The following is a 229,373-nucleotide window of genomic DNA, read 5'->3' as shown; positions in this document are numbered from 1 at the left end:
GAGCGTTGCTACGCCGCACGATTCGAGTGTTCACCGCCGCCATCACGAAAGGTCCCACCCAATACCCCTCGAGTTCGGGCGCGATCTCGCCGCCTCGCCGCCAGCGCAGGTCTGGCTGGCCGCCGAGTTCGGGTTCGGCGGCGCGATCCGAGGTGAGCGTGTAGGGGTCGTTCATCACCCGTCGCGCCTCGGCGTCCGACGAAGCCGCGCGCATGACCTCGATCATCGAGGCGGCCGTGCCACCGGAGACGCCCCCTTTCAAGGCCCGTACCACCAGGTTGGTGTCGGTGAGCTCGCCCGCGGCGTCCTGCTGCGCCCGCCGGTACAGGGCGAAAACGGTGAGATCCGAAGGGATGGAGTCGAATCCGCACGAGTGCACGATGCGCGCGCCGGTGTCGGCGGCCTGTTTGTGGTACAGGTCGATGCTCTCGCGAATGAACAACGACTCGCCCGTCAGATCCGCATAATCGGTGCCCGCCGCCGCACAGGCCGCGACCAACGGCAGCCCGTAGCGGGCGTAGGGCCCCACCGTGGTCACCACGGCCTGGGCGGCAGCGGCCATCGCGTTCAACGTCGACGGTTGCGAAGCATCCGCGGTGATCAGCGGCCAGGACTGTGCGTTGTCTCCCAATGTATCTCGCACCGCGAGCAGCTTGTCGCGCGATCGGCCCGCCAGCGCGATGCGGGCCCCCGAACCCGCCTTCGCCAGGTATTCGGCGGTCAGCTTCCCGACGAAGCCGGTGGCCCCATACAAGACGATGTCGAATTCCCGCTGCGAGGTCTGGTGTCGCCGGCCTTCCGGCTCCGATGCGCTCATAGCCGCGACGCTACCCGAGCGACTCGGGCGCCTCGGCGTCCTCGCCCAGCACATGGCGGGCCAGGAACCCGGTCACGACCTGATACCAGATCTTGGCGTGCTGCGGGGTGAGCACCCAGTGGTTCTCCGACGGGAAGTACAGAAACCGGTGCGAGCTGTTGCCGTCCTCGTCGGCGGGCAGCGCGGAGCGCGTCAGCAACTCGTACCACAGCCGCAGCGCCTCGCCGATCGGCACGCGATAGTCCTTGTCTCCGTGGATCACCAGCATCGGTGTGCGGATCTGGTGGACGTGGTGGTGCGGCGAGTTCGTCTGCGCCATCTCCCGGGTCATCTCGCGCAGCCAGTAGTACGACGAGTCGGTGGTGGCGCCGAACTGGTCGAGCGCCCAGAGACTGGCGTGCGTGACGATCGCGTCGAACCTGTCTGTGTGGCCGGCCACCCAGTTGGCCATGTAGCCGCCGAACGAGCCGCCCATGGCCGCGGTCCTGTCCGCATCGATGCGCGGATGCGCGCACACGGCGTCCGTCGCCGCCATCAAATCCTCGAACGGGGCGCCGCCCCACGCCCCCCAGCCGCGTTGAACGAAACGCTGGCCATAACCGGTCGACAACCCCGGATCCGGTAACAGCACCGCGTAACCCCGGGCAGCGAGCAACCACGGGTTCCAGCGCCAAGACCACGCGTTCCAGCTGCTCAGGGGGCCGCCGTGGATCCAAAGCAGCAGCGGCGCCTCGCCGTCGGCGGTCGGCAGCACGAGCCACGAACGCACCCTCGTGCCGTCCTCGGCCGTCGCCTCGAGCTCGGTCAGGGTGCCCGGCAGCGGTGGCAACGCCACACAGGGCAGTTCGGTGATCGCGCCGTCGGGATCGATGCGCACCGGGTGAGGCGGCGCGGCATAGGAGCTTCGTAACGCGAACAGCGCACCGTCCGGTGCGGTCACCACGTCCGAGTAGCAGTAGTCGTCGAACGTCAACTGGGTCACGGCACCGTCGGCGAGATCGACACGAAACACCGGAGACCGGCCATCCTGGTCGGCGGTCACGATGACCGCCGAACCGTCTCGCAGCCATGTCACCGACGCCGGCCACCGGTCCCAATCGGCGGCGACCACCTGCGGTTCACCGCCGAACCGAAGACACCCCAACGTGATTCGTGGCGCAGTCTCGGGCGTCGAGAACGTCTCGCGGCGGTAGACGACCGTCGAACCGTCCGGCGAGACGGCCGGGCCCCACACGTCCGCGGCCGGTTCTTCCACCAGCACCGTGCGCTCGCCACCGTCGAAGTCGATCCGCACCAGCACCGAATGCCGGGACGCGCCCGGCGCCGGTCGTTGCCACGTGGTGACCAGAAAGGACCCGTCGGCGCTGATGTCAAAATCGCAGTCGCGCAGCGCCCCACCCGGTGCTGCGGTCAGATCGCGGACGTCCTCGGCCCGCGGGTCACCAGCCGGATTCACGCCGAGCAGGTGCGGTTCACCCGGCCCGAGATCGGAGTCCCAGTGCCGGATCGGATAGCCCGTGTGCAGGACCGCGGTGATCTTGTTGTCCTTGCGCAGATCTCGCAGCCGTTGGTCTTCGCCGATGGTCTGCGCCGAGGGCATCAGCGGTGAGCGCACCACTGCCACGTCAGCCTCCCGTGCGGGTCGCACCGCCTCGACACCACCCGGCAGCGACAGCGCCTCCGCCGCCTCGCCGCCGTCCGCCGGTAGCCGCCACAGCTTGGCGGGCGGCTTGTCGTCGTCGGCGGTGGGGCGGACGGCGACGAACAGCAGGTCGCCGTTGGCGGCGAAGGCAGGCGCCGACTCCCCCTTGGCTCCGCGGGTCAACCGGCGCGCCGGTTGCGCCCCGGCGGGGTCGACCTCCCATACCGCGCTGACGTATTCGGTTCTCTTGTCGTTGAGTTCCGCGACGGTGGTCACCAACCGCCTGCCGTCGGGCGACAGCGCCAGCCCCGACACCCGCGGCAGCGCGATGTACTCGTCGAGGTCGTCGAAGGGCGTGCCGGGGGCCGTCGCGGTCATGCCCCCGTTCGTAGCACACCAGGGTGCCGGCACCGGCGCCGCCGAACGGCCTGTGAACCCGGCGCGCTTCGCGCGCTACGTTCGACGCATGCCGAAGCAGATCCTGGTCATCGGCGCGGGCATCGCCGGACTGGCGAGCGCCGTCGCGCTACAGCAGCGCGGACACGACGTGACGCTCATCGAGGAGCGCGCCGACAGGTCCTCAGGCGCCGGAATCAGCATCTGGCCCAACGCGTTGGCCGCGCTCGACGACATCGGTCTGGGCGATCCGGTGCGCGAGGCCGGTGGCAGCGTCACCGCGGGCGCGGCGCGCTGGCGGGACGGCTCGTGGTTGCGGCGCCCCGCATCGCAACGCATCGTCGAGGCGCTCGGCGAACCCCTGGTCGTCATCCGGCGGTCGGCGTTGACGTCGATCCTCGCCGGTGCGCTTGCCGACGGCACCCTGCGCGCCGGGGTGGCCGCGGAGGCGCTGGCGGTGACTGCCGACGGCGTGCGGGTCAGGTTGGCGGATGCCACGGTGCTGGCGGCCGAGGCGGTCGTCGGCGCCGACGGCACCCATTCGATGGTGGCCCGTCACCTCAACGGGCCTCTGCACAACCGGTACGTCGGCTACACGGCGTGGCGCGGCGTCGCGCGCTGCCGGATCGACGCCGAACTCGCGGGCGAGACATTCGGCCCGGCGGTCGAGTTCGGCCACGTGCCGCTCGACGCGGACAACACGTACTGGTTCGCCACCGAACGCGTACCCGAGGCGACGACTGCGCCACAGGGTGAGCTGGCTTACCTCGAGGAGCGGTTCGCCTCCTGGGCACCGCCCATCCCCGAGATTTTGGCGACGACCGAACCCGGCGAGGTCCTGCGCAACGATCTGTACGACCGTGACGAGGCGCGCCGGTGGTCGCGGGGGCCGGTCGTGGCGGTGGGCGACGCGGCACATCCGATGCGGCCGCATCTCGGACAGGGCGGCTGTCAGGGTTTGGAGGACGCCGCGATCCTGGCCAGGTTCGTCGACGGTGACGACGACATCGCCTCGGCGTTCGCACGGTTCGTAGCGTTTCGCCGCCCGCGAGTCCGGTCGCTGGTCCGCGAGTCGCGCTTCATCGGCCGCGTCGTGAATTTGCCGCCGTTGCTCAGCGGGCTAGCCAGCCGCGCGACGGTGCTGGGTCCGGAGGCGCTGGTGGCCCGCCATCTTGCCGCGGTGGCGGCGCGGTCGGCGTTCACACCGCCGACCGACCGCGATCTTTCTGCGGTATGAGCAGGGGCGGAAGGTTCAGCGTGCGCCCGCAACCGACCCGATCGGGTTGAGCAGCGCCGAGCACATCTGACGCGGGTTGACGAAGCCGAACAGGCCGCGTGACGGCATCGCCGCGCAACCGGTCGCCTTGGCTTGCGCGGTGCGCGTGGCCGGCGCAGACGGGGTCGTCCACACGGCGGGTGTGGCCCCGCGGGGTCCGCACTTCGGCCAAGCCTTCAGGCCCTGAGTGCGCAGCACGTTCTCGGCAACGCGGATCTGCTCGGCGCGCGACGCGGTCGCCGGGTTGCCGACTCCGCCGTTGGCGGCCCACGTAGCCTGCTTGAACTGCAGGCCGCCGTAGTGGCCGTTGCCGGTGTTGATGGACCAGTTGCCGCCCGACTCGCACTCGGCGATCGCGTCCCAGTTCACCGAGTCCGCGTGGGCCGTGGCCATAGAAGGCCCTGAGAGCACCATGGGCACGATTGCGAGCGCTGCGGCGATCACAGCGGCCCAGAGGACCTTGGTAACTGCGGTACGAATCGTCATCACTGCGGTCCTTCCCCGACCGTTTGGCACAAGGCCGCATCGGAAGAACCCCTCGATCTCCGCTGCGGTCATTCGGTCTGTCGAGTGATCGACGTCACGCGTTACAGAAGAGTCGAGAGTTTTATTTGTTGCTTATCTGGCATAAGAGCCCCCTGAGAAAAGAACAGGCGGTGCCGGATCATCCGGCACCGCCTGTTCTCGTCGACGAATCGGGTACTAGCCGCGGCCCCCGCAGGACGGCCACGCGCCGATGCCCTGCGACTGCAGGACGTTCTCGGCGACACGGATCTGCTCCGCACGGCTCGCGTTGTGGGGCGAACCGCTCCCGCCGTTCGACCGCCAGGTGCTCATGCTGAACTGCAGGCCCCCGTAATAGCCGTTACCGGTGTTGATGGACCAGTTGCCGCCCGACTCGCACGCCGCGACGGCATCCCAGTTCACGCTGTCCGCATTGGCAGTGCCGGTGGCCAGTGCCATCGGCGCCAACGCGAGCGCACCGGCAAAGGTCGCCAGGCCAAATGTCTTGCGGATGTTCTTCAACTTCTATCCTTTCGCCACGCGCGCGCCGACACACGCCCGCGCCAAAGCGCGCGGGGTGAGATGCCTGTCGACCAGGCAGGGAATCGGGCCGCACCGTCTCGGTCAGGTACGACAGCGGGGGGCGGGAAATGCCTCGCCGGGCGTCAGCCCCGGCGGCCGCTGGAGGTCACATGGCCCCCTAACAGCCCCACTCACACACAGGTTCGTGGTTTGAAATTATTTGCTCCGGGTAGAGCTGTTTGGGACCGTACAAACCGCTCGCGCCGAAGTCACATCGCCTGAGTGGCGTGTCGCAGCAAGATCACGGACTGATCACGACGCCGATGCCTTTTCGTTATCGCAGGTCATCGCGAGCTTTGACGGACTCGTAACGGTCTCCCGTACAGCGCGTTCGCGTGACCCATTTCACGGGGAATTTGTGAGCCGGAACACGCCGGTGCCCACCGCAGAACGCGCGCGCACGACGAAATCTGCAGCATCCTCGCGAAAGTGACGGCGAACCGCACCAGCCGGCACTTTGGAGCCATCCGTTCGCTGCGCGCCTATCGAAGTCGTAGTACCCGAATCGTCTGTGCCCAAACGGATTACCGGTCAGAGGCGGCGACTGCTCTGCCGCCGGCCGCCTCGGGGACAACAGTCGGTTACCGCCGCGTTAGGCCGAAGTCGTTGTCACAAACCAGGATTCGCGGTCACAGGTTGGAGTTGAGGCGGCTTGGTGCCGCGGGCGCCCGCAATCACCCCCCCTGTGGGTCACCTCTACGCTAGTGCCGACCGGCTCCGACGGCCCCCGCCCGATTTCCGACGGCGTCGCAATCCAGCCGCTTGTTGACCGAATCTGTTCGGCATACCCGACCGGTCTGACCGAAAGCCATTGGGAGCCAGATGGTTTCGCATCGCCATTTCCCGCCCGCGGCGATTATCAGTGGCGGGCCCATTCGCTCGCTTGCTCGGGTTTCATCACGGCCGATACCCACGGTGATTGCCTGTCGCGAATTGAAGCTGAACAATTCTGAATCGACTGGAAATTCGTTCATTGAATTTGCTAGGCGATTTGTGCGCTGCGTATCGCGGCAAGGTCCGCCGCGGTGTTGACGTTGGTCAGCGCCGGCTGCTCGGGCATCACGATCCGCTGCGTGTCGACCCGCTCGACCAGCGCCCGCATGCTGCGCTCGCCCGCGGCCACCAGTTCGGCGACGCGCCCGGCCAGCGCGGTTCGGTAGACGCCCGCGAGATAGTGGTCGCGGCCGTCCCACGGCAGCACCACGTCCGCGCCGAGGCGCACGGCCGGCGCGGCGAGCTCGTCTAGCAAATCGACCGTCAGTAGCGGCATGTCCACGGCGGCGACGAACGCCAACTCGGCACCGGCCTCGGCGGCGGCCCGCAACCCGCGTCCTGTGGCCAGCAGCGGGCCCACTCCGCGCACCTCGTCGCGCAGAACCTCGGCGTCGAGCGGGGGCAACGCCTGGCCGGGAGCCGCGATCACCAAGACCGGGGTGCACCGCGGCCCGAGAATGCTCACCATCCGCTCGACCAGCGTGGTGCCCTCGTAGGTCAGGGTGGCCTTGTCGCGGCCCATGCGGCGGGAAGCCCCGCCCGCCAGGATGATTGCGGCCAGCGGAACGGTGGTCGTCATGATCGTGACGTTAGTCGACGGTCCAGGTGTCTTTGCCCCGAAGCAGTGACTGAAGCGCTGCCGTGTCGTGGGCCTTCTCGCTGCGGGCCGTGGCCACCTGGTGGCGGGCGGCGTCGTCGTAGGTCGGCTTGCTCACCTGACGGAAGATGCCCATCACCATGTGCTCGAGGTTCTGCTCGGACAGCCGCGACAACGCGAACGCATACGCCGGGTCCTGGAGGTTGGCGTCGTGGACGACGATCTCGGCGGCCGACACGTCGGCGGTCTTGGCGATTTCCAGGCCGTAACCCGACTTCACCACGCAGTACTCACCGTCGGCGCCGAACGTGACCGGCTCGCCGTGGGTGAGGTTGATCAGCCGCTCTTCGGCGCCTTCCTTGCGCAGCGCGTCGAACGAGCCGTCGTTGAAGATCGGGCAGTCCTGCAAAATCTCGACCAGCGCCGCCCCGCGGTGCGCGGCGGCGGCGCGCAGCACCTCGGACAACCCCTTGCGGTCGGAGTCCAGCGCGCGGCCGACGAACGTGGCGTCGGCGCCGAGCGCCAGGGACACCGGATTGAACGGGTAGTCCAACGAGCCCATCGGGGTGGATTTGGTGACCTTGCCGACCTCGGAGGTGGGCGAGTACTGCCCTTTTGTCAGGCCGTAAATCCGGTTGTTGAACAGCAGGATCGTGATGTTGATGTTGCGTCGCAGCGCGTGGATCAGGTGGTTGCCGCCGATCGACAGCGAGTCACCGTCGCCGGTGACGACCCAGACCGACAGGTCTTCGCGCGCCAGGGCCAGGCCAGTGGCGATCGTAGGGGCGCGACCGTGGATCGAGTGGAACCCGTACGTCTCCAGGTAGTACGGGAAGCGACTCGAGCAGCCGATGCCGCTGACGAAGGCGATGTTCTCACGACGCAGCCCCAGTTCGGGCAGGAAGTTGCGGATGGTGTTGAGGATGACGTAGTCACCGCAGCCAGGGCACCAGCGGACCTCCTGGTCGCTGGTGAAGTCCTTGGACTTCTGCGGCTGATCGGTCGTCGGCACCCGACTGGTGCCCGCCGTCAACCCGAGATCGGCTCCGATCAACTGTGCAGATGCGCGATCCGGTTCACTTCTCGCTGTCGTCATGCGCTCGCTCCCACACCAGTCTCGACGGTGGCAGCCGCCAGCCGTGCGAACTTGGCCTTGTCGATTTCCTTCTCACCCAACGTTCCGTCCAGCGCGGCATCGATGACGCCCTCGACCTCGTCGGCCAAGAACGCCATACCTTCCACCTTGGTCACCGACTGCACGTCGACCAGGTACTTGCCACGCAGCAGCAGCGCGAGCTGCCCGAGGTTCATCTCCGGACAAACGACCGTCGGATAGCGCCGCAGCACCTCGCCGAGATTGGCCGGGAACGGGTTGAGGTGGCGCAGATGCGCCTGGGCGACCCTGATGCCCTTGCGACGCGCCCGCCGGCAGGCCTCGCCGATCGGCCCATAGCTCGAGCCCCAGCCGAGTATCAGCAACTCCGCGTCCCCGGTCGGGTCGTCGACCTCGAGATCGGGCACCGTGATGCCGTCGACCTTGGCCTGCCGCAAGCGGACCATCAGGTCGTGGTTCTTCGGCTCGTAAGAGATGTTGCCCGAGCCGTTGGCCGCCTCGAGGCCGCCGATCCGGTGTTCGAGGCCGGGCGTGCCAGGAATGGCGAACTGCCGGGCCAGCGTCTCGGGGTCGCGCGCGTACGGCTGGAACGGCTCGCCGGGCTTGGCGACCGTGTGCTCGATCGCCGGGTAGGTGCTGACATCCGGAATCCGCCACGGCTCAGAACCATTCGCGATTGCGCCGTCGGACAGGATGACCACCGGCGTGTGATAGCCGACCGCGATGCGGACGGCCTCCACGGCCACGTCGAAGCAGTCGGACGGCGACCGGGGGGCCAGCACCGCCACCGGCGATTCGCCGTTGCGGCCGTACATCACCTGCAGCAGGTCTGCCTGCTCGGTCTTGGTCGGCAGGCCGGTCGACGGGCCGCCACGCTGAACGTCGATGACGATCAGCGGCAGTTCGGTCATCACCGCCAGACCCATCGCCTCGGACTTCAGCGAGATGCCTGGACCCGACGTGCTGGTGACGCCCAGTGCGCCGCCGTACGAGGCGCCGATGGCCGCGCCGATACCGGCGATCTCGTCCTCGGCCTGGAAGGTCAGCACGTTGAAGTTCTTGTGCTTGGACAACTCGTGCAGGATGTCCGAGGCCGGCGTGATCGGATACGTGCCGAGCACGACCTTCAGGTCGGCGAGTTGCCCGGCGGTGACGATTCCGTACGCGAGCGCGGTGTTACCCGAGATCTGGCGGTACTCACCGGTTTCGAGCTTGGCGGGCGCGACCTCGTAGGTGCTGGCGAACGCCTCGGTGGTCTCGCCGTAATTCCAGCCGGCCTTGAGAGCCAGCACGTTGGCCTCGGCGACGTCGGGTTTGCGTGCGAACTTCTCGCCGATGAACGCCTCGCTGTGCTTGAGTTCGCGGCCGTACATCCAGGACAGCAGGCCGAGTGCGAACATGTTCTTCGCGCGCTGACCGTCCTTCTTGGTGGCGCCGATCGACTCGACTGCCCCCAGCGTCAGGGTGGTCATCGGAACGGCCTGTACGACGTACTCGGACAGTTCCTCGGTTTCCAGCGGGTTGGCCTCATAGCCGACCTTGGCGAGGTTGCGCTTGGTGAACTCATCGGAATTGGCGATGATCAGGCCGCCGCGCGGCAGATCGGAGACGTTGGCCTTCAGCGCCGCCGGGTTCATCGCGACAAGAACATCGGGGCGGTCACCCGCGGTGAGGATGTCGTAGTCGGCAATCTGGATCTGGAACGATGACACACCGGGAAGAGTGCCCTGCGGCGCGCGAATCTCCGCGGGGTAATTCGGTTGCGTGGCAAGGTCGTTTCCGAACAGGGCGGCCTCGGAGGTGAACCGGTCACCGGTGAGCTGCATGCCGTCGCCGGAGTCGCCGGCGAAGCGGATGACGACCTTCTCGAGCCTCTGTCGAGGTCCCGCACTCCCCGCACTGACCGCGTTGTCGTTCGCTGCCACGAGGCCTGCCTTCCACGCCTTCTGGGGATGTCCTCCGGATCACAACGTGCCGACCGCGCCGTCGGCGGGACGTCCACCAAGTTTTATGTCACTGCCAGTACCGATTATTGCACTTCTCTTAGGTAGCCCTTCACCGGCCTCGCCGTGGGCGCGTCGCAAACCGGCCGTCGAACACACAGCTCAGACGCTGTGTTGATGCATACTGTGAGACACAACTGTGTTTTCCGTCACGCTCGCGAGACAAAAATCCTAAGGAAAATAGCTACCGATCAGTAGCCAGTAGCTAGCACCCCTGCGGGCGCCTCCGCTAGCGACTGCGGGCAGCCGGGGCCTCCGCGCGCCGTTCGTGCCAACGCAGGCGCAGTAGCAGCAGGTGGCGGTGCGCGCGGAAACCGGCCGACAGCGGGTCACGCCAGGCCGGCATGTGGCGGGTCGGTTCGAGTTCGTGATGCACGCCTACATTGTGCCGTCTGTTCGGCGTGGGCGCCGCCTCGCCGGCCCGGCACGTCAATGAACATCAGTGAAACGTTGCCGGTGCCGCCTCGCTCTAGGCTTGGCTTATGGGTCGGGTCACAGCCAGGCGGCGGGTACAGCATGTGACCGCGGACGCCGCGATGGCACGGTCTGACACTCTCGTCGTCGAGGAGCCGATGGAGATTCGCGTCAACGGCGCGCCCATCACGGTGACGATGCGCACACCGGGTGCCGATGTCGAACTGGCGCAAGGCTTCCTGCTCACCGAAGGCGTCATCGATCGGCGTGAGGACGTGATCTGCGCGCGGTATTGCAAGGGGGTGGACGCGCAGGACTCGGGTTCTCCGCAGAACAACTACAACGTGCTGGACGTTACGCTGGCGCCGCACGTCCGCGCGCCCGATGTCGACGTCACGCGCAACTTCTACACGACCTCTTCATGCGGAGTCTGCGGCAAAGCGTCACTGGACGCGGTCCGGTTGAGCAGCCGCTACGCCCCGGGCGACGATCCGACCACCGTCACCGCGGCGACGCTTTCGCAACTTCCGGCCCGATTGCGCAAGGCGCAGAAGGTCTTCGCCAGCACCGGCGGCCTGCACGGCGCCGCCCTGTTCGACGCCGACGGCACCACGTTGGCCGTGCGCGAAGATGTGGGCAGGCACAACGCCGTCGACAAGGTCATCGGCTGGGCGGTCGAGCAAGGCCGCGTACCGCTCACCGGGACCGTGCTGCTGGTCAGTGGTCGCGCATCGTTCGAATTGACGCAGAAGGCCGTGATGGCGGGCATCCCGATGTTGGCCGCGGTGTCGGCGCCGTCCTCGCTGGCCGTCGACTTGGCCAGCCAGTCCGGATTGACGCTGGTGGCGTTTCTCCGCGGTGATTCGATGAATGTGTACACACGTGCGGACCGGCTAGAACGCTGACTGCGGTCCAGCAGCACGGCCGTCGGGACCGACGTAATGGTCGCGATCCGGCTCGCGATGCAGCCATACCGTCGATCTCGACGCAAGGGAAAGGGGTCAGGCTGGCTTGACTGCACTCGTCAACGCGGCTCGTCCCTCGCGCTTGATCGTCGTCAGGCGGACTTGTCGCGGCGCTCGGGGCGCGACGGCTTGCGCGGCACGACGGTCGGCAGCACGTTGTCCTGCACGGTCTCCTGGGTGACGACCACCTTGGCGACATCGTCGCGGCTCGGAATGTCGTACATCACCGGCAGCAGGACTTCTTCCATGATGGCGCGCAGACCGCGAGCACCGGTGCCGCGGTGGATGGCCTGATCGGCGATGGCTTCCAGCGCCTCGTCGGTGAACTCGAGCTCGACGCCGTCCATCTCGAACAGCCGCGTGTACTGCTTCACCAACGCGTTCTTCGGCTTGGACAGGATCTGCACCAGCGAGTCCTTGTCCAGGTTCGTCACCGACGCCACGACCGGCAGTCGGCCGATGAACTCCGGAATCAGCCCGAACTTGATCAGGTCCTCGGGCATCACCTCGGCGAAGTGGTCCGCTGTGTCGATGTCGGCTTTCGAGTGCACCTCGGCGCCGAAGCCCAGCCCGCGCTTGCCGACGCGGTCCGAGACGATCTTCTCCAAACCAGCGAAAGCGCCCGCGACGATGAACAACACGTTGGTGGTGTCGATCTGGATGAACTCCTGGTGCGGATGCTTGCGGCCGCCCTGCGGGGGCACCGACGCCTGCGTGCCTTCGAGGATCTTCAGCAACGCTTGCTGGACACCCTCACCGGACACATCGCGGGTGATCGAGGGGTTCTCGCTCTTGCGGGCGATCTTGTCGACCTCGTCGATGTAGATGATGCCTGTCTCGGCGCGTTTGACGTCATAGTCGGCGGCCTGGATCAGTTTGAGCAGAATGTTCTCGACGTCCTCGCCGACGTACCCGGCCTCCGTCAGCGCCGTGGCGTCGGCGATCGCGAACGGCACGTTGAGCATTTTCGCCAGCGTCTGCGCGAGGTAGGTCTTGCCACAGCCGGTCGGGCCGAGCATCAGAATGTTGGACTTGGCCAGTTCGACGGGCTCGGAGCGTGAATCGCGGGTCTTCTCCCCCGCCTGGATGCGCTTGTAATGGTTGTAGACGGCCACGGCCAGCGTGCGCTTGGCGGTGTCCTGACCGATGACGTAGCCCTCGAGGAAATCGCGGATCTCCGCGGGTTTAGGCAATTCGTCAAGCTTCACGTCGTCCGCGTCGGCGAGTTCCTCTTCGATGATCTCGTTGCAGAGATCGATGCACTCGTCGCAGATATAGACGCCAGGACCCGCAATCAGTTTCTTGACCTGCTTCTGACTCTTGCCACAGAACGAGCACTTCAGCAGGTCGCCGCCGTCTCCAATGCGCGCCATGGTGGTGGGGCCCTACTTTCCTCGCAGTCGGTGTTGAAGCTTCTTCTCCCGGTCACCTCGGGTGGTGAACCCGACGCTACCCGTTGATTCCGGCGCGAGGCGACTGATAAAGCCGAATCGCGTCGATGGTATTCATCTGTGTTCGCGACAACATATCGCCTGACGACCCTCGGACCCTGCCGAACGCGCGCCCGTGTCTTTGGCGTGTCGCCGCCGTTACCCGATCGAGAGTACCCATGTCGACGCGAACCCGAGGTGACCGCCGCTTGGCCCTGAGCCTGACCCCGTCGTGGGTGTCCGCGACGGCGGCCGATCGATCTAGGCGGTTTGGGCGGACAGCTTGCGGTACTCCAGAACGGTGTCGATGACGCCATATTCCTTGGCCTCTTGGGCGGTCAGAATCTTGTCGCGGTCCGTGTCCTTGCGGATCTGCTCGGGCGTATTGCCTGTGTGGTTCGCGAGCGTCACCTCCATCAGCGTGCGCATCCGCTCGATCTCCTTGGCCTGGATCTCCAAGTCGGAGAACTGGCCCTGGATGACGCCGGCGAGCGCGGGCTGGTGGATCAGCACGCGGGCGTTCGGCAGCGCCATGCGCTTACCGCGAGTGCCCGCGGCGAGCAGCACCGCGGCCGCCGAAGCGGCCTGGCCGAGGCACACGGTCTGGATGTCCGCACGGACGTACTGCATGGTGTCGTAGATCGCCATCAGCGACGTGAACGAGCCGCCGGGCGAGTTGATGTACATCGTGATGTCGCGGTCGGGATCCAGCGATTCGAGCACCAGCAGCTGCGCCATGATGTCGTTCGCCGACGCGTCGTCGACCTGCACGCCGAGGAAGATGATGCGTTCCTCGAACAGCTTGTTGTACGGGTTGGACTCCTTGACACCGAAGCTGGAGTGCTCGATGAACGACGGCAGGATGTAGCGGGCGAAAGGCTGATTCACGGCTCCGCCGTGGGGCGGTTGGATGTCACGGTTCATTTGTCTAGTCCTGCTCCTGGTCCCGAGCCGTTGACGCTCGCGCTGGTGATGATGTGGTCGACGAAGCCGTACTCGAGGGCTTCCTGCGCGGTGAACCAGCGGTCGCGGTCGGAGTCGGCTTCGATCCGCTCGATGGGCTGCCCGGTGAACTCGGCGTTCAACCGGAACATCTCCCTCTTGATGACCGCGAACTGTTCGGCCTGGATCGCGATGTCGGCCGCGCCACCGGTGATGCCGCCGAGCGGCTGGTGCATCAGGATCCGGGCGTGCGGCAAGGCGTAGCGCTTACCCTTCGTGCCCGCAGCGAGCAGGAACTCACCCATCGAGGCGGCCATGCCCATCGCGTAAGTGGCGACGTCGCACGGCGCCAACACCATGGTGTCGTACACGGCCATACCGGCACTGATGGAGCCGCCGGGCGAGTTGATGTAGAGATGGATGTCCTTGGTGGGATCTTCGGCGGACAGCAGCAGAATCTGGGCGCAGAGCTTGTTCGCGATGTCGTCATCGACCTGTGAGCCCAGGAAGATGATCCGCTCCGCCAGCAACCGCTCATAGACCGAGTCGACAAGGTTGAGGCCTTGTGAGGCGCCACGCATGTGGGTCACGACTGGATACCTGCTTTCTTCAAGAGCTTGATACTCACCGACACTAACGAACCCGTGGCGGCACGCAGTCCCGAGACGGGCCGCGTTCGCTCACAGCGTCACTTCGCGTCGGCCGACTCCTCGTCCGCGGTGGCCTGTTCGGTGGCCTCTCCGGTGTCCTCGTAGTCGGTGGTGGCCTCATCGGCGGCTTCCTCGGTCTGCGCTTCGGCTCGACCGAAGAACTCTGCGGTGTCGACCACATTGCCGTCGGAGTCGGTGACGGTGGCGCCCTCGACGATTTCGGCGACCGCAACCCCACGACGCACGTCGGCGAACAACCCTGGCAGCTGGTTGTTCTGCTGCAGCGACTGCAACAGCTGCTGCGGCTGCAGGCCGTACTGCTGCGACATCAGCACCAGGCGCTCGGTGATGTCGTTCTGGCCGACCTGGACGTCGAGCTTGTCGGCCACCGCGTCGACGAGCAACTGGGTCTTGACGGCCTTCTCCGCGTTGCTGCGGTTGTCGGCGTCGAACTCCTCCCGGCTGCTGCCCTGGGCCTCCAGCGCCTCGGCGAAACGAGCCTCGTCGTGGTCGAGACCGTGAATCGCGTTGTGCAACGCGTCGTCGATCTGCGCTTGCACCACGTTCTCCGGCAGCGGGACGTCGACCTGCTCGAGCAGCGTCTCGAGCACCTTGTCGCGAATCTGCTCGGCCTGCTGGACGCGCTTACGCCGGCGAACCTGGTCGACGAGCGACTCCTTGAGCTCGTCGATGGTGTCGAATTCGCTGGCCAGTTGGGCGAAATCGTCGTCGGGCTCCGGCAGCTCGCGCTCCTTGACGGACTTGACGGTGACTGTCACCTGCGCGTCCTCGCCGGCATGCTCACCCGCGGCCAGTTTGGTGGTGAAGACGCGGGTCTCTTCCTCCTTGAGGCCCACGATGGCTTCATCGAGACCGTCCACCAACTGACCCGACCCGACCTCATGGGACAGGCCCTCGGTGGCGGCATCGGGCAAATCCTTGCCGTCGACGGTGGCGGACAGGTCGATCGAGACGAAATCGCCGTTCTCCGCGGCGCGCTCCACACCTTTGAGCGTGCCGAAGCGCGCACGCAGCGTCTGCAGCTCGGCGTCGACCTCCTCGTCGGTCACCTCGATCGCGTCGACGGTCACCTTCAGCTCGGACAGATCGGGGAGATCGATCTCGGGCCGGATGTCGACCTCGGCGGTGAAGGTGAGGTCCTCGCCGTACTCCTTCTTGGTGATCTCGATCTCGGGCTGGCCCAGCGGCTGCACCTCGGAACTGGTCACCGCCTCGCTGTATCGGCCGGGCAGGGCATCGCTGACGACCTGGTCGAGCATCGCCTCGCGGCCGACGCGAGCCTCGAGCAGTTTGCGCGGCGCCTTGCCGGGCCGAAAGCCGGGCAACCGGACCTGCTTGGCCAACTGCTTGAACGCGCGGTCGAAGTCAGGCTCGAGCTCTGTGAAGGGCACCTCCACGTTGATGCGAACCCGCGTGGGGCTCAACTTCTCGACGGTGCTCTTCACGATCTGCTCCTCGTTATTCCGGGTGGATCTGGTGTTCGTCGGTGTTGCAGTCGGGGTGACAGGATTTGAACCTGCGGCCTTCCGCTCCCAAAGCGGATGCGCTACCAAGCTGCGCTACACCCCGTGTTCTGCTCTTCGCGCAAGCGCTCATCGCTGCGCCCGCACGGCCGCCCGCGAAAACACGGAACGACCACGCGAGATACTACGGGCTGGACACGCGAGGCCTTCAATTGGATTTGATTTGGCAGCCGCCGGTACGATCTGGTCTTGCTGTGCACGCGGGCGTAGCTCAATGGTAGAGCCCTAGTCTTCCAAACTAGCTACGCGGGTTCGATTCCCGTCGCCCGCTCTGAGACCGCCGCATGTGCGTCGTCGACTCGCCGAGGACGGCACGACTGAACGTGAGTCGTCGCTGTCGGTCAGCAGAGTTTCATCTGAGCCAGGCGATGCGGCAGCGTGTCGAACCACTCGGCTGCCGCATCACGCAACTCCTCCTCACCGGAGAGCCTTCGGCCGTCGCGCTCGAATCTGATGATGTCGGCGCGGGCCAGGCGGATCAGTTCGGCCACCAGCGCGTCCCGGTCCCGGCTGCCGTCCAACAACGGCAAGAGGTAGCTGTCCACGGGCGACACGTATACGCCCTCGTGCCACACGTTGACGGCATAAGGTTTCCCATCCTTGAGCGCCAACTCCGCCATGCGCCTGACCGGCTCGCGCAGACGCAACGGCGAATCCGTTGGTCCCGGCGCCACGGGTTCGAGTCGGTAGCGGACGAGCCCACGGATGATCAACGCTTCAAGCAGGTCGTTGATTCGCTCGTCCTGGTCGGAGGCAGGCGCGACGCCGGCCCGGTCAAGTTCCGAATCGACCTCGTCGAGCAGTTGTTGCCGCGACAGCGTCCAGGGCCAGCAGGCGTTCAGCGCTCGAAGCGCCGCCTTCACGCCCGGGTGCCGGGTGAACAGATTCCGTGGCGACTCGCCGTACTCCTGCTGCGAGTCGTCCAGGCGGGGCTCCGTATCCGCGGGCGGCAGCCACGCCGCGAAGTGAAGTCCGTCGAACCGTCGGCGGTCCAGGTTGTAACTGATCTGCGGCCCGCGCTTCCCGCGCACCAGCAACGACTGCCGGAACGTGCGGTTCGCCACGAAGTCGAGGTACTGCTCGACCAGCACCTGGCTGTGTCCACACTCCTTTAGCAGCGGCACTGCCACCTTTTCGCCGTAGTTGCGGGCGAACATGGTCTGGGGTTCCGCGTCGGCGAGGTATGCCAGCCGGTAGGGCTCGGTGCGTCTGCCGAAGTCCAGGAAATAGCATGGGGCGTTGACCGTTTCGAGCTGTTCGTGCAGCATGTAGAAGTCGTTGGCGTGACTGCGCTCGGCTCGGAAATCGGCGAGTGCCCTGGCCAGGACACTGTCTGCGGGCGCCACCTGTTCAAGGAAGTCGATCATGCCCCGTGCATAGCTGAGCTTCTCTGCCGGATGCGTCCTGTCGCCGCCGCGCAGGAGCATCGCATCGCGCACGATCTCCTTGGCCTTCCAGCCCGGGTAGACGTTGTAGCTGATGTATGCCACGCCTTCCGGAGCCAACAGGTCGCCGAACGACCTCAGAATTGCCTCTTGAACATTTTCTGGCACCCAGCTGTAGACGCCGTGGCAGATGATGTAGTCGAACTGCCCCAACGCCGTCAGATCCATTGCGGCAATGTCACCGCGGTACAGTTCGACGTTCCCGAGCCCGAGCGCTTGAGTACGTCGGCGCCCCTCGTCGATCTGGGTTCGGGACAGATCGATACCGACCGCATGTGCGTGCGGATGGTTCGCGGCGAAGGGAATAAGGTTCCCCGCTGCCGCACAGCCGATCTCCAACACCCTCGCCGTGGACACCGCGGGCGTGTCGAGACCGAAAACGTGGGCGACCGCCGCCAGATGTTCCGGGGTAGTCTGCGGAAAGGCGTACGACTCGTAGGGCACAGCGTCGTAGTCCGCACGCAGTCGATCCACTGCATCATCCATCGCGCTCACCTCTCAGCCTCGATCAACAACCTGCAACGGTTGACCGCAACAGCGGCAAATACACCCTCGGCTTACCGCACCAGGTGTCTGCAAGGCAGTCCGTAGCGACAAGATTTGCTACAGCAATCGAGAGAGTGTGCGGGAGGGTGCTCGGTCCGCCTAGGCGCAAAGTTCACCGATTCTGGTGTTCGCGGCGTCTGCTTCCTTCAACCGCGCAGTTTGATCGGGATCGGCATCCTGCGAGCCCGCAGTTGCCGCCGCGGCGATGTCCATGAGATTGTCCGCGAACCCGCGTACCTCGTCGGCCAACTCCGTTGGTGTCGCCGGGTCCAGCCTCGCCAACAGGTACAACCCGCCGTTATAGAGGGCCATGCGTGCGTTCGCGGCGACCGCGAGATTGCCGGTAACGTCGCCCTCACCGCCCGGGGCGACGAGATTGGTGTTGCGGGATACGCCGCGCCGGACCGTGTCAAAAGCACCACAGACTTTAGCTTTTGCGTCGGCGCGCTGGGAGTCGCTGTAGTTCGTCTCGGATCCGTTGAAGGAGCGCACCAGAGCCCACGCGCTCAGGCCGATCGCCGCGACCGCCAGAAGCGCGACCAAACCCAGAGCAATCGACGAGCGGGCGCCGGTGTCGTTGTTGCGTTTCCGCCTCGTTGCCGGCGCGGCAGGGCTCGGAGGATTTTCCACAGGTTCGTCTGACATAGCAGCGATCGTAACGACCTTCAGCGATCAGCATCGCACTGGCATCTGTCGACCTGACGGAAGTTGACACGCAAGGGATCACCACGAAGTTCTTTTCTGAGAAAATATTAGCTGCGCGTTGAGGTGTTTGCTACGCTCACGATGAGCTTTTGCTACCGGCTAAGTGGAGCGTCGTTGACGCACTATCCAGGGGAGAACCAGTTAAGTGATCGAGCCGTCGTACGACGCTGCACCGCCGGCACTTCGGGCGAGGAGGCCCAAGCACGCCGCCCCCAAGAATCTGACCGCCAAGCGGATGGCGAGCGGCGCCTTGTTCAGCGCGGCCGTCACCGCGGGCACGTTCGGGTTCGGCGTGACTACCGGCGGCAATACCGGTACCGCTCAGGCTGCGCCATGCGCTGAAGGCGATGCCACCTGCGAGACGGTCGGCAGCAGCGCTGATCTGCTGAGCAACTTCGCGGCCGGCCCGCAGGCAGCGCTCGCGGGCTACGGCGCCCCCAACCTCATCGGCCCCGGCGGCCTGCTCATCGGCAATGGCCTTGACGCGGATGCGGAAACGTGCGGCAGCGGCGCTTCCTGCAACGGCGGCAATGGCGGTCTACTGCTCGGCAACGGCGGCGCCGGCGCCAACGGCGGTACGGGTGGCAACGCCGGGCTGTTCGGCAGCGGCGGCGTCGGTGGCGCGGGGGTTGCCTCGTTCAACGACGGTCGGGGCGGTGACGGTGGGGCCGCAGGTCTCTTCGGCAGAGGCGGAACTGGTGGGGCAGGCTTAGCTAGCGCAATCACCGATCCCATAAGCACGTCTAACGCGCTCGGTTCTGCCGGCGGCAACGGCGGTGCAGGCGGGGCGTTCTTCGGGTCTGGCGGGGTTGGCGGCGCGGGCGGCGCAGCGACCAGCACCCGTGGGAACGCCACGGGTGGGCGCGGCGGCAACGGCGGCACGGCTGGCCTCTTCGGGAATGGTGGCGCGGCCGGTGTCGGCGGCGCCGCTGAATCGAAGGGCGGCGGACTGGTCGCCGGGACTCCGGTGAAGGTGACGAATGAGCCCGTGTTGTCCACAACCGGGCAGGTCGTCACCACAACCACTTCGGTTGTCGAGGCAGGTATTGCTACCGGCGGTGCAGGCGGCACCGGTGGTGCCGCGGGAGCCCTGTTCGGCACCGGTGGGACCGGCGGCGCCGGCGGAACGGGAACCACGGTCTCCGGAGTCAACGCCGCCAATGGCGGAGCCGGTGGTGACGGCGGCGCCGGTGCGGGCATCTTTGGCCGCGGCGGAGCAGGCGGGGCAGGCGCCAGCGGCGTCAACAACGGCTCCGCCACCCTCGTCACCACCAGCACACAGAAGCGGACACGATCTAGCATCTTCTCAAGTTGGAGGAACTCCGGCGATCCGACAATTACCGAAGTCGCAGGCTTCGCGGCCGGACCCGCAAACGGGGGCTCGGGTGGCGCAGGCGGTGCCAGCGGTTTCGTCGGCAGCGGTGGTGCTGGCGGTGCGGGCGGCGACGGGCTTACCGTATCCAATACCTCAACCGGCACAGGAGGGGGCGGTGGCACCGGCGGCGAGGGTGGCCCACTGGCGGGCAACGGTGGCCGCGGGGGTACTGGCGGCAATGGCACGGGCGGACTGCTCGGTCTAGGCGGCAGCGGGGGCGCTGGCGGAAACACCGGGCTGTTCGGCTTCGGTGGCGGAGGTGGCACCGGCGGAATCGGCACGGGCACAGGGCAAGGGCCTACAACGGCCAAGGTCGAGATTCCGTCTCTGGTCACCGACCTCCTCGGTGATGCCTTGGGCGACTTCACCATCAGCATTCCGTCCAGCGCCGACGTCAAAGCCACAGGCGGTAACGGTGTCGGCAAAGGTGGGGCTGGTGGATCTGCAGGTTCCGGTGAGCTGTTCGGGGGTGCCGGCGGCGCCGGCGGCGCCGGCAACGGCACGTTCACGGGCACGGGCGGCAACGGCGGCACGGGCGGCTTCGGAGCTCTGCTCGGAGGCAGAGGCGGTGCTGGGGGAACGGGCACCTCAGATGGGACCGCGGATGTCGACGGCACCTACCCGGTCACGATCGGAAACATTCCCCTTCTCGGGTCTCTCACCCTTGGCCTTCCAATCAGCGCGAGCGATGTGCCCGTTGGCACGGGTAACGGCGGTCTCGGTGGAGCGGGCGGCGGTGGCCTGTTCGGCGGCGGAGGCGGTCGCGGCGGCGACGCAGAAGGCAGCCTCACGGGCAACGCAGGCGACGGCGGTGCTGGCGGCGGCAACCTGCCCGGCAGCGATACCACTTTGTTCGGTGGACGCGGCGGCGATGGTGGGGACGCTGTTGGCGGCAACGGAAGCGCGAAGTTTACGGTCGGCCCGATCTCACTACCTCTGATCGGTCAAGTCCTTCCGGCAACTCCGCTTCCCGTTGCCCTTCCGCTCGGCCACGCTAATGCGGGGGACGGTGGCGACGGCGGCGACGGCGCAATCGTCGGCGGCAGGGGCGGCAACGGCGGCACCCGGTACTACTCCAACCCGTTCGACCTCATTGATCTCGAAGCCCTCGCCGAGGGTGGTCTCGAGGGCATCGACCTGAACAACCTTGCTGGTCTCGCCGCCCTGATCAACACCGAGGGCGATGCTGCGGGTGGCGATGGTGGCAGTGGATTGTTCGGCGGCACAGGCGGCCAAGGCGGCAAGGGCGTCTTCAGCCTCGGCAGCCTCTTCGGTCTCCTCGGCTATGAGCCAGCCGATGCTGAGGACAACCCGCTCGGCGGTCTATTCGGCGACCTCGATTTTGGCAGCATCCTCGATCCCGCCAACCTCACCGTCGAAACCGGCGGCCCGGGCGGTGAAGGCGGATACGGCAGCCTCATCGGTGGCCTCGGCGGCTTCGGCGGCAACGCCGGATCACTCGGTTCGAGCTTCCCGTTCCTCCCCAATTCGATTCTGTCCGTTGGCGGCCAGGGCGGAGATGCCGGCGACGGCGGCCTGATCGGTGGGCTCGGCGGATTCGGCGGCAACGGCCTTGCCCTCGGCCTCGGCTTTGGCGGCGATGCCGGCGACGGCGGTGCGGGCAGCCTCTTCGGCGGCGCGGGCGGTTTCGGCGGCTGGTCGGAAGCGCTCCTGGCCGCGGTAGGCGGCGCGGGTGGCGACGGCGGACCGGGCGACATCACCGGCGTAGGCGGCCCAGGCGGCGGTGCAATCGGTCTCGTTTCGGCGACCGGCGGACCCGGTGGCGTCGGGAGCATCCCCGGCTTCGACGGCCCCGCGATCTCGCTTCCTACGGACCTGCTGCCCTCGGGGCTGAATGCTTCGGGGGCGTCAACGGAAACCGAGGCGCCAACTGTCAACACCGCGCGCGTCAGTGGCGGCGATGAGGCCGAGCAAGAAGTCGCCAGCCCGAAGAAGCCGAGGCTCGGCGTCCGAACCGGCGGCAACCTCTTCACTCCCGGTCAGACCGGCGCAAATTCCGAGAGCGGCAGGGGTGACCTTCGCAGCACTATTCGAGACAATCCGATCTCCAAGGCCATTGACAATGTGGTCGATCGCGTGACGAGCGGCGGCAAAAAAGGCAATGGCACCTCTGGCGGAGACACCGGTGCGTCGGTCACCGGCTCGACCGCCGGAACCGGAAGCACCGGTACGTCAGGCGGCGGCTCGGACCCCGGAACCGGAGGCACGTCGGGCGGCGGCTCGAACGGCGGATCCGGTAGCACCGGCGGTTAACTCCAAGCCAGCCAGTGGCGGGCGGTCGGTTCGATGGAGGGCGGCCGCCGCGCACCCCCTGCGGTCGCCATCGCGCGTGGCACCGAGGGCACCGCTCTGGGCCGTGAGGGGGTCGGTCCCGTGATCGGCAGCGGCGCTGAGCCGCTCCTGGCCTGGTCGACGACCGGTCCGCGGCCCCTATCTGGCCGTTTCCTGTCGGTAGGCTGGACGCCATGAACGGCGTTCTGCTCGTCCTTGTCGTACTGGTCATCGTCGCTCTCGGCGTGGTCGCCTACGCGGCGATGAAGGCTTCGGACCGTCGGAAGGCCGCTTCCCTTCAGGACGCGAAGGCCGACGCCCGCCGCGTCATCGAACGCCTCGGCGGGCAGGTGATCAACCTGACCGGCACCGACGAAGCATCGAAACAGGCGTTGGCCGACGCTTCTGAGCGCTACACCGCCGCCGGGTCGCAGATCGACCAGGCCAGCACTTCGAAGCAGGCGTTGCTCGCCAAGGAGAGCGCGCTCGAAGGCCTCTACTACGTACGCGCCGCGCGCATCGCGATGGACATGGATCCCGGACCCGAACTTGAGACTCTGGCCGGTCAGCGGTCGGCCGGCGCGGTGACCGAGGACCGCAGGGTCAACTTCGAGGGCCGCGAAATCGAGGCGTCGCCCTCGCCGTCCGAGCGCACTCCGAACTACTATCCCGGCGGCCGTGTCGCCGGGCGTCCCGTTCCGGCGGGGTGGTATTCCGAGCCGTGGTGGAAACCCGCGCTTGTCGCCGGCGCCTGGGGCCTGGGTTCGGTGCTGCTGTTCGACGCACTGTTCTCCGGCATGCACGGAACCGGTTACGAGCAGGGCTTCGCACAGGGGTACGACCAGGGCTTCGATCAGGGGCAGGACCAGGGCGGCGACTTCGCCGGCGACGGCGGCTGGGGTGGCGACGGCGGCGACTGGGGCGGTGGCGACTTCGGCGGCTTCGGCGACTTCGGCGGCTTCTGACCCGTGCGTCCTCCGCCGAAACTGAACATCTGCAGGCGAATCGGCGGAGTTCTCGCTCACAAGCTCACTTTCGGCGGCTACTGAGCTAAGTCTGGTCGGTCGGGCACCAGAACAGGTTGCGCCCCTCCAACACCTCGGTGCGGATCTCGGTCCCGCAGAGCCGACACGGCTCACCCGCGCGCCGGTACACATAGGTGCGGGGCCGGCCCGGGCCGTAGGCCGGCAGCCCGTGGTCGTCCTCGGCACGGATGGTGTGAATCTTGCCGCGCCGCAGCCCGATTCGCATCAGCGCGACAAGGTCGGTCCACATCGCGTCGAACTCGCTCTCGTCGATCCGCGTGCCCGGCCGGTGCGGGTCGATGCGGTGCCGGAACAGCAGCTCGTTGCGATACACGTTGCCCACCCCGGCGATCACCGACTGGTCCATCAACAGCGCCCCAATCGGCCTGCGCGACTTACGTATTCGTGTCCACGCCAGCGACGCGTCGGCGTCCCGGCGCAGCGGATCGGGGCCGAGTCGGGCGATCACGTCGGCGATCTCCGGCTCCGCGAGCACCTCGCAGACCGTCGGCCCCCGCAGATCGGTGCCGTATTCGGCGCCGATCATCCGCATGCGCACCTGTCCGACCGGCAGCGGCGGTGTCGTTTCCACAGGCAGCGCCCACTCGGTGAAGGTGCCGTACAGACCCAGATGGACGTGCACGACCCGACCGCCCTCGTAGTGGTGAAACAGATGCTTACCCCAGGCGGTCGCCTTCCTGAGTACCCGCCCGCTGACTGCAGCCGCGCCGTCGACGAACCTGCCCTGCGGGCTGGAGACCATCACCGGCGCGCGAGCGAAACGGCGCTGGTGCAATCGGGCCAGCCGGTGCAGCGTGTGCCCTTCGGGCATCCCTAGGCGCCGGGCACCGGCGGTGCGGCGTGGGTGCGTTCGTACTCGGCGAGGATGTCGATACGGCGTTGGTGCCGTTCGGCTTCCGACCACGCCGTGCTCAAGAACGCGTCGACGATCGCCAACGCCTCTTCGGCGGTGTGCATCCGTCCGCCGATGCCGATCAGCTGGGCGTTGTTGTGCTCGCGTGCCAGTCGCGCCGTCTCGACGCTCCACGCCAACGCGCACCGCGCGCCGGGAACCTTGTTGGCCGCGATCTGCTCGCCGTTGCCCGAACCGCCGAGCACGATCCCGAGGCTGCCTGGATCGGCCACCGTCTTCTCCGCGGCGGCAATGCAGAACGCCGGGTAGTCGTCCTCAGGGTCGTTGACGAAGGCTCCGCAGTCGATCGGTTCATGGCCAGTGCTGCGCAGGTGCTCGATGATGACCTGCTTGAGGTCGAAGCCGGCGTGATCGGCTCCCAGGTAGACGCGCATGGCGGTCATTGTGGCAGACGCCGTCGACCGGCCCGGCGAGCGCGATCAGTCGAACTGTGGCGGCTCGGTCCTAGTGCGCTTGAGCTCCCAGAAGTGCGGGTAGGACGCGAACGTCACCGAGGCGTCCCAGAGCTTGCCGGCCTCTTCGCCGCGTGGGATCTTCGACAGCACCGGCCCGAAGAATGCGACACCGTTGACGTGAACGGTCGGGGTTCCGACGTCCTCGCCGACCGCGTCCATGCCCTCGTGGTGGCTCTTGCGCAGCGCTTCGTCGTACTTGTCGGTGTCGGCGGCCTCGGCCAACTCGGCGGGCAGACCCGCCTCGGCCAGGGACTCCTTGATCACCACGTCGAAGTCCTGGTTGCCCTGATCGTGGATGCGAGTGCCCATCGCGGTGTACAGCGGCGGGAGGATCTGCCGGCCCTCGGCCTGTTCGGCGGCGATCGCCACGCGCACCGGACCCCACGCCTTCTTCATCGCCTCCCGGTACTCCTCGGGTAGGTCACGACCCTCGTTGAGCACCGCGAGGCTCATCACGCGAAAATTCACGTCGATGTCGCGAACCTTCTCGACCTCGAGGATCCACCGTGAGGTGATCCAGCACCACGGGCACAGCGGATCGAACCAGAAATCGGCGACGGGAGCCGGACGGCCGGCGACATCGGATTCAGGCTTTTCGGACATGACGGATCCTTCCGCGGGCACGAGTGGGCAGACGAGGCCAATTGTGACAACTGTGGCGGCAAGCGAAGTGTTCCCCGGGGCCGCGTACCCATAGCCCTCCGCGTCGCGGAGCGCGAAATGAGAAACGCCTAAGAGTGCAAACGGTGATCGGATCGTGTTCCCGATGTGACCAATGTGAAGAATCGTTACCGAAGTGAACAAATACGTCGATCTTCGAGTATGTGCGCTGGCGCTAGGGGTAGGTCTAGCGGCGACCGCGACGACGCTCGCCGCGCCGGCACAGGCCGACCCGGCCGACGACGCCTTCCTGACCGCCGTCCGTGGCGCGGGAGTTCCGATCAACAACCCGGTGGACATGGTCGCGCTCGGGGAATCGGTATGCCCCCTGCTCGTCGAACCGGGCAAGAACATCGCGAAGGTGTACACACAGGTGGCCGACAGCGGCATCCCGCCGGATATCGCCGCCTTCTTCACCGGTATCGCGATCACGACGTACTGCCCGCAGATGTTGGCGTCGGTGGGTAACGGCACGGTGCGGGACTGGCTGCCCGCGGCGCGCGCGATACCGGGCCTGTAGGCCGCAGTCGGCCTGAGACGCGCCGACGGGCAGCGCGGCCTATAAGTTGGTCGCGTGGCACTTCCCAACCTGACTCGCGACCAAGCCGTCGAACGCGCCGCTCTCGTCACGGTCGACAGTTACCGAATCGCCCTCGACCTCACCGACGGCGGCGGCAAGCCCGGCGAGCGCACATTCCGGTCCACGACGACCGTCGAGTTCGACGCGCTCGCCGGCGCGAACACCTACCTCGACATCGCGGCCGACACCATTCACCGCGCCACCCTCAACGGGCGCGACATCGACGTCTCGGGCTACGACGAATCCACGGGTATTCCGCTGACCGGCGTGGCCGCACACAACGTCGTCGTCGTCGACGCCGACTGCCGCTACTCCAACACCGGTGAGGGCTTGCATCGGTTCGTCGACCCTGTCGACGGCGAGGTGTATCTGTACTCGCAGTTCGAAACCGCCGACGCCAAGCGGATGTTCGCGTGCTTCGACCAACCCGACCTGAAGGCTACCTTCGACGTCACGGTGACCGCGCCGCCGCACTGGGAGGTGGTGTCAAACGGCGCCACCGTCAATGTCGAGGACGCCGGCGTGGCCAAGCGCCACACATTCGCCGCGACGCCCCGCATGAGCACGTACCTGGTGGCGTTAATCGCGGGCCCGTATGCGCGCTGGGACGACGTCTACAGTGACGACCACGGTGACATCCCGCTCGGGTTGTTCTGCCGCACGTCGCTGGCCGAGCACATGGATTCCGAGCGGCTGTTCACCGAGACCAAGCAGGGATTTGGCTTCTACCATAATAACTTCGGCGTGCCGTATGCGTTCGGCAAGTACGACCAGCTGTTCGTCCCGGAGTTCAATGCCGGCGCGATGGAGAACGCGGGCGCGGTGACGTTCCTCGAGGACTACGTCTTCCGCAGCAAGGTGACGCGGGCGTCGTACGAGCGCCGCGCCGAGACCGTTCTGCACGAGATGGCGCACATGTGGTTCGGCGACCTGGTCACCATGCAGTGGTGGGATGATCTGTGGCTCAACGAGTCCTTCGCCACGTTCGCCTCAGTGCTGTGCCAAGCCGAGGCCACCGAGTACACCGAGGCCTGGACGACGTTCGCGAACGTGGAGAAGTCGTGGGCGTATCGGCAGGACCAATTGCCCTCCACCCACCCCGTGGCCGCCGACATCCCGGATCTGGCGGCCGTCGAGGTCAACTTCGACGGGATCACCTACGCCAAGGGCGCCAGCGTGCTCAAGCAGTTGGTCGCCTATGTCGGCGAGGCGGAATTCCTGTCGGGGTTGCGTGACTACTTCCGCGATTACGCCTTCGCCAACGCCACGTTCGGTGACCTACTGGGTGCGCTGGAGAAGGCGTCGGGCCGGGACCTGTCGGGCTGGGGCAGGCAGTGGCTCAAGACGACCGGCCTCAACACGTTGCGGCCCGACTTCGGCCTCGACGCCGACGGACGGTTCACCCGCTTCGCGATCAACCAGAGCGGCGCCGCTCCCGGTGCCGGGGAGACCCGTGTGCATCGCCTCGCGGTCGGGATATACGACGACGACGGCTCCGGCAAGCTGGTGCGGGTGCGTCGCGAAGAACTCGACATCGAGGGTTCCGCGACGGAAGTGCCTGCGTTACAAGGTAGCTCGCGAGGCAAGTTGATCCTCGTCAACGATGACGATCTGACGTACTGCTCGCTTCGACTGGACCAGGACTCGCTTCAGACGGTGTTGACGAGGATCGCCGACATCGCCGAGCCGCTGCCGCGCACGCTGGCGTGGTCGGCGGCGTGGGAGATGACGCGCGAGGCGGAGCTGCGGGCGCGCGACTTCGTCGCCCTGGTGGGCCGCGGCGTGCACGCCGAGACCGAGGTCGGGGTGGCGCAGCGGTTGCTGCTGCAGGCGCAGACCGCGCTTCGCTCCTACGCCGAACCCGGATGGGCACGCGAAAAGGGTTGGCCCGAATTCGCCGACCGGCTAATGCAACTGGCCCGCGACGCCGAGCCAGGTTCCGATCATCAGCTGGCGTTCGTCAACGCGTTGTGCGCGTCGGTGCTGGACCTGCGGCACACCGCGATTTTGGCCGCGCTGCTGGATGGCGATCCCGCCCAGGTCGGCCTGACCGGGCTGGCGGTCGACACCGATCTGCGCTGGCGCATCGTCACCGCGTTGGCCGCCGCCGGCCGGATCGACCATGACGGACCGGGAACGCCGATCATCGACGCCGAGGCGCAGCGGGACCCGACCGCCGCCGGGCGGCGGCACGCAGCGGCGGCGTCCGCGGCGCGCCCGCAGACAGCGGTCAAAGAGGCGGCGTGGCAGCAGGTGATCGAGGACGACACGCTCGCCAACATCACCGCGCGCGCGATCATCGGGGGCTTCGTGCAACCGGGTCAGCAGGAACTGCTGCAGCCGTTCCGCACCAAGTACTTCGCCGCGATCTCGGGAGTGTGGCAGCGACGGTCCAGCGAGGTGGCCCAGACCGTCGTCATCGGCTTGTACCCGGGTTGGGACATCAGCCAGGAGGGGCTGGACGCCGCAGACACATTCCTCGCCGATCCGCAAGTACCGCCGCCACTGCGCCGCCTGGTGGTCGAGGGCCGTGCAGGGGTGCAACGAGCGCTGCGCGCAAGGGCTTTCGACGGGCGCTAGCTACGGCAAGTACAGCCGCGAGCGTGCGCGTCTGCACATGACACGCCCGCGGAAAAGCAGCACTTTGCTCACGCTCGCGGCGGCTTCAGGTTATGAAGGCCAGTTATCGGGGCAGGCCTGACGGAGCCTGTCGGCGGTGCCGTAGATGGTGTCGCCGGCCTGGGCGACCTTTGCCCCGACGTCAGGGGTCGCCGAGGAGGCATTCGAGTCCGCCCGCTGCACGTCGGCAAGCAGAGCGAAACCGTCGGCCCAGGTGTTGAGCTTCTCTTCGAGCGCCGGAGTGGACACCGAGTCCGCCGCCGCGCGCACCTCGCCGGCGAACTGATCGTTGGACTTGCCTCCCGTCTGGTCCTGCTGCGCCATGGCCTTCCATTCGCGGGCCAACTCGCCCACCACCTGACAGTCCGCATCCGATTCCGTCGCGTTGTCATCGGCTCGCATCACCACGACCGCCGAAATGACCGCGCCGACGATCAGTGCCGCGGCGATCAGCACCCACAACCAACGTTTACGAGTCACGATCTCGTCATCCTCCGGATACGACGATGGGATTGTCGGGCGATGGAACCGGGAGACGATGCTGCCCCCCGAATGGGTTCGGTATGTAGAGCGGCAGTCGCGGGTTGTCGACCTGGATGCCGTAGATATCCTTGATATCGATTGGCTTCCAGTCGTTTTCGCCCCATCTGATCATCGGATAGCCGGCCGCATCGTTGTGCGGCACCATGGCCCGGACATGTTCGGCCTCCAATTCGTAGTCCAGCCAGGTCGCTTGATACCACTTGCCATCCCGCTCCACCCACCGCACGTGGCTCGGATCCCCGTTGAAACCCTCGCCGGTCACCCGGAATCTATACGCCTCCCGTAATGTCCAGGCGGGATCCACCCCCCATCCATTAGGTTTCGGCGGCACAACCTCTTTCAAGGTCGACGTCCCGCCGACTACCGGCGGCTCGACATCTCTGTGCCAGCGGTGGGGCACCGGGATCGGCCCCATGGGCGGTCCGCCGCCGGGTCCTAGCGGGTATCCCTGGCCGTACTCCCATCGCCCGCCGCCCGGAGCGGAATCGGGTGGAGGCGGAGGATCGAACGGAAACCGCCACGGCTTTTTTTCCTCCTCGCCCACCACGTTCTGGACATCACCGGGACCCGTCTGCTCCGGTCGCGTCAGCGCCCGGTAATCCGTGCCGATATCGCGCACTCTTTCTGCGATGTCGGTCAGATCTCCGTTGGCGCGCCGCACGATCGTCGACATGTCGTTGGCCCCCTTGCCGACTATCGACACCAACATCCGCTCGCCCGCCGCATTGTTCGGCACCGACGATGCCGCGGCGCGTACCCAGTCCCGCACCGCGTCGAGTTCGCGCCGGCCGGTGGCAACGACCGCGGCGGACCGATCCACCTCGGCCCTGAGCCGCAGATCCACCTCGGCCATTCGGCCCAACACCGCACCGTGCCTGTCGTTCGTCGACGCATAGGCTTCGGCCGCGGAACCGGTCCACGGGTGTCCCGGGGCGGCCGACGCGACCTGGCGCTGGAGCTCGCGCAGTTGACCGCTGTTGTCGAATGCTTCGCCTTGCTGAGGTATTCCTTGACCGAAAGTCGACCTCACCTTGGACCACGTCGACTCGAATGCTTCGAGCACGCCTAACTCGACTCCTTCGTTTGCGGTGGCTACCCGATCTTAAGTCCGCCGCGAGCGGGGCGGGCGCAGCAATTGAGACCCGGATGAGAGGCAACACGCGGCGGCATATCTCAACAACCGCAGCCCACCGCTCATAGGCTTCCGAAGTGGCGGTCAGCAGAAGTCGGCGGGCCCGGGCGGCCCGCAAGCGCAAGCGTCGACTCAGCGCCGTCGAGCACGACCTGACGGCAGCCCAGTGGCAAGCCCTCAAGGACGCGTGGCAGGGCTGCGCCTACTGCGGCGCCTCGGACCGGGCCCTGCAGCGCGACTGCGTCATGGCGATCTCGCGCGGCGGCCGGTACACCATCGACAACGTGGTACCGGCCTGCGCCTCCTGCAACACCAGCAAATGCAATGAGGAGGTCACCGGATGGCTGCGGCGCAAGCGCCTCGACGAGCGTCGGTTCCTCGAGCGCTACGTCGAGATCCGCGCCGCACTCGCCGCCGCAGCACGCTGACATGCGCGCGAACGTGCGCAAAGTGCTGGTTCCCAGCGGCGTGCCGCGCAGCGGACACGCACGCTCGCGGCGAAAGGTGAGTTAGGCCGGAGTGACGCCGGCGCTCATCACCCGCACCGCACTGATCAACCCGTCGATCAGGTTGCCGTCTCTGAAGGACGCGGCCGCAGCCGACACGCCCAACGGTGCGGTCTCCTCGATGCCGCGTCCCTTGACGTCGGTCCCGTACACGACCTCGATCGCGCGCTGGTTCGGCGATACGGCCAACAGCACAGCGTTGTTCGGCGTCGGCACCTGCTCGAGGATGGCGCGGGCGGTGGCCGCCGTGTCTGCCCCGAGATCACCGATGTAGACGGCGAACCGCGCCTTGGCGGCCCGGGAGCCGTATTTGAGCGCGTCGTCGAGGAAGACCAGGTCCTTGGTCGGGAAGGGGTAATCCAGCGACAGCGCACCCGGTTCGGTGACGCCGGAGATGCGGCCGCTGGAGGTGACGACCCACCCCGGCGCAAGATCTGTGCGCTCGAGCGCTGCCCGGTCACCCGTCACTGCGACGTCACCACTTGCCACTTGCGCCACCTCCAATCGTCACGGGGTGCGAACCGTGGCCGCCGTGACCAGCCGAATGACCATGGTCGGCCGGTTCGTCGGCCGCCCACAAGATCGGCGAGTGAGTCCACTGCTCGGACAGTTTGTAGGTCGCCGGATGCGGGCCCTTGCGGTTCTTGCCGACACCCCAGATCAGAAAGATGAGAACGGCCGTCAGCCCGAGCGGCACCAGGATCAGTATCGCGTGTGTAAGTGCGGTGCTCACGTCGCAAACCGTATACCAGCCGCGGTCACGCCGCGCCTTCGCCTAGATATCGCACCCATACCGGGTCGAGTTCCTTCACGCTGGACAGCAGCCGCCAGTGCTGTCCCTTCGGCGGCACCGGCATCGTGCGCAACGACCATCCCAGCTCGGTGAGCAGGCGGTCGGCCTTGCGGTGGTTGCATGGCGAGCAGGCAGCCACGCAGTTCTCCCAGGTGTGGGCTCCGCCGCGGCTGCGCGGCACCACATGGTCGACGGTGTCGGCCTTGCCCCCGCAGTAAGCGCAACGAAACCGGTCCCGGTGCATCAGCGCCGCACGCGTCATCGGAATGCGCGCCCGGTAGGGCACCCGCACGTAGGACCGCAGCCGGATCACCGACGGCACCAGGATCGAGCGGGTCGCGGAGTGGATCACCGGCCCGTTCGGGTCCTCGTGCACGACGTCGGCTTTGCCGCACATCAGCATGATGACCGCCCGGCGCATGGGCAGAGCGGTCAACGGTTCGTAGGTGTAGTTCAGCAGAAGGACGCGGCGGCGGCCCCAGATCGAGGCCTCGGTGGTACTTGGCGGATGGATGTCGACGCTGCGTAGGACGCGTGTTTGCGCGCCCGGTACCACCGACCCGGCTAGGGCGGTCGCGGCACCGTGACTCCGCTGGCCGGCCCTTCTGGACGGGCCTTTCTTGCGATGCGCCATACGTCCTCCGAGAAGACAGTTCACCACGGATTCCTGTGAATCGCACGACAATTCTTCGCGTGTTCGCAGGTCATCCGCGTGAACAGGGGGTGCCGCGACCGGCTGACCTGGCCAATCCAGCAACAGGGAACAATGGTGGCGTGATGCAGCCACAGAGGTCGTTCTACGACGAAGTCGGTGGCCACGAGACGTTCCGCGCGATCGTGGCGCGGTTCTACGCGTTGGTCCGCGAGGACGAGATTCTGCGTCCGCTCTATCCCGAGGATGACTTCGAGGGCGCCGAGGTGCGGCTGCGGATGTTCCTCGAACAGTATTGGGGCGGCCCGCGCACCTACTCCGACCAGCGTGGCCACCCGCGGCTGAGGATGCGCCACGCGCCGTTCCGGATCGGCTACCTCGAGCGCGATGCCTGGCTGCGCTGCATGCACATCGCGATCGCCGAGATCGACTCGCAGACGCTCGACGACGAGCACCGCAGGGAACTGCTGGCTTATCTGGAGATGGCCGCTCATTCGATGGTCAACTCACCGTTCTGATGACGGATCCCTGGTGGTCGCGTGCGCTGTTCTATCAGGTCTACCCCCGCTCGTTTCAGGACAGTGACGGCGACGGCGTCGGCGACCTCGACGGCGTCACCAGCCGGCTGGATTACCTCAAGGCGCTCGGCGTCGACGCGATCTGGCTCAACCCGGTGATGGTGTCACCGATGGCCGACAACGGCTACGACGTCGCCGACCCACGTGACGTCGACCCGCTGTTCGGCGGTATGGCGGCCCTGGACCGGCTCACCGACGCCGCTCACCGGCTGGGGGTGAAGGTCACGATGGACCTGGTGCCCAACCACACCAGTTCCGCGCACCCGTGGTTTCAAGCGGCGCTTGCCGCCAGTCCAGGCAGCGCCCAACGCGAGCGCTACATCTTCCGCGACGGCACCGGGCGCGGCGGCGAACATCCGCCCAACAACTGGCTGTCGGTCTTCGGTGGGCCGGCGTGGACGCGGGTGACGGAAGCCGACGGCAACCCGGGCCAGTGGTACCTGCACCTGTTCGACACCACGCAGCCCGATCTGAACTGGGAGAACACCGAGGTGTTCGACGACCTCGAGAAGACGTTGCGGTTCTGGCTCGACCGCGGCATCGACGGATTCCGCATCGACGTTGCGCACGGCATGGCCAAGCCGCCGGGGCTGCCCGACATGCCGGCCGTCAAACCGGAGATGCTGCTGTCGGAGTTGGATGACGACCCTCGGTTCAACAACGAGGCCGTGCACGAGATCCATCGCCGGATTCGCCGGGTGTTCGACGACTATCCGGAAGCCGTTGCGATCGGCGAGGTGTGGGTCTACGACAACGAACAGTTCTCCCGCTACGTGCGTGACGACGAACTGCATCTAGGCTTCAACTTCCGGCTGCTGCGCGCAGAGTTCGATGCGGCCGACATCCGTCATGCGATCGAAAACTCGATGACCGCAGCCGAATTGGTCGATGCCTTCCCGACCTGGACGCTGGCCAACCACGACGTCGACCGGGAACCGACCCGCTACGGCGGCGGTAGCGCCGGGCTGGCACGCGCCAGGGCGATGGCGCTGGTGATGCTGGCGCTGCCCGGACCGGTGTTCGTCTACAACGGTGAGGAACTCGGCCTGCCGAACGTCGACCTGCCCGCCGAGGCGCTGCGGGACCCGGTGTGGGAGCGGTCCGGACGCACGCGGCGCGGACGCGACGGCAGTCGCATTCCGGTGCCCTGGGAGGGTGAGGCTCCCCCGTTCGGGTTCTCGGACAACCCCGACACCTGGTTGCCGATTCCGCCACAGTGGGCGGCGCTGACGGTCGAGAAGCAATTGGCTGACCCGGCGTCGACGCTGGCTTTCTTCCGGCGGGCGATCGAATTACGGTCGCGGCGAACAGAGTTCGACGGGCCCACGGTGGATTGGCTCGACTCCCCCGCCGACAGTCTGGCGTTTCGCCGCAGCGGCGGATTGGTGTGCGTGTTGAACACGGGCACCCTGCCGGCACCGCTACCGGAGGGTGAGATCCTCCTGGCAAGTGGCGAGGTCTCCGGCGGCACGCTGCCGCCGGACACGGCCGCCTGGCTGGTCCAGTCCCGGCGCGAGCGTGCGCGCCTGTAGTCGACACGCCGCGTAATCCCCGACATCTGCGCACGCTCGCGGGGCGTTCAGAGGCCGGTCTGGTCGGCGAATTCGCGGTCCCACTCAGGGTTGCAGTCGACGGGCTTGACTGGAATATCGGTCACCGACTCGGCATCGGGCGACGGTGGACGGTCGATCGCCGAAGGGTGAGCGTGCGCAAATGCCGAAGAATGTGCGGCGTGTCGACTGCAGACGCGCACGCTCGCGCTGACGGGGTTACCGCAATACCAGCGCCGGGTCGCCGCGGCGCCGGTACACCGAACCGAACCGCGCGTCGATGCGCAACCACGCCGGGGAGACCCGAACTCTGACGATCTCGTCGTCGCTCACCGCCGAACCCGCTTGCGGCAGGAAACCCATTGCTGTCAAGGCGAATACACACCTCATCGGAATGCCGACGCTGTCCTCGCCGGAACTGACCGCCACCACCTCCTGGTCCAGCAGGGACACCGGCGGACCGTGGCCGCTCGAATGCTCCTTGGCCAGCGCGCCACCACGCTGCGCCAGGTCGAGCACGACACGGGCAGGCACATCGTCGAGGTGAACGAAGCCGGAGTCCGGCGGCAGCACTCCGCGCCAAGCCGAGTCCAACCCGAATCCCGGCTCGACATATCCATCGTCGCCCATCGCCCGCAGGCCCGAAGTCAGCGTGTCTGCGCCCACGGACAGATCCGGCGGATTGACCACACCCTGGACCACCCGACTGGCCAACACATCGAAGCCGGTCGCCACAAAGGCCACCAGCAGGCCGGCGGGCCGTTGACGAAGCCGGATCACCGCGGCGTCGTCCAGACGCATCGCCCGCTCGGCGAAGGTTGCCAGGTCTTCGCGGTTCGCCGGATCGGTCAGCCAGATGCCGCGCTCGGGCCGAGTCATCGCGTGAAGCGCTGGAGGTATTCTCGCTGCTCCGGTGAAAGCCGGTGCAGCCGCTGCTCTTTGATGTGCACGGCCGCGAGCTGGGTGTCGGCGATCACCGCGGGCTTCGAGCCGGCGGGCGCGCCGACCGAGCGCACCTCGTACCCGACCGTGAAGTCGACCGCCCGCACCCGCTTCGACCACATGGTCACCTGCAACGGTGAGTCCATCAACCGCAGCTGATCCTTGTACGAAATGTTGACCTCCGCGATGAGCAACCCGATGGTGTCGATCTCCGGCCCGAACGGCTCGCGCAGGAACGGAATCCGGGCTTCCTCGAGGATCGTCACCATGGTGGCGTGGTTGATGTGCTGGTACATGTCGATGTCCGACCATCGGACATGTACCGGCGCAACGAAACCTGTCACCGAGAAGTCCCCGTTCGGCTCGTTCGCGTCATGCTGCGAATCTGGCGTGCGGCCACCGACAGCGTCGCCAGGTCGTGCTGACCGCTTCCGTTGATCTCGCTGAGGGTGCGACGCGCGCGGTTTACCCGGGAACCGTTCGTCGCCTCCCATTCCGCGATCTTCTCCTCAGCGGTTTCCTCGGGCTCTCCAACCGCCAGCACGTCGAGGCACAGCGCCCGCACCGAACCGTAGATGTCATCGCGAATCGCCAACCGGGCCAACGAATGCCATCGGTCGTCTCGATCGAGTCGTGAAACCGCAGTGAGCAGGGTGTCGGTGTTGAGGTAGTCCATCAGCGCGAAATACGTGCCGGCGACCTCGTCCGGTTCCCGATCAACGATGTCACCGATGTCGATGATGTCGAGCAGGCTGAACTGATAGAGCCCGGTCGCGACCATGTACGCCAGATCCCCGGGGACCCCGTGCGAGGCGAACTCGCCGGCTTTCTTGGCCACGATGGCCTCGTCGTCACCGCGCAGCCAGTCCGACATCCGCGGCGCCAGCGCGGCGACCTTGGCGGCGAACCGATTGGTCTCGGCACCCACCGCCAGGGGTTGAGGACGGTAGCTGAGCAGCCAGCGACCGGCCCGGTCGACCAGACGCCGGAGATCCAACGTCATCCGGTCGGTCACCATCACCGGCACGCCGTCGGCGCCGGCGGCCCGAATCTGTCGCCAGACGTCGTCGATCCGGAAGATCGCGTTGACTGCGGCATAACTGCGGACAGCGTCCACCGGGCCGACCCCGGCGTCCTCGCTGATGCGGTACGCGTAGGTGATGCCACTGGTATCGACGAGGTCGTTGACGAGCATGGTCGCGACGATCTCCCGGCGCAGTTGATGCGCCCGGATCTCCGCGCCGAACGGTGCCCGCAGCTTCTCGGGGAAGTACCACGGCAGCCGCGACGCGAACGCCTCCTGATCGGGTAGCTCACTGGCCAGCACGTCGGCCTTGAGCGCGAGCTTGACATGGGCCATCAGAGTGGCCAGTTCCGGTGAGGTCAGACCGATTCCGGCGTCGGCGCGGCGCCCGATCTCCTTCTCCGAGGGCAGCGCCTCAAGTTCGCGGTTGAGCCCGCGGTCGGCGACGAAGTCCCTGATCATGCGCGAATGCACCGGAAGTAGACTGGCTGCATTGGCTCTGCTGGTGCCCATCAGGTCGTTCTGGTCCTCGTTGTCCTCCAGCACCAGCCGCCCGACCTCGTCGGTCATCGAGAGCAGCAGTTCGGTGCGCTCCTCGGGGCTGACCTTGCCCGCGGTGACCAGCGAGTCGATCAGGATCTTGATGTTGACCTCATGGTCGGAGCAGTCGACGCCGGCCGAGTTGTCCAGTGCGTCTGTGTTGATGCGACCGCCCGCGAGGTCGAACTCGATGCGGCCCAGCGCGGTCACGCCCAGATTGCCGCCCTCGCCCACCACCTTGGCGCGCAACTGGTTTCCGTTCAGCCGGACCGGGTCGTTGGCCCGGTCGCCGACGTCCGCGTCGGACTCGGTCTCGGCCTTGATGTAAGTGCCGATGCCACCGTTGAACAGCAGGGCGGCGGGTGCCTTGAGGATCGCCTTGATCAGGTTCGGCGGGGTCAGCTCTTCGATCCTGTCGTCGATGCCCAGCGCGGCCCGGGCCTGCCGGCTGAGCTGGATCGACTTGTGCTCTCTGCTGTAGACGCCGCCGCCCTCGCTGATCAGCGAGGCGTCGTAGTCCTCCCAGCTCGAGCGCGGCAGGTCGAACAGGCGCTTGCGTTCCTCCCATGAACGCGCGGCGTCAGGGTCCGGGTCGATGAAGATGTGCCGGTGGTCGAAGGCGGCCAGCAGGCGAATGTGCTTTGACAGCAACATGCCGTTGCCGAACACGTCACCGCTCATGTCGCCGATCCCGACGGCGGTGAAGTCCTCGGACTGGGTGTCGACACCGATCTCGCGGAAGTGCCGTTTGACCGACTCCCACGCGCCTTTGGCGGTGATGCCCATCGCCTTGTGGTCGTATCCCACCGAGCCGCCCGAGGCGAACGCGTCGCCGAGCCAGAAGCCGTATGACTTCGCGACCTCGTTGGCGATGTCGGAGAACGTAGCCGTGCCCTTGTCGGCCGCCACCACGAGGTATGCGTCGTCGCCGTCACGGCGCACCACCTCCGGCGGGGCGGCGACCCGTCCGGTCGCCTTGTCCACATTGTCGGTCAGATCGAGCAGGCCGGCGATGAACAACTGGTAGCAGGCCACCCCCTCCGCGCGTTGGGCGTCGCGGTCGGCGGCGGGGTCGCCGGTGGGCGCCGGCGGCCGCTTGACGACGAACCCGCCCTTGGCTCCGACGGGCACGATCACCGCGTTCTTGACGGCCTGCGCCTTGACCAAGCCGAGGATCTCGGTGCGGAAGTCCTCCCGGCGGTCCGACCAGCGCAGCCCGCCGCGCGCGACATAACCGAACCGCAGATGCACACCCTCGACCCGCGGCGAGTACACGAAGATCTCGAATTTCGGTCGTGGCAGCGGCAGTTCATCGATCAGGCCCGGATCGAGCTTGAACGACAACACGCCCTGCTGCCGGGCCGACTCCCGCCGGGTGACGAAGTAGTTGGTGCGCAGCGTCGCCTGGATCATCGACGCGAACGCCCGCAGCACCCGGTCGGTGTCCAGGCTGACCAGCGCATCGATATCGGCGGTCACCGCCGCGGCGGCAGCCTGGGCGTCACGGCGCCTCGGTGCACCGCCCTGCTCGGTGTCGGCCCCGGGGTAGAACAGGGCCTCGAACAGTTCGACCAGCGACCGCACGGTGCCGGCGTTGTCGTTGACGACCGCTTCGATGTGCGACTGGCTGTAGGGAAAACCCGCCTGCCGCAAATACTTTGCATAGCTTCGCAGCGTCGACACCTGCTGCCAGTTCAGCCCGGCCCGCATCACCAACTCGTTGAACCGGTCGATCTCGACGCGGCCCTGCCAGATCGCGGTCACCGCATCGGCGAACCGCGCAGCGGCCTCGGCGCGTTCAGGGCCCGATTCGATGCGCGGAATCGACTTGTGCGGCTTGATTTTGAACTGGTAGATCGACACCGTGAGCCCGTCGGGCCGCTGCACCGCGAACGGCCGCTCTTCGAGCACCACCACGCCCATCGACTGCAGCATGGGCAGCAGGTCGCTCAGCGACGCGGAGTGCCCGCCGAGGTAGAGGGTCAGTTGGGCGGTGTCTTCCTCGGTGTAGGCGAGAACCGGTTTGATCGAGCCGTCCAGAAGTTCCTCGATGATCGCGATGTCGCCGATCGCGTCGAGCGGTGCGACGGCTTGTTTGTAGGGCTCGGGGAATGCCTCGGAGTAGTGCTGCGCCGTGCGCTGGTCGATCGACCCCGTCTTCACCGCGCCGATGAGCCGGTCGCCCCACGTCCGTGCCGCTTCGGTGAGCAGATCCTGAATCCGTGTCTCGTTGTCCTGGGATGTGTCGATGCCGCGCGGGTTGGTGCCCCCAGGCATGCGCACCGAGAAATGCACAAGGGCCCAGGGGGATTCGCTCACCCGCGCGGTGTACTCAATGCTGGTCCCGCCGAGTTCGCGGACGAGGATGTCCTGCATCTTTAGCCGCACCGCGGTGGTGTATCGGTCGCGCGGCAGGTACACGAGGCACGAAACGAAGTGCGCGAGCGAATCGGCGCGCATGAACAGCAGGGTGCGCCGCCGCGACCCTAGGTCGACGACGGCCTTCACCATGTCCAGCACTTTTCGCGCCGACAGCGCGAACAGTTCCGACCGCGGGATGGTCTGGATGATGTCGAGTAACAACTGCCCGGGATGACTGGGATCGCTCCGGGAGAGCGACAACGCCTCGCGAACCCTACGCGAGATCAACGGGATCTCAAGCACATTCGCGTTCATGGCGGCGACCGTGAACAAACCGACGAACCGGTGTTCGACGGCGGCCGGACCGTGCTGCTCACGGACGACGACGATGTACGGGTAGGCGCCGTAACGCAGATAGCTCGGGATGGTGGCCTGCGCCAGTGAGAGAAGGTCGTCGTCGTCGGTGAGCGGGGGCAGCACATCCTGGCGTAGCCGCAGCACCCCCAGTCGGCTCGACCGGTCAACCGAGGACCGGCCGTCGCGCACCGGGCACCGCTGATATCCCAGCAGCACGAAATGCCCGTCGGCCAACCAGCGCAGCAGCGCCGCGACGTCCTCACGGTCCGGCCCGCGGAACCGCTCGCCGGAATCGGTGCCGAGTTCGTGTGCCAATCCGCGCAGCGTCGACGAGAGTTCTTCGGCGTCGAGCGCGACGTGATGCGCATCGGCGACCACGCTCGGCAACATCTGCGCCACCTGGGCAAGCGACTTGGGCTCCACGGTGGCCGCCAGTTGGACGTGGATCCACGCCTCGTCCACTCCGTCGCGGGAGCCGCCGGCCTCGGCGACGGGCGCGACGTCAAGCAGTTCGCCCGCCCTCGCGCGATGCACCCGCAGCACCGGGTTCATGATCGCGGTATAGGCCACGCCGAATCGGTGCAGCAGCACCGTGACCGAGTCCATCACCATCGCGGTGTTGTCGGTGACGATCTGCAGTGCGGGCCCGAACCCCGCAGGGTCGTCGGCGCGATACACCTCGACGCGGGTGTCGCCGAACGGACGGAAGCTGCCCAGCCGGTGATGGGCGATGATGAGGTTCGGCGAAACGACCTCGTGCGCCGTCGCGGTCACCGGCATGGTCACGGTGGCGTCCGCGGCGGGGGCGTCGGCATGCGGACCGCGGTAGGTCTCGAGATAGGCGCGCGCCAACCGCGCCACTGTCTGGTCGTCGAGTCCCGGTGACTCGTTGCGCTCGGCCCCCGCGCCAGCTGACCTTCCGACGGCCTCCGGGTTCATCGACATGCGACGCTCCTGAACTGTAGGCACGTACCTTCGCCGTTGGATGTCACCGCGAGCCCGGTGAGCGAAGCGGCTTCGCGGTCTGCAGGTGACCTTAGTAGTCCAGCCAGTCGTCCCCCTAGCCTTTCAGCTGGGTAAGCCTTTCAGCTGGGTCGGCCCCCTTCTTGCTTCGGGAGCCACCAGCGCGCCTACCCGCCGGATCAGTCGCGCGTGAGCTTGCGGTAGGTCACCCGGTGTGGACGCGCAGCTTCGACCCCAAGTCGTTCCACTTTGTTCTCTTCGTAGGCGCCGAAGTTGCCCTCGAACCAGAACCACTTGGCCTCGTTGTGCTCGTCACCCTCCCACGCGAGGATGTGGGTGCACGTGCGGTCGAGGAACCAGCGGTCGTGGGAGATCACCACCGCACAGCCGGGGAAGCTCTCGAGCGCGTTCTCCAACGAGGACAACGTTTCCACGTCGAGGTCGTTGGTCGGCTCGTCGAGCAGTATCAGGTTGCCGCCCTCCTTGAGGGTCAGCGCCAGGTTGAGCCGGTTGCGTTCACCGCCGGACAGCACGCCCGCCGGCTTCTGCTGATCGGGACCCTTGAAACCGAATGCGGATACGTACGCGCGCGACGGGATCTCGTTCTGGCCGACCTCGATGTAGTCCAGCCCGTCGGAGACGACCTCCCACACGGTCTTCTTCGGGTCGATGCCCGCACGGGACTGGTCGACGTAGCTCAGCTTGACGGTCTCGCCGACCTTCACCGTGCCGCTGTCGGGCTGTTCGAGACCGACGATGGTTTTGAACAGCGTGGTCTTGCCCACGCCGTTGGGACCGATCACGCCGACGATGCCGTTTCGCGGCAGCGTGAACGACAGGTCCTTGATCAGGGTGCGGCCACCGAACCCCTTGTCCAGGTTCTTGACCTCGACGACGAGGTTGCCCAGCCGCGGCGGCGTCGGGATCTGGATCTCCTCGAAGTCGAGCTTGCGGGTCTTCTCCGCCTCCGCGGCCATCTCCTCGTAGCGCTGCAGACGGGCCTTGCTCTTGGCCTGGCGCGCCTTAGCGCCCGAGCGCACCCACGCGAGCTCATCCTGGAGCCGCTTCTGCAGTTTGGCGTCCTTGCGCCCCTGCACGGCGACGCGTTCGGCCTTCTTCTCCAGATACGTCGAATAGTTGCCCTCGTACGGATAGGCGCGGCCGCGGTCGAGCTCGAGGATCCACTCGGCGACGTTGTCCAGGAAGTACCGGTCGTGGGTGACCGCCAGGATCGCGCCCTTGTACTCCGCAAGGTGCTGTTCGAGCCACTGCACGCTCTCGGCGTCCAGGTGGTTGGTGGGCTCGTCGAGGAGTAGCAGATCGGGTTTGGACAGCAGCAGCTTGCACAACGCGACCCGGCGACGTTCACCGCCGGAAAGATGTGTGACCGGTTCGTCGGGCGGCGGGCAGCGCAGCGCGTCCATCGCCTGCTCGAGCTGGGAGTCGATGTCCCACGCGTCGGCGGCGTCGAGCTCCTCCTGCAGCCGGCCCATCTCCTCCATCAGCTCATCGGAGTAGTCGGTGGCCATCAACTCGGCGACCTCGTTGTAGCGGTCGAGCCTCTCCTTGATCGCCACGCCCTCTTCGACGTTCTCGCGAACCGTCTTCTCCTCGTTGAGCGGCGGTTCCTGCTGCAGGATGCCCACGGTCGCGCCGGGCTGCAGTAACGCGTCACCGTTGTTGGGCTGATCCAGCCCCGCCATGATCCGCAAGACGCTCGACTTGCCCGCCCCGTTGGGGCCGACGACGCCGATCTTCGCGCCCGGAAGGAAGTTCAGGCTGACGTCGTCGAGGATGACCTTGTCGCCGTGCGCCTTGCGGACCCTCCGCATCGAATAGATGAATTCGGCCATGCCGTGGTTTGCCTTTCAGAAATCGCGATCCAAGGGGTGATGCTCGCGGACCATCGTAGGCGTGGCCTCCTCAGCGGTACCGACAGAGTTGTCGGCGGCGCAGCCGAGAGCTCCTCAAACGGCTGCGCCGACCGGGTGGCCGCTACGCGGTCAGGGGCAGCGCCGTGTCGGGCTGCTCCGCCTCGTCGTCATCACCGACGTTCCCGGACTGGCCGTCCGGATCGGTGCACCGCTGGTCGCTCTGCTGCTTGGCCCGATCGATACGTGCAGTACAACGGGCCAGGTCCGGGCCGACCGACGTCGCTCGCACCTCGACCGATGAGCGTCGATTGCCGTCACGGTCGTCGTACTCACTGGTGTAGACGTGCCCGACGACGATGACGGGATCGCCCTTGACCAACGCGGCGCTGGCCCCGGCGACGACCCGCCCCCAGCAGTTCACCGTGACGAACAACGAGTTTCCCGGCTCCCATGTTCCTTCGGCCGTGCGGCGGCGTGAGTTGCTCGCAACGCGGAACCGGACCATCTCCTGATCTCCGACCCGGCGGTGGATCGGGTCGGTGACGATGTTGCCGACGATGGTGAACGGTGTCTCGAACATGTCGATCTCCTCCAACTTGTTTGTTTGCCGACGGCCCCGGTGGCGCGTCGGTGACACCGTCATTGAGCGCCGCCGGGCCGACACCGGAGGCGGTGCGACGACCCGGTGTCGGTCGGCCCTGTGGATGGATCGGACGTTGGGGATGGCCGGCTTCGTGTCGCCCAGACCGACGCTTTGGCTGGTCCGCCCGCGCGCGATCGACCATTGCGTCGGTTTCGAGCGAACACCGCAGCGAACACCACACGGGGCCTAGGGGCGCCAGCCCCGCGACAGCAGCGCGGTGCGTGCCTGGTCGACGATGTCGGCCCCGCGGTCCTCTTTGATGACATGGATGACGTGCCAGCCAAGCCGCTGCAACGCGCGGTTGGCCTGAACGTCGAGGACATATTGTCGCCGGCTGGTGAGGTGTTGTTTTCCGTCGTATTCGGCGCCGACTTTGAACTCCTCCCAGCACATGTCGATGCGCCGGACGTAGCGGCCCGACTCGTCATGGACGACGAATTGCGTCGTGGGGCAAGGTAGCCCGGCATCGACGAAGAGCAGCCGCAGCCAGGTCTCCATCGGCGACTCGGCACCGCCGTCGACCAGCGGCAACGCCATCCGTAGCAGCCGCAGACCGCGGACACCGCGATGACGTTTCGCCAGTAGCGCGACATCCTCGGCAGCGAACGGGCGGGCGTTCATCAACGCGTCCAGCCGTGCGACAGCCCGGTCGCGCGGCTGATGCCGGCCCAGGTCGAACGCGGTCCGAGCCGGGGTGGTCACCTGGATGTCCGCGACCGCGGTGACCTCGTCCTCGTCCAGGGTCTCGTCGCGGACGATCAGCCCGCGTTGGCGCCGGACCGCCGCGACCAGTTCGATCGGAACGTCGTCGCCGACCCATTTCGCCCCGTGCATCGCGGAGGCGGCCACTCCGGCGATCACCGCCGAGGGCGAGGCGAGGGATACGCCGACGATCCTGTCGCGCAGCGACACCTCATGGCGTCGCGGGACGTAGATGCCGCGGTACAGCGGTCGATACTGACTGCGCAGGTGGGCTCGGGTGAGCTGGCCGGTGGCGACGGCGTCACTGCCGACGAAGGGAATCTCCACACAGTTAGGACGCCGTGACCGCTGGACACGCTCCACTGTTCTCGAAACCGACGCAATGGTCGTCTCGGCGGCCGGAAACCAGCCAAAGCGTCGGTCTGGACGCTCGACTCGGGCCGACTCAGCGAGACGCGTCGCGTCGGGCGAGTTCGGCGAGCATCGCGTTGTAGGCCGCCAGCTCCGCGTCGTCGTCGCGTTCGGCGGCCCGGTCCATCCGCTTCGCGGTGCGCCGATCGCTGCGCGACCACTGGATCAACAGCGCGATCATCACGATCACGAGTGGAACCTCGCCCGCCGCCCAGGCGATGCTGCCGCCTGTCCGCTGATCGGAAAGCAGATCGGTGTGCCAGCTCAGCTGCAGGGACCGGTAGAACGGCTCGCCCAGCACGCTCTTCGTGCCCATCAACACCACACCGAAGAACGCGTGCAACGGCAGGGACGCGAACACCATCCCGATCTTGCCCAGATGGGGGATCTGCCGCGGTGCCGGGTCGATGCCGATCGTCACCCAGTAGAAGAGGTATCCGCTGAGCAGGAAGTGCACGTTCATCAACACGTGGGCGCCGTGCTTGTCGACGGCAGCGTCGTAGAGGCCGCTGAAGTACAGCCCGTAGAAGCCGGCGACGAACATCACCGTCGCCACGATGGGGTTGGTGAAGAAACGCGAGAACCGTGAGTGCAGCGCCGCCAGCAGCCACTCCCGTGGACCGGGCGGATCCCCGCGGCCTGCGGCCGGCAGCGCCCGCAGCGCCAGCGTCATGGGCGCGCCGAGCACCAACAGGATCGGCACCAGCATCGACAGCAACATGTGGGCGATCATGTGCATCGAGAACATCGCCGGCATGTACCGGCCCAGGCCCGACGATGTCGCGATCAGCAGCGTGGCACAACCGCACAACCAGCCGAGCGTCCGGCCCAGCGGCCAGGTGTCGCCGCGACGCCGGAGCCTTCGCACACCGAGCAGATACACCACCGCAAGCACGATCGCGGCGGTGCCGAAGATCAGATCGAAGCGCCAGTCGAGCATCACCCGTGCGAAGGTGGGCGGGCCGGCGAGGTCGTATCCGATGGCCACCTCCACCGGGCTGGGCTGTTCGGCCAAGGGCGGCGGAGGGGTACGCCCGAGCCCGACCGCGATGCCGAACGTCGCACCGAACAGCATCGCTTCGAGCAGCGCCAGCCGGATCAACGGGCCGCGCGCGTCCGGGTCGGCCTGCAGCGCGGCGACCCCCGAGCGGCGTTGCCCCCAACCGATCAGCCCGAGCAGGACCAAGGCCACCGCTTTGGCCACGACCAGCAGGCCGTACTCGGTGCGAATAAGGTCGGCGGGCTCGACCCGCACCAGCGCATTGACCACGCCGCTGATGGCCATCACCACGAAACACCACAGCGCCAGCGCCGAGAACCGGCGCGCCGCGAGGTCGGCGTGGCTGCCTCGGCGCATCGCGTGCACCAACAGGGCCAGCAGCCCACCCGCCCACAACGCTGCCGCACCGAGGTGGAACAGCAGACTGTTGGTCGCCAGGTCGTGGGCGCCGCCGGTCGACGAGTGCCCGGTCAAGCCGAGCGGGACGAGCGTCGCCAGCGCGGCTGCCAGCAGGATCGGCGTCCACGTCCAGCGCAGCACCGGGAGGCTGGCCACGGTGACTGCCGCGGCGAGGAACGCGGTCCACCGCCATGCGCCGACCGTCTCGACGAGGCCGGCGGCCGACCAGACCGCCACCGGATCGAGGTTCTGGCTCAACGCCTGGCCGGAGACATCCGACACGGTCAGCGGAACCATCAGCGCCGCGCACACGGTCCACACGGCCGACGCGCGGGTGCCCAGGCGCAACGCTCGGTAACCGGCCGCATCGAGCACGCCGTTGGCTTGCGGTGGCACCAGGAACGCCGCGAACAGGAAGGATCCCACCGCGATGACCGCCGCGATCTCGCCGGCCGCCCGCACGAACGGCAGCCCGTAGGTGGTGACCGGGCCGGGATCCGGCAACCCGGTCGCGCTCAGCGCGTCGGCCAGCGACAGCGCGCCGATCCCCGCTGCGACCGAGCCCGCGAGAACCGCCACTCCAGCGAGCACCGGCCATACTGCGCTACTGCGCACGCCCGATACCGCCGTCGTCATAGCACCAGCGTATGGCGGCAGCTCAAGCTCGCCGACAGCGCGGTTGTTTACCGCACCACTCGCGATTCGTGTCACCCACCGTGCGCTCGGCGAGCGGGATGCGGTCGCCTACGCACGGCGCGCGACACGACGCTCGATTTCGCGCGCAAAGAACTGCTGACGGGCGATCTTCTCGACTTTGTCCATGTCGCGCAGGATGCCGCGCAGTTCGTCGCGGAACGCGGTGCGCCGGTCGTGGAGATCGGCCGCGGGTTGGAGAAGATGCTGGTCGGCCACCACCTGACGCGCGGTCGCGAACAGCAGGGCCGACACCGATTCGTTGCTGCGCACCCGGCTCTGCGCGACGTACTGGTTGCCCAGTCCGAGTGCTTTCTTGGTCAGGTCCTTCTCGTCGATTTCGGCGGGCGCATCACGCAGCACGTCGGCGACGATCTCGTATGCCTCGAAGAACGGCCTGAGCAACGCGCCGGCCAACAACGGTTGTTTGGCACGCAGCAGCGCATCGACCTGGTCTTCGCCCGCCGTCACCTGCTCCTCCCAGCTGTCTTGCCAGGACAGCTCCTCGGCGACGTGCTCACGAAACGCCGCGGAGTCGGCGAAGTAGAAGTCGAACTTCAACAGGTCGCGCAGCCGCATCACCTGCGACCAGAACGCCTCGAGCCGGTCGGTTTCCGCTCGTCCGGCATACACGAGCGCCAGTTCGACAAGCGAGGTCTCCAGGAAGGCGTCGATGAGCGTGTTGCGGTAGAACGCGGCCTCGTGTTCGTCCTCGGGAGCGATCCGCCAGACGGGCTCGCGCCCCCCTTCCACGCACGTGACGGGGTGCCGGTTGGACAGCGCGTCGAGCGCTGCCCGGACGCCCTCGCTCGTGCGTAACCGCAACGCGCTGTTGGTCATCGGGGTCTGCTTGCGCTCCAGGTAATCGAGCGACGGCTGCAGCGTGTGGTGAATCTGGTCGAGTGTCAACGCGATCCCGCGGGTGGACAGCAACAGCGCCGACACGAGAGCCGAGGCGTTCACCGGCGTGGCCCGTAGGATCCGCCATGACACTTCGAACGCCATCTTCTGCAGCGCAAGGCGTTTGGCGTCGTCATCGGTGGTCATGGGACCGTGGGGCACACCGAGGTATTCGCGCATGGACACGGCCTCGGGGAAACGGACGTAGATCTTGCCGTAGTTGCGCTCGCCCTGCGCCTTGATGAAGTTGTACATCCACGACAGGCTTTCGGGTGTTTTCTCACCCCCGCGGGCGTAGGCGGCGTACTCGGCGGTCTCGTGCAACTGGTCGAAACTGATCGACACCGGCTGCAGCAGGATGTCCTCGCTGCGGCCGTCGAGGTAGGCGTCGGCCACGTACGCGAGCAGGCCGAGCTTGGGCGGCAACATCTTTCCGGTGCGCGATCGGGTGCCTTCGATCGACCAGCTGAGGTTGAACCGCTTCTCCACGATGTAGCCGACGAATTGCCGAAGCACGTATTTGTAGAGCGGATCGTCGAGTTTGCGGCGCAAAAAGATCACGCCGGAATGGCGCATCAACGGCCCCATGAAGCCGAACGAGAGATTGATTCCCGCAAAAGTGTGCACCGGGGGTAACCGGTTCTCCTGCATCGCGACCGGCACGATCACACCATCCAGGTAGGACCGGTGCGAGAACAGCAGCACGGCCGGATGGTTCTCGAGATTGCGGCGCATCGACTCGACTTCGTCCCGGTCGTAGTCGATGTTCGGATCGAAGCCACGACTGAAGATCGCGCGCCCCAGCGACGGGATCAGATCGACCGAAAACCGACTCCAGCCGGTGGAGAGTTCGTCGAGCATCTCCCCCGCCGTGTCGAGGTCCGCATCCGGGATCCGCTCCAGTCCTTCCCGAAAGCGCGCCGACGCCAACAACTCCGGCTTGATCAGCCGGGGCGACTTGTACTCCGGGCCCAACAGCCGCAGCTCGACGCGCTCGATCGCCAGGATCGCACGTCGGATCACGAAACGCGCGAATTCGCGGGGGTTTTCGGCGACGGTGGTGTCGGCCCACTGCTGACGCAGTTCGGAGACCTTTGCGGGTTCACCGGCGACGACACGGGCCCGCGACCGGTCCCGGCTCAAGATCCGGCGCTGCAGGATCTCGGGCGGACGGTAGGTGTCGCGGCCGGAGAGCAGCGCCACCACCTTGGACCGGGTGGGCAGGCCTCCGGGCACCCAGAACACTCGCACCGGCACCACCGAGCGGTCTTCGCCCGCCTCGAGTTCGGATACGAGTTGGGCGAGCACACCGGCGGGCGGGTCGTCGTACGGCAACAGCAGCACGTCGATCTTGGCCTCGGGGTGCTCGCGCCGCTGGTGCTCGAGCCAGTCGTCGAGCAGATCCCGTTCGGCCGGCGAGGAGGCCGACGCCAGCACCAGCGCGTCACCGGTGGGCGTGAAGGGCGTGTACTGGTCGGCCGAGAGCTTCACGGACGCCCCTTGCCCGCGGATTTCGGTGCCGCCTTCTTGACCGCTGTCTTCGCCGCCGCTTTCTTCGCAGCCGGTTTGCCGGCCGCGGGCTTCTCGGCGGGCGGCTTCTTCTTGGCGGGCGCCTTCTTCGACGAGGACGCGCGGCGGGTGTAGAGCTCGGGGGTGGGTAGTTTGTCGTGCGGCCAGTCCGCCAACGTGTCGAGATAGAGCTGACGCACCTCGGCGATGCGGTCCTCCATGTTGTCGTGGTTCCAGTCGTCGACGGGTATCGGCGGGTAGACCACCACGTCGACCGTACCGGGATTGAACGTGCTCGAATCGCGGGCGGCGATCACCTCCGCATTGCGAATCACTATGGGCACTAGAGGGATACCGACTGACATCGCAATCCGGAAGGGACCCTTCTTGAACGGTCCGACCTCGGTGGTGTCCAACCGCGTGCCCTCCGGAGCGATCAGGATCGACAACCCCTTGCGGGCCAGATCCTCGACCTTCTTCAGCCCCTCGACCGCCTTCTCCGGATCCTCTCGGTCGATGAACGCGGCGTCCATGATCCTGCCGAGGGTGCCGACGATGGGATCCTTCTCCAGTTCCCTCTTTCCGACCGACGTGAAATTGGTGTCCACCAGATGACCCGCGATCAACGGGTCGGCCTGGTTGCGGTGGTTGAACAGGAACACCGCGGGCCGCTGCTTGGTCAGGTTCTCCTTGCCGAGCACGTTGAGGTTGATGCCGATCGTGCTCATCAGCGCCCGGCCGAACGCCGCGGTGAAGAAGTTGACACCGGTGCGCTTGCTTCGGGTCAGCAGGCCCAGCCCGACTGCCCCAGCCGCGATCGGGCCCATGGTCGCGATGCCCGCAGCGGTACGGAGTTGCGAAATCGGGTTTGCACCACTGCGACTGGTGAAGCGCAGCACGGGCCAGCCGCGCTTGGCGGCGACCGCGGCGAGCTTGCCTCCGGGGTTCGTCGGCCGCGGGTTACCGACTAGGTACATCAGCGCGACGTCCTCGTCGCCGTCGGCGTAGAAGTAGCTCTTGGACAGGTCGACACCGTGCTCGGCGGCGAACTTCTGCACCGCCCGGGCCTTACCGGGCCCCCAGATGATCGGTCTGGTCACCTCGCCGGTAAGCAAGCCGTCTTCGTCGATCTCGAACGTGTTGCTCAGCACGTTCTCGATGCCGAGAAACCGCGCGACGGGCTCCACCTGGACCGTCAGCGCCGACGAGCTGAGCACGACGGTGTGGCCCCGGGCCATGTGCGCGCGCACCAACTCCCGCATCTCGGGGTAGATGCGGCTGACGATCTTCTGGACGAACAACCGCTCGGCGAGTTCGTCGACGGCGTCGAGCGAGTTGCCGCGCAGCATTCGCGCACCCTTGCCGATCAGGTCCTCGAACTCCGAGCGGCCCAGTTGGTGGTTGAGGCCGGCCTGAACCATGCCGATGAACTCCCCCATCGACATCTGCCGGCGACGAAATCGGTCCTGCGTCATCACCACACCGGTGAAGCCGGCGACCAAGGTACCGTCGAGGTCGAAGAACGCCCCCACCTGAGGTCCCTGGGGGCTGGCCTGGATCTCGGCGACCGACCCCGGCAGCCGCATAGTCCGCCGCGAGGGCTCACCGTTTGCCGAAGTCATTGCGCTGCACTCCCATTGGATGACGGTGAACTGGATGAGCTTGTGTCGACGGCGAACGAGGCGGGTTCGGCTCGGTCGTCGCCGCCGAGGGCGAGCACCTCGTCGAAACCCGACAGCAGGCAGCGCGCCCACAACTGCGGATCGACGATCGCCGCGCGGTCATAGCGACTGGTGATGGTGCAGTAGCCGGATCGCGAGACCAGCACCACCATCATCGCGACCCCCGGTAGCGGGCCGAGCCCGTACTGCCGTAGGACTTTGGCGCCGGCGATGAACGTGTCACCGGCGTACACGGGGACATTGCTGGCCTGGACGTCGGCGTTGACGATGGAGCCGGCCATCGACTCCAGGGCCGTGTCGGGTAGCAGACCCACCAGTGGTGCAATGGCGGTGACCATGTCGATGGCCCGTTCCTCGCGCCTGGTGGTCATCTGGGAGCGGATGTTCCGGATGCGGATTTCCGGATCGGTCAGACCGATCGGCGCCGCAAGATTGACGCCCGCAAAGCGGTTTCCACCCGCCGGATCGGCGTCCGAACGGAGGTTGACCGGCACCGCCATCGGCAGCGTCTCGATCGGCACGCCCATCGCTTCGTGATAGAGCCGCAGCGCACCGCACAAACCGGCCAGATACGCGTCGTTGATGGAGCCGTCCGCGGCCTTGGCAGCCCGATGCAAGATGCCGAACTCGATGTCGATCGCCTCGCTACGCGACGACAGGCTCCGGCGCCGCAGGACCGGCGACGGATCCGCGGCCGGGCCGACCACGCGTGCCCCCGACATGACGTACTCGACGGCGCTGCCGAACCGTGAGATCGGATCGCGGATCACCTCGCCTGCGACGTGTGCGGCGCCGAACAGGGCGCCGCGCACGCGGCCTGCGATGGTTCCCGGCAGCCGAATGATCCCTTGTCTCATCAGGTCATTGGGCGAAAGGTCCTGCGGGATCGGGAGCGGCGGCACGGGCTGGGGCGGCGGGTCACGCTCGAGGTCATAGAGATTCGCGAACATCTCGACACCACCGACGCCGTCGGTGACCGCGTGGCTGAGGTGAACGACCATCGCGGCGCGGTTGTCGGCAAGCCCCTCGACGAGAGTGGCCGTCCACAGCGGTCGCGAGATGTCGAGCGGCGACTGCGCGGCGACCTCGGCCAGGTCGAGCACCTGCCGGAAGGTGCCGGGTTGCGGGGCGCGCACCCGCCGGAGATGGAAGTCGAGGTTGAAGTCGGGGTCGACGACCCACCGCGGCGCCACGGTCGGCAGCGTCGGCATCACCACCTTCTGCCGCAGCCGCAGCACCTTGCGCGACGCGTTCTCGAACTTTGCGCGAAACGTATCCCAGTCCGGCGCACAGTCCAGGATCTCGACGGTCATGATCCCCGACCGGGTGCGCGGGTTGGCCTCGCCGCGGTGCAGGATCTGGTCGAACGGGCTGAGTTCCTCGGGAAGTCCCGACGCATCGAGTTCCGGCACGTCGCTCATGGGCCGCGCTTCCTCCTCATCGTCAAGTCGTGTGGCCACCACGCTAGTCCGCCGCCAGCGGGCGCGAGAGGCTTTGGTAGCTGCAGGACGGCCGACGACCAGTGGAGCGATACACTCCGGACCAACTGCCCTCGTAGCTCAGCGGATAGAGCAGCCGCCTTCTAAGCGGCTGGTCGCAGGTTCGAGTCCTGCCGGGGGCGCTCGTCGGCGGACGCCGTGCCGGTGTGCGAAACATGCGCTCGCCGAGAGCCCACCCATCGACCACCAGACGGGAATACTGCAGCGATGTCCGAATCTCAAGGGAGCGAAGCATTCGATGCCCTGGTGGGACTGCTGGACTACCCGATGTTCGTGGTGACCACGACCAACGGCGCCGAACTGGCCGGATGTCTGGTGGGTTTCGCCAGCCAGACCAGCATCAGTCCGCCCGGGTTTCTTATCGGCCTGTCCAAGAAGAACCGCACCTACCGCGTTGGGTGCGAGGCCACCCACCTGGCCGTACACCTCGTGGCCCGTCGGCACATCGAACTGGCGCGCCTCTTCGGCAGTGAGACCGGTGACCGGGTCAACAAATTCGACCGCGCGGCGTGGCACACCGGTCCGGCGGGCTTACCGATACTCGACGATGCCGGTGCGTGGTTCGCCGGTGAGATCCGTCGTCGCTTCGACGTCGGCGATCACGTCGGCCACCTGCTCGAGCCGGTGGCAGGCCAGTCGACGCGCGATTTCGGCGACTGGGTGACCTCCGCCGATGTCCGCGACCTCACGCCGGGACACGAAGCATGAAACCACCGCATCTGGCGACGGTGGCCGGCCTCGCCGAACTGCTCGAGTACTACCGGGTACCTCCGAACGGCGTGCGGGCCAACATGATCTTCAGCGCCGACGGCGCGGCTGCCTTCGCCGGGCGGGCCGGCCCGCTTTCGGAGCCGGTGGACCAGGCGATGGTGCGGGAGCTTCGCGGATTCGCCGACGCGGTCCTGGTCGGCGCCGGAACCGCTCGTGCCGAGGGCTACGGTCCCGTCCGCGTCGCCACCGGGCAGGGCGGTCGGCCCCTTGCCCGGATCGCCGTCGTCAGTAACTCGGGCGCGCTGCCGGAAACGATGTTCGCGGATTCCGCCCAGCGGCCCATCCTCGTGACGACCGCACGAGCGGCCAAGGATCATGCGCTGACGACCGACAAGCGTCGCGAGGTCGTCCTCGCCGGTGAGGAGAACGTCGATTTCGCCGACTTGCTCGCGCAGTTCCGGGCGCGCGGCATGAAGCGAATCCTCTGCGAAGGCGGACCCACCCTGCTCGATGAACTGACAGCGGCCGATCTGATCGACGAACTGTGCGTGACGATCGCGCCCCGGCTCGCCGGCGTACAGAACGTGGGTCTCGGTGGCGGCGCCCTCGCCACTCCGCGCGCGTTGCACCTCAATCACGCGCTGGCGCACTCGGATTACCTCTATCTCAAGTACTCACGGTCCCCGATGTGACCGCCGACGACGTCGAGCGCCGGCTGAGTCCACTGCCGGACACCGGATACGTCTACCGCACGGCGTGGCGCGTCGCCACCGGCGACATCGACGGCGACCTGCACCTGCGCCTCGACGGGGTGGCCCGCTACATCCAGGAGGTCGGGGCGGAGAACCTCGTCGACGCCGGCGAGGCCGACGACCACCCCCATTGGCTCGTCCAGCGCACCGTCATCGACGTCATCGAGCCGGTCGAGTTTCCTAACGAGGTGTCGTTCAGTCGCTGGTGCTCGGCGTTGTCGACCCGGTGGTGCACGATGCGCGTCGACCTGGTCGGCAGCGACGGCGGCCGCATCGAGACGGAGGGCTTCTGGATCGCCATCAACAGCAAGACCCTGACGCCGCAGCGCGCCTCCGACAGTCTGATCGCGCGGTTCGCGACGACCACCGACGAGCTGCGCCTGAAGTGGCGGCCGTGGCTCCGCAACCTCGACGATGCCGACGAGGTCATGGCTTTTCCGTTGCGGCGCACCGACATCGACTTCTTCGTGCACGTCACCAACACGGCCTACTGGCATGCCATCCACGAAGTCATGGCCCACGTTCCCGACGTCTGCCGCGCTCCGTACCGCACGGTCGTGGAATACCGCCGGCCGATCCGGTACGGCGAGGATGTCAGGATCCGGTGGGCGCGGCGCGGCGACAGAGTGCACATCGCATTGACGGTGGGCGACGACGTCCGGGCCGCCGCGTTGATCGCCAAGTTGTAGCCGGGCCGCTGTGCCGCCGATAGCTCCGTCACGGCCGCCACCGGCCGATACACTCGGCTGGTGAACTCGAAACGCGCTCGCAGGACCGCAGCCGCGGTGTCAGGCAGCGTGTTGACCATCGCGTTGGCGATACCCGCGCATGCCGGCCCGCCGAGCTACGGCAGCAACGGCGTCTTCAACGTCAGCACGAACCCGCGGCCGGGTTGGACGACGGCTTCGATCGAACCCGGGCGGTATCGAGTCGACCAGGCGCCCAGCATGTTTCCCTATCAGAGCGCACCGGGCTCCTGGTACCGATGCCACGACTTTCCGTGCAGCCCCAGCTATCCCGGAAACGTGATCGCCTCGGGTGGGGCGATCCGCGACGTGCCCACGTTCGTCGACATCCTGCCCAGCGATGTCGCGGTGGCCCTGCACAACGTCACGCTCACCATCGCGAACTGAACAGCGGCGCGGTCACTAGGCTGAGCGGGTGATTGATCCCGTACTGGTCCACATCGAGGACCGCATCGCCGTTCTCACCGTCAACGACCCGGAGCGTCGCAACGCGGTCACGTTCGAGATGTCCGCGGCGTTGCGCCAAGCCGTGGATGCCGCGGAGGCGAACCCGCAGGTGCACGCGGTGATCGTCACGGGTGCGGGTAAGGCGTTCTGTGCCGGCGCAGACCTGAGCGCGCTCGGTTCGGCGACCGAGGAGGGGCTGCTCAGGATCTACGACGGCTTCCTCGCGGTCGCCAACTGCGCGCTGCCCACCATCGCGGCGGTCAACGGCGCGGCGGTCGGCGCCGGGCTGAACCTGGCGCTGGCGGCCGACGTGCGTATCGCCGGGCCGGCGGCGCTTTTCGACCCTCGCTTCCAGAAGTTGGGCATCCACCCGGGCGGCGGTGCGACCTGGATGCTGCAGCGAGCGGTCGGGCCACAGGCTGCCCGCGCCTCGTTGCTGTTCGGGATGCGGTTCGACGCCGATGCCGCCGTGCGGTACGGGCTGGCGCTCGAGGTCGCCGAGGACGCGGTGGCCGCCGCGCGTGAGTTGGCCAAGGGGCCGGCGGGCGCACCGCGTGAGGTGGTGCTCGCGACCAAGGCGTCGATGCGAGCGACCGCCAACCCAGGTGTCGTCGACGTCGACCAGCACCGCATCGCGGTCGAGACCGAACTCGGTCCGCAGGCCACCTCCATCAGCTCCCCCGAGTTCGCCGAACGCCTCGCCGCCGCCAAACGCAAGTGACTTTTGGCGGTGTCCGAGCTCGTTTCTGCGTCCAGGGCTGCGCCGCTTCGTAGACCACGACCCTAGACGCAGAATTCAGCGCGACGGGGCGGCGACTCAGACGCTGTCGAGATAGAACCAGCGGCCCGCGCGACGCTCGAACCGGCTGCGCTCGTGCAGTGCGCCCGGCCGCCCGGTGCGGGTGTACCGTGCCTCGAACTCCACCTCGCCGAGTTCATCGTCGGCGCCACCGGAGACCACGTCGGTGATCGTCAGACCACACCACGTCATGTCCGGGTCGACTGTCACCTCCGGCGGGCGCGTACGCGGATGCCAGGTACGAAAAAGATAGTCCGCGAGGCCCTTTGCGAAGGCGACATAGCGCGACCGCATGAGTTGCTCAGCGGTCGCCGCCACGCGCTCACCGTCGTGAAGCGGTTCGCAGCAGGCAAAGTATGCAGCACCGCTGCCGCAGGGACACCCGCGCGTCCTGGCGTGGCCCATGCTTCAGAGATCCAGCAGCGCAGTGTCGGGCGCCTCGATCAGGTCACGCAGCTCGCACATGAACGCCGCCACCGTTGCGCCGTCGGCGATCCGGTGGTCGAACGCACATGTCAACGTCATCGTCGGTCGGGCGACAACCTCGTCGTCGACGACGACTGCGCGCGGCTTGAGCGAGCCGATGCCGAGGATGGCCGCTTCCGGGTAGTTGATCACGGGCACCCCGTCGTCGAGTCCGAGCGCGCCGAAGTTGGACACGGTGAACGTCGAGCCTTGTAGTTCAGTCGGTTTCAGTGTGCCGGCGCGCGCATCGCGGATCAGCCGGGCCACCGCCTCGGCCAGTTCCCGGGTCGTCTTGAGGTGAGCGTCGCCGACGACCGGTACCAGCAGGCCCCGCGGCGCCGCGACCCCGAACCCGAGATGCAGGGCCGAATGGAAGTGAATCTGCGCGGCGTCGTTGGTGTCCACCCAAGTGGCGTTCAGGTGGGGGTGATGCCCCAGCGCGATCGTCAGCAACCGCAATGTCAGCACGAACGGCGTGATCGGCGCGTCCTCGCCGGTGCGGTCACGAAGTCGGTCCCTCAGCCGCAGCAGATTCGTTGCGTCCACCTGCACGGAGGTGTGCGCGTCGGGAATCTCTCTGCGCGACGATGTCATCCGCCGGGCCATCTCGGCCTGCACGCCCCCGACCGTCGCCATGTCCGGGCCGGGTGCGGACGCGCCCGCCGCGGCGAGCACATCGTCGCGGGTGATCACCCCGTCCGGTCCGGAGCCGGCCACTGCACCGAGGTCGACGTTTCGTTCGGCGGCCAGCTTGCGCACCGGCGGCTTGGCGCGGGCACGGTGTGGCCCCTCAGTGGTTGGCGGTGTGGCCGATCGCCTGCTGTGGTCCATCGCGTCATCGGCGCCGTATCCGACCAGCACCGGTTTGCGCTTCGCGGGGGGCGGTTCGGCATCGGTGGCGATCCGCACCAGCGTGGCGCCGACGGCCAGCGTCTCACCCGCACGGCCGCCGAGTTCGACCACTCGACCCGCGTAGGGACTGGGTATCTCGACTTCTGCCTTGTTGGTTTCGACGGTGCACAGGGTCTGGTTGAGTTCGACGTCGTCGCCGACCGAGACGCTCCATGCCGTGATCGTCGCGTCCTCGAGGCCCTCACCCAGATCGGGTACACGAAAATCCATCACGGTCATGGCTGCTCCATCGTTCGTTCGACGCAGTCGAGTAGCCGGTCCACTCCCGGCAGCCACAGGTTCTCAAGCCGCGCAGGCGGATACGGTGTGTCGAACCCTGTCGCCCGCAGCACGGGCGCCTCCAGCTCATAGAACAACTCCTCCTGGATGCGCGCCGCCAGTTCGGCGCCGAAGCCCAGCGTGCGCGGCCCTTCGTGCATCACGACCACCCGGCCGGTGCGGCGCACCGATTCCGCTATCGCGTCGAAGTCCAGCGGGTTCAGCGTGCGCAGGTCGAGCACCTCGATGCTCCAGCGCTTCGCTGCGAGTTCCGCGGCGCTCAGCGCGGTGGCGACCAGCGGGCCGTAGGTCACCACGGTGACGTCCGCGCCGACACGCCGGACCGCGGCCCGCCCGAGCGGCAGCCCCGGTGTCGTGGTGTCGACGGCTTCACGGGCCCAGTAGCGGCGCTTGGGCTCCAGATAGATGACGGGGTCACGGCTGGTGATCGACTGTCGCAGCAGCCAATACGCGTCCGACGGTGTCGAGGGGGCCACGACCTTCAGTCCGGCGGTGTGCAGCCAGTGGGTTTCGGTGGACTCGGAATGGTGTTCCACGGCGCCGATTCCACCGAAGGACGGGATGCGGATCGTCACCGGCATGTCGACGTCGCCCCGGGTGCGCATCCGGTACTTGGCCAGGTGGCTGACGATCTGGTCGAATGCCGGCGCGGCGAACCCGTCGAACTGGATCTCGGGCACCGGAATCAGGCCGCGGATGGCCATGCCGATCGCGATCCCGACGATCCCCGACTCCGCCAGCGGCGTATCGAAACACCGCTGCGGACCGAAGGTTTCGGCAAGCCCCTCGGTGACGCGGAAGACGCCTCCGAGGGCGGCGACGTCTTCGCCGAACACCAGTACCCGATCGTCGCAGGCCATCGCGTCGTGCAATGCGCGGTTGATGGCCTGCACCATGGTCAGTGTCGGCACGGCCGGCATCGGGGTCATGAGCGGCTCGGGAGGTTCCTCGTCTTCGTAGCGTGCCGGCCGGTCGATGATCTGCGTCATCTCACGCCTCCTTGGCCAATTCCGCGCAGAGTTGTTCGCGTTGAGCCGCCAAGTCCGGGGTGATGTCGTGATAGACCGTGTCGAACATGTCGGTGACGTCGAAGTCCTCTGCGCCGACGATCGTGTCCCGCAACCCCGCGCGCAGCCGTTTCGATTTGGTTCTGACCCGCTCTTCGAGCCGATCGGACCACACGCCGATCGACTGCAGATATGTGCGGTAGCGCGTGATCGGGTCGCGGGCCGCCCACTGCTCGACTTCCTCGTGGCTTCGGTAGCGACTCGGATCGTCGGAGGTGGTGTGCGGGCCCATCCGATAGGTGATCGCCTCGACCAGCGTCGGGCCGCCGCCGTCCCTGGCCCGCTGCGCGGCCTGCGCGGTCACCGCGAAGCACGCCAGTACGTCGTTGCCGTCCACCCGGATCCCCGGCATGCCGTAACCGGTGGCGCGGTGCGCGATCGACGGCCCGGCCATCTGCCGGCGAACGGGCACCGAGATCGCCCACTGGTTGTTCTGGACCAAGAACACGCACGGCGCCCGGTACACCGCGGCGACGTTCAGCGCCTCGTGCACGTCGCCGGTGCTGGTGGCCCCGTCGCCGATGAACGCCACCGTCACCGAATCCTCGCCAAGCCGTTGGGCCGCCATCGCCGCGCCCACGGCGTGCAGGCTCTGCGTACCGATGGGGATCGCGATCGGGGCGACGCACTTCTCGGTGAAACCCGGTCCGCCGTGCCATTTACCCCGCCACACCGCGCCGATCTGAGCGGGTGTGATGCCGCGCAGCAGGAAGGCGCCGATCTCGCGGTACTGCGGAAACAGCCAGTCGGTCTTGCGCAGGCATGCGGCGGCGCCGATCTGGGCGGCCTCCTGGCCGCGGCACGAGGCGAACAGCGCCAGTTCGCCCTGTCGCTGCAGGTTGACGAATTCGCCGTCGAGGTCGCGGGTGAGGACCATCGATTCGTAGAGCCAGCCGAGTGTCTCGGGTGGAAGGTCTCTGCGGTATCGGGTGGCCGCGTCCGACGTGGTCGGCGTCCCGTCCGGGGCGACCAGCTGTATGGGCTCCATCTCGACGTCGAGCGACTCGAGGGGTGCCGAAGCCAACCCTGCCATACCGCCTCCTAGGGCCACTGACGACGGGTCGCGCCGTCAGTCGACTGAGGTGCTCAGCACGGAGGCGGGTAGAGCAGGCCCTCCGGTGGGAGGCTGTCGGCTAGTCGCCGGGGTGGGGCGCTAACGCGACGATGCGCTCTGCTCGCCGCAGTACTGGGGCATCCACCATTATGCCCTCGAACTGGAAGACGCCCCGGGCATCGCGGGCCGCGGCCAGCACGTGTCGCGCCCACTGCACCTGCTCGGCGGTCGGCGCATAGCCGTCACGGATGACCGCGACCTGCGAAGGGTGAATCGCGACCTTCACGTCGAAGCCCACCGCGACCGCGTCGTCGACCTCGCCGCGGAGGCCGTCGAGGTCCTTAATGTCGAGGTACACGGAGTCGAGCGCCATCCGCCCATATGCCTTGGCGGCCAGCAGTGTCTGCGACCGCACGTGCTTGGCGACTTCGCGATAGCTGCCGTCGGGATACCGGTTCGCCGTGCCGCCGGTCACCGCGAACAAGTCCTCGGCACCCCACATCAGCGCGACCGCGTTGTCCATGCGCGCCAGGTCGGTAACGGCGAGGGCGCCCAGCGGCGTCTCGATCAGCACCACGACGTCCAGCGGCGCCAGATCGCGCACCTGCCGTGGCTGCTCGGTCTTGGCGAGCATGACCGTGGTGTAGTCGGTCTTCGACAGTGCTTCCAGGTCGAGCGGATGATCCGGTGTGCTGCTGGGGTTGACCCGCACCACCGTGCGCTGCGGGTCCAGCGGCGTCTCGACGAGCGCCGCGCGAGCGGCCTCCCGGTCTTTGGCGGCGACGCCGTCCTCGAGGTCGAGGATCACGACATCGGCGGCCGCGGCGGCCTTTTCGAACCGTTCCGGCCGATCGGCCGGACAGAACAGCCAGGCCGGTCCGCTCGCCGGGACCACTATGCTTCTCCCCCCGGTCCCGTCGGCTGCATGCGCACCATGGTTTTTCGCGAAGCGGTCGCCACGATGTCACCGTGCTGGTTCCGCCCGACGTGCGAGAAGGTCACGATGCCCTCCCCCGGCCGGCTCTTCGACTCCCGCTTTTCGATCACCTCGGATTCGGCATAAAGCGTGTCGCCGTGGAAAAGCGGTTTTGGAAAGGCGATTTCGCCGAAGCCCAGGTTGCCCACGATGGTGCCCTGCGTCAGCTGAGCCACCGACAACCCGACGAGGGTGGACAGTGTGAACATCGAGTTGACCAGCCGCTGATTGAACGGCGGCAAAGCGTCGGAGAACGCGGCGTCCAGGTGCAGCGCCTGGGTGTTCATCGTCAGCGTCGTGAACAACACGTTGTCCGCCTCGGTGATCGTGCGCCCCGGCCGGTGCTGGTACAGGACGCCGGTCTCGAACTCCTCATACCAGAGACCACGCTGAACGATCACCTTCTTGTCACTCACAGACCCAGCTCCCGTCCGATCAACATCAACTGCACTTCCGTTGTGCCCTCGCCGATTTCGAGAATCTTGCTGTCGCGGTAGTGCCGCGCGACGGAGTACTCGTTCATGAAGCCGTACCCGCCGAAGATCTGGGTGGCGTCGCGAGCGTTGTCCATCGCGGCCTCACTGGCCACCATCTTGGCGATCGAGGCCGCCTTCTTGAACGGCTTTCCCGCCAGCATCAGTGCGGCGGCGTCGTAGTAGGCCGTTCGGGCGATATGCGCCCGCGCCTCCATCCGCGCGATCTTGAATGCGATCGCCTGGTAGCTGCCGATCGCCGCGCCGAACGCCTCGCGTTCCTTGGCGTACTTGACCGATTCGTCGACACAGCCCTGCGCCGCACCCACCGACAGCGCGGCGATCGCGATCCGGCCCTCGTCGAGGATGCGCAGGAAATTCGCATATCCCCGGCCGCGTTCGCCGAGCAGGTTGGCCTCGGGAACCCGCACGTCGTCGAAGCTCAACGGGTGGGTGTCCGACGCGTTCCAGCCGACCTTGCTGTACGCCGGTTCGGCGGTGAAACCCTCGATGGGCACCGGTACCAGGATCGACGAAATCTCCTTCTTGCCCCCGCCACCCCCCGTCACAGCGGTCACGGTCACCAGCTTGGTGATATCGGTGCCCGAGTTGGTGATGAACTGTTTGGAGCCGTTGATGACCCAGTGGCCGTCGTCGAGGCGGGCGGTGGTCTTGGTGGCGCCGGCGTCGCTGCCGCCGCCGGCCTCGGTGAGCCCGAACGCGCCGAGCGCCTTACCGCTGGCCAGCAGCGGCAGCCATTCCTGCTTCTGCTCTTCGCTACCGAACCGGTACACCGGCATCGCGCCCAGCGACACCCCCGCCTCGAGCGTGATCGCGACGCTCTGGTCGACCTTGCCGAGTTCCTCCAGGGCAAGGCACAAAGCGAAGTAGTCGCCACCCATGCCGCCGAACTCTTCGGGGAACGGCAGGCCGAAAAGGCCCATGTCGGCCATCCCCGCCACCACCTCGTACGGGAACGAGTGTTCCTCGTCGTGTTTGGCGGCGACGGGCGCCACCACGCTCTGGGCGAAGTCGCGGACGGTCTTCGTCAACTGTTCATAGTGGTCCGGCAGCATGCCGGTGGCCAGAACGTTGCTCATGCTTGCGGCTCCTCGGTTGCCGTTATCCGGGCCAGCAGTTGACCCACCTTGACTTGATCTCCTTGTGCGACAAGGAGTTCGACCACGCCGTCGACGGGCGCGGTCAGTGCGTGTTCCATCTTCATCGCCTCGACGGTCACCACAACAGTGCCCGCGGCAACCCGATCGCCATCGCCGACCCCGACTGCCACAATGGAACCCGGCATGGGGCTGGTCAGCTCGGCGTCGCCGCTGTGCGCGTCGTCCGGCCGCACCGGGGCCTCACGAACCTCCTCGACCGCGAGGGTACGGTCGCCACCGGCAAGCCAAACCCGTCCGTCATCGGCGGCGACGACGTAATCGGTGCGCACACCGTCGAACGTGACCGCCAGCCGATCGCCTGCCAGCGACGCCGAAAGCGGATGTGGTCGGCCGTCTTCGATCACCGCGTTCGCCGCCGCCGGTGTGCCGGTGAGGTGGACGTGGTCGGTGCGCTCACCGGACTGCAACCGGTACGTCGTGGGCGCATGGTGGCCTATCCGCCAGCCCGACGGGGCGGCCCACAGGTCCGCGACGGGTTGCGGCCATGCGCGCAGCCATTTGTATGCCGCAGCGGCGACCAGGTCGCGGTCCTGCGCGGTCGCCGGTTGGAAACCCGGTGCGCGACGGTCGAGTAGACCGGTGTCGAGGCGGCCCGCGGTGACATCGGGGTCGGCGAGAAGGAATCGCAGGAACTCGATATTGGTGGTGACACCGAGCACGGCGGTATCGGCCAAGGCCCGGTCCAGGGCGCGCAGGGCACCGGCACGGTCGGCGGCGTGCGCAATGACCTTCGACAGCATCGGGTCGTAGTCGCTGCCGATCACCGAGCCACACGCCAACCCCGAGTCGACACGGACGCCGGGTCCCTGTGGCTCGACGAGGTCGAACACCCGGCCACCCGTCGGCAGGAAACCGCGTCCGGGATCTTCGGCGTAAACCCGGGCCTCGACGGCATGCCCGGTCATGGTGATGTCGTCCTGTGCGATCGACAGTTTCTCGCCCGCGGCGATGCGCACCTGCTGCTCGACGAGGTCGACGCCGGTGACCATTTCGGTGACCGGGTGCTCGACCTGCAGGCGGGTGTTCATCTCCATGAAGAAGAATTCGTCGGGCCGGTCCGCGGACACGATGAACTCGACCGTGCCCGCACCGCTGTAGTCGACGCTACGCGCGGTGTCGCAGGCCGCCGCGCCGATCCTCGCCCGCGTCGCCTCGTCCAGCAGCGGGGACGGTGCCTCCTCGACGACCTTCTGATGGCGGCGCTGCAGGCTGCACTCGCGCTCGCCGAGGTGCACCACGTTGCCGTAGCCGTCCGCGAGCACCTGTACCTCGATGTGGCGCGGATTCAACACGAACCGTTCCAGGAACAGCGTGTCGTCACCGAACGCGGCGGCAGCCTCGCGACGGGCGCTCGCCACCGCGGCCGGCAGTTGCCCGGGCTCATGCACCACGCGCATGCCCTTTCCGCCACCGCCCGCCGACGGTTTCACCAGCACCGGGAACCCGACCTCCTCGGCGCCTGCGACGAGGTCGTCGTCGGACAGGCCGGGACGGGACACGCCGGGCACCACCGGCACCCCGAACGCCGACGCCGCGGCCTTTGCCGCGATCTTGTCGCCCATGGTCTGGATCGCGCCGACCGGCGGGCCGATGAACACGATACCGGCGTCTCGCAGGGCCGCGGCGAATTGTGCGTTCTCCGAGAGGAATCCGTAGCCGGGATGAACGGCCTGGGCACCGGTTCGTCGGGCCGCGGCGACCACCGCGTCGATGTTGAGGTAGCTCTCCCGGGCCGCGGACGGGCCGATGTGCACCGCGATGTCGGCCTCGGCGACGTGGCGGGCGCCGGCATCGGCGTCGCTGAACACCGCGACCGAACGTATCCCCATGGCGCGCAACGTGCGGATGACCCGGACGGCGATCTCGCCCCGGTTGGCGACCAGGACGGTGTGGAAGGTCAGGGTTTCAGCCATCATCACATCCGGAAGACACCGTAGGAAATCGACTCGAGCGGAGCCTGACCGACGACCGAAAGCGCCAGCCCGAGCACCGTTCTCGTGTCCACGGGGTCGATGACACCGTCGTCCCACAACCGCGCGGTCGAGTAGTACGGATTGCCCTGGTACTCGTACTGCGCACGAATCGGCGCCTTGAAGTCCTCCTCTTCTTCGGCGGTCATTTCACCGCGCACGGTCGCCAGTACCGATGCGGCTTGCTCGCCACCCATCACCGAGATCCTGGCATTGGGCCACATCCACAGGAAGCGCGGCGAATACGCACGCCCGCACATCGAGTAGTTACCCGCCCCGTACGAGCCGCCGATCACCACCGTCAGCTTCGGCACCCGCGCGCACGCCACCGCGGTGACCATTTTCGCGCCGTGCTTGGCGATGCCGCCCGCCTCGTAGTCGCGACCGACCATGAAGCCGGAGATGTTCTGCAGGAAGACCAGTGGTGTGTTCCGCTTATCGCACAGCTCGATGAAATGTGCGCCCTTGAGCGCTGATTCGCTGAACAGCACGCCGTTATTGGCGATGATGCCCACCGGATGGCCGTGGATCCGGGCGAATCCGGTCACCAGGGTGGCGCCGTATTCGGCCTTGAACTCGGCGAATTCGCCGCCGTCCACGATGCGCGTGACAACCTCGTGCACGTCGTAGGGCACCCGCGAGTCGACCGGCACCACGTCGTAGAGCTCGGTCTGATCGGCCACCGGCTCCAAAGTCGGGCGCAGCTCCCACGGCAGCGGCTCGCGGGGGCCCAGGGTGGCGACGATGCGCCGCACGATGCGCAGCGCATCGCGGTCGTCGTGGGCCAAATGATCTGTCACACCGGAGGTTTTGGAGTGCAGATCGCCGCCGCCGAGTTCCTCGGCTGTGACCACCTCACCGGTTGCGGCCTTCACCAACGGTGGCCCGCCGAGGAAGATGGTGCCCTGGTCGCGCACGATCACCGCCTCGTCGCTCATCGCGGGAACGTACGCGCCGCCGGCAGTGCAGGACCCCAGCACGGCCGCGATCTGCGGAATGCCCTCGGCTGAGAGGTTGGCCTGGTTGTAGAAGATGCGGCCGAAGTGGTCGCGATCCGGAAACACCTCGTCCTGGCGGGGCAGGAACGCCCCGCCGGAGTCGACCAGATAGATGCAGGGCAGCCGGTTCTGGCCGGCGACCTCCTGGGCGCGCAGATGCTTTTTGACCGTGATCGGGTAGTAGGTGCCGCCCTTGACGGTAGCGTCGTTGGCGACGATCACGCATTCGCGCCCGGAAACACGGCCGATCCCGGTGATCATGCCCGCGCCCGGGGACTCGTCGTCGTACATGCCGTCGGCGGCCAGCGGGGACAGTTCCAGGAACGGGCTGCCCGGGTCCAGCAGGCCGTCCACCCGGTCGCGCGGCAACAACTTGCCGCGGCTGACATGACGCTCGCGGGCGCGCTCGGGGCCGCCGAGCGCTGCGGCGGCGAGCTTCGAACGCAGTTCGTCTACCAGCGCGAGATGCTGCTCGCGATGTGAAGGCCGCGATGCCATCGGTGAACCCGTTCAGTTGAGTTAATGACGAATAACCCATGGTATGTTAGTCACGATTAACCGAGTTGTCTACAGCTGGCGGGAGGCGCGGTGTCCCCTACTCCGGTCTCCCCGGTGCCTGCTACCACCCGACGCAGCAAGGCGAAATCGGATCGCCGCTCCCAGTTGATCGCCGCAGCGGAGCGATTGGTGGCGGAGCGGGGCTATCTGGCGGTGCGGCTGGAGGATATCGGCGCGGCGGCCGGAGTCAGCGGACCGGCGATCTACCGTCACTTCCCCAACAAGGAGGCGTTGCTGGTCGAGTTGCTGGTCGGGATCAGCACCCGGCTGCTGGCGGGCGCGATGGAGGTCGTCGCCAGCGCCGACGATCCCGCGTCGGCGCTGGACGCTCTGATCGACTTTCACTTGGACTTCGCGCTCGAAGAGTCCGACCTCATCCGCATCCAGGACCGTGACCTCGGCAATCTGCCCCCCTCGGCCAAGCGTCAGGTGCGCAAGGCGCAACGCCAATACGTCGAGATCTGGGTGGACGTGCTGCGACGGGTCAACGAGTCGCTCGCGGAGGCCGACGCCCGGCTGATGGCGCACGCGACGTTCGGGCTGCTGAACTCAACGCCGCACGCGCTCAAACCGGGTAGCGCAAAAACGGCCGAGGCCAGCCCGCGAACCGTCTTGAAGACAATGACGGTCGCGGCGCTGACCCCGGCCGCTGGGGAGACTTGAGCGTCTAGTACCAGGCTCGCCTGCCGCCGACAGGGCGGCCCATGGATCCCAGAATCCAGAACACCGCGCCGATGACCATGAGGATGATCCCGATGGTCCACAGGATATTGATCCCGAAGATCAGGCCGAGGATGAGCAGGATCGCTCCGAGGATAATCATGTGTATTCCTTTCGAATCAGCAATCGCCAGTGGATTACTGGCTGGGTTCGGGCAGATCGCAGTTTTCCACCTTGGGGTTGACGCCCGCATAGTTCAGCGGACCGACGACGACCGTCAAAGCGATGCTTCCCGCTGTTGCGCAATTGGTTTCACTGGTCTGGAAGTAGCCGCGTTGGTACGCGGCGAATGCGCCGATCAGCAACCAGACGAGCACCAGAACGCCGAGAATTCCGCCACCTCGCATGCTGCGCCTCCTTTGTCGCGCCCGATCGGCGCGTGCGCAGCGTTTACCCGGCAGATAATTTCGGTAAACGTGGCTACGGCGTCAATTCGGTTACGGGTTCGGATGCTGGCCGAAAGCCGCAATCAGCCACTCGCGCATGGCTTTGACCAGCATGGCGCGATTCTCGCGCTTGTCGATCTCGTGGCCGTCGTCGTCGAACATCAGCAGTTCGACTTTTCGGTTAAGCGCTTGCAGCGCTTCGAACATTTGCTGGGACTCACTGGGCGGCACGTTGGTGTCGTTGGCGCCGTGCACCAGTAGCAACGGCGCGGTCATCGCCTCGACGCGCTGTAGCGGCGATAGATGCTCGAGCAGATCGCGGTCCCCGACCGGGTGACCGTACTTGGGGTAGGCGGCGGCCGCGATCCAGGGTTCGGTGTTGCGGTACCAGGTGTTCAGATCACTCATGCCGCAGATGCTGATCCCGGCGGCGAACCTCCCCGGGTGGAAGGTGAGCGCCGCCTGCGTCAGATAGCCGCCGTACGACCAGCCACAGCACGCCATGCGGTCGACCGGCGCGACACCGTGTTCGACGAGGTAGGCGACCGCATCGGCGACGTCGTCGATCGCGGCGAACCGTCCCTCTCTGTCGTCGGCGTGCATGAACGTCCTGCCGAAGCCTCCGGAACCCCGCACGTTCGGCAGGAAGACGCTGATGCCCTCCTCGAGCAACGGCGGGAAGAACTCGTTGTAGCCAGGCCTGCCCTGGCCCTCGGGCCCGCCGTGCAAGAACAGCATCGCGCCGATCGTCGGGACGCCTTCGGGCGGGCGGAACAACCAGCCGGTGAAGCGCAGACCGTCACGCGCGGTGACGGTCTCCAGCGTCGGGTCTGCGCTGAGCGGCCCAGAGCTGGGTTCGCGGCCGACGACCTCCCACACCCCGGTGCGCGGGTCGACCAGCTCGACGGTCGGCGGGGTGGCCGGGCCCTCGACCGTCATCGCCAGCATCGAGCCGCCTGCGCTGATACTCAACTGGCTGGCCACCATGCCGGGCAGCGGGATTCGCTCGTGCAGTGTGTTGTCGCCGAGCTCGAGGATCTGTAATTCGCTGGCGCCGTGTATGTTCCACAACATCGCCACCGTCGACATGTCGTCGCTGACGGTGAACTCGTCGAGCTCGTAGCCGGGGTGCTCGGCAACGACTTGATAAGCCACGCCGTCGGCCGTGACCGTGACCTCAAGCAGGCGCGCATGCTCGGTGCCGTTTTCGCTGCGGATCAGGGCGCGCACATAGCCTTCGGTGCTGCCGAGGTCGTACATGGTCGCCGGCTGGTACAGGTTGGTGAGCTCGCCTTCGACCCCGGCGCGTAGTCGGCGCGCGTAATGGTCGTCGAGGATGATGCCGGTATCCGTGGTCGAGCCTGGATCGTATGGCAGCAAAGCGGTTTCGGTGCCACCGCGAAGCATGATCAGGTCGCGGTAGCCGCGCGGCCCGACCCGCACCAGTGCGGCGCCGGCCCAGGCGTCGACCAACCGGCCGCCGGAGCGCCGATCCAGCACGGTGGTGCGGCCAGTCGCCGGGTCGATCAGACACGAGCTACCGACCCCATCCTCGCCGGTCAGGATCGCCGCCACCCGAGTTCCGTCCCAGTTGATCAACTCGGCGGTGCCCTCCGGCGCTCCGGGGTGCCACGAGTCGATGCGACGGGCGTCACGGTCGTCTGGATCAGTTGTCACCACCCAGATCTGAGTGCGGGTACTGCCATCGGGGGCCACTTCACATGCGAGCCAGTGACCGTCGGCCGAGTGCAGCACCCGCGTCACCGGGCCTTCGACGGGCAACTCCACATCGCGCGACGAGCTTGCCCGCCAGCCGCGCAGGAAACGCTGCACCGCGCGCGGGAAGCCACCGTCGTCGACCAGATGTGCGAACGCGGTGGCGTCCGGCGACATCGACGCGCCGTAGACCCTGCGAACGTGCTCTCCCACCGGACCGATTGTGCCTAACCCGGGCAAGCGAGATGTCGCCGCACGGCCTGTTGAGCGGTCGCCCAGGTACCCTCGCACCCATGAGGTGGGTATGACCGATACACCACGGCCCGGTCGCGACGAGCAGTCGCAGGGCTACGGCCATCCGGGGTACAGCGATCCGGCGTACGCCAGCCAGGCGTACGGCCCCACCTATCAGGCACCCCCGAGACCTGCACCGACGGAGCGACTGCCGTCGTACGGCGCCTACGGGTACGACCCCTATGGGACCGGCCAGTACGGGGCACCGTACCCGCCCGGCGAGTCGTCGGCGCCGCCGCCGGAGGAACCGAAGTCGCCCCGCTGGCTCTGGATCGTCGCAGGGATCGCGGTGCTGACGGTGATCGGTCTGGTGATCGCGCTGGTCGTCGTCAACAGTTCGCAGCAGCAGACCGTCGTCGCACCACCCCCGATGCAGGAACCCGACTTCACCACGCCGATCCCCACGACGACGCGCCCGCCGACCGTCCCGCGGACGACCCGGCCGAGCGTGCCCGTGGTGCCGACGGTGCCGAGTACGCCCCGCACGACGACCCCCGGCGTGCCCCAGACCGTCGTCTATGTGGTCAGTGGTTCGGGGCGCGCCATCAACATCACCTACGTCGACACCGGTGGTCTGCTGCAGACCGAGTTCAACGTGATGCTGCCGTGGAGCAAGGAAGTCGAGTTGTCCGAATCGGCCGCGGCGTCGGCGAGTGTCAGCATCATCAACGTCGGCCGCGAAGTGAACTGTTCGATCACCGTCGACGGCGCCGTGGTTCAGCAGCGCACCGGTGCCGGCCTGACCATCTGCACGGCCAGCGGTTAACCCGGCGCGCGCGGGACGCGAACGGCGAGCATGGCCAACAGTCCCGCGGCGAGCACCACGACCAGCCCGCCCATACCCGCCCGGTCCGTACCGAAGACCGCGATGAACAGCGAGAACAGGAACGGCGCAAGATACGAAACGGCGCGGCCGGTGGTCGTGTAAAGGCCGAACGCGACGCCCTCCTTGCCGTGGGCCGACATGCGCAGCATCAGCGTCCGCGCGGCAGACAGCGTCGGCCCGATGAACAGGCACAGCGCCAGCCCGCATAGCCAGAACGCCAGTGCCCCGTTCAGCGCCATCAGCGTGAGGCCGACGCCGATCATCGCGGCGAGCGAGACGACGATGACCGGTTTGGCGCCGAACCGATCGTCGAGCAGACCGCCGAGGACGGCGCCGACGGCGGCGATCGTGCTGGCGCTCACCCCGAACAGCAGCACGTCGGCCTCGGAGACGCCATAGACCCGCACGCCGAGCACCGCGCCGAACGCGAAGATCCCCGTGAGACCGTCACGGAACACTGCGCTGGCGATCAGGTAGTACACGACGTTGTGATCACGACGCCATTCGCTGCGGATGTCGGTCCACAGCTTGCGGTATCCGCCGACAAACCCGACCCTCCGCTGTTGCTCCACTGGTCCGGGTCTCACGCTGGGCACGGCTAGCAGCACCGGTACGGCGAAGAGCCCGAACCAGACGGCCGTGAAAACCATGGCGGCCCTGACGTTCTGGCCGTCCTCGACCGGCAGACCCAGCATCCCGCCGTCACCTGAGATGAACCCCAGGTAGACCACCAACAACAGCGTGACACTGCCGAAATAGCCCAAGCCGAGGCCGAATCCGGAGATCTGGCCGGATGTCTGCGGTGTCGACAGCTGGCGCAGCATCGCGTTGTAGGGCACGGTTGCCAGTTCGTTGCACGCCGACGCGCAACCCAGGAGCACCAAACCGAGCGCCAGGTAGCGGTAGTCATCGCGGACCAGGCTCATCGCCGAGATCAGCACCACCGCCGTCACGCTGAGCACGGCCAGCACGCGGCGGCGTCGCCACGGCGCGTCGACCCACACCCCGGTCACCGGCGCCAGCAGGGCCACGGCCAGTCCGGCCGCGCCCAGCGCCCAGCCGAGCCAACTGGTCGCGCTGATGTCCCCAGGCAGGTCGGCGCCGACGGTGTTGGTGAGGTAGATCGAGAACACGAAGGTCACGACCACCGCGTTCAGTCCGGTGGCGCCGAAGTCCCACAGCGCCCACGAGATGATCTGTCGGCGACCCGCAGTCCGTGGGGACGGCCGGCCTGAATCGGGTGGGTCGCTCATGGTGCGCCAACGATATAGTCCTGTCCATGCCAGTACCCGCACCCAGCGCGGACGCCCGCGCGGTGGTCACCGGCGCGTCGCAGAACATCGGCGAGGCGCTGGCCGGCGAACTCGCGGCCCGCGGACACCACCTGATCATCACCGCACGCCGCGAGGATGTGCTGCGGGCGCTTGCCGACCGGCTCACCGACCAGTACGGCGTCACGGTGGAGGTGCGTCCCGTCGACCTGGCCGACCCGACCGAACGCACCAAGCTGTGTGAGGAGTTGGCGACGCGCGACATCTCGATCCTGTGTGCGAATGCGGGCACCGCGACGTTCGGTCCGGTGGCGTCGCTGGACCCGGCCGACGAGAAGGCGCAAGTTCAGCTGAACGTGCTCGGCGTGCATGATCTGGTGCTCGCCGTCTTGCCGGGGATGGTCCAGCGTAAGGCGGGCGGAATCCTGATTTCGGGCTCAGCGGCGGGCAATTCGCCGATTCCCAACAATGCGACCTACGCCGCGACCAAGGCGTTCGTCAACACGTTCAGCGAGTCGCTGCGCGGCGAGCTCAAGAAGGTCGGCGTGCACGTGACGCTGCTGGCCCCCGGCCCCGTACGCGAGACGCTGCCCAACGTCGATGAACAGTCGCTGGTGGAGAAGGTGATTCCCGACTTCTTGTGGATCTCCACGGAGTACACGGCCAAGCAGTCGCTGGATGCGTTGGAGCGCAACAAGATGCGCGTCGTCCCCGGCGTGACGTCGAAGGCGATGTCGGTGGCGGCGGGATACACGCCGCGGGCGATCGTGACGCCGATCGTCGGCGCCGTCTACAAGAAACTCGGCGCCGGATAAGGCCCTGCTGATTTCGCGAAATAGCATTCCTGGTCGTCGAATCGGCCTATCTACAGCCGGGAATGCTATTTCGGCGCGACTGTCAGCGCCTGCGGCGACGGCCGGTCCCGAAGATGCTGCGGGTGATCTCGCGGCCGATCACCGTGCCGGCCGAGCGCATCGCGCTCTTGAACGCCGCGCTGTTGACCACCTTCTCCATCATCCCGGGCTCGGCGGCGTCGCGTGACCTCGCCTGCCCCGATGCCGTCGCGCCGCCGACATCGGGGGGCAGCGGTGGTGGCAACGCATCGGAGGCAGCGGACTTTGGCGGCGCCAATCGGGCGTTGAGCCGCTCGTAGGCCGACTCCCGGTCGATACTCTGACCGTATTCTGCTTGCAGCGGACTGGCTTTCGCCGCCGCGGTGATCGCGTCGGGGCCGATGGTGTCCATCAACGAGCGCGGGGCACGCATCCGCGTCCACGCCACCGGCGTCGGCGCGCCCTTCTCCGACAGCACGGTGACGATCGCCTCGCCGATGCCCAGCGAGGTCAATGCCGACTTCAGCTCGTAGACATCGGTTTTCGGGTATGTGCGCACGGTCTTGGACAGCGCCTTTTCGTCGTCGGGCGTGAACGCCCGCAGCGCATGCTGAATCCGGGCACCCAGTTGGGAGAGCACGTCGTTGGGAACGTCGGTCGGCAACTGCGTGCAGAAGAACACGCCGACGCCCTTGGACCGAATCAGCTTCACGGTCTGTTCCACCTGTTCGAGGAACGCCTTGGACGCGTCCGAGAACAGCAGATGGGCTTCGTCGAAGAAGAAGACAAGCTTCGGCTTGTCGAGGTCGCCGACTTCGGGAAGTGTCGAGAACAGGTCGGCGAGCACCCACATCAGGAAGGTGGAGAACATCACAGGCCGGGCGGCCTGGCTGCCGAGCTCGAGCAGCGTGATGATTCCGCGGCCCTGATCGTCGACCCGCAGCAGATCGTCAGGCTCGAGTTCGGGTTCGCCGAAGAACGTGTCGCCGCCGTCGGCTTCGAGGTTGAGCAGCGCTCGCAGGATCACCCCCGCGGTCGTGGCGGACACCGCGCCGAGCGCCTTGAGTTCGGGCTTGCCCTCGTCGCTGGTGAGGTACTGGATCACCGCGCGCAGATCCTTGAGGTCGAGCAGTGACCAGCCCTTCTGGTCGGCGAAATGAAAGATCAGGCCCAGCGTCGACTCCTGCGTGGCGTTCAGGCCGAGCACTTTGGCCAGCAGAATCGGTCCGAAGCTGGAGATCGTCGCCCGCACGGGCACCCCAACCCCCGTCGTCCCCAGCGACAGAAACTCGACCGGAAAGGCGCTGGGCGCCCAGTCGTCCCCGGTGTCTGTGGCCCGCGCCGTGAGGTTGTCGTTGGCCTCACCGGGTCGTGACAGCCCCGACAGGTCACCCTTCACGTCGGCCATCACGCACGGCACGCCCGCTGCTGAGAGCTGCTCGGCCAGCACCTGCAGCGATTTCGTCTTTCCGGTGCCGGTGGCGCCCGCAATCAGACCGTGACGGTTGACGGTGGCCAGCGGAATGCGAACCTGCGCGGCCGGGTCGCACACGCCGTCGACGACGACGGCGCCGAGTTCCAGAGCCGCACCTCCGACCGCGTAACCTGCGGCGATCTGCTGGGCGGGGGTAGGGCTCGACTCACTGGCCATGGTTGGCACCCTAACTTGCGCGCCATCCCGTATGGGCGGGTGCAGCCCGGATGTGACCGCAAGGCTTACTGTGAGCGTCGTGCGCGACGAACTGGTGTGGATCGACTGCGAGATGACCGGCCTCGATCTCAAGACCGACCGGCTCATCGAGATCGCGGTGCTGGTGACAGACGCCGACCTCAACATCCTCGGCGACGGCATCGACGTCGTCATCCACGCCGACGACGAGGCGTTGGCGTCGATGATCCCCGTGGTGACCGAGATGCACACCAGATCCGGGCTGATCGACGAGGTCAGAGCCTCGCCCGTCACCCTGCCTGAAGCCGAGGAGATGGTGCTCGACTACATTCGCACGCACGTCAAACAGGCCAAGACGGCGCCGCTGGCCGGCAACTCCATCGCCACCGACCGCGGCTTCATCGCCCGCGACATGCCCAAGCTCGACGACTACCTGCATTACCGGATGATCGACGTCAGCTCGATCAAGGAGTTGTGCCGGCGCTGGTATCCGCGGATCTACTTCGGGCAACCCGAGAAGGGCCTCGCGCACCGCGCGCTAGCCGACATTCACGAGTCGATCCGCGAACTCGAGTACTACCGCCGTACCGCGTTCGTCGCCGTACCCGGACCGTCGACCAGCGATATCGCGGCCGTCGCCGAAGAATTGAAGCCTGCCGCCGAGGACGCGAAGAGTATCGATTCGGCCGCCGAGCGTTCAAGCGGCTAGTATCGACGTCGCCGTATCCCACCCGGGTGCGCGGCAATGGTGGCTGTAGTTCAGTTGGTAGAGCACCAGGTTGTGATCCTGGATGTCGCGGGTTCGAGTCCCGTCAGCCACCCAGACGGGTCAGGGAGTGAATCTTCGCTCCCTGACCCTTTTTTTCCTGCCCGACGCGACAGCAGCGCGCACGTCGGTGCCGCGTCAGACGCCGGCGTTGCCCGCTTCCCACTGCTCCCACGGGATGTTCCAATCGCCGAGGCCGTCGGTGCCCGGCAACGTCGACCCGACGGTGTTGACGATCTCGACGACGTCCCCGCGTTTCGAATTGTTGTGGAACCACTGCCCGTTGCTGGTGCTGACGTTGATGCAGCCGTGGCTGACGTTGCTGTAGCCCTGGCTGCCCACCGACCACGGCGCGGCGTGCACATAGATGCCGCTGTAGGAGATCTGGGTGGCCCAGTCCACCTCCGTGCGATACCCGTTGGGGGAGTTGACCGGTACGCCGTACGTCGAGGAATCCATCACCATGTGCGAGAGGCGGTCGCCGACGATGTAGGCCCCGTTGTTGGTGGGCGTGCTGTTCTTGCCCATCGACACCGGCATGGTCTTCACCACCTCGCCGTTGCGTCTGACGGTCATCGTCTTCGTGTTGTCGTCGATGCTGGTGATGACCTCGTCGCCGATGGTGAAGCTCGTGCTGACGTCGTCCTGCCCGAACAGACCGTCTCCGAGGTCGACACCGTAAGTGTTCACCGCGACGTCGATTTTCGTGCCGGGCTTCCAGTACTTCGCGGGGCGCCACCGCACCTCGCGGTTGTTCAGCCAGTAGAAGGCGCCCTCGACCGGCGGGTCGGTCTTGATCTTGATTGCCTTCTGCGCGGCCAACCGGTTGGGAATGTATTCGTCGAACCGAATCGCCACCGGTTGTCCCACGCCGACGACCTCGCCGTCGTTCGGGAGCACGTACGGCATCGTCAAGTTCTCCGGCGAATGCGTCTCGAACGACATCCGCCTGGTGGTGGCTCCGCCGAGCCCGAGCGATTCCGCCGTGAGCGTGTAGTGCTTGTTGTAGCCGAGGGGTTCAGTGGTGGCCCAGGTCAGGCCGTCCGGGCTCAATGCGCCCGCAACGGCCTTGCCGGACTCGTTCACCATGCTCACCGCCCCGAGGACGCCATCCCCCGCGCTGACCGTCACAGGTGAGTCCACGCTCACGCCGACGGCGCCGTCCGTCACCGACGCGGTCAGCTTGGGGACGAGCAGGTCGCCGAAGGGCGTGCCCTTGTCGTCGATCACCTGCGGCTGCGGCGGCGCCGAATTGCCGCCGCAAGCAGACAACGCGAGCGCGACAACGGGGATCAGCGCAGCGGTAACCAACCACGCGCGTCGAAACGGACGGGCCGTTGAACGGACTCGCCACATTGCTAACTCCACCTCGCAACCAGGGATGACTGATCGATGATTCTTGGCAACAGTCTAAGGGCAAATCCGAATCGGAGTTACGACGCGGACATCGACGACATACCCCGTCGGCGCAGATTTCACGCAGCGCAGCAGGTCCTGTTATTGTCGCAGCGCGCGCCGTTAGCTCAGTTGGTAGAGCAGCTGACTCTTAATCAGCGGGTCCGGGGTTCGAAACCCTGACGGCGCACCAAATCACTCTCCTCGTGAGCTGACTTGCCCGAACTCCTGAGTCTTCGCCCGCTCCCAACGGCTTCTTGACTCGGAGACCACGCTGATGAGCACGGTTTCGGCGCCCTTGGTCAATCGTGAAAGGCGCCGGCGAGTCGCTACCCGATGACGTTGCCGGGCACAGTGGGAAATTGCCCGTGTGATCCCGTTTATTGACGCGGCCGTAGTGTGCTGGAAATTACATATCTAGGGTATTGAGGTCATCGGACCGGAGGCGTCCATCGTTGCGCAAACGGGTGGACTTCTCGACTTCTTCGCGTTTACGCTGCTAGAAATCGATCTCATCTGCTACAGTCCGGTTAGCTGACAGATCGATCGCCTAAAAGCGGCCAGGAATCAGAAGGGGATACGGACTTAGCTGATGCCCCAGTCATGCGGTTCATTTGGAGCGGGCCCGGCGGGCGCGGATGCATCCGCTGAAGTAACTGCCCAAATTCCGGTCGCGGTCTACACCTGCGGCCGGCTTGGCCGGGTCGCCAATCCCCCCGGGTTCTCCTTCGCCGATTGGTTCCGCTCGGCGCGACGCCGCTGAACCGTCTGCTCAGCGCTGCCGGATCCGCCGTACGACAACCACGAGCACAATCACTCCCACGCCGGTAAGCGACACGGCCACCGCCGGTTTTGTGACAAACCGCACCACCGCGGCCTTGGCGTCGTCGGCCAGCCGGCTGGGGTTGGCGCGCTCGGCGAGTGTGTCCACCGTCGCCGCGAGTTGCTCCCGAGCCTGATCGATGTCCCGCTTGATGGTCTCGGGATCACGGTCCACCACGTGCGCCTCCAAGCCGTCCATGTCACTGCTCCCAGTCGGAGCCTGCCGATCTACCCTAGAGCAGCCCGCGCTCGCTGCAGCGCACCGGTCGACAGAAGGGATGCCCCCGCGTGCCACAGACTCCGCGACTCGAGGTGGGCGACAAAGCCCCGGCCTTCAGCCTGCCCGACGCCGACGGCAACACCGTGAAGCTCTCCGACTACAAGGGCCGCAAGGTCATCGTGTACTTCTATCCGGCGGCGTCGACGCCCGGCTGCACCAAACAGGCCTGCGACTTCCGGGACAACCTGCGTGAGCTCAACGATGCCGGACTCGACGTCATCGGCGTCTCCCCCGACAAGCCAGAGAAGCTGGCCAAGTTTCGCGACAAGGAGAAGCTGACGTTTCCGCTGCTGTCGGATCCGGATCGAGAAGTGCTCACCGCATGGGGCACGTTCGGCGAGAAGACGATGTACGGCAAGACGGTTCAGGGCGTCATTCGGTCGACGTTCGTCGTCGACGAGAAGGGCAAGATCGCCGAGGCGCAGTACAACGTCAAGGCTGCACATACGTCAACAAAGATTCAGAAGATCATCGCAGAGTTGGGGACCTGACCGCTTACCCATTTCTCCGTACGGCGGCGGGTCCGTTAACTAGAATGCGCAATTGCGAAAACGTGCCCTACACGACGGAGGCTGACATGACCGCAATGGACCGCCGGCCGAATTCCTTCGAGATGAGCACCGAAGACCAATATCGAATCGCGCGCTTGTATGAAGAGGTGAGCAGCCGGTTGGAGGAGATGGCGCTGATCGGCGCGAGGGTCACTGGGATCCCACTTACCCCTGACACCGTGCGGAAGTTCGCCCCCCACGCCGGTGCGGATTTCACCTACGATGTCGACATCGAGATCATCTGCGGGCCGACCGCGTGCGGCTGCATGTATCGCGATGCCTCCGGCAATTGGGCCTGGGCCTATCCCTGCGCTTGAGTGCCCTCCGAGTAGCCGGTCGGATCTCCCCTGTGTCACCGGTGCGTCGAACTCGTTGCGTGGCTTCACCTCGCGGCACCGACTGCATGAACGGAACTGGCTCGTCGCACAGTACAACGTCCGGGCCACCGGACACGTCGCGAAGCCATGACGCGATCTGCCTGTCGAGTCGAGGTTCGCAAGCGAGTGCGCCGCGCGTCGGCTGGCCAAAGGGCGAGCAGCTGTTCTGCCTGGGGACCATTGCCCGCCAACCGAACTCACGGTCCCGGCGTCTGCGCGGGGTGTCCGCACCCTGCGGTTCGCCGTGGACGACGAACACCCGTCGCGGCGGAGTTGCGAACCCGGACGCCGAAAACGTTGACGTACCGTTCGCCGGCGGCGATCGATCGGCCGGGGTACCGGCACTTGGTAGCCGGTGACGATGATCGTGGTGCGCGGGTTCGGAGCGGATCCCCTGAGGTGGTGCAGGATTCGGCCACCAGCCCGCGGAACCCGTCGCGGACCAACCGGGGCAGGTCACCGGTGTGAGGTCATGGCCACAGTCTCCCAGAGTCGCCGGGGGCGACGTTCGAACCGCCCGGTCAGGTCGCCAAGCTACTGTCCGTCTGCCAGCCCGGCCAGCAATAGGGCCTCGGCGACGGCGGCGCGCTCCAAGACACCAAGGTGCAGGCTCTCGTTGACGCTATGTGCCTGCGTCGCAGGGTCTTCCACGCCCGTCACCAGAATCTTCGCCGAGGGGAACGCGGCCGCGAACTCGGCGATGAACGGTATCGAACCGCCGACTCCGGTGTGGACCGGTGCGGCGCCCCACGCCTCCCGGAAGGCGGTACGGGCGGCGTCGTAGACCGGACCGCTGGCGTCGATCGCATACGGCTGGCCGAGGTCGCCGGGTGTGACGGTCACCTGCGCGCCCCACGGCGCGTGCTGCTCGAGGTGCCGCGTCAACGCCGCCAGGTGCTCCGCAGCGTCGCCACCAGGAGCGACGCGCATGCTGACCTTCGCGCGCGCCCGTGGGATCAAGGTGTTCGACGACTTGTCGATCGGCGTGGTGTCGATACCGATGACGGTGATCGCCGGCTTGGCCCACAGCCGTTGCGGCGCTGAGCCGCAGCCGATCTCGCAGACACCGGGCAGCAACCCCGTCTCCTCACGGATCCGCTCGGGTGGATAGTCGACGTCGGCGACGCTGGCTTCGTGCAGACCCGCCACCGCGACATTGCCGTCGTCGTCGTGCAGGCTGGCCAGAAGCCGCACCAGGGCACTCACCGCGTCGGGCACGACGCCTCCCCACAACCCGGAGTGCAGCCCGTGATCCAGCGTTGCGACCTCGACGACGCAGTCGGCCAGTCCGCGCAGCGACACCGTCAGTGACGGCACCTCCGTGCTCCAGTTGTCTGAGTCGGCGATGACGATGACGTCGGCGGCCAGCGTGTCGCGATGCGCGGCCAGCAGCCGCGACAGCGACGGCGAACCGGACTCCTCCTCCCCCTCGACGAATACCGTGACGCCGACGGGAGGATTTGCCCCGTGCGCCCGGAAGGCCGCCAAATGCGTTGCAATGCCTGCCTTGTCGTCGGCAGTACCGCGGCCGTAGAGGCGTCCGTCGCGCTCGGTGGGCTCGAACGGCGGCGAATTCCACTGCGTCGGGTCGCCCTCGGGCTGCACATCGTGGTGGGCGTACAGCAACACCGTCGGCGCACCTGGCGGCGCGGGATGGCGGGCGATGACGGCGGGTGCGCCGCCTTCGCTGACGGTCTGCACGTCGCCGAAGCCCGCGTCGGCCAACAGCTTCGCCACCATATCGGCGCTGCGCCCTACTTCTCCGCGGCGCGCCGGATCGGCCCACACCGACTCGACCCGCACCAGGTCTTCCAGATCACGCCGCACGGACGGCAACACCTCGCGCGCCCGCTGCGCCAGATCGCTCATGACGTCGAGGCTAGCGCCATCGTTTCCGCCCCGTCGAGGCACCGTGAGCGTGCGTAAAGTGCCGAGAAAGCTCGGCATGTCGTGAACAAACACGCACTGTCGCGCAACAAACCAACGCTCAGCGCTCCTCGAGGATGGCGACCGCAGCCGCCGTGTCGGCCTCGTGCGTCAACGACAGGTGAATTGTCACATTCTTCAGATGCTCGGCGATCGCCCCGGACAGGCGCACCTTGGGCCTGCCCCACATATCGGTGATGACCTCGATGTCGCGGTGGATGCCCTCGGGCAGCACCGGGCGTCGGGCGAAGCGGGACCCCGACCAGGCCTTGATCACGGCCTCCTTCGCCGCCCAGCGTGCGGCGAGATGCCGCGCCGCCGACGAGCTCTTGTCGGCGGCGTCGCGGCGCTCACCGGGCGTGAACGTCTCGGCGAAAACCGTCCCAGGCTGGTCCACCTGCTCGGCGAACTCGGGTATGGAGACCAAGTCGATCCCCACCCCCACTATCGCCATGGGCGAAACGCTATCTCAAGCTCCCCGCTCTTCGCGCAAGCGCTCATCGCCCGCGTTGCGCGCGCACATACACGTCGTCGTCGCCGAGCCGTGCCGCCGCATCGAGAAGCATCTCGGCTTCCTGCGGCTTCTCCGGGGCGTCGTGGTTGAACCGGCGGTCGGCCGGCTTCTCGTACATCGGCTTACCGCCGGCGATCGCCGACGCGAGCCGGTGTTGCCCCGCCAGCACCCGGTCGTCGGCGCGCTGTTTGTACTCGGCGCGTTGCGTCGGGCTGAGCGCGGCGAGGAACGCCTGCGGATGCACCAGCGCGATCAGACCGGATACGTGACCGAAGCCCAGGCTGGTGATCAGCCCCGCTTTGAGCGGGAACTTCTCGCCGAACTTCAGCGTGTCGCGCACCCACACGAAGTGCGCCGAGCCCGCCAATTCGTCGTCGACGCAATCCAGGCTGCGGTTCGGCGGGATGACGCCGTCGCGCAGGATTTGGCAGAGCCCCAGCATCTGGAACGCCGCCGCGCCGCCCTTGGAGTGACCGGTCAGGCTCTTCTGCGACACCACGAACAGTGGTGCACCTTCGGACCTGCCCAACGCATCGGCCAGCCGCTCGTGCAGTTCGGTCTCGTTGGGATCGTTGGCCAGCGTCGAGGTGTCGTGCTTGGACACCACTGCGATGTCGTCGGCCCCGACCCCGAGCCTGGCCAGCGAGCGCGCCAGCTGCGACTCGCGACCACCGCGTCCCGCGCCCAGCGCGCCGAGGCCCGGAGCCGGGATCGAGGTGTGCACACCATCGCCGAACGACGACACGTAACCGACCACCGCGAGCACGGGCAGCCCCATGTTGAGCGCGAGGTCACCGCGGGCCAGCAGGATGGTCCCACCGCCTTGGCCCTCGACGAACCCGAGCCGGCGACGATCGTTGGCACGCGAGAACTTCGAGTCACTGATGCCCTTGGCGCGCATCATCTCGGTGTCCGCGGTCGCGGCCATGTCACCGAAGCCGATGACCGCCTCGAGCGTCGTGTCGTCGTATCCGCCGGCGACCACGAACTCGGCCTTGCCCAACCGGATCTTGTCGACACCCTCCTCCACCGAGATGGCTGCCGTCGCGCATGCGCCGACCGGGTGGATCATCGCGCCGTAGCTGCCGACATAGGACTGGACGACGTGCCCGGCGATGACGTTCGGCAGCACCTCCTGCAGGATGTCGTTCGGCTTGTTCTGGCCGAGCAGGTTGCCGTGGTACATGGTCTGCATCGAGGTCATTCCACCCATGCCGGTGCCCTGGGTACTGGCCACCAGGCTCGGGTGCACCCACCGCATGAGCTCGTTCGGGCTGAAGCCCGCCGACAGGAACGCGTCGACCGTGGTGACGAGGTTCCACAGCGCCAACCGGTCGATCGAGTTGCTCATGTCCTGCGAAACCCCGTACACCCTCGGATCGAATCCGGTGGGGATCTGCGCACCGACGGTGCGCGACAGCTTGACCTTGCGCGGCACCCGAACCTCGGTGCCCGCCTTACGGGTGACCTGCCAGTCGCCGCCTTCCGGCGCCGGGGCGATCACCGTGTGTTCCGGGTCGAACTGCAGGAACCCGCGGGCTTCGGCTTCCGACGACACGACGAACGTGAAGTCCTTGTCGAGGAATACCGAAAACAGAAGGGGCGACGCGTGATCGGGGTCGATCGCACCGTCGTCGACCCACTCGCGGATACCGACCCGCTCGATGACGGCGTCGTGGTAACGCTCCACCAGCTCGCCCTCGTCGACCAGCTCGCCGGTCTGCGTGTCGTACCAGCCCGGCGTGGGATCGTCCTCCCACTTGACCAGTCCGGTCGTCCACGCCAGCTCGAGCACGCCGGCCGCCGACAACTCGTTGTCGACCTCCATCTCGAACCGGGTGCGCGACGAGCCGTACGGCCCAAGTTCGGCGCCGCCGACGATCACCACCATGTCGGCCGGGTCGATGTCGAGGTCGGCCCAGTCCGGCGGTGGCGCGGACTTGTAGCCCCGCGGCGGCGACGGCAGCGCGCGCACGGTGCCCTCGGCGTCGGGCTCCTCGGCCCGGCTCTCGGTCACCATCTCTTCGCGTGCCTTGGCCGCCAGCTCGGCCATGTCGATGTCGGCCTCGGCCAGGCCGCCGGTGAAGTCCGCCTGCAGCGGCGCTCGCGCGGCGGCCACCTTGGACTCGATGTCACACAGCCCCAGCAGCATGGCCGCCATCTCGTCGGTCGTGTACGTGCGGACCCCGGCTTCTTCGACCGCGCCGACCATCGCGTCGTTGTGCCCCATCAGACCCGTGCCCTTGGTCCAGCCGATCAGCGCGTGCGCCAGCGAAACCCGCTGCGCCCACGACGATTCGGCCTTCCACCGGGACACCACCGCGTCGAGCGCCGACTTGGCCTCACCGTAGGCGCCGTCACCGCCGAACATGCCACGGTTCGGTGAGCCGGGCAGCACGACGTGCAGGCGCGCGGCGATATCGCGCTCGGCGCCGATGTGTGAGAGCCCGCCGATCAGCCGTTGCACGGCCCACAGCAGCACCTTCATCTCCATCTCTGCGCGCGACCCGGCGTCGGACAGGTCGCCGGCGACCCGCGGCGCCGCGAACGGGAACAGCAGCGTCGGGGTCTGGGCATCCTTGAGGTGAATCGACTGCGGCCCAAGGCTTTCGGTCTGCTCGGTACCGACCCACTGAACCAGTGCGTCGATATCGGTGTAGGACGCCATGTTGGCGGGCACCACCCATAACTTGGCGTCCCAGCGGGCGTTGTCGCGGTAGAGGTTGCGGTAGAACGCCAACCGGTCGTCGTCGAGCTTGGACGTCGTCGCGATGACCGTCGCGCCACCGTCGAGCAACTGCGCGACCACCGACGCGGCGATCGAACCCTTCGAGGCGCCGGTGACGACGGCGACCTCGTCGCTGTAGCGGCCGGTGCCCGGGTTCTCCGCGCCCGCCGCGGCTCGGCCGTACAGCGAGGCGTGGATGTTGCGCCCCGCCGCCAACGCCCTGCCCTGCCACCATGTGGCCTGCGTGCCGACCACGTGACCGGCGCCCTCGAATCGCGTCGAGAGCCGCTGCCAGTCGTGGTCGATCTCGTCCTCGCCGGACAGCCACAGCCGGGCCAGGTCCTCGCGGGCGCTGGCCCAGCGGTCGTCGAAGAGCACCGCTTTGCGGCCGTCGAACGCAGGTGCCACCAAACGTGGCCAGTCCGAACCCAATTCGGCGGTGACGAGGTCGATGAGCTCAGCATCGCTGGCTTCCGGGACCGGGATGGGCGTGTCGAGTCCGAGCTGCCCCAGGATCATCCGGGCCGCCGATGCGAGCACGCCGTCGCGACCCGTGACCCGCTCGGCGAACTCGGTCAGCGCGGCGGAATCCACCACACCGCCACTGGCGCCCGCCGCCGACGGCAGCGAGACCGCAACGCCGCGCCGGGCCGCCACCGCGGCGACCGCGCCGTCGATGACCTTGTCGACGGTCGCCGCGTCGGCCAGCGCTCCGTCGTGCAACCCGCCCAGATCACCACCGCGCACGCTGGCCCCTTCACGGGTGCCCAGCGCGACCTCGACGGTGACGTGCTTGGCCCAACCCGCACCCAGCTCCCAGGTCTTGGCGACCCGCTCGGCGATGTAGCCCGGCCGCTTACCAGACGGCCCGAACACGGTGCGCAACTGGTCGTTCACCGCGTCGGAGAGCACGGGGCCGAACGGTTTGTAGGTCCTGGCCAGCTTGGTGACCTGCCCTTTGAGTCCGGCCAGGTCGGCCTCGCCCGCACCGTCGATGGCGCCGAGGTCGAGCTCGGAGCCGAGATCGACCAGCAGCTGGTTGCGTCGCGATGACGCTCCGTCGGTGATCGACTCGATGGAGTCCAGCGGCTCGATCTGGTCGATGCGCATCTTGGCCGCCAGCGCTATCAACGCCATCGTCGCGTCGGCGGCGTCGAACGTCAGGTCCTCCGGGCGGGGGCCGCCCGTCGGCGCGGCGAGCGCCGGTGCGGGCACGGCCGGGGCAGCCGCCTCGACGGCTGAGGTCACGTCAGGCTCCGGAGCGGAAGCCGGCACGTCGTCGAGTTCGGGCTCCGGGTCGGAGTCGGTCGCGAACAGCACCGCCGCGTCCCGCTCAGAGTTCAGCACTTCCGTTGTGCTGTGCGAATATTCGGGCAGCTTCAGCGTGTTGGCCGCCAGGCCCGCAACGGTCGGCGCGGACTTCACACCGATCTCGACGAAGCGCTCGATCCCGAGCCCCCCGGCGGCCTCCTCGATGAACAGCAGATCCTGCGTCTCGATCCAGCGCACCGGGCTGGCGAACTGCCACGCCAGCAGTTCGATGACGATCTTGCGGCATAGCTCGGCGGGCCGCTCACTGCGCCACGTGTCGTAGTCGGCGAGGATCTCGTCGAGCGGTTCGGCGGGCACCAGATCCCGGATCTCCTGGACGAAGTCGCGATCGAGCGTGAACGGCCGCGGCACCAGGTTCGGGATGTACTTGCCGATGAGCAGGTCAGGGTCCTGATCGCGGGGCATGACGCGCTCGAGGGAGCGGCGGAAGTCGGCGACACCGACCCGCAGCACCGACGAGTGGAACGGCACGTCGATACCCGGAACAAGAATGAAGGAGCGCTTGCCCCCGGTGATCTCGCGACGTCGCTCGACCTCCTCCTCCAGCGCTTCCAACCCACGCACGGTGCCCGCGATCGCATACTGCGAGCCGCGCAGGTTGAAGTTCACGATCTCCAAGAACTCTCCAGTATTCGCCGCAATCTCGGCGACGAACTGTTTGACGTCGGCGTCGTCGAGGTCGATCTGCGACGGCCGGATCGCGGCCAGCCGGTAGTTCGAGCGGCCGAGATGATCACGTGGCACGATGTCGTGCATCTTGCTGCCGCGGTGGAACACCACCTCCAGCAGCGCCTCGAGTTCGTAGACACCGCTGACACAGGCGAGCGCGGTGTACTCGCCGACGGAGTGACCGCAGGCGATCGCGCCCTCGACGAATGCGCCCTGCTCACGCATCTCGGCGACCTGCGCGGTGGCCACGGTCGCCATCGCGACCTGCGTGAACTGCGTCAGGAACAGCACACCGTCGGGATGGTGGTAATGCACACCGCTGGCGATCAGGCTGGTCGGGTTGTCGCGCACCACGTGCAGCACCGAGAAGCCCAACGTGTCGCGGGTGAACTTGTCGGCGGTGTCCCACACCTTGCGCGCCGCCTTCGACCGGGCACGCACCTCCATGCCCATGCCCTTGTGCTGGATTCCCTGACCGGGGAACGCGTACACGGTCTTCGGCGCTGCCAACTGCGCGGTACCCGACATCACGAGTTCACCGGAAACCTTGGCGGTCACCTCGAGAATCTCTGCGCCGCGGTCGATTCCGACGCGGTCGACGCGGAAGTCGATGTCGTCGCCCGGAAGCACCATGCCCAGGAACCGAGACGTCCAGCCGACCACCCGCGCAGGCGGTGCTGGCTTGCCGTCGGTCGCGGTGACGACGTGCTGCGCAGCGGCCGACAGCCACATGCCATGCGCGATGGGCGATTTCAGCCCGGCCAGTAGCGCGGCTGCGCGATCGGTGTGAATCGGGTTGTAATCCCCGGAGACGACGGCGAACGCGCTCATGTCGGTGGGTGCGGTGACCGTGACGTCGCGGCGACGACGACGCTGCGTCTCGGTGGCGTTGTCGGTGACCGCGCCGCCCGCGCGGGGCGGATCGCTCAATTCCGCCGCACCGGTGCGACCGCGGATCGCGAAGCGTTCCTCGAGCGTGGCCAGCAGGGCGCCGTCGGCATCGCGAATCTGCACCGACACGGGTACCACGCGGCCGTATTCGGTGTCGCTGGCCGTCGAAGCCGTTGCAGTGACGGTCAATTCGGCTCGGGTCTTGGGCATCTGCGTCAGCAGATGCGCGGCGTGGTCAAGGTGCACCAGGCTCAGCAGGCCCTCGACGACAGGCAAGCCGTCCTCGGTGACGGCCGCGCCGATCGCCGCGAAGACCGCGGGCCAGCAGTGCCCGACGAGCGCGTCGGGCACCAGGGTGAGACCGGGCGCGAGCGGTGCGCCGAGGGCTGCGGTGACACCGGTGTGATCGGCGACCCGTTCGGGATCCCAGTCGGCGGTGACCGTCGCGGTGTTGTCGTGCACCGGCGGCAAATCGTCGGGTCCGCCCGAACTTTCGATGCCGGCGGCGATCGCCAACACGGAACGCATTGCGGCCGAGGCGTCTTCGACAGTCACCACCGGCATTCCACCGTCCACGGTGCACGTCGGCAGCGTGAAGGGGATGTCGATCCAGATGTCGGACAGCGGAACGCTCAGCGTCACGCGGTCGTCGTCGAGCTCCAGACGAGCGCCCGTCGAGGGGTGGGTGGCGTTACGGTTTTCGTTGGCCTGCCACTCGTCGGGGGCACCGATCCGGTGCACCGGGTTGATCGCGACGCGGCCGGCCCACAGCACGTCGGGCGAGTCCAGCACCACTGCGAGCGGCCCCGTGACGTCGGCGCGGGCCTGGCGCCGTGACACCACCGGCACCGGATTGCCGTTGCTGGCCAGTACCTCGTCGATCGCGGCCTGTTCGAAGCGGTCGAGAAGCTCACCGACCGGCTCGTCGACCCGGGTGATACCGGCCACCGCCTGGGTGCCGGGGATGATGCACACCGCATCGGCGGCGTAGCGGGCGTCGTGGGCCTGCCACAGCGAATCGCTGCGCCACCACCGCCGCACGTCCTTGTCGATGACCGGAACGAAGTTGACCGGCTTGCCCGGCGTCTTGCAGAGCGTGACGAACCAGGGCACATCGGCCGGGTGCAGCCGCAGCATCTCGGCCTCCGGATAGCACGCCAGCAGCGTGGCGATCGCCTGGTCCGGATCGTCGAACAGCCCAGGATCGTCGAACAGCGTCGTGATCGGGCCGGAGTCCTGCGGGTGTAGCCGGGCCTCGGCGCGGTGCAGCATGTCGGCGAACCGGTCACGCCAGGTGTCGGCGAGCCAGGGAGTGCCCGGCAGCTTGGTGTCGGCGGTGCTGTCGCCGTCGCCGATGGCCAACTCCACATAGCGTGCCAACCACCGCCGGTAGGTCATCTCCCCGACGTCGCCGAAGTACGGCTTGCAGGTGGTGGCCATCGCCGCGATGATCTCGTCGCGCCGGTCCGCCACGGCCTCGGCGTCGCCGGCGACCTCGTCGAGCAGCCTGCCGCACCGCGATGCGGCGTTGTCGATCTCGTGGATGTCGGCGCCGAGCTGGCTGCGGCTGGAAGCCATGCCGCCCTGGGCTTTCCCAGCGCTGATCCAGCGGTCGGTTCCGGACGTCTCGACGAGCATCTGCTTGACGGCCGGCGAGGTGGTCGCCTCCAGCGTCGCCATCGCCGCAGTGCCGACGAGGATGCCGTCGACCGGCATGGCCGGGAAGCCGTATTCGGTGGCCCAGTGCCCGGACAGGTACTCGGCCGCCCGCTCGGGGGTGCCGATGCCGCCGCCGACGCAGACCGTGATGTTCGGCAGCTTGCGCAACTCCCCGTAGGTGCTCAGCAGCAGGTCGTCGAGGTCTTCCCAAGAGTGGTGACCGCCCGCGCGGCCACCCTCGATGTGCACGATGAGATCCTTGCCGGGTACCTCTGCAGCGATCTTGATGACGGACTTGATCTGGTCGATCGTGCCCGGTTTGAAGACCACATGCTTGATGCCGACGGTGTTGAGCTCATCGATCAGCTCGACCGCTTCTTCGAGGTCGGGGATGCCCGCGGAAACGACGACCCCGTCGATCGGCGCGCCGGACTGACGAGCCCGCTGCACCAGGCGTTTCCCGCCCAGCTGCAGTTTCCACAGATAGGGGTCGAGGAACAGGGAGTTGAACTGCACCGCGCGACCCGGCTCGAGCAACGTGCTCAGCTCCGCGATGCGCTCGGTGAAGATCTCCTCGGTGACCTGGCCACCGCCGGCGAGTTCGGCCCAGTGACCGGCGTTGGCAGCGGCCGCGACGATCTTGGCGTCGACGGTCGTCGGGGTCATGCCCGCGAGCAGGATCGGCGAGCGCCCGGTCAGCCGGGTGAATTTCGTCGACAGCTTCACCGAGCCGTCGGGTAGCGCAACGGTGGTCGGCGCATAGCTCGACCACGCCGGCGGCACTTCGGGTTCCGCGCCGACCGTGAACAGATTGCGTTGTCCGACGCGCGTGGCGGCCGGCACGATGCCCACACCCAGCCCTCGGATGATCGGTGCGGTCAGCCGTGTCACGGTGTCGCTCGGACCGAGGTCGACGATCCACTTGGCGCCGGCCTCGTGTAGCCGCTCCACCTCACCGACCCAGTCGATCGGGCGCACGAAGATCGCCTCGGTCATCTCGTGGGCGAGGTCGGGGTCGATACCGCACCTGGCGGCCCAGGTGTCGACCACCTCGACACCGCCGGCGAGGCGCGGCGTGTGGAAACCGACCTCTACCTGCACCCCGTGAAAGGCCGGGCGGAACACACTGCCGCCGCGAACCTTGTTCTTGCGCTCGGCCTCCTCCTTCTCGGTGATCTTCGAGCAGTAGAGCTCGAACCGGCCCAGCTGCTCGGGGGTGCCGGTGATGACGACCGAACGCCTGCCGTTGCGGATCGACAGCACCGGCGGCAGGACGGTGCGCACGTCTTGGGAGAACTCTTCAAGCAATTCGGCGATGCGGTCCGGATCGACGTTGGTCACCGAGACCATCGGCGACTTGTCGCCGCGGCCGACCATGCCGCGACGCCGGGAGACCAATGACCCGGCGGCGCCGATCAGCTGCAGCAGCGCCAGCAGTTCGGCGTCCTTGGCGCCGCGCGAGCGCAGCGACTCGCAGGCGATGATGCCCTGTGAGTGCCCGGCCATCGCGACCGGCGGGGCGCCGTACAGGTCCAACCCCTGGCGGATCGCGGCACGGATCGCGGCCATCTGTGCGAGCAGGATGCCCGGACCCGAGATTGCGGCGGTGATGAGCTGTTTGGTGGCGGGCAGGGGCTCGTCGGCGGCCAGCGCCCGGACCCAGTGCAGAGGTTCGAAGCCGATCGGGCGCACCACCACGAGCTCGCGCGCGACGGGCTCGAGAAGCAGTGCGGCCTCCCCGACCACCTCGCTGAGTTCCGACTCGATGCCGGCCGAGCCGACCAACTCCTCCAGGTTCTCCAGCCACGAGCCGCCCTGGCCGCCGAACGCCACGGCATAGGGCTCACCGGAGTTCAGCCGATCGACGAGGGCCTGGGCACCGACATGGGCGGCCCCCGTGGTGCGGTCAGCGGACACCCGGTGCTGCTCGTTGATCGTCACGTCCTGCTATCTCCCTCTGTCCCGCCTCATGTGCATCGTCGGTTGACACCTCGAAAGCTCCGAGGCTCCCTGGGGCCTCATCCTGCGGCGCTACGCGATTCACCATCGAATCCCGCTGGTCCGGCCGGGCAGTCCGGCTACCCTCGCAGACCACCTTCCGCGCACTCCAGCCGTACTAAGAGTGTCATAAGAACAAGACCCCTCTTGGCGGTCGAAACGGTTACTGACGAGTTCTACGCTCGGGTAACCGCTCGATGGATAACACGCAGTTCGACAACCGCCGGAGACATTCGGGACAAAGGTGCTGCATGCAGGCGGTTACGGCCGAGTAGGCAGAACTGTGCTGATCACGGCAGTTTTGTTATCAAATCGTTATGCAGGATTTTTCGATACCTCTCACCAGCCACGTCGCTGCGCAGCAACGAGACACCCGGGTACCATCTGTCTTCTCGAAGCCCTCGGCCGACGAGAGATGTTTGCTGCACCTACTTACCGATCGGTAAGGTTTAGGCCCCGCTGTCCGTAATCGGGCTCGAGGATGTGGTTGATGTCCACGCCGACACCGACGGAACGCGTGACGATCTCGACGTGATGCAGATGCGCGTCCGGGCAGCGCCGTCGGCGCGGGCCACGCCGGCGTTCTGGGCGCGCCTCGGTGAGCGAACTCACCGACCCGGAATTGGCGCCGGTCACCCGACGTCCGGAACCATGGAAAAGTCAGACTTATCAACCACCAGCGGGAAAGGTTCGGTGTGCGTCCCTGGATCGTGTGGGCCACCGGACTCTTCGCCTACATCGTCGCAGTTCTCGACCGCACCACGTTGGGCGTCTCCGGCCTCGATGCGGCAGAGCGGTTCCAAGCCAGCCCAAGCGTGCTGTCGACGTTCGTCGTGCTGCAGGTCGTCGTCTACGCCGGTGCGCAGGTGCCCGCCGGGCTGCTGCTGGACCGCTTCGGCTCCAAGAGGCTGATTCTCGCCGGCGCCGTGCTGATGGCGGCGGGCCAACTCGCGCTCGCGTTCACCGAGTCGCTGCCGACCGCTATCGGCGCGCGGGCGCTGCTCGGCTTGGGCGATGCCGTCACGTTCATTTCGGTCCTGCGACTGGTTCCGCACTGGTTCAGCCCTCGACAAGTTCCGTTGGTCACGCAATTGACCGGGATTTGCGGACAACTCGGCCAGGTGCTCTCGGCGATTCCGTTCTTCGCCGTTCTCAACGCCTGGGGTTGGACGCCGGCGTACGTGTCGGTGGCGGCCCTGGGCGTCTTATCGATTCTCCTGACGTCGCTGTTGGTAAGGAACGCGCCGCACGGCGACGCCGTCGAGATCGAGACCGTCTCCGTGCGCGAAACGCTGGCCAGCGTCAAAACCGTCTGGCTGCGACCCGGCACCAGGCTCGGATTCTTCACCCATATGGGCACCCAGTTCTCGGTGACGGTGTTCGCGCTGATGTGGGGTGTCCCGTACCTGACCAACGCCCACGGGCTCCCGCCCCGCGTGGCAGGGATGTTGTTGACCGTATCGGTGGTGGCCGCCATCTCGGCGGGCGTGCTGATCGGCATCTTCACCGGACGGCGGCCGCACCGGCGGTCATGGCTGGTCCTGGCGATCATCGCCGGCAACGCGTTGGTGTGGACCGTCGTGTTGGCGTTGCCCGGGCCGGCGCCGCTGTGGCTGCTGGTGGTGTTGATCGTCGTGATCTCGGTTGGGGGTCCCGGGTCGATGGTCGGCTTCGACTTCGCGCGGACCTTCAACCCCAGTGCGACGCTGGGCACCGCCTCTGGCCTGGTCAACATGGGTGGCTTCATCGCCTCGTTGTTGGTGATGCAGGCGATGGGTGTCATCCTCGACGCCGCCGGCGAAATCTCCTTCGACTCGTTCCGGGTGGCCTGGACCGTGCAGTATGCGGTCTGGGTCCTGGCGGTGACCGGCATCCTCATCACCCGGCGCAAAGCGCGCAAGCTGATGCGGGTCGAGCAGGAACGAATGCTGTTGGAAGGGCTGGACACCCGCCCAGCCGAGCGCGGCTGGGGCATCGACGTCAGCGACCGCGGGCCGTCACGCGACGGTTGGCCTTCTTGATCGCCGAGACCAACTCGTCTTTGTTCATCGTCGATCGGCCCGAGACATCTAGCCGCCGAGCGACCTCCATGAGGTGTTTCTTCGACGCGTTGGCGTCGACGCCCTCGGCGGTCTTGCCCTTGGCGTTGGGGCCTCCGCTACGCGCGCGCTGATCGCTCGGCCCCTTCTTGCCCTTGGGTTCCCAGTGGTCCCCAACCTTCTCGTAACTGTGCTTGAGCGCGCTGTAGGCGACGCGGTGCGCGCGCTCGCCATCGCCGTACTCTTTGGCTGCGGCGTCGTGGGCCTTGGCGAAGGTCCGTTGCGCCTTGGCGTCCGACTTCTGCAGCGTGCTCGGCAGTTCGCTCTTGCGGGCACTGCCACTCTTGGTTGTCTTCGGCATGCCAACGGCGTACCCGGGTCGTGAAGGGCCGAAACGGCTCGGTAGCTGTGACTTCGTTGTCGGCGACGGTCGTAGGAGGCGCAGTGCCAAGATACGAGTGTGACCGTCGAGGAGCCTTCCGCCGTGGCCGTGGTGCTCGCGGCGGGCATGGGGGCCAGAGTCGGCGCCGACGGCAACAAGGCCTATCTCCCGGTGGCTGGTCGACCGATGGTCGCCTGGTCGCTGGAAACCGTAAGCCAAGTGCCGGGTATCGAGCGAGTCGTGCTGGTCTATCGGCAGGGTGAGCTGGGACTGGCCGGCGACATGGTCGCCCGCGAACTGCCAACGGCCCGTGTGGAGTTCGTGGAGGGTGGCGAAAGCCGGCACGGTTCCGAACTCAACGTGCTGCGCCACCTCGAGCCCGACATCGAGTCCGGCGGCATCGACGTCGTGCTCATCCACGACGGCGCGCGCCCGGTGGCCGGCCCGAAGATGTTCGCCCGCGCACTAACAGCCGCCCGTGAGTTCGGTGGTGCCGTACCGGCGTTGCCGCTTCCGAACGTCGTCACCACCGGGCTACAGGAACCGGCCGCGGCCTCCACGCTCGTTCGGGTGCAGACACCGCAAGCCTTCCGGGCCGCGCCGCTACTCGACGCCTACCGCAGCGCGGATCGCCACGGATTCGAAGGCACCGATACGTCGTCGTGCATCGAGGCGTTCACCGATGTTGCCGTGCACACGTTCCCGGGCGAGATGCACAACATCAAAGTGACCTACGCCCGCGACATCGCGATCGCCGAACACCTCCTGGCGACCCTCAGGGCCGCCGGCGACTCGCGATGACCGCCTCGAGGTACGGGGCATCGTGCGGCAGGTCGACGGCGATGGCCTCCGGGTCGCCGTCGACCGTGGAGATCGGAACGGCCGCGCGGATCGCCTCGACGGCCTCATCGAACTTTTCAGCATCGAACTTTTCAGCATCAAACTTTTCAGCATCGAACTTTCCGGCGTCGGACTCGCCGGCCGACTCGGTGAGCAACCGGGCAAGGAGGTCGGCGGCGAACCCGCGTGGGTACTGCACGCTCTGAAGGGCCGACCGATCCAGTGACGCGACGACCACACCGCGCCCGTCGACGGCTTTCACGCTGTCGGTGACCGCCAGCACCGGCAGCACCACGGGCGTTGCCCCCGTGAGGCGCTCGACGACCCGATCCCGGACCTCCGCCGAGGTCAGCGGTTGGCGAACGTCGTAGACGAGCACGAACCGAGCCGAAACCGGCGCGCTACCAACCTGTTCGAGCGCGGCCGCCAGGCACTGCGCCCGGGTGGCCGGCCCGCCGACCACCGCGACGCCTACCGCACCCAATCCTTCATTCGCGAGGTGTTCGCTGACGTCACCGGCGAACCGTTCGGCGACCGCCACGCTGAGCGCGGTCGGATCGACAACGGCGGCCAGGGCGCCACGCACGACACGCACCAGGGGCGACTGACCCGCGAGCGGTTCCAACGCCGCCGCAACGCGTTCCGGGAACGGCAACGGCAGGATCGCCGCGACGCGTTGACCGCGAGACGCCGTCACTACACGGGGTCGAAGGCGTTGATCAGCCAGCGGCCGTCGGACTTGGTCATGCCGACCTTGACCGCACTCGCGGCGAACGCCCCGTCCGGGTTCTCCTTGCTGACAGTCGTCTGGTTGACGAACACCAACACCACCGCGGAATCGGGATGCATTTCTGCCACGCCGGCCTGCACGACCGCCGCGTTGGTCTTGACCTGCTTCTCCTTGACCGCCGGGGTCACGATCTGCTCGGTGAACTGGGTGTAGTAAGTGAGGAAGTCGCCCGTCAGATGCGACTTCGCCGTCCTGAAATCCTGTTCCATGGTTTCCGGGGCGTACGACAACAGCGCCACCGTGCCCGTTTTCGCCGCCTCCAACGCGACGTTCTGCGCGTCACCGTTGGTTTGCTGATCGACCCGGTACTGGAAGAAGTACAACCACGCCGCGACACCCGCCGAGGCCACGAGCAGTAGCGTCAGCAGGATGGCGCCGAGATACTTTCCGAGACCTCGCCTCCCCTTGGCGCTGCTCTCGGCGCTGCTGTCGGGGTCGGCCTCGGAGGTCGGTTCCTCGACTGCCGTCGATTCCGGTTCGACCGCCGTCGTCCCCGGTTCGTCGGCGGCCACGGACGCCACCTGCGCCTCCTGGGTGGCCTCGTCGGTGTTGGCTTCGAAACTCACGGTACGAACTCGACTTTCGACATCTTGATCTGATCACCCTCCCGGACCAGGTCCACCATCAGCCGCCATGAGCGCGGTTCCTGATTGGCGCCTGCGGTGTTGGTAACCCGCGAGGTGGCCGACACCAGCGCGGTGGCGTTGTTGTCGGTCACCGACTTCAGCGAGGCGACGTTGACCGTGACCTCGGTGATCACCTTGGAGTCCTTGGCGACCTGAGTGAAGTCCTCGGCCTGCGCCTCGAAATCCTGCCTGAACTGGCCCGTCGAGTTCTCGATGATGCGCTGCACGTCTTCCTGGGCGTTGTTGAAGTTCAGCGACATCAACGTCACGACGCTCTGCCGTGCGGCCGCGGTGAACTCCGCGGTGCGCTGTTGCTCGTGTTGCGCCAACCGGTGTTGCCACACCATGTACCCGCTCGCGGCGAGGAACGCCAGGGTCAGGACGATCGCGAAGACCGCAGCGACGATCTTCCACCTGATCCGCGGCATCCGGCGGCGCTTCGGCGGCGCCCCCGTTTCGTCGGCGTCGTCGGTCGCCGCGGGGTCGCCGGATTCCGGTTCGGTGTCCTCGGCCGGTTCGGCGACATTGTCGGTCACCGGTTCGGACGGCCGTTCGGAGGCCCGCGTCTCGGCGGCCTGCCTGCGAAGGCGAAGGGCTTTGGCGCGAGCGCGCGCGGCGGCGGCGAGCGCCTCCGCCTCCGCCGCTTCGGCCTCCGCCTCCTCGGCGAGGGCCAAGGCCTCGTCCGAGTCCGCTGACCGCTGCTCAGGGTCATCCTGCGGCGGCTGTGCGACGCTGTCCGCGTCGATCACCGACTCGCGGCGCCTGAAAGACGGCACAGCGACCTCCTTGTCTTCTGTCATGCACTGCTCGTGAGAATGCCGTTATCCACTTTGAGTAATCGCCGCGACGATACCTGCGTCAAGCTGCGCCCGGCAAACGTCGGTTTCCTGCGGAAATGCTATTTACACGCTGTGCCCGTGCTCAGCTCTGAGTGTTCACGAGGCGGTCCTTCATCACCTTGCCGGTGGCGTTCAACGGCAGGCTGTCGAGGAACTCTACAGAGCGTGGCACCTTGAAGCCCGCCATTCGCTCGCGGCTCCACGAAATGAGGTCCTCACCCGTGACGTCGTCGTAATCGGCATTGCGCACGACGAACGCCTTCCCGACCTGACCCATCCGGTCGTCCGGCACTCCGATCACCGCGGCCTGGGCCACCGCGGGATGTTCGAGCAGGAACCCCTCGATCTCCGCGGGATAGGCGTTGAAGCCACCGACTATGAACATGTCCTTCTTGCGGCCCACGATCCGCAGCCGTCCCGACTCGGTGAACTCGCCGAGATCACCGGTGTGCAGGAAGCCGTCGGCGTCGATGGCATCGGCCGTCGCGGCGGGGTCGTCGAGGTAACCCTGCATGACGTTGTAGCCGCGCACCAGTACCTCGCCGTCGGCGGCGATGCGGACCTCCACGTCTTCGCAGGGCAGCCCGGCCGTGGTCGCGACGTCCTCGGGAGTGTCGCCGGGACGCGATAGCGTCACATTGCCGGCCTCGGTGAGCCCGTAGCCCGTCATCAAACTCTGAAACGGCAACTCGTCGCGGATGCGGCGGATCAACTCCACCGGGATGTCGGCTGCGCCGGTCACCCCCGCGCGCAGGGTCGAGAGCCTGCCCTTGTCGGCGACGCTCAGCAGCGAGTGGTACAGCGTGGGCGGGCCGGGCAGCATCGTGATGCGTTCGCGCTCAACAAGATCGACGACCCGACCGACGTCGAACGCGGCCACCGGAAGCATGGTGGCGCCCCGTAGGAAGCATGCGATGAGCCCGGCCTTGAGCCCGAACGTGTGGAAGTACGGGTTGATCATCAGGTAGCGGTCGCCCTCGCGGAGATCCGCGAGCGTTGCCCACTCCTCGTACGCCCGAAGCGTTTGGCGGTGGTTCATCATCGCGCCCTTGGGCCTACCGGTGGTACCGGAGGTGAAGATGACGTCGGCGATGTCGGTGCCGTCGACCTCCCGTTCGAAGGGCGACCCGCTCGACAGGAAGTCCGACCCCAGGTCGATCACGGGCGGCGGCTCACTCGACTTTGAAGGCGGTAGGGCGTAGTCCAGCCCGAGGAAACCCTTCTGCACCAGCACGGCTTTGGCGCCGCTGCGGCCGATGACGTCGGCCGCCTCCTCCGGTTTGAACCGCGTGTTGACGGGGACGAGCACGCCGCCGGCCACCAGCAGACCGAAGGCCGCGACGATCCAGTCGGCGGAGTTCGGCGCCCAGATCGCGGCCCGATCGCCTTTCGCGAGCCCGTAATCAGCGAAAGCTCCTGCGGCGCAACGTATTCGCTGCACCAGCTCCGCAAAGGACAAGCGCAGCGGACCGTCGACGACAGCTTCCGCGTCGCCGAAACGGTCCGCCGCGTTCAAGACCAACTCGGGGATGGTCTCCCAGCGTTGCGTCACACCGTGACGAGACGACCCAGGTTGCCGCCCATGATCTTCGCCTGATCCTCGACCGAAAGGTGTTCGAGCGCGGTCACGTAGTGGGTCGGCTCCGCCAGGCCCTCGGGGTGCGGCCAGTCGGAGCCGTAGAGCACCTGGTCCACGCCGATGAGGTTGATCAGGTCGTCGATGCCCTCCTCGTAGAACGGGCTGACGTAAATGCGGTTCTTGATCTCCTCGATCGGGTTGCCCAGGAAGGCCTCGGGGGCCTTCTTCCAGACCTCGGCCATGGAGTCCAGCAGCGGGAACATCCATTTGGACCCGGCCTCGACGATGCCGACCTTGAGCTTCGGGTGCCGGAACAGCGCACCGTGAATCACCCACGAGGCCACCGCATCCTGGATTGGGCGCCACTCGTTGAGGATGGACATCGCGTTGGTCTGGAACGGCAGCATCTCCTGGGCGGCACCGTCCCACTCGGAGGTGTAACGCGAGTAGCCGCTGTCCGACGAGTGCATGCCGACGAACACGTCGTACTCGACGCACTTCTCCCAGAACGGATCGAACTCGGGCAGCGCGAACGAGCGGGGACCGCGGAACCCGGGCACCGGCGCGGGACGGATCAGGATGGCGCGGGCGCCACGCTTGACCGCCCAGTCCAGTTCCTCGATCGCCTTCTCCACGATCGGCAGCGTGATCACCGGGGTGGTGAAGATGCGGTTCTGGTAGTTGAAGCCCCACACCTCGTCGAGCCACTGGTTCAGCGAGTGGATGATGACGTGGATCGCGACCGGGTCGTCGCGCAGCCGCTCCTCGATGAGGCTGGCCAGCGTCGGGAACATCAGCGAGCGGTCGACGCCCAGCTCGTCCATCAACTCCAGGCGCGGGGCGGGTTCGAAGAACGCCGGAATCGACCGCATCGGCTCGCCGAACAGCTCGCGCTTACTCTTGCCGTCCGGGTTGCCGAACTTGAAGTACTCCTCCCAGGCGCCCGGCTTGGCGACCACGGAGAACGTCGGGTTCGGGATGTAGTTGCTGATCTGCCCCTTGATGGCGATCTTCGTGCGCCCGTTGACCTCGACGTATTGGACGATGTCCTGGTACTCCTTGGGCAGGTACTTGGTCATCGCCTCCGGCGGCTCGTACAGGTGGTTGTCCGCGTCGAACAGCGGGAACGGGATGTCGACCCGATGTGACAGTTGCCCCATGGAACACTCCTTTTCATCTCGGGAGAATCCTATTCTCATAGGACTCCGGTTGGCAACGTGCCTCTCCCCTATGCGACGGGCATTCGCGAGAGTTGCACCAGGGCTGTCGGGCAACCTCAGATCACGACCCTGGTGTACGTCTCGCGAGGGCAGCGGTGCTGTCCTGACGCAGCTGTTCGCGCACGCGGAACTTCTGCACCTTGCCGCTCGCCGTCCGCGGATAGTCCTGCCCCTCGGGAACCTCGTGCAGTTCCTCGGGCCACTTCTGGATCGCCACACCCGCTTGTTTGAAGTGGGCGCGCACCTCCTCGAGCGTCGGCATGACGTAGCCCGCTCGGACGCGCAACACTGCGGCCGCCCGCTCGCCGAGCCGGTCGTCGGTCGCGGCCACCACGACGGCTTCGGCCACGCTGGGCATACCGAGCAGCACCTCTTCGACTTCGAGCGCGGAGATGTTCTCGCCGCCGCGGATGATCACGTCGGTCTTGCGGTCGGTGATGGTGAGGTAGCCGTCGTCGTCGAGCACACCGATGTCGCCGGTGTGATACCAACCCTCGTCGTCGAACGCGCGCTTGGTGAGCTCGTCGTCGGTGTACCCCAGGCACAGATCGGGTCCGCGCGAGAGGATTTCACCGTCTTCGGTCAGCTTGATCTCGACGCCGGGGCGTAAATCGCCATCGGTGTAGAGCCGTTTGTCCTCCGGTGCCGTCGGCCGCGAGCCCGTGATGGACGGATGCTCGGTGCTCCCGTAGGACCGAAATACGAAGAAGCCCAAGTCGGCAAGCCGGCGCGTCACCGCCGCGGGAACGGTGGACCCACCGAGCCCGACGGTGGTGAAGCGCGACCGATGCGCGTCCGTGCAGTCGGGGTGATCGAGCAGGCTGGTGACGAAGTACGGCGGCCCGCCCCCGACCGACATGCCCTCGGTCTCCATGAGTTTGAGTACCTTGCCCGGATCCCACACATCGCACAGATCGATCGCCGCACCCTCGAGCACCGGAATGAGAAACGCGCCGACCATGCCGATGAAGTGCCCGACCGGCGCCGCGGTGAGCTGCCTGCCGCGGTCCCTCGGGTAATTCTCCAACAACTGCTTGGTTTCGAAACCCAGCGTCTGATGGCTGTGCACAACACCTTTCGGGTTGCTCGTGGTCCCCGAGGTGAACGCGATCAGCGCCGGGCCGGCCGGATCGGTCGCCAGCGTTCCCGCCATCGGTTCGTCATCGAGAAGCTCATCGAAACTGTGGACATGCTCCTCGCGCAAGCGCTCGTCGGCCCCCACCAGGGCGACGATCGGGACGTCGGCGGCCAGGTCTGGCGCAAACGTCATCCGGCCGAAGTCCCGCGCGGTGATGAAAACCTTCGGCCGCGCGGTCGACAGAATGTGGCCGAGTTCCCTGCGGCCGTAGAAGTGCACGATCGGTACGACGACCGCACCCAGGAACGTGGACGCCCAGAACGCGACCGCGGCCTCCATCCAGTTGGGCAACTGCAGCGCCACCACGTCGCCGGGCCCGACCCCGCGCCTGTGCAGACCTGCAGCCAGTCGCCGGGCCCGCAGTTCGACATCGGCGAACGTGCCGGTGTACGGGCGGGCGTCGGAGTGCACCCAGAAGCCGGCCTCCGGGTTGGCGGCGAGGTTTCGCGCCAGCAGTTCACCGAGAGTGTCGGGCGTCCACCAACCTTCTTCCTCGTAGCGTCTGGTCAACTCGACCGGGATTTTGCGCATGGACTCCCCACACTCGGACGGCACCTCCGACTCGAGGCGATGCTATTCTCTGAATCCGAGAATGCCAATATCGCAAATGGAGAACGCTTGATGGTCGACCTCGAGTTGGACGACGGCTTGGCGGTCATCACCATCGACCGGCCGGAGGCGCGCAATGCGATCGCACCGGAGACCATGGAGCAGTTGGATGCCGCGCTCGACGGGGCGGAGGGCGCGACGGCGCTCGTCATCAAGGGCGCGGGTGACCGGGCGTTCGTGTCGGGTGGTGACCTCAAACAGCTCGCGGCGCTGCGCACCGAGGCCGACGCCGCCGCCATGGCCAGGCGGATGCGTGCGGTGTGCGACCGCATCGCGACGTTCGCCAGTGTCACCGTCGCGGTGCTCAACGGCCATGCGCTCGGCGGAGGGGCCGAGTTCGCGGTGGCGGCCGACATCCGCCTGGCCGCCGCCGACATCAAGATCGGCTTCAACCAGGTGTCGCTCGAGATCATGCCCGCGTGGGGCGGTGCGGAGCGCCTGGCCGAACTGGTCGGTTACAGCAGGGCGCTGCTGCTGGCCGGCACCGGCACCATCCTTCCGGCCATCGAGGCCGAACGTGTCGGGCTGATCGACCGGGTGCTGCCGCGGGAGTCGTTCGACGACGACTGGCGCGCGATCGCCCGCAAGCTCGCCCACCGGCCGGCCGGCGAGATCAAGCGCGTGATGAAGGGCGCCTCCACCGACGAGGCCGTCGACGCGTTCGCGCGGCTGTGGGTGTCCGACGAGCACTGGGCCGCCGCCGAGAAGGCGATGAACCGCTCCAAGTAATCGAACCGCGCGTCAACTGTTGCGGCCGCTGAGGGCGTCGCGTAGCCGGTCGACCAAACCCGCCCCGGGCCCCAGGATCCTGTTGGCCGGCGGACGGTCGGGCGCCATGGGGTGCGGGCGGGTCGGCGCCATCTTCTTCGCGGTCTCGAACTTCTCACCGAGCTCTTGCAACTCTGCGCTGTCGCACGCCTGCCGCAGCTTGGGCAGCAGATTTTCTTCCTCATCCTCGATGTGGTGGCGGATGTCGTCGATCAGCTTGTCGACCAGCTCGTCGAACTTGGGGTCCTCCGTGTTGCACTTCTCGATTTCGTTCATCACCTCTTCGGCCTTGGAGTGCTCCTCGATTTCGTGCTCGACGATCTCATCGCCGTTCTCCAAGACCCGCCGAGCCGCGGGGTACACGTACTGTTCTTCACTCACGGCGTGGCGGACGATCCCGGCGATCACATGCTCGACGAGATCACGCCGATGCTGCGCGGCGCCTTCGTGCTTCTCGAGCTCTTTGAACACGTCTTCGAATTCGTGGTGATCGCTGACGATTTTGTCGACGACGTCATGACGCTGGGCTGGGGTCATCGTTCCTCCTCGGTGTGCTCTCCCCCGGCTACCCGACGTCTCGACGGCGAAACGAGCTGTCGCAGCCGGACCCGCCGCGAACGCGTGGAGGTCGCGGCGCCTAACCGAGTACGCGGATCGGGTCGCTGCCGTCCCAGTTCGCGGCGGCGTCGCGCACGAATGCGGCCATCCCGCTCGTGATTTCCGTGAGCTCCATGATCTCGATGATCTGCGCGACGTGGGCTTGGCCGGCAGGCGGTTCGACGTAGGCGAAGCGGGTGCCGACATCCTCGCCGCCTGCCCAGACGACCGGCCAGGCCGCCTGCGCGACGGCCTGCATGGTGGCGTCGAAGTCGGTTGCCCAGTATGCGAACTGATGAAATCCCTCGCCCCCGGCAGCGAGAAATTCGGTGAAGATGCTCGGCGCCTCGCTGTCCTGCTGGATCAGTTCGATCTGCATGTCGCCGCTGTTGCTCAGCGCCAGCGACTGGGTGATCTCACACGGCTCGCCGCGATACCGCGCGGTCAGCGTCAGGTTCCGCATCACGAACCACGGGCCGACGCCGAGTTCGAGCCAGCTCGCGATCGCCCGGTCGATGTCGGTCACGACGTAGCCGATCTGGCGGATCGGCCCCGGCAGAATGGTCATGACACGCCTGGGCCGGGTTCCGGATCGGCTGCCTCCCGGACGTCGAGCCTGCCGTCGCGAAGCACCACCGCCCGCATGTCAGCCTTTCCTTTTGGCGGCGAAATCGGTTGAGGCCGCGCTGATCATCTCGACCAGCGTGCGGCGGTCAATCGTCCACACCTGCGATGCGACGGCGCGGTTGTCATCGCCGACGACGTAGGTGGGTCCGTTGCCGATGTTCGCGATGATCTCGGCGGCGACGTCCTCGGAGCGCATCTGCGTGTGCGGGTCGTATTCGACGCCCATCCGCGCGAGCGCCGGCGTGTAGGTCATGCCGAGCGGCGTGCAGCACACGTCCACGCCGTGCGGGCGCAACTCCGCCCACAGCCCCTCGGCGAACGTGTGCTGGAACGCCTTGACCGCCGAGTACACCGCGAGCGTGGCCGACCCGGCCAGGCACGCCAGCGACGCGACGATCACGATGCCGCCGTGACCGCGGCCGCACATCGGCGGTCCGAAGTGACGGGCGAGCGCCGTCGGCCCGATGCAGTCCAGCGCGATCTGGTTGAGCGAGTAGTCGAGTTCGTTCTCGAGGAAGGTCGCGGTGCGGTCGGAGGCGCCCGCGTTGTAGACGAGCAACCCCACGTCGAGGCCGTCGGTGGCCGCCGCGACCCTCGTGACCATGTCCGGCACGGTCAGGTCCTGAACGAGTGTGTGCACCTGCACGCCGTACCGATCACGCGCCGCGGTCGCCACCTGGTCGAGCAGCGTGCCGTTTCGCGCGATCAACACGAGATTGAGCCCGTGCGAGGCCAATTGGTCGGCTACGGCGGCGCCGATACCCTCCGACGCCCCGGCAATCACCGCCCATGGTCCGTACCGGGCGGTGAACTCCGCCGTCACTGCGCCACGCCGGCCGCGCTCATCACCCGGGCGATGTTCGTCGTGCGCTTGGCGATCCGCCAGCCCTCCGCGGTGCGGGTGAGTTCGTCGTCGTAGTGACCGAGCGCATCGATCCAGCTTCCGGCGTCGCCCGGCACGGCCATCAGCACGGCGTGTACGTAGGACCGTGCCGTCGCCCGGTCGGCCCGGACGTCGACGACGATGTTGGAGATGCGGTGATACGTCTGGCCCATGCCGCCGTGGATCTGCTCCATCAGCGTGGTGAAGGCGTCGGCGTCGGTGAAGGTCCCCAGGTCGCCGTAGTCGATGTCGACCTCGTCGGTCCAGCACGTGCGAAACAGCCCCCAGTCCTTGGCGTCTATCCCGGTCGCGTAGCGAATCAACACCTCGGCGATCTGCACTTTGTCGGCGTCCACAACCGGGAGGCTAGCAGGCAACGGGCTCCTTGCGACCCGGGTTCTCTCTGGACGAGAACGTCATTTCCGGTTATGGTCGGCCGGTGCCGACACAGCAAGTGGCGCTCGCGCCCGAAATCTCGACCTGGCCCGACGACAACCCACAGCTCATCGGAAGCCGGTGCGGCGCATGCGGCGCCACCACATTCCCCGTCCAGCAGCGCTGCCCCAGGTGCAGCGCCGGTGAGATGTCCGAACTCAAGCTGCCCCGGCGCGGCACGCTGGTGGCGTGGACGACGCAGGGCTTTCCGCCCGGCCCTCCCTACAAGGGCCCGACCGGGGACGACTTCGTGCCGTTCGGCGTCGGGCTCGTCCAGCTCGAGGACGTCATCCGCGTCGAGGGCCGGCTCACCGAGAACGACCCCGCCAAGCTCGAGTTCGGCATGGAGGTCGAGCTGACGATGGTGCCGCTCACCACCGACGACGACGGCAACGAGGTCGTCACCTTCGCCTTCAAGCCCGTCTAGACACAGGAGCACCGAGATGACAAACGACGTGGCGATCATCGGCGTCGGGCTGCACCCGTTCGGCCGATTCCCCAAGACCGCGATGGAGATGGGCGCCGAGGCCATCCAGTCCGCGCTCACCGACGCCGGCGTGGAGTGGAAGGACATCCAGTTCGGTTTCGGAGGCAGCTATGAGGTGTCCAACCCCGACGCGGTGACCCGGCTCGTGGGCCTGACGGGCATCACGTTCACCAACGTCTTCAACGCCTGCGCCACCGCGGCAAGCGCGATCCAGCAGACGGCCGACACCATCCGGCTCGGCAAGTACGACATCGGGATCGCGATCGGTCTGGACAAGCATCCGCGTGGAGCGTTCACCGACGATCCGGCCAAACTCGCGCTGCCCCAGTGGTACGCCGAGAACGGTCAGTTCGTCACCACGAAGTTCTTCGGGATGAAGGCCAACCACTACCTGCACAAGCACGGCATCTCTGCGGCCACCTTGGCCAAGGTGGCGGCCAAGAACTTCCGCAACGGCGCCTTGAACCCGAACGCGTTCCGCCGTAAACCGATTCCCGAAGAGGAGATCTTGAACTCGACGGTGCTGAACTATCCGCTGACGCAATACATGTTCTGCGCGCCCGACGAAGGTGCCGCGGCGGTGATCATGTGCCGCGGCGACATCGCGCACCGCTTCACCGACAAACTGGTCTACGTGCGCGCCACCGAGATTCGCACCCGCCGCTTCGGCGCCTACGAAGTCCACGCGACGTCGGCGCCGCTGGACGAGGATGCCTCTCCGACGGTGTACGCCGCCAAGGCGGCCTATGAGGCCGCGGGACTGGGACCCGAGGACGTCGACGTCGCCCAACTGCAGGACACCGATGCGGGCGCCGAGGTCATCCACATGGCCGAGACCGGCCTGTGCGCGGACGGCGAGCAGGAGAAGTTGCTCGCCGACGGCGCCACCGAAATCCATGGTTCCATGCCGATCAACACCGACGGTGGGCTGATCGCCAACGGTGAGCCGATCGGGGCGTCCGGCCTGCGGCAGGTGCACGAACTCGTCCGGCAGCTGCGCGGCGAGGCCGGTGATCGCCAGGTCCCCGGTGAGCCCAAAGTGGGCCTGGCTCAGGTGTACGGCGCTCCGGGCACCGCGTCGGCGACGATCCTCGCGGTCTGATGCGCTCGACGATTCGGAACCTGACCCGCGAAGATCGTTCTAAGATCCGGAAATGACGTACGCGCGGCGCCCTCAGACCACTTTGCTCGGCCTTGTCGTAGCAATCGCGGTGACCGTGGGCGGCGTGTTCTCGGTCGGTATGGCCGTGGCTCAGGATCCGCCACCGCAGCCGCTACACAACGTCAAGTACTCGGTGTTCTCCGAACAACCGTTCTATGTCGAGATCTACTACCGCGACGTCGATCCGCCGAACTGGGCCGCCTACAGCCACAACCCCTACGAGTTCAGCCCTAAGGCCCGAGCCCAGATCGGTCCGGATCAGCAGTGGAATCTAGACGTGCAACTGGCCGACCCCGACCGCTGGGCGATGGTCACCGCGACCAGTGGCGCCGGTGAGGCCAAGCCGAACATCCACTGTGTGCTCGCCGTGGATGGCGTGGTCGTCAAGACCCATCAAGGGCCGAAGGGCGCGCTCTGCTCGATCCGGAACTGGTGACGGCCCGTAAGCGGTTCCCCCTCCAGCCGACGAATCCACTTCTCGCAGAACGCAACGGTCTCCGCGTGACCCGTGCTCATGCCGAGCGCCCGTTCCACCACCAGCGCCTGGGACACGCTGGTTGCGAAAACCGTCCACACCACCGGGGGCACCTCGCTGTCATCGGCGCCGTAGCGCTCGAGCACGGCGGCGATCGCCTTGTTCTGCTCCTCGCGGAACCGTTCCGCGTAGTAGATGATCTCGGCCCGTAGCGCCTTGCGGTGATTGGCCAGGCCCATGAACTCCATCGTCAGCCGGGTGGCCTCCGGCTGGGTGCTGAACTGCCACAGCGCCCATAGCGGCTGCGGCGACGCGAGCGCCTTGGTGAGCGCCTCCAGGCCCGCCTCGGCCATCCGGCGGAAGACCGCGAGGAAGAGGTCTTCCATGGTGCGGAAGTAATAGTGCACGAGTTGCGGTTTGAGGCCGGCCTTTTCGGCGACCCGTCGCGACGTGACCGCGGCGTAGCCCTCCTCGAGCAGCAGCTGCTCGGCGGCGTCGAGCAGCACGCCGCGGTTCTTTGCCTCCGGCGCCCCGATCCGTCGTGCCGGCCCCGAAGCCGGTGTCATCCGATCACTTCTCTTCCGCCTTTCGACACGCCGATCGTAATGGCAGCCCGCGGTCCGATCTTGACCCTGACCTTAACCCCATGCTAAGCAAGTGCTCAGCATATTCAGCCAACACATTCATCGAGCGGCGGCGTCCGCTCACCACACCATGCGGGCCGACCCTGGAGGGCTTCCACAACATGACTTCTGATTTCGATTCGGTGGACTACTTCACCGACCCCTCCCTCGTCCCCGACCCACACCCGTACTACGACCACATCCGCTCGAAGGATCCGGTGTGTTGTCCGATCGACAACGGCGTGCTCGCCGTGACCGGATGGGAAGCCGCCAACACCGTCTACAAGGACAGCGAGAACTACTCGTCCTGTGTCGCGGTCATGGGACCGTTCACGCCGATGCCGTTCACGCCTGAGGGCGACGACATCTGTGAGCAACTCGAGAAGCACCGCACCGAGATACCCATGTTCGAGCACATGGTCACGATGGACCCGCCGCAGCACACCGACGCGCGTTCGATCCTGGCCCGATTGCTGACCCCCAAGCGCCTCAAGGAGAACGAGGATTTCATGTGGCGGTTGGCCGACCGTCACATCGACGAGTTCATCGCCGACGGCAAGTGCGAATTCCTCGCCGCCTACGCGAAACCGTTCTCGCTGTTGGTCGTTGCCGATCTGCTCGGCGTACCCGAGTCCGATCACGATGATTTCCGCGAAGCGTTCGGTGCCGAACGCCCCGGAACGAACATCGGCGGGCTCGACCACGAGGTGATCGCCACCAACCCGCTGGAGTGGGCGGACGAGAAGTTCGCTCAGTACATCGAGCAGCGCCGCGAGAACCCGCGCGACGACGTGCTCACCTCGATCGCGACCGCGAAGTACCCGGACGGCTCAACTCCGGAAGTCGTCGATGTGGTGCGCACCGCGACCTTCCTGTTCGCCGCCGGCCAGGAGACCACCGCGAAACTGCTCGGCGCGGCGATGCGCGTGCTGTCCGACCGGCCCGACATTCAGCAGCAGTTGCGTGCGGACCGCAGCCTGATCCCGGTCTTCATCGAGGAGTGCCTGCGGATGGACAGCCCCGTCAAGAGCGTGTTCCGGATGGCCCGCAAGACAACGACTCTCGGCGAGACTCCGGTGCCCGCGGGCACCACCGTGATGGTGAGCCCGGGCGCGGCCAATCGCGATCCCAGCCGGTTCGACGACCCGCACGAGTTCCAGCTGAACCGCAAGAACGTTCGCGAGCACATCGCGTTCAGCCGCGGTATCCACTCCTGTCCCGGTGCCCCGCTGGCCCGCGTGGAGGGTCGCGTCTCGATCGAGCGCCTCCTCGATCGGTTGGGCGACATCACGGTCAGCGAGGAAAGGCACGGGCCGCTCGACGCCCGGCGATACGTCTACGAGCCGACGTTCATCCTGCGGGGCCTGACCGAGATCAACATCGAGTTCAAGCCGATCGGCTGACCGATCCACACGGTCGGCGAAACTGCAGGGAGACCGTACTTTCGCGGTTTCGGCGATCTGTGCGCAGTTTTGATACTCAGTTCTACGGCTCAGAGATCGCCGCGCTCCCAGTAGGTCCGGCCGTCCTTCGCCACGCAGGTGAGGAACAGACCGTCCGGGGCTTGGGCGACCTCGCCGTCCATCCCGGGGCACAGATCGTTCTCGGGTTTGATGCCATGCATCTCCGGCGAGCGGAACCAGCGCGGCTCGTACCGTCGCGGGGACCCGCAGAACACCAGCCGGCCCCATGACGTCACCCCGAAGACGTAGTAGGTCGTGTTGTCGCAGTAGGAACCCAGAACGACGCCCGGCCGGATTCCGGGGGTGCAGTTGGGACTCTTGCATTCCGCGCCCGGCGGCGGCAGCGGTGGGAGTGCGGGTTGCGCTTCCGCGGGTGGCGCCGCGATCGTCAACGCGGAAGTGACCAGGGCAGCCAACACTGCGGCGATGGATCGCACGGGGTCATTGTTCCACACGCGCGCAAGGAAATTCTCCCTTTCGGAGAGGACCACCACCTGTCGCGATAAGCTGCGTACATGCGTGGAGTTGGTCTGGCCGCGGGTGCCGTGGCAATCGCGGTGGCCGGAAGTCTGAGCACCGCAACCCCGGCGTACGCCGACGATTTCGAAGTCGCGCTCAACGGCACCTACCGGGTGATGTCCGACGGCGAATGGGCGAAACGCGGCATGACGCCGGGCGGCGCCGACGTCTTCTTCGACCAGAAGACCGTCGTACAGACCTGGACGGTCAGCACCGACTGCGTGAGCCCGATCGAGTGCAGTGGCACGGTGCAAAGCGACCTAGGCTGGACCGGCACGATCCGGCTCAAGGACTATTGGTACGTCGATCACGACGTCCCCAACTGGCTACCGTGCCCCGACGGCAGCTTCGCACCCGGCCACCAGAAATTCATCCTGATGGGCTGGAATCCCGCCATCAACCAGCGGGTCACCCATAACACGACCTTCCTCATGGGCCGCGATCAGACCAAGGGCCCGAGCGGCGCGTGCGGCACCAATCAGCCCGTCGTGATCGAGATGCCCGTCAAAGTGCAGAAGATCTAATCCCTTCGCGCACAGGCGCTTACCTGACCGGGTGCCATCTCCGGTCAGATCGGCAATAGGTCCTTCCACGACTTCGGCTCGTTCGTCGCCAGATTCGTCTGCTGCTGCAGCAGCCCGTCGGGCGTCATGTACTCGCCCGTCTGCGGATCGTAGTGCGCGACGGCCACGGACGGCCCACCGGAAGCGTTGGCGCTGTGCGCACTCGGCGCCACAGTAGTCGCGCCCCCGGAACCCGGCGCCGCCGGTGGCGGTGGAATCGGCGTTCCGTTGAGGGAGTTTCCCGCCGGCGGTGGCGGCGCCACCGGAGCTTGGCCCGCAGGCGCAGGAGCCGCGGGTGCCGTGATGCCGTGTAGCGATCCCGTGACACCGGGAACGGGCGCACCGGCCACCGGCGGCGGCGGGGGCGGCATACCTGGTGGCGTTCCCGACGGTGCGGCACCCGGCGGCAGCGGAGTTCCCTCGACCGGTGCGTACAGCCGCTCCGAGAAGTCCACCCGGTCATCCGGCGGAATACCTTGCGCGATCAGGTTCGGGTCGATCGGATAGGCGCCCAGGGTGTGCTGGCGCATGGCCAACGGCTGAAATCCCTTGGGGTCATTGCACAATTCGACGGTCGGCGCCCGCTTGCCTGGATGACCCATGCACGGATAGTTACGGGCACCACGCACCGCGATCGGTGAATCCTGCGGCAGCTTGCAGTACAGCCCGTCCGGGGTGTCGATCGACGTCATATCCTCCGGGTTACGCCAGCTCGACGGCGGCAGGAAACCGACCGTGCACGGCGGCGGGTCGTTGATGGTGAGCGCGAAGTCGCCGCTAGGCAGGCCGGTCGGGTTGTTCTGCGGAAGCCCGAACGACTGCTGCGCGGCGATGATGCCCGGGAAGATGACCAGAAGCTGCTCCAGGGACGGGTTGTAGGTGAGCAGGATCTGGCCCACGGTGGTGAGATTCGCGAGCAGGAGCGGCAGCGTCGGCTTCACCTCGTTGAGAAGCGCGGAAACCTCCTGCGCGAAACCGGGCCCCTGCTGCAGCAGCGTCCTGATCTGCGGGTCGTTCTGCTGCAGCTGACCCGTCACGCCCGCAAGGCTTTTCGCCCAGGTCCGAATCGAGTCAGCGGTTTCGGCCTGCGAATCCAGCAGCGGCCCACTGTCATCGATCAAGCCGCGAGTCTGGTCGGAGACGGCGTTGGCTTCGGCGCTCACCTTTGCCGCGGAGTCCAGCAGCGACTGGAAGTCTGGGCCCGCCCCGTTGAATGCCTTGAACGACTCGTCGAGCAGATCGGCGATCCGATCTCCCGGGATGCTGCCGACGAGCCGGTTCAACCCCTCCAGCACCGGACCGATCTCTTGCGGAATTATCGTGTCGGCGACTGGAATTCGGGAGCCGTTTTGCAGATACGGACCGGAGTCGGTGCGCGGGCGCAGGTCGACGTACTGCTCACCGACGGCCGAGACGCTGCGCACCTCGGCTTGTAAATCCGCAGGGATCTTCGGCGAGGTGTCGAGCGACAACGTGGCCTCGGCCCCGTGCTCGGTCAACGTGACATCGGTGACCTTGCCGATCTGCACGCCGCGATAGGTGACGTTGCCGAAGCGGTAGAGCCCACCGGCGGCCGGCAACTCCATCTTCACGGTCAGCCGACCCAGGCCGAGCAGCGTCGGCACCTGCATGTAGACGAACAACATCACCGTCACACCCACGATCGAGGCAATCGTGAAGATGATGAGTTGGTTTCGTACGAAGCGGGTCAGCATCAGCCACCCCCTCCCGGTGTCGGTTGCGGTTCAGCCTGCGGTGCGGCCGAGGCAGGTGGTGCCGGCACATCCGCCCCGTACGGCCCCGCGAAAATCTGCGAGGACGTGGTCGTCACCCTCTGCGGCAGCCACGGCGCGGACGGTGGCGGCGGCGCGACCGGCAGCAACGGCCCCGTCGCCGCGGCGGTCGAAACCGCGCCGGTCGGAGGTGGTGCACCGTCGGCCGGAGGTGGCGTGGTCGGCGGCGGCGCGACCCCGAGCGACATCGGGCTGTAGGAGTAATTGAGGTAGTACGGATCCCCGGGGGCCGGGATCAGCCTGGCGTTCTCGTCGCCCCACCTGGTGCCGAGCAGCAGCGTTTTCTTGAGCCTCGGGTAGGTGAGATCGAAGATGGCGTAGAGGTTGATGTAGTCACCGCGGGTGATCCGGTCGGCAAAGGTCGGTCCGTAGGGGAACGCGGTCGCCCACAGCAGTGCGAGGTTCAGGTCGGGTCCGATGTCGGCAAGCGCGCCGAGCACCGGACCGAGGTTCTCGAGATCTTTCACCAGATCGTCGCCGGCGTCGTTGACCAGACCGGCGGCAGTGTCACCGAACTGGCCGAGCTTCTCCAGCGCGGTCGTCAGCCGTGGCCGTTCCTTGATCAGCACGTCCAACGCCGGGGGGATTTCCTTGAGCGCGCGATCGATGGTGTCGCGCTGACCGGCGAACGTGCCCGCGACGCGGTTGAGTTGCTGAATCGACGCGATGACGTTGTCACGTTGAGCGTCAAGAACTCCCACGAAGTTGTCCAGTCGGGTGAGCAGTTCGCGAATCTGAGGTTCCCGACCGTTCAGCGCGGTGTTGAAGTTGTGGATGACGTCGCCGATTTGGCCGAGTCCGCCGCCGTTGACCACGGTCGCCAGCGAGGACAAGGTGCGCTCGGTGGACGGATAGGTCGACGAGTCGTTCAGCGGGATCGTGGCTCCGGGTGCGAGTCGCCCCTCCGGCTTCTCGCCCAGTGGCGGGTTGAGGGCGAGGTGCATCGAGCCCAGCAGGCTCGTCTGGCCCACCGTAGCCACCGCGTTGGCGGGCACCGCCACATCGGGCTTGACCGAGATTTCGACGTCGGCATGCCAGTCGTCGACCGTCATCTTGCGGACGCTACCGACCACCACGTCGTCGATGAGCACCGGCGAGTTCGCCTCCAACGTCGCGACATTCGCGACCTGGACGTGGTACGTCTCAGCGCCCGGGCCACGACCGACCGCCCCGGGCAGCGGCAGCGAGTTCACGCCCTGAAATGAGCAGCCGGTCGGTAGCAGGGCCAGGGCGCACGCCGCCACCACCCATCGCTTCACGTGACCGCGGATCATGATGGCGGCGTCCCTTCCGCAGGCAACAGAGGTGCGTCGGGCGCCACCGGTGGCGGAGCGCCCGGGGCGGGCGATGGCGGGAGCAGCATGCCCTCCAGGGTCCGCGGTTGGGCGGGGATGTTGCTCAAGATGTTGGGCGGGCTGGGAATCGGCGCGCCGGGGAACAGCGCCGGCGACGGAGTTGCGGGCGCATCGTCGTCGGTTGTGTACAACCCAGGGGGCCCGGGAGGCTTGGGTCCCCAGCCCGGGGGCGGCGGCACATCACCGGCGCCGGTGTAGGCGGACACCGTCGGCGGCGGCTCGGGCGGGTCGCCCGGCCCTGTACCGCCCGGCGCAAGCTTGGGATCCGCGTAGATGATTCTGTCCGGGTTGACCGCCGGGCGCAGATACGCGTTGATCGGCAACGGAATGTTGTTGACGTTCAGCAGACGCAGCGCAGGGCCCAGGTACTGCGCGCACAACTTCGCGGTCTCGGGTGCGGTGACGTTCGCGACCGCGCCGACCATGCCGCAGATCATCTGGATCGGGTTGTTGAAGTTGACCAGCGAGAATGCGCCGGTCACCGAACCGCCGTTCGGGTAGTAGATGTTCTGGAAGTTCGCGATCGCGTTCGGCGTGATGTGCAGCACGTTCTCGAACGCCAATCGGTGGTCCACCAAAATCTGCGTGAGATCGGCCAGCCGCCCGATCTGCTCACTGGTCTGGGCCCGGCTCCCCGCGACGAAGCGCTGCACCTCCCCGATGGCCACCGACAGGTTGGACAGCGCCGCGTCCAGATCCGACCTGCTGTCGTCGAGGACGCTGGTCAAGGTCGCCAACCGGTTCTCGAACATCACAATCTGCTGCTTGCTGTCACGCAGCGCGGAGACGAACGTCTGTAGATTCTTGATGATGTCGACGATATTCCCGCTGCCTTCGGCGAAAATCCTTGCGACACCTGACAGTTGGGCCAGGGTCTGGCGTAGTTTGTCGCCGTTGCCGCCCATCGCGTTCGCCGCGCTGTCGATGAACCGGGATACCGAGGTGTCTGACACCCCCTTCTGCGGACCCAGTTCCGTTGACAGGCGCATCAACTGGGTCTTGACCTCATCCCACTCCACGGGGACGGCGGTCCGGTCGCTGGGGATGACCGCGCCGTCGCGCATTGTCAACCCGTCGCCGTTGCGATAGGCCGGGGTGAGTTGCACATACCGGGCAGCGACGAGGTTCTGTGCGACGATCACGGCTTTGGCATCGGCCGGGATCGGCACGCCCCGGTCGACCTGGAGGGTCATTTTCGTCTGGGTGCCTTCGGGCGTGATGGACTCGATCGTGCCGACCTGCACGCCGGACACCCGTACCTCGTCGCCGGGATAGATCGCCGTCGCCGTCGGGAAATAGGCGGTGATGGTGGTCGGCCCGAAGAACATCTGGCGCACCAGGAACGCCGCGCCGGCGACTAAACCGATGGCCAGCAATATCGCCGTGCCGGCCATCAGGCGCTTACGGGTTGCCATCATCGGGAAGGTCTCCTGGCTGAGGAATTCCGTTGCGGGGGAAGGGGAGTTCGGCTCGCGGGCCGGCCTGGTCCGGCGGTTGGCCGGCGTCCATGCCGCGCCGGAAACCGAACGCGTAGTCGAGGAACGGCTGCAGGATCTGGCCGAACACCAGGTTGGGCACCAGTGCGTTGTAGTAGGCGCCGTTGGCCACGATCTCGCCCTGCGTGAGGTAGTACTTGGCCGCGCCGGGCAACATCTTCGCGAGGTTGTCGCGGTTCTTCTCCAGCATCGCGACGACCGTGTTCAGGTGCTCTAACGCCGGTGCCAGCTCCTTCTCGTTGTCGGCGACCAGACCGGTCAGCTCCTGGGACACCGCCGATGTGGCGCGCAGCAGGCTGGTGATCGCGTAGCGGCGCTCGTTGAGCACGGCCAGCAGATCGTTGGAGTTGAGAATCAGCTCGTTGACCTGTCGGCTGCGCTCCGCGAAGATTCCGGTGACATCACCGGCGGTCCTGAGCAGTTCGGCGAGACTCTCGTTGCGGTTGTTGAGCGACTCGGACAACCGGGACAGCCCGTCGAAGGTCGGACCCAGTTGCGGCGCAACCTGATCGAGTGTGGCCGCCAGCGTGTCCAGCGACTGGTTGAGCGTGCCTGTGTCCGTCTCCGCCGTGTTGGTGGTCAGGTCACTGATCGCATCGGTCAGCGAGTACGGCGACGTCGTTCGCGACGTCGGGATCGGTTGGCTGCGGTCCAAGGTCCCGCTGCCGTCGGACTCGAGTGCCAGCACGCGCTCACCGAGCAGCGTGCCGGTTCGGATATGCGCGGTGGTGTCCGAGCCGAGCGCATACTTGCCGTTGATCGTGAAGCCGACCAGCGCATCGCCATTGACGAGTTCGACCGACGAGACCGAGCCCACCTTGATACCGGACACGGTGACGTCGTTACCGACGGTGACGCCGCCGGCCTCGGTGAACAAGGCCTCATACCGCAGCGCGGTCGCCCACGAGACGAGGCGTTCGGGCTGCAGGCCGATCGTGATGACAAGGATGATGAGGACGACGCCGATGAAGCCTGCCCTCATCAGCTGCGCTCCGCGGTACTTGAGCATTACTCGTCCACGCACCTTCCCGTTTCTTGCCGGATCCACGGGAATACCACGGTGCGGCCCTCGAGGTCGCTTGCCCGGAAGGAGACACCGCAGATGTAGTACGGGAAGAACGCCCCGTAGGAGCCGACGCGCGCCAACTTGCGGTAGATCTCGGGGAGCCGCTGAATCGTCGCGTCGAGACGTTCCAGGTCGGTGTCGACCAACGGGGCCAGCCGGGCCAGCTGATCAACGGTATTGTTCAGCGGTGCCCGCCCCCGGCTGAGGAGGTCTGCCAGCGACGTCGTCCCGTTGTCCAGGGACTCGATCGCGGTGCCGATCGGGTCGCGGTCGGCGGACAGCCCCTCGATGAGCTGGCTGAGCTTGTCGACGGCGCCGGAGAACTCGTCACCGTCTTTGGACAGCGTGTCGAGCGTTGCGCGCAAGCTCTCGATCAACTGCTCGACGACCTGGCTGTTGTCGGCGAGCGCGTTGGTGAACGATGACGACTTCGACAGCAGCGATTCCAGGGTGCCGCCCTGTCCCTGCAGGATCTGGATCAGCGAGCTGGTGAGACCGTTGACGTCCTCCGGATTGAGGCCCTGAATAACCGGTTTCAGGCCGCCGAGCAACAAGTCGAGGTCGAGTGCGGGCGCTGTCCGGTCCGCCGGGATCTGGGCGCCGACCGGCAGGATCCTCGCGGAGTCGGGGGTGTCGATCAGTTCCAGGTAGCGGTCACCGACCAGGTTGAGATAGCGGATCGCGGCTTTGGTGCCGGTCGTCAACCTGGTGTTGCGGTCCGCATCGAATTTGACCAGTACCTTCCTGTCCGCCTGCAGCGACACGTCCTTGACCGTGCCGACCCGGATGCCCGCGATCCGAACGCTGTCGCCGGCCTTCAGCCGCGACGCGTCGACGAAGACGGCCGAATATCCGTCCGTCGAACCGGTTCTCGACTCGCTGAACACGACGAACAGGAAGGCGGTCAGCACCGCCATCACCAACCCGAAGATGCTGAACTTGATCAGCGTGCCCGTTGAGCGCGTCATCCCGGCATCCCAATCTGCGAGGAGTTGCGCGGTGGTCCGTCGAGAGGGCCGAACAACCAGTTCTTGAGGCCCTCGGAGTTCAGCAGGATGCCGGCATTCCCATAGCGGTTCGGGTCGCTGCCGACGTCACCGACGATCATCGGCGGCACGAATTCCGGCTTCATCTCCGGAAGGCCCAGTGCCTCGCAGAAGTCTTTGCCACCGCTCGTTGCGGCGACCTTCGGCAGGTCGCCCGGATAACGGTAGCGTTCCACGCCCATTGTCAGACCGGCACTGACGATGATCCCAGAGTATTGCGGCCCGGATTTCGAGAACGGCACCAGGCCGCCGATGCCGCACCACAGCGACTCCTTGTAACTCTCGAGCATGTCGAGGGTGGGCACCAGTACGTGTGTGACGTCGGTGAGCGCCCGCCGGTTCCCGCCGATCACCTCGTTGCCGATGTCGGCCAATCCGATTGCGCTGAGCAAGAACTCGTCGAGATTGTGCTGCTGGTCGACGATCGAGTTGCTGACCTGCGTCGTGCTTTGGATCGTCGACATCAGATCCGGCGCCGCCTCGCCGTAGGCGGCAAACGTCGGCACCGCGACCTCGATGTCATGCGCGAGATTCGGCAGGCTCGGTTCGATTTTCGCCAGCAGCGCGTTGAAGTCCTCGAGGGTCTGGCCGAACTGCTCACCGCGGCCGTTGAAGGCGGACGCGATCGCGCCGAGCGTCTGGTTGAGTTTCGCAGGGTCGATCTTGTCCAGCACCGCAACCAGTTGCTGGAAAACGGTGTTGATCTCGACGGTGACGTGCTGGCTCTGGATGACCTGGCCCGAGCGCAGGCGTTCTGCCGACGGGTCTTTCGGTGCGTTCATCTGGACGAACTTCGCGCCGAAAACTGTCGTCGAGGTGATGTCGACGTCCACATTGCCGGGAATCAGCTTCAGGGCGGACCGATCCATCGCCAGATGAAGCGCCGCGGTGCCGTCCGGTCGCTCCTCGATCTTCTCGACCTGACCCACCTGGACCCCGCGCATCTTGACCTTGGCCTCGGGGTTCATCACCAGGCCGGCGCGATCCGAAATCACAGTCACCGGAACGGTATCGGCCCAGTCGCCCCGAAACAGGCTGACGGCCAGAGCGATGATCAGGCCGATGGCCACGATCAAGCCCAGGCCCGTCAGGGGGCGAACGACACTGCTCTTCATCGGCGCGACCTTATCCCGACAGGTTGAAGTTGCCGTTGGAACCGTAGATGGACAGCGATACCAGCAGGGTGACCGACACGACGACCACCAGTGAGGTGCGCACCGCGTTGCCGACCGCCACACCCACACCGGAGGGCCCGCCCGAGGCGAAGTAGCCGAAGTAGGTGTGGATCAACAAGATTGTGATCGCCATCAGCACCGCCTGAAGAAACGACCACAACAAGTCGATCGGATTCAAGAAGGTGTCGAAGTAATGGTCATACAGCCCCCCGGACTGGCCGAACAACACCACCGTGGTGAACTGGCTGGCCACAAACGACAAGATCACCGCGATCGAATACAACGGCGTGATCGCCACCATGCCCGCCACGATGCGCGTGGAGACCAGATACTCCACCGGCCGAATCGCCATCGACTCCAACGCATCGATCTCCTCGTTGATCCGCATCGCACCCAACTGCGCGGTCACCCCGGCGCCAAACGTGGCCGCCAACCCGATCCCGGCCACCACCGGTGCGGCGATGCGCACATTGATGAACGCCGCCAAAAACCCCGTCAACGCCTCGATACCGATATCGCCCAACGACGAATACCCCTGCACCGCCAACGTGCCACCAGCGGCCAGCGTCAAGAAACCGACGATCGCCACCGTGCCGCCGATCATCGCCAGCGTGCCCGCCCCCATGGAGATCTCGGCGATCAACCGCACGATCTCCTTGCGGAAGTGCACCGCCGCATGCGGCACCCCGGCCAAGGCGCGCACATAGAACAGCATGTGATCGCCGATACGACCCAAAAAGTCCACCGGCCGGCGCATACCGTGGGTCAGGCGCGGATACGTGCTGCGAAGAATTTGAACTGTGCCCATCGACCAACCCGCCCTAGCCCGTCGTCATCCGGATACCGATGGCCGTGACGACCACGTTGATCACGAACAACGCCATGAACGCATACACCACCGTCTCGTTGACCGCGTTACCCACCGCCTTGGCTCCACCCCCGGTGATCGTCAACCCCCGAAAACAGGCCACCAGCCCGGCGATCAACCCGAACAGCGCCGCCTTCACGCACGAGATGATCACCTCGGGCACCCCCGTCAACAGCGTGATCCCCGCCGCGAACGCGCCCGGGTTCACATCCTGAATGAACACCGAAAACGTGTAACCACCCAGGATCCCGATGATCACCACCAAGCTGTTGAGCAACAACGCCACCAGCCCTGAGGCCAGCATCCGAGGCGTCACCAACCGCTGCACCGGGTTGATGCCCAGCACCTCCATCGCGTCGATCTCCTCGCGGATCGTGCGCGACCCCAGATCAGCACACATCGCCGTGGCCCCCGCCCCGGCCACGATCAACACCGTCACGATCGGACCCACCTGCGTCACCGCACCGAACGCCGCACCCGCACCGCTCAGATCGGCAGCCCCCAACTCCCGCAACAAGATGTTGAGCGTGAAACTGACCAACACCGTGAACGGAATCGCGACCAACAATGTCGGCGCCAACGACACCCGCGCAATGAACCAGCACTGCTCCAAAAACTCACGCCACTGAAACGGCCGACGAAACACAAACCGCACCGCATCCGCCGACATCGCGAACAACGCCCCGACGGCCTGCATCGGACCCGCCAAATTCCGCAACGGCGGCAGACCCGCAGACCACCGCTCCGGCCCGCTACCTTGCGCCATTGCCGTCTCCTTCCAGGATGGTCACCGCCGCCACCGCGGTTGGCCCGCCAATGTTATGGGCAAGGCCGATCCGCGCACCGTCCACCTGGTTCACGGCTTCGCCGCGAAGCTGTGCGAACAACTCGACGCACTGCGCGACGCCGGTCGCGCCGGGCGGATGCCCCTTGGCCTTCAGCCCTCCGCTCGGGTTCACGGGCAACCCTCCGCCGATGGTCGTCACTTCCGCTTCGACGAGTTTGTGGCCCCCGAACCTCTCGGCGAATCCGAGATCTTCATAGCTGATCAATTCGATCCCCGTGAAGAAATCGTGAACTTCTGCCACATGAACATCGCCAGGAACAAGACTGGCCATCTCAAACGCCTGCTTGGCGGCCCGCACCGTCGCGGGCATCGTGGTCATGTCCGCTTTGTGTTGATGCATCACGGAGTCGAGGCCCAGTCCCACTCCACGAATCCACACCGGCCGGTTCGTGAATCGGTCCACGACGTCTTCCGCGGCGAGCACCAGGGCGGCGGCGCCATCGCTCTGCGGGGCGCAGTCGTAAAGCCGGAACGGGGTGACGACGATCGGCGCTTGCAGCGCCTGTTCCATCGTGATCTCGAATCGCAGCCGCGCCTTGGGATTGTTAGCGCCGTGCCGGTGGTTTTTCACGGCGACCATGGCGAGGTGCTCTTCGGTCGCCGGCGACTCGTGCAGGTAACGACGGACGTGCAACGCGAATCCGGCGGGCGAGACCACGCCGAGTGGGTAGTCCCAGGCCATGTCCCGGGCCATCGCCTCCCACTCCCACAGCATGTCTCGTGACGTGGTGTCGCGAAGTTTGTCGGCGCCCATGACCAGCGCGACGTCGAACGCCCCGGAGGCGACACCGAACAGTGCGTTGCGGATCGCGTCGTTGCCTGTGGCGCAGGAATTTTCGATGCGGGTCACCGGCAGCTCGGGCAGCCCGAGCATGTCGGCCAAGATGCCTGACGGGAAACCGTCGGCGGTGCCCATCGCGCCGAACCAGGCGGCCTGCAGGTCCGACTTCTTCAGGCCCTTGTCGACGCCGGCCGCGCAGTCGGCGAACGCCATCGGCAGCAGATCCTTGAGCCCAAGTGCGAAATGCTCACCGAACGCGGTCATTCCGGCGCCGACGATCGCGACTCGTCTCATGCCGCCGCCGATTCCGGCTCGAACATGTAGCCGTAGTCGGGGACCCCGGACCGCATGGCCACGCGGCGCAGCGCCAACCGGCCGCGGGTACCGATGTGGACCGATCCCGGTTCAGCGCCCGTCACCTTCACCAGCGCCCGCACGCCGACTCCGTCGAGTTCTACGATCACCAGCGAGTAGGGCGACCGCAGGCCGGGTACCGGGATGTGCACGGTCGTCTCGGTATAGACGGTTCCGGTGCGCGGCAACGGAATCAATTCGTAACCGGTCGACAGGGCGCCGCTGTCGGCCAACCGGTAGCGGGGCGGGAAGTCCAGCTCTTCGGAGTCGGGGTGTCTTCCAGCCTCCCAGCGCACCTTCGCTTCGAAGGCCCGCTCATAGGCGGCGAGCGAAATCGGAATCTCGGCCTCAGCGACGACCGTTCCCTCGGGCTGGGGACGCGCGGGCGGCTCGCGCCGGTGCAACTCGGCGACACCGCCGATGACCGTCATCCCCGACAGGCTCGCCTGTTCGACGGCGACCAGCGGGCCCGTCGAGTGCCGTTCGGACATGCCGGCCAACGCGAACAAGCTGGCACTCGCGCCGGTGGTGGGAAGCGGGGGTGAACTTCCGATCGTCAGCTCGGCCGCCCATGCCGGGTCGACGCCCGCAACCGCGACTGGGGTGTCGAGCCAGGCCGCTTCCAGCGAGGCGATGAGCCCGCGTTCGTGCAGGAGCCGAGGGTCGCCGTAATCGTGTACATCCCCGGTCGCCTTACGCGTGCGCACCGGCAGGCTGCGCGCCACGCGGGCCGCGGTACGCACCTGCAGTCCGCGCTCCGCGGTGAGAATCGCGGCCGCCCCGGCCGGGTTCACATCGGTGCCGATGATCAGCGTCCGCGGACGCGCCGAACTGATCGCGTCGAGCGTCGCGGGCGCACCGCCGAGGCGTTCGTCGACCTCGAGCTCCGGGTCGAGACCGAGCCCAGCCAGCAGCACCGCCGCGTTGCTGCTGTCCAGCAACGGCAGATCACGGCTGACCAACACCACCCGCTCAACGGCCCCGCTGGGGATCAGCGCCGCCCGCCCCGCCTCGACGGCCAGGGTGATTGCGTCCTCGTCGTCGCCGGGCACGCGTAGTCGAGGCGCGCCCCAACACGGCAGGTATGTGCCGATCGAGGCGACGTAAGGCATGGACTGTCTTTCGACTAGGTGACGGCGCCGGCCGTCTTGAGCTCGATGATGCGATCCCAATCCAAGCCGAGTTCCAGCAATATTTCGTCAGTTTGCTCGGCGAATCCGGGCGCGGGGCCGGTTTGGGGCGCGCTGACATCAAACTGGACCGGGTTGGCGACCAGTTCGAGCTCCCCCGCCTGTACCAGGTACTCGTTGGCCCGGATCTGCGCGTCCTCCACGGCCTGCAGGGTGTCCTGCACCGGAGCCCATGGCCCGAGCAGCGTCGCGAACCGCTCGCTCCACTCCGCGAGCGGACGCTTCGACATCGTCTCGGAGAGAATTTCCGCCGCCGCCTCGGTGTTCTCCGCGATCGATTCCACGGTGGCGAAGCGCGGATCGTCGGCGAGTTCGTCGAGACCCATGTGCTTACAGACGTCGGCCCAGAACTTGGTGGGCTGCATCATCACGAATGAGATGTAGCGGTCGTCGGCGGTCGGGTACAGCCCGACGAGCGGGTTGATCGGCGACCCGTGCACCCCCGGCGGGAAAGCCTCCATGCGCTGTCCCAGGTGTTTGGTCAGTGCGACCGTGTGCCCGAGCGACCACAGCCCGCTACCGAGCAGGGAGACGTCGACCACCGACGGCTCGCCGGTGCGCTCACGCTTCAGCAGTGCCGCGGCGATCCCGCCGGCCAGATTCGTGCCCGAGATCGTGTCGCCGTAGGCCGGCCCCGGCGGTCCGACCATGCCCGCCGTACCGGGCGGCGTGATCGTCGCCGCGGTGCCCGCCCGGCACCAGAACGCGGTCATGTCGTAACCGCCCTTGACCGATTCCTCGCCGCGGGGGCCGAGCGCGCTGCCCCTGGCGTAGATGATGGCGGGGTTCACCGCCCGGATGTCGTCGACGTCGATACCGAACCGCTGCCGGTGCCCCGGCAGGAAACTGGTCAGGAAGACGTCTGCGCGGCGGGCGAGTTCCCTCAGCACCTCGTTTCCTTCGGGCACCGACATGTCCAGGCCGATGCTGCGCTTGCCCCGGTTGGCGTGCTCGATGTTGGGGTTGGGGTCGCCTTCGACGCGCAGCAGCCCGGTCTGCCGCAGCCCGCGCTGTGGATCCCCGGTCACCGCGTGCTCGACCTTGACGACGTCGGCGCCCCACTCCCGCAGCACCGCGCCCGCCGACGGGACGAACCCGTACATCGCAACTTCGAGGACCCGGATACCGTCAAGCGGCCTGCTCATGTTCGTCTCTCCCCTGCCTGTCGGCGCTTTCTCCTCTTCGCGCAAGCGCTCATCGGCGTGGACCCCACTCGGCGCAAGCGCTCATCGCCTCAACCCACGACCGTTGCGAACGTCTTCGACTCCAGGAACTCCTCGAGGCCGGCCGTGCCCATCTCGCGCCCGATGCCGGACTGCTTGTATCCGCCGAACGGACTGTCAGGACTGAAATAGTTGCCGCCGTTGATGGAGAACGTGCCCGTGCGGATGCGTCGCGCAAGCGCCAGCGCGCGCTCCTGACTGCCGAACACGGCCCCCGACAGTCCGTAGATGGAGTTGTTGGCGATCCGGACCGCATCGTCGTCATCGTCATAGGCGATCACCACGAGCACGGGCCCGAACACCTCCTCCTGCGCGATCTCGCTGTCCGGATCGACATCGGTCAGCAGCGTCGGCGTATAGAAGTAGCCGGGGTCGACCTTCTCGCCGCCGGTCACCAGTGTCGCGCCGGCCTCGATCGCGCGCTGGACCATCCCGTCGACCTTGTCGCGCTGCTTCTTGCTGATCAGCGGCCCCATGTAGGTGCCTTCCGCGGCCGGATCGCCGTAGCGCACCAGACCGAAGTTGTTTCTGACCAGCTCGACGATCTCGTCGTGGTGCTTGCGGGGCACCAGCAGCCGCGATGTCAGCGCGCAGCCCTGTCCGGCGTGGGTGACCATGCTGAACGCGCTGAACAGCGCGGCGGTGGTGAAGTCGGCGTCGTCGAGCACGATCGCCGCCGACTTGCCGCCCAGTTCCAGGAAGACCTTCTTCAGGGTTTCGCTGGCCGCCGCCATGATCCGGCGCCCGGTCGGCGTCGAACCGGTGAACGTCACCATGTCCACCTGAGGGCTCGTGGTCAGCGCGGCGCCGACCTCGGGGTCGGCCCCGCTGAGCACATTCACCACCCCCGCGGGGATGTCGGTGTGGTTGGCGATCAGCTCGCCCAGCGCGAGCGTGATCAGCGGGGTGTCCGGCGCCGATTTCAGGATCAGGGTGCAGCCGGCGGCCAGTGCGGGCGCCAGCTTCGCGAGCGCGAGCTGATTGGGGTAGTTGTAGGCGATGATCGCCGCCACCACTCCTGCGGCTTCCTTCTCCACCCAGCGGTGGTGCTGCATGCCGCGGCTCTCGATGTTGCCGAGGTCCTCGGTCATCGGGTAGCTCTTGAGCAGCTCGGCGTAATACCGCACGATCTCTATCGGGCTGTCCAGCTGCGCGCCCTGGCAGAGCGCTTCGGTGGCGCCGACCTCGGCGACAGTCAACGCGGCAAGCTCGTTGCGGTGCTCGACCAGCGCCCGGTGGAACTGCTCGAGACACCTGATGCGCAGGCCGGTGTTGGTCGACCAGTCGGTCTCGTCGAACGCGCGGCGCGCCGCGGCCACGGCGGCCTCGGCGTCGTCGACCGTGGCGTCCGGCGCGTAGCCGAGCACCTCGCCGGTGGCGGGGTTGACGGAAGGAAACGTCCGGGAGGTCTCGAGCAGTTGTCCGTCGATCAGCAACCGGCGATCGACGCCGATGGTTCCGGCTGAAGTCTGTCGGCCCGAGAAGGTGGTCGCTTCCCGCATCATCCTCCTCAGTGGCAATGCGATTTTGTCGTCTGTGATGGAAACTTCATTCTCATCACCGGCGAATCATACATTCGCACAGAGAGAACTCAAGGCAATGATCGGGATCGCCCCCTGCCTGCGGATAACCGTGCGACAATCGGGCTTCTGACGTCTCACCATTGCGAATCGCCGGCCTCCCGTGTCTTGCGGAGTTGCAACAGGCGAGAGTACGGTTCTCATAATCGAAAGGACGATTCTTGATGGCGTCGCGCACGCGTGCGGGTATCGCCCGCCCGAAGGGCAGGTTGAGCAAGATGACCGAGGGCCAGGCGGAGGCATGAAGAACGCCGTCGTGACCGGAGGCGGTTCCGGGATCGGTCAGGCCGTCGCGCACCGTTTGCGCGCCGACGGTATGCACGTCGCCACCCTCGACATCAACTCCTCGGACGCCGACTTCGCCTACACCGCCGACGTGACCGACCGCGCTCAGGTCGACGAGGCGCTCAACGCCATCCGCGCGCAACTGGGTCCGGTCACCGTTCTCGTGAACGCCGCCGGGCTCGAGAAGTTCAAGCGGTTCGCGGATTTGAAGTTCGACGACTGGCAGCGGGTCATCGACGTCAACCTCAACGGAGTCTTCCACTGCATCCAGGCTGTGCTGCCCGACATGATCGAGGCCGGCTGGGGTCGGATCGTGAACATCTCGTCGTCCAGCACCCATTCCGGGCAGCCGTATATGGCGCCCTATGTGGCGGCCAAGTCAGCGGTCAATGGGCTCACCAAGTCCCTTGCCCTGGAGTACGGACCCAGCGGCATCACGGTCAACGCGGTGCCGCCGGGCTTCATCGACACCCCGATGCTTCGTAAGTCCGAGGAACGCGGCTATCTGGTGGTGCAACAGAACATCGACACGACACCGGTGCGCCGCATCGGCAAGCCCGAAGACATCGCTGCCGCCTGCGCGTTCCTCGTCTCCGAGGAGGCCGGGTACATCACCGGACAGATCTTGGGCGTCAACGGCGGCCGAAACACGTAGTGGCGACAAGTGATAAGGAAAGGATCTTCAGTGGGACGCGTACAGGGAAAGGTCGCATTCGTCACCGGCGCGGCGCGCGGGCAGGGACGGAGCCATGCGGTACGGCTGGCTGAGGAGGGCGCCGACATCATCGCAGTCGACCTCTGCGAGAACATCGACACCATCGGCTACCCGATGGCCACGTCCGAAGATCTCGAAGAGACCGCGGCGTTCATCGAGAAGACCGGCCAGCGCGTGGTCACCGCGAAAGCGGACGTGCGCGAGGCCTCCCAGCTGAGGGCCGCGCTCGAAGACGGTATCGCCCAACTCGGCGGGCTCGACATCGTCGTCGCGCAGGCCGGCGTCGCGGGGATGAAAGGCCAACCGCCCCTTCAGGCTTGGATCGACGTCATCAACACCAACCTGATCGGAACGATCAACGCGATCCAGGTGTCGCTGCTGCACCTCAAGGAGGGTGCGTCGATCATCGCGACCGGGTCCACCGCGGCGCTGATGGACACCCACCAGAAGAACGACCCGGGCAACGACCCCGGCGGCATGGCCTACGTGCACTCAAAGCGGGCGCTGTCGGCCTACGTGCACGACCTCGCCACCGAGCTCGCGCCGCGCGGCATCCGGGCCAACGTCGTGCATCCCACCAACTGCAACACCAACATGCTGCAGAGCGAGCCGATGTACCGCTCGTTCCGGCCCGACCTCGAGAAGCCGGAGCTCAAGGACGCCGAGCCGGTGTTCTACGTACAGCAGGCCATGAAGGTGCCGTGGGTCGAGCCCGAGGACATCAGCAATGCGGTGCTCTGGTTGGCCTCCGACGAGGCTCGCTTCGTCACCGGTGCGCAGTTGCGCGTCGACGCGGGTGGCTACCTCAAGTGGTACGACTACCACAACTAGGCGGAAGGAGTTGCGACGGTGAAGGTTTCGGTGGACCAATCACGCTGCCAGGGGCACACCCTGTGCGCGATGATCGCACCCGATTCGTTCGTCCTCGACGACGTCGACGGCCACTCGTCACCAGTGAACGAAGTGGTGCCCGCCGACCAGGAGGACCTGGTGAGAGAGGCTGCGCACTCATGCCCGGAACAGGCCATCATCATCGAATGAGACGGGCCGCGTAGGCCACCGAAATGCAATAGGAGACACGCAGTGACCATCGACAGCGGTGAGCCGCTCGCGCGAACAGCCGACAGCGATCTCGAGACAGACCGCAAGAGAAACCGGTACCACTTCGACCGGCACACCCCGGAGTACCGGCTGCAGTTCGAGAAGATCACCGAGGAGATGCACACCAGGTGCCCGCTGGCGTGGACCGACACCTACAACGGGCACTGGGTCGCCGCTGGTAGCAAAGAGGTGTTCGAGCTGGCCCGCTGCCCCGCCGTGTCGAACCATCACGACATCACCGGCGAAACGCCCTTCCAAGGCATCACGATCCCGAAGGCCAGCCGCGCCACCGTCGTTCGCGGCGGCATCCTGGAGATGGACGAACCCGAGCACAGCGCCTACCGCGGCGCGCTGAACCCCTACCTGTCGCCCGCGGCGATCAAACGCTGGGAACCGTTCGTCGACGAGATCACCCGCGCCGCACTCGATGAGCACATCGAGTCGGGACGCATCGATTTCGTCGAACACCTCGCGAATGTGGTTCCCGCGGTGTTCACGCTGGCGATGATGGGCATCGAACTCAAGAAGTGGAACGTCTACAGCGAGCCCACGCACGCCTCGGTGTACACGCCGGAGCACTCACCCGAACGCGAGAAGATCAACGAGCAGCACCGCGAAATGGGCATCGACATCATCAACAACATGATGGAGATCCGGGAGAATCCGCGGCCCGGGCTGGTGAACGCGCTGCTGCAGTTGCGGATCGACGGCGAGCCCGCACCCGACATCGAGATCCTCGGCAACCTGGGCCTGGTCATCGGTGGCGGTTTCGACACCACCACCGCGCTGACCGCGCACGCACTGGAATGGCTCGGCGAGCACCCCGATGAACGGGAACGGCTCAGCCGAGAGCGTGACACCCTGTTGCAGCCCGCCACCGAGGAGTTCCTGCGTTTCTTCACTCCGGCGCCCGGCGACGGCCGGACCTTCGCCGAGGATGTCGAGGTGGAGGGCCAACAGTTCAAGCGATTCGAGCGACTCTGGCTCTCGTGGGCCATGGCCAACCGTGATCCGTCGGTGTTCGAGAAGCCGAACGACGTCATTCTCGATCGCAAGGGCAACCGGCACTTCAGTTTCGGCATCGGTGTGCACCGTTGCGTTGGGTCCAACGTGGCGCGGACGGTATTCAAGTCGATGCTGACCGCCGTGCTGGACCGGATGCCCGACTACGTGTGCGATCCCGAAGGCACCATCCATTACGACACGATCGGGGTGATCCAGGGCATGCGTAACCTGCCCGCCACGTTCACTCCCAGCAAGCCGTTAGGTCCCGGCCTCGACGAGACTTTGGAGAAGCTGCAGCGCATCTGCAACCAACAGGAACTGGCCCGGCCGATCACCGAGCGCAAAGAAGCGGCCGTCATCGCCTGATAGCCACGTGAGTGCTTCGCCGAGGTGATTTGATGAGCATCGGGGCGGGGACATGGAGGAACGACGTTGAAGCGCTTGAAGGCCGTCGTCGCAGCGGCGGCGCTCCTGATCGCTGCGGGCATGGTGACGCCGGCGCCCGCCAACGCGATGATGACGCTGGGTAACTACGACCTGCTCACGAACCGTTACGACCGCGCCTCGTGGGTGTGGTACATCACCGCCTGCCTCCCGGACAGACCACTCGACTGCGTCTATGTCAGTGCGCGGCCGCGGCTGAAGTTCTATGCCTACTACGAGGGCCAGGCCAAACTGGTCGACGGTCGTTACACGATGACCGTCGACGTGCCCGACGGTCTGCGCTGCCCGGGCCAGGTACTTCCGACCCGGGAGACCTACTCGTGGGACGAGGTGTCGCTGGTCGGCACCATCGAGTCGCACTATGACGTCGGGTGTTTCAACGGCCCGCCGGGAATGCAGTTCTGGACGTTCAAGCTGCAGCGGCTGTAACCGAGTCAGTGTTCGGGAGGCGGCACGAATCCGCCTAGTTCCCGTTCGATCTCGCGGGCGACGGCCAAGGTGGTGCGGTCCTCGAGATGCGGTCCGACGATCTGTATGCCGACGGGCAGGCCGTTCGCGGTGCGGCCGACCGGCACGGCCGTGGCAGGAAGGTACGCGACGGTCGGCAGGCCGACCCAGCCGAAAAGGTCCAGGTACGAACGGGTTCCACCGGCGAGCGCCAGCACCCGGTCGGCCATCGGCTCGAGGTGATCGTGCGCAATGGCGGGCACCATGGCCACGGGCATGAGCAACGCATCGACTTGACGGAAGTAGTTCCGCATCTGGGTTCGCATCATCTCGCGCCGCTCGTTGGCCCGCAACCAGTCTCGGTGGCGTAAGTCCGACAACGCGTCCATCAACGGGTACAGCAACTCCATGTGCAGCCCTACCACCTCAGGCAGGCTCACCGGCACCGCAGCGTCCACCAGGTTCGCGCCGGCATCCGCCAGCGCCGTCACCGCCGAACCGAGCACCACCGCGACCTCGCGCTCTAGAGGATAGGCCGGATCGTCGAGCCAGGTGGCCACCCGCAGCTTGGTCAGCGTCGATGCGCGCGCCGGCGGCAGCTCGAGGCGCCACCCGATCGCATCATTCGCCGCCGGACCCGCCAGGATGTCCAGGGCCAACTGAAGATCCGTCACATTGCGTGCCAACGGCCCCGTCACGGCGAGGTCGGGGATCGACAGCGCGCCCGGAGGCGGCGGTAGATGGCCGAGCTGCGGCACGATACCCCAGGTGGGCTTGTGTCCACACACACCACACCAGTTCGACGGCAACCGAATCGACCCGGCGATGTCACTGCCAAGCTCCAGGGCGGTCAGACCAGCGGCTAGCGCGGCCGCCGCCCCGCCCGACGAGCCTCCGGTGGACCGCGACGTGTCCCACGGATTGTTCGTCACTCCGAAGATCGAGTTGAACGTCTGCCAGTCGGCGGCCATCGCAGGCACATTCGTCTTGCCGAAGATGATCGCGCCGGCGTCGCGCAGCCTGCGTACCGCGTCGGCGTCGCGCTCGGGCACACGGTCCCACGCCGGCACCCCGCACGTAGTCCGCATGCCCGCGGTATCGAAGGTGTCCTTGACGGTCATCGGTATCCCGTGCAGAGGCCCGACCACCTCGTTCCGCGCGACTGCAGCATCCGCGGCATCCGCTGCGCGACGAGCGCCGTCAGGGTCGAGCGTCACGACCGCGTTCAGCGACGGGTTCAGGCGTGCGATGCGGTCCAGATAGAGGTCGAGCAGCTCGCGGCTGGAGAATTCACGACGACGGATACCCTCGGCCAGCCGATGGGCGGGCCACAGCGCGACGTCAGCCGTCATGCGCGAACGGTAACGGCCTCACTGGTCATGGCGCTGCCGAATCCCCCGGAACCGTGCCCACATCTGTGCGATGCGCTCGGCGGGCGTCACGGTCGCGGTGTCCGGCGGCAGCGCGTCGGCCAGGTCGGCGCGCTTGACCAACCGGGTGTGCAGCGTCGCGGGTTCGCCGTCGAGCATGTGCCGGTATGTCAGGTTGCCGCGCTCGAATCCCTGCGTGTCCAGCCAGTTGTGGCAGCCGGGGTCGTCGTGCGCCAGCACCAGGCGCACCCTACCGTCCGAGTCGACCGCGGTGCGGCTAGGCGTGTAGCTCACCGGCCGGTACAGGTAGTCCATGCTGGTGAAGAAGGCGCCCATGTTGGTCAGCATCCACAGCCCGTCGTGGGCGTCGAATTCCACGATCAACGCCTCGTCGGGCGCCAGCCGCCAGTGCATGTTCACTGCCGCGCGACCGCGTTTGGCGTCGTCACCGGTCGCCGTCATGTCGGGGAATTGGTTGGGGTGGTCGGCGTCGACACCGCCGTGGGCAAACGGATATTCGGGCCAGTCGGCCATGATCCCGGTGAGGAAGTCGCCCGCCCATTCGATCGCCTCGACCATTTCGGCAGGTGTCGGCAGCGGCCGGGGCTCGGTCATGTCAATGCGCTCGATGCGCATCCGGGCCGGAAGTTCCGACCAGCGGTCGAATCCCTGGCGGATGAACAGTTTGCGGGATCCGGGCGTAGTGGGCAGCCAGTTCGGTCCCCGCTGCGACCCGCCGACATAGACCTCGAAACTTCCATCGGCGGCCGTCTCCAGTTGGGCGCCAGTCAGATTGGCCTCGGGCACGTCACCGAACGGTTCACGCAGTACGCCCGGACCGTCCCGCCGCGGGCCCTGCACCGTGATGTTGAGGAACGAGGCGGTGCCGCGATCGCCGGTGATCCGATACGTCGACGCCCCGTCGATCCAGGCCTGCTGGTACAGGAAGTCCGCACAGTCGCCGCCGAGCTTCCTGGTCGGGTGGCAGAAGGTGTGGACTTGGGGATACCGGGTGTTGCGGGTCTCCAGCGCGAGGTCGAACGCCTGCCCGAGGTTCTGCGTCAGGAACCGGAAACCGTCCACCCGCTGGCGTCCCGAGGCGGCGTTGTGATCCTTGAAGACCCGCTCGCCGGCGTCCTTGAGTCGATCGCAGAAGTCGTCCCACGCCGATTTCAGCCCCGCGTCATCCGCGCCGTCTCCGAACGCCATTCGGTTCCCCTAGCCGTCGTGCTCTTCCAGCATCGTCGATACCACGGCGCACGCCCGGCGTGCGGCCGTCAAGCGGCCCTCCCGTTCGATGCGCGGCCCGATCAACTCCAGGTCGAAACCGTGCGGATAACCCGAGGTCAGCACCGAAGAGAGGAACGGCGCGATCGGAATGGTCCCGTCGCCGGGCACCGCACGCGCGGGCAATGCGCGGTCCCCCAGCACGTAATCGCTCAACTGGATCACCTCGGTCCGCGGCAGCGCCCGTTGCACGAGTGCGGCCAGATCCGCCTCGGCCCAGCAGTGGAAGAGGTCGATGCAGACACCGAGCCCGGTCGCCTCGGCGAGCGCGATCGTGTCGCGCAGGCTGTGTGCGATGTGCAGGTCGGCGTACAGGCTCGAGGCATTCTCGATCGCCAGCGCCACCCCTGCCTGTCGGGCCACCTGTGCGCACGGCGTCACCGCCTCGCCGAACCGGTCGGCGGCGCGTTCCCAGGTGAGGTCGCCACGTCCCCCGGTCAGCATGTAGATCACCCGCGCGCCGACCGTGTGGGCCGCGTCGATCACCCGCAGCAGCGAATCCGGCGAGGAGAACAGGTGATACACCGTCTCGACCGAATACCCCTCGCCCGCAACCAACTCCGGCAGGTCCGGTTCGGCCAGTTGCGAGTCGATCAGGCTGAGCCGCCGCACACCGAGCGCACGCCAGTGCGATGCCAGTTCAGTCAACGGCTCACCGTAGAACGTCACGCTGTGCACCGACAGCCGCTGGTCGGTCACCTCAGCCTCGGTTCTCTATCGGTACGCCGAAACGCTCTCGGAAGGGCCGGAATTCGTCGTGAAGCGCGTCGAGGTCCTCGCCGATGTCGGTGAGCAGTGTGGTCGAATAGCGGAACTTGCCGTGCCGGTCGCCCGGGTTGTCGGCAAGGTAGGCGCGCATGGCGGCCTCGGCTTCGGCGCTCAACCGCCGACCGCGGAACTCGTAGTAGCGACGCACGGTGCCGACCTGGTCGGCGACGAAGTCGGTGTAGCGCACGTGCAGAATCCGAGGATCGTCGACCAGCGGATTGGTCATGGTGTTGGCGATGCTTTCGCGGGTCAGCGCCAGGTGCATCTTGGCCGCGGCGTGCAGATCGACCGGTCCGACGATGCCCTCACCGATGTCGGCCATCATCATCGTGCGCGACGCGGCAACCTGTACCGGGTCCCGGTGCAGCCACAGCAGGGTGGCATCGGGGTACGCGTCGAAGAACTCCTTCAACCGGAACCCGTGAAAACCCTTGAGCACCCACTGCTTACGCGGCCGTTGGTGCTGGAACTGCTGCAGCATCGCCTTGTGGATGCGGTACTGCGCCGCCGCGTCGGTCGGAAGTCCACCCACGACGGTCTGCATCGGCACCCGCCACCACGCGGTGGGAGTGAGTACCCGGAAGTCGAAGGCCCAGGTCCGTTCGTCTTCGGGCAGCCCATCTCCCAACATGTCGTTATAGGGATGGCTGTGCAGCCATTTCGGCAGCTTGGTGTTGATCTCGCGCCAGTCGGCGTCGGCGCGGGCCCGGCGCCCATCGACATCCGCCTGTGCGCGCCGGGGGTAGCCACCCTCGACGATGCCTGGCGGTGGCGAGGGGTACATCACCTCCCAGAACCGCAGCGCGCGAGCGTCCGGGTCGACCGACATCAGCGCGTGCATCAGCGTGGTGCCCGAGCGGGGTTCACCGGTGACGAACATCGGCCGCTCCACGACCTCCGCTGCCACCGGGTAGCGACGGCGATCCTCGAAGAACTCCAGTCGCGAGGTGAGCAACCAGTGGCACACCTCGGTGGCGGCCCGCCTGCCGTCGGCGTCCATCCCGAGGCGGTTGAGATGGTCCACCGTCAACGCGAACCGCCCCGGCAGGGACGGGTCGCCGTAGTCGTGCAAGCCCGTCACCGACTCGGCACGGGCGAGCATCTTCGCGGGGTCCAACTGCCCGGTCACCGGATGTCTCCGCTCAGCCGCATCAGTTCGTCCTCAGCCTCGCGGACGTGCCGCGCCGACGCGGCCGTGTACTGCAGCCCGGCCATGGCGCCGTAGTCGAGGATCTTGGGCACCCGCAGGCCGGCGTCGACATACTCCTTGACGACGCGAGCGACCTGTTGCGGGGTGCCGTGAGGCACCACCGCCAGCAGCATCTCGGGCTGGACACGGTCGAGGAAGTCGACGATCCGCTCACGGGTGAGCACGGCGGGGTCGATGTCCTGGTATCCGCGCCAATCCTCCCCCATCGGATGCTCGAAGCCCATGCCGTGCAACATTTCCGCCGACACCTGCAGGAGGAAGGACTTGACCAGCGGCGCGGCCAGGATTTCGGCGAGTGCGGCGTCGTCGTCGCCGATCACGCAGACCTGGATGAAGCACGGCGTGATCGCTGCCGGGTCGCGGCCGGCGCGCTCGGCCGATTGCCGCACGGCGGAGAGCTTTTCGGCATAGTCCTCCGGTGACCACGCGCCGGTCGGCCACCACCCGTCGGCATGGCGACCGACGATGTCGAGCGTGCGCGGACCGCTTCCGCCGATCCAGATCGACGGAAGGCGCCCCTCGTAGGCTTCGGTGTCGAGGCGCGCGTGGCGCAACCGGTAGAACCGGCCGTCGAAATCGACCGGGCCGTTGCTTTCCCACAGCAGCCGGATCACTTGCAGCGCTTCCTCGAACCGGCTGACCGGCGCGCTGAAGTCGAAGCCGTACGGCACCGTGTTCTCGGTCTCGCCGCTGCCGAGGCCGAGGATGAACCGGCCCCGCGCGAGGTGGTCGATGGTCAGTGCGCTCTGTGCGAGCAGCGACGGGTGGCGCCGCACGGTGTCGACGACGCTGGTCACCAGCGGCACGTTGGTCGTCAGCACGGCGGCGGCCGCGGCGACCGCCATGCCGTCCAGGTGTCGGTGCGGTGACGGCGAAACGGTTGCGAGATCGGTGAACTCGGGCGTCCAGATCGAGTCGGGCCAGAAGCTGACCATGTGGTCGGGCAGCCAGATCGAGTGGTACCTGCCGCTGTCGAGGTGATCCAGCACGGACAGGTCCAGCGGCAGAGTGGTGCGCAGGTACGCGGCGGGCTGAACTCTCAACGCAGCCGGCCTATCTCGCGCAGGAACGGCTGGGTGTGGGCGATGCGGCCGGTCAGCGTCTTCGGATCACCGGTACACAGCACGAACGCGGTCTCGGTGATCAACGCGATGTCCTCGGTGTCGATCTTGGCCAGATCGAGGGCGCCGGCGCCGGGGGTGGCCACCGGATTCGACGGCGCGGCGGCGTTGACGGCGATTCCGTCGTCGTAGAGTTCGGCGGCAAGGCTTTTCGTCAGCCGGTTCAGCGCCGCCTTGACCGTCCCGTAGACGCCGAAGCCGGCGCTACGGTCGAAGTCCGAGAACGGCGGCCCCTCGGGCAGGTCACCGCCGACCGAGGTCACGTTCAGCACCCACCCGCGCCCGCGTTCACGCATCGCCGGTATCGCCAACTGGGTGAGGTGCAGCGGCGCCAGGACATGCATCTCCATCATCAACCGCACCCGGCGCTCGGGGAATCCGTCGAGCGGGCGCAGAAACGTCACCGCGGCGTTGTTGACCAGGATGTCGGGCGCACCGACCCGCTCGACCAGCTCGGCGAAGAGGCGGTCGCGGTCCTCACTGTTCGACAGATCGGCGGCCACCGCGACCGCCGAACCTCCCGCGGCCTCGATCTCCTCGAGCGTCTGACGCAGCGAGCCTTGGTATTTCGGGTCGGGCTCGAGTGTGCGGGCGGTCAGCGCGACCGTCGCGCCCTCACCGGCCAGCCGCTGCGCGATCGCCTTGCCGAGGCCCCGGCTGCTGCCCGTCACCAAGGCGACCTTGCCGGCACACGACATTGCGGACCTCCTGACCTCAGCCCCGCGGAATACCCGCGAGTTTGTCGGCGAACTTGGCTTCGGCGGCTTGTTTGAGCCGCAGCAGGTGCTCGGAGGGAAACGCGTCCGGCGCCGGCTTGACATCTTTGAGCAGCAGGCGCGCCAGCGTCACCTTGTGCACTTCCGTTGGCCCGTCGGCCAGCCCGAGCACAAACGACTCGGTCAGGTACTGCACGAACGGCATCTCGTGAGAGGTGCCCAGCGAGCCGTGCAACTGCAACGTCCGCGCTGACACGTCGTGCAACACCTTCTGCATCATGGCCTTGACGGCGGAGATGTCCGCGCGCACCGCCTTGTAGTCGTTGTACTGGTCTATCTTCCACGCGGTCTGCAAGGTCAGCAGCCGGAACGCCTCGATCTCCATCCACGAGTCGGCGATCATCTCCTGCACCATCTGCTTGTCGGCCAACACCGAACCCTGGGTATAGCGCGACACCGCCCGTTCGGTGAGCATGTCGAAGATGCGCCGCACCAGACCCACAGTGCGCATGGCGTGGTGGATGCGTCCGCCACCGAGCCTGGTCTGGGCCACGACGAACGCCCCACCGCGGGGCCCCAGCATGTGGTCGGCCGGTACGCGGACGTTCTCATAGCGGACGTATCCCTCACGCCCGCCGCCACCGAGCGGTTGGTAACCCAACCCGACATCGCGCAGCACGTTGATCCCCGGTGTGTCGCCGGGAACCACGAACATCGAATAACGCTGATACGGCGGCGCATCGGGGTCGGTCATCGCCATCACGATGATGAACGACGCCATCGATGCGAACGACGAATACCACTTCTCGCCGTTGATGACCCATTGGTTTCCGTCGCTGGTGGCGGTGGTGGTGAACACTTTCGGGTCGGCGCCGCCGTGCGGCTCGGTCATCGAGAAGCACGACACGATCCGGTTGTCCAGCAGCGGCTCCAGATATCGCGCCTTGAGTTCGGGTGTGCCGTAGTGCGCGAGAATCTCGCTGTTGCCCGAATCCGGCGCCTGCGAGCCGAACACGATCGGCGCGCATTCGGACCGGCCGAGGATCTCGTTGAGCAGCGCCAGCTTGACCTGGCCGTAGCCGGGCCCGCCGAGGTGCGCGCCCAGATGGGTGGCCCATAGCCCGCGCTCCTTGACAATCTCCTGCAGCGGCGGAATCAGCGCTCGGCGAACCGGATCGGTGAGGTCGTGCGACTCCTTGACGATGTAGTCGATGGGCTCACACTCCTTGCGGACGAACTCCTCCACCCACGCCAACTGCTCGGCCCACTCGGGGTCGGTCGAGAAATCCCAGGCCACAGTTCGTCCTTCCGTCCGGGCTTCAGCTCTCCGACCACTTGCGCCGCCGCCGCGACGCCTCATCGGTGGCGTGGCTGAGCACCTGGTTGCGGTTCTCCAATTCGAGCGCGGCGTCCAGCGGCGCGTCGGTGTTGGCCTGCAGGGCACGCTTGGTCAATTGGACCCCCAGTGGCGAGAGGTCGGCGATGCCCGACGCGATCTCGAGCGCCCGCGCGGTCAGCCGGTCCGGGCCCACGACCTCACTGACCAGGCCGCGGCGGTCGGCTTCGTCGGCGCTGACCGTGCGGCCGGTCAGCATCCAGTCCGCCGCGACACTGGTACCGACGATCCTGGGCAGGTGGTAGCTCATACCCATCTCGGCGCCCGAGAGCCCCAGCAGGATCGCGGCGTTGCCGAATGTCGCCGCGGTGGAACAGATCCGGATATCGGATGCCAGGCACAACGCGAGCCCGGCGCCCACGCACGGCCCGTTCACCGCGGCGATGACCGGTTGCGGCAAGGCCCGGATCGCCTGCGGCAGTGCGGCCATCGCCTCCTGGAAGCGCATGCGGTCGATCGCCGGGGCCGAGTCCGCCACCGTCTCCGGCCCGAAATTGCGCACGTCGATGCCGGAGCAGAACCCGCGTCCGGCGCCGGTCAGCACGACGACGTTGACCGACGTATCGGCGGCGATCTCGGCGAAGGCCTGCGCGAGTTCGTCGCGCATGGCCCCGTTGATCGCGTTGAGTTGCTTGGGCCGGTTGAGTTGCAGGACGACGGTGCCGGGCCGGTCCCGGTCGACGGTGAGCGCGTCGGCCATGTCAGCGCCGCGGCAGCCCGAGCACCTGCGTGGCGATGATGTTGCGCTGGATCTCCGAGGTGCCGCCCGCGATGGTGCCGCCGAAGCTGCGCGCATACCGCTCGAACCAACTCGCGAAATAGTGGTCGAGGTTCATGTGCTCGTACGGTCCCGAGGTGGACGGATGCACCAGCCCGTCAGCACCCGCAGCGGCCAGCGCGTTCTCCATCGCCTGGCGTTCGGCTTCCGAACCGAACAGCTTGAGCACCGACACCGAGGCCGTGTCCATCTCGCCACGCGCGGCACGGGCCAGCGCGGCCGAGCCCATCGCCCGCAGCGCCTGGTAGTCCATGATCGTGGTGGCGTACTGGTCGTGCTGCAGTTCGGTGCGCGGCCGGAAGTCGGCGATCATGTTGTCGATTCGGTCGGCGAATCCCAGCCACATCATCGTGCGCTCGTGCCCGAGCGAGCCGTTGGCGACGCCCCACCCGCCGTTGAGCGGTCCGACGAGGTTCTCGGCGGGGACGCGAGCGTCGGTGAAGAAGACCTCGTTGAAATCGAGGTTGTCCTGACCGGTCATGTCTGCGAAAGGACGGCAGACCACGCCCGGGGTGTCGGTCGGGATGATCAGCGCGCTGATGCCCTTGTGCTTCGGCGCATCGGGGTCGGTGCGCACGAAGGTCAACAGGAAGTCGGCGTCGTGCGCGCCCGAGGTCCACACCTTCTGGCCGTTGACGACGAAATGGTCGCCGTCTACGCCCGAGACAAACTCGGCTCTGGTGCGCAATGAGGCGAGGTCGGAGCCGGCGCTCGGTTCGCTCATGCCCAACGAAGCGGTCAGCTCGGCCCTCAGCACCGGCACCGCCCAGCGATGCTTCTGCTCCTCGGAACCGAACGAAATCAACGACGCGGCAACGATGTTGACGCCCTGCGGATTGAAGCTGTGATAGATGCGTCGACGGCACAGCTCGTCAAGATGCACGAACTGCTGCACCACCGTCGCGTTGCGGCCGCCGAACTCCGGCGGTTGCGCCGGCAGCAGCCAACCGTTGTCGAACAGCAGGCGTTGCCAGTCGCGCGCCCACTGCGGCATGTGCGACACCGACTTCGGCCGCTCCAACGTCTGCGACTCGGGCGGCAGGTGCTCGTCGAGGAAAGCCGCGAACTCGGCGCGGAACTGCTCGACGTCGGAATCAAAAGTCAGCTGCACCGGTGCTCCCGTATTCCCGCGCGATCACCGCGCGATGCTCGGCGGCGCCGCCGAGCAGCAACTCGCCCGCCTTCGCCCGCTTCAGCGCGAACTGAAGGTCGTTCTCCCACGTGAAGCCCATGGCGCCGAACAGTTGCAGGCCGTGCCGGAACACCACTGCCTGCGCCTCGCCCGCGGACGCCTTGGCCATCGCGGCCGCGAGTCGCCGGCGCGGATCGTCGGCCGCGATCGTCAGCGCCGCGAAGTACGCCAGGGCCCGGGCACGTTCGGTCGCGACGTGCATGTCGACGGCCTTGTGTTGCACCGCCTGAAACGAACCGATCGCGACGCCGAACTGCTGACGCTGCTTGGCGTGTTCGAGGACCAGATCGAGGATGCGCTGGCAGGCGCCGACCGTGGTGATGGCCATACCGGTCAACGCGACGTGGTGGGCGCGTTCGGCGTCCACGCCGACCCGCACCGTGTCGGGCACCCGCACGTCGACGAACGACACCTCGGCGACGTGCAGCACCGGGTCGAAGACAGGGCTGCGCCTCGGGGTGACCTCGTCGGCGTCGACGACGAAAACACCGGCCTTCGTAACGACCGCGAACCGCTCGGCTCGGTCACCGTCGAGGACGTGCCGGGCGGTGCCGTTGAGCACCCAGCCGTTGTCGACCCGGTACGCGGTCACGCCGTCGTAAACCGCCGTTCCCGCCTGTCGGGGATCGAACCGGTCACCAGCCAGCGGGGCGAACTGCGTCAACGTCGCCAGAAAGGGTGTCGGGTCGGTGGCCCGCCCCAATTCCTCCAGCACGATCGCCAATTCCACCGCGTTTTCCGGGTCGGCCAACTCGGTCCAACCGGCGTCGACGTAGGTCGTCCACAGCGGCGTCGGGTCGACCCCGTTCTCGGCGATGCCGCGAACCAGCGACGCCGGGCACTGCTTGGCCACCGCGTCGCGCACGGTCTCCTGCCAGAGTCGCTGATCGGCGTCGAACTCCAGTAACACCAAGCCTCCCGAGACCTCAGAAATCTGCCGCGCGTTCGAGCGAGAATAACATTCTCCAATCCCTTCAACTCATTCTCGCGATTTGACTACCTCGTTTCGCTACCCGCCCGTTGGGCGGTTGACCAGCGCACACCCTGACCTGCGCAAAAGTAAGCGTTTCGTTGAGAACTAGATTCTTGCGATTGAAGAACAACGCTTTACACTGGAGGTTGTTCGGCGCTCGCACGGCGCTATCCTGCGCCTGCCGACGGCCGGATGACATCGGAGGACAACCTTGGTGATGCAGGACCCGAACGGGACACGGATCCCCGTCATTGACGCCAGCGTGCACATCTTCAGCAAGTCGAACAAGGACTTCCGCAGCTTCCTTCGCGAGCCGTTCAAGAGCCGCGGGTTCCCCGACTACGAGATGGACTGGTACGGCGCTCCCGGCGGCGAATACGCACCGGGCGCCGACGACGACCGCCGCTATCCCGGATCGGACCCGGAGTTCGTCGGCGCGCAGTTGTTCACCAAGCGCGGCGTCGACGTCGCGATCCTGCACCCCATGACGCGCGGCATCATGCCGGACCGGCATCTGGGCACCGCGATCGCGGCCGCCCACAACGAACTGATGGTCACGCGCTGGCTGGACGACAACTCCTATGCCGACCGGTTCCGCGGCACCATTCGGGTCAACCCTGACGACATCACCGGTGCGCTGCGCGAGATCGCCAAGTATGCCGACCATCCCCGGGTGGTGCAGATCGGTGTTCCGCTGCAGTCTCGCGAGCTGTACGGCAAGCCGCAGTACTGGCCGCTGTGGGAGGCCGCCAACGAGGCGAATTTGCCGGTCGCCGTGCACATCGAGGTCGGCGCGGGCGTCCAGTACGCGCCGACGCCGTCCGGCGTGCCCAGGACCTACGAGAACTACGTCAGCTTCATGGCGCTGAACTACCTGTACCACCTGATGAATCTCATCGTCGAAGGGGTATTCGAAAGGATGCCCACGCTGAAATTCGTCTGGGCCGACGGCGCGGCCGACCTGCTGACTCCGTTCATCTGGCGGATGGACTGTTTCGGGCGCCCCCATCTGGAACAGACCCCGTGGGCGCCTCGCATGCCCAGCGACTACCTGCCCGGGCACACGTACTTCGTACAGGGTGCGATGGACGGCCCCGGCGACACGGAGTACGCCGGTGAATGGCTGAGCTTCACCGGCAAGGACGACATGGTGATGTACGGGTCGAGCTATCCGCATTGGCAGCTCAACGATCTGGCGGTGCCGACCGCCTACTCCGACGAACAGCGCGACAAGCTGTGCTGGCGAAATGCCGCCGAACTCTACGGCATAGACGTCGGGGCAGGAGTTGGCGCACAGTGATAGGGCTGCAGAAGTTGCGGGAAGGCAGGAAGCCACGATGACGGTGACAGTGACAGAGCGGAAGCCGGCCGCCGAGCGCGTCGCGGTGCGCTGCGTCGACTCCGACGTGCACCCGGTGCCGAAGAGCGGCGTACTCGCCCAGTACATCCCGGAGCCGTGGCGCAGCAAGTACTTCCTGCCGCGTCGGATCGGCGACCAGATTTACTACGACGCACCGGACTACGCGCACGCGTACGCGATGCGGGTCGACACGTTCCCCGCCGACGGCGAGTTCGCCGGCAGCGACCCCGATCTGGCGTTCAAGCAGCTGATCATGGAGGCGGGCGCCGACATCGCGATCCTGGAACCCGCGGCCTACCCCGCGCGCTTCCCCGAGGTCAACCACGCGATGAGCGTCGCGCTCAACGACTGGCAGGCCAACCACTGGCTGGACGGCAAGAACAACTGGCATGAGCGATGGCGCGGATCGATCTGCGTAGCGATCGAGACGCCCGAGGACTCCGCCCGCGAGATCGAGCGCTGGGCCGGCCATCCCCATATGGCTCAGATCCTGATCAAGGCCGAACCCCGCCCGGCGTGGGGTGATCCGAAGTACAACCCGATCTGGGAAGCCGCGACCAAGCACGACATCACGGTGAGCTGCCACCTGTCGCGCAGCCACCACGAGGAACTCCCGATCCCGCCGGTCGGATTCCCCAGCTACAACCACGATTTCATGGTCACCTACTCGCTGCTGGCCGCGAACCAGGTGATGAGCATGATCTTCGACGGCCTCTTCGACCGGTTCCCGACATTGCGAATCGTGTTGGTGGAACACGCTTTCACCTGGATTCTTCCGCTGATGTGGCGGATGGACGCCATCTACGAGGCGCGCAAGTCGTGGGTGGACATCAAGCGCAAACCCTCCGAGTACGTCAAGGACCACATCAAGTTCACCACGCAGCCGCTGGACTATCCCGAGGACAAGACCGAGTTGACGCGCGCGTTCGAGTGGATGGAGTGCGAGAAGATCCTGCTGTTCTCGTCGGACTATCCGCACTGGACGTTCGATGACCCGCGCTGGCTGGTCAAGCACCTGCCCGAGCACGCGCGCGAAGCGGTGATGTTCCGCAACGGCATCGCGACCTATCACCTTCCCGAGACGGTTCCGGCCCTCGAGGGCCAAGTGCGGGTGTTCTGAATTGAGCGAGCAGGAGAAGGCGCCCCCGACCGTCCCGAAGAGATTGGCCCAGGGGCGCGAACACGTTGTGGCCACGGTCGACGAGATCCCGCCTGGCAAGCACAAACTGGTACCGATCGGCCGCCACGGCGTTGGTGTGTACAACGTCAACGGCACGTTCTACGCGATCGCGAACTACTGTCCGCACGAGGGTGGTCCCCTCTGCTCCGGGCGGACCCGGGGCCGCACGGTGGTCGACGACAGCGTGCCCGGCGACGCGGTGATGGTGCGCGACCTGGAGTTCATCTACTGTCCGTGGCACCAATGGGGTTTCGAGTTGGCGACCGGAACCACCGCGGTCAAGCCCGAGTGGAGCATCCGGACTTATCCCGTGCGGGTGGTCGGCAACGACGTGCTGGTCCAGGCATGACCCCTACTTGCGCGAGTGTGCGTGTTTGCACACGACACACCGCCGAAAAAAAGCAGTTTGCGCACGTTCGCGGAGGTTCAGCGTGACCGCAACCGGAACCGCCGGCCCCAAACTCAACCCGGGCGAGAAGACAATCACCATCAACCGCGGCAACGTCGTCTACGAGATCCTCGGCAGCGAAGGTGATTTCATCGCGCTGACGCCCGGCGGCCGGTTCAGCAAGGACATCGAGGGTCTTCGGCCGCTCGCAGAGGAACTCGTCAAGGGCGGATACCGGGTGCTGCTGTGGGACCGCCCGAACTGTGGCAAGTCCGATGTGCAGTTCTACGGGCAGAGCGAATCGCACATGCGGGCCGAAACCCTGCACGCGCTGATCACCGGACTCGACATCGGGCCGTGCATCATCGCCGGCGGGTCCGGCGGCGCCCGCGACTCGATGCTGACCGCCATGCTGTACCCGGAGATCGTACGAAAGCTGGTGGTGTGGAACATCGTCGGCGGCGTGTACGGATCCTTCGTGCTGGGCTCCTACTACATCGTGCCCAGCATCCTGGCCGTCCGCGGCGCGGGCATGAAGGCCGTTGCCGCCGTTGACGAATGGAAGCAGCGGATCGCGGAGAACCCCGCCAACCGCGACCGGATCCTAAGCCAGGACCCCGACGCGTTCCTCAAGCTGATGCTGCGCTGGCTCAACGCGTTCGTGCCGAAACCCGGCCAGACGATCCCGGGGGTCGAGGACGAACTGTTCGACAACATCAAGGTGCCCACGCTGATCATCCGCGGCGGCGAGAACGACCTCGACCATCCAAAACGGACATCGCTGGAGGTCAGCTGCCTGATCAAAGGGTCACAGCTGATCGACCCGCCCTGGCCCGAGGACGCCTGGGAACGCGCAGGCGAGGAGCGGGCCTCCGGAAAAGTCAAGCGCTTCAACATGTTCGACACATGGGTGCAGGCAGCTCCTGCGATCCTGAAGTTCCTGGACAGTTGATGAGTGGCCCGTCGGCAACCGCGAGCGACGCAATGCGCTACTTCGTACGTATATGTACTTCGCAGTTCAGCGACGACTCGAGCGCGGTGTGGACCCGGCTTTCAGGCACACGTTCGAGATCAGCCTCGGGCAGCGTCACGTACACCACATCCCACCCCTCCTCACCCGGTACGCGCTCGATCTCTCCCGAGAGCCCGAGTCCGGCCAGCACACCGTGCGCATCGTCGTCGGTGCCACGACTGATGAACGTCATCACTCCCGGCACCGGTATCGCGCCGAACGCCCCGAATGCTCGAGCGCACAGCTCGACCGCGACACGATCGAGTTCGGCGGGATCGTCGCCGGTGATCAACAATTCGACCTCACGGCGTTGCGGCGGCAGCGCGCCAAGGTTGTTCGCCACCACCTCGATACCGTCCGCGGCCGCCAGCTCCCGTAGCCGCGCCAGGCCGTCATCGAGTTGGGCGGGGGCGAGCTCGCCCGCTTTGTCGACACCGACGCGCACGACCGCAGTCCTCATGTCCGTCAGCCTATCCGCGGGCCGGAAGGACCAGCCATGACCACTACAGCCACCGAACTCACCGTCGGCGCCTGGCCGGACTGCGCGCCGCGGCTGCTGCGGCCGCCGGGAGCCGGCCCCGAGGACTACGTCGAGTACGCCGGTGCGGGCGGATACCGGCCGCTGACCGACGTCGATGCGCTACTGCAGCAGATCGATCTGTCCGGCCTGCTGGGCCGCGGTGGCGCAGCGTTCCCGATCGGCACCAAGCTGCGCACCGTGCACGCCGCCCACCATCGCGGCTCCGAGACCGTTGTCGTCGCGAACGGCGAAGAGGGCGAACCCGCATCGGTCAAAGACCGCTGGCTGCTGCGCAACCGGCCCCACCTCGTCCTCGACGGGCTGCGGCTGGCCACCGCCGTCGCCGGCGCCTCGCGCGGCTTTGTCTACGTCTCCGACCAGAAAGCTGCCGAAGCAATAGCCGCTGCGCTCGGCGAGTTGCCCCGGGAGACATTCGGTGCGACCGAGATCACGGTCGTCACAGTCGAACCGGGCTACGTCGCGGGAGAGGAGACCGCCGCGGTCCGGCGCATCAACGGCGGACCGGCGAAGCCGACCGACAAGCCGCCGCGTCCCTACGAGGAGGGCGTGACCGGGTTGCCGACGATGGTCAGCAATGTCGAAACCTTGGCCAATCTGCCCTACATTCACGAACACGGCGCCAGAGAGTTCCGGTCGGTCGGCACACCGATGTCACCGGGCACCTTCCTGGCTTCCATCACCGGCGCCGGACGGCCCGCCGCGTTGTACGAAGTCCCGCACGGCGCAGCGTTTTCCGACCTGCTGCGACTGCACGGCCTGACCAACGACGAGGTCACGGGCGTGCTGATGGGCGGCTATTTCGCCGGCCTGCTCAACACCGACATCCTCGATGCGACGCTCGACCACGAATCGATTCGCCGCCTCGGCAGCGGCCTCGGCTGTGGGGCGATCTCAATCCTCACCGACGACTGCCCGGTCGCCGTCGCGGCGTCGGTGATGTCGTACTTCGACCGGGAGAACGCCGGCCAGTGCGGATCCTGCTTCAACGGCACTGCCGCGATGTCCGCGGTCACCTCGGCGCTGCGCGACGGCGTGGCGACCGACGAGGACGTTACGCGTCTGGAGCGGTGGTCGGTGGTGCTGCGTGGCCGTGGCGCCTGCGGCACCCTCGACGGCGCCACCAATATCGCCGCGAGCCTGTTGCGGCAGTTCCCGCAGGTGGTGGCTCGCCATCTCGCCAATGACTGCTTGGCCTGTCGCACCGACGCGTTCGACGCCGTGCGGCCCTACGAAGTGGAGGCGGTGGCTCGATCATGACTGACGGCTTGCGGATTCGGCTCGACCGGACCGTGTGCGACGGCTTCGGGATCTGCGCCAAGCACGCACCGGGATATTTCTCGCTGGACGACTGGGGTTACGCTTCGCTGATCGGCGACGGAACGGTGCCGGAGGAGGACCGGGACGCGGTGATGCGCGCTCTGATGGACTGTCCCGTGCACGCGATCGTCTACCTGGGCGAACACCGGCCCTCGGATGACACCGCGATACATCATGAGGCACACGAGGCGCCCGAGCCGGACCCCAAAACCGATGACAGCGAGGCAATTTCGGGATTCGTTCGGTGAGCAGACCGCTTCCCGAACTGACGGTACTGAACGAGTTCTATTGGACCGCCGGCGCCGACGGCGTCCTGCGCATCCAAGAGTGTCTGGATTGCGCCGCGCTGATCCATCCGCCGCAACCGGTGTGCCGGTACTGCCGGGGCCACAACATGGGTGTGCGCGACGTGTCGGGCAAGGCCACGCTGTCGGCGTTCACGGTGAACCATCGGTTCGGGTTTCCGGACCTGGCACCGCCTTACGTAGTGGCGCAGGTGGCCGTCGTCGAAGATCCGCGAGTTCGGTTGACCACCAACATCGTCGACTGCGACCCCGACGACCTCGAGCTCGGCCAGCTCGTCGAAGTCCAGTTCGAGAAGATCGAAGACGTCTGGCTGCCGGTCTTCCGGCCCAGCACCGACGGGCAGACCGGACCGCTGCCCGAGGACGAGATCGCGCCGCAGGACTTCGGCCGGCACGTGAGCCCGCCGCTGACCACCCAGCGGTTCGAGGAGCGCTCGGCGATCACCGGCATCGGCGCGTCGCGACTCGGTCGCCGACTCATGGTGCCACCACTGTCGCTGACCGTCGAGGCGTGCGAGTCCGCCGTCGCCGACGCGGGCCTCACGTTCGACGACATCGACGGGCTGTCCACGTACCCTGGGTTGGACATCGCGGGCATGGGCGAAGGTGGCGTCGCGGCGCTCGAGGGCGCCCTGGGTCTTCGCCCGGCGTGGATCAACGGCGGCATGGACACCTTCGGCCCCGGCGGCTCGGTCATCGCCGCGATGATGGCGGTCGCCACGGGCATGGCTCGTCACGTGCTGTGTTTCCGCACCTTGTGGGAGGCGACGTTCCAACAGTTGATGAAGGAAGGCAAGGCCGCCCCGCCCGGCGGCGCCCGAACGTCGAGTTGGCAGATGCCGTTCGGTGCGATGTCGGCCGCGCACACCCTGGCGCTCAACGCGCAGCGCCACTTCGACCGCTACGGCACCACGCGCGAGACGCTCGGCTGGATCGCGCTGAACCAGCGGGCGAACGCAACGCTCAACCCGACCGCGATTTACCGCGACCCGATGACCATGGACGACTACCTCAACGCCCGGATGATCACCACTCCGTTCGGTTTGTACGACTGTGACGTACCGTGCGACGGCGCCGTCGCGGTCGTCGTCTCCGCCGTCGAGGCCGCCAGGGACATGCCGCGCAAACCGGTGCTGTTCGAGGCCGTCGGCACCCAGATCGTCGAACGCACCGACTGGGACCAGAGCACGCTGACCCACGAGCCCCAGGTCCTCGGCCAGGCGGCCCACCTGTGGACCCGAACATCGCTGCGGCCCGAGGACGTCGACGTCGCCCAACTGTACGACGGCTTCTCGTTCAACTGCCTGTCGTGGCTGGAGGCCCTCGGCTTCTGCGGCATCGGCGAGGCGAAGGACTTCCTCGACGGCGGCAAGGCCATCGCCCGTGACGGGGTGATCCCATTGAACACCCACGGCGGGCAGTTGTCTCACGGCCGCACACACGGTATGGGCCTGATCCACGAAGCGGTGACCCAGTTGCGCGGCGATGCCGGCCCGCGTCAGGTCAAAGACGCCCGCGTCGCGGTGGTCAGCAGCGGCGGCCTGACCCCCAGCGGCGCAATCCTGATGCGGACCGACGCATGACCCTTGATCCGCGCCCCCGCGTCGTCCTCGTCGACGGCGTGCCGATGTCGGGGCTCATCGCCGAAGCCGAGGATCCGGCTGCGGTCATCGTCGCCTTACACGGAGGTGCAAGCACCGCAGCGTATTTCGACTGCCCCGGGCACCCAGAGCTGTCGCTGCTGCGCACCGGGACCGCCGCGGGTTTCACCGTGGTGGCGTTGGACCGTCCCGGCTACGGCAGTTCGGCGCCGTACCCCGATGCCATGCACCAACCCGGCCGACGGGTGGCTTTTGCGTTCGGGGCCGTAGCGAAGGCTCTCGGCCAGAAGCCGCGCGGCGCAGGGTTGTTCCTGCTCGGCCACTCCGCGGGTTGTGAACTGGCGGTGCGGATGGCCGTCAGCGACAACGCCGCTCGGGCAGGCGTTCTCGGCCTCAGCCTGGCGGGCACCGGGTTGCGCTACGCCGACGCCGCCGCCGACATCATCAAGACGACGACAGCCACTCGGCGGCCGGTAGGACTTCGTGACCTGCTGTGGCAGCCCGCCGACCTGTATCCGCCCGAGGTGCTCTCCGGCGTCACGAACTCGTCCACGGGCGCCCCTTACGAGGCCGAGGTGACGAAAACCTGGCCGCGACAGGAGTTTCCGGCACTGGCTGCACAAGTCGAGGTCCCGGTGCAGTTCACCGTCGCCGAGCACGAGCGGGTGTGGCGAACGGACCCCGAGGCGCTGGCCGACATCGCCGCGTTGTTCACCGCCGCGCCGCGTTTCGAACTCAACGAGCAAGCCGGGGCGGGTCACAACCTGTCGCTGTCAATCGCTGCGGCGGAGTATCACCAGAAGGTCTTGTCGTTCGCCGAGGAATGCGTCGGGAGCCGAAAAGACACTGAGCAGAAAGCGGAGGCGGATTGATGCGCGTCGGATTCATCGGCCTGGGCAGTCAGGGCGGCCCCATGGCACGCCGGATCGTCGAAGGCGGGTTCGAGACCACGCTGTGGGCACGCCGCGCGGCCAGTCTCGAACCGTACGCCGGCACAGCCGCCAAGACCGCAGGCACACCCGCAGAGTTGGCCGCCGCGAGCGACCTGGTGTGCCTGTGCGTCGTCGGGGACGACGACGTCCGCGAAGTGCTCAACGGCGATAACGGGGTGCTCGCCGGCCTCGCCTCGGGCGGCGTGATCGCGATCCACAGCACGATCCACCCCGACACCTGCGGGGAGATCGCCGAAGTCGCTGCCAAACAAGGTGTCTCGGTCATCGACGCGCCGGTCAGCGGCGGCGGCCCCGCGGTCGAGGAAGGCAAGCTGCTGGTCATGGTCGGCGGCGCGGAGGACGTTCTCGAGCGCTGCCGGCCGGTGTTCGCGACATACGCCGACCCGATCGTGCATCTCGGCCCACTCGGTAGCGGCCAGGTCACCAAGATCCTCAACAACTTGTTGTTCACCGCGAATCTCGGCGCCGCGCTGAGCACACTCGATCTCGGTGAGTCGCTCGGTATTCCGCGCGTTCGTCTCGCCGAGGTGCTCAACGGCGGCTCGGCCACCAGCAAGGCCCTCGGTAGCATCGCGATCTTCGGCGGCACGGTCGAGGGGCTCGCGCCGATCGCGGGCGCACTGCTGCAGAAGGACGTTCGACACGCCGCCAGCATCGCCGCAGCGGGATCCATACCGGAGGGAACGGTGTTCACCGTCGCCGACACGGCGCTGAACAACATGGACTACCCACGGTGACGCGCATCGGGTTCGTCGGGGCCGGGCGCATGGGCGCGCCGATGGTGCGCCGCCTCCTCGAACACGGTCACGACGTACGGGTCCTCGGCAGGACCGACGAGCGCTGCGCCGCGATCGGAGACCTCGGTGCGCAGCCGGTCCCCCGCGCGGCCGACGTCGCCGAGGGCGCCGAGGTCGTCGTCGTCTGCGTATTCACCGACGAACAGGTCCAGCAGGTGTGTGTGGACGACGGGGTGGCAGCAGCGATGCGCCCCGGCTCGGCCCTGATTCTGCACACCACCGGAAGCCCGGCCACCGCGCGCGACCTCGCGGCGAAGTTCCCCGACCTCGGCATCGTCGACGCCCCGGTCAGCGGCGGACCCCACAACATCGCGGCGGGCACGGTGACGCTGTTCGTCGGCGGAACCGAGCAGGCCGTCGACAAGGTTCGGCCCGTCCTCGCCTGTTACGGCGAACCGATCCTGCACGTCGGCCCCCTCGGGGCGGGGCAGGCGGTGAAGCTGGTCAACAACAGCCTGTTCGCCGCGCAGATCGGCCTGCTGCGCACCGCGGTCGACCTCGGCGCTCGGCTCGGCGTCGAGGAAGCGAAGCTGCTGACCTCGGTGATGCACGGCAGCGGCGCGAGCCGGGTCGGCGAGCTCATCGCCGCGCGCGGCTCGGTGCAGGGCTTCGTCGCAGACGTCGGCGAGTTCATCGGCAAGGACGTTGCGGTGGTGCGCCGGACCGCCGCCGAACTGGGCGGCGACCTCGGGCTTCTCGACGACGTCATCGATGCCGGAATCAGCCCATAAACAGCGGCGATTCCCCTTACCAGGAGACTTCCGGTGAGGCATACTAGGGGCGTTACAATATTGCGGCCTCGCGTAACGGAAGCGGTCGTCAGCCCGCCGCGAAAGAGGAGACCATGACCAAGCCCAAATTGGTGTTCAACCCGGTGTCGCAGGAGTACTTCGACAATCCGTACGAGATTTACCAGCGGATGCGCGACGAAGCCCCGATCTACTACGACGAGGACGAGGACTTCTATGCGCTGACCCGGCACGCGGATGTGGCCGCCGGGTTCAAGGATCACGAGTCGTTCTCGTCGGCCTACGGCTGCGACCTAGCCATGGTGCGGTCGAAAGACGTTCCGCAGAAGTCCATCATCTTCATGGACCCGCCGGACCACCGGCACATGCGCAGCTTGCTGAACAAGGCGTTCACGCCGCGGGCCATTCAGTCGCAGCGCGAGACCGTCACCGAACTCGTCGAGCAGTACCTGGCCAAGGCCGACCCGGACAACTTCGACGTGGTCCAGGACTTCTCCGGCCCCTTCCCCGTCGAGGTGATCACCCGCATGGCCGGGGTGCCAGAGGACTTCCGCCAGCAGGTCCGGCACTGGATCGACACCAGCCTGGAGCGCCAGCCCGGACAGATCGAACTGTCCGAAAAGAACATGCAGGCCAACATCGACTCGGGCATGTATTACTACAGCCTGGTTCAGGAGCGGCGGCAGAATCCGCAGGACGACATGATCAGCCGCCTCATCGCCGCGGAGATTCCCGACGACGATGGCAATCTGCGCAAACTCGACGACATCGAGATCACTGGTTTCGCAACACTTCTCGGCGGTGCCGGCGCAGAGACGGTCACAAAGTTGGTGGGCAGTGCGGTCGTGGTCTTCGCCCAGCACCCCGAGCAGTGGCAGATGCTGCTCGACGACCGCAGCCTGATCCCCGCCGCGGTCGAGGAGCTGCTTCGCTACGTCGGGCCCGTGCAGTACAACGTGCGCTACAGCATCAAGGAGGTCGAGTTGCCCAGCGGCATCGTCCCCGCGCACAAGCCGGTGTTCCTCATGGGAGCCGCGGCCAACCGCGACCCACGCGCGTTCGACGATGCGGAGACCTTCGACATCACCCGCGACCGCACCCAGGCGCAGAACCTCGGCCTCGGGTACGGCATCCACAGCTGCCTCGGTGCGGCGCTGGCGCGCATGGAGAGCGCGATCGCGCTGGACCGCCTGCTCGACTTCATGCCGCGCTACGAGGTCGACTTCGACGGCCTGCAGCGCGTCACGATGCAGAACGTCGCCGGCTATCACCATGTGCCTGTGAGGGTGTTGAAATGACCCGAAAGATCGTCGTCGACTTCGGGCTTTGCGAGAGCAACGGGGTGTGCATGGGCATCATCCCCGAGGTGTTCGACCTCGACGACCAAGACTATCTGCACGTCCTGCAGGAAGAAGTGACGCCGGAGAACGAACAGCAGGTCAGAGAAGCCGTGCGCCAATGCCCGCGCCAGGCGATCTCGATCGAAGACGCATGACGCGAGACTCGTCGTCGATCTGTTCTCGCAGGAGTACCCCGAAGGACCGCAGCACGTCACCGGATGGTCCCATGCCCCGGTCCGCGTGCTGAGCTGATGCGGTTCGTCTTCGTACACGGCGGTTTTCACGCCTCGTGGTGCTGGGAACGCACGATCGACGAGCTGGTGGCGATGGGTCACGACGCAGTCGCCGTCGATCTTCCCGGCCACGGCGCGCGTGTCGACGAGGAATCGACATTGGCCAACCGCCGCGACGCGATCGTGTCGGCGCTGCGGACCGGCAAGAGCGTGCTGGTCGGCCATTCCGGCGGCGGCTTCGATGCCACGCTGGCCGCCGACGCCGTCCCGGAACTGGTCGACCACATCGTCTACCTTGCAGCCGCACTACCCCGTGAAGGCCGCACCTATCCCGAAGCCATGGCGATGCGCGACGACGGGGATGAACTCGGCGAGGGCTTCGACGCCGATGTCGGAGAGATGTTGGGCTACCTCAAGTTTGACGGCGACGGCGCGATGTGGTTCGCCGACTTCGAGGGCGCGTGGCGGTACTTCTACCACGACTGCGACGAGACCACCGCGCGCTGGGCGTTCGAGCGCCTCGGCCCCGAGCGGTTCGGCGACACGACCGTGACACCGGTGTCGGTGCCCCGGTTCTGGGACGCCGAGTTGCCCCGCAGCTTCGTCCGTTGCATGCAGGATCAGTCGATGCCACAGTGGCTCGCCGACACCGTGACGCGTCGCCTCGGCGTCGAGCAGTTGACCATCGACACGTCGCACTCGCCGTTCCTGAGCCGGCCGCGAGATCTGGCGGAGTTGCTGGTGCATGCCACCACGACCAAACCCATCGGCCCGCTGGTTCCTCACTGACTCAGCTCGCCAAGCAGACCTACACCTGCCCGAAATCCGTTGAAAATGCGCAGTTTCGGTTTACTCGCGGGAGAAGATCAGAGCCCGTGCAGGATGACACCATTGCAGTCGGCGGCGGCCTGGCGCAGCTTCACGGCGGCCTGGTACTCGTCGGAGTAGTACCACGCCTTGGCCGCCTCCTCGGACTCGAACTCGAGCAGAACCGTCTGCGTGCCGTGCCAGGTACCCTCGATCACCTCGGCCTTCTGGTCGAACGCCAGCAGTGTCGCGCGGGCCATCGTCTGGCTGGCCAGCTTGCTGTACTCGACCATTCCGTCCGCATCCTTGACGTCCTCGGTGATGAGGATGTACGCCTTTGCCATTCGAGTCTCCTTGTCTGAATTGTCGGCACCGCCGACGGGTGCTTCAGTCGATTTCGCGTATTGCACGTTCAGGACAGTTCGCGATCGCCTCGCGCGCAGCGGATTCGAGTTCCGCGGGCACCTCATCGGGGCTAGCTACCGACCACCCGTCGTCGTTCAGCTCGAACACCTCGGGGCACAACGTCAAACACATGCCGTGGCCTGCGCAGCGGTCTTCGTCGACGGTGACCCTCATCCGGCATCACCCGAAACGACGTCGAATTCCAGATGCAGTTCGGTCAACCCGCGCAGGATGTAGGTCGGGATGTAGTTGTAGCGGCGTTCACCCGCGGGGCCGTGGTGGGCCTCGCTGATCCGGATGTCGGTGGTCCGGTCCAACAACCGCTCCAGCCCGACGCGGGTCTCGGCGCGCGCCAGCGGTGCGCCCGGGCAGCTGTGAATGCCGCGGCCGAATGCGAGATGCTGACGGGCGTTCTTGCGCTCCGGATCGAAGCTGTCCGGATCCTCGAAGCGGCGCGGATCGCGGTTGGCCGCACCGTTGATCACCATCACCGTGGCGCCGGCGCCGAGCGGGTGGTCGCCGACGGTGGTGGGCACCCGCGACAACCGGAAGTCGCCCTTGACCGGGCTCTCGATGCGTAGGCACTCCTCGATGAAATTCGGCAGCAGGCTGCGGTCCTCGCGCAGACGGCGCTGAATGTCGGGGTGGTCCCCGAGCACCTTCAGCGCCGTGCTCAACAGCCGCACCGTGGTCTCCTGCCCGGCCGAGAACACGTTGGTGGCCACCCGCACGACGTCGGCCACCTCCGGTACGGTGCCGTCCGGGAATGTCGCGGTCGCCAAGCCGGTCAGCACGTCGTCACGCGGTTCACGACGACGGTCCTCGACGTACTCGGCGAACACCTCGTAGAGATACTCCAGCGGCGTCTTGGTCAGGGTCTTGTCGGCGTTGCCAAGTCCGCCGCCGTGCGTTCCGCGGGCCAGCCGCTCCAACAGTTCGGGGCGGTCTTCGTCGGGCACCCCGAGCAGGTCGGCGATCACCCGCAACGTGAACGGTCCGGCGAACCCGCCGATGAACTCCCCCTGCCCGGGCGCGAGGAACTCGTCGAGGATGTCGTCGGCGAGCTGCCACATCGCGTCCTCGTTCTCCTTGAGGCGCTTCGGGGTGATCAGCCGCATCAGCAGGGCGCGATGGTTGGTGTGCGTCGGCGGGTCCAGCGTCGGCAGCTGGTCACTGAACGGGATCTCGTCGCGGTGCTCGATGATCAGGTTGGTCACATCGTCACCTTCGAGCGGCACCGGGAAGCCCGGGAACGGGCCGGTGACCGAGATGCACGACGAGAACGTTTCGGCGTCGTTGTAGACGCCGACGGCCTCCTGCCAGCCGGTCACCATCGTCACGCCGTAGTGGTCCTCGCGACTGACCGGGCACTTGTTGCGCAGCGCCTCGTAGAACGGGTACGGGTCGTCGGTCAGACGCCTGTCCCGGAAGAAGTCGACCGTGGTGAGGTCCTCGGCCATGCGCCCTCCGTTTCGAACGATCTCAAGTGGCGAGAACGTGATTCTCATATCCGGTTATTAGATTTCCATAGTGGCACGCCCGCGTCAACGCGGCGCTGTGCACCCGCTCAGCGCACCACGCGGTTTCGGCGCCCTACCTATCGGACAGCGATCGGTTGCGCACCGAAATCACTCATTGGATCGGCTCGTCGCCGAGCACTGTGGTGCGCAGCATCTCGCGCGGCGAGTCGGGGTCGTAGGGCGCCGCGCGGTGCAGGACGCCGTTGTTGTCCCAGATCACGGTGTCGCCGACGGACCAGCGGTGCCTATACACCAGGCCCGGCTGCGTGGCCCGGTCGAGCAGGTCGGCCAGCAGCGCCCGCCCCTCCTCGACGTCCATGCCGACGACGTGATCCGCCGACGCCCCCAGCACCAACGATTTGCGACCGCTGCGGTGCGTCCACACCAGCGGGTGCTCGTGCGTCGGTCGGGACCGCCAGCGCGCCAACTCCTCGGGCGACGGGTCGGGATTGACCCGACGCTGTGAGGCCTCCAGCGAATGCACCACCCGCAGCGGCCCGAAGCGCTCCTTCTCCTCGTCGCTGAACGCCTCGTAGGCCGCATACGAGTTCGCGAACTCCGTCTCCCCGCCGGTCTCGGCCACCTGCTTGGCCGAGAGCACCGTCGCCTTCTGCGGGCACTCGTCGTTGGTCGGCGTGCATCCGTCGATGTGCCAGTCGAACGTGGCCCGCAGGTAGGCCGCCGAAGAGTTCTTCGACTTGTCGAGCGTGACGGGATAGATACCGGCAACCGGATGGTGACCGTCCGAGGAGTGATCGATGTCGCCGAGTCGCCGGCAGAACGCCACCTGCGCCTCCGGCGTCAGCCCGAGGCCCGGGAACACCAGCACGCCGTTGTCCTCCAGCGCGTCGAGGACCGCGGCGCCGAGCGCCTCGTCGTCCGCCAGCGCCTCGGAGTCCAGACCGGTCACCTCCGCGCCGACCGACGCGGTGAGCTTGTTGATCGTCAGCACGGTCATGGTCGTCCTGTCGTCGTCACGGCACCGGCGCGCTGACGCGGTTCATCACGGCGTCGGCGGAGTCGGCGGGCTTCTGGGTGCCGAAGACCTCGACGGCCATCGACACCATGATCATCGAGTAGATGAGATGCAGCAGGTTCAGCGCATCGTCGGGCACGTCGTCGAGGGGGAACTTGTCGCAGTAGTCGATCGCCTCCTCGAACCGAGGGGTGAACGCATCGTAGAACTCCCGTATCTCCGGCATGGGCGTTTTGAGACGCGTCGTCCATCGCTCTGATTCGGTTGGCAGGCACCACTTCTCGGCGAATGGCTCGAACTCGGCGAAGGCGCTCGGCAGTCGGGTCACCGCTCACACCCCCACGGGTGCGCGTTCGGACTTGTACTCCTCGACCCACTTGACCGCCTCATGATGCAGATGACGCACGAGGATCTCCTGATCGGACAGCGGATAGTTGTCGACTATCGGCTCGTCCAGGCCGTACTCCAGCGCCGCCTGCGTGCCGCCGAGCATCCCGGCGTCCTGCAATGCGAACTCCTTGAGCACGACCGAAGCGACCTCGTGTTCGATACGCTCGCGCACGGAGCGGGCCGGGTAAAACGCGTTGTACGCCTCGAACTTATGGGTGTTGTGCGACGTCGGCCAATACCGGTACAGCAGATACCAGCCGTGGTAGATGAGGATCTCCAGGTTCGGGAAGATCTGGAAGTTGGTGATGCCCCACGGTTCGATCCCGCCCGGGTTCAGACCGGCCGACTGGTGCGTCTCCGGGGTGCGCCACGGCCCGACCAGCCCACTGCGCGTGACCCGTTCGACGGGGTACATGTACTCCGGCGCGAGCAACCACCGTCGCGTACCGGCCGTGGACACCAGGCGATGCGGCCCGTCGATCTGGAAGTGCCCGCACTCGAACGTCGCATTCGGTTGGCGCACCTCGCTGGGCACCTGCTGGCTGTGCAGCGACGGCACGTGATAGTACTCCTGGAACGCGTCGGCGAAGATCTTCCAGTTGCTGTTGTTGCGCGCCTCGAATTCGTAACGCTCGGTCATCATCTCGAACGGGTAGTCGTCGAGCGCGGTGATCATGGGACCGAGGAATTCCCGCAGGCTCCACCGCGGTTCCGGGTCGAAGTTGATGAAGATGAACCCGTTCCAGACGTCGCACCGCACCGGCTTGAGCCCGTATCGCGCGTTGTCCAGACCGAAGAACTCCCCCGGCTGCTGGACGAACGTCAGATCGCCCTTGAGGTCGTAACGCCAGCCGTGATACTTGCAGGTGAACTGACGACACGTGCCCTTGACCTCTTCGTTGGGGTAGTCGTTCCACACCAACTTGTTCCCGCGGTGACGGCAGACGTTGTAGAACGCCCGGATCTGCTGGTCCTTACCCCGCACCACGATCACCGACGTCTTGGCCACGTCGATCTCCTTGGTGAGATAGCTGCCGACGCGCGGCAACTCCTCGACACGGGCGACGTTGAGCCAGGCCCGCTTGAAGATGGCCTGGCGTTCGAGTTCGTAGAACTCCGGTGAGGTCGAGTCCCGGAACGAGATCGGCCCGGTTCCCAGTTCTGGGTAATGCTCGGTCCAGCTTCCGTCAGCCGGCTTGGGCCACTTCGCCATGTGTACCTCCCTGTTGTTCAAACCCGTTGTGCGTCATCACATCACCGATCCACCGTTGACGCCCAGCGTCTGACCGGTGATGAAGCCCGCCTCCTCCGAGCAGAGGAAGCCCACGGCCGCGGCGATATCCTCACCGGTGCCGAGATGGCCCAGCGGAACACTCGCGGCCATCTCCTCATTCGACGGCAGATGTCCTGCCTCCTGACCGGCATGCTGCATCGGTGTCTCGATGGCCGACGGCGGGATGTTGTTCACCGTGATACCCGTCGGACCGTATTCGCGGGCCAGCGATCTGGTCAGCGACAGCAGCGCGCCCTTGGACGCGGCGTAGTGCGCCATCCCCGGCGAACCGCGCTGCGCGCTCGACGACGAGATCATCACGATGCGGCCCCAGCCGGCGGCGAGCATGTCGGGCACGGCCACCTGGCAGCAGTGGAACGTACCGGTGAGGTTGACGTCGATGAGCCGCTGCCACGCCTGCGGCGAGATGTCAGTGAAGGCTGCCCAGCCGACGGCCCCGGCGCTGGTCACCAGGATGTGCACCGGGCCCAACTCCGTGCGCACCTTGGCGAAGGCCTCCTCGACCGCCCGACGGTCGCTGACGTCGACCGCCACCCCGAGTGCCGACACGCCCGCGGCGCGCAGCTCCTCGGCAACCCGTTGCGCCGCTTCGCCGTTGAGATCGAGCACTGCGACCTTGTGCCCACGCCTGGCAAGCTCGTGACAGGTCGCCTCCCCCATCCCCGAGGCACCGCCGGTCACCACCGCAACGCGGCTCATCGACCCGTCTCCATCAATCACCTCTACTCGTAGACCACGTGGACTGAGCGGCTCGTCGGTAGCGACTGACACGTCAGCACCCACCCTTCGGCCACTTCGTCGTCATCGAGGGCATCGTTGTTCAGCATCCGGGCGCTGCCGGATTCGATGCGCGCCATACACGTTCCGCACGAACCGGTCTCACAGGACGACGGTGCCCGCAGTCCGGCGATGCGAGCCGTCTGCAGCAGCGTGTTGCCGGCCCGGTAGGGCGCGGTGGTGGTCTTGCGATCGAGTTCGATGATCACTTCTTCGGTCTGCTCAGCGGCCTCGACGACATCGTCGGCGGCCGGCGCCACCGCAAACCGCTCGAGGTGCAGCCGGTCCCGCGACACGCCGTTCGTCAGCAGCGTCTCCTCCACCGTGTCCATGAACGGGCCGGGTCCGCAGATGTAGTAGTCGGCATCGCGGTCGGAGTCGATCAGCGCGGCGACCGTCGTCGCGCACACCACACCGGCTTCGTCGTCGAAGTGCTCGGTGACCGTCAACCGCTGGGGGTTGGCGCCGGCGAGGTCGTGGAGCGCGTCGCCGAAGATCACCGAGTCACGGGATCGGTTGGCGTAGAACAGCTGGATTCGCCTGTCGGTGCTCACCAGAGCCGACCCGATCAGCGAGAAGATCGGTGTGATGCCACTGCCACCGGCGAACGCGACGATGTCGCGGTCGGCCTCGCCGAGCAGAAACCGGCCATCCGGCGGTGCGGCATGGATCTCACCGCCGGCCCGGGCGGTGTCGTTCAGCCAGTTCGAAACCAGGCCGCCCGGATCGCGTTTGACGGTGATCTGCAGATCGTTGCCGTTATGCGGACACGACGACATCGAGTAACACCGCCGGTGATGGTCGCCGGCGACGGCTACCCGCAATGTCAAGAACTGGCCTGCCTGATAACGGAACCGCTGCGAGCAATCGTCGGGGATATCGAGCACCAAAGACACCGCATCACTGGTCTCGCGCACCACCCGCTTGATGCGTAGGGACGCGAACTCGACGGCTTCTTCAGGCATCGCCACCCAGAGTATCAAGTACTTGCGATTGGTATCAAGTGGTCGGACTCGGCAACCGCTGACGAGCAAGGGCCGGCGAGTTCAGTCCCCGATGTGATCGTCGGCCAGTCTGTGGCCGGTGCCTTTCTCGACCACCCGTGCCAGTAGGTCGCGCAACGTCCGCTGTTCTTCCGGGGTCAGCACGCCGAACACCGCCTCGTGTGCGGCGATCGCGTCGCTGACCACCGACGTGGCCACCTTGCGGCCTTCATCGGTCAGGTAGGCCTTCAGGATTCGCGCGTGCTGGGGATCGGGTTTGCGCACGACGAGCCCGCGTTGTTCGAGCGCTTTGACCGCAAGTTGCACGCCTTGCGGGGTGATCAGCATGCGGCGAGCCAGTTCGGCACCCGACAACCCCGGCTCGTTGGTGAGTTGGCGCAGCACGCCGATCTGGGCCGTGCTCACCCCGTGCCGGCTGACCGCGTCGTTGACCGCCGTGAGCGAGAAGTACCACGCCTGCTTGAGATGCCACAGGATGTTGTCGTCGAGCTCCATGCTCAGTTCCGGGTTTGTCTCCGTGGCCATCGCGCTAAACCTCGTCGTGCTTGTAGACGTGACCGTCCTTCATCACGAACCGCACGTCCGAAGTGGTGGCGATGTTTTCGGACGGATCGCCCGGCACAGCGATGATGTCGGCGAGGTATCCCGGTGCAAGACAGCCTAATTCGTCGTCCACCTCGATCAGTTCGGCACTGGTCACCGTCGCCGCGCGGATCGCCTGCATCGGCGTCATGCCGCGTTCGACGAGTGCGCAGAGTTCCTTGGCGTTCTGCCCGTGCGGAATTGCGGGCGCGTCGGTGCCGCACGCGATGCGGACGCCCGCTGCGATCGCCTTCGGCAGCATCGCCTGCGCCCGGGGAAACACCTCCTCGGCCTTCTTGCGAAGTTCCGGCGCGATGCGGTCGACCGCCATGGCCTGTGTCAGGTAGGTGGTCGACACCAGGAACGTTCCGGTGTCGGCCATCATCTGGATCGTCTCGTCGCTGGCGAGGAAGCCGTGCTCGATGCAGTCGATGCCCGCTTTGATGCACGCCCGGATCGCGCTGTCTCCCACGGCATGAGCAGCCACCCGCACACCGGCTCGGTGCGCTTCGTCGGCGATCGCGGCGAACTCGTCGTCGGAGTACTGCTGGGCGCCGGGCGCGGTGCTGTGCGACATCACACCGCCCGACGCCGAGACCTTGATCAGCTTGGCGCCGTGCCGGACCTGGTAGCGCACGCAGGCGCGAACGTCGTCGACACCGTTGGCGATGCCCTCGGCCACCGAAAGCGGCATGATGCCCGGCGCGAGCCGCTGGAACACGGTCGGATCGAGGTGCCCGCCATACGGTGTCACCGCGTGTCCGGCCGGATGGATCCGCGGACCGATGTGCCACCCCTGGTCGATGGCGCGCTGCAGCGCCACGTCGAGCAGGTAGCCGCCCGTCTTGACCATCAGCCCGAGATTGCGCACCGAGGTGAAACCGGCCTCCAGTGTGGTACGGGCATTGACCGCTCCGCGCAGCGTGCGATACGCCGGATCGTCCTGCACACCGTGCATCGGGCTGGGCAGTCCCTCGGGACCACCGGGCCCGCCGATGAGCAGGTTGAGCTCCATGTCCATCAGGCCCGGCAGCAAGGTGACGTCACCGAGATCGATATCGACAGCCGGATCCTTCGGTGGCTCAGCGGGATTGACCGCCGTGATGCGATTGCCCTCGACCACCACCACGGCAGGCGAACGCACCTCGCCGGCGTCCACGTCGGCCCAGCGCGCGGCGCGCAGGACGGTGGGTCTGCTCACGGGACCGGTTCGGACATGCAGTTCAGCGTCGTGGCGCCGGAGTCAGGTACCTTCGGTTGCTTCCAGCACTCCACCGGAAACGACGCCTGGATCATCGAATAGAGAAGATGCATCAAGTTGAGCACGTCTTCGGGTAGGTCGTCGAGCGCGAACTTGTCGCAGTATGCGATGGCCTCCTCGGCCCGCGCGGTGACCGCGTCGTAGAACGCCTGCAGTTCCTGCATCGAACTGTCCAACCGCTTGGCGTATCGCTGCGCCTCCGTCGGCAGACACCAGTCCGAAAACTGTTCAAGGTCGGAGAACTCGGGCGGCAGCATGGCCGACGTCGTCTCAGAAGTCGTCACGTCACACCCCCGCCGTCTTCTGCTCGAACTCGTCGATCCAGGCAGCGGTCTCCTTGTGCAGGTGGCGGATCAGCACCTCCTGGTCGCACAGCAGGAACTCGTCGATGACCTGTGACTCGACCATGCTCTGCGTCGCCTCCAGGGTGTTCGCGTCCTGGAGTCCGTACTCCTTGAACGACACCGCGGCCAGTTCCTGGGCGATGCGCTCACGCGGCGTCCGCGCTTTCGGGAAGTACACCGTGCCCTCGAAGATGTGCGTGTTGTGCGACGTGGGCCAGTAATGGTAGGTCAGGTACCAGCCCTGCCCCCAGAACAGGATCACGAAGTTGGGGAACAGCTGGAACGAGTCCAGCCCCCACGGATCGCATCTCGCCGGGTTGAGTCCGGGGGGCATCTCCCCGAGATCCGGTTTGTCCCACGGGCCGAAAAGACCGCTCTGGCAGATGTCCTCGATCGGTTTGCGCATCTCGTCGGCCATCTCCCAGGCCCGGATACCCGACGTGCTGACGAGCCGGTGCGGCCCCTCGATCCGGTAATGCGGCGCCTCGAAACCCGCTTCGGCGGCGGCCTTCGAATAGGCGGTCGGCGACTGGTTCGCGTGCAGCACAGGAGCGTGGTAGAACTCCTGGAACGCGTCCATGTAGAGCTTCCAGTTGGCCTTCACCTCCGAGCGGTAATAGAACCGCGAGGTCAACTTGTCGAACGGATAGCCCTCGAGGTCGAGGATCATCGGGCCCAGGAAGTCCCGCAGCGATTGCTCGGGCTGCTTGGCGAAGTTGACGAAGATGAAGCCCGCCCAGACGTCGCAGTGGACGGGCACCAGCCCGTAGCGGCTCTTGTCCAGGTCAAAGAATTCCCCCTCCTGCTGCACGAAGGTCAGGTTGCCGTCCAGGTCGTAGCGCCATGCGTGGTACTTGCAGGTGAACTGCCGGCACACGCCGCTGGTCTCCTCGAGCGGCATGTCGTTCCACACCAACTTGTTGCCGCGGTGCCGGCAGATGTTGTGATACGCCTTGACGTCGCCACTTGTCGTGCGCACGACGATGATCGACGTCTTGGCGACCTTGATCTCCTTGGTGAAGTAGCTGCCTTTACGCGGAATCTGTTCCACGCGGCCGACATTGAGCCAGGCGCGCTTGAAGACGGCCTTGCGTTCCTTTTCGTAGAACTCCGGGCTGATCGAGTCCTCATAGGAGACCGGCTCGGTTCCCAACTCCGGGTAGTGCTCAGTCCAACTGCCTTCGGGCGGTTTGGGAAAACGTGCCATCGGCCTCTCCTGACTTTGCTTTTCGGCATTCGGCGGGAGCCTGACAAACCGACGATATATGCTGTGGCAGGCAATCACAAGTAGTTGATACTGCTCCTTGATGTCGTCGTGATGGAAGGTGGTCGAGCAGGTGCGTCGGGACGAGCTGTTCATCGGCGGCCGGTGGTCGGAACCGAGCACAGGGCAGCTCATCGAGGTCGTCTCCCCGCACACCGAGCAACCGGTCGCACAGGTGGCCGCCGCGGGTCCCGAGGACGTCGACAACGCGGTTGCGGCCGCGCGTACGGCGTTTGACTCCGGCCCGTGGCCACACCTGGATCCTGGCGAGCGCATCGCGACGATCCGGCGACTGGCCGAACTGTACGGTGCACGACGCGCCGAGATGGCCGAGGTCATCACGAAAGAGATCGGCGCACCGATCAGCTTCGCGCAGCATGCGCAGGTAGCACTGCCGTGGACGATGATGTCGGCGTTCTGCACCCTGGCCGAGTCGTACCCATGGCAGGAGGTCAGGCCCGGCATGTACGGGGCCGACGTCCACATCCGCCGCGAGCCGATCGGCGTCGTCGCCGCCGTCGTGCCGTGGAACATGCCGCAGTTCCTGATCGTCACCAAGCTGATTCCGGCGCTGCTGGCCGGCTGCGCCGTCGTTCTCAAACCCGCACCGGAGTCACCGCTCGACGCCGTGCTGCTCGCCGAGATCATCGCCGAGGCGGATCTGCCGGCCGGTGTGGTGAGCGTGCTGCCCGGCGACGGGTCTGTCGGCGAGTATCTGGTCAAGCATCCCGGGGTTGGACAAGGTCTCGTTCACCGGCTCGACCGCGGCGGGTAAGGCCGTCGCCGCGGCCTGTGCGACCGACCTCAAGCGGGTCAGCCTCGAACTCGGCGGCAAGTCGGCCGCGATCGTGCTGGCCGATGCCGATCCCGCCGCCGTCGCCGCCGGTGTGCGCTCGGCCAGCCTGAGCAACAGCGGGCAGATCTGCAATGCCCTGACCCGCATCCTGGTGCCCGCCCGCCGCGCCGACGAGTTCACCGATGCATTGGCCGCCGAGATGACGGCCCTGGTCGTGGGCGACCCGACCGACCCCGCCACCCAGATCGGTCCGCTCGTCGCCAAACGGCAGCAGGACCGCGTGCGCGGCTACATCGAAGCGGGTCAGGCCGAAGGCGCCCGACTGGTCACCGGCGGTTCGCCGATGCCCGACGGCATCGATACCGGGTGGTATGTGCGACCAACCCTGTTCGCCGATGCGACCAATTCGATGCGCATCGCTCGCGAGGAGATCTTCGGTCCGGTGCTGACCGTCATCTCCTACACCGACGAGGACGACGCGGTGGCGATCGCTGATGACTCCGACTACGGGCTCGCGGGGTCGGTGTTCACTGGGGACACCGAACGAGGACTCGGCGTCGCGGCCCGCATTCACACCGGCACCTTCGGCGTCAACCAGGGCTACACGATGGACCCGTTCGCCCCCTTCGGGGGCGTCAAGGGCAGCGGATACGGGCGCGAACTCGGCCGCGAGGGCATCGACGGCTACACCGATTCCAAGTCCATTTCCGTGGCACCGTAGCCGTCGCGCCGAAACCGACGTTTGGGCGGTAAAGTACGCGAGAAACCCGCCAAAACGTCGGTCCCGATCAGGTTTTCACGGCAATTTGATCGCCGCGCCCATGCATGGCAAGAAGCGATTTGTGGAGTTTTAGCGGCGCTCACCGCCGTGTTCTGTTCGGGGACATCGCTGACAGTTGTATGTCTCGGGACATCGCTGACACTTGAGTAGGGCCTGGGCCAGGATGGCTCATGGCTCAGAAGGTGACGGCGATGGACATTCGGATGGCTTCGGCGTTGGCCGGCCAGGTCGACAACGTGGCGCAGTTCTGCCGGGACAGCGCGATCAGTCGACAGACGTATTACAAGTTCCGCAAGCGTTTCCGTGACGGTGGGATCGAGGGTCTGCAGGATCGGTCGCGGCGTCCGCTGACTTCGCCGGGGCAGACCCCGGTCGAGGTGGAAGACCTGATCGTGTTGCGGCGTAAGCAGTTGATCGAGGATGGCCGCGATCACGGTGCACAGTCGATCGTGTGGTCGTTGCAGCGCGAGGGTATCGCGGTGCCGTCAGTGTCGACGGTGTGGCAGATCTTGACCCGTCGCGGGGCGATCGTCCCGCAGCCACAGAAGCGGCCGAAGTCGGCGACCAAACGGTTTTGCTTCGATCGGCCCAACGAGTGTTGGCAGTCCGATTGGACCGGATGGACGCTGGCCGACGGCAGCGCGGTGGGCATCGCGGGCAGTCTCGACGACCACTCCCGGTATGTGGTGGGTTTGCGCGCGGGCGCCGGTGACGCGGACGCCGAGCTTGTCTGGGAGGTGATGCTGGCAGGCATCGACGAGTGCGGGATACCATCGATGTCGTTGTCGGACAACGGAATCGTCTACACTGGCCGGTTCCACGCGCATGAATCAGCTTTCGAGGTCAATCTGCGCGCTCTCGGGGTGCGGACCATCAACTCGACGCCGTTTCACCCGCAGACCTGCGGCAAGATCGAGCGGTTCTGGCAGACGCTGAAGAAGTGGCTGTCTGCCCGCGATCCGGCGGCTACTGTCGAGGAACTCAACGCCCTGCTCGAGCAGTTCCGCACCTATTACAACCACCAACGGCCGCACCGCGCGCTACGTGGCGCCACCCCGGCCGAGGCATTCAGCGCCACCGTCATGGCCCGCCCCGCCGAGCGTCCACTGCCCGCACCGGTGTTCGTCAGCCGCCGCACCGTCGGAGAGAAGTCGGGACACGTGTTCGTCGCGCCCTACAAGGTCAACGTCGGGCTGCGCTGGGCCGGCCACGACTGCGATGTCATCCGCGACGGCGAGCACATCACCATCTTCAGCGGCAACCGACTCGTGCGCACTCTCACTGCCGATCCCACACGCAACTACCAGTCCATCGACAAGACCACCCGCACCTATCGCACCCGCGAGCCCAAACCGGCATCATGAGTGTCAGCGATGTCCCGAGACATAAGTGTCAACGATGTCCCGAGACACCACACGGCGCTCACCGCCGGTGCGGCTCCACAAATCGCGCGCTGTGCGTCACCGCGCCGGCAGACCCAGCACCCGCTGGGCGATGATGTTGCGCTGGATCTCCGAAGCGCCGCCGGAGATGGTCCCGGCGTAGCTGCTGATGTAGCGAGTGAACCAGTCGGCGGTGAAAAGCCCTGGGCTGTACGGGTTGTATGGCGCAGTCAGGCCCGGGCTGCGCAAGCCGTCTGCGCCGGCGGCATCGAGGGCATAGCCCAGCGCCTTCTGCTCGGCCTCCGAACCGAACAGCTTGAGCACCGACACGCCGGGGATGTCACGCTCGCCGCGCGCGGCTTGTCCCAGCGCGGCAGAACCAAGTAGGCGCAGCGCCTGATAATCCATCGCGACCGTCGCATAGCGGTCCCGGTTCACGCCGCCCACCGGGCGGAAGTCGGCCAACAGTTGTTCGAGCCGGTTCGCGAACGCCATCCACATCATCGTGCGTTCGTGGCCCAGCGAGCCGTTGGCCACCCGCCACCCTTCGTGCAGTGGTCCGACGAGGTTTTCGGCGGGCACACGCACATCGCTGAAGAACACCTCGTTGAAATCGAGGTCGTCGCGGTTGTACACCGAGGCGAACGGGCGGCGCTCCACCCCGGGCAGGTCGGTCGGGATCAGCAGCGCGCTGATTCCCTTGTGCTTGGGCGCATCCGGGTCGGTGCGCACGAAAGTCAAGATGACGTCGGCGTCATGTGCGCCCGAAGTCCACACCTTCTGGCCGTTGACGACGAACTGATCGCCCTCGCGCACCGCACGTGTGGCCAGCCCCGCCAGGTCCGAACCCGCGCCTGGTTCGCTCATGCCCAGCGACGCGGTCATGTCGGCGCGCAGGATCGGTACCGCCCACCGCCGCTTTTGCTCGTCGGTGCCGAACGTCAGCAGCGATGCGGCGATGATGCCAACGCCCTGCGGGTTGAACGCGTGGTAGATCCGGCGGCGCGCCAACTCCTGCCGGTGGACGAACTGTTCGAGGATGCCCGCGTTGCGGCCGCCGAACTCCGGCGGATTGCCCGGCAGGAGCCAACCGTGGTCGAACTGCAGCCGCTGCCAGCGGCGTGCCCACTGCGGCACATGCGAGGTCGAACGCGAGCGCTCGGCGGCCGCCTCGGCCTCGGCTGGCAGATGCTCGTCGAGGAAGCTGACGAACTCCGCGCGGAACGCCTCCACCTCGGCGTCGAAGGTGAGGTGCACCCCGCCAACATATCAAGTACTTAACATTTGCGGCGGCGTGCGCTAAGACTTAAGGGATGCTCGACGGCGAGAAGGTCCTCATCACCGGGGCCACAGGCAAGATCGCGTTTCCGATAGCGGCAGCCCTGGCGCGGGACAACGAGGTGTGGGGCGCTGCGCGCCTGCGCGAACAGGCGGACCGGGACCGCCTCACCGACGCGGGTGTCGTCCCCGTCGCACTCGACATCAGCACCGGCGACTTCTCGGCGCTGCCCGGCGATTTCACCTACGTTTTCCACGCCGCGGTCGACCCAGGCTGGGGTGAGTGGACGCGATGCGTCGAGACCAATGCGCAGCGTTCGGGCGACCTGCTCTACCACTGCCGCACTGCGAAGGGCTTCGTCTTCTGTTCGACCGGATCGATCTACGGCTATCAGGGTCAGCGGCCGCTGACCGAATCCGATCCGCCCGGCGTGCCGCTGCGAGCGAACTACAGCTTCTCCAAGGTCGCCGCCGAGGCGGTCTGCACCTGGATCGCCCGGCAGTACCAAATCCCGCTGACGATCATCAGGATCTGTTCCACCTACGGGCCGCAAGGCGGCGCTCCCGCCGACCGCCTCGATGCGATTCTGGCGCGCCGGCCGATTCGGTTGCACCCGGACCGGCCCAACAACTACAACCCGGTCTACGAAGACGACTACGTCGCGTTGGGTATCAGGGCGATGGAGGTCGCCGACACCCCGCCGGTCACGGTGAACTGGGCGGGCAGTGAGACCGTCAGCGTCGAGGAGTACTGCGCCTACATGGGTGAACTCGTCGGGGTGGAGCCGATTTTCGAGTACACGTCCGAGGCCCATACGCCCCTGTGGCCCGACGTCACCCACATGCACGACGTGCTGGGCCACACCACCGTCGGCTGGCGCGACGGCTTCCGCCGGATGATCGAGGCGCGCCACCCCGAACTCGAGTTGTACCAACCCGATTCGCAGTAGAGGAGGTGTCGATGCAGCTGCCCGGCACGCCGTCGGACGAGGTCGCCGAAGTGCTCGCCAAAGGCGACGGCGACATCACCACCATGTTCGTCTCGATGGCCAGACATCACCCCGACGGCACCGACGCGGACTACCTGCGCTGGCACACCCTCGACCACCGCCCCGAACAGCACCGGCTGTCCGCGGTGCGCGCATCCCTGCGGCTGGTGTCCACCCCGGAATGCCGTTCCGTTCGCGCCGCCGGCCAAACGCCGTACGACGCCATCGATCACGTAATGACGTACTTCTTCACCGGCGTTGCCGGGATGGAACCGTTCCTGGCGCTGTCCAGGGCGCTCGGCGATGCGGGCCGCAAACTGCCGTTGCTGCCGCCCGTGGAACGCGGTGTGTACGACGTGACCGGGCGGACCGCGGCGAAACGGATCAAGGCCGGGGCCGACGTGCTGCCGTGGTGGCCGATCCGCGGTGTCTATCTGCTGTTGGAGCAAGCCGGTGCGGCACTCGACGAACTGGTGGACGTCGACGGTGTGGCCGGGGCGTGGTCGGCGACGTCCCTGCCGGTCGATGCCCGCTTGGCCAGCGCCCCTGCGGGCCAGGCGATTACCTACTGCTTCCTCGATGACGACCCGGTCGAGGTCGCGCAGCGGCTCCAGCCGGTACTGCGCGCTCGCTGGAGCGCGCACGGCATCCAGCCGCTTTTCGCCGCGCCGTTTCACCCCGTGGTGCCGTACGAATGGGACCGCTATGTACCGTGACCGGAGGTTTGGATGCGTATCGGTTTGATGGTCGGCTCCGACAAGGAGCGCCCCCGAGCAGATCGGCTCAGCGGCCTGATCGACGACGGAAAGACCGCGGAGGAAGAGGGTTTCGCGTCGTTCTGGATACCGCAGGTGCCCGGCTACCTCGACGCGATGACCGCGGTAGCGCTGCTTGGTGCTGCCACCGACCGCATCGAGATCGGAACGGCTGTGGTGCCGATCCAGACCCGCCATCCGCTCATCATGGCGCAGCAGGCGCTGACCACGCAGATCGCTTGCGGCGGCCGGTTCGCTCTCGGGATCGGCCCGTCACACCACTGGATCGTCTCCGACCAACTGGGCCTGCCCTATGACAAACCCGCACGGCTCGTGCGCGACTACCTCGAGGTGCTCGACGCGGCGTTCGACGGTCCCGGCTCGCTGGCCGTCGACAACGACACCTATCGTGTGCACAGTCCTGTCGACGTCACCGATGCTTTCACCGTTCCGGTGTTGGTGGCCGCCCTCGGCCCGGCGATGCTGCGGACCGCCGGCGAGCGGACCGAAGGGACCATCCTGTGGATGGCCGACGAACGAGCGATCGGCGACTACGTGGTCCCCCGTATCACGGCCGCGGCGAAACACGCAGGGCGCGAGGGTGTTCGCGTCGTCGCCGGAGTTCCAGTCGCCCTCTGCGCCGACGACGAGGTCGACGATGCGCGCGCCTATGCCAGTGAGGTGCTGGGCCACGCCGACTTCTCCCCCAACTACGTGCGCCTGCTCGAGCACGGCGACGCCGAGGACGTGGGTGACACGATGGCCGCGGGTGACGAAACAACCGTCGCGACGCGGCTGCGCCGTTACCGAGACGTCGGTGTCACCGATCTCGCCGCGCGTGTGGTGGCACTCGGGCAGGATGCAGCGCAGCGCCAGGCCTCGCGCCAACGCACTCAGGAGTTCGTCGCATCGCTGGCGTCGGAATTCGCCTCGCGGCGCTGAACATCTCCGATCGTGGCGGCCTATGCGACGAGCAGCGCCGATACCGGTCGCCCCGCCGGTCACCAGGCTGCGTCTGCCGTCGAGGGTGCGCGCAATCCCGGGATAGTTGGACAAACGTCAACTATTTGCAACACCCAACTGCGCTGGTACTGTGCCGCTGTGTCGAAGATCAGCGCCGATGCCCTGGTTGACGGTGGTCAACGCCGCGCATCGTACCAACGGGCTCGTTCACACGAGACGAAGCGAACGCTCGTGCAGGCGGCGATGGCGTTGTGGCGCACGCAGGGGTACGCGAAGACGACGGTCGCAGACATCTGCCGGGCCGCGGGCGTGTCGAGGGGACTGTTCTACTTTTACTTCCCGGCCAAGGAGGACATCCTCTTCGAGGTCGGCCTGCTGTCGACGCGTGCGGCGCAGAACAAGGTTCGGGCGCTGCTGCGCAACGACTATGACGTCGAAGCCGTCATCGGCGAGGCGTTGCGCAGCCTCGAACGGTCGATGGCGCGTAACCCACCGGAGTTGATCATCCAGACGATCCTTGAGGGGTACCGGCATGAACACCGGATCCTGGCCGGCGAGACGGTCGACGAAACCGTCGATGCGGACATGTTCGGGGATTTGTTCGCCCGTGCCCAGCAGGATGGAAAGCTCGGCGCGCATGTCGACGTCGGCCACCTGTCGCATCTGGCCGGTATGCACGTCAGCGAAGGTGTCCGGCATTGGGCCGGCGGCAGTTTCGGTGACCGGTCTTTCGCCGATGTCGTCACCGACGACATCGCGGCGTTGATTACCGGGTTCAACGCGAGGTGCCCGCAACCGCCGACAAGGCCGTCGTCACGGTCAGACAAGACCTGAACAGGAGTGAGAGGAGAACCCGATGGCGTGGGATTTCGAAACCGACCCCGAGTACCAGCAGGTGCTCGACTGGGCCGACGAGTTCGTCCGCGAGGAGATCGAGCCGCTTGATCTGGCGTTTCCCGATCAGCAGTTCGTGCCGCTCGACGGCAAGCGACGCAAGGCGATCGACCCGCTCAAGGAGGAAGTTCGCCGCCGCGGGCTATGGGCCACCCATCTCGGACCCGAACTGGGCGGGCAGGGTTACGGTCAACTCAAACTCGCGTTGCTCAACGAGATCCTGGGGCGCTCACAGTGGGCGCCGATCGTGTTCGGTTGTCAGGCCCCCGACACCGGCAACGCCGAGATCATCGCCCACTACGGCACCGAGGCCCAGAAGGAGAGATACCTACGGCCGCTGCTCGAGGGCGAGATCTTCTCCTGCTATTCGATGACCGAACCGCATGCCGGTGCCGATCCGACGCTGTTCAACACGACGGCGGTGCGCGACGGCGACGACTGGGTGATCAACGGCTGGAAGTTCTTCTCCTCCAATGCCAGAACAGCGGCGTTTCTGATCGTCATGGTGGTCACCAATCCCGAGGTGAGCGCGTATCAGGGCATGTCGATGTTCCTGGTGCCGAGTGACACTCCCGGCGTCAACATCGTCCGCAACGTCGGACTGCACGGTGAGCGTGACGACGAGGGCTCCCACGCCCTGATCCACTACGACAACGTGCGGGTGCCCGCCGACGCGTTGCTCGGTGGCGAAGGGCAGGCGTTCGTCATCGCGCAGACCCGACTCGGCGGTGGCCGGATCCACCACGCAATGCGCACGATCGGGCTCTCGCGCAAGGCACTCGACATGATGTGCGAACGGGCGCTGAGCCGGGAGACGCAGGGCAGCCGACTCTCCGAAAAGCAGTTCGTCCAGGGCTATATCGCCGACTCGTATGCACAGCTGTTGCAGTTCCGGCTGATGGTGCTCTACACGGCGTGGGAGATCGACAAGTACAACGACTACAAGAAGGTCCGCAAGGACATCGCCGCTGTCAAGGTGGTCATGCCGACCGTCCTGCACGACATCGCATGGCGCGCAATGCAAGTGCACGGTGCACTCGGCGTCACCAACGAGATGCCGTTCCTGGAGATGGTCACCGGGGCGGCCGTGATGGGTCTGGCCGACGGCCCGACGGAGGTGCATAAGACGACGGTGGCCAAGCAGGTGCTGCGCGACTACGAACCCAGTACCGACACGTGGCCGAGTGAGTGGATACCGGCCAAGCGGGACAAGGCGCGGGCCAAGTTCGCGCAGTATCTCGAAAGCGAAGTTGGCAACCTGTGAGCGAGACGGCTATCGATGTTCCGCGACTGACGGATTGGATGGACGCGGCGGAACTGCCCGGCCAGGGTGAACCGCTGCAGACCCGGTTCCTCTCCGGCGGTACCCAGAACGTCATCTACGAGCTGCGCCGCGGTGAGCACAGCTGTGTCCTACGGATGCCCCCGCCCGGCGCGCCGCCCGACCGCGATAAGGGCATTCTGCGGGAGTGGCGCATCATCGAAGCGCTCGACGACACGGACGTACCGCACACCGAGGCGGTCGCGGTGTGTGATGACGCCGCGGTACTCGGCCGGCCGTTCTACCTCATGGGGTTCGTCGACGGTTGGTCGCCGATGGATCTCGCGGACCGGCGGTGGCCGGAGCCGTTCGACTCTGATTTCTGCGCGCGCGGCGAACTGGCGTATCAGCTCGCCGAGGGCATCGCGCTGCTGTCGAAGGTCGACTGGAAGGCCAAGGGACTGTACGACCTCGGCCGGCCCGACGGTTTTCACGAACGGCAGGTCGACCGGTGGATCGCGTTCTTCGAGCGCATCAGGGGTCGCGAGATCGACGGCCTCGACGCCGCCACCGACTGGCTACGTGCGCACCGGCCCCTGGACTTCGTTCCCGGGCTGATGCACGGCGACTACCAGTTCGCGAACGTGATGTACCGGCACGGGGCTCCCGCGCGGCTGGCGGCGATCGTCGACTGGGAGATGGGCACGGTCGGCGACCCGAAGCTGGACCTCGGCTGGATGGTGCAGAGCTGGCCCGAGAACACCGCCGCGCCGGCGCCGTCCGAGATGGGCTACGTCGACATGCGCGGAATGCCTTCGCGCGCAGAGGTCGTCGACCACTACGCCAAGGTGTCCGGGCGCCAGGTCGATGACCTCGACTACTACCTGGTGCTGGCCAAGTGGAAGCTGGCGATCGTGCTCGAGCAGGGTTTCCAGCGCGCGGGCGACAACGAAAAACTGCTCGCCTACGGACCGGTCATCGTCGAGTTGATGCGCTCGGCCGCCGAGCTGGCCGAAAACAGCGACTATCGCTGATGGCGCCCGCGAATTAGCTGGCGGGCACCAGGTCGGCGGCGACCGAGACCATCATCCCGCAGCGGAACGTCTCGCATCCGCCGACGTCGGCGACACCGGGATCGTCGGCCGCGGCAAGCGCCTTGGCCTTGAAAGCCCTTGCCGCCGCGCTCAGGCGGTGCTCGACCGAGTCGACACTGCTGTCGAGTTCGGCGGGCAGTCGCTCACCCCACAGCGTCACCTCGGTCGCGCCCTGATCGAGGGCGTTGCGCACATGCTGCAGGACACGCTTGTCGCGGTCGATCATGTTCGCTGCGACCGCGACGGTTTGCGGATGGGGCCGGTCCTCCCACTCCGCGAGGACCGCCTCCAGGTCGAGCGTCTCGGCGCCGAGAATCGTGAGCGGACGGACATCCTCGTCCTTGTCGATGAGCACGGTGACGTCCCACCCGGCCATCACGCGGTCGTAGATCCAGCCACCCGCGTACTTCACCGCGTCGGTCACCGTCGGGGCGACGATGTCCAACCGGTACCTCATGTCGAGCTCCGAGGCGCCAGCTCGCGCCCCAGCGACTCGGCGTACCCCTTGAACACCTCGGCCAATTGAATCGATCGGTCGAGCAACCATAAGGTCTCCATTCCGTAGGTGAAGGCGAGGATTTCCACGGCCTTGCCGGCCGCGTCGACGTCTGGGCGGTACTTTCCGCTTTCCTGACCGCGCTCGATGATCGCGGTGATGATGTCCACCGCGTCGCGGTAACGCTTGACGAGACGATCGTGCAGAGGTGCCTCGGGCGCGATGTTCTCCACCAGCAGCACGGTGAATGTTCCGACCAGTTCGGGCGCGCGGTCGAAACGTTCGGGCACCCGGCCGAGCTCGGTGACGAGGTCGCCGGATCGGTAGTCGGCGTGAATCGCATCATCGGCGTCGCGGGTGTCGAGCACCGCGTTGAGCAGCTGCTCCTTTGACTCGAAGTGGTGCAGCAGGCCCGCGGGCGTGACCCCGGCTTCCTTCGCGATCTGGGCCAGTGCGGTGTTGCGCCACCCGTTACGCGCGAGCAGGCGTTCGGCCACCGAAAGAATGCGGTGCCTGCGGTCCTCGCCCTTGGCGAGGAGCGTGGCATACGGCCGCGCGGACGGCCCCACGGACTCTGTGGCGGACACCGAACCCCTTCGATCAACCAACCTAGTGAACACACAGTAGGTAGGTTTGGCCGCTGTGACAAGCGTCTCAGCGAAATTGCGTTTAGACGGAAAGCGTGGATTTCGGGGCTCAATCGATCGCTGAGCGGCCACCAGCGCACCGAACCCCCTACATGGCAGGGGTGAATTCGATGTGCAGTTCGGTCAAGCCGCGCAGCAGGAAGGTCGGCTCGTAGGAATAGCGGCGCTCGGCCGCCGGACCGTGCACCGACTCGCTGATCCGGATGTCACGCATGCGCTCGAGCAACCGCTGCACGGTGATTCGGCCCTCCACCCGGGCCAGCGGCGCGCCCGCACAGGAGTGGATGCCGCGGCCGAACGCAATGTGCTCGCGCACGTTCTTGCGGTCGGGCCGGAACTCGTGCGGATCGTCGAATTTGCGCGGGTCGCGGTTGGCCGCGCCCAGACACAGCATCACGACCGTTCCGGCCTTCAACGGCACCCCGCCGAGCCTGGTGCTCTTGCGCACCAGGCGGAAGTCGACCTTGGTCGGCGAGTGCATTCGCAGCGACTCCTCGATGAACGCCGGAATCCGCTCCGGGCTGCGCCGCAGCATCTGCTGGAAGTCCGGTCGGTCGCCGAGGGTCTGCACCGCGGCGCTGAGCAGCTTGGTGACGGTTTCCTGACCCGCGGCGAACAGGAAGGTCGCCGGCTTGACGACCTCGATCAACTCCGGCGTGGAGCCGTCGGGATACACCGCGGCCGCCATTCCCGACAGCACGTCTGCGCGCGGTTCACGACGACGCTCAGCGAGATAACCGGCGAACTTGTCGTCGAGGTACTGCAGTGGGTCCAGACCCACCGGTGCACCGTCGAGAGCGCCCACGCGACTGCCGTCCGGACGTTCGGCACCGAGCGCTGCCAGGAACTCGGATCGATCCTCCTCAGGAACGCCGAGGAGGTCGATGATCGCCGAAGTGGCGAAGGGTTTGGCGTACTCCGACAGGAACTCGCACCGCTCGTTGGCCATGATCTGGTCGATCTGGCGGTCGACCAGCTGCCACATGTAGTCCTCGTTCTCCTTCAGCCGCCGCGGCGTCAGGAGCTTGGTCAGCAGCGACCGGGCCCGTTCGTGGGCCGGCGGGTCCATCACGACCATGTGCTCGTGGATGGGAAACAGATGACGATGCGCCTCGATCTGCTCGGAGATGTCGTCGCCTTCCGGGACGAACGGCAGCGGCGGGAACGGTCCGCCGATCGCGTTGACCGCCGAGAACGAATCATGATCCTTGAACGCCGCCACCACTTCCTGGTAGCCCGTGACGGCGACGACGCCGTAATTCGGTTCCCGGAACACCGGGCCCTGCTCGCGCAGGTGATCCCAGTAGTCGTAGGGGTCCTGACTGATCGCATGGTCGGAGAAGTAGTCCACCGAGGCGAGATCGCTCATGAACGGTCGTCCTTTCGGTCCTGGCGCCCGCATCCGCATTTGATCGTCCGATCAAACTGTTAGGATGCGCCATGCCTACCACGGGGCGTGACGGACGGTCAAGCGATCGAGCGGAGGGTCGCTGATGCCGCGCGCTGACAACAGCAAGCCCGCCGGAGCCGGGGCGCGGCAACGACTCATCGAGGCCACCGCGAAGGTCATGCGCGACGAGGGTTACGCCGCCGCGACATCGCGACGCGTGGCCGCCGAAGCCGGGGTCAAACAGGCGCTGGTCTACTACTACTTCCCGACGATGGACGACCTGTTCGTCGAGGTGCTGCGGGCGGGGGCGGAGGCGTCGCTGGACAACATGCGTGCCGCGCTCACCGACGACGATCCACTGCGCACGCTGTGGCTGATCAACAGCGATCTCCGGATGACGGGCCTTAACACCGAGTTCATGGCGTTGGCCAACCACCGCAAGGTGATTCGCGCAGAACTCAAGGCGTACGCGGAGCGGGTCCGCGACATCGAGACGGCAGCGGTCACGGTCGCCTTGCGCGCCAACGGCATCGACCTCGACGACTACCCACCGGTGGCGGTCTCGATGATGATCGTCCAGATCGCGCGCAGTCTGTGCAACGAGAGCGCCGTCGGCGTCACGCTTGGCCACGACGAGATGCGCGACTTCATGGAGCGCCAGTTGCGCGCGCTGACCGATGGACTCAACAACGCGAGACGGTTCAGCAAACCGAACTGAGCGACGCACCCGTCGCCGGTGTCGCTCGAGCGGCACGTCCCCCGGCCGGACGAGTTGACACCTGCGCCCATTAATGCCACGCTCCTGGTCGATTGATAAAATCTGGAATGACCGAAGGTGGACACATGGGTGGACGGGTTGAGGGCAAAGTCGCGTTCGTGACCGGTGCAGCGCGCGGTCAGGGCCGCAGCCATGCGGTGCGACTCGCCGAGGAAGGCGCCGACATCATCGCCGTCGATGTCTGCAAGCAGATCTCCAGTAACAGCGACATCCCGTGGGCGACACCGGACGACCTCGCCGAGACCGCCGATCTCGTCAAGAACCTGAACCGCCGCATCATCACCGCCGAGGTCGACGTGCGCGATTACGACGCGTTGAAGGCCGTCGTGGACGGCGGTGTCGAGCAGTTGGGTCGCCTCGACATCGTCGTTGCCAACGCCGGTATCGGCAACGGTGGCGCAACGCTGGACAAGACCAGCGAAGACGACTGGCGCGACATGATCGACGTCAACCTCTCAGGCGTCTGGAAGAGCGTCAAAGCCGCTGTCCCCCACCTGCTGTCCGGAGGACGCGGTGGTTCGATCATTCTCACCAGCTCGGTGGGCGGTCTCAAACCGTACCCGCACACCGGCCACTACATCGCCGCCAAGCACGGCGTGATCGGGTTGATGCGCACCTTCGCCGTCGAACTGGGTCAGCATTCGATCCGCGTCAACGCCGTGTGTCCCACCAACGTGAACACACCCCTGTTCATGAACGAGGGGACCATGAAGCTGTTCCGTCCCGACCTGGAGAACCCCGGCCCCGACGACCTCGCCGTCGCCGCCCAATTCATGCATGTGCTTCCCGTCGGCTGGGTGGAACCGGTCGACGTCAGCAACGCGGTGCTGTTCCTCGCTTCGGACGAATCCCGGTACGTCACCGGCCTTCCCGTCACCATCGACGCCGGCAGCATGCTGAAGTAACCTGGCGATTTCGGCGCGTAAACGATCGTTGAGCGACTGGTAGCGCACCGAAAACGCTAGAGGCCGAGCGATTTGGCGATGATCACCTTCATCACCTCGCTGGTGCCGGCGTAGATGCGGGCCACCCGCGCATCCGTGTACAAGCGCGCGATCGGATACTCCATCATGTAGCCGTAGCCGCCGAACAACTGCAGGCAGCGGTCGACGACGCGTTGCTGCATCTCGGTGCAGAACAGCTTCACCCGCGCCGCGTCGGCACCTGACAACTCGCCGGCTACGTGCAGGGCCACCGCGCGGTCCAGCATGGCCTGCGCGGCCTCCACCTCGGCCGAGCACGCCGCCAGTTCGAACTTGGTGTTCTGGAACGACGCGACCGGCGTACCGAACGCCTTGCGGTTCTTGGTGTAGTCGATCGCAGCGGCGATCGCAGAGCGCGCCTGGGCGACCGATCCGACCGCGACGGTGAGCCGCTCCTGCGGCAGGTTGTGGCCGAGGTAGCCGAATGCTTCGCCTTCCTCCCCCAGCACGTTCGCCGCGGGCACCCGGACATCGACGAACGACAGTTCGGCGGTGTCCTGAACCTTACAGCCCATCTTCTCCAGTTCGCGGCCTCGGGTAAACCCCGACATCTCGTTTTCGACGACGAACAGCGTCAGGCCCTTGCGGCGGTTGTCCGGGTCGGTCGAGGTGCGCGCGACCACGATCACCAGGTCGGCCTGCATGCCGCCGGTGATGAAGGTCTTGGCGCCGTTGAGGATCCAGTCGTTTCCGTTGCGTACCGCGGTGGTACGCACACCAGCGAGATCGGATCCAGTGCCGGGTTCGGTCATCGCCACGGCGGTCAGCAGCTCACCGGCCGCCAGTCCGGGGAACCACCGCTTGCGCTGCTCGGCGTCCGCATAGTGCAGGAAGTACGGAAGAATCACCTCGAGCTGGGTGCGCACGGTCGACAGTGTGACCAGTGCGCGCGCCGCCTCCTCCTGCAGTACCACGTTGTAGCGGTAGTCCGGGGCGCCGCCCCCGCCGTACTCCTCGGGGATGGCCATGCCGAGCATGCCCAGCGACCCCATCTGCTTGAACACCTGACGAGGCATGCGGCCGGCCTTCTCCCAGTCGGGATAGTGCGGTACCACTTCCTTTTCGACGAAGTCGCGGGCGAGTCCGCGGAACGCCTCGTGGTCTTCGGTGAACAGATCTCTTTGCACGCGAGGTCCTCCCGTGAGGTCAGGCGATGAGCTCCACCAACGTGGCGTTGGCGGTTCCGCCGCCCTCGCACATGGTCTGCAGGCCGAATCGAATCCCGTTGTCGCGCATGTGATTGAGCATCCGAGTCATCAGTACCGCGCCGGATGCACCGAGCGGATGGCCCAGCGCGATCGCGCCGCCGAGCGGGTTGAGCTTGCTTTCGTCGGCGCCCGTCTCGGCAAGCCAGGCCAGCGGCACCGGCGCGAACGCCTCATTGACCTCGAACACGCCGACATCGTCGATTCTCACCCCGGCCTTGTGCAGGACCTTTTCGGTCGCCGGGATCGGCCCGGTCAGCATCAGCACCGGATCCGCGCCGGTGACGGCGCCGGCGCGGTAGCGGACGATCGGGTTCAGCCCCAGCGCGACGGCATTCTCGGCCGTCATCACCAGCAGTGCCGCCGCGCCGTCAGAAATCTGCGACGAGTTCCCCGCGTGGATGACGCCGTCGTCCTTGAAAGCCGGCTTGAGTCCGGCGAGCTTCTCGACCGTGCTTCCCCGCCTCACCCCTTCGTCGGCGACGACGGGCTCGCCGTCGGCGAAGACCGGCATGATCTGCGATTCGAACGCCCCGCTGTCCTGGGCGGCTGCGGCCAGTTCGTGTGAGCGCACCGAGTACTCGTCGAGTCGAGTCCGCGAGAATCCCCATTTCTGGGCGATCAGTTCCGCTGAGATACCCTGGTTGAAGGTGAAATCTCCGTACCGCTCAAGGACTTTCGGGCCGTACGGCATCCCGGTGGCCCTTGCCGAGCCGAGCGGCACCCGGCTCATCACCTCGACACCTCCGGCGACGACGACGTCCTGCTGGCCCGACATCACCGCGTGGACGGCGAAATCCAGCGCCTGCTGGCTCGAGCCGCATGCACGGTTGACCGTGGTACCCGGGATGGTCTCGGGCCAGCCCGCGGCGAGCACCGCGTAGCGGCCGATGTTGCTGGACTGGTCGCCGACCTGCGACACACAGCCCCACACCACGTCGTCGATGATTTCGGGATCGATGCCCGCCCGCTCGACGAGCGCGGTGAGCACGATCGCCGACAGGTCGGCGGCATGCATCTCCGACAGCCCGCCGTTGCGCTTGCCGACCGGTGTGCGCACCGCCTCGACGATCACGGTTTCACGCATTGTCCTTCTCCGATCCGGGCCGTAGTGCCCATTGGCCAGTAAAGACGGCGTCGCGTTTCGCCGCGAATGCCGCGTATGCCTCCGTCGAGTCTGCGGTGGCGAAGTTGCCCGGTTGTGCGCGGGCCTCGTTGGTCAGCGCCTCGCGCAGAGTGCCGTTCGCCCCGTCGTTGAGCAGCGCCTTGCTCTGGGCCAGCGCCACCGGCGGACCTGCCGCGAGGCGGGCCGCCAGCTCGTCAACGAAGCCGTCGATCTCGTCGGCGGTCTTGACCCAGGTGACGAGTCCGAGAGAACGGGCCTCTTCCGCGTCGATCATGTCGGCCAGCAGCACGAGCCGTTTGGCCTGCTGCAGGCCGACAAGCTTGGGCAGCAGCCAGGAACCACCGAGGTCCACCGACAGTCCGCGCTTCGAGAAGAGTTGACAGAACCGCGATTCCGGCGTCGCCACCACAAGATCGCAGCCGAGCGCGAGGTTCCAGCCCGCCCCGACCGCGACCCCGATCACCTTGGCGACGGTCGGCACGGACAGTTCGTGCAGGGCCAGCGCGACGTCGGTGAGGCGGCGCAGCTTATGCCGCGGATGGATGTCCTCGGGTGTGCCGATGTCGGCCCCCGAGCAGAACGCCCCGCCGGCGCCGGTGATCACCAACGCACGTAGCTCGGTGTCGCGGGCGGCCGCCCGCAATGCGTCGGCCAGCTCCTCCCACAGCCGCGCGTTGATGGCGTTCTTGCGGTCCGGCCGGTTCAGCGTCAGGGTCCGCACCCCGTCGAGCTCGGAGGTCAACAGCACATCGTCACTCACGAGTATGCCGGTCCGATCACTCCGTCAGCGCGCAGCCTCGCGAGATCGGCTGCGGTGAAACCCAATTCACCCAAAATCGCGTCGGTGTGCTGCCCGAGCCCGGGTACCGGGCCCATCGGCTGCTCGAATCCGGTGATCACCGGCGGCGGGCGCAGCGCACGGATGTCACCCTTGGGCGTGTTGACGAGGCGCCAGCGGTCGCGGGCGGTCAGCTGTGGGTGCGCGACCACCTCGCTGGGTACGTTGTAGCGGGAGTTGCCGATCCCGGCGTCGTCAGCGATCTTCTGGATGTCGGCGAGATCGTGCTGTTCACACCAGGATCTGATCGCCTCCTCGAGGATCTCGCGGTGGGCGCAGCGATCGGGGTTGGTGGCGAAGCGCGGATCCTGGGCGAGGTCGGGGCGGTCGATGATCTCCAGCGCCACCCGCTGCCATTCCCTGTCGTTCGTGGTGCCGAGCACCACAGTCTGCTTGTCACGAGTGGGAAACGCACCGTAGGGCGCGACGGCGGGTGAGCCGACACCGAGCGGTTCCTGGTCGATACCCGAATGCTGGGTGTAGGTCAGCTGATAACCCATCACGTCGGTCATCACGTCGAACAGGCTCAGCGCCACCGACGGGGCCGGTGCTCCACCGTTGGCGCCGTTGCGACCGACCAGCAGCGCCAGGATCGAGATCGCTGCGTACAGCCCCGTGCTGAAGTCGGCCACGGCGGGGCCGGGCTTGGCCGGCATCCCCGGGTAGCCGGTGACCGCGCATGAGCCCGACTCTGCCTGCACGAGAAGGTCATACGCGCGTTTGTGCGAGATCGGCCCACCGGGGCCGTAGCCGTCGATCTCGACGGGGATCACCTGGGGGTGGCGCTCGGCGAGGTCGGCCGGGGCCAGTCCCATTCGCGCGGTCGCGCCCGGCGCGAGGTTGGACACGAACGCGTCCGCCCGGTCGAGCAGGCGGTGCAGCAACTCCATGCCCTCAGGTGCCTTGGTGTTCAGCGTCACCGATTCCTTGCCGCGGTTGCACCAGACGAAGTGCGCGGCCAGGCCGCCGGGACCGTTGACGACGTCGTCGTAGTCGCGGGCGAAGTCGCCGCCGCTGGGATTCTCGATCTTGATCACGCGAGCGCCGAAGTCGGCGAGCACCCGGGTGCACATCGGAGCGGCGACCGCCTGCTCCATTGCGACGACCGTGATTCCGGTCAGCGGGGCTTGGCCTGTCACATCACCATGCCGCCGTCGACCGGCAGCACCTGTCCGGTGATGTAAGACGCGGCATCGGACGCCATGAACACGAACGCACCTGCGACCTCGGCCGGTTCGGCCCACCGCTTCATCGGGATGCGGTTCATCATGTTGGCCGCGAACTTTTCGTTCGTGCGGATGGTTTCGGTCATCGGGGTCGCCGCCAGCGGGGCCAGAGCGTTGACCATGATGCTCTTGGTGGCTAATTCGCGGGCAAGGGACTTGGTGAATCCGATGATGCCCGCCTTGGCTGCCGAGTAGTTGACCTGGCCAAGTGTTCCGGTCAGGCCCGCAGCCGAGGTGACGTTGACGATGCGACCGGTGCCGTCGGTGGGAATGTGCGGCAGCGCCGCCTGGGTGACGTTGAAGGCGCCCATCACATGAATGTCGAACAGCAGCCGGAACGACTCCTGTGTCGTCTTGGAGAACATCGAGGGTTTCGTCACGCCGGCGTTGTTGACCACGATGTGCAGGGCGCCGTCGGCGAGCGCGGCGGCCTGCGCGGCGGCGGCGTCGGCCGAGTCCCGGTCGGAGACATCCAGCGCCGCGGACTCGGCACGGCCGCCGCCGGCCGAAATGCGTTCGGCCACGGCCGCGGCGGCATCCTTGTCGAGGTCGGTGACCAACACCGCGGCACCCGCGTCGGCGAGCGCCTGCGCGACGGCCGAGCCGATACCACCCGCGGCGCCGGTCACCAACGCCGACCGGCCCGACAGATCGAAGTAGTTCATTTTCAGTAGCTCCTCGGCAATCCGAGCACGTGTTCACCCAAGAAGTTCAGGATCATCTCCTGACTCACCGGCGCGATCTTCATCAGTCTCGACTCACGGAAGTAGCGGGACACGTGATATTCCTCCGAATATCCCATGCCGCCGTGCAGTTGCAGCGCTCGGTCGGCGGCCCCGAAACCGGCATCGGCACACAGGTATTTCGCGGTATTGGCCTCGCGACCGCAGGGTTTGCCATTGTCGTAAAGCCAGCTGGCCTTGCGCAACACTAGTTCGGCAGCGTCGAGCCGGGCCAGGGAGTCGGCGAGCGGGAACTGCAGGCCCTGGTTCATGCCGATCGGCCGGTTGAACACGTGGCGCTCGTTGCCGTACTTGACGGCCTTCTCCAAGGCCACCCGTCCGATACCCAGCGCCTCGGCCGCGATCAACATCCGCTCGGGGTTGAGCCCGTCGAGGATGTACTTGAAGCCCTTGCCCTCCTCGCCGACCCGATGCTCGACCGGCACCATCAGGTCGTCGATGAACACCTCGTTGGAGCTGACCGCGTTGCGACCCATCTTCTTGATCGGCCGGATGTCGACGTGGCCGGGGTCGAGGTCGGTGAGGAACAGCGTCATCCCGTCGGTCTTCTTGCTGACCTCATCGAAGGGTGTGGTCCTGGTCAGTAACAGGATCTTCTCCGACTCAATGGCTTTGGAGATCCACACCTTGCGGCCATTGACGCGGTACTTGTCGCCTTCGCGCTTGGCGAACGTGGTGATGCGTGACGTGTCGAGCCCCGCGCCGGGTTCGGTGACGCCGAAGCAGACGTGCAGGTCGCCGTTGACGATCCGGGGCAAGGTGGCGGCCTTGAGTTCGTCAGAGCCGTGCTTGACGACGGGTTGCATGCCGAAGATCGACAGATGAATCGCACTGGCGCCGTTCATCGCGGCGCCCGACCGCGAGACCTCCTCGAGTAGCAGCGTCGCTTCGGTGATGCCGAGCCCGTGCCCGCCGTACTCCTCCGGGATGGTCATGCCGAGCCACCCGCCCTTGGCGATCGCGTCGTAGAACTCCCGCGGGAATTCGTGCGCGAGGTCCTTCTCCATCCAGTAGTGGTCGTCGAACTTGCCCGCCAACTCGCGAACGGACTTGCGGATCAGTTCCTGGTCCTCGGTCAGCTCGAAACTCATGCCCGGCACGTGGTTCTCCTTCGTCGCAAAGCGATTCGGCGTGACCGGTCGCTGTGCGCCACCAAGCACGCCGAAATCTCCGAGAGCTGTATCAGTCGGTGTTGCCGGTCAGCTCCTTTGCCCTGGCCGCGAAGTCCGCGAACGTAGCCCCGGTCTTCTCCTTCTTCGACAGGGCTTGGATGGAGACGTCGTGGCCTTCGGCGGCTTTGCGCAGGGCGCCGACGGTGGCTTGTTCGCGGGTGATGTGGGTGAACGGATCCCAGTGATACCAGCGCATCGCGTTCTCATACGTCATCTTGTTGATCTCGTCGTCGGGCACCTCGTTGGCCTTGAGGACTTCGTCGAGTTGCTCGGGAGCCCCGGGCCACATCGAATCTGAGTGCGGATAGTCGGCCTCCCAGCAGATGTTGTCCACCCCGATCGAATGCCGGGTGGCCACCCCGACCGGATCGGCGATGAAACACGTCAAGAAGTGCTCGCGGAACACCTCAGAAGGCAACTTGCCCCCGAAGTCCTGGCCAGTCCACGTCGAATGCATCTCATAGGTGCGATCCACCCGCTCCAAGAAATACGGAATCCAACCCGTCCCGCCCTCACTCAACGCGATCCGCAGCGTCGGATACTCCTTGATCGGCCTAGACCACAACAGATCCGCCGCGGCTTGCACGATGTTCATCGGCTGCAGCGTGATCATCACATCCATCGGCGCATCGGCAGCCGTGATCGCCAACCGCCCCGACGAACCGATATGCACATTGAGCACCGTCTCGGTGTCGACCAGCGCATCCCACATCGGCTTCCAATGCTCGAAATCATGAAAACTCGGATAACCCATCGCCGCCGGGTTCTCGGTGAACGTCAACGAATGCACCCCACGCGCAGCGTTGCGCCGGATCTCCTTGGCGCACTCCACCGGATCCCAGATCACCGGCAACGTCATCGGGATGAACCGCGCCGGATACGCCCCGCACCACTCCTCGACATGCCAATCGTTGTAAGCCTTCACCAACGCCAACGAGAACTCGCCATCCTCAGTGGCAAACAACCGACCCGCAAATCCGGGAAACGACGGAAAACACATCGACCCCAGAATCCCGCCGGCGTTCATGTCCTTGACCCGCTCGTCGACCTGCCAACACCCCGGCCGGATCTCATCCAGACCCTGCGGCTCCAGCCCGTACTCCTCCTTGGGCCGGCCCGCCACCGCGTTGAGCGCCACATTCGGAATCACCGTGTCACGAAACTGCCACGTATCCGACCCATCGGGGTTGTGCACCAACCGCGGCGCCTCATCGATGTACTTCTTCGGCAAATGATTCTTGAACATATCGGGCGGCTCGACGATGTGATCATCAACGCTGATCAAGATCATCTCGTCCTTGTGCATGCCCGTTCCTTTCGTCTCGTTCCCCGAGGCTATCCATCGGTCCAGTGCTCGATGTGAGGAAACTATCTTCTCACCGTACGAGAATCAATGTCCGAAAGCCACCCTATGGCCTCCTGTCAGCGCGATTAGGTCCTGCGGGCCCCCTTCGCGACCCCGGGTCGTGACCTCGGACGTTGACCATTCGCAGGAAAGGTGGAAATCTATTGGCGAAATATGAGAACCTGATTCTCATCGCCGAGAGCACACAGGAAGGAGCCCGTTTTGCGCGTGCCACCACTGCCGGCGGACCAGTGGGACGAGTCCGTCCACGACGCCCTCTCGAGTATGACTCCCGAACGACGCAATCCCGACCTGGCGGGCAATCTGCTCGCGACGCTGGTCCGCCATCCCAAGCTGACCCGCGCGTTCCTGCGGTTCAACTTCCACCTGCTGTACGGATCGACGCTGCCGCCGCGGCTGCGCGAGTTGGCGGTGCTGCGGGTCGCGCACCTGACGAACTGTGAGTACGAGTGGCGCCATCACGTGGTGATGGGCCGCGAAGAGGGTTTGACCGACGAGAACATCGAGGCGCTTCAGCGCGGCGAGGCGTCGGACGAACTGGATCGCGCCGTTCTGCGCGCGGTGGACGAGCTGCAGGACAAGGCCAGCGTCTCGGACGCCACATGGGCTGCACTGTCCGAACATCTCGAGGAACGTCAGCTGATGGACCTCGTCTTCACAATCGGGTGCTATGGCGCACTGGCCATGGCCATCAACACTTTCGGCGTAGAACCCGACTCCGAAAACGCAGAAAGGTAAACATCGTGGCATTTTTCCCCAAACCAAAAGAGGGCAGCTGGACCGAGCACTGGCCCGAACTCGGCACCGCGCCAGTCGATTACACCGACTCGGTCGACCCCGAGCAGTGGAAGCTCGAGCAGCAGGCCATCTTCAGAAGGTGCTGGCTGAATGTCGGACGGGTGGAGCGGCTCCCCAAGAAGGGCAGCTACTTCACTCGCGAGATGCCGTCGGCGGGGCCGGGCACGTCGGTGATCATCGTCAAGGACGGTGACAACGAGGTGCGCGCGTTCTACAACTTGTGCCGTCACCGCGGAAACAAGCTGGTGTGGAACGACTATCCCGGCGAAGAGGTCTCCGGTACCTGCCGGCAGTTCACCTGCAAGTACCACGCGTGGCGCTACAGCCTCAAGGGCGATCTGACGTTCATCCAACAGGAAGGCGAGTTCTTCGACGTCGACAAAGCGGACTACGGGCTGGTGCCGGTTCGCTGCGAGGTGTGGGAAGGCTTCATCTTCATCAACTTCGACAACGACGCCGAACCGCTGATCGACTATTTGGGCGACTTCGCGACGGGCCTGGAAGGTTATCCGTTCCACGAGATGACGGAAACCTATTCCTATCGTGCCGAGGTCAACTCCAACTGGAAGCTGTTCATCGACGCGTTCACCGAGTTCTACCACGCACCGGTCCTGCATATGAAGCAGGCGGTCAAGGAGGAAGCCGAAAAGCTGGCCGGCTACGGCTTCGAGGCGCTGCACTACGACATCAAGGGCAGGCACTCGATGATCTCGTCCTGGGGAGGTATGAGCCCGCCCAAGGACCTGAACATGGTCAAGCCCATTGAACGCATACTGCACAGCGGGCTGTTCGGGCCCTGGGACCGGCCCAAGATCAAGGGCATCCTGCCCGACGAGCTGCCGCCGGCGGTCAACCCGTCACGCCACCCCTCCTGGGGTCAGGACTCGTTCGAGTTCTTCCCGAACTTCACGCTGCTGCTCTGGGCGCCGGGCTGGTACCTCACCTACCACTACTGGCCCACCGACGTGGACAAGCACATCTTCGAGTGCACGCTCTACTTCGTGCCGGCGACGAACACCCGGGAACGGCTCGCGCACGAGCTCGCCGCGGTGACGTTCAAGGAGTATGCGTTCCAGGACGCCAACACCCTCGAGGCCACTCAGACGATGATCAGCACCGGTGTGGTCAAGGACTTCCTGTTGTGCGATCAGGAGGTTCTGCTGCGCCACCTGCACAAGACGGCTTGGGACCACGTGAATGCCTACAAGAAGGAAAAGGGTCTGACCAACGGCCAGACCACGAATGCGGCCAGCGAGAAGGATGCCATCAATGCCTAAGTTGCCGGAAGAGTTCGCCGACCTCGAGCGGTTCACCGATTGGTGCCTGCCCACCGAAGCGGAGCGTTATCAGAAGCGGCTGTCCTCGACGATGGAGGAGATGCAGGAGTTCTACGACGCCGGCATGGCGCGGCTCGAGGACGTGATGGAGTACTGCGACGCCCGGTTCCCGTTGGATGGAATGCCCGATGACGCAAAGGCACTCATCCACATGATGCAGTCACTGGTCAACGTGTCGTTTCCGATCGAGGTGTGGAAGCAGCCACGCGTCCTCGACAGCGGCGCCGCGTACATCGAGTGCATCAAGGAGCCGGTGGTTTGACGTTGTCTGCTCTTCGCGCGAGCGGCTCATCGCCGGGCGCAGTGACCCTCAAGGCAGCGGGTCTGCTCGACGTCGACGCCGCAGAGATCGTCCGGCCGGGCATTGTCCGGATCGACGACGACCGGATCGTAGGGGTCGGCGACGGTGCGGCTGACGGCGAAGGCGAGGTCATCGATCTCGGTGACGCGATCCTGTTGCCCGGCCTGATGGACATGGAGGTCAACCTCCTGATGGGTGGCCGGGGTGAAAACCCCGGCCTTTCCCAGGTTCAGGACGATCCCGCGACCCGGGTGTTGCGTGCGGTGGGCAACGCCCGGCGCACATTGCGGGCCGGTTTCACGACGGTGCGCAACCTCGGGTTGTTCGTCAAGACCGGTGGCTACCTGCTCGACGTCGCATTGGGCAAGGCTATCGACGCCGGATGGATCGACGGTCCGCGGGTCATCCCGGCCGGCCACGCGATCACCCCGACCGGTGGCCACCTCGATCCGACGATGTTCGCGGCCTTCATGCCGGGCGCGCTGGAGCTGACGGTCGAGGAGGGCATCGCCAACGGCGTCGACGAGATCCGCAAAGCGGTGCGCTACCAGATCAAGCACGGTGCTCAGCTGATCAAGGTCTGCGTCTCCGGTGGCGTGATGTCACTGACCGGAGAAGCAGGCGCACAACACTATTCGGATGAGGAACTGAGGGCCATCGTCGACGAGGCGCACCGGCGCGGCCTGAAGGTGGCCGCGCACACCCACGGAGCCGAGGCGGTCAAGCACGCGGTCGCGTGCGGCATCGACTGTATCGAGCACGGATTCCTGATGGACGACGAAGCCATCCGGATGCTGGTCGACAACGATCGGTGGCTGGTGACCACGCGTCGCCTGGCCGAAGCCATGGACGTGTCCCGGGCGCCGAAAGAGTTGCAGGACAAGGCGGCCGAGATGTTCCCGAAGGCGCGCACGTCGATCAAGGCCGCCTATGAGGCCGGCGTGAAGATCGCCGTCGGCACCGACGCCCCCGCCATCCCGCATGGCAAGAACGCCGACGAACTCGTCACGTTGGTGGACTGGGGCATGCCGCCGGCGGCCGTGCTGCGCGCGGCCACCGTCGTCGCCGCGGATCTGATCGACAGACCCAACCTGGGCCGCATCGCCGAAGGCTGTCTCGCCGACATCATCGCGGTGCCCGGCGACCCGCTCACCGATATCGGCGTCACGCGGGATGTCCGCTTTGTGATGAAGGGCGGTAAGGTCTTCCGACATGACTGAGTCGAAGCGAATCGAGGATCTCGTCGAGATCCAACAACTGCTGGCGAAGTACGCCGTCACCATCACCCAGGGCGATATCGAGGGGCTGGTCTCGGTGTTCACCCCGGACGGGACCTACAGCGCATTCGGCTCCACCTACACGCTGAACCGCTTCCCCGAGCTCGTCGCCGCCGCGCCCAAAGGCTTGTTCATGACGGGTACGTCGCTGGTGCACCTCGACGAGAACGACCCCGACAAGGCGAGCGGAACCCAACCGCTGTGTTTCATCGAACACTCCAAACATGACATGCGCATCGGGTACTACAACGACACCTACGTCCGCACCGATGCCGGCTGGCGGCTGAAAACCCGTGCCATGACGTTCATTCGCCGTAGCGGCGAACACGACTCGGGCCGCCCGCACGCGATCGGAAGGCCAGAGCCCGATGTCGCCGCCGAAGCGGCTCCGGAGGCCGGATGACAGACCTCTTCGAGCCCGCCGCGTTTCGTACAGCACTGCGGGAGTGGCTCGACGCCAACGACCTGGCTCCCCCGGAGGACCACTCGCTCGACGCGCATCAAGCCCAACACCTGCGGGTGCTCAAGGCGCTGTACGACGCGGACTGGATGCGTTACGGCTGGCCGGAGTCGGCGGGCGGGCTGGGCGGCCCGGACATCCTGCGCGCCATCGTCGGCGAGGAGGTCGTGGGACGCGGACTCGACCATCCCGGGCCCTACTCGATGCTCGACGTGCTGACTCCGACCATGATCGATTACGCGCGAGCGGGCCTGGCGGCCGAGATGGTGCCGCGGCTGCTGTCGGGTCAGGAGTCCTGGTGCCAGGGCTTCTCCGAACCCGGCTCGGGCAGTGACCTCGCATCGCTGAGCACTACCGCCGTGCCGCAAGGTGACAACTGGGTCGTCAACGGCCAGAAGGTGTGGACGAGCTTCGCGCAGTACGCAACTCGATGCATCCTGCTCACCCGCACCGGCGAAGCGAACACGCCCGATCACGAGGCGATCACCGCGTTCTTCGTCGACCTTGACTCTCCAGGGGTAGCCGTGCGGCCGCTGCGCACCATGCACGACGTCGACGAATTCTGCGAGGTGTACTTCGACGACGTCGTGGTACCTGCGGACCGTATGCTCGGCAAGCCGGGCGAGGGGTGGAAGCTGGCCATGGACCTGCTTCCCTATGAGCGCTCCACCTGTTTCTGGCAGCGCATTGCCTACCTGTACTCCCGGTTCGACGCGCTCATCGACGAAGTAAAAGGGCTTGGCACGGCATCGGATTCGGATCTCGGCGAGGTGTACCTGGCGCTGCACACGTTGCGCTGCCGCTCTCGCGCCACCCAGCACCGGCTCGGCGAGGGACGGAAACTGGGCGCGGACACCTCGATCGACAAGGTGTTGCTCGCCGGCGCCGAACAGCGGCTCTACGACACCGTTCGCGACCTGCTGCCCGGGCGCATCGAACTCGAGGACGACCCTTGGCGGACCGAGTTCCTGTATTCGCGGGCGGCGAGCATCTACGGCGGGACTGCAGAAGTGCAGCGCAACATCATCGCCCGCCGCCTGCTCGATCTCGGTAAGGAGTGACCGTGGACAACGGTTTGGATGCCGAATCACTGGTGATGCTGGAAGACACCCTGCGCAAGACCATGCTGTCAGCGTCCGGCGCAGAGTTGGACGCGGCGCTGGCGGAGCTGGGCTGGGCCGAGATGTTGGCGGATATACCGGACGTGGGGATACCGCTGGTGTTTCGGCTGCTGGGCGAAACCGGTTCGCACGCCTCGGTTCTCAACGATGTGCTGCTGGAGACCATCGGCGGGTTGCCCGGCGGGACACCGCCGATGCCGTACACCGGCGGCAGCTGGGTGGTGTGGGATCGCACGCCGAACAGCGAACCGACACTGGGCGACCTGCCGTTGCGCCGGGTGCCCGACGGCGAGCTGATGCGGATGGGCGAGGCGCGACGCGCGGTGGGCTGGTGGCTGGTCGGTTCGGCCAGGGCGATGCTGGTTCTGGCCCGTCAGCATGCGCTGGATCGGGTCCAGTTCGGCAAGCCGATCGCGTCCTTCCAGGCCATCCGGCACCGGTTGGCCGAGACGCTGGTGGCCATCGAAGGCGCCGAGGCGACGCTGGGCCTGCCGGGAACGGAAAGCGCGGACCTGACCGCGATGCTGGCCAAGGCGGCGGCGGGCAAGGCGGCGCTGACCGCGGCCAAGCACTGCCAGCAGGTGCTCGGCGGCATCGGCTTCACCGCCGAGCACGATCTGCATCGCCACATCAAGCGGGCACTCGTGCTCGACGGATTGCTCGGCAGCTCACGCGAACTCACCAAGAAGGCCGGTGCGGGCTTGCGGGCGCGCGGCTCGGCCCCCCGCCTCGCGCAGCTGTAACTCGTTTGCGCGAGCGTGCGTGTTTGCACACGGCACGCCGCGGAATTTCATCGCTTTGCGCACGCTCGTCCCGCACCGATTGTGCACAACTCCGGATTCATCCACAGGGTGAGCTCCTAGCGTCACCGGCACTGCTCGGCCGGACCGACGATTGCCGCTATGGATGCAGCGCTGAAGCAGTTGTTCGAAGAGCAAGGTGGAGTGGCGACCAGCGGCCAGATCTTGGCGGTCGTCCCCCGGTACGAGTTCGAGTCGGTACTGAAAAGACGGTCCCTGGAGCGCATTTGGCATGGAATCTACTGTCTCGGTGAGCCGACGGATGAGCTGCGGCTTCGCGGCCTCGACCTGTCGTGTGGCACCAGCGTCCCAGTATGCCTGGCCACAGCCGCAGCGCTGTTCGGCTTCGACACCGAGGAACCTGCCGAACTTCACGTGCTCAATCCGCCCGGTCATCAACTGCGCTCCGTCGAGGGTCTGGTCGTGCACCGCCGCGACGGCGCGCCGCTGGTGGCGGCGGCTGGGAGACACGCAACGTCGCCGTCATGGACCGCGGTCGAAGTGGCCCGCGCGCTGCGTCGGCCCCGCGCGCTTGCAACACTCGACGCCGCGCTTCGCTCGGGCACATGCACCCGCGGTGAGTTGTGGCGCTCCGCAATCCAACAGGCGGGTCGGCGCGGCGTCGTCGCGGTACGCGATCTTCTCGCCCTCGCCGACGCACGCGTCCAGTCGCCCATGGAAAGTGAGGCACGGCTGGCGATGATCGACGGCGGGTTGCCGATGCCGGAATTGCAGTACGAGATCGTCGACGGCAACGGTGAACTGCGGCGCCTGGACTTCGCATGGCCCGAGCATTGCGTCGCGGTGGAGTACGACGGCGTCGACTGGCACAGCGATCCGGAAGCGGTGCGCAACGACCGTCGTCGTCGACTCGCGTTACAGGACATCGATTGGACCGTCATCGCGATCGTCTTCGACGACGTGCGTCATCGAACGTGGGACTTCGTCGCGCGGGTCGACCGGCAACTTCGTCGCGCTCGTGCGGCGTGAACGCGCGCAAAGTGCCGAAAGTCAGCGGCGTGTCGTGTGGCGACACGCACGCTCGCGCCAACGAACTACTTGATGCTGGCTTTCATTTCGTCGAGGTTCACCAGCACCGGCCATCCGCTCACGCTCAGCGCGTTGCCGTGGCCAGTCTGATGGATATCGAACACCGACTGAATGGCGGCGTAGAAACCCTGCACGTCCAGCGTCTGGTTCACCGCGCGCTTGGCCTGGCGCAGCGCGAACGGCGGCATCTTCGCGATCTGTTCGGCCAGCGCCCTGGTCTCCGAATCCAGCTGATCGCGGGGCACCACCTTGTTCACCATGCCGGTGCCGGCCACCTCCTCGGCCGTCATCGCCCTACCGGTGAACAGAATCTCCTTGGCCTTGCGCGGTCCGAGTTCCCAGGTGTGGCCGTGGTATTCGACTCCGCCGATTCCCATCAACACCACCGGGTCGGAGAACTGAGCGTCGTCGGCCGCGATGATCAGATCGCACGGCCAGCACAACAGCAGCCCACCGGAGATGCAGCGACCCTGAACCGCGGCGATCGACGGCTTGGGCACATTGCGCCAGCGCAGCGTGTACTCCAGATAGCGCTTGGCCTCGTGCTGGACGATGAAGTCGAGCGTGATCTTGTCCGGCACGGGTCCCCCGCCGCGCAGGTCGTGACCGGCCGAGAAGTGCTTCCCGTTGGCGCGCAACACGATCACCGAAACCTCCGCGTCCTCGGCCGCGCGGGTCCATGCGGCGTCGAGTTCGTCGAGCAGCTCGGGGTTCTGCGCGTTGGCGGCTTCAGGCCGGTTCAGGGTGATGGTCGCGATGCGGTCGGCGACCTCGTACTCGATGTACATGCTGCAGTCCTTCTAGTTTCGCGGCAGGCCCAGCAACCGCTGGGCGATGATGTTGCGTTGGATCTCGGAGGTGCCGCCGGCGATCGTGCCGCCGAACGTGCGAACGTAGCGCTCGAACCAACCGCACCGGTACAACTCCAGGTGCTGTGCGCTGTAGGGCCCCGAAAACGTCGGATGGGCCAGCGCGTCGATGCCGGCGGCGGCCATCGCGTACTCGGTGCCAGCCTGCGACGCCTCCGAGCCGAGAAGTTTCAGCACCGACAGAGCGGGCACATCCTCATCGCCGCGCGCGGCCCGGGCCAGCGCCACCGAGCCGAGCAAGCGCAGGGCCTGGTTGTCCATCACCATCGCGGCGTACCGGTCGCGATCGAGCGGGGAGGCGGACGAAAATCCTCGACCAGTTCCTGCAGTCGGTCCGCGTAGCTGAGCCACAGCATGTTTCGTTCGTGCCCGAGCGAACCGTTGGCGACCCGCCAACCCTCGTTCAGCGGGCCGATCAAGTTCTCCACGGGCACCCGCACGTCGTTGAAGAAGACCTCGTTGAAGTCGAGGTCGTCGACGTCGCAGACCGAGGCGAACGGACGGCGCACCACACCGGGCAGGTCGGTCGGGATCATCAGCACGCTGATCCCCTTGTGCTTGGCGGCTTTCGGATCGGTGCGAACGAAAGTCAGCAGCACATCGGCGTCGTGCGCCCCCGAAGTCCACACCTTCTGCCCGTTGACGACGAAATACTCACCGTCCAACACCCCGCTGGTGCTCAGCGACGCCAGGTCCGACCCGGCGCCCGGTTCACTCATCCCCAGCGATGCGGTGATCTCGGCACGCAGGATCGGCACCGCCCAGCGGCGCTGTTGTTCGGGTGTGCCGAACGAGATCAGCGAGGCCGAGATGATCCCGACGCCCTGCGGGTTGTAGGTCAGATACACGCGTCGACGCGCCAATTCCTGCTGGTGCACGTACTGCTGCAAGATCGTGGCGTTGCGTCCACCGAACTCCGGCGGGTAGCCGGGCAGCAGCCAGCCGTGGTCGAACATCAACCGCTGCCAGTCTCGCGCCCAGCCTGGGACGTCGCTACTGGACCGCGACCGCTGCAGCGCGGCGGCGTCGGATGGAAGATGTTCGTCGAGGAAGGCGTTGAACTCGGCACGGAATACCTCGACATCAGCATCGAAGGTGAGCTGCACGCGACTCCCGCCAGATCAAATCTTTGGTAGGACTATTGTTATCTCCAAAATGAGAATACTATTCTCATCGTGAGAAAGTTACAATCTCTGACACGTTGGCCGCGAGGGGGTCCAGGACCGCAATGGCGAGGCGTTCTCCGGTACAGTCAGTTCATGTTCTCCCCACCCGGCCGGCGTCTGAGCCGCCGGTGACGAGCCCCAGCGAAGAGCCTGCCTGGAAGCAGCGCGCGGTTGAACGGTCGATAAAAACCGCGAAGCTCCGGGCCGCGCAGCGGGTGCAACGGTTTCTCGACGCCGCGCAGGCGATCATCATCGAAAAGGGCAGCACGGACTTCACCGTCCAGGAGGTCGTCGACCGCTCGCGGCAGTCGCTGCGCAGCTTTTACCTGCAGTTCGACGGTAAGCACGAACTGCTGCTGGCGCTCTTCGAGGACGCGCTGAGCCGGTCGGCCGACCAGATCCGGGCGGCCACCACCACCGCCGACGAGCCGATCGAGCGACTCCAAGTCGCGGTCCAGTTGCTGTTCGAATCCTCCCGCCCGGACCCCACTGCGAAGCGGCCGCTGTTCACCGACTTCGCTCCCCGACTTCTGCTCTCGCACCCCGCCGAGGTCAAGGTCGCCCACGCACCGCTGCTGGCGCTGCTCACCGAGCTGATGGAGGAGGCAGGCGCGGCGGGCCAACTGCGGGAGGGCATCAACCCGAAGCGGATGGCGGCGATGACCATGCAGACCGTCATGTTCGTCGCGCAGTCCAACGGCGCCGAAGACGGCACCACCCATCCGATCACAGCCGACGAAGTCTGGGACTTCGTCTCGCACGGATTCGCCGCCAGCTAACCGAGAACCTCATTCTCACGTTGTGAGCGAACCCTGTTCTCGTGTCCCGCGAACATCGACGCGGCGACCGGCGCGCCCGTCTGGAGAATCCGGTTCTTCTGAGCGAAGAGCTTAAATGGTCGGAATTGAGTCCCTTATTGACACCCCTTTATGACGGATGCCAGAGTGTGAGACAAAAATCAGCCCCATGTCTTATGCGAGCCCTGGTCCGGTGAGAGGCGATGCGGTGACGATCAGTGCAGAGAACTCCGACGTGCACGATGCGACGGACGAGTTGTACTACGACCCGTACAACATCGATCTGAACATGAACCCATACGCCGTCTTCGCACGGTTGCGCGAAGAGGCCCCGCTGTACTACAACACCAAGCACGACTTCTACGCGTTGAGCCGCTTCGACGACGTCAACAAGGCGGTGATCGACCACCAGACGTTCATCTCGGGTCGTGGGGCGTTGCTCGAAATCATCAAGTCCGGGATGGAGATCCCGCCCGGCACATTGATTTTCGAGGATCCGCCGATCCACAACATTCACCGCAATCTGTTGTCGCGCGTGTTCACTCCTCGCAAGGTTCAGGCGCTGGAACCGCAGATCCGCGAGTTCACCGCGCGCTGTCTGGATCCGTTGATCGGCTCGGACCGGTTCGACTTCGTCAACGATCTCGGCGAGCAGATGCCGATGCGTGTCATCGGAATGCTGCTAGGTATTCCGGAGAAGGATCAGCGTCGCGTCACCGATCACGGTGAAGCCACATTGCAGAGCAAGGAAGTCGACCTGCTGGCCACCGGTGAGGTGTTCGCCGAGTTCATCGACTACCGCACCGACCACCCGTCCGACGACATCATGACCGACCTGCTGAACGCCGAGTTCGAGGACGAGACCGGCACCATACGCAAGCTGCGGCGCGAGGAACTGCTGATGTACCTGACGGTCATCGCCACGGCGGGCAGCGAGACCACGACGCGTTTGATCGGTTGGGCCGGAAAGACACTCGCCGATTACCCGGATCAGCGGGCCCAACTGGCAGCCGACCCCGGCTTGATACCCCAGGCGATCGAGGAGATCCTGCGCTGGGAGCCACCGGCCCTGCAGATCGCCCGCTATGTGACCCGTGACGTCGAATACTACGGCCAGACGGTACCCGAGGGATCGGCGATGCTGATGCTCGTCGGCGCCGCGAACCGCGACCACCGCCGCTTCCCGCCGGACGGCGACGTCTTCGACATCCACCGGGAGGCGCACTCGCACATGACGTTCGGTGCGGGAACCCACTTCTGCATGGGTAACGCGCTGGCACGTCTGGAGGGCCGCATCGCGCTTGAGGAAATCCTCAAGAGGTTCCCGACGTGGGAAGTCGACTGGCCGAACGCCAAGCCGTCCCCGACGACCGCGGTTCGCGGCTGGGAATCCATGCCCACCTTCATTCCTGGAGACTTCTGAAAACCCCTGTAACGACGACGAATAGAGGTAACCCATGACTGGACGTGTTGAAGGCAAGGTCGCATTCATCACCGGTGCCGCTCGCGGCCAGGGCCGCGCGCACGCGGTGCGACTGGCGGCCGAAGGCGCCGACATCATCGCCGTCGACATCTGCAAGAAGGTCGACACGGTCGACCTGATCGCGCCGTCGACGCCCGAGGATCTGGCCGAGACGGCGGACCTGGTCAAGGGCCACAACCGCCGCATCTACACCGCCGAGGTCGACGTCCGCGACTTCGACGCACTCAAGGCGGCGGTGGACACCGGCGTCGAGCAGTTGGGCCGCCTCGACATCATCGTCGCCAACGCCGGCATCGGCAACGGCGGCCAGACCCTGGACAAGACCAGCGAAACCGACTGGACCGCCATGATCGACGTGAACCTCGGCGGGGTCTGGAAGACCGTCAAGGCGGGCGTGCCGCACATCCTCAGCGGCGGTCGCGGCGGGTCAATCATCCTCACCAGCTCGGTAGGCGGTTTGAAGGCGTACCCGCATACCGGCCATTACGTCGCCGCCAAACACGGTGTGGTTGGCCTGATGCGGACGTTCGCGGTCGAACTCGGCGCGCAGAACATCCGGGTCAACTCGGTGCACCCGACCAACGTCAACACCCCGCTCTTCATGAACGAGGGCACGATGAAGCTGTTCCGCCCTGATCTGGAAAACCCGGGTCCCGACGACATGAAGGTCGTGGCACAGTTGATGCACACGTTGCCGATCGGCTGGGTGGAGCCCGAGGACATCGCCAACGCCGTGCTTTTCCTGGCATCCGACGAGAGCCGCTATATCACCGGCGTCACGCTGCCTGTCGACGGCGGCAGCTGCCTCAAGTAGTGACCGCTGTCGAGCTGTCGCTGCCACGCGGTTGGGACGAGATCACACCGGGCTGGATGACGGCGGCGCTCGCGGAGCACTTCCCGGGCGCCACCGTCGACGGTGTCACCGTCGTACTGCGCGACGACGGCACCAACCGCCGGGCGCGACTGGCGCTGACGTACTCGGCGGGCTCGGGGCCGGCGACGGTGTTCGCCAAGGCCGTCGACCCCGACCACGCCGCGCTGGTCGCACTCACCAGCGGTCTGTTCCACGAACCGCGGCTGTTCAGTTCCGGTGTGGCGCTGCCACTTGACCATCCGACCGTCTACGCGGCGCTGATCGACGAGCCGGGCTCGAACTTCCTGATGATCATGGAGGACGTCGTCGCCCGCGGCGCCGACCCGCGCGACTCCACCCGGCCGATGACGGTCGAGCAAGTTGCCAACGGCGTCCGGGGCCTGGCACGGATGCACAGCCAGTTCTGGGGTGAGCGGCTGACCGCGAACTCCGCGCTGGACTGGCTCGAACCATTCGTCGCATTCGAAGGGCTCGAATACGCCCCGTTGCACATCGCCCATGAGCGACTGGGCGACTCGGTCTCCTCGGAGATCCTCGAATTGAGCGGCACAGAGCTGTTCGTCGACATCTGGGCCCGCTACATAGGCACTCTCACCACCAGCGCGCAGACCCTGCTTCACGGAGACCCGCATATCGGCAACACCTACGTCCTCCCCGACGACGACGTGGGGTTCCTGGACTGGCAGATGGCGCGACACGGCAACTGGTCCCTGGATCTCGGCTACTTCCTGCAAGGGGCGCTGACGATCGAGGACCGTCGGCGTGCCGAACGCGATCTGCTCGACGAGTACCGCAGCGCGCTGGCTCTGCCGTCCTCGGAACTTCCGTCGGCAGAAGATGTTTGGCTGCGGTACCGCGCATCGGTCGCACACGGCCTCGCGATCTGGATGGCCACTTTGTCCGGCGGTGACGCCTGGCAGGGTGCGGACATCTGCCTGGCGTTGGCGCAACGGTATTCGGCGGCGTTCATCGACCTCGACTCCCGCGCTGCGCTGGCGGCACTGACGTAGGCCGCCGGTTACTCAGATGTCGATGACGACCTTGCCCAGCGCCTTGCGATCGGCGACGTGGCGTAACGCCACCGCTGCGTCGTGGAGCGGGAACCTGGCGCCGATGTAGGGACGGAGCCTGCCCTCGGCATAGAGCGCATGCAGTTCCTCGTCGTCGCGTACGACCTCATTCGGATAGTCGGACGCGAAGGTCCGGATCTCCATGCCGCGAACTGTAATGCCTTTGAGGAGAACCAGATTGAGGGGAACGGACGGGATGGCGCCGGCGGCGTAACCGAGCGTGACGAAGGTCCCGCCGCGTCTGAGGCCGCGAAGCGCAGGCAGCGAGTACGGTCCGCCGACGGGGTCGACGACGACCCGTGCGCCGGCCTTGCCGGTGACCTCCCTGATCCGGTCACGCAGATCTTCGCGGTCGTAGTCGACGACCGCTTCGGCCCCGCGCTCGCGGCAGAGGTCGAGCTTGTCCGATCCGGACGCCGCCGCCAATACCCTGCCCCCGAGAAGTTTCGCGATGTCCACCGCGGCCAGACCGACACCTCCGGCGGCCCCGAGCACGACCACCCAGTCATCCGGTTGCACCGGCGCGACCGTCCGCAACGTGTAGTACGCAGTGCGGTAGGTGACGCCGAACGCGGCGGCGTCGGCGTAGTCGATCCCGTCCGGAATCGGCGACACCGCACGCGCGTCGACCACCGCCTGCTCCGCAAACGCACCGACGAACGTCGTCGCAGCCACTCGAGCGCCCACAGGGCAATCCACCCCGTCACCCACCGCGACGACGTCGCCGGCCATCTCGCTGCCCGGGCTGAAGGGCGGCGGCACCTTGACCTGATACTTGCCCGCGATCAACAGGACGTCAGGATAGTTGACCGCAGCGGCCCGAACCCTGATCACCACCTGACCGGGTTGTGGTGTGAGGTCGGGCAGTTCGTCGAGCACGAGATCGTCAGGATCGCCGTACTCCCGGCACACGATCGCCTTCATCGACCCTCACTTCCGTCGGTCACGGACAACCGAACGTGCCCGTGGTCCAGAGCGTAGGACATCCCCGGCTGACCGAAACCACCCGATCATGACCGTCCGAGTGGTTCGATGGAGCCCTTGGACACCGACGGTCCACAGGGGGTGGGGATGTGAAGCGACTCAACGGCATGGACGCCATGCTGCTCTACAGCGAGACGCCCAACCTGCACACGCACACGTTGAAGGTCGCGATCATCGACGCCACCGACTTCGACGGCGAGTTCACTTTCGACCTCTTCTGCCGGACGATCGCCCGAAGGCTGCACCTGCTCGACCCGCTGCGCTACCGCCTGGTCGACATCCCGTGGAAGCTGCACCACCCGATGTGGCTCGAGGATTGCCCGGTCGACCTCGACTACCACCTGCGCCGGGTGCGCGTACCGAGTCCGGGCGGCCGCCGTGAGCTCGACGAGGTGATCGGCCGGATCGCCAGCACGCCGCTCGACCGCAGCCGCCCGCTGTGGGAATTCCACTTCGCCGAGGGATCGGCGGATAACCGTTTCGCGCTCATCGGCAAGGTGCATCACACACTGGCCGACGGTGTCGCCTCGGCGAATCTGCTTGCGCGGCTGATGGATCTGGCGGACGGCACACAAGACGAGCGCGAGGACTACGAAACCTGCGAAGCGCCGCGTCGGTCCGAGCTGTTGAAGGTCGCGATGCGCGACCACGCCTCGAACGTCGCGGCACTGCCCGCACTCGCCCGCGATGCGGTTCGGGGGTTCACCAAGGTGCGCCGCCGCGCCAGGGAGCGAACCGATCAACCGGACCTGGCGAAGATGTTCCGTACGCCACCAACATTTCTCAACCATGTGGTGTCACCGATCCGGACCTTCGCCACGGCGTCGATCTCGCTGGCCGAAGTCAAGGAGACGGCCAGACATCTCGAAGTCACGTTCAACGACATCGTGCTCGCGACGGCGGCCGGCGGCTTGCGGAAACTGCTCCTGCGCTACGACGGACGCGCGGACCGCCCGCTGATGGCATCGGTCCCGGTGAGCACGGACCTGTCACCCGACAGGATCACCGGCAACGAAATCGGCGGTCTGTCAGTGTCTCTTCCTGTGCACATCGACGATCCGCTCGAGCGAGTCCGGCTGACCTCCCTGGCGACCGCGCGCGCGAAGGAGGATTACGAACTGCTCGGCCCGAAGCTGCAGGGCCGGCTGATGGAGTACCTGCCGCCACCGCTGACACCGCCGCTGCTGCGGTGGCAGAGTCAGCGCGCCAAACACAACCCGCTGATGAATGTCGCCGTGTCCAGTGTGCCCGGGCCGCGCCGGCACGGCCACATCGGTGGCGCCCCGGTGAGCGAGATCTACTCGATCGGTGTGCTTTCGGCCGGCAGCGCGTTCAACATGACGGTGTGGAGCTACGTCGACCAGGTGGACATTTCGATCCTGTCCGACGACCGCACGTTCGACGACATTCACGAGGCAACCGACGCGATGGTGCACGCACTCGACGAGATCCGCTCGGCCGCAGGGCTTCCGGCGCTGTCCGTGGTGAGCACCGCGATGGCGCCGGCCAGGGCCGTCGGTTAGTCGACGAGATCGAGCAGGTCCTTGCGCACCACCTTGCCGGTACTGCCCCGCGGCAACTCGTCGAGCACGGTGATCTGCCGCGGCACCTTGTAGTTCGCCAGGTTCTCGCGGATGTGCTGCTTGAGGTCCTCGGGGGTGGTCTCCTCTCCATCGTCGAGCACGACGAACGCAACGAGGCGCTGACCGTACTGCTCGTCGTCGACACCCAGCACCGCCGCCTCCTTCACCGCGGGATGCCCGGCCAGCGTCTTCTCGACTTCGATCGGGTAGACGTTCTCGCCGCCGGAGACGATCATCTCGTCGTCGCGGCCCACCACGAACAACCGGCCCGCGTCATCGAGGTACCCCACGTCCCCCGACGCCATGAAGCCCTCGTGGAAGTCTCTTGTCTTGCCCGACGTGTAGCCGTTGAACAGCGTGCCGCTGCGCACGAAGATCTGCCCGGTCTCTCCAGTGGGAAGCTCGATGAACTCCGCGTCGAGGATGCGGATCTCGGTGCCGTCGGCGGCAGTTCCAGCCGTGTCGGGCGCGGCCCGCAGGTCGGCCGGTGTGGCGGTGGCGATCATGCCCGCTTCGGTCGCGTTGTAGTTGTTGTAGATGACATCGCCGAACCGGTCCATGAACTTGACCACCACATCGGGACGCATCCGGGAACCCGATGCCGTGGCGAACCGAAGTGTCTTGCCGCTGTAGCGGTTCAACACTTCTTCGGGCAGATCCATGATCCGGTCGAACATCACCGGCACCACGGCGAGGCCTGTCGCCTCGTACCGGTCGACCAAGTCCAGCGTCGCCTCGGGGTCGAACTTGCGGCGCGTGACGATGGTGCAGGCCAACAGCGCGGCGAACAGCAACTGCGAGAAACCCCAGGCGTGGAACATCGGCGCGGCGATGACGATCGCCTCCTCGGCGCGCCATGGCGTGCGGTCCAGCACCGCCTTGAGATCGCCTGCGCCACCGCTGCCCTCGCCGCGTTTGGCGCCCTTCGGGGTTCCGGTGGTGCCGGACGTCAGCAGGATGACGTCGCTCTTGCGTTCGGCAGCAGCGGGCCGCTTGCCGAGGTTGGTCTCGATCAGTCGATCGAGCGTCAGCCCGTCGGCGGGTCCGTCGGTCCAGGCCAGGATGCGGGTGGCGGGCTTGCCGGCCATCGCCCGGTCGACGATCTCGGCGAACTCCTCGTCGTAGATGACGACGTCAGCGCCTTCCCGATCGACCACTTCGGCCAGGGCGGGCCCCGCGAACGAGGTGTTGAGCAGCAGTACGTCGGCGCCGACCCGGTTCGAAGCCACCAGGGCCTCGATGAAGCCACGGTGGTTGCGACACATCACCGCAACGGTTTTCGGCGCACCGCCGGGAAGGTTCTGCAGCCCGGTGGCCACGGCGTCGCAGCGGTCGTCGAGCTGCTTCCACGTCAGCGTGCCGCGCTCGTCGACCAGTCCCGGGCGGTCCGGACACCGCTGCGCGGCCGCGGCGAAGCCGACCGTCGCCGTCATCCCCACCCGGCGCATCGCCGCGCCCATGCGCAAATATTTGTCGGGGCGCAGCGGTGCGATCAGGCCGGCCCGCCACAGCGTCTGCACGAGTCCGAGAACGTCTGCCACCGGTCAGCCCAGCACCGGGAATCGACGTTCCGTGGCCAACTCGTCGAGCGCGGCCTGCATCACCGAGCGCACGTGCGCGTCGACCTCCTTCACGTCGGGTTCCGCCCCGAATTGCTCGGCCACATGGATCGGTGGCAACACCCGCGTGACGATCTTGGCGGGCAACGGGAGGTTCGGCGGGAAGATCGCCGACAATCCGAACGGGAAACCGAACGACAGGGGCAGAATCTCCATGCGTGCCTTCTTCAACCCGAGGCGGCGGGCGATCGAGTCGCCACGCGCGAGGAACAACTGGGTCTCCTGGCCGCCGATCGACACCATCGGAACGATCGGCACGCCGGTCTCGATCGCGGTCCGCACATACCCTGTGCGACCGGCGAAGTCGATGACGTTTTCGGTGAACGTCGACCGGTAGGAGTCGTAGTCCCCGCCGGGGAACACCAGCACGACAGCACCGTCCCTCAGCGCCTTGGCTGCGTTCTCGCGATTCGCCTCGACGACCCCGGCGCGGCGCAGCCAGTCCCCCAGCGGTCCCATGAAGATGCCGTAGTGAGCGAGCGTGTAGACGGGGCGGTCGAAGCCGAACTTCTGGTAGAAGGCCGGGGCGAAGATCATCACATCGGGGGTGAACATGCCACCGGAGTGGTTCGACACCACCAGCGCGCCACCGGCGGCCGGCATGGCCTCCAGGCCGCGCACCTGGGCGCGGAAGTACCGCTTGATCAGTGGGCCGACCGTGTTGACCACACCCCGGGTGAACGCGGGGTCCCACTTGGCGACTTCCGGCTTCTGCTCCCCGTTGCTACTCATGGCCTACCTGTCATACCCGCGCCGCCCGCCTCCTCCACGTGAATATGCTACTTTCGAAAAAAGAGAATGTCATATTCGCAGGTGGGAGTCGCGATGGCGGGAACAGTACTGGTGACCGGCGGCTTCGGCCTGGTGGGTTCGGCGACCGTACGCCGGCTGGCCGGACTCGGCCGCACGGTGATCGTGGCCGACCTGGACACCCCGGCGAACCGCAAGGCAGAAGCGACACTGCCGCAAGGCGCATCGGTGCGGTGGACGGACCTCACCGACGGGGGTCAGGTGCAGCGCCTGATCGCCGACATCGCCCCGGAAGCGATCATCCACCTCGCCGCGGTCATTCCACCGCCCATCTACAAGAACCCGGGACTCGCCCGCCGCGTCAACGTCGACGCCACCGCGACGCTGGTGCGCATCGCCGAACAACAGCCGTCGCCGCCCCGCTTCATTCACGCCTCGAGCAACGCGGTCTTTGGTGCGCGCAACCCGCACACCACCACGGCGGCGCTGCGTGACGACGATCCGATGCGGCCGTGCGATCTCTACAGCGGAACGAAGGCGGAGGCCGAAGCGATCGTCCGGTCCTCGAAACTGCCGTGGGTGGTGTTGCGGCTGGGCGGCGTGCTGAGCACCGATCCCAACGCGATGCCGTTGAGCGCCGACGCCTTGTACTTCGAGAGCCTGCTGCCCACCGACGGCAAGTTGCACAGCGTCGACGTCCGTGATGTCGCATGGGCCTTCGCCGCCGCCACCACCGCCGATGTCGTCGGAGAGATCTTGTTGATCGCGGGGGACGACTCGCACCGGATCCGCCAGGGCGACGTGGGGCCGGCGCTGGCAGCGGCGCGCGGCCTGCCCGGTGTGCTGCCGCCCGGCAGGCCGGGCGACCCCGATCGCGACGACGCCTGGTTCGTCACCGATTGGATGGACACCACCCGCGCGCAGGAGGCGCTGCAGTTCCAGCACTACTCATGGCCCGACATGCAAGCCGAGGCCGCGGCCAACGCTGGGTGGACGCGCCACCTGCTGCGACTGCTCAGCCCGCTCGCCCCGCTGCTGCGCGAGATCCTGAAACGGCGCGGCGCGTACTGGAACAAGCCCGGCAAGTATGCAGATCCGTGGGCCGCGATCCGTGCCCGGTTGGGAGACCCGTCGTGGGATCATCCCCGCGAGCTGTCCTGACCGCATAGTGTTCGCCGGGTGGAGACGTTCAAGGGACGCGCGGCGGTCATCACCGGCGGCGCCAGCGGCATAGGTTTCGCCAGCGCACAGGAATTCGCGGGCCGCGGTGCACGCATCATGATCAGTGACATCGACTCGGCGGCGCTCGGCCGTGCGGTCGCGGATCTGCGCGCTGACGGCGTCGACGCCCATGGTGTGGTGTGCGACGTCCGGAAACTCGACGACGTCAACCGGTTGGCCGACGCGGCCTTCGACGTCTTCGGCGACGTGCACCTGGTGTTCAACAACGCCGGTATCGCCTACGCCGGCCCGATCGCGCAGGCCAGCCACGACGACTGGCGGTTCGTCATCGACGTCGACCTGTGGGGCCCGATCCACGGCGTCGAGGCCTTCCTGCCGCGACTGATCGCACAGGAGGCCGACAGTCACATCGCGTTCACGTCCTCGTTCGCCGGGCTGATCCCCAACGTCGGCCTCGGGCCGTACTGCGTGGCCAAGTACGGTGTCGTCGCGCTCGCCGAGACGCTGTCGCGCGAGGTGCGCGGCAACGGAATCGGCGTCACGGTGCTGTGCCCCATGATCGTCGACACCAACCTGCTGGCCAACACGGAACGCGTCCGCAGCTCCGACTACGGGCCGGCAACCCCCTCGACCGCCGACACGGTGCAGCAATTGGCGTCGGATCCCACCGACGATTCCGTGCTCGGTGTGGCCAACGTGGCCCGCCTGACCGCCGATGCGATCGAGGCCAACCGGCTCTATGTCCTGCCGCACAACGCGGCCCGCGGGTCGATTCGGCGCCGCTTCGAGCGCATCGACCGCACTTTCGACGACCAGGCCGCCGAGGGCTGGAACCACTGACCCGAAACCCCCGTCGAGACGACGGTTTCTGACGGAAAACAAGCGGATCTCGTCATAAACCGCAGTCTCGCGAAGCGGCTAGCCCGGGCCGAGTGTCGGCCGGCCGGTCTGCGGGTGGTGGTACCAGCCGCCCGCCGCCTGGGTGCCGCCGTCGACGTGGATCGTCTGTCCGGTGATGTAGCTCGCCAGATCGGATGCGAGAAAGACTGCGGCCCCGGCTATTTCGTCGACGTGACCGGGCCGCCCCATCGGAATGCCCGGGGCGACGTCGGGCCGCAGCCTGCCGCCGGAGATCTGCATCAGACCCTCGGTCAGCGTCAGGTCGGGTGCGATCGCATTCACGCGAATGCCGTACGACGACAACTCGAACGCCGCGGTGTGGGTGTAGTTTACGACGCCGGCCTTGGCCGCGGCGTAGGCGGCGTATCCCGGAGCTGCCCGCACACCCTCGATCGACGTCACGTTGATCACGCTGCCGGTGCTTCGGGCGTCCACGAGCCGGCGGGCGACGCGCTGGGTGCACAGTAGTACATGCCGAAGGTTGGCTCTGTACAGCGCATCCCAGCCGTTCTCGGTGGTCTCCAGCAGCGGTGAGTTGAACACCCCGCCGGCGTTGTTGACCAGGATCGACACCTCGCCGAGTTCGGCGACCGTCTCTTCGAGCGCGGCGTCGACCTGTGCACTGTCCCTTACATCGGTGACGATTCCCAGCGCGCCGACGCTTTCGGCGGTGGCGGCGCAGGTGTCGGGCTCACGCTCCCAGATCGCAACCGACGCCCCGAAGGCCGCAAGGCCTTCGGCGATGCCCTTGCCAATGCCCGCGCCGCCGCCCGTCACGACCGCCACGCGTCCGGTCAGCAGGATGTCGGAGGGATCGATGGCCACGGGTCGAGTCAACCAGTCTTGGTGGTGCGAATGGTCAGCCCCGCCGGCGCGTTTCCGATGACCCCCTGCTGCTCGAGATCGGTGATCTCATCGTCGGAGAGTCCCAGCGCGGTGAGCACTTCGCGGTTGTGCTGTCCCAGCAGCGGTGCCGGCGTGCGATGGAAATTCGGTACCGACGCGATCCGCATGGGTAGTGTGCTGTGCCGGGCCGCGGGGTTGACGGGATGGCCCACGCGCTCGTAGAAGCTCCGGTGCACCACCTGCGGCAGGTCGCCGACGCGGTGCGGCTGCATCACCTTGGCGACCGGTACGCCTGCCGCCCAGAGCGTTTCGACGATCTCGTCGCCGGTGCGGGTGGCGCACCACGTGCTCAGCCGTTCGTCGATCGCATCGTGGTTGCGGCGCCGGCCGTCGACCGTGGCCAACTCTTCGGTGACCCACGCCGGGTGGTCGAGGGCGGCGACCAGACCCGCCCACTGCTCGTCGGTCGCCACCGCGATCGCCACCCAGTCGTCGGGGCGGCCGAACTCGTCGAGTTCACCGGTGCGGTACAGGTTCTGCGGCGCCGCGGTCGGCCCCCGGTTTCCCTGTCGTTGCAGCAGGTTCCCGTACGCCGAGTATTCGATGACCTGTTCGGCGGCGACGTTGAGCGCCGCGTCGACCATCGCCGCCTCGATGCGTACGCCCTCTCCCGTTCGCCGCCGGTGCGCCAGCGCGAGCAGCAGCGCGTTGAGCCCGTGCACGCCGGCGTTCGGGTCGCCGACCGAATAGGGCTCGACCGGGTTCTGGTCGGGATGACCGGTGAGCCAGGTGATTCCGGAGCAGTCCTCGATCACGTAGGCGAACGCCGGCTTGTCGCGCCATGGTCCGTCGAGCCCGAAACCCGGCAAACGCATCATGATCGCGTCGGGCCGCAGACGGTGTACCTCGCCGAAGCCGAGGCCGATCTGGTCGAGCACTCGCGGGGTGTAGTTCTCGACGATCACGTCGCAGGTCTTGATCAACTCGCGCAGGAGTTCGACGCCACGCTCCGAGCGGATGTCGAGAGTGACGCTCTTCTTGTTGGTGTTCAGGCCGGAGAAGATCGGCGAGCGCTCCCACCACTGCTCCTCGGTGACCGGCACGCCGGCGATCAACCGGGTGCCGTCCGGTCGCGCGGTCGACTCGACGTGGATCACCTCGGCGCCGAGCAGCGCCAGCATGTGGGTGCACGACGGCCCGGCCCAGAAGCTCGTCATATCGAGCACGCGAAGGCCCTCGAACGGTGACTGCGCCGAAATAGCATTCCGGGCCGTTACAGCACCCGATTCGCGACCAGGAATGCTATTTCGGCGATACAAGTCGGTGTGCTCGCCGAGGCGGGGCGCGGGCTGCGGAGCGCGAAGCAGCGACGGAGTGGTGCGGTACGGCGGCCCCGGCTGGGTGAAACCGTCGCGCGGATTGGTGACGAACGTCCCGCGCTCGACGAACTGTTCGAAGGCGGTGACGGTGGCGCCGTTTCCGACCGGTGCGTTCGGAATCCGGAACGCGCTCGAGAGCTCGAGGATGTCCTCGACGCGGTTCTCCTGCACCCACTGGTAGATCTGCTCGGCGTGGATGTTGGCCTGTTCGGTGATCGACAGGTCGGCCTGCTCGTCGATCCACTCGTCGTGACCGACCATGGCGCACAGGTCGAACCACTGCTGCGCGGTGCCGCATCCCAACGCCACCAACCCGTCGGCGGCCGACGCCACACCGGGGATCGTCAACCGGCGACGGTCCCGGAACGGCCGACCCAGCGCGTCGTGAAATGAGACCGAATAGTAGGTGAGACAGAGGATTTGGGCTTCGAGCATCGAGACGTCCACCAGCCCCGACGGCAACGCCGTGGTGCCGGCGGCGGCGAACGCGCCGGTGAGCCACTCTCCGATCTGCCCCGCCACGAACACCGGCGCGCGGTCCTGCGCGCCCCTGCCCAATCCGATCACACCGCCCGACCAGGCCTGCACCGTGAACTCGGTGGCGGGCTTGTCCGCCCACGGGCCGTCGAGCCCGAAGAGGGTGATCGCGGTGACGGTCAGTTGCGGATACGCGTCGACGAGCGCCGCGGGCGCGAATTCGTCGAGCGCGGTGATCGTGGACCCACCCGACCACACGACGGCCTCCGCTGACCGCAACAGCCCGCGCAGCAGGTCCAGATCGCCGGCGTTTCGCGGGTCGACGACGACGCTGTGTTTCGAGCACGCCAGGAAGCTGAACAGCGCCCCGTCGCTGCCGGGCTCGATTTGAGCGCCCGATGCCGACCAGGTGCGCAGCGGATCACCGTGCGGTGACTCGACTTTGATCACCGTGGCGCCACCGTCGGCGAGCAGCTTGGTGGCGTACGCCCCGGCGATCCCGCTCGAGAGGTCAACGACGGTGTACTCGTCCAGCGCCGCCACTAGTCCTTCTTCCTGCGGTTCGTCTTGCTCAACCGGAACTCGGGCGGAAAGTTCTCGTCGTTGCCGTTGACGGCGTCGGCGAGGCCCGCATCGATCGCGTCGGCGAGCATGAAGTCATTGCCGTCGGGTCGCGCCATGCCGCCCATCGACTCGAACATCGCGGACAGCAGGCTGCCGAGATATTCGCCTTGGAACTGCTTGACCACCTCGAAGAACATCTTCTGCTGAAAGACGCTGTCTACCGGCCGGTTTCGCGCGCAGGCGTGCGCGTACTTGGCGACCTCGGCTTCGAGCTCGTCTCGCGGCACCACCTTGTTGAGGAAGTTGCACGCCATCATCTCGTCGGCGGTGAACGGCCGCCCCGTGAACACCATCTCCTGAAAAGGCCGCAGGCCCATGGTCATCACCCATGTCCACATCCGCGGACCCCAGCCGAAGTACCGGAACGAGGGATGGCCGAACAGCGCGTCGTCGCTCGAGATCACCAGGTCCGCGTCGGCGCACTGGTAGAAATGCCAGCCGTAGCAGTAGCCCTTGGCTTCGACGATGCTGATCTTCTTGAGCTCCTGCAACGCCCGGTTGCCCGCCGCGACGTTGGCATACCACTGCCCCATCGTCGCGCCGTGCCGGAATGACCCCTTCGGCGGATAGACGACGTTCGGATCGTCCACCCGCAGTTCCGCCAGCCGCTCGTCGTCGTCGCCCGCCATGAACTCGGGCAGGTCCGCGCCGCTGCCGAGATCCTCTCCTAGACCGCGGATCACGACGACCTTCACGTCGTCGTCAACGGTGGCGCTGCGCAACAGGTCGGCGTATCGCAACCGCGCGGCCGACGTCGGCGCGTTCAGATAGTCGGGCCGGTTGAACGTGATCGTCGCGATCTTGGTCGCCGGGTCCTTCTCGTAGAGGACGATTTCCTCAGGGGCGGGCCGACTCCCGGAGTCCGACATCTGTCCTCAACCGATTCCCACGCCCGCACCACTCCAGAACGGGCTGGAGGTCAGCAGTTCAGCCCCGTCGGCGGTGATGTGCACGGCGTCGCGGCTGAAGACAGCACCGACGCCCTGCTGCCAGACGTAGCCGCTCACCGCGAGCACCATGCCGGGTTCGAGCACCTCCTCGGCCACGGTGGCTCGCAGCGCGGGGGTGACGACCGGCGAGTCGTAGCCCAGGCCGAGGCCGTGCGCGACGGGCATCGCGGGCAACGGTTCACCGGCCGCCTCATACGCGGCGAGCAGGTCGCTCGCGGGATAGCCCGGACGACAGGCGCCGATCAGCCTGTCCCACAGGCGGCTCCAGCGGTCGAAGAGCTGTGGCACCTGCGAGCCGTCGACCTCACCGACCGGCCAGGTGCGGCCGACCTCGCCCACGTAGCCGTCGGCCATCACGCCGGCCGAGAACGCGACCAGGTCGCCGTACTCAACTCGGCCATCCGTCCGGGCGCGCCGCCACGGATGGTCCTTGCTGGTTATCCACGCACCGTCCTGGGTGGCCGGAGTGGTGACGCCGCCGGCGGCCATCGCCTCCATGAGTGCGCCCGTCAGCGACTGCTCGGTGACGCCGGGGGCCAGTTCGGCGCGTGCAGCCTCCAACGCGGCATCGGCCACGTCCAACGCGCCGCGCAGTACCGCGATTTCGTCGGGTGTCTTGATCCGGCGCGCCGCCCGCAGCGCGGGTTCGGCGTCGACGATTTCGGCGGTGGGGAAAGCCATCGGCAACAGTTGTGCGAATGTCGGTGTCAGCGAGTCGGTTCCCACGCGTTTGGCGGTGGCGGCACCGGGTAGTGCCTTGAGCACCTCGACGAGCGTCATCGGGTTCCAGGCCAAGCCGTACAGGTGGTCGTGGGGGATCTCGTCGGGAATGCCCTCGTCCCAGGTGCTGTTGAGGTAGATCTCCCCGGTGGACCGAATGATCTCGCAGATCGGCCCGAACGGCCGGGTGCCGGCGACCCAGAGTTGCGGTGCGCCGGTCACGTATCGCACGTTGGCCTGGCGGCCCAGCACCAGAATGTCGATATCGCGGTCGGCCATCTGAGCCAGTGCTCGTTCGCGGCGGCCCCTGCGCAGATGTGCTGCGTCAGGCAGGATTTCAGTGCTCATTTGGCGCCTGTCCGATCCAGTCCGTAGGGGGTGTATGGATAATCGGTGATCGACTGATATCCGTCATCGGTGACCACGATGATCTCCTCGCTCCGATAACCGCCGGTGCCGTCCTCCCATACCACCGGTTCGAGGACCAGCAGCATGCCGGCCGGGAACACGAAGTTGTCGTCGAACTCCTCGCCGAGATCGGTTCCGATCATCGGCATCTCCGCGGCGTTAGTGCCGATGCCGTGACCGAGGTAGAAGTGCGGAAGCCAGGGTTTGGCGCCCGCGTTGGCCGCGATGGCGGCGCGGGCGAGGTCGCCGGACGTCGCGCCCGCCTTGGTGACCGACAGCACCGCGGACAGGATCTCCCACCACTTCTCGAACTGCGCGCGCTGGCGCTCGGACGGCTCATCGCCGACCAGCCAGGTACGACCGAAGTCCGAGCAGTAGCCCTTGTAGGTGATGCTCATGTCCGTCCACAGCACGTCGCCACGTTCGAGTCTGCGTTCGGTGCTCAGCAGCGGCAGCGCGAGGTCACCGGTCGTGGTCCAGACCGATCCGCTGGTCTTCGTCGTGGGCATCACCTGCCAGATCGCCTCGAGCATGTTCGCCGTCGCACCGAGTTCGAAGGCCCGACGGGCGAACTGGCCGGACAGATCGATCTGGCGCACCCCGGGCGCAAGTCCCTTCTGCACGTCCACCATGGCGTCCTCGGTGATGCGGCAGGCTCTTCGTAGACACGAGATCTGGTCGGGGGTCTTGACCAGCTTGGCGGGGCCGACGATCTGCGCCGCATCCGACGGTGGGCCCGACGGGAAAAGCTTGCCCGATGCGCGGCGCATCGCACCGGTCACCTCGTCGACCGCGATCTTGCCGCCTGTGGGCACGAGATCGGCCAGTACCTTGGCGAAACTTTCGACACCCTCGTCGAATTCGAGGTAGAGAGGGCCGTGCACATGGTCGTCGGGCACCTCGCACTGCGCGGTCGAGCCCTCGCGCAGCGGCATGAACAAGTGCGGATGCGGATCGTCGGCGAGCACAATCGCCACCGGCCGTTCCACATGGGACAGGCCGGCGTCGAGCAGCGGCCAGCTCACGCCGGTCGCGTAGACGACGTTGCCGTTGCCGATCAGAACCATTGCGTCGACACCCTTTTCCTTCATCGAGTCGCGCAACCGGACCCCGCACTCGCGGTACATCCGTGCGTGATCAGGAACTTCGGGTATGTCGATCAGCGTCGATTGCGGCGCAAGGGTGGTCACGAGATCCCCAGGAACTTCTTGATATTGGTGCTGACGATCTTGACGGCGTCCTCGGGTCCGACCGCGTCGACGACGGTCTTCAGCGACTTCTCCGAGTACCCGAACGTGGACTCGTTGTGCGGGTAGTCCGACGACCACATGACGTTATCGACGCCGATCTTGTCGATCAGTTCCAGGCCGAGGGGGTCGACCATGAACGACGCGCTCATGTGGTTGTCCCAGTAGTGCCGGACCGGGTGCTCGAGCTGGTGGTTGAGCATGTGCCGGTACGACGCGAGCATGTGCTCGGCGTCCTGCAGCGCGGTTGGCACCCAGGCGATCCCGCCCTCGAACCAGCCGATCTTCAGCTTCGGGTGGCGATCCAGGATGCCGGAGAACACGTACTTGGCGAACTGCTCACGGAACGAGTCGACATTGACCATCATGCCGACGACGACGCTGTTGAACTCGCACGGCGTCTTCGGCGGGGTCTCGCCGATGTGGTGGCTGACCGGCAGGCCCGCGGCCTCGATCTCGTCCCACACCGCGTCCATCGAGGCGGCTCCGTAGTCGTAGATGTTGCCGTCGTCATCCTTGCCGGGATTCAACGGCAGCAGGAACGTCTTGAGGCCCAGCGACTTCAGTTCTTCGAGCGTGCTGCGGGTGCCCTTGGGATCCCACCAGTTGATCAGCCCGACGCCGTAGAAGTGACCCTTGCTGCGCTCCTGCAGATCGGCGATGTGCTCGTTGTAGATGCGGAACACCCGCTCGCGCAAAGCCTTGTCCGGATAGTGGAACAACGCCAGCACGGCGTTGGGGAACGCCAACTCTCTGTCGATGCCGTCCTCTTTGAGCTGCCGGACGCGTGCCTCGATGTTGTTCGTTGCCGCTCCGGCGAGGTCGTCGTACTGCATCAGCACCCGCCCGAAATCGCCGCCGGTCCAGGCCTTGCCCTTCATGCCGACCATGTACGCGCCGTCCTCGTACCAGATGCGCGGCGCGGCGCCCTTAAGCTCCTCGGGGAAGCGGTCGTAGAAGATGTCCTCGGCGACCGAGATGTGGTTGTCGGCCGAGAAGATCTCGGTGCCCGCCGGCAGTCCGAAATCGCCTGTGGCATGGCCCTTGCGGTGCTTGGGTGCGCCGAAACCCTCGGGGGGATAAAGCGTAGCTGTCGGGGTGGACATCGTTGACACTCCAATCGGGCTGTGTGACGGACCTGACTACCAGGTCACCGGAAGTTCGTAGACGCCGTAGGCGAGGCGGTCGTGTTTGAACGGCACCTCGCCGATCGGCACGGCCAGTCGCAACGTCGGGATACGCCGCAGCAGGGTGTGGAACACGATCTGCAGTTCGGCGCGGGCGAGTTGTTGGCCGACGCACTGATGCCTGCCGTAGCCGAAGCCCAACTGCTGGCTGGCGTCGCGGCTGAGATCGAGCTTGTCGGGATCGGGGTAGGCGGTGGCGTCCCAGTTCGCCGGTGCGAGGTCGAGGATGATGCCCTCGCCCGCGCGGATGGTTTCGCCGGCGATCTCGATGTCCTCGACGGCCACCCGACGCTGGCCGTTCTGGATGATCGACAGGTAGCGCATCAACTCCTCGACGGCGTTCGCGATGAACTTTGGGTCATCCGAATCCCGCAGCCGCGCCGCCTGTTCGGGGCTCTCCAGCAGCGCCAGCACTCCGATACCGATCATATTGGCGGTGGTCTCGTGACCGGCGATGAGCAGGCCGGTCCCCAACTGCGCGGCCTCCTTGACACTGATCTCGCCGGCGTTGACGCGCTCGGCGAGGTCGGACACCGCGTCCTCGGAGGGGTTCTCCATCTTGGCCTTGACAAGGTCGCTCAGGTACTTCGCCAGGCTCATCGCACCCTTCTGGCCATCCTCGGCGGATGCGTAACGGGCCAGGCCGACGTTGGCGTGGTGCTGGAAGAACTCATGGTCTTCGTAAGGCACCCCGAGCATCTCGCTGATCACCCGGGTGGGCACCGGCAGCGCCAGGCCAGTGACGATGTCGGCGGGCTGCGGGCCGGCGAGGATGTTGTCGATGCACTCGTCGGTCACCTCCTGGATGGCCGGCCGCAGACCCTCCACCCGCTTGAAGGTGAACGGTTTTGACAACATCCGGCGGAACCGGGTGTGCTCCTCGGCATCGGAGGTGAACACCGAGCGCGGCCGCTTGTACACCGTGGACAGCATGTGCTCGTTCCAGTGCGGGAACCCGTCACGACGATCGTCGACGCTGACCCGCGCATCGGCGAACAGTTCGCGCGCCACCGCATGTCCGGTGATCAGCCAAGGGGTGCTGCCGTCCCAGATCCGAACGCGGGACAGCGGTTTGACCTCGCCCATCCGCAGCATCTGCGGCGGCGGGGCGAACGGGCAGCGGGCGTCGCGCTCCATCGGGTACTCGGGGATATCCGCGGACACGTCGGGGGCGCCGGTCAGGGTGTCGGACATTGGGTGTCTTTCTCATTCCTCGATGTGGATGGCGATTGCAGGGCAGGCCGCGGCCGCCTTGCGGGCGTTCTCGGCTTGGTCTCCCGCCGGGCTGTCGTCGAGCAGGACCACGACGCCGTCGTCGTCGCGTTGGTCGAAGATGTCACCGGCGTTGAGCACGCACTGGCCGGATGACACGCATTTGTCTTGATCGACGGTGATTTTCATTGCGCGGGCCGCTCCGTGATCGGTGCCCGCCACAGTCCGACGATCGCGTCGATCAGACCGGAAGCCACCGAACTCCACGTGGTCCGGGGCATGTCGGCGCCCTCGGCGAAGGCGCGTTCGAAATCGGCGCAGGTGTGCATCATGAGGTTGCGCACCATGATGTTTCGCTCGATGACCACCGCCATCGGCAGATCGGGCAGGCAACGCGTGATGCCGTCGACGACCTGCAGCAGCGAGGGTGAGGCCAACGCGTCCTTGACGACGATCTTCTGATATGCGGGATCGGCCAGCGCCTGTGCGGCGAACCGCGCGTACCACGTCGGGTTCCCGAGCTGGTCGAGATGCTCGGTCAGCGAGCACACCATGCACGCGATCCAGTCTCGTAACTCGGTCGAGTCGTCGATCGCGGCCACCATGCGGGCGAGCAGCCGCTCGATGGAGACGCGGTGCTTCTGCTCGATCGCCCGCACCAGATCGGCCTTGGTGCCGAAGTGGTAGCCGACCGCGGCGTTGTTTCCTTGGCCGGCGGCCTCGCTGACCTGCCGGTTCGACACCGCGTACACACCGTGCTCGGCGAACAGGCGCTCCGCGGCGGCCAAGATCGCTTCCCGCGTGATGCTCGCGCGTTCGGTACGCACACTCCTGGCGGTGGTCACCGTCACAGTCAACCGCCGCAGCATGCTTAAGTCAAGCGACTGATTTAAAGCTCTCACGGTTTCGGTTTGCGAGCCATGACCTTGCCCGCAGTCGTGCCGCCATCGATGGGCAGCACGGTTCCGGTGACATACCGGGAGCGGTCTCCGGCGAGATAGAGCGCGGCCTCGGCGACGTCGTCGACGGTCCCCTCGCGCTTCAGCGGTCGGTCGTTGCGCATCTGCTCACGGATCTTGGCCTCGAACTCCTCGAGGCGCTGCAGGTCCTCCCCTGTCGCCGACTTGCGCACGATCGCGGTCCGGATGTTGCCGGGGGCGAGCGCGTTGACGCGGATCTCGTAGTGCGCGAGCTCGATCGCCGCCGACTTGGTGAACTGGATGACGGCTGCCTTCGACGCTCGGTACGTCATCACGCCACCGCCGGCCTGGATGCCGCCGATCGAGGTCAGGTTGATGATCGACCCGCCACCGTGTCGGGACATGTGCCGGGCCGCATCGCGGGTACCGGCCATGACGGCCAGCACGTTGACGGCCATCACTTGATGGAAGTCGGCCAGATCGTCGTCGAGGAACCTGGGAAACATCTTGCCCGACACGCCCGCGTTGTTGACCATCACCTGCAGGCCGCCGAACTCCTCGACCGCCGTCGTCACCAAGCTTGTCACCTGAGCCACATCGGCGACATCGGTCTGGACGAACCGGACGGCATCCCCGAGGTCGGCGGCCAGCGCGGCGCCGCCGTCGCGATCGATGTCGCCGACGACCACCTTGGCGCCCTCGGCGCAGAACCGCCGCACCAAGCCTTCGCCCAAACCGGAGGCGCCGCCGGTGACGACCGCAACCTTGCCTTCGAGTTCGCCGGTCACCTAACCGCCCCTTCGTGTAAGTCGGCCAGGAAGCCGAGCAGTAGTTCGTTGACCGCGTCAGGCTGCTCGATCTGCGGGCAGTGCCCAGCCGCGTCGATCACCGCCGAACGACCACCGCGGATCTGAGCGGCGATCTCGGCCGCCCATCCGGCGGGCAGCAGTTTGTCGCCGCCGCCCTCGACGACCAGTGTCGGCACGCCGATCCGCTCGTACGCGCGCGCACTGGACGGCAGCGGCGGGGCCTCGAGGCCGGGGCGTCGAAACCGCGCCGCCGCCAATGCCTCCCACGCTCCCGGCGCGATGCTCGCCTCGTAGCGACGCTGCACGTATGCCTCCTCGGCGGGGTAGGAGGGGTCGTAGAAGAGAGCCGTGACGATCCGGCGCATCCCGGCGAGCGTCGCGTCGTAGTCGTAGAGCGCCGCAGAGTGCTCGTTGCGCTGGATCTCGCCGCCTCCGCAGATGGCCACCAGGCTGCGGGCCGGCAGCACAGGCGACTCCGAGGTCGCGTCGACGAACAGGTTCACCGCGCCCATCGAGTTACCCACGAAATGAGCGGACTTCACACCGACGGCCTCGCAGAACCGCGCGATGTGCCGGATCCGCATGCCCCGGCCGTCGTTGAAGTCGACGACCTTGGCCGACTCGCCGAAGCCGAGCATGTCGAGCGCGAGCACGCGGTAGCGGGTGGCGAGCGGGGCAATGTTGTGTTCCCAGCCGATCTCGGCACCGGCGCCGAACTCCCCGCCGTGCAGCAGGATGACCGGATCACCCTGTCCCGCTTCCAGATAGCCGGTGGCGAGCCCGTCGACCAGGATGGATTTGCGCTCGGGCTGCGTCACGCGGTCTCCCGTGCGGTCTTGGCGAAGAAAAGTACCTGGGTGGCGAGCATGTCCAGCTGGTTCTGGGTAGCGTCGTGCACCAACTCCCCTGCCGCGTCGAAGATCTGGTCGGCGGAGTTGATCGCCACTCCGAGCGGAGTCGGCCACGCGCGCAGTGCGTGCCCGATGGACCGCAACTGCGTGAGTGTGCCGACCGCGGCCTGCCAGCCGTATGCGCAACTGATGCATCCCCACGGCGTGTTGTCCAGGTAGACGCGGGGGTCCTCACGCAGATCCTCGATGTAGTCGAGCGCGTTCTTGACCAACCCGGAGATCGCCCCGTGGTACCCGGGCGAGCCCACAACCACGGCGTCGGCGTCACGCAACGCGCTGACCAGTTCGAGCGCGTGCGGCGTGCGCTCCAGTGAGTGCGGAGCGTACATCGGTAAGTCGAGGTCGGGCCCCGCGAACAATCGGGTTCGTCCGCCCTGCCGCTCGACGGCCCCCAGGCAGTAGCGCAGCGCACGTTCGGTCGACGAGTCGGCCCGCAGGGTTCCGCCGAGTCCGACGACGAACGGCCCGCCGCCGGTCCTGATGCTTGCGGTCATTTTCTCCACCTACTACTTGATCGCGATCGGACTGACCGGTGCGCCCACCGCACCGACGACTTTCAAAGGCGGTGCGATCAACTGGAACTCGTAGACGCCGTCGGCGGCGCAGTCGGCCGCGAGGCCGGTGAGGTCCCAGTACTCGCCGAACATGAGGCCCATGTCGCGCAGGCAGATCATATGCATCGGCAGGAAAGTGCCCTCGACTCCGTTGGCCGGGTCGGGGTCCTCGACCATGAGATTGTCGGCGGCGACGGCGGCGACGTCGTGGTCGTGCAGCCACGACGCGCAGGTCCAGTCCAGTCCGGAACCCGGCTCGGCCCCGTCGCCCGTCGACAGGAACCTGGTCCACCAGCCGGTGTGCACGACGACGATGTCCCCGGCGGTGATCGCGACGCCCTGGGCCTTGGCGATGTCGTCGAGTTCGGCCGGCGTCACCGGATTCCCGGGCTCTAAGAAGACGTCGGCGCCGCGGTGGCGTACGACGTCGAGCAGCACGCCGCGCGAGGTGATGCCCTTGGCGTCGACCTTGTCGATGCCACAGTGGAACGCCCCGAAGCTGGTCACCGAGTCCGCCGGGAAGCCGTTGTAGAGCTTGTCCTCGTAGTACACATGCGACAGCGCGTCCCACTGCGTAGCCGCCTGCAGCGGCATCACGATCATGTCATCGTTGAAGCGAAAGGGGTTGTCCGCGAAGAATTCACTGAGTTGGTGGGCGACCGAGTTCCGCAGCCACTGCGGACCGTACTGCGTCAGGGTGTTCGCGTCTCCGCCGTCGACGGTCATCACGTGGGTGGGGTTCGACCGGAACTGGAACGCCCCCTGTGGACCGTTCGACCCGAAGTCACCGCCGAGCGGGATGACCGATCCCTTCTTGACGAGTGAGGCCGCTTCGGCGACCTTCTCGGGGGTGATGAAGTTCAGGGTGCCGAGTTCGTCGTCATCACCCCAGCGGCCCCAGTTGCGCACATCGTCAGCGACACGGCGAAAGTCCTTCATAGTGGCCATCTCTCGCCTCTCATCGTCGTTGCACCGTCCCCGACAGTTCCGTCTCCCCCATCGTGCCGCCGTCGACCCAGATCACCTGGCCGGTCAGGTAACTGGCCGCCCTGCTGTTGAGGAACGTCAGCACGCTGGCCTGCTCCTCGGGACCGGCGGCCCGGCCCAGCGGCGTGCGGAAGGAGTCGAGGAAGCCCTGCCCGTATGCGCTGCGCAACTGATCGAGGATCGGCGTATCGGTCACGCCGGGCGCGGTGCAGTTGATCCGAATCCCCTTGGCGCCCAGCGCCGCGACATGAGTCATGCCGTAGAGGATGACCGCCTCCTTGGACAGTCGGTAGCCGCCGCCGTCGGCGAGGGCTTCGGGATTGCGCTTGCACCAATCGATTCCGGCGGCGACCGAGTCCGTGTCGACGAGACCCATGGTCACGGGCGCGTTCTCCCGGTAGGCCGACGCCGCCAGCGATGATACGTTCGCGATCGCCGACCCGGCCGGCATTCTGGGCACCAGTGCCTCGGTGAACAGCCGGGTGCCGAGAAAGTTGATCGTCACCACGCGCAGCGGATCCTTGATCCCCGATGACACACCGGCGACGTTGAACAGCGCGTCGACCCGGTCGCCGACGGCGTCGGCCGCCCGCTCGACCGACTCCGGATCCGAGAGATCGAGCGAGATGAACTGCCCCAATTCAGCGCTGGGCGGCTTGACGTCGAGCCCGATCACCTCGGCGCCGAAGTCGGCGACCTGCCGGGCGACGTGCGCACCGATGCCCGAAGCGCATCCGGTGACGACCACGCGGCGCCCGTCATAGCGCCACAGTTCGTCAGTTACGCCCATGGCTCATATCGTGTCGGCACCGGTCATTTGGGGCTCCTCGCGTCCGCCTCCGGGTTGCGGCTCGTCCACCCCTCTCCTGACTTCAGCTTCGCCGCCGCCGCCTCGATGCCCGCGTTCATCTCATCCATCGCCAGCGACACCTCGTTGGCGGTGTAGTTCTGGCGGCCCGTCGGCAGACCGCCGAACGCGTAGCTCTCGTCGAAGACGGGGGCCTGCGACGCCGGTCGGCGCGCTTCCACCTTCTCGATGATCGGCTCGAGGCGCTTGGCCTTCTCCGCTCGCGCCTTCTCGTCGCGCTCGATGAACTCCGGCAGCACCTCCTTGCCCATCAGCTCGATGGACTCCATCGTCTCTTCGTGACGACGGGGTGTCAGCAGCAGGATCAGTTCGTCGATACCGCTTTCCTCGTAGCCGCGCAAGAACTCGCGCACCGTGGCCGGGCTTCCAATCGGGCCGCGGCCCGGTCCGTACACGACGCTGGGATCCTTCTCGATCTCCTCGAGGTGGCGCTTCCACACTCCGGTCCGGCCCGGTGTGTGCATACCGGTCATGTAGTAGTGCATGATGCCGAACGCGAAGAAACCGCCGCCCATGCCGAGACGTTCGACGGCCTGTTCGTCGGTGGGAGCCACCATCATCGACAGGTCACCGCCGATGGCGAGGATGTTCGGGTTCATCTGCGGCGTCACCGGAGCACCGTTCTCCTCGAACTCCTTGTAATAGCCGTTCACCCGCTCGGTCAGAGGACCCGGGCCGGTGTAGGCGAAACTCAATGCGCCGAGACCCTTTTGAGCCGCCATGGCGACCGATGCGGGTCGGGTGCAGGCTACCCACACGGGCGGGTGCGGCTTCTGCAGCGGCTTGGGCACGACGTTGCGCGGCGGCATCTCGATGTGCTGGCCCTTGAAACCGCTGAACGGCTCCTCGGTCATACAGCGGATCGAAACCTCCAGCGCCTCTTCCCACATCGCCCGCTTGTCGGCCGGATCGACGCCGAAGCCGCCCAGTTCGCCGACCGACGACGACTCACCGGTGCCGAACTCCACCCGGCCGTTGGAGACCAGGTCGAGGGTCGCGACCCGCTCGGCGACGCGGGCGGGGTGGTTGACGACCGGTGGAAGATGCATGATGCCGAAGCCGAGGCGGATGTTCTCGGTGCGCTGGCTGGCCGCGGACAGGAAAATCTCGGGCGCGGTCGAGTGACAATACTCCTCGAGGAAGTGGTGTTCGGTCAGCCATACGGTCGAGAAGCCGGCCTTGTCGGCAAGCTCCACCTCGTCGAGGCCGTCCTGGAAAAGCTTGTGCTCGTCGTCTTCGCTCCACGGCCTCGGCAGCGGGAACTCGTAGAACAGCGAGATTTTCATTTCGTTACCTTTCGGTGTTTATCGACGGTCGAATCGGTATTAGCGCCGGCCTGAACACCAGAACCGGACAGCTTCTCGGCGATGTGCTTGGCCGCGACATAGCCGAAAGTCATTGCTGGGCCGATGGTGGCACCCGCGCCCGCGTAGCTGCGGCCCATCACCGCCGCCGACGTGTTGCCCACTGCGTACAGGCCTTCGATGACGCCGTCCCCGGCGCGCAGCACCCGGGCGTGTTCGTCGGTGCGCAAGCCCCCGGAGGTGCCGAGGTCGCCGAGGATGATCTGGAACGCGTAGTACGGCGGGTTGCCCAGCGGATGCAGGTTCGGGTTCGGCAGCGTCGGGTCGCCGTAGTAGTTGTCGTAGGCGGACTCACCGCGGTTGAAGTCGTCGTCGTGACCGCTGCGTGCCAGCTCGTTGAAGCGCTCGGCGGTCTGGCGCAGTTGCGCCGGCGGGACTCCGATCTTGGTCGCGAGTTCCTCGAAGCTGCTCCCTTCGTGCACGACACCGGATTCCAGCCACGCTCTGGGCACCTTCTGACCGGTCGGCACGGGCGCGAACGGAATCTTCGGGATTGGCAGGTGCCCGGCAACCACATACCGGTGAAAGGACCGGATGTCGGTGATCAACCAACATGGAATATGCGTGACGCCGGCGTTCTGGCCGTCGATCATCGCGTGCGCGAAATCCATGTAGGGAGCAGCCTCGTTGATGAACCGCTTGCCGTCACCGTTGACGACGAACTGCGACGGCATCATGCGTTCGTTGAGCATGAACTGCAGCCGGCCGTCGGGCCAGCAGATCGCGGGGAACCACCACGCCTCGTCCAGCAGATCGGTGGATCCGCCCACCTTCTGCCCGGCGCGGATCGCGTCGCCCATGGCTGCAGGGTTGCCGAAGCTCCAATCTTTTTCGAGCACCGGCAGATGCTGTCGGCGCCACTCCATGTCATGGTCGAAACCGCCCGCGGCCAGAATCACTCCGTGCCGGGCCCCAATCCGCTGCTGGTCGCCGTCGCGCTCCACCACCGCGCCGGTCACAGCTCCGTCAGCGTCGGTGATCAGCTCGGTCATCGGCGAGCTGAGCCACAGCGGGATGTCTTGCTGTTTGAGCGCCAACCTCATCCGCGCTGCGAGCGACTGCCCGATGGCGGCCATCCGATCGCCGAACACCCGCGCCCGGAACATCCGCCAGATCAACTTGACCAGCACGGCTTTACCGCGCCAGTTCTGGCGGACTTGGTAGAACAGTCGAAGATCCTTCGGCGCGAACCAGATTCCCTTCGGCGCTAGGGCGAGCGGCTGCAGCAGGTGCTGCTCATCGTCGCCCAGCTTGCGCAGGTCGATGGCGGGCACGTTGATCGTGGAGCCCTGCTCGGATCCGCCGGGCAACTCGGGGTAGTAGTCGGCGTAGCCGGGCTTCCAGACGAATTCGAACCACGGGCTGAGCTTTTCGAGGAACTCCATCATCTGCGGCGCGGTCTCGACGTACTGCCGCAACCGGGCGTCGCTCACGAGGCCGCCGGTGATGCGGCGCAAGTACTGCACGACGCCGTCGGGGTCTGGGACGTAACCGGCCTTGCGCTGCGCCGGCGCGCCCGGCACCCAGATACCGCCACCGGACAACGCCGTGGAGCCGCCAAAGCACGGCGACTTCTCCACGATGAGCGTGTCGAAACCGAACGCGTCGGCGGCCAGCGCCGCGGTCATCCCGCCGCCACCGGAGCCGACGACGAGCACGTCGACGGTGTGGTCGAACTTGTCAAACATCCAGTACCGCCGTCCTGATCGCGAAGCCTGCGATCAACTCGGGCGCCGCCCGATAGAACCGCTGCTCGGTCCGATACCGGCCGTGTGCCGCAAGCGCGCCGAAAGCCGCTATCCACGTGCGCACTTCGTGTGCGGAGTGGCCGGCCTCCCGCTCGATCCATTCGTTCGACCAGCCATCCACCTCGGCAAGCCGGTTGCCGTCGATCAGCTCGAGGAACGCCGCGTCCCAATCCGGGTTCAGCGGCTGCAACGGGCTCTCGCCGTGCGCGAACGCCTGCGCAGCGTCCATCACCGCAAGCTGACGGGCCTGCCGCTGCTCCGGTGTCATCGGCACGCCGTGCACGATTCGTTCGAGTGCCGCGGGCGGGGCGGTGGCCAGCGTCGGCACCGGTGGATCATGCGACAGACCACCGGATCCGACGACGAGCACCCGCTTGCCGAGCGTCGCAAGGAAAGTGCCGACCGCGGCGCCGAGCGCGCGCACGCGGCGTACCGGTCCGAGCGGGGTGGCCACCGAGTTGACGAAGACGGGTATCACCGGTCGCGCCGTCGCATCGCCGAACAGGCTCTGCAGCGGCTGCACCGTACCGTGGTCGACGTCCATGCTCGCCGAGACCGCGACGTCGATGCCCGACTCGAGAACCGCTCGGGCGCAGTCGGTCGCGATGGCTTCGGGCACATTCAGCGGTCCTGCGTGGCTGCCGTAGTCCCCGACGCCCTGAGCGGCCGTACCGATGCAGAACGGCGGCATCGTGCGGTAGAAGAACCCGTTGTAGTGGTCCGGGGAGAAGATGACGACGAGTTCCGGGTCGTAGTCGGAGACGAACCGGCGTGCCTCGGCCAGTGCGGCCTCGATGTCGTCAAGGAGTTCCCGTGACGGTCCCGGAAGGTTCAGTAGCGGGCTGTGCGACGTGCAGCACAGGGCCAGTGTGCCCATGAGAACCGGAGCCTCCTCCCTGCGTGAGACAAAGGACGTCGAAGAGCGACTCGCTCAGTTCGGCGGCGCGCTGGGCGATGCAGGCGCCGGCGATGCAGCGGTCGGGACGCAAGAACAGCACCGAGTCGGTGTAGGTGTCGAACCAGGATTTCAAAGCGCCGGTCTTGTCGCCGACGACCACCACATCGGCGTCGTCGTGGCCCGGCCAGTGCAACTGTGTCATCGGGCGCGCCTCGATGAACTCCGCGCCCAACGCCTTCCACCGGCTGAATGCCTTGTCGCCGAGGATCGCCCGCAGGTTGTTGCTCCAGCACAGCACCGCGAAGCCCGGCCCCAGCACCTCGTCGAGCAACACGTTCTGCTCGACCCGCGTGTCGACCCGGGGTTGGATGAACAGCGTGCCGGTGGGTGAGATCGAGTCTGCGGCACCGGCTTCCGGTGCGGAATGGAACACCGCGCCCTGCTGATAGCGTGGCATGGGCTTGAACCGCATCTCGAGCACATAACGCTTCAGCGAGGGCACCACCGACGCGGCGTGGATGACCCGGTCGCGCAAGGCGGCCACCCGCCGGTTCGTCGGCGAGATCACGCGGCCAACCATTGTGGACAGGTCGATCATCGCGCGGGCGTGCTTGCGGCGCTCGACGTCGTAGGTGTCCAGCAGCGCGTCCTCGGCCTGTCCGGTCACCACGGCGGCGAGTTTCCAGCCGAGGTTGGCCGCGTCACGAATACCGCTGTTGTATCCCTGCCCCTGCCACACCGGCATCAGATGGGCGGCGTCGCCGGCCAACAGCAGTCGGCCCTTGCGAAACGAGCCGGCGATGCGCGAATGATGCGTGTACACCCGGTGGCGGATCATGTCGACCTGCTCGGGATGCGGAACCCGTTGCGCGAGCATCTTCCTGACGAACGCCGGATCGTCGGCCTGTTCGTCGGTCTCGTCCGGGTGGATCAGGAACTCGAAGCGGCGGATGCCGTGGGCGATCGATATCGACACGTAGGGTCGCACCGGGTCCGCGCCGACCTCGCTGTTCGGGTGGCCGAGCGGGTCGTTGGCGACGTCGACCACCAGCCAGCGGGTGGAGGACGTCGTGCCGTCGAACGACACACCCATCAGCCGCCGGGTGGCGCTCCTGCCGCCGTCGCAGCCAACGACGTAGCTGGCCGTGACGGAGCATTTGCCGTCGCCGAACTGGACCGTCACCGCGTCGTCGGTCTCGGCACAGGATTCCATGCGGCATCCGAACCGCACCTCTACGTGGTCGAATCGGTCCAGGCCGCCGAACAATTCGCCGTCGACCATCGGCTGCACGAAGCCGTTGCGTTTGGGCCAGCCGAATCGGGCGTCCGGCGGCGCCATCTCGGCGAGCAGTCGTTGCTTGGCGTCGAAGAACCGAAGGATCTGGTTGGGCACGGTGTGCGGCAGCACCCGGTCGATTAGGCCGATGGACTGGAATGTCCGCAGCGCCTCGTCGTCGAGGCCGACCCCGCGGGGATAGTCGATGAGCGTGTCGCGCTCCTCGACGACAAGGGTCCGAACCCCATGCAGGCCAAGGATGTTGGCCAGCGTCAGGCCTGACGGGCCCGCACCGACGATGACGACGTCGACCTGCTCGGTCATGGTTACCGCCCCAGCAGGAAATCGAGGTGCAGGCGATTGAACGTCTTGGGGTCCTCGTACTGCGGCCAGTGACCGCAGCGGGGCATCACCTCGAAGCGTGCACCGGGAATCATCGAGGCGATGCGCCGCCCCTCGGTGACGTCCGCCGTGGGATCGTCACTGGTCCACACCACCAACGTCGGCGCGGTGATCGCCCCGTACTCCGCCGGCCCGAGCAGATTGCGTGCCCGGATGTCCGGATCCTGCAGCGCCATGATGTCGCGCATCGCCGACACGAAGCCGGGTTGCCGGTATACCCGCTGCCTGCTCGCGACGATGTCGTCGTAATCCTTTGACTTGTCGGCCATCAACCACTTGATGCGGGCCTGGACCGTCTCCCAGGTCGGGTCTTCGGCAGCGGCCATGGACAAGGTGATGATCCGCTTCATCACCTCGGGATCGGCCTGTGAACCGCCCGCTGTGTTGAGGACCAATCGGTCCACGCGCCCGGGGTGGTCGACCGCCGCTCGGGCGGCGACCCAGCCGCCGAGCGACTCCCCGCTGATGTGCGCGCGATCTGCGCCGACCGCGTCGAGAAACGCCATCAGGTGGTCGACGTAGTGGCGCACTTCCAGCGGGTGGCCGGGTTTGTCGGTGTAGCCGTGGCCGAGCATGTCGATCGACCAGACCGAGAAGTCCTCAGCGTGCGCTTCGAGGTTGCGCACGTATGCCTCCGCATGCCCGCCGGAGCCGTGCAGGAAGACGAGCACCGGCTTGTCGGCGTCCCCGGCGTGCAGATACCGGGTCCGAACGCCGCCGGCGTCGAGGTAGCCCTGCGAGAATGCGACGCCTTGGAGATCGCTCCAGACGCTCTCGAACTCCGTTGCCGCGGAACGACCGTCGGCCGCGGCCGACGCACGAGGCTCCGACACCCTCACCCTCTCTTGAGTGCGAGAACCGAATTCTCGCGATTTGTAAGCACTCTGCTCATTTATCGCACACCCATGTGCACTATAGTCAGAGCATCACTCTCGTGGCTGGTCAATGTCAAGGGAAGTCCAGGAAGGGTCGCCATGCCGTCTAGTCGGGCCCGACAAGGGACGGAGCCGGTCGGCGCCGTGCCCAACGGTGCGCCCGGCTCCCAGACCTTGGCCCGGGGGCTGGCCGCGCTGCAGCTGGTCGCCAGTTCGCGCACCGGTCTCACCGCCCAGCAGGTAGCCGACGACATCGGCGTACACCGGACCATCGCCTACCGGCTGTTGTCCACGCTGTCGCAGTTCCGGTTGGTGGCCAAGGGTGAGGACGGTCGCTATCGCTCCGCGGCGGCCCTGGCGGTGCTTGGGGCGTCGTTTGACAACAACGTGCGCCAGCTCAGCCTGCCCACCCTGCGGGGCCTCGCCGACGAACTCGCAAGCACAGTTTCACTTCTCGTCGCCGAAGGCGATCAGCAGGTCGCGATCGCCGTCATCGTGCCGACGAACGTCTTCTATCAACTGTCCTTTCATGAGGGCAGCCGCTATCCGCTGGACCGCGGCGCGGCCGGGATCGCGTTGCTGGCGAGCATGCCGCCGCGTCCGGGGGAGCGTGACCTCGTGCCGCTGACCCGGGAGCGGGGCTGGGTGATGACCCACGGGGAGGTCGAACCGCACACCTACGGCCTCGCGGTGCCCGTGCGGCGGCGGCCACCGGCGCCACCGACGTGCATCAACCTGATCTCGCATCGCGAGGATGTCCTGATGGATGGCAGGGGCGCGGTCATCAAGGCGGCCAACGAGTTATCCGAGATTCTGTCCTGAGAGTCTGGTGTCGAACGTGAGCTTGTGTGCGAAGTATTCGTGGTTCTTCGAACACGAGCTCACGTTCGGGGCGCGTAGAGAGGGATGAGACGGTGAGCGATTGGGATCGTGACGTCGACGTCGTCGTACTCGGCAGCGGCGGCGCCGGATTGACTGCCGCGTTGACCGCTGCGGTGAACGGCGCCTCGGTCGCGGTCTATGAGAAGGCGGCGACGGTCGGCGGCACCACCGCGGTTTCCGGCGGCATCATCTGGATCCCCGCACATAAGCGATCGTCCGAAGGCGAACTGACGGTGGAGGATGCCATGAGCTATCTCCGTGCTCAGTCGCTGGGGTTCATGGACGACGACCTGGTCGAGACCTTCGTGCGCACCGGTCCGGAGATGCTCGATTTCGTAGAGGCGCATAGTGAGCTTCGATTCGAGGTCGCCGAGGGATTTCCCGACTACAAGCCCGAACTTCCCGGTGGGCGGCCCTCGGGCGGCCGCTCGCTCAACGCCAAACCGTTCGACCTGGGCAGGCTCGGCGAGTGGCGCGACCGCATCACGTCGTTCCCGGCGGACTTCAGCAATGTCGGCATCGACGCGGAGACCCGCGCGCGCATCCACGCGTCGGTCGACGACGAGTCCGGCGACTACTGCGTTGCGGGCACCGCACTGATCGCCGGATTGCTGAAGGGGCTGCTGGACCTGGGTGTGGTGCCGCGGACCGACACCCGCGCCATCGAACTGCTCACCGATCCGCTCGGCATCACGGGCGTACGAATCTCACAGGACGACAACGATTTCACCGTGCGCGCCGGCCGCGGCGTGGTGTTGGCCACCGGCGGGTTCGAGTGGGACCGCAAGCTGGTCGAAGCCTATCTGCGCGGTCCGATGCGCGGCCCGGTCTCACCGCCCAACAACACCGGCGACGGACTGCGGATGGCGATGGCACTCGGCGCCGATCTGGCCAACATGGGCGAAGCCTGGTGGGTGCCGATCGTTCAACTTCCCGGCGACACATTCGCGGGTCAGCCGCGCAGTCGCAGTGTGCGGTTGGAACGCACACGGCCGCGCAGCATCATCGTCAACCGTGCTGGCAGGCGGTTCCTCAACGAGGCCGGCGAATACAACTCGATGGCGGGGCCGTTCCACTTCCTCGACCCGCGGCGCGGCTATGCCAACGATCCGGCGTGGATCGTGTTCGACTCGCTGCACCTGAAGAAGTACGGCTTCCTCGGCATCGAGCCGGACGGCCCTGCGCCGGACTGGTTCTCGCCGTCGAAGGACTTGACCGAGCTCGGCAGGAAGACGGGCATCGACCCCGACGGGCTGGCTCGCACGCTGCAGGCGTGGAACGCCAACGTCTCCCGCGACGACGACCCGGACTTCGGCCGCGGCTCGAGCGCATACGACGGCTACTGGGGCGACGACAAGGCCGCCACCCCTGCCGGTCGCACCCTGGGGCCCATCGACACGCCGCCGTACTACGCCGTGCCGGTTTCGATCGGGGCGATGGGCACCAAAGGCGGCCCGCGCACCGACCGCGACGGTCGCGTCCTGCACGTCAACGGGGCAGCGATCCCGGGGCTGTACGCCGCAGGAAACGCGATGGCAGGTGCGACCGGCAAGGCATATGGTGGCGCAGGCGGAACTCTCGGGCCCGCATTGGTGTTTGGCTACCGCGCGGGGCTGGCCGTCTCCGCTCGGCCCTAACCGGATACCGCCGCGCCGATGAGATAGCTGCCCAACAGGCATGCTGCGACGAGTACCAGCCAGCCATCGGTGAGGCGGCACAGCCACACCGGGGCGTGGCGTACCTCCATGAACTCACGAAAGATGATGCGCACCTTGATGAGTGCGATCGTGATCGCACTCACGGTGACCACGGTGCTGGCCCGCAGCGTGCCGTTCTGATCGACCGACTCGTCCATCCAGACGTAGACCAGGGTCAGCAACGTGAGGATCGTCCAGGCGATCAGCAGTCTCTTGTGCAATATCGTGCTCATATGTTGCTCACCCGGTCACCTCACGACGTAGAGCATGGCGAAGATCAAGACCCACAGGAAATCAACTGTGTGCCAATAGGTGGCGCCCGTTTCCACGAGCTTCTGGGACCGCCGGGCCGGACTTCGCAACTGATAGATCACCACACCCAACACGATGAAGCCGATCAGCACGTGGATGCAGTGCAGTGATGTCAAGAAGAAGTAGTGCTGGAAGAACTCGTCGCTGGTGAAGGTGTTCCCCATGTGGATCTCCTGGAGCCACTCCAGCACCTTGGAGATCAGGAACATCACGCCGAAGCCGACTGTCACGAAGGCAAACGCCATCGCCGGCCGGTACGCGCCCTCCCGGGACGCGCGGACGCATCGGGCGATCGCCCATGAACTCGACAGCAGAACAATGGTATTGAAGACCCCGATCCGCAGATCCAGATCGGCCTGCGACTGTAGGAAAAGGTCCGCGTTTTGAGTGCGCAAGGCCAAATAGACCGAGAAGTACCCGGTGAACAGGAGCGCCTCGAACAACACGAACAACCACATGTCCGGCTGCCCCGGCACTGATCGTTTCGGCGTGTCCTCGAGTTGTTGCGGCTCGGTACCGGCGAGATCCGTCATCGAACCGCCTCCACCGAAACCGCCTGCTTGGCTTCACCTTTGCGCGGGAGATCGGGTAGCGGCCCGGCGCCGAAGTCTTCCCGTTCGATCAACTTGCGTAACAACACGATGAACGCGGCGGTGTAGGTGACGAACACGACCATGTTGATCCACCACGCGATCGCGCCGTTCCACGCGAAGGCACCGCGTTGGAAGATCCACGCCGGCGCGACGACGACCTCGGTCAGCGCGTTGCACAACCCGAGATATGCGAACCACTTCGGAAAGACGTTGTTCTTGTCGAGCAGGATGGCGACCAACCAGACCACCGAACCGACCAGGAACACACCCATGGTGCCGCTGAACGACAGGAACGCGAAATCGTAGAGCCACTGGGTCAGTGCGGGGTCGCGGTCGGTGCGAAGAGCTCCGACGGTCATCGCAATAGCCATCACCAGCATGCCGGGGAGGGCAGCGAGCGAATACATGATCAAGTACGAATAGGCGAAGACGCGACTCACCGACATCCGCCGCATCGAGTATGCGAGAAGGGCATTCATCGGCGCACACATACCCGAGATCAGGAACACGACGCCGAATCCGGTGAGGATACCGACGTGGCGGCCGTCGAACCATTGCACAACCAGCGGTGAATCCCAGTCGGGGCTCGGGGGTGGTTGTACCCGGGTGACAAGAAAGAACAGCAACCCGTACAACTGGTAGAACACGACCATGACCCACCACGCGAACCACAACTCGCGCTTGGGGTGGTGACGAAAGTTCCATGCGAAACGGCCCAGTCGTGAACCGGCGGGGGGTTCCGGCACGGCCACCGACGCCGCTGTCGACGTACTCATGCGGCGATCACAGCTTCGGCCCGTTGGCGCCGAATAGTCCGGGCGAGAACAACTCCCATGACCACTATCCACACCGCGATCGCGATGTTCTTGACCCAGAACGACAGCAAGCCATCCCATGCGATCGGTCCGCGCAACGTCACCGCGCCGAAGGCTGCCGGCATCAGGGCGACCGCGATGATCAGGTTGAAGTGCGCCACCCACGGCCGGAACACGGGCTGGTCCTGGCGATCCCAGTAGATCGCCAGCGCCAGCACCAGGCACTGGGCGATGAGGTAGGGAACCAGCACCGTGAAGGTGACCCACGCGAGGTCGTTGAGCAACAGAGTGAGTTCGGGGGCACGCTCCGGGCGGAAGGCGCCGAGGAGCCAGAACATGTTGGCGATGAGGAAGAGCGTCGGCGGTCCGCCCGCGCAGGCGATCAGGCAGTAGGACAGGATCGGCGTGCGGTGCGCCATTCGGCGTACCTGCATCGCCAACAGGATGACGGTGGGGATCAAGCCCACGCCGAACCAGTTGAACAAGATCATGCTGTAGCGGATCCGCGCGGTCTCGTCGCGGTAGAAGCCGGCGACCTCCTCCGCGGACATGGTCGGCGACATGGGATGAACGAAGCCGGGAAAGAGGAAAAATGCGGACACCCAGATGATCCCGATGACAGGCAAGGCCCACAACATGATCAACTCGCCGTCAGTTCGTCTCATCGTCCGCTCCAACGCTAGTTGCCGATCGGCTACTCGGACGGTAGCCGATCGGCAACTTGATGGTCAATAGTCGGCTACCCTCGTCGTTGTGGCGACGGCTAAACAGATGGCTAAACAGAGTTTCAGCGCGATCACCCGCACCGCTGCCCAGACCCGGGTCCTGGACGCGGCACTGAAGTTGATCGCCGAGCACGGCGTCAGCGGCACGTCGCTGCAGATGATCGCCGACACGATGGGTGTGACCAAAGCGGCCGTGTACCGGCAGTTCAAGACGAAGGAAGAAATCGTCATCGCGATCACCGAGCGGGAAATGAGCCGGCTGGAGGACGCGCTGGAAGCGGCCGAGGCGGCCGGCAACGGGCTGCGGTCACGCGAGATCCTGCTCGACCGGATGATCGACCAGGCCATCGAGCGGCGCGGGATCGTCAGCGTGCTGCAGTTCGATCCGGTGATCATTCGCCTGCAGGCCGAACACAAGCCGTTCCAGCGGTTCATCGAACGCCTTTACGCCACGCTGCTGGGCACCGAGGCCGGGCCGGAGGCTCGGCTGCACGCCGCGATGCTGTCGAGCGCGATCAGCGTGGCCGTCATGCACCCCCTGGTGGCCGATCTCGACGCGGAAACCCTTCGCGCACAGTTGATCCGGATGTCAGGCCGGATGCTGGATCTGCCTGAGCGGGATCAGGGCTCCGCACGGACGGCGAAGAGACGCTCGGCGGCGGTGTAGGGGTCGTCGCCGCCGTCGGCGACCGCCACGGCCAGCCGATCCAGCTCCGGATGCGTGCGCAGCAGCGTCTGCGCCAGCGACAAGATCTGCGCCCGGGCCCGCGCGGCGCGTCGTTCCGGGCTGTCGGAGCGGTGGTGCACCTCGATTGCCTCCACCAGCTCGCCGACGCCCTCGCCTTGCGCGGCAATGAGTTTCAGGACCGGCACCTTGGTCTCGGCGCGCAGGTCACGCACCGTTTGGTCGGCGCCCTCGCGGTCGGCCTTGTTCACCACCACGATGTCGGCCACCTCCAACAGTCCGGCCTTGGCGGCCTGCACGGCATCGCCGGCGCCGGGATTGAGGATGACGACGGTGGGATCGGCGACGGCCGCGATCTCGATTTCGGACTGCCCGACGCCCACGGTCTCCAGCACCACCAGTCCGTAGGACAGCGCCGCGAGCACGCGGATCGCCGCGGGCACCGCCGCGGCCAGCCCACCGAGATGTCCCCGCGCCGCAACGGACCGGATGAGCACGTCGGGATCGTTGATGTGGGCAGCCATCCTGATCCGATCACCCAGCAGCGCTCCCCCGCTGTAGGGCGACGAGGGGTCGACCGCCAGGACCGCGACGCGTTCGCCGCGCTCGCGGTATGCGCCGACGAGCGCGCCGACCGTCGTCGACTTCCCCGCGCCCGGCGGGCCGGTCACACCCACCACGCGCGGCGCGTCGACCTGCCCGAGCGCATCGAGAAGTTCACTGCGCCGCGGGCTTTCGACAATGCTGAGCAGCCGGCCGGCCGCCCGGGCCGAACCGTTGCGTGCCGCCTCGATGAGCTCCGCAACGCTGCTTGAGCTGGTCATCGCTTTCGCAGTCTACGGAGCCGGAACCTCGATGACCGTGGCCGATCCCATCCCGCCGCCGGCACACATCGCAGCGACACCGATCCCGCCGCCCCGCCTGCGCAATTCGTGGACGAGCGTGACGAGCATGCGTGCCCCGGTGGCGGCCACCGGATGGCCGAGTGAGCAACCACTACCG

At 66.5% G+C, this 229,373-nt stretch carries 213 protein-coding genes, 5 tRNA genes and 2 pseudogenes (2 of these 220 cut by a window edge); 78 read left to right on the top strand and 142 right to left on the bottom strand.

Annotation, left to right across the window (positions count from 1 at the left end):
* Positions 1-817: the 5' portion of a saccharopine dehydrogenase family protein gene (locus QGN32_RS20360; protein WP_326546066.1), read on the bottom strand. It extends 470 nt beyond the left edge of the window; only the first 817 of its 1,287 coding nucleotides appear in the window; the start codon lies at positions 815-817; its stop codon lies beyond the left edge, outside the window.
* A gap of 10 nt (positions 818-827) precedes the next feature.
* Positions 828-2,837 (bottom strand): S9 family peptidase, encoded by a 2,010-nt coding sequence (locus tag QGN32_RS20355; RefSeq protein WP_326546065.1) that lies wholly within the window; start codon positions 2,835-2,837, stop codon positions 828-830.
* Positions 2,838-2,925: 88 nt separating this feature from the next.
* On the opposite strand from QGN32_RS20355, the gene QGN32_RS20350 reads away from it, so the two are divergent.
* Positions 2,926-4,092, top strand: a complete 1,167-nt coding sequence (locus QGN32_RS20350) for an FAD-dependent oxidoreductase (RefSeq protein WP_326546064.1) — start codon at positions 2,926-2,928, stop codon at positions 4,090-4,092.
* A gap of 15 nt (positions 4,093-4,107) precedes the next feature.
* Here the strand turns inward: QGN32_RS20350 and QGN32_RS20345 are convergent, their stop codons facing one another.
* The 6 genes from QGN32_RS20345 to QGN32_RS20320 all read right to left on the bottom strand — a co-directional run bounded on the left by QGN32_RS20345 (position 4,108) and on the right by QGN32_RS20320 (position 10,301).
* Complete coding sequence (locus tag QGN32_RS20345; RefSeq protein WP_326546063.1) at positions 4,108-4,617, bottom strand: transglycosylase family protein; 510 nt, start codon at positions 4,615-4,617, stop codon at positions 4,108-4,110.
* Between the two features lie 216 nt (positions 4,618-4,833).
* On the bottom strand, positions 4,834-5,157 hold the full coding sequence (locus QGN32_RS20340; protein WP_326546062.1) for a transglycosylase family protein: 324 nt from the start codon (positions 5,155-5,157) through the stop codon (positions 4,834-4,836).
* Between the two features lie 1,042 nt (positions 5,158-6,199).
* On the bottom strand, positions 6,200-6,790 hold the full coding sequence (gene mobA / locus QGN32_RS20335; RefSeq protein ID WP_326546061.1) for a molybdenum cofactor guanylyltransferase: 591 nt from the start codon (positions 6,788-6,790) through the stop codon (positions 6,200-6,202).
* 10 nt (positions 6,791-6,800) lie between these two features.
* Positions 6,801-7,904: a 2-oxoacid:ferredoxin oxidoreductase subunit beta gene (locus tag QGN32_RS20330; RefSeq protein WP_326546060.1), complete on the bottom strand. Its 1,104-nt coding sequence runs from the start codon at positions 7,902-7,904 to the stop codon at positions 6,801-6,803.
* Positions 7,901-9,847, bottom strand: a complete 1,947-nt coding sequence (locus QGN32_RS20325) for a 2-oxoacid:acceptor oxidoreductase subunit alpha (protein WP_326546059.1) — start codon at positions 9,845-9,847, stop codon at positions 7,901-7,903. The genes QGN32_RS20330 and QGN32_RS20325 overlap by 4 nt, the downstream gene beginning before the upstream one ends.
* 307 nt (positions 9,848-10,154) lie before the next feature.
* On the bottom strand, positions 10,155-10,301 hold the full coding sequence (locus tag QGN32_RS20320) for a hypothetical protein (RefSeq protein WP_326546058.1): 147 nt from the start codon (positions 10,299-10,301) through the stop codon (positions 10,155-10,157).
* A gap of 106 nt (positions 10,302-10,407) precedes the next feature.
* Between QGN32_RS20320 and fdhD the strand changes: the two genes are divergently transcribed.
* Positions 10,408-11,244 (top strand): formate dehydrogenase accessory sulfurtransferase FdhD, encoded by an 837-nt coding sequence (fdhD, locus tag QGN32_RS20315; protein WP_326546057.1) that lies wholly within the window; start codon positions 10,408-10,410, stop codon positions 11,242-11,244.
* A gap of 152 nt (positions 11,245-11,396) precedes the next feature.
* Here fdhD and clpX read toward each other — a convergent pair whose 3' ends face one another.
* The 5 genes from clpX to QGN32_RS20290 all read right to left on the bottom strand — a co-directional run bounded on the left by clpX (position 11,397) and on the right by QGN32_RS20290 (position 15,916).
* On the bottom strand, positions 11,397-12,677 hold the full coding sequence (gene clpX, locus QGN32_RS20310; protein WP_326546056.1) for an ATP-dependent Clp protease ATP-binding subunit ClpX: 1,281 nt from the start codon (positions 12,675-12,677) through the stop codon (positions 11,397-11,399).
* A 318-nt stretch (positions 12,678-12,995) separates the two neighbouring features.
* Positions 12,996-13,622: an ATP-dependent Clp protease proteolytic subunit gene (locus tag QGN32_RS20305; protein WP_326546055.1), complete on the bottom strand. Its 627-nt coding sequence runs from the start codon at positions 13,620-13,622 to the stop codon at positions 12,996-12,998.
* Between the two features lie 32 nt (positions 13,623-13,654).
* Positions 13,655-14,257 carry an ATP-dependent Clp protease proteolytic subunit gene (locus tag QGN32_RS20300; protein ID WP_326549177.1) on the bottom strand — a complete coding sequence of 201 codons (603 nt, stop codon included), beginning with the start codon at positions 14,255-14,257 and terminating at the stop codon, positions 13,655-13,657.
* Between the two features lie 107 nt (positions 14,258-14,364).
* Positions 14,365-15,792 (bottom strand): trigger factor, encoded by a 1,428-nt coding sequence (tig, locus tag QGN32_RS20295; protein WP_326546054.1) that lies wholly within the window; start codon positions 15,790-15,792, stop codon positions 14,365-14,367.
* A 50-nt stretch (positions 15,793-15,842) separates the two neighbouring features.
* A tRNA-Pro gene (locus QGN32_RS20290) sits at positions 15,843-15,916 on the bottom strand.
* A 154-nt stretch (positions 15,917-16,070) separates the two neighbouring features.
* Between QGN32_RS20290 and QGN32_RS20285 the strand changes: the two genes are divergently transcribed.
* A tRNA-Gly gene (locus QGN32_RS20285) sits at positions 16,071-16,141 on the top strand.
* A gap of 70 nt (positions 16,142-16,211) precedes the next feature.
* Here QGN32_RS20285 and QGN32_RS20280 read toward each other — a convergent pair.
* Both QGN32_RS20280 and QGN32_RS20275 read right to left on the bottom strand, forming a co-directional pair.
* Complete coding sequence (locus tag QGN32_RS20280) at positions 16,212-17,801, bottom strand: methyltransferase regulatory domain-containing protein (protein ID WP_326546053.1); 1,590 nt, start codon at positions 17,799-17,801, stop codon at positions 16,212-16,214.
* Positions 17,802-17,960: 159 nt separating this feature from the next.
* On the bottom strand, positions 17,961-18,506 hold the full coding sequence (locus QGN32_RS20275; protein ID WP_326546052.1) for a hypothetical protein: 546 nt from the start codon (positions 18,504-18,506) through the stop codon (positions 17,961-17,963).
* Between the two features lie 205 nt (positions 18,507-18,711).
* Between QGN32_RS20275 and QGN32_RS20270 the strand changes: the two genes are divergently transcribed.
* Both QGN32_RS20270 and QGN32_RS20265 read left to right on the top strand, forming a co-directional pair.
* A complete protein-coding gene (locus QGN32_RS20270; RefSeq protein WP_326546051.1) occupies positions 18,712-22,215 on the top strand; it encodes a hypothetical protein in 3,504 nt (1,167 codons plus the stop codon).
* A gap of 212 nt (positions 22,216-22,427) precedes the next feature.
* Positions 22,428-23,198 (top strand): DUF1542 domain-containing protein, encoded by a 771-nt coding sequence (locus QGN32_RS20265; protein WP_326546050.1) that lies wholly within the window; start codon positions 22,428-22,430, stop codon positions 23,196-23,198.
* Between the two features lie 85 nt (positions 23,199-23,283).
* Here QGN32_RS20265 and QGN32_RS20260 read toward each other — a convergent pair whose 3' ends face one another.
* Genes QGN32_RS20260 through QGN32_RS20250 form a run of 3 tightly spaced genes read right to left on the bottom strand, consistent with a single transcriptional unit; the run spans position 23,284 to position 25,250 of the window.
* A complete protein-coding gene (locus QGN32_RS20260; RefSeq protein WP_326546049.1) occupies positions 23,284-24,090 on the bottom strand; it encodes an Fpg/Nei family DNA glycosylase in 807 nt (268 codons plus the stop codon).
* Between the two features lie 2 nt (positions 24,091-24,092).
* Positions 24,093-24,566 (bottom strand): ribose-5-phosphate isomerase, encoded by a 474-nt coding sequence (locus QGN32_RS20255; RefSeq protein WP_326546048.1) that lies wholly within the window; start codon positions 24,564-24,566, stop codon positions 24,093-24,095.
* A gap of 45 nt (positions 24,567-24,611) precedes the next feature.
* Entirely contained in the window at positions 24,612-25,250 is a 639-nt protein-coding gene (locus QGN32_RS20250) for a mycothiol-dependent nitroreductase Rv2466c family protein (protein WP_326546047.1), read from the bottom strand.
* 193 nt (positions 25,251-25,443) lie between these two features.
* On the opposite strand from QGN32_RS20250, the gene QGN32_RS20245 reads away from it, so the two are divergent.
* Both QGN32_RS20245 and pepN read left to right on the top strand, forming a co-directional pair.
* Positions 25,444-25,827: a DUF732 domain-containing protein gene (locus QGN32_RS20245; RefSeq protein ID WP_326546046.1), complete on the top strand. Its 384-nt coding sequence runs from the start codon at positions 25,444-25,446 to the stop codon at positions 25,825-25,827.
* A 54-nt stretch (positions 25,828-25,881) separates the two neighbouring features.
* Positions 25,882-28,467: an aminopeptidase N gene (gene pepN, locus QGN32_RS20240; protein ID WP_326546045.1), complete on the top strand. Its 2,586-nt coding sequence runs from the start codon at positions 25,882-25,884 to the stop codon at positions 28,465-28,467.
* 90 nt (positions 28,468-28,557) lie between these two features.
* Here pepN and QGN32_RS20235 read toward each other — a convergent pair whose 3' ends face one another.
* A complete protein-coding gene (locus QGN32_RS20235; protein ID WP_326546044.1) occupies positions 28,558-28,986 on the bottom strand; it encodes a hypothetical protein in 429 nt (142 codons plus the stop codon).
* Between the two features lie 7 nt (positions 28,987-28,993).
* Positions 28,994-30,112, bottom strand: coding sequence for an EspA/EspE family type VII secretion system effector (locus QGN32_RS20230; protein WP_326546043.1), 1,119 nt, complete (start codon positions 30,110-30,112; stop codon positions 28,994-28,996).
* A gap of 146 nt (positions 30,113-30,258) precedes the next feature.
* On the opposite strand from QGN32_RS20230, the gene QGN32_RS20225 reads away from it, so the two are divergent.
* Complete coding sequence (locus QGN32_RS20225; protein WP_326546042.1) at positions 30,259-30,609, top strand: HNH endonuclease; 351 nt, start codon at positions 30,259-30,261, stop codon at positions 30,607-30,609.
* Between the two features lie 81 nt (positions 30,610-30,690).
* Here QGN32_RS20225 and QGN32_RS20220 read toward each other — a convergent pair whose 3' ends face one another.
* The 3 genes from QGN32_RS20220 to QGN32_RS20210 are packed head-to-tail and all read right to left on the bottom strand — an operon-like array spanning position 30,691 to position 32,114.
* Positions 30,691-31,176 (bottom strand): DUF5130 domain-containing protein, encoded by a 486-nt coding sequence (locus QGN32_RS20220; RefSeq protein WP_442791732.1) that lies wholly within the window; start codon positions 31,174-31,176, stop codon positions 30,691-30,693.
* On the bottom strand, positions 31,163-31,420 hold the full coding sequence (gene ctaJ, locus QGN32_RS20215) for an aa3-type cytochrome oxidase subunit CtaJ (RefSeq protein WP_326546041.1): 258 nt from the start codon (positions 31,418-31,420) through the stop codon (positions 31,163-31,165). Before ctaJ ends, QGN32_RS20220 begins: the two co-directional genes overlap by 14 nt.
* 25 nt (positions 31,421-31,445) lie before the next feature.
* Positions 31,446-32,114, bottom strand: a complete 669-nt coding sequence (locus QGN32_RS20210) for an HNH endonuclease (RefSeq protein WP_326546040.1) — start codon at positions 32,112-32,114, stop codon at positions 31,446-31,448.
* 140 nt (positions 32,115-32,254) lie between these two features.
* Here QGN32_RS20210 and QGN32_RS20205 point away from each other — a divergent pair, with 140 nt between their 5' ends.
* Together QGN32_RS20205 and QGN32_RS20200 are read left to right on the top strand one after the other, a co-directional pair.
* Positions 32,255-32,650 (top strand): globin, encoded by a 396-nt coding sequence (locus QGN32_RS20205; RefSeq protein WP_326546039.1) that lies wholly within the window; start codon positions 32,255-32,257, stop codon positions 32,648-32,650.
* Positions 32,650-34,242 (top strand): glycoside hydrolase family 13 protein, encoded by a 1,593-nt coding sequence (locus QGN32_RS20200; protein WP_326546038.1) that lies wholly within the window; start codon positions 32,650-32,652, stop codon positions 34,240-34,242. The genes QGN32_RS20205 and QGN32_RS20200 overlap by 1 nt, the downstream gene beginning before the upstream one ends.
* A gap of 237 nt (positions 34,243-34,479) precedes the next feature.
* Here QGN32_RS20200 and QGN32_RS20195 read toward each other — a convergent pair whose 3' ends face one another.
* From QGN32_RS20195 to QGN32_RS20150, 10 genes are all read right to left on the bottom strand, one after another.
* Positions 34,480-35,139: a DUF8185 domain-containing protein gene (locus QGN32_RS20195; RefSeq protein ID WP_326546037.1), complete on the bottom strand. Its 660-nt coding sequence runs from the start codon at positions 35,137-35,139 to the stop codon at positions 34,480-34,482.
* Positions 35,136-35,498 carry an acyl-CoA thioesterase gene (locus tag QGN32_RS20190; RefSeq protein WP_326549175.1) on the bottom strand — a complete coding sequence of 121 codons (363 nt, stop codon included), beginning with the start codon at positions 35,496-35,498 and terminating at the stop codon, positions 35,136-35,138. The genes QGN32_RS20195 and QGN32_RS20190 overlap by 4 nt, the downstream gene beginning before the upstream one ends.
* Positions 35,499-35,542: 44 nt before the next feature.
* Positions 35,543-40,429 (bottom strand): NAD-glutamate dehydrogenase, encoded by a 4,887-nt coding sequence (locus tag QGN32_RS20185; protein ID WP_326546036.1) that lies wholly within the window; start codon positions 40,427-40,429, stop codon positions 35,543-35,545.
* Between the two features lie 197 nt (positions 40,430-40,626).
* Positions 40,627-42,300 (bottom strand): energy-dependent translational throttle protein EttA, encoded by a 1,674-nt coding sequence (ettA, locus tag QGN32_RS20180; RefSeq protein ID WP_326546035.1) that lies wholly within the window; start codon positions 42,298-42,300, stop codon positions 40,627-40,629.
* A gap of 142 nt (positions 42,301-42,442) precedes the next feature.
* A complete protein-coding gene (gene ssb / locus QGN32_RS20175; protein ID WP_326546034.1) occupies positions 42,443-42,901 on the bottom strand; it encodes a single-stranded DNA-binding protein in 459 nt (152 codons plus the stop codon).
* A 249-nt stretch (positions 42,902-43,150) separates the two neighbouring features.
* Positions 43,151-43,993: a type IV toxin-antitoxin system AbiEi family antitoxin gene (locus QGN32_RS20170; RefSeq protein WP_326546033.1), complete on the bottom strand. Its 843-nt coding sequence runs from the start codon at positions 43,991-43,993 to the stop codon at positions 43,151-43,153.
* Positions 43,994-44,111: 118 nt separating this feature from the next.
* Entirely contained in the window at positions 44,112-46,112 is a 2,001-nt protein-coding gene (locus tag QGN32_RS20165) for a bifunctional copper resistance protein CopD/cytochrome c oxidase assembly protein (RefSeq protein WP_326546032.1), read from the bottom strand.
* A gap of 108 nt (positions 46,113-46,220) precedes the next feature.
* Positions 46,221-48,560 (bottom strand): glycerol-3-phosphate 1-O-acyltransferase, encoded by a 2,340-nt coding sequence (locus QGN32_RS20160; protein WP_326546031.1) that lies wholly within the window; start codon positions 48,558-48,560, stop codon positions 46,221-46,223.
* Positions 48,557-50,200 (bottom strand): HAD-IB family hydrolase, encoded by a 1,644-nt coding sequence (locus tag QGN32_RS20155; protein WP_326546030.1) that lies wholly within the window; start codon positions 50,198-50,200, stop codon positions 48,557-48,559. The genes QGN32_RS20160 and QGN32_RS20155 overlap by 4 nt, the downstream gene beginning before the upstream one ends.
* Positions 50,197-51,681: a wax ester/triacylglycerol synthase family O-acyltransferase gene (locus QGN32_RS20150; protein WP_326546029.1), complete on the bottom strand. Its 1,485-nt coding sequence runs from the start codon at positions 51,679-51,681 to the stop codon at positions 50,197-50,199. Before QGN32_RS20150 ends, QGN32_RS20155 begins: the two co-directional genes overlap by 4 nt.
* A 127-nt stretch (positions 51,682-51,808) precedes the next feature.
* Here QGN32_RS20150 and QGN32_RS20145 point away from each other — a divergent pair.
* The 6 genes from QGN32_RS20145 to QGN32_RS20120 all read left to right on the top strand — a co-directional run bounded on the left by QGN32_RS20145 (position 51,809) and on the right by QGN32_RS20120 (position 55,136).
* Positions 51,809-51,881 (top strand) — tRNA-Arg (locus tag QGN32_RS20145).
* Positions 51,882-51,966: 85 nt separating this feature from the next.
* Positions 51,967-52,467 (top strand): flavin reductase family protein, encoded by a 501-nt coding sequence (locus tag QGN32_RS20140; protein ID WP_326546028.1) that lies wholly within the window; start codon positions 51,967-51,969, stop codon positions 52,465-52,467.
* Positions 52,464-53,162 (top strand): pyrimidine reductase family protein, encoded by a 699-nt coding sequence (locus QGN32_RS20135; RefSeq protein WP_326546027.1) that lies wholly within the window; start codon positions 52,464-52,466, stop codon positions 53,160-53,162. Before QGN32_RS20140 ends, QGN32_RS20135 begins: the two co-directional genes overlap by 4 nt.
* Positions 53,159-53,911: an acyl-[acyl-carrier-protein] thioesterase gene (locus QGN32_RS20130; protein ID WP_326546026.1), complete on the top strand. Its 753-nt coding sequence runs from the start codon at positions 53,159-53,161 to the stop codon at positions 53,909-53,911. The genes QGN32_RS20135 and QGN32_RS20130 overlap by 4 nt, the downstream gene beginning before the upstream one ends.
* Before the next feature lie 96 nt (positions 53,912-54,007).
* Positions 54,008-54,355 carry a hypothetical protein gene (locus tag QGN32_RS20125; protein ID WP_442791854.1) on the top strand — a complete coding sequence of 116 codons (348 nt, stop codon included), beginning with the start codon at positions 54,008-54,010 and terminating at the stop codon, positions 54,353-54,355.
* A 28-nt stretch (positions 54,356-54,383) separates the two neighbouring features.
* A complete protein-coding gene (locus tag QGN32_RS20120; protein WP_326546024.1) occupies positions 54,384-55,136 on the top strand; it encodes an enoyl-CoA hydratase in 753 nt (250 codons plus the stop codon).
* 96 nt (positions 55,137-55,232) lie between these two features.
* Here the strand turns inward: QGN32_RS20120 and QGN32_RS20115 are convergent, their stop codons facing one another.
* The 9 genes from QGN32_RS20115 to QGN32_RS20075 form a co-directional block, all read right to left on the bottom strand.
* On the bottom strand, positions 55,233-55,619 hold the full coding sequence (locus QGN32_RS20115; RefSeq protein ID WP_326546023.1) for a YchJ family protein: 387 nt from the start codon (positions 55,617-55,619) through the stop codon (positions 55,233-55,235).
* A gap of 3 nt (positions 55,620-55,622) precedes the next feature.
* A complete protein-coding gene (locus QGN32_RS20110; RefSeq protein ID WP_326546022.1) occupies positions 55,623-56,810 on the bottom strand; it encodes a dihydrolipoamide acetyltransferase family protein in 1,188 nt (395 codons plus the stop codon).
* Entirely contained in the window at positions 56,807-57,859 is a 1,053-nt protein-coding gene (locus QGN32_RS20105) for an alpha-ketoacid dehydrogenase subunit beta (RefSeq protein ID WP_326546021.1), read from the bottom strand. The genes QGN32_RS20110 and QGN32_RS20105 overlap by 4 nt, the downstream gene beginning before the upstream one ends.
* A gap of 1 nt (position 57,860) precedes the next feature.
* The gene (gene pdhA / locus QGN32_RS20100) at positions 57,861-58,970 is read right to left on the bottom strand and encodes a pyruvate dehydrogenase (acetyl-transferring) E1 component subunit alpha (RefSeq protein ID WP_326546020.1); all 1,110 of its coding nucleotides are present in this window, start codon (positions 58,968-58,970) and stop codon (positions 57,861-57,863) included.
* A gap of 100 nt (positions 58,971-59,070) precedes the next feature.
* The gene (locus QGN32_RS20095) at positions 59,071-59,886 is read right to left on the bottom strand and encodes an HpcH/HpaI aldolase/citrate lyase family protein (RefSeq protein ID WP_442791731.1); all 816 of its coding nucleotides are present in this window, start codon (positions 59,884-59,886) and stop codon (positions 59,071-59,073) included.
* Entirely contained in the window at positions 59,886-60,383 is a 498-nt protein-coding gene (locus tag QGN32_RS20090; protein ID WP_326546019.1) for a MaoC family dehydratase, read from the bottom strand. The genes QGN32_RS20095 and QGN32_RS20090 overlap by 1 nt, the downstream gene beginning before the upstream one ends.
* The gene (locus QGN32_RS20085; RefSeq protein ID WP_326546018.1) at positions 60,380-61,540 is read right to left on the bottom strand and encodes an acyl-CoA dehydrogenase family protein; all 1,161 of its coding nucleotides are present in this window, start codon (positions 61,538-61,540) and stop codon (positions 60,380-60,382) included. The genes QGN32_RS20090 and QGN32_RS20085 overlap by 4 nt, the downstream gene beginning before the upstream one ends.
* Positions 61,537-63,534: an ATP-binding protein gene (locus QGN32_RS20080; RefSeq protein WP_326546017.1), complete on the bottom strand. Its 1,998-nt coding sequence runs from the start codon at positions 63,532-63,534 to the stop codon at positions 61,537-61,539. Before QGN32_RS20080 ends, QGN32_RS20085 begins: the two co-directional genes overlap by 4 nt.
* Before the next feature lie 2 nt (positions 63,535-63,536).
* Positions 63,537-65,087, bottom strand: a complete 1,551-nt coding sequence (locus QGN32_RS20075) for a carboxyl transferase domain-containing protein (protein ID WP_326546016.1) — start codon at positions 65,085-65,087, stop codon at positions 63,537-63,539.
* A gap of 114 nt (positions 65,088-65,201) precedes the next feature.
* Between QGN32_RS20075 and QGN32_RS20070 the strand changes: the two genes are divergently transcribed.
* Positions 65,202-65,810 (top strand): SACE_7040 family transcriptional regulator, encoded by a 609-nt coding sequence (locus tag QGN32_RS20070; RefSeq protein ID WP_442791730.1) that lies wholly within the window; start codon positions 65,202-65,204, stop codon positions 65,808-65,810.
* Positions 65,811-65,814: 4 nt separating this feature from the next.
* Here QGN32_RS20070 and QGN32_RS20065 read toward each other — a convergent pair whose 3' ends face one another.
* From QGN32_RS20065 to QGN32_RS20055, 3 genes are all read right to left on the bottom strand, one after another.
* Positions 65,815-65,970, bottom strand: coding sequence for a DUF6131 family protein (locus QGN32_RS20065; RefSeq protein WP_094286318.1), 156 nt, complete (start codon positions 65,968-65,970; stop codon positions 65,815-65,817).
* 34 nt (positions 65,971-66,004) lie between these two features.
* Positions 66,005-66,214, bottom strand: a complete 210-nt coding sequence (locus QGN32_RS20060; RefSeq protein WP_326546014.1) for a hypothetical protein — start codon at positions 66,212-66,214, stop codon at positions 66,005-66,007.
* A gap of 90 nt (positions 66,215-66,304) precedes the next feature.
* Complete coding sequence (locus tag QGN32_RS20055; protein WP_326549173.1) at positions 66,305-68,146, bottom strand: alpha/beta hydrolase family protein; 1,842 nt, start codon at positions 68,144-68,146, stop codon at positions 66,305-66,307.
* 127 nt (positions 68,147-68,273) lie between these two features.
* Here QGN32_RS20055 and QGN32_RS20050 point away from each other — a divergent pair, with 127 nt between their 5' ends.
* Positions 68,274-69,029: an MmpS family transport accessory protein gene (locus QGN32_RS20050; RefSeq protein WP_326546013.1), complete on the top strand. Its 756-nt coding sequence runs from the start codon at positions 68,274-68,276 to the stop codon at positions 69,027-69,029.
* Here the strand turns inward: QGN32_RS20050 and QGN32_RS20045 are convergent.
* Positions 69,026-70,342 (bottom strand): MFS transporter, encoded by a 1,317-nt coding sequence (locus QGN32_RS20045; RefSeq protein ID WP_326546012.1) that lies wholly within the window; start codon positions 70,340-70,342, stop codon positions 69,026-69,028. The two genes, QGN32_RS20050 and QGN32_RS20045, sit on opposite strands and share 4 nt — an antisense overlap.
* A 26-nt stretch (positions 70,343-70,368) precedes the next feature.
* On the opposite strand from QGN32_RS20045, the gene cmrA reads away from it, so the two are divergent.
* Positions 70,369-71,175: a mycolate reductase gene (cmrA, locus tag QGN32_RS20040; RefSeq protein ID WP_326546011.1), complete on the top strand. Its 807-nt coding sequence runs from the start codon at positions 70,369-70,371 to the stop codon at positions 71,173-71,175.
* Between the two features lie 82 nt (positions 71,176-71,257).
* Here cmrA and QGN32_RS20035 read toward each other — a convergent pair whose 3' ends face one another.
* Entirely contained in the window at positions 71,258-72,844 is a 1,587-nt protein-coding gene (locus QGN32_RS20035) for a helicase HerA-like domain-containing protein (RefSeq protein ID WP_326546010.1), read from the bottom strand.
* Between the two features lie 79 nt (positions 72,845-72,923).
* Here QGN32_RS20035 and orn point away from each other — a divergent pair, with 79 nt between their 5' ends.
* Positions 72,924-73,571, top strand: a complete 648-nt coding sequence (gene orn / locus QGN32_RS20030) for an oligoribonuclease (RefSeq protein WP_326546009.1) — start codon at positions 72,924-72,926, stop codon at positions 73,569-73,571.
* Positions 73,572-73,610: 39 nt separating this feature from the next.
* A tRNA-His gene (locus QGN32_RS20025) sits at positions 73,611-73,683 on the top strand.
* Between the two features lie 83 nt (positions 73,684-73,766).
* On the opposite strand, the gene QGN32_RS20020 is transcribed toward QGN32_RS20025, so the two are convergent.
* Positions 73,767-74,984, bottom strand: coding sequence for a L,D-transpeptidase (locus QGN32_RS20020; protein ID WP_326546008.1), 1,218 nt, complete (start codon positions 74,982-74,984; stop codon positions 73,767-73,769).
* 156 nt (positions 74,985-75,140) lie between these two features.
* Here QGN32_RS20020 and QGN32_RS20015 point away from each other — a divergent pair.
* Positions 75,141-75,216: transfer RNA gene (locus QGN32_RS20015), tRNA-Lys, on the top strand.
* A 579-nt stretch (positions 75,217-75,795) separates the two neighbouring features.
* Here QGN32_RS20015 and QGN32_RS20010 read toward each other — a convergent pair.
* Positions 75,796-76,023: a DUF3618 domain-containing protein gene (locus QGN32_RS20010; protein ID WP_326549172.1), complete on the bottom strand. Its 228-nt coding sequence runs from the start codon at positions 76,021-76,023 to the stop codon at positions 75,796-75,798.
* Between the two features lie 110 nt (positions 76,024-76,133).
* Here QGN32_RS20010 and bcp point away from each other — a divergent pair, with 110 nt between their 5' ends.
* Complete coding sequence (gene bcp, locus QGN32_RS20005) at positions 76,134-76,616, top strand: thioredoxin-dependent thiol peroxidase (RefSeq protein WP_326546007.1); 483 nt, start codon at positions 76,134-76,136, stop codon at positions 76,614-76,616.
* An 86-nt stretch (positions 76,617-76,702) separates the two neighbouring features.
* Positions 76,703-76,993 carry a hypothetical protein gene (locus QGN32_RS20000; RefSeq protein ID WP_326546006.1) on the top strand — a complete coding sequence of 97 codons (291 nt, stop codon included), beginning with the start codon at positions 76,703-76,705 and terminating at the stop codon, positions 76,991-76,993.
* A gap of 594 nt (positions 76,994-77,587) precedes the next feature.
* Here QGN32_RS20000 and QGN32_RS19995 read toward each other — a convergent pair.
* The 4 genes from QGN32_RS19995 to QGN32_RS19980 all read right to left on the bottom strand — a co-directional run bounded on the left by QGN32_RS19995 (position 77,588) and on the right by QGN32_RS19980 (position 89,406).
* Positions 77,588-78,922: a dipeptidase gene (locus QGN32_RS19995; protein ID WP_326546005.1), complete on the bottom strand. Its 1,335-nt coding sequence runs from the start codon at positions 78,920-78,922 to the stop codon at positions 77,588-77,590.
* A gap of 118 nt (positions 78,923-79,040) precedes the next feature.
* Complete coding sequence (gene acpS, locus QGN32_RS19990) at positions 79,041-79,433, bottom strand: holo-ACP synthase AcpS (protein ID WP_067083573.1); 393 nt, start codon at positions 79,431-79,433, stop codon at positions 79,041-79,043.
* 43 nt (positions 79,434-79,476) lie between these two features.
* The gene (locus tag QGN32_RS19985; RefSeq protein WP_326546004.1) at positions 79,477-88,713 is read right to left on the bottom strand and encodes a polyketide synthase; all 9,237 of its coding nucleotides are present in this window, start codon (positions 88,711-88,713) and stop codon (positions 79,477-79,479) included.
* A gap of 489 nt (positions 88,714-89,202) precedes the next feature.
* The gene (locus QGN32_RS19980; RefSeq protein WP_326549247.1) at positions 89,203-89,406 is read right to left on the bottom strand and encodes a hypothetical protein; all 204 of its coding nucleotides are present in this window, start codon (positions 89,404-89,406) and stop codon (positions 89,203-89,205) included.
* Between the two features lie 59 nt (positions 89,407-89,465).
* Between QGN32_RS19980 and QGN32_RS19975 the strand changes: the two genes are divergently transcribed.
* Positions 89,466-90,791, top strand: a complete 1,326-nt coding sequence (locus QGN32_RS19975; protein ID WP_326546003.1) for an MFS transporter — start codon at positions 89,466-89,468, stop codon at positions 90,789-90,791.
* Here the strand turns inward: QGN32_RS19975 and QGN32_RS19970 are convergent.
* Positions 90,751-91,170, bottom strand: a complete 420-nt coding sequence (locus QGN32_RS19970) for a ChaB family protein (RefSeq protein ID WP_326546002.1) — start codon at positions 91,168-91,170, stop codon at positions 90,751-90,753. The two genes, QGN32_RS19975 and QGN32_RS19970, sit on opposite strands and share 41 nt — an antisense overlap.
* A 147-nt stretch (positions 91,171-91,317) precedes the next feature.
* Here QGN32_RS19970 and QGN32_RS19965 point away from each other — a divergent pair, with 147 nt between their 5' ends.
* Positions 91,318-91,992 (top strand): IspD/TarI family cytidylyltransferase, encoded by a 675-nt coding sequence (locus tag QGN32_RS19965; protein WP_326549171.1) that lies wholly within the window; start codon positions 91,318-91,320, stop codon positions 91,990-91,992.
* Here the strand turns inward: QGN32_RS19965 and QGN32_RS19960 are convergent.
* The 6 genes from QGN32_RS19960 to QGN32_RS19935 form a co-directional block, all read right to left on the bottom strand.
* The gene (locus QGN32_RS19960; RefSeq protein WP_326546001.1) at positions 91,967-92,728 is read right to left on the bottom strand and encodes an IspD/TarI family cytidylyltransferase; all 762 of its coding nucleotides are present in this window, start codon (positions 92,726-92,728) and stop codon (positions 91,967-91,969) included. The two genes, QGN32_RS19965 and QGN32_RS19960, sit on opposite strands and share 26 nt — an antisense overlap.
* The gene (locus QGN32_RS19955) at positions 92,728-93,387 is read right to left on the bottom strand and encodes an Rv1363c family protein (RefSeq protein ID WP_326546000.1); all 660 of its coding nucleotides are present in this window, start codon (positions 93,385-93,387) and stop codon (positions 92,728-92,730) included. The genes QGN32_RS19960 and QGN32_RS19955 overlap by 1 nt, the downstream gene beginning before the upstream one ends.
* The gene (locus tag QGN32_RS19950; RefSeq protein WP_442791853.1) at positions 93,384-94,223 is read right to left on the bottom strand and encodes an Rv1363c family protein; all 840 of its coding nucleotides are present in this window, start codon (positions 94,221-94,223) and stop codon (positions 93,384-93,386) included. The genes QGN32_RS19955 and QGN32_RS19950 overlap by 4 nt, the downstream gene beginning before the upstream one ends.
* Positions 94,224-94,368: 145 nt before the next feature.
* Positions 94,369-95,838, bottom strand: coding sequence for a FadD3 family acyl-CoA ligase (locus QGN32_RS19945; protein ID WP_326545998.1), 1,470 nt, complete (start codon positions 95,836-95,838; stop codon positions 94,369-94,371).
* Positions 95,835-97,025: an amidohydrolase family protein gene (locus QGN32_RS19940; RefSeq protein ID WP_326545997.1), complete on the bottom strand. Its 1,191-nt coding sequence runs from the start codon at positions 97,023-97,025 to the stop codon at positions 95,835-95,837. Before QGN32_RS19940 ends, QGN32_RS19945 begins: the two co-directional genes overlap by 4 nt.
* Positions 97,026-97,146: 121 nt before the next feature.
* Positions 97,147-98,754 (bottom strand): AMP-binding protein, encoded by a 1,608-nt coding sequence (locus QGN32_RS19935; protein ID WP_326545996.1) that lies wholly within the window; start codon positions 98,752-98,754, stop codon positions 97,147-97,149.
* Positions 98,755-98,844: 90 nt separating this feature from the next.
* On the opposite strand from QGN32_RS19935, the gene QGN32_RS19930 reads away from it, so the two are divergent.
* Positions 98,845-99,561 carry an enoyl-CoA hydratase/isomerase family protein gene (locus QGN32_RS19930; RefSeq protein WP_326545995.1) on the top strand — a complete coding sequence of 239 codons (717 nt, stop codon included), beginning with the start codon at positions 98,845-98,847 and terminating at the stop codon, positions 99,559-99,561.
* 12 nt (positions 99,562-99,573) lie between these two features.
* On the opposite strand, the gene QGN32_RS19925 is transcribed toward QGN32_RS19930, so the two are convergent.
* The 4 genes from QGN32_RS19925 to QGN32_RS19910 form a co-directional block, all read right to left on the bottom strand.
* Positions 99,574-100,137 carry a hemerythrin domain-containing protein gene (locus QGN32_RS19925; protein WP_326545994.1) on the bottom strand — a complete coding sequence of 188 codons (564 nt, stop codon included), beginning with the start codon at positions 100,135-100,137 and terminating at the stop codon, positions 99,574-99,576.
* Between the two features lie 100 nt (positions 100,138-100,237).
* Entirely contained in the window at positions 100,238-100,765 is a 528-nt protein-coding gene (locus QGN32_RS19920; protein WP_326545993.1) for a VOC family protein, read from the bottom strand.
* Between the two features lie 78 nt (positions 100,766-100,843).
* Positions 100,844-101,647, bottom strand: coding sequence for an SDR family NAD(P)-dependent oxidoreductase (locus QGN32_RS19915; protein ID WP_326545992.1), 804 nt, complete (start codon positions 101,645-101,647; stop codon positions 100,844-100,846).
* The gene (locus QGN32_RS19910; RefSeq protein WP_326545991.1) at positions 101,644-102,063 is read right to left on the bottom strand and encodes a nuclear transport factor 2 family protein; all 420 of its coding nucleotides are present in this window, start codon (positions 102,061-102,063) and stop codon (positions 101,644-101,646) included. Before QGN32_RS19910 ends, QGN32_RS19915 begins: the two co-directional genes overlap by 4 nt.
* A gap of 83 nt (positions 102,064-102,146) precedes the next feature.
* Here QGN32_RS19910 and QGN32_RS19905 point away from each other — a divergent pair, with 83 nt between their 5' ends.
* From QGN32_RS19905 to QGN32_RS19895, 3 genes are read left to right on the top strand one after another with little or no spacing between them, the layout of a single operon-like run.
* On the top strand, positions 102,147-102,569 hold the full coding sequence (locus QGN32_RS19905) for a Zn-ribbon domain-containing OB-fold protein (protein ID WP_326545990.1): 423 nt from the start codon (positions 102,147-102,149) through the stop codon (positions 102,567-102,569).
* 16 nt (positions 102,570-102,585) lie between these two features.
* Positions 102,586-103,731: a thiolase family protein gene (locus tag QGN32_RS19900; protein WP_326545989.1), complete on the top strand. Its 1,146-nt coding sequence runs from the start codon at positions 102,586-102,588 to the stop codon at positions 103,729-103,731.
* 52 nt (positions 103,732-103,783) lie between these two features.
* Positions 103,784-104,227: an Rv2576c family protein gene (locus tag QGN32_RS19895; protein ID WP_326545988.1), complete on the top strand. Its 444-nt coding sequence runs from the start codon at positions 103,784-103,786 to the stop codon at positions 104,225-104,227.
* Here the strand turns inward: QGN32_RS19895 and QGN32_RS19890 are convergent.
* Positions 104,185-104,832, bottom strand: a complete 648-nt coding sequence (locus QGN32_RS19890; RefSeq protein ID WP_326545987.1) for a TetR/AcrR family transcriptional regulator — start codon at positions 104,830-104,832, stop codon at positions 104,185-104,187. The two genes, QGN32_RS19895 and QGN32_RS19890, sit on opposite strands and share 43 nt — an antisense overlap.
* 179 nt (positions 104,833-105,011) lie before the next feature.
* Between QGN32_RS19890 and QGN32_RS19885 the strand changes: the two genes are divergently transcribed.
* The gene (locus QGN32_RS19885) at positions 105,012-106,292 is read left to right on the top strand and encodes a cytochrome P450 (protein ID WP_326545986.1); all 1,281 of its coding nucleotides are present in this window, start codon (positions 105,012-105,014) and stop codon (positions 106,290-106,292) included.
* A gap of 89 nt (positions 106,293-106,381) precedes the next feature.
* Here QGN32_RS19885 and QGN32_RS19880 read toward each other — a convergent pair whose 3' ends face one another.
* Positions 106,382-106,789 carry a hypothetical protein gene (locus QGN32_RS19880; RefSeq protein ID WP_326545985.1) on the bottom strand — a complete coding sequence of 136 codons (408 nt, stop codon included), beginning with the start codon at positions 106,787-106,789 and terminating at the stop codon, positions 106,382-106,384.
* Between the two features lie 78 nt (positions 106,790-106,867).
* Between QGN32_RS19880 and QGN32_RS19875 the strand changes: the two genes are divergently transcribed.
* Positions 106,868-107,395: an Rv2253/PknI dimerization domain-containing protein gene (locus QGN32_RS19875; RefSeq protein WP_326545984.1), complete on the top strand. Its 528-nt coding sequence runs from the start codon at positions 106,868-106,870 to the stop codon at positions 107,393-107,395.
* Between the two features lie 44 nt (positions 107,396-107,439).
* Here QGN32_RS19875 and QGN32_RS19870 read toward each other — a convergent pair whose 3' ends face one another.
* From QGN32_RS19870 to QGN32_RS19815, 12 genes are all read right to left on the bottom strand, one after another.
* On the bottom strand, positions 107,440-109,149 hold the full coding sequence (locus QGN32_RS19870) for an MCE family protein (protein ID WP_326545983.1): 1,710 nt from the start codon (positions 109,147-109,149) through the stop codon (positions 107,440-107,442).
* Positions 109,149-110,501 carry an MCE family protein gene (locus tag QGN32_RS19865; protein ID WP_326545982.1) on the bottom strand — a complete coding sequence of 451 codons (1,353 nt, stop codon included), beginning with the start codon at positions 110,499-110,501 and terminating at the stop codon, positions 109,149-109,151. The genes QGN32_RS19870 and QGN32_RS19865 overlap by 1 nt, the downstream gene beginning before the upstream one ends.
* Positions 110,498-112,000 carry an MCE family protein gene (locus QGN32_RS19860; RefSeq protein ID WP_326545981.1) on the bottom strand — a complete coding sequence of 501 codons (1,503 nt, stop codon included), beginning with the start codon at positions 111,998-112,000 and terminating at the stop codon, positions 110,498-110,500. Before QGN32_RS19860 ends, QGN32_RS19865 begins: the two co-directional genes overlap by 4 nt.
* Entirely contained in the window at positions 111,984-113,087 is a 1,104-nt protein-coding gene (locus tag QGN32_RS19855; protein WP_326549170.1) for an MCE family protein, read from the bottom strand. The genes QGN32_RS19860 and QGN32_RS19855 overlap by 17 nt, the downstream gene beginning before the upstream one ends.
* On the bottom strand, positions 113,087-114,112 hold the full coding sequence (locus QGN32_RS19850; protein WP_326545980.1) for an MCE family protein: 1,026 nt from the start codon (positions 114,110-114,112) through the stop codon (positions 113,087-113,089). Before QGN32_RS19850 ends, QGN32_RS19855 begins: the two co-directional genes overlap by 1 nt.
* On the bottom strand, positions 114,109-115,305 hold the full coding sequence (locus tag QGN32_RS19845; protein ID WP_326545979.1) for an MCE family protein: 1,197 nt from the start codon (positions 115,303-115,305) through the stop codon (positions 114,109-114,111). Before QGN32_RS19845 ends, QGN32_RS19850 begins: the two co-directional genes overlap by 4 nt.
* 10 nt (positions 115,306-115,315) lie before the next feature.
* Positions 115,316-116,173, bottom strand: coding sequence for an MlaE family ABC transporter permease (locus QGN32_RS19840; RefSeq protein ID WP_326545978.1), 858 nt, complete (start codon positions 116,171-116,173; stop codon positions 115,316-115,318).
* Between the two features lie 13 nt (positions 116,174-116,186).
* A complete protein-coding gene (locus QGN32_RS19835) occupies positions 116,187-116,999 on the bottom strand; it encodes an MlaE family ABC transporter permease (protein WP_059101923.1) in 813 nt (270 codons plus the stop codon).
* Complete coding sequence (locus tag QGN32_RS19830; protein WP_326545977.1) at positions 116,986-118,155, bottom strand: thiolase C-terminal domain-containing protein; 1,170 nt, start codon at positions 118,153-118,155, stop codon at positions 116,986-116,988. Before QGN32_RS19830 ends, QGN32_RS19835 begins: the two co-directional genes overlap by 14 nt.
* On the bottom strand, positions 118,152-119,327 hold the full coding sequence (locus QGN32_RS19825; protein ID WP_326545976.1) for an OB-fold domain-containing protein: 1,176 nt from the start codon (positions 119,325-119,327) through the stop codon (positions 118,152-118,154). The genes QGN32_RS19830 and QGN32_RS19825 overlap by 4 nt, the downstream gene beginning before the upstream one ends.
* Before the next feature lie 14 nt (positions 119,328-119,341).
* A complete protein-coding gene (locus tag QGN32_RS19820) occupies positions 119,342-120,550 on the bottom strand; it encodes a CaiB/BaiF CoA transferase family protein (RefSeq protein ID WP_326545975.1) in 1,209 nt (402 codons plus the stop codon).
* 89 nt (positions 120,551-120,639) lie between these two features.
* Positions 120,640-122,130, bottom strand: coding sequence for an aldehyde dehydrogenase family protein (locus QGN32_RS19815; protein WP_326545974.1), 1,491 nt, complete (start codon positions 122,128-122,130; stop codon positions 120,640-120,642).
* A gap of 319 nt (positions 122,131-122,449) precedes the next feature.
* Here QGN32_RS19815 and QGN32_RS19810 point away from each other — a divergent pair, with 319 nt between their 5' ends.
* From QGN32_RS19810 to QGN32_RS19790, 5 genes are all read left to right on the top strand, one after another.
* Positions 122,450-123,148: an SDR family NAD(P)-dependent oxidoreductase gene (locus QGN32_RS19810; RefSeq protein ID WP_326545973.1), complete on the top strand. Its 699-nt coding sequence runs from the start codon at positions 122,450-122,452 to the stop codon at positions 123,146-123,148.
* A gap of 30 nt (positions 123,149-123,178) precedes the next feature.
* Positions 123,179-124,039 carry a mycofactocin-coupled SDR family oxidoreductase gene (locus QGN32_RS19805; protein ID WP_326545972.1) on the top strand — a complete coding sequence of 287 codons (861 nt, stop codon included), beginning with the start codon at positions 123,179-123,181 and terminating at the stop codon, positions 124,037-124,039.
* Between the two features lie 18 nt (positions 124,040-124,057).
* Positions 124,058-124,249: a ferredoxin gene (locus QGN32_RS19800; protein ID WP_326545971.1), complete on the top strand. Its 192-nt coding sequence runs from the start codon at positions 124,058-124,060 to the stop codon at positions 124,247-124,249.
* Between the two features lie 48 nt (positions 124,250-124,297).
* Positions 124,298-125,680, top strand: a complete 1,383-nt coding sequence (locus QGN32_RS19795) for a cytochrome P450 (RefSeq protein ID WP_442791852.1) — start codon at positions 124,298-124,300, stop codon at positions 125,678-125,680.
* 66 nt (positions 125,681-125,746) lie between these two features.
* Entirely contained in the window at positions 125,747-126,187 is a 441-nt protein-coding gene (locus QGN32_RS19790) for a hypothetical protein (RefSeq protein WP_326545969.1), read from the top strand.
* A gap of 5 nt (positions 126,188-126,192) precedes the next feature.
* Here the strand turns inward: QGN32_RS19790 and QGN32_RS19785 are convergent, their stop codons facing one another.
* From QGN32_RS19785 to QGN32_RS19740, 10 genes are read right to left on the bottom strand one after another with little or no spacing between them, the layout of a single operon-like run.
* Positions 126,193-127,557 (bottom strand): amidase family protein, encoded by a 1,365-nt coding sequence (locus QGN32_RS19785; RefSeq protein ID WP_326545968.1) that lies wholly within the window; start codon positions 127,555-127,557, stop codon positions 126,193-126,195.
* Positions 127,558-127,575: 18 nt separating this feature from the next.
* Positions 127,576-128,784, bottom strand: a complete 1,209-nt coding sequence (locus tag QGN32_RS19780) for a DUF1214 domain-containing protein (RefSeq protein ID WP_326545967.1) — start codon at positions 128,782-128,784, stop codon at positions 127,576-127,578.
* Positions 128,785-128,793: 9 nt separating this feature from the next.
* Positions 128,794-129,561, bottom strand: coding sequence for a sugar phosphate isomerase/epimerase family protein (locus QGN32_RS19775; RefSeq protein WP_326545966.1), 768 nt, complete (start codon positions 129,559-129,561; stop codon positions 128,794-128,796).
* Position 129,562: 1 nt separating this feature from the next.
* Complete coding sequence (locus QGN32_RS19770; protein ID WP_326545965.1) at positions 129,563-130,759, bottom strand: sulfotransferase family protein; 1,197 nt, start codon at positions 130,757-130,759, stop codon at positions 129,563-129,565.
* On the bottom strand, positions 130,756-131,883 hold the full coding sequence (locus tag QGN32_RS19765) for an LLM class flavin-dependent oxidoreductase (RefSeq protein WP_326545964.1): 1,128 nt from the start codon (positions 131,881-131,883) through the stop codon (positions 130,756-130,758). Before QGN32_RS19765 ends, QGN32_RS19770 begins: the two co-directional genes overlap by 4 nt.
* Complete coding sequence (locus QGN32_RS19760; RefSeq protein ID WP_326545963.1) at positions 131,880-132,659, bottom strand: SDR family NAD(P)-dependent oxidoreductase; 780 nt, start codon at positions 132,657-132,659, stop codon at positions 131,880-131,882. Before QGN32_RS19760 ends, QGN32_RS19765 begins: the two co-directional genes overlap by 4 nt.
* 16 nt (positions 132,660-132,675) lie before the next feature.
* Positions 132,676-133,974 carry an acyl-CoA dehydrogenase family protein gene (locus tag QGN32_RS19755; protein WP_326545962.1) on the bottom strand — a complete coding sequence of 433 codons (1,299 nt, stop codon included), beginning with the start codon at positions 133,972-133,974 and terminating at the stop codon, positions 132,676-132,678.
* A gap of 22 nt (positions 133,975-133,996) precedes the next feature.
* Positions 133,997-134,773, bottom strand: a complete 777-nt coding sequence (locus tag QGN32_RS19750; protein ID WP_326545961.1) for an enoyl-CoA hydratase/isomerase family protein — start codon at positions 134,771-134,773, stop codon at positions 133,997-133,999.
* Position 134,774: 1 nt separating this feature from the next.
* Entirely contained in the window at positions 134,775-135,962 is a 1,188-nt protein-coding gene (locus tag QGN32_RS19745) for an acyl-CoA dehydrogenase family protein (protein WP_326545960.1), read from the bottom strand.
* Positions 135,946-136,953, bottom strand: a complete 1,008-nt coding sequence (locus tag QGN32_RS19740; protein WP_326545959.1) for an acyl-CoA dehydrogenase family protein — start codon at positions 136,951-136,953, stop codon at positions 135,946-135,948. Before QGN32_RS19740 ends, QGN32_RS19745 begins: the two co-directional genes overlap by 17 nt.
* 280 nt (positions 136,954-137,233) lie before the next feature.
* Between QGN32_RS19740 and QGN32_RS19735 the strand changes: the two genes are divergently transcribed.
* From QGN32_RS19735 to QGN32_RS19720, 4 genes are all read left to right on the top strand, one after another.
* Entirely contained in the window at positions 137,234-138,316 is a 1,083-nt protein-coding gene (locus QGN32_RS19735) for an amidohydrolase family protein (protein WP_326549169.1), read from the top strand.
* A gap of 37 nt (positions 138,317-138,353) precedes the next feature.
* Entirely contained in the window at positions 138,354-139,496 is a 1,143-nt protein-coding gene (locus tag QGN32_RS19730; protein WP_326545958.1) for an amidohydrolase family protein, read from the top strand.
* A gap of 1 nt (position 139,497) precedes the next feature.
* The gene (locus tag QGN32_RS19725) at positions 139,498-139,905 is read left to right on the top strand and encodes a Rieske (2Fe-2S) protein (protein ID WP_326545957.1); all 408 of its coding nucleotides are present in this window, start codon (positions 139,498-139,500) and stop codon (positions 139,903-139,905) included.
* A gap of 82 nt (positions 139,906-139,987) precedes the next feature.
* On the top strand, positions 139,988-140,896 hold the full coding sequence (locus QGN32_RS19720) for an alpha/beta fold hydrolase (protein ID WP_326545956.1): 909 nt from the start codon (positions 139,988-139,990) through the stop codon (positions 140,894-140,896).
* A 37-nt stretch (positions 140,897-140,933) separates the two neighbouring features.
* Here QGN32_RS19720 and QGN32_RS19715 read toward each other — a convergent pair whose 3' ends face one another.
* On the bottom strand, positions 140,934-141,416 hold the full coding sequence (locus tag QGN32_RS19715; protein ID WP_326545955.1) for a hypothetical protein: 483 nt from the start codon (positions 141,414-141,416) through the stop codon (positions 140,934-140,936).
* Positions 141,417-141,452: 36 nt separating this feature from the next.
* Between QGN32_RS19715 and QGN32_RS19710 the strand changes: the two genes are divergently transcribed.
* The 9 genes from QGN32_RS19710 (at position 141,453) to QGN32_RS19670 (ending at position 149,581) form a co-directional block, all read left to right on the top strand.
* Positions 141,453-142,754: an NADH-ubiquinone oxidoreductase-F iron-sulfur binding region domain-containing protein gene (locus tag QGN32_RS19710; RefSeq protein WP_326545954.1), complete on the top strand. Its 1,302-nt coding sequence runs from the start codon at positions 141,453-141,455 to the stop codon at positions 142,752-142,754.
* Complete coding sequence (locus tag QGN32_RS19705) at positions 142,751-143,062, top strand: ferredoxin (RefSeq protein ID WP_442791729.1); 312 nt, start codon at positions 142,751-142,753, stop codon at positions 143,060-143,062. The genes QGN32_RS19710 and QGN32_RS19705 overlap by 4 nt, the downstream gene beginning before the upstream one ends.
* Positions 143,059-144,702 (top strand): thiolase C-terminal domain-containing protein, encoded by a 1,644-nt coding sequence (locus QGN32_RS19700; RefSeq protein ID WP_326545953.1) that lies wholly within the window; start codon positions 143,059-143,061, stop codon positions 144,700-144,702. Before QGN32_RS19705 ends, QGN32_RS19700 begins: the two co-directional genes overlap by 4 nt.
* Positions 144,699-145,592, top strand: coding sequence for an alpha/beta fold hydrolase (locus tag QGN32_RS19695; protein ID WP_326545952.1), 894 nt, complete (start codon positions 144,699-144,701; stop codon positions 145,590-145,592). The genes QGN32_RS19700 and QGN32_RS19695 overlap by 4 nt, the downstream gene beginning before the upstream one ends.
* Positions 145,592-146,410, top strand: a complete 819-nt coding sequence (locus QGN32_RS19690) for an NAD(P)-dependent oxidoreductase (RefSeq protein WP_326545951.1) — start codon at positions 145,592-145,594, stop codon at positions 146,408-146,410. The genes QGN32_RS19695 and QGN32_RS19690 overlap by 1 nt, the downstream gene beginning before the upstream one ends.
* A complete protein-coding gene (locus QGN32_RS19685) occupies positions 146,407-147,201 on the top strand; it encodes an NAD(P)-dependent oxidoreductase (protein ID WP_326545950.1) in 795 nt (264 codons plus the stop codon). Before QGN32_RS19690 ends, QGN32_RS19685 begins: the two co-directional genes overlap by 4 nt.
* 113 nt (positions 147,202-147,314) lie before the next feature.
* Entirely contained in the window at positions 147,315-148,517 is a 1,203-nt protein-coding gene (locus QGN32_RS19680) for a cytochrome P450 (protein WP_326545949.1), read from the top strand.
* Positions 148,514-148,714: a ferredoxin gene (locus tag QGN32_RS19675; RefSeq protein ID WP_326545948.1), complete on the top strand. Its 201-nt coding sequence runs from the start codon at positions 148,514-148,516 to the stop codon at positions 148,712-148,714. Before QGN32_RS19680 ends, QGN32_RS19675 begins: the two co-directional genes overlap by 4 nt.
* 96 nt (positions 148,715-148,810) lie before the next feature.
* A complete protein-coding gene (locus tag QGN32_RS19670; RefSeq protein WP_326545947.1) occupies positions 148,811-149,581 on the top strand; it encodes an alpha/beta fold hydrolase in 771 nt (256 codons plus the stop codon).
* 77 nt (positions 149,582-149,658) lie between these two features.
* Here the strand turns inward: QGN32_RS19670 and QGN32_RS19665 are convergent, their stop codons facing one another.
* The 12 genes from QGN32_RS19665 to QGN32_RS19610 all read right to left on the bottom strand — a co-directional run bounded on the left by QGN32_RS19665 (position 149,659) and on the right by QGN32_RS19610 (position 159,359).
* The gene (locus QGN32_RS19665; RefSeq protein ID WP_326545946.1) at positions 149,659-149,943 is read right to left on the bottom strand and encodes a DUF1330 domain-containing protein; all 285 of its coding nucleotides are present in this window, start codon (positions 149,941-149,943) and stop codon (positions 149,659-149,661) included.
* Positions 149,944-149,986: 43 nt separating this feature from the next.
* Positions 149,987-150,178: a ferredoxin gene (locus tag QGN32_RS19660; protein WP_326545945.1), complete on the bottom strand. Its 192-nt coding sequence runs from the start codon at positions 150,176-150,178 to the stop codon at positions 149,987-149,989.
* Complete coding sequence (locus QGN32_RS19655; RefSeq protein WP_326545944.1) at positions 150,175-151,464, bottom strand: cytochrome P450; 1,290 nt, start codon at positions 151,462-151,464, stop codon at positions 150,175-150,177. Before QGN32_RS19655 ends, QGN32_RS19660 begins: the two co-directional genes overlap by 4 nt.
* A gap of 172 nt (positions 151,465-151,636) precedes the next feature.
* Entirely contained in the window at positions 151,637-152,482 is an 846-nt protein-coding gene (locus QGN32_RS19650) for a TauD/TfdA dioxygenase family protein (protein WP_326545943.1), read from the bottom strand.
* A gap of 16 nt (positions 152,483-152,498) precedes the next feature.
* A complete protein-coding gene (locus tag QGN32_RS19645; RefSeq protein WP_326545942.1) occupies positions 152,499-152,828 on the bottom strand; it encodes a hypothetical protein in 330 nt (109 codons plus the stop codon).
* Positions 152,829-152,831: 3 nt separating this feature from the next.
* Positions 152,832-154,103, bottom strand: coding sequence for an aromatic ring-hydroxylating oxygenase subunit alpha (locus QGN32_RS19640; protein ID WP_326545941.1), 1,272 nt, complete (start codon positions 154,101-154,103; stop codon positions 152,832-152,834).
* 36 nt (positions 154,104-154,139) lie between these two features.
* Positions 154,140-154,883, bottom strand: coding sequence for an SDR family NAD(P)-dependent oxidoreductase (locus QGN32_RS19635; protein WP_326545940.1), 744 nt, complete (start codon positions 154,881-154,883; stop codon positions 154,140-154,142).
* A gap of 23 nt (positions 154,884-154,906) precedes the next feature.
* Positions 154,907-155,926, bottom strand: coding sequence for a 2Fe-2S iron-sulfur cluster-binding protein (locus tag QGN32_RS19630; protein WP_326545939.1), 1,020 nt, complete (start codon positions 155,924-155,926; stop codon positions 154,907-154,909).
* 81 nt (positions 155,927-156,007) lie between these two features.
* Positions 156,008-156,460: a MarR family winged helix-turn-helix transcriptional regulator gene (locus QGN32_RS19625; protein ID WP_326549167.1), complete on the bottom strand. Its 453-nt coding sequence runs from the start codon at positions 156,458-156,460 to the stop codon at positions 156,008-156,010.
* A 34-nt stretch (positions 156,461-156,494) separates the two neighbouring features.
* On the bottom strand, positions 156,495-157,748 hold the full coding sequence (locus tag QGN32_RS19620) for a metal-dependent hydrolase family protein (protein WP_326545938.1): 1,254 nt from the start codon (positions 157,746-157,748) through the stop codon (positions 156,495-156,497).
* Positions 157,745-158,065: a hypothetical protein gene (locus QGN32_RS19615; protein WP_326549166.1), complete on the bottom strand. Its 321-nt coding sequence runs from the start codon at positions 158,063-158,065 to the stop codon at positions 157,745-157,747. Before QGN32_RS19615 ends, QGN32_RS19620 begins: the two co-directional genes overlap by 4 nt.
* Positions 158,066-158,093: 28 nt before the next feature.
* Complete coding sequence (locus QGN32_RS19610) at positions 158,094-159,359, bottom strand: aromatic ring-hydroxylating oxygenase subunit alpha (protein WP_326545937.1); 1,266 nt, start codon at positions 159,357-159,359, stop codon at positions 158,094-158,096.
* Positions 159,360-159,504: 145 nt separating this feature from the next.
* Between QGN32_RS19610 and QGN32_RS19605 the strand changes: the two are divergent.
* Together QGN32_RS19605 and QGN32_RS19600 are read left to right on the top strand one after the other, a co-directional pair.
* A pseudogene (locus QGN32_RS19605) lies at positions 159,505-160,933 on the top strand (aldehyde dehydrogenase).
* A gap of 230 nt (positions 160,934-161,163) precedes the next feature.
* On the top strand, positions 161,164-162,357 hold the full coding sequence (locus tag QGN32_RS19600; protein WP_326545936.1) for an integrase core domain-containing protein: 1,194 nt from the start codon (positions 161,164-161,166) through the stop codon (positions 162,355-162,357).
* 96 nt (positions 162,358-162,453) lie between these two features.
* Here QGN32_RS19600 and QGN32_RS19595 read toward each other — a convergent pair whose 3' ends face one another.
* Positions 162,454-163,632 (bottom strand): acyl-CoA dehydrogenase family protein, encoded by a 1,179-nt coding sequence (locus QGN32_RS19595; protein WP_326545935.1) that lies wholly within the window; start codon positions 163,630-163,632, stop codon positions 162,454-162,456.
* A 56-nt stretch (positions 163,633-163,688) separates the two neighbouring features.
* On the opposite strand from QGN32_RS19595, the gene QGN32_RS19590 reads away from it, so the two are divergent.
* The 6 genes from QGN32_RS19590 to QGN32_RS19565 all read left to right on the top strand — a co-directional run bounded on the left by QGN32_RS19590 (position 163,689) and on the right by QGN32_RS19565 (position 169,549).
* Positions 163,689-164,603: an NAD-dependent epimerase/dehydratase family protein gene (locus tag QGN32_RS19590; protein ID WP_326545934.1), complete on the top strand. Its 915-nt coding sequence runs from the start codon at positions 163,689-163,691 to the stop codon at positions 164,601-164,603.
* Positions 164,604-164,614: 11 nt separating this feature from the next.
* Entirely contained in the window at positions 164,615-165,358 is a 744-nt protein-coding gene (locus QGN32_RS19585; RefSeq protein ID WP_326545933.1) for a hypothetical protein, read from the top strand.
* Between the two features lie 12 nt (positions 165,359-165,370).
* A complete protein-coding gene (locus QGN32_RS19580) occupies positions 165,371-166,339 on the top strand; it encodes an LLM class F420-dependent oxidoreductase (RefSeq protein WP_326545932.1) in 969 nt (322 codons plus the stop codon).
* A gap of 252 nt (positions 166,340-166,591) precedes the next feature.
* The gene (locus QGN32_RS19575) at positions 166,592-167,194 is read left to right on the top strand and encodes a TetR/AcrR family transcriptional regulator (RefSeq protein WP_326549165.1); all 603 of its coding nucleotides are present in this window, start codon (positions 166,592-166,594) and stop codon (positions 167,192-167,194) included.
* 22 nt (positions 167,195-167,216) lie between these two features.
* Positions 167,217-168,518, top strand: a complete 1,302-nt coding sequence (locus QGN32_RS19570; protein WP_326545931.1) for an acyl-CoA dehydrogenase family protein — start codon at positions 167,217-167,219, stop codon at positions 168,516-168,518.
* A 38-nt stretch (positions 168,519-168,556) separates the two neighbouring features.
* A complete protein-coding gene (locus QGN32_RS19565; protein WP_326549164.1) occupies positions 168,557-169,549 on the top strand; it encodes a phosphotransferase family protein in 993 nt (330 codons plus the stop codon).
* A 13-nt stretch (positions 169,550-169,562) separates the two neighbouring features.
* Here QGN32_RS19565 and QGN32_RS19560 read toward each other — a convergent pair whose 3' ends face one another.
* From QGN32_RS19560 to QGN32_RS19550, 3 genes are all read right to left on the bottom strand, one after another.
* Positions 169,563-170,066 carry a hypothetical protein gene (locus tag QGN32_RS19560; protein ID WP_326545930.1) on the bottom strand — a complete coding sequence of 168 codons (504 nt, stop codon included), beginning with the start codon at positions 170,064-170,066 and terminating at the stop codon, positions 169,563-169,565.
* Positions 170,063-170,692: a TetR/AcrR family transcriptional regulator gene (locus QGN32_RS19555; RefSeq protein ID WP_326545929.1), complete on the bottom strand. Its 630-nt coding sequence runs from the start codon at positions 170,690-170,692 to the stop codon at positions 170,063-170,065. The genes QGN32_RS19560 and QGN32_RS19555 overlap by 4 nt, the downstream gene beginning before the upstream one ends.
* Before the next feature lie 148 nt (positions 170,693-170,840).
* Positions 170,841-172,121 carry a cytochrome P450 gene (locus QGN32_RS19550; protein ID WP_326545928.1) on the bottom strand — a complete coding sequence of 427 codons (1,281 nt, stop codon included), beginning with the start codon at positions 172,119-172,121 and terminating at the stop codon, positions 170,841-170,843.
* A 124-nt stretch (positions 172,122-172,245) separates the two neighbouring features.
* Between QGN32_RS19550 and QGN32_RS19545 the strand changes: the two genes are divergently transcribed.
* Both QGN32_RS19545 and QGN32_RS19540 read left to right on the top strand, forming a co-directional pair.
* On the top strand, positions 172,246-172,860 hold the full coding sequence (locus tag QGN32_RS19545; protein WP_326545927.1) for a TetR/AcrR family transcriptional regulator: 615 nt from the start codon (positions 172,246-172,248) through the stop codon (positions 172,858-172,860).
* A gap of 125 nt (positions 172,861-172,985) precedes the next feature.
* Entirely contained in the window at positions 172,986-173,825 is an 840-nt protein-coding gene (locus QGN32_RS19540; RefSeq protein ID WP_326545926.1) for a mycofactocin-coupled SDR family oxidoreductase, read from the top strand.
* 56 nt (positions 173,826-173,881) lie between these two features.
* Here QGN32_RS19540 and QGN32_RS19535 read toward each other — a convergent pair whose 3' ends face one another.
* The 7 genes from QGN32_RS19535 to QGN32_RS19505 all read right to left on the bottom strand — a co-directional run bounded on the left by QGN32_RS19535 (position 173,882) and on the right by QGN32_RS19505 (position 181,519).
* Entirely contained in the window at positions 173,882-175,030 is a 1,149-nt protein-coding gene (locus QGN32_RS19535) for an acyl-CoA dehydrogenase family protein (RefSeq protein ID WP_326545925.1), read from the bottom strand.
* Between the two features lie 19 nt (positions 175,031-175,049).
* Complete coding sequence (locus tag QGN32_RS19530) at positions 175,050-176,195, bottom strand: thiolase family protein (RefSeq protein ID WP_326545924.1); 1,146 nt, start codon at positions 176,193-176,195, stop codon at positions 175,050-175,052.
* On the bottom strand, positions 176,188-176,982 hold the full coding sequence (locus tag QGN32_RS19525) for an enoyl-CoA hydratase/isomerase family protein (RefSeq protein WP_326549163.1): 795 nt from the start codon (positions 176,980-176,982) through the stop codon (positions 176,188-176,190). The genes QGN32_RS19530 and QGN32_RS19525 overlap by 8 nt, the downstream gene beginning before the upstream one ends.
* An 8-nt stretch (positions 176,983-176,990) precedes the next feature.
* A complete protein-coding gene (locus QGN32_RS19520; protein WP_326549162.1) occupies positions 176,991-178,169 on the bottom strand; it encodes a CaiB/BaiF CoA transferase family protein in 1,179 nt (392 codons plus the stop codon).
* A 38-nt stretch (positions 178,170-178,207) separates the two neighbouring features.
* Positions 178,208-178,963 carry an SDR family NAD(P)-dependent oxidoreductase gene (locus QGN32_RS19515; protein WP_326545923.1) on the bottom strand — a complete coding sequence of 252 codons (756 nt, stop codon included), beginning with the start codon at positions 178,961-178,963 and terminating at the stop codon, positions 178,208-178,210.
* A gap of 2 nt (positions 178,964-178,965) precedes the next feature.
* Positions 178,966-180,132, bottom strand: a complete 1,167-nt coding sequence (locus tag QGN32_RS19510) for an acyl-CoA dehydrogenase family protein (protein WP_326549161.1) — start codon at positions 180,130-180,132, stop codon at positions 178,966-178,968.
* Positions 180,133-180,223: 91 nt separating this feature from the next.
* Entirely contained in the window at positions 180,224-181,519 is a 1,296-nt protein-coding gene (locus QGN32_RS19505; protein ID WP_326545922.1) for an amidohydrolase family protein, read from the bottom strand.
* A gap of 261 nt (positions 181,520-181,780) precedes the next feature.
* On the opposite strand from QGN32_RS19505, the gene QGN32_RS19500 reads away from it, so the two are divergent.
* The 8 genes from QGN32_RS19500 (at position 181,781) to QGN32_RS19465 (ending at position 188,663) form a co-directional block, all read left to right on the top strand.
* Positions 181,781-182,317: a carboxymuconolactone decarboxylase family protein gene (locus tag QGN32_RS19500; protein WP_326545921.1), complete on the top strand. Its 537-nt coding sequence runs from the start codon at positions 181,781-181,783 to the stop codon at positions 182,315-182,317.
* 5 nt (positions 182,318-182,322) lie between these two features.
* The gene (locus QGN32_RS19495) at positions 182,323-183,654 is read left to right on the top strand and encodes an aromatic ring-hydroxylating oxygenase subunit alpha (RefSeq protein WP_326545920.1); all 1,332 of its coding nucleotides are present in this window, start codon (positions 182,323-182,325) and stop codon (positions 183,652-183,654) included.
* Entirely contained in the window at positions 183,647-183,976 is a 330-nt protein-coding gene (locus tag QGN32_RS19490) for a hypothetical protein (protein WP_326545919.1), read from the top strand. The genes QGN32_RS19495 and QGN32_RS19490 overlap by 8 nt, the downstream gene beginning before the upstream one ends.
* Before the next feature lie 41 nt (positions 183,977-184,017).
* Positions 184,018-185,235, top strand: coding sequence for a metal-dependent hydrolase family protein (locus QGN32_RS19485; RefSeq protein ID WP_326545918.1), 1,218 nt, complete (start codon positions 184,018-184,020; stop codon positions 185,233-185,235).
* Complete coding sequence (locus QGN32_RS19480) at positions 185,228-185,695, top strand: nuclear transport factor 2 family protein (protein ID WP_326545917.1); 468 nt, start codon at positions 185,228-185,230, stop codon at positions 185,693-185,695. The genes QGN32_RS19485 and QGN32_RS19480 overlap by 8 nt, the downstream gene beginning before the upstream one ends.
* Complete coding sequence (locus QGN32_RS19475) at positions 185,692-186,813, top strand: acyl-CoA dehydrogenase family protein (RefSeq protein ID WP_326545916.1); 1,122 nt, start codon at positions 185,692-185,694, stop codon at positions 186,811-186,813. Before QGN32_RS19480 ends, QGN32_RS19475 begins: the two co-directional genes overlap by 4 nt.
* Before the next feature lie 35 nt (positions 186,814-186,848).
* Complete coding sequence (locus tag QGN32_RS19470; RefSeq protein WP_326549160.1) at positions 186,849-187,616, top strand: acyl-CoA dehydrogenase family protein; 768 nt, start codon at positions 186,849-186,851, stop codon at positions 187,614-187,616.
* Positions 187,617-187,775: 159 nt separating this feature from the next.
* Positions 187,776-188,663, top strand: a complete 888-nt coding sequence (locus QGN32_RS19465; protein ID WP_326545915.1) for a type IV toxin-antitoxin system AbiEi family antitoxin — start codon at positions 187,776-187,778, stop codon at positions 188,661-188,663.
* A 65-nt stretch (positions 188,664-188,728) separates the two neighbouring features.
* Here QGN32_RS19465 and QGN32_RS19460 read toward each other — a convergent pair whose 3' ends face one another.
* Together QGN32_RS19460 and QGN32_RS19455 are read right to left on the bottom strand one after the other, a co-directional pair.
* On the bottom strand, positions 188,729-189,511 hold the full coding sequence (locus QGN32_RS19460) for an enoyl-CoA hydratase (protein WP_326545914.1): 783 nt from the start codon (positions 189,509-189,511) through the stop codon (positions 188,729-188,731).
* A gap of 12 nt (positions 189,512-189,523) precedes the next feature.
* A pseudogene (locus QGN32_RS19455) lies at positions 189,524-190,698 on the bottom strand (acyl-CoA dehydrogenase family protein).
* A 122-nt stretch (positions 190,699-190,820) separates the two neighbouring features.
* Here QGN32_RS19455 and QGN32_RS19450 point away from each other — a divergent pair.
* From QGN32_RS19450 to QGN32_RS19435, 4 genes are all read left to right on the top strand, one after another.
* Positions 190,821-191,537: a TetR/AcrR family transcriptional regulator gene (locus tag QGN32_RS19450; RefSeq protein WP_326545913.1), complete on the top strand. Its 717-nt coding sequence runs from the start codon at positions 190,821-190,823 to the stop codon at positions 191,535-191,537.
* 307 nt (positions 191,538-191,844) lie between these two features.
* Positions 191,845-192,978 carry a cytochrome P450 gene (locus QGN32_RS19445; protein WP_442791851.1) on the top strand — a complete coding sequence of 378 codons (1,134 nt, stop codon included), beginning with the start codon at positions 191,845-191,847 and terminating at the stop codon, positions 192,976-192,978.
* Positions 192,979-193,012: 34 nt separating this feature from the next.
* Positions 193,013-193,852 (top strand): mycofactocin-coupled SDR family oxidoreductase, encoded by an 840-nt coding sequence (locus QGN32_RS19440; RefSeq protein ID WP_326545911.1) that lies wholly within the window; start codon positions 193,013-193,015, stop codon positions 193,850-193,852.
* The gene (locus QGN32_RS19435) at positions 193,852-194,922 is read left to right on the top strand and encodes a phosphotransferase (RefSeq protein WP_326545910.1); all 1,071 of its coding nucleotides are present in this window, start codon (positions 193,852-193,854) and stop codon (positions 194,920-194,922) included. Before QGN32_RS19440 ends, QGN32_RS19435 begins: the two co-directional genes overlap by 1 nt.
* A 12-nt stretch (positions 194,923-194,934) precedes the next feature.
* Here the strand turns inward: QGN32_RS19435 and QGN32_RS19430 are convergent, their stop codons facing one another.
* Positions 194,935-195,906 (bottom strand): NADPH:quinone oxidoreductase family protein, encoded by a 972-nt coding sequence (locus QGN32_RS19430; RefSeq protein WP_326545909.1) that lies wholly within the window; start codon positions 195,904-195,906, stop codon positions 194,935-194,937.
* Positions 195,907-196,055: 149 nt separating this feature from the next.
* Here QGN32_RS19430 and QGN32_RS19425 point away from each other — a divergent pair, with 149 nt between their 5' ends.
* The gene (locus QGN32_RS19425; RefSeq protein ID WP_326545908.1) at positions 196,056-197,489 is read left to right on the top strand and encodes a WS/DGAT/MGAT family O-acyltransferase; all 1,434 of its coding nucleotides are present in this window, start codon (positions 196,056-196,058) and stop codon (positions 197,487-197,489) included.
* On the opposite strand, the gene fadD12 is transcribed toward QGN32_RS19425, so the two are convergent.
* Positions 197,486-199,090: an acyl-CoA ligase FadD12 gene (gene fadD12, locus QGN32_RS19420; RefSeq protein WP_326545907.1), complete on the bottom strand. Its 1,605-nt coding sequence runs from the start codon at positions 199,088-199,090 to the stop codon at positions 197,486-197,488. The genes QGN32_RS19425 and fadD12 overlap by 4 nt on opposite strands.
* 3 nt (positions 199,091-199,093) lie before the next feature.
* A complete protein-coding gene (locus tag QGN32_RS19415; protein WP_326545906.1) occupies positions 199,094-199,900 on the bottom strand; it encodes a lysophospholipid acyltransferase family protein in 807 nt (268 codons plus the stop codon).
* 93 nt (positions 199,901-199,993) lie between these two features.
* On the opposite strand from QGN32_RS19415, the gene QGN32_RS19410 reads away from it, so the two are divergent.
* Together QGN32_RS19410 and QGN32_RS19405 are read left to right on the top strand one after the other, a co-directional pair.
* A complete protein-coding gene (locus QGN32_RS19410; protein WP_326545905.1) occupies positions 199,994-201,079 on the top strand; it encodes an NAD-dependent epimerase/dehydratase family protein in 1,086 nt (361 codons plus the stop codon).
* 18 nt (positions 201,080-201,097) lie between these two features.
* Complete coding sequence (locus tag QGN32_RS19405; protein ID WP_326545904.1) at positions 201,098-201,940, top strand: SDR family NAD(P)-dependent oxidoreductase; 843 nt, start codon at positions 201,098-201,100, stop codon at positions 201,938-201,940.
* Between the two features lie 78 nt (positions 201,941-202,018).
* On the opposite strand, the gene QGN32_RS19400 is transcribed toward QGN32_RS19405, so the two are convergent.
* Genes QGN32_RS19400 through QGN32_RS19310 form a run of 19 tightly spaced genes read right to left on the bottom strand, consistent with a single transcriptional unit; the run spans position 202,019 to position 222,620 of the window.
* Complete coding sequence (locus tag QGN32_RS19400; protein ID WP_326545903.1) at positions 202,019-202,825, bottom strand: SDR family NAD(P)-dependent oxidoreductase; 807 nt, start codon at positions 202,823-202,825, stop codon at positions 202,019-202,021.
* 8 nt (positions 202,826-202,833) lie between these two features.
* Positions 202,834-205,245 carry a CaiB/BaiF CoA-transferase family protein gene (locus QGN32_RS19395; RefSeq protein ID WP_326545902.1) on the bottom strand — a complete coding sequence of 804 codons (2,412 nt, stop codon included), beginning with the start codon at positions 205,243-205,245 and terminating at the stop codon, positions 202,834-202,836.
* On the bottom strand, positions 205,245-206,195 hold the full coding sequence (locus QGN32_RS19390) for an enoyl-CoA hydratase/isomerase family protein (protein ID WP_326545901.1): 951 nt from the start codon (positions 206,193-206,195) through the stop codon (positions 205,245-205,247). Before QGN32_RS19390 ends, QGN32_RS19395 begins: the two co-directional genes overlap by 1 nt.
* A gap of 6 nt (positions 206,196-206,201) precedes the next feature.
* Positions 206,202-207,344, bottom strand: a complete 1,143-nt coding sequence (locus QGN32_RS19385) for a M24 family metallopeptidase (RefSeq protein WP_326545900.1) — start codon at positions 207,342-207,344, stop codon at positions 206,202-206,204.
* Entirely contained in the window at positions 207,341-208,531 is a 1,191-nt protein-coding gene (locus QGN32_RS19380) for a M24 family metallopeptidase (protein ID WP_326549159.1), read from the bottom strand. The genes QGN32_RS19385 and QGN32_RS19380 overlap by 4 nt, the downstream gene beginning before the upstream one ends.
* Positions 208,532-208,590: 59 nt before the next feature.
* Positions 208,591-209,757 (bottom strand): amidohydrolase family protein, encoded by a 1,167-nt coding sequence (locus QGN32_RS19375; protein WP_326545899.1) that lies wholly within the window; start codon positions 209,755-209,757, stop codon positions 208,591-208,593.
* 36 nt (positions 209,758-209,793) lie between these two features.
* Complete coding sequence (locus QGN32_RS19370; protein WP_326545898.1) at positions 209,794-211,032, bottom strand: cytochrome P450; 1,239 nt, start codon at positions 211,030-211,032, stop codon at positions 209,794-209,796.
* Between the two features lie 12 nt (positions 211,033-211,044).
* Positions 211,045-211,239, bottom strand: a complete 195-nt coding sequence (locus tag QGN32_RS19365; RefSeq protein WP_326545897.1) for a ferredoxin — start codon at positions 211,237-211,239, stop codon at positions 211,045-211,047.
* Positions 211,236-211,919, bottom strand: coding sequence for a TetR/AcrR family transcriptional regulator (locus tag QGN32_RS19360; RefSeq protein WP_326545896.1), 684 nt, complete (start codon positions 211,917-211,919; stop codon positions 211,236-211,238). The genes QGN32_RS19365 and QGN32_RS19360 overlap by 4 nt, the downstream gene beginning before the upstream one ends.
* 29 nt (positions 211,920-211,948) lie before the next feature.
* Positions 211,949-212,758 (bottom strand): SDR family NAD(P)-dependent oxidoreductase, encoded by an 810-nt coding sequence (locus QGN32_RS19355; RefSeq protein ID WP_326545895.1) that lies wholly within the window; start codon positions 212,756-212,758, stop codon positions 211,949-211,951.
* Entirely contained in the window at positions 212,755-213,597 is an 843-nt protein-coding gene (locus QGN32_RS19350; protein WP_326545894.1) for an alpha/beta fold hydrolase, read from the bottom strand. Before QGN32_RS19350 ends, QGN32_RS19355 begins: the two co-directional genes overlap by 4 nt.
* Positions 213,594-214,184: an NADPH-dependent FMN reductase gene (locus QGN32_RS19345; protein WP_326545893.1), complete on the bottom strand. Its 591-nt coding sequence runs from the start codon at positions 214,182-214,184 to the stop codon at positions 213,594-213,596. Before QGN32_RS19345 ends, QGN32_RS19350 begins: the two co-directional genes overlap by 4 nt.
* 12 nt (positions 214,185-214,196) lie before the next feature.
* Positions 214,197-215,192: a cyclase family protein gene (locus QGN32_RS19340; protein ID WP_326545892.1), complete on the bottom strand. Its 996-nt coding sequence runs from the start codon at positions 215,190-215,192 to the stop codon at positions 214,197-214,199.
* A gap of 10 nt (positions 215,193-215,202) precedes the next feature.
* Entirely contained in the window at positions 215,203-216,021 is an 819-nt protein-coding gene (locus QGN32_RS19335) for a coniferyl-alcohol dehydrogenase (protein ID WP_326545891.1), read from the bottom strand.
* A gap of 23 nt (positions 216,022-216,044) precedes the next feature.
* Entirely contained in the window at positions 216,045-217,385 is a 1,341-nt protein-coding gene (locus QGN32_RS19330) for an LLM class flavin-dependent oxidoreductase (protein WP_326545890.1), read from the bottom strand.
* On the bottom strand, positions 217,382-219,151 hold the full coding sequence (locus tag QGN32_RS19325; RefSeq protein ID WP_326545889.1) for an FAD-binding protein: 1,770 nt from the start codon (positions 219,149-219,151) through the stop codon (positions 217,382-217,384). Before QGN32_RS19325 ends, QGN32_RS19330 begins: the two co-directional genes overlap by 4 nt.
* Positions 219,144-220,088, bottom strand: coding sequence for a 3-carboxyethylcatechol 2,3-dioxygenase (locus tag QGN32_RS19320; protein WP_326545888.1), 945 nt, complete (start codon positions 220,086-220,088; stop codon positions 219,144-219,146). The genes QGN32_RS19325 and QGN32_RS19320 overlap by 8 nt, the downstream gene beginning before the upstream one ends.
* Positions 220,012-221,709: a bifunctional 3-(3-hydroxy-phenyl)propionate/3-hydroxycinnamic acid hydroxylase gene (locus tag QGN32_RS19315; protein ID WP_326545887.1), complete on the bottom strand. Its 1,698-nt coding sequence runs from the start codon at positions 221,707-221,709 to the stop codon at positions 220,012-220,014. Before QGN32_RS19315 ends, QGN32_RS19320 begins: the two co-directional genes overlap by 77 nt.
* Positions 221,710-221,711: 2 nt before the next feature.
* Entirely contained in the window at positions 221,712-222,620 is a 909-nt protein-coding gene (locus tag QGN32_RS19310; protein ID WP_326545886.1) for an alpha/beta fold hydrolase, read from the bottom strand.
* Between the two features lie 141 nt (positions 222,621-222,761).
* Between QGN32_RS19310 and QGN32_RS19305 the strand changes: the two genes are divergently transcribed.
* Together QGN32_RS19305 and QGN32_RS19300 are read left to right on the top strand one after the other, a co-directional pair.
* Entirely contained in the window at positions 222,762-223,484 is a 723-nt protein-coding gene (locus QGN32_RS19305; protein ID WP_326545885.1) for an IclR family transcriptional regulator, read from the top strand.
* Positions 223,485-223,576: 92 nt separating this feature from the next.
* A complete protein-coding gene (locus tag QGN32_RS19300; protein ID WP_326545884.1) occupies positions 223,577-225,181 on the top strand; it encodes an FAD-dependent oxidoreductase in 1,605 nt (534 codons plus the stop codon).
* Here the strand turns inward: QGN32_RS19300 and QGN32_RS19295 are convergent.
* The 4 genes from QGN32_RS19295 to QGN32_RS19280 are packed head-to-tail and all read right to left on the bottom strand — an operon-like array spanning position 225,178 to position 227,626.
* A complete protein-coding gene (locus QGN32_RS19295; RefSeq protein ID WP_326545883.1) occupies positions 225,178-225,474 on the bottom strand; it encodes a cytochrome C oxidase subunit IV family protein in 297 nt (98 codons plus the stop codon). The genes QGN32_RS19300 and QGN32_RS19295 overlap by 4 nt on opposite strands.
* Positions 225,475-225,489: 15 nt before the next feature.
* The gene (locus QGN32_RS19290) at positions 225,490-226,086 is read right to left on the bottom strand and encodes a cytochrome c oxidase subunit 3 (RefSeq protein WP_326545882.1); all 597 of its coding nucleotides are present in this window, start codon (positions 226,084-226,086) and stop codon (positions 225,490-225,492) included.
* The gene (locus tag QGN32_RS19285; protein WP_326545881.1) at positions 226,083-226,922 is read right to left on the bottom strand and encodes a hypothetical protein; all 840 of its coding nucleotides are present in this window, start codon (positions 226,920-226,922) and stop codon (positions 226,083-226,085) included. The genes QGN32_RS19290 and QGN32_RS19285 overlap by 4 nt, the downstream gene beginning before the upstream one ends.
* Entirely contained in the window at positions 226,919-227,626 is a 708-nt protein-coding gene (locus tag QGN32_RS19280) for a hypothetical protein (protein WP_326545880.1), read from the bottom strand. The genes QGN32_RS19285 and QGN32_RS19280 overlap by 4 nt, the downstream gene beginning before the upstream one ends.
* A 106-nt stretch (positions 227,627-227,732) precedes the next feature.
* On the opposite strand from QGN32_RS19280, the gene QGN32_RS19275 reads away from it, so the two are divergent.
* Positions 227,733-228,353 (top strand): TetR/AcrR family transcriptional regulator, encoded by a 621-nt coding sequence (locus QGN32_RS19275; protein WP_326549158.1) that lies wholly within the window; start codon positions 227,733-227,735, stop codon positions 228,351-228,353.
* Here the strand turns inward: QGN32_RS19275 and QGN32_RS19270 are convergent.
* The gene (locus tag QGN32_RS19270) at positions 228,308-229,195 is read right to left on the bottom strand and encodes an ArgK/MeaB family GTPase (protein ID WP_326545879.1); all 888 of its coding nucleotides are present in this window, start codon (positions 229,193-229,195) and stop codon (positions 228,308-228,310) included. The genes QGN32_RS19275 and QGN32_RS19270 overlap by 46 nt on opposite strands.
* A 12-nt stretch (positions 229,196-229,207) precedes the next feature.
* A protein-coding gene (locus QGN32_RS19265) for a thiolase family protein (RefSeq protein ID WP_326545878.1) crosses the window boundary here: on the bottom strand, positions 229,208-229,373 show its 3' portion. The gene runs 974 nt beyond the window's last position; 166 of the gene's 1,140 nt are visible here — the last part of the coding sequence; the start codon falls outside the window, past its right edge — the gene reads right to left on this strand; its stop codon occupies positions 229,208-229,210.

Origin of the sequence: Mycolicibacterium sp. ND9-15, assembly GCF_035918395.1 — a bacterium.
Taxonomy (GTDB): domain Bacteria; phylum Actinomycetota; class Actinomycetes; order Mycobacteriales; family Mycobacteriaceae; genus Mycobacterium.
Note: the sequence above shows the minus strand (reverse complement) of the source record. Positions and strands in the feature narration are given on the sequence as shown.

What these genes read in the sequence shown, in the direction of transcription:
- QGN32_RS20355 (WP_326546065.1), bottom strand. Translation starts at nt 2,837, where the DNA reads ATGACCGCGACGGCCCCCGGCACGCCCTTCGACGACCTCGACGAGTAC.
- QGN32_RS20350 (WP_326546064.1), top strand. Translation starts at nt 2,926, where the DNA reads ATGCCGAAGCAGATCCTGGTCATCGGCGCGGGCATCGCCGGACTGGCG.
- QGN32_RS20345 (WP_326546063.1), bottom strand. Translation starts at nt 4,617, where the DNA reads ATGACGATTCGTACCGCAGTTACCAAGGTCCTCTGGGCCGCTGTGATC.
- mobA (WP_326546061.1), bottom strand. Translation starts at nt 6,790, where the DNA reads ATGACGACCACCGTTCCGCTGGCCGCAATCATCCTGGCGGGCGGGGCT.
- QGN32_RS20330 (WP_326546060.1), bottom strand. Translation starts at nt 7,904, where the DNA reads ATGACGACAGCGAGAAGTGAACCGGATCGCGCATCTGCACAGTTGATC.
- fdhD (WP_326546057.1), top strand. Translation starts at nt 10,408, where the DNA reads ATGGGTCGGGTCACAGCCAGGCGGCGGGTACAGCATGTGACCGCGGAC.
- clpX (WP_326546056.1), bottom strand. Translation starts at nt 12,677, where the DNA reads ATGGCGCGCATTGGAGACGGCGGCGACCTGCTGAAGTGCTCGTTCTGT.
- QGN32_RS20300 (WP_326549177.1), bottom strand. Translation starts at nt 14,257, where the DNA reads ATGCGTGGCGCCTCACAAGGCCTCAACCTTGTCGACTCGGTCTATGAG.
- QGN32_RS20280 (WP_326546053.1), bottom strand. Translation starts at nt 17,801, where the DNA reads ATGGATGATGCAGTGGATCGACTGCGTGCGGACTACGACGCTGTGCCC.
- QGN32_RS20275 (WP_326546052.1), bottom strand. Translation starts at nt 18,506, where the DNA reads ATGTCAGACGAACCTGTGGAAAATCCTCCGAGCCCTGCCGCGCCGGCA.
- QGN32_RS20265 (WP_326546050.1), top strand. Translation starts at nt 22,428, where the DNA reads ATGAACGGCGTTCTGCTCGTCCTTGTCGTACTGGTCATCGTCGCTCTC.
- QGN32_RS20260 (WP_326546049.1), bottom strand. Translation starts at nt 24,090, where the DNA reads ATGCCCGAAGGGCACACGCTGCACCGGCTGGCCCGATTGCACCAGCGC.
- QGN32_RS20255 (WP_326546048.1), bottom strand. Translation starts at nt 24,566, where the DNA reads ATGCGCGTCTACCTGGGAGCCGATCACGCCGGCTTCGACCTCAAGCAG.
- QGN32_RS20250 (WP_326546047.1), bottom strand. Translation starts at nt 25,250, where the DNA reads ATGTCCGAAAAGCCTGAATCCGATGTCGCCGGCCGTCCGGCTCCCGTC.
- QGN32_RS20210 (WP_326546040.1), bottom strand. Translation starts at nt 32,114, where the DNA reads ATGGCGCATCGCAAGAAAGGCCCGTCCAGAAGGGCCGGCCAGCGGAGT.
- QGN32_RS20200 (WP_326546038.1), top strand. Translation starts at nt 32,650, where the DNA reads ATGACGGATCCCTGGTGGTCGCGTGCGCTGTTCTATCAGGTCTACCCC.
- QGN32_RS20195 (WP_326546037.1), bottom strand. Translation starts at nt 35,139, where the DNA reads ATGACTCGGCCCGAGCGCGGCATCTGGCTGACCGATCCGGCGAACCGC.
- QGN32_RS20190 (WP_326549175.1), bottom strand. Translation starts at nt 35,498, where the DNA reads ATGTACCAGCACATCAACCACGCCACCATGGTGACGATCCTCGAGGAA.
- QGN32_RS20185 (WP_326546036.1), bottom strand. Translation starts at nt 40,429, where the DNA reads ATGTCGATGAACCCGGAGGCCGTCGGAAGGTCAGCTGGCGCGGGGGCC.
- ettA (WP_326546035.1), bottom strand. Translation starts at nt 42,300, where the DNA reads ATGGCCGAATTCATCTATTCGATGCGGAGGGTCCGCAAGGCGCACGGC.
- ssb (WP_326546034.1), bottom strand. Translation starts at nt 42,901, where the DNA reads ATGTTCGAGACACCGTTCACCATCGTCGGCAACATCGTCACCGACCCG.
- QGN32_RS20165 (WP_326546032.1), bottom strand. Translation starts at nt 46,112, where the DNA reads ATGACGACGGCGGTATCGGGCGTGCGCAGTAGCGCAGTATGGCCGGTG.
- QGN32_RS20155 (WP_326546030.1), bottom strand. Translation starts at nt 50,200, where the DNA reads ATGACTTCGGCAAACGGTGAGCCCTCGCGGCGGACTATGCGGCTGCCG.
- QGN32_RS20150 (WP_326546029.1), bottom strand. Translation starts at nt 51,681, where the DNA reads ATGAGCGACGTGCCGGAACTCGATGCGTCGGGACTTCCCGAGGAACTC.
- QGN32_RS20140 (WP_326546028.1), top strand. Translation starts at nt 51,967, where the DNA reads ATGTCCGAATCTCAAGGGAGCGAAGCATTCGATGCCCTGGTGGGACTG.
- QGN32_RS20135 (WP_326546027.1), top strand. Translation starts at nt 52,464, where the DNA reads ATGAAACCACCGCATCTGGCGACGGTGGCCGGCCTCGCCGAACTGCTC.
- QGN32_RS20115 (WP_326546023.1), bottom strand. Translation starts at nt 55,619, where the DNA reads ATGGGCCACGCCAGGACGCGCGGGTGTCCCTGCGGCAGCGGTGCTGCA.
- QGN32_RS20110 (WP_326546022.1), bottom strand. Translation starts at nt 56,810, where the DNA reads ATGACCGTGATGGATTTTCGTGTACCCGATCTGGGTGAGGGCCTCGAG.
- QGN32_RS20105 (WP_326546021.1), bottom strand. Translation starts at nt 57,859, where the DNA reads ATGACGCAGATCATCGACCGGCCGGCACGCTACGAAGACGAGGAACCT.
- pdhA (WP_326546020.1), bottom strand. Translation starts at nt 58,970, where the DNA reads ATGGCAGGGTTGGCTTCGGCACCCCTCGAGTCGCTCGACGTCGAGATG.
- QGN32_RS20085 (WP_326546018.1), bottom strand. Translation starts at nt 61,540, where the DNA reads ATGAGCAACGTTCTGGCCACCGGCATGCTGCCGGACCACTATGAACAG.
- QGN32_RS20080 (WP_326546017.1), bottom strand. Translation starts at nt 63,534, where the DNA reads ATGGCTGAAACCCTGACCTTCCACACCGTCCTGGTCGCCAACCGGGGC.
- QGN32_RS20075 (WP_326546016.1), bottom strand. Translation starts at nt 65,087, where the DNA reads ATGGCATCGCGGCCTTCACATCGCGAGCAGCATCTCGCGCTGGTAGAC.
- QGN32_RS20065 (WP_094286318.1), bottom strand. Translation starts at nt 65,970, where the DNA reads ATGATTATCCTCGGAGCGATCCTGCTCATCCTCGGCCTGATCTTCGGG.
- QGN32_RS20060 (WP_326546014.1), bottom strand. Translation starts at nt 66,214, where the DNA reads ATGCGAGGTGGCGGAATTCTCGGCGTTCTGGTGCTCGTCTGGTTGCTG.
- QGN32_RS20055 (WP_326549173.1), bottom strand. Translation starts at nt 68,146, where the DNA reads ATGTCGCCGGACGCCACCGCGTTCGCACATCTGGTCGACGACGGTGGC.
- QGN32_RS20050 (WP_326546013.1), top strand. Translation starts at nt 68,274, where the DNA reads ATGACCGATACACCACGGCCCGGTCGCGACGAGCAGTCGCAGGGCTAC.
- QGN32_RS20045 (WP_326546012.1), bottom strand. Translation starts at nt 70,342, where the DNA reads ATGAGCGACCCACCCGATTCAGGCCGGCCGTCCCCACGGACTGCGGGT.
- cmrA (WP_326546011.1), top strand. Translation starts at nt 70,369, where the DNA reads ATGCCAGTACCCGCACCCAGCGCGGACGCCCGCGCGGTGGTCACCGGC.
- QGN32_RS20035 (WP_326546010.1), bottom strand. Translation starts at nt 72,844, where the DNA reads ATGGCCAGTGAGTCGAGCCCTACCCCCGCCCAGCAGATCGCCGCAGGT.
- QGN32_RS20020 (WP_326546008.1), bottom strand. Translation starts at nt 74,984, where the DNA reads ATGTGGCGAGTCCGTTCAACGGCCCGTCCGTTTCGACGCGCGTGGTTG.
- QGN32_RS20000 (WP_326546006.1), top strand. Translation starts at nt 76,703, where the DNA reads ATGACCGCAATGGACCGCCGGCCGAATTCCTTCGAGATGAGCACCGAA.
- QGN32_RS19995 (WP_326546005.1), bottom strand. Translation starts at nt 78,922, where the DNA reads ATGAGCGATCTGGCGCAGCGGGCGCGCGAGGTGTTGCCGTCCGTGCGG.
- acpS (WP_067083573.1), bottom strand. Translation starts at nt 79,433, where the DNA reads ATGGCGATAGTGGGGGTGGGGATCGACTTGGTCTCCATACCCGAGTTC.
- QGN32_RS19970 (WP_326546002.1), bottom strand. Translation starts at nt 91,170, where the DNA reads ATGCCGAAGACAACCAAGAGTGGCAGTGCCCGCAAGAGCGAACTGCCG.
- QGN32_RS19965 (WP_326549171.1), top strand. Translation starts at nt 91,318, where the DNA reads ATGGGGGCCAGAGTCGGCGCCGACGGCAACAAGGCCTATCTCCCGGTG.
- QGN32_RS19940 (WP_326545997.1), bottom strand. Translation starts at nt 97,025, where the DNA reads ATGGGGCAACTGTCACATCGGGTCGACATCCCGTTCCCGCTGTTCGAC.
- QGN32_RS19935 (WP_326545996.1), bottom strand. Translation starts at nt 98,754, where the DNA reads ATGCGCAAAATCCCGGTCGAGTTGACCAGACGCTACGAGGAAGAAGGT.
- QGN32_RS19930 (WP_326545995.1), top strand. Translation starts at nt 98,845, where the DNA reads ATGGTCGACCTCGAGTTGGACGACGGCTTGGCGGTCATCACCATCGAC.
- QGN32_RS19925 (WP_326545994.1), bottom strand. Translation starts at nt 100,137, where the DNA reads ATGACCCCAGCCCAGCGTCATGACGTCGTCGACAAAATCGTCAGCGAT.
- QGN32_RS19920 (WP_326545993.1), bottom strand. Translation starts at nt 100,765, where the DNA reads ATGACCATTCTGCCGGGGCCGATCCGCCAGATCGGCTACGTCGTGACC.
- QGN32_RS19900 (WP_326545989.1), top strand. Translation starts at nt 102,586, where the DNA reads ATGACAAACGACGTGGCGATCATCGGCGTCGGGCTGCACCCGTTCGGC.
- QGN32_RS19895 (WP_326545988.1), top strand. Translation starts at nt 103,784, where the DNA reads ATGACGTACGCGCGGCGCCCTCAGACCACTTTGCTCGGCCTTGTCGTA.
- QGN32_RS19890 (WP_326545987.1), bottom strand. Translation starts at nt 104,832, where the DNA reads ATGACACCGGCTTCGGGGCCGGCACGACGGATCGGGGCGCCGGAGGCA.
- QGN32_RS19885 (WP_326545986.1), top strand. Translation starts at nt 105,012, where the DNA reads ATGACTTCTGATTTCGATTCGGTGGACTACTTCACCGACCCCTCCCTC.
- QGN32_RS19875 (WP_326545984.1), top strand. Translation starts at nt 106,868, where the DNA reads ATGCGTGGAGTTGGTCTGGCCGCGGGTGCCGTGGCAATCGCGGTGGCC.
- QGN32_RS19870 (WP_326545983.1), bottom strand. Translation starts at nt 109,149, where the DNA reads ATGCTGACCCGCTTCGTACGAAACCAACTCATCATCTTCACGATTGCC.
- QGN32_RS19865 (WP_326545982.1), bottom strand. Translation starts at nt 110,501, where the DNA reads ATGATCCGCGGTCACGTGAAGCGATGGGTGGTGGCGGCGTGCGCCCTG.
- QGN32_RS19860 (WP_326545981.1), bottom strand. Translation starts at nt 112,000, where the DNA reads ATGATGGCAACCCGTAAGCGCCTGATGGCCGGCACGGCGATATTGCTG.
- QGN32_RS19855 (WP_326549170.1), bottom strand. Translation starts at nt 113,087, where the DNA reads ATGCTCAAGTACCGCGGAGCGCAGCTGATGAGGGCAGGCTTCATCGGC.
- QGN32_RS19850 (WP_326545980.1), bottom strand. Translation starts at nt 114,112, where the DNA reads ATGACGCGCTCAACGGGCACGCTGATCAAGTTCAGCATCTTCGGGTTG.
- QGN32_RS19845 (WP_326545979.1), bottom strand. Translation starts at nt 115,305, where the DNA reads ATGAAGAGCAGTGTCGTTCGCCCCCTGACGGGCCTGGGCTTGATCGTG.
- QGN32_RS19840 (WP_326545978.1), bottom strand. Translation starts at nt 116,173, where the DNA reads ATGGGCACAGTTCAAATTCTTCGCAGCACGTATCCGCGCCTGACCCAC.
- QGN32_RS19835 (WP_059101923.1), bottom strand. Translation starts at nt 116,999, where the DNA reads ATGGCGCAAGGTAGCGGGCCGGAGCGGTGGTCTGCGGGTCTGCCGCCG.
- QGN32_RS19830 (WP_326545977.1), bottom strand. Translation starts at nt 118,155, where the DNA reads ATGAGACGAGTCGCGATCGTCGGCGCCGGAATGACCGCGTTCGGTGAG.
- QGN32_RS19825 (WP_326545976.1), bottom strand. Translation starts at nt 119,327, where the DNA reads ATGCCTTACGTCGCCTCGATCGGCACATACCTGCCGTGTTGGGGCGCG.
- QGN32_RS19820 (WP_326545975.1), bottom strand. Translation starts at nt 120,550, where the DNA reads ATGAGCAGGCCGCTTGACGGTATCCGGGTCCTCGAAGTTGCGATGTAC.
- QGN32_RS19815 (WP_326545974.1), bottom strand. Translation starts at nt 122,130, where the DNA reads ATGCGGGAAGCGACCACCTTCTCGGGCCGACAGACTTCAGCCGGAACC.
- QGN32_RS19810 (WP_326545973.1), top strand. Translation starts at nt 122,450, where the DNA reads ATGAAGAACGCCGTCGTGACCGGAGGCGGTTCCGGGATCGGTCAGGCC.
- QGN32_RS19785 (WP_326545968.1), bottom strand. Translation starts at nt 127,557, where the DNA reads ATGACGGCTGACGTCGCGCTGTGGCCCGCCCATCGGCTGGCCGAGGGT.
- QGN32_RS19780 (WP_326545967.1), bottom strand. Translation starts at nt 128,784, where the DNA reads ATGGCGTTCGGAGACGGCGCGGATGACGCGGGGCTGAAATCGGCGTGG.
- QGN32_RS19760 (WP_326545963.1), bottom strand. Translation starts at nt 132,659, where the DNA reads ATGTCGTGTGCCGGCAAGGTCGCCTTGGTGACGGGCAGCAGCCGGGGC.
- QGN32_RS19750 (WP_326545961.1), bottom strand. Translation starts at nt 134,773, where the DNA reads ATGGCCGACGCGCTCACCGTCGACCGGGACCGGCCCGGCACCGTCGTC.
- QGN32_RS19735 (WP_326549169.1), top strand. Translation starts at nt 137,234, where the DNA reads ATGCAGGACCCGAACGGGACACGGATCCCCGTCATTGACGCCAGCGTG.
- QGN32_RS19730 (WP_326545958.1), top strand. Translation starts at nt 138,354, where the DNA reads ATGACGGTGACAGTGACAGAGCGGAAGCCGGCCGCCGAGCGCGTCGCG.
- QGN32_RS19715 (WP_326545955.1), bottom strand. Translation starts at nt 141,416, where the DNA reads ATGAGGACTGCGGTCGTGCGCGTCGGTGTCGACAAAGCGGGCGAGCTC.
- QGN32_RS19710 (WP_326545954.1), top strand. Translation starts at nt 141,453, where the DNA reads ATGACCACTACAGCCACCGAACTCACCGTCGGCGCCTGGCCGGACTGC.
- QGN32_RS19705 (WP_442791729.1), top strand. Translation starts at nt 142,751, where the DNA reads ATGACTGACGGCTTGCGGATTCGGCTCGACCGGACCGTGTGCGACGGC.
- QGN32_RS19695 (WP_326545952.1), top strand. Translation starts at nt 144,699, where the DNA reads ATGACCCTTGATCCGCGCCCCCGCGTCGTCCTCGTCGACGGCGTGCCG.
- QGN32_RS19690 (WP_326545951.1), top strand. Translation starts at nt 145,592, where the DNA reads ATGCGCGTCGGATTCATCGGCCTGGGCAGTCAGGGCGGCCCCATGGCA.
- QGN32_RS19680 (WP_326545949.1), top strand. Translation starts at nt 147,315, where the DNA reads ATGACCAAGCCCAAATTGGTGTTCAACCCGGTGTCGCAGGAGTACTTC.
- QGN32_RS19675 (WP_326545948.1), top strand. Translation starts at nt 148,514, where the DNA reads ATGACCCGAAAGATCGTCGTCGACTTCGGGCTTTGCGAGAGCAACGGG.
- QGN32_RS19670 (WP_326545947.1), top strand. Translation starts at nt 148,811, where the DNA reads ATGCGGTTCGTCTTCGTACACGGCGGTTTTCACGCCTCGTGGTGCTGG.
- QGN32_RS19665 (WP_326545946.1), bottom strand. Translation starts at nt 149,943, where the DNA reads ATGGCAAAGGCGTACATCCTCATCACCGAGGACGTCAAGGATGCGGAC.
- QGN32_RS19660 (WP_326545945.1), bottom strand. Translation starts at nt 150,178, where the DNA reads ATGAGGGTCACCGTCGACGAAGACCGCTGCGCAGGCCACGGCATGTGT.
- QGN32_RS19655 (WP_326545944.1), bottom strand. Translation starts at nt 151,464, where the DNA reads ATGGCCGAGGACCTCACCACGGTCGACTTCTTCCGGGACAGGCGTCTG.
- QGN32_RS19650 (WP_326545943.1), bottom strand. Translation starts at nt 152,482, where the DNA reads ATGACCGTGCTGACGATCAACAAGCTCACCGCGTCGGTCGGCGCGGAG.
- QGN32_RS19640 (WP_326545941.1), bottom strand. Translation starts at nt 154,103, where the DNA reads ATGGCGAAGTGGCCCAAGCCGGCTGACGGAAGCTGGACCGAGCATTAC.
- QGN32_RS19635 (WP_326545940.1), bottom strand. Translation starts at nt 154,883, where the DNA reads ATGAGCCGCGTTGCGGTGGTGACCGGCGGTGCCTCGGGGATGGGGGAG.
- QGN32_RS19630 (WP_326545939.1), bottom strand. Translation starts at nt 155,926, where the DNA reads ATGCCTGAAGAAGCCGTCGAGTTCGCGTCCCTACGCATCAAGCGGGTG.
- QGN32_RS19625 (WP_326549167.1), bottom strand. Translation starts at nt 156,460, where the DNA reads ATGGAGCTCGACGACAACATCCTGTGGCATCTCAAGCAGGCGTGGTAC.
- QGN32_RS19615 (WP_326549166.1), bottom strand. Translation starts at nt 158,065, where the DNA reads ATGCTGCCGCCCGAGTTCTCCGACCTTGAACAGTTTTCGGACTGGTGT.
- QGN32_RS19610 (WP_326545937.1), bottom strand. Translation starts at nt 159,359, where the DNA reads ATGGCACGTTTTCCCAAACCGCCCGAAGGCAGTTGGACTGAGCACTAC.
- QGN32_RS19600 (WP_326545936.1), top strand. Translation starts at nt 161,164, where the DNA reads ATGGCTCAGAAGGTGACGGCGATGGACATTCGGATGGCTTCGGCGTTG.
- QGN32_RS19590 (WP_326545934.1), top strand. Translation starts at nt 163,689, where the DNA reads ATGCTCGACGGCGAGAAGGTCCTCATCACCGGGGCCACAGGCAAGATC.
- QGN32_RS19585 (WP_326545933.1), top strand. Translation starts at nt 164,615, where the DNA reads ATGCAGCTGCCCGGCACGCCGTCGGACGAGGTCGCCGAAGTGCTCGCC.
- QGN32_RS19580 (WP_326545932.1), top strand. Translation starts at nt 165,371, where the DNA reads ATGCGTATCGGTTTGATGGTCGGCTCCGACAAGGAGCGCCCCCGAGCA.
- QGN32_RS19570 (WP_326545931.1), top strand. Translation starts at nt 167,217, where the DNA reads ATGGCGTGGGATTTCGAAACCGACCCCGAGTACCAGCAGGTGCTCGAC.
- QGN32_RS19565 (WP_326549164.1), top strand. Translation starts at nt 168,557, where the DNA reads ATGGACGCGGCGGAACTGCCCGGCCAGGGTGAACCGCTGCAGACCCGG.
- QGN32_RS19560 (WP_326545930.1), bottom strand. Translation starts at nt 170,066, where the DNA reads ATGAGGTACCGGTTGGACATCGTCGCCCCGACGGTGACCGACGCGGTG.
- QGN32_RS19550 (WP_326545928.1), bottom strand. Translation starts at nt 172,121, where the DNA reads ATGAGCGATCTCGCCTCGGTGGACTACTTCTCCGACCATGCGATCAGT.
- QGN32_RS19545 (WP_326545927.1), top strand. Translation starts at nt 172,246, where the DNA reads ATGCCGCGCGCTGACAACAGCAAGCCCGCCGGAGCCGGGGCGCGGCAA.
- QGN32_RS19540 (WP_326545926.1), top strand. Translation starts at nt 172,986, where the DNA reads ATGGGTGGACGGGTTGAGGGCAAAGTCGCGTTCGTGACCGGTGCAGCG.
- QGN32_RS19530 (WP_326545924.1), bottom strand. Translation starts at nt 176,195, where the DNA reads ATGCGTGAAACCGTGATCGTCGAGGCGGTGCGCACACCGGTCGGCAAG.
- QGN32_RS19520 (WP_326549162.1), bottom strand. Translation starts at nt 178,169, where the DNA reads ATGGAGCAGGCGGTCGCCGCTCCGATGTGCACCCGGGTGCTCGCCGAC.
- QGN32_RS19515 (WP_326545923.1), bottom strand. Translation starts at nt 178,963, where the DNA reads ATGAACTACTTCGATCTGTCGGGCCGGTCGGCGTTGGTGACCGGCGCC.
- QGN32_RS19510 (WP_326549161.1), bottom strand. Translation starts at nt 180,132, where the DNA reads ATGAGTTTCGAGCTGACCGAGGACCAGGAACTGATCCGCAAGTCCGTT.
- QGN32_RS19505 (WP_326545922.1), bottom strand. Translation starts at nt 181,519, where the DNA reads ATGCACAAGGACGAGATGATCTTGATCAGCGTTGATGATCACATCGTC.
- QGN32_RS19490 (WP_326545919.1), top strand. Translation starts at nt 183,647, where the DNA reads ATGCCTAAGTTGCCGGAAGAGTTCGCCGACCTCGAGCGGTTCACCGAT.
- QGN32_RS19480 (WP_326545917.1), top strand. Translation starts at nt 185,228, where the DNA reads ATGACTGAGTCGAAGCGAATCGAGGATCTCGTCGAGATCCAACAACTG.
- QGN32_RS19475 (WP_326545916.1), top strand. Translation starts at nt 185,692, where the DNA reads ATGACAGACCTCTTCGAGCCCGCCGCGTTTCGTACAGCACTGCGGGAG.
- QGN32_RS19470 (WP_326549160.1), top strand. Translation starts at nt 186,849, where the DNA reads ATGCTGGAAGACACCCTGCGCAAGACCATGCTGTCAGCGTCCGGCGCA.
- QGN32_RS19465 (WP_326545915.1), top strand. Translation starts at nt 187,776, where the DNA reads ATGGATGCAGCGCTGAAGCAGTTGTTCGAAGAGCAAGGTGGAGTGGCG.
- QGN32_RS19460 (WP_326545914.1), bottom strand. Translation starts at nt 189,511, where the DNA reads ATGTACATCGAGTACGAGGTCGCCGACCGCATCGCGACCATCACCCTG.
- QGN32_RS19450 (WP_326545913.1), top strand. Translation starts at nt 190,821, where the DNA reads ATGGCGAGGCGTTCTCCGGTACAGTCAGTTCATGTTCTCCCCACCCGG.
- QGN32_RS19445 (WP_442791851.1), top strand. Translation starts at nt 191,845, where the DNA reads ATGAACCCATACGCCGTCTTCGCACGGTTGCGCGAAGAGGCCCCGCTG.
- QGN32_RS19440 (WP_326545911.1), top strand. Translation starts at nt 193,013, where the DNA reads ATGACTGGACGTGTTGAAGGCAAGGTCGCATTCATCACCGGTGCCGCT.
- QGN32_RS19430 (WP_326545909.1), bottom strand. Translation starts at nt 195,906, where the DNA reads ATGAAGGCGATCGTGTGCCGGGAGTACGGCGATCCTGACGATCTCGTG.
- QGN32_RS19415 (WP_326545906.1), bottom strand. Translation starts at nt 199,900, where the DNA reads ATGAGTAGCAACGGGGAGCAGAAGCCGGAAGTCGCCAAGTGGGACCCC.
- QGN32_RS19410 (WP_326545905.1), top strand. Translation starts at nt 199,994, where the DNA reads ATGGCGGGAACAGTACTGGTGACCGGCGGCTTCGGCCTGGTGGGTTCG.
- QGN32_RS19390 (WP_326545901.1), bottom strand. Translation starts at nt 206,195, where the DNA reads ATGTCGGACTCCGGGAGTCGGCCCGCCCCTGAGGAAATCGTCCTCTAC.
- QGN32_RS19385 (WP_326545900.1), bottom strand. Translation starts at nt 207,344, where the DNA reads ATGAGCACTGAAATCCTGCCTGACGCAGCACATCTGCGCAGGGGCCGC.
- QGN32_RS19380 (WP_326549159.1), bottom strand. Translation starts at nt 208,531, where the DNA reads ATGTACCGCGAGTGCGGGGTCCGGTTGCGCGACTCGATGAAGGAAAAG.
- QGN32_RS19375 (WP_326545899.1), bottom strand. Translation starts at nt 209,757, where the DNA reads ATGTCCACCCCGACAGCTACGCTTTATCCCCCCGAGGGTTTCGGCGCA.
- QGN32_RS19370 (WP_326545898.1), bottom strand. Translation starts at nt 211,032, where the DNA reads ATGTCCGACACCCTGACCGGCGCCCCCGACGTGTCCGCGGATATCCCC.
- QGN32_RS19365 (WP_326545897.1), bottom strand. Translation starts at nt 211,239, where the DNA reads ATGAAAATCACCGTCGATCAAGACAAATGCGTGTCATCCGGCCAGTGC.
- QGN32_RS19360 (WP_326545896.1), bottom strand. Translation starts at nt 211,919, where the DNA reads ATGCTGCGGCGGTTGACTGTGACGGTGACCACCGCCAGGAGTGTGCGT.
- QGN32_RS19345 (WP_326545893.1), bottom strand. Translation starts at nt 214,184, where the DNA reads ATGACCGCAAGCATCAGGACCGGCGGCGGGCCGTTCGTCGTCGGACTC.
- QGN32_RS19340 (WP_326545892.1), bottom strand. Translation starts at nt 215,192, where the DNA reads ATGGCCACTATGAAGGACTTTCGCCGTGTCGCTGACGATGTGCGCAAC.
- QGN32_RS19335 (WP_326545891.1), bottom strand. Translation starts at nt 216,021, where the DNA reads ATGGGCGTAACTGACGAACTGTGGCGCTATGACGGGCGCCGCGTGGTC.
- QGN32_RS19330 (WP_326545890.1), bottom strand. Translation starts at nt 217,385, where the DNA reads ATGAAAATCTCGCTGTTCTACGAGTTCCCGCTGCCGAGGCCGTGGAGC.
- QGN32_RS19325 (WP_326545889.1), bottom strand. Translation starts at nt 219,151, where the DNA reads ATGTTTGACAAGTTCGACCACACCGTCGACGTGCTCGTCGTCGGCTCC.
- QGN32_RS19320 (WP_326545888.1), bottom strand. Translation starts at nt 220,088, where the DNA reads ATGGGCACACTGGCCCTGTGCTGCACGTCGCACAGCCCGCTACTGAAC.
- QGN32_RS19315 (WP_326545887.1), bottom strand. Translation starts at nt 221,709, where the DNA reads ATGACCGAGCAGGTCGACGTCGTCATCGTCGGTGCGGGCCCGTCAGGC.
- QGN32_RS19305 (WP_326545885.1), top strand. Translation starts at nt 222,762, where the DNA reads ATGCCGTCTAGTCGGGCCCGACAAGGGACGGAGCCGGTCGGCGCCGTG.
- QGN32_RS19295 (WP_326545883.1), bottom strand. Translation starts at nt 225,474, where the DNA reads ATGAGCACGATATTGCACAAGAGACTGCTGATCGCCTGGACGATCCTC.
- QGN32_RS19290 (WP_326545882.1), bottom strand. Translation starts at nt 226,086, where the DNA reads ATGACGGATCTCGCCGGTACCGAGCCGCAACAACTCGAGGACACGCCG.
- QGN32_RS19285 (WP_326545881.1), bottom strand. Translation starts at nt 226,922, where the DNA reads ATGAGTACGTCGACAGCGGCGTCGGTGGCCGTGCCGGAACCCCCCGCC.
- QGN32_RS19280 (WP_326545880.1), bottom strand. Translation starts at nt 227,626, where the DNA reads ATGAGACGAACTGACGGCGAGTTGATCATGTTGTGGGCCTTGCCTGTC.
- QGN32_RS19275 (WP_326549158.1), top strand. Translation starts at nt 227,733, where the DNA reads ATGGCTAAACAGAGTTTCAGCGCGATCACCCGCACCGCTGCCCAGACC.
- QGN32_RS19270 (WP_326545879.1), bottom strand. Translation starts at nt 229,195, where the DNA reads ATGACCAGCTCAAGCAGCGTTGCGGAGCTCATCGAGGCGGCACGCAAC.